Source organism: Inquilinus ginsengisoli, assembly GCF_050434925.1.
Lineage (GTDB): Bacteria > Pseudomonadota > Alphaproteobacteria > DSM-16000 > Inquilinaceae > Inquilinus > Inquilinus ginsengisoli_B.
This window is the reverse complement of record NZ_JBNDJK010000001.1, coordinates 2,857,313-3,080,104: the sequence shown is the minus strand read 5'-3', so window position 1 is coordinate 3,080,104 and position 222,792 is coordinate 2,857,313. Positions and strand designations below refer to the sequence as shown.

Annotated in this window: 211 protein-coding genes, 2 tRNA genes, 1 other RNA gene and 2 pseudogenes (2 of these 216 only partly in view); 86 read left to right on the top strand and 130 right to left on the bottom strand. The window is 70.2% G+C overall.

What is annotated here, in order from left to right; genetic code table 11:
* The 3 genes from QFZ27_RS14575 to hemH all read right to left on the bottom strand — a co-directional run.
* On the bottom strand, window positions 1-1,387 hold the 5' portion of the coding sequence (locus tag QFZ27_RS14575; protein ID WP_429227116.1) for a catalase. Its footprint begins 68 nt before the window's first position; 1,387 of the gene's 1,455 nt are visible here — the first part of the coding sequence; its start codon is at window positions 1,385-1,387; its stop codon lies off the left edge, out of view.
* A 78-nt stretch (window positions 1,388-1,465) separates the two neighbouring features.
* Window positions 1,466-1,648, bottom strand: a complete 183-nt coding sequence (locus QFZ27_RS14570) for a hypothetical protein (RefSeq protein WP_429227115.1) — start codon at window positions 1,646-1,648, stop codon at window positions 1,466-1,468.
* Window positions 1,648-2,640 carry a ferrochelatase gene (gene hemH, locus QFZ27_RS14565; protein WP_429227114.1) on the bottom strand — a complete coding sequence of 331 codons (993 nt, stop codon included), beginning with the start codon at window positions 2,638-2,640 and terminating at the stop codon, window positions 1,648-1,650. The genes QFZ27_RS14570 and hemH overlap by 1 nt, the downstream gene beginning before the upstream one ends.
* A 239-nt stretch (window positions 2,641-2,879) precedes the next feature.
* On the opposite strand from hemH, the gene QFZ27_RS14560 reads away from it, so the two are divergent.
* Window positions 2,880-3,860 carry a LysR substrate-binding domain-containing protein gene (locus QFZ27_RS14560; RefSeq protein ID WP_429227113.1) on the top strand — a complete coding sequence of 327 codons (981 nt, stop codon included), beginning with the start codon at window positions 2,880-2,882 and terminating at the stop codon, window positions 3,858-3,860.
* A 229-nt stretch (window positions 3,861-4,089) separates the two neighbouring features.
* Here the strand turns inward: QFZ27_RS14560 and QFZ27_RS14555 are convergent, their stop codons facing one another.
* Window positions 4,090-4,590: an Lrp/AsnC family transcriptional regulator gene (locus QFZ27_RS14555; protein ID WP_429227112.1), complete on the bottom strand. Its 501-nt coding sequence runs from the start codon at window positions 4,588-4,590 to the stop codon at window positions 4,090-4,092.
* A gap of 101 nt (window positions 4,591-4,691) precedes the next feature.
* On the opposite strand from QFZ27_RS14555, the gene QFZ27_RS14550 reads away from it, so the two are divergent.
* From QFZ27_RS14550 to QFZ27_RS14540, 3 genes are all read left to right on the top strand, one after another.
* On the top strand, window positions 4,692-5,666 hold the full coding sequence (locus QFZ27_RS14550; RefSeq protein WP_429227111.1) for a mitochondrial fission ELM1 family protein: 975 nt from the start codon (window positions 4,692-4,694) through the stop codon (window positions 5,664-5,666).
* 157 nt (window positions 5,667-5,823) lie between these two features.
* Complete coding sequence (gene trxB, locus QFZ27_RS14545; RefSeq protein ID WP_429227110.1) at window positions 5,824-6,831, top strand: thioredoxin-disulfide reductase; 1,008 nt, start codon at window positions 5,824-5,826, stop codon at window positions 6,829-6,831.
* A gap of 217 nt (window positions 6,832-7,048) precedes the next feature.
* Window positions 7,049-7,939, top strand: a complete 891-nt coding sequence (locus tag QFZ27_RS14540) for a LysR family transcriptional regulator (protein ID WP_429227109.1) — start codon at window positions 7,049-7,051, stop codon at window positions 7,937-7,939.
* A gap of 749 nt (window positions 7,940-8,688) precedes the next feature.
* Here QFZ27_RS14540 and msrP read toward each other — a convergent pair.
* The 8 genes from msrP to QFZ27_RS14500 all read right to left on the bottom strand — a co-directional run bounded on the left by msrP (window position 8,689) and on the right by QFZ27_RS14500 (window position 17,374).
* Window positions 8,689-9,660: a protein-methionine-sulfoxide reductase catalytic subunit MsrP gene (gene msrP, locus QFZ27_RS14535; protein WP_429227108.1), complete on the bottom strand. Its 972-nt coding sequence runs from the start codon at window positions 9,658-9,660 to the stop codon at window positions 8,689-8,691.
* A 147-nt stretch (window positions 9,661-9,807) separates the two neighbouring features.
* Window positions 9,808-11,010, bottom strand: a complete 1,203-nt coding sequence (locus QFZ27_RS14530) for a pyridoxal phosphate-dependent aminotransferase (RefSeq protein WP_429227107.1) — start codon at window positions 11,008-11,010, stop codon at window positions 9,808-9,810.
* A 121-nt stretch (window positions 11,011-11,131) separates the two neighbouring features.
* On the bottom strand, window positions 11,132-11,974 hold the full coding sequence (locus QFZ27_RS14525; RefSeq protein WP_429227106.1) for a carbohydrate ABC transporter permease: 843 nt from the start codon (window positions 11,972-11,974) through the stop codon (window positions 11,132-11,134).
* A 3-nt stretch (window positions 11,975-11,977) separates the two neighbouring features.
* Window positions 11,978-12,940 carry a carbohydrate ABC transporter permease gene (locus QFZ27_RS14520; protein ID WP_429227105.1) on the bottom strand — a complete coding sequence of 321 codons (963 nt, stop codon included), beginning with the start codon at window positions 12,938-12,940 and terminating at the stop codon, window positions 11,978-11,980.
* Window positions 12,941-13,049: 109 nt separating this feature from the next.
* Window positions 13,050-14,312: an ABC transporter substrate-binding protein gene (locus tag QFZ27_RS14515; RefSeq protein WP_429227104.1), complete on the bottom strand. Its 1,263-nt coding sequence runs from the start codon at window positions 14,310-14,312 to the stop codon at window positions 13,050-13,052.
* 66 nt (window positions 14,313-14,378) lie between these two features.
* Entirely contained in the window at window positions 14,379-15,122 is a 744-nt protein-coding gene (locus QFZ27_RS14510) for an N-acetylmuramic acid 6-phosphate etherase (RefSeq protein ID WP_429227103.1), read from the bottom strand.
* Window positions 15,123-15,368: 246 nt separating this feature from the next.
* Entirely contained in the window at window positions 15,369-16,253 is an 885-nt protein-coding gene (locus QFZ27_RS14505; protein WP_429227102.1) for a hypothetical protein, read from the bottom strand.
* A gap of 110 nt (window positions 16,254-16,363) precedes the next feature.
* Window positions 16,364-17,374, bottom strand: a complete 1,011-nt coding sequence (locus QFZ27_RS14500; RefSeq protein WP_429227101.1) for a zinc-dependent alcohol dehydrogenase family protein — start codon at window positions 17,372-17,374, stop codon at window positions 16,364-16,366.
* Window positions 17,375-17,465: 91 nt separating this feature from the next.
* Here QFZ27_RS14500 and QFZ27_RS14495 point away from each other — a divergent pair, with 91 nt between their 5' ends.
* Window positions 17,466-18,395 carry a LysR family transcriptional regulator gene (locus QFZ27_RS14495; RefSeq protein ID WP_429227100.1) on the top strand — a complete coding sequence of 310 codons (930 nt, stop codon included), beginning with the start codon at window positions 17,466-17,468 and terminating at the stop codon, window positions 18,393-18,395.
* Between the two features lie 223 nt (window positions 18,396-18,618).
* On the opposite strand, the gene QFZ27_RS14490 is transcribed toward QFZ27_RS14495, so the two are convergent.
* The 4 genes from QFZ27_RS14490 to QFZ27_RS14475 all read right to left on the bottom strand — a co-directional run bounded on the left by QFZ27_RS14490 (window position 18,619) and on the right by QFZ27_RS14475 (window position 22,533).
* Window positions 18,619-19,200: a gluconokinase gene (locus QFZ27_RS14490; RefSeq protein WP_429227099.1), complete on the bottom strand. Its 582-nt coding sequence runs from the start codon at window positions 19,198-19,200 to the stop codon at window positions 18,619-18,621.
* 10 nt (window positions 19,201-19,210) lie between these two features.
* Window positions 19,211-20,299, bottom strand: a complete 1,089-nt coding sequence (locus tag QFZ27_RS14485) for a Gfo/Idh/MocA family protein (protein ID WP_429227098.1) — start codon at window positions 20,297-20,299, stop codon at window positions 19,211-19,213.
* A 261-nt stretch (window positions 20,300-20,560) separates the two neighbouring features.
* A complete protein-coding gene (gene fghA, locus QFZ27_RS14480; protein WP_429227097.1) occupies window positions 20,561-21,406 on the bottom strand; it encodes an S-formylglutathione hydrolase in 846 nt (281 codons plus the stop codon).
* Entirely contained in the window at window positions 21,406-22,533 is a 1,128-nt protein-coding gene (locus tag QFZ27_RS14475; protein WP_429227096.1) for an S-(hydroxymethyl)glutathione dehydrogenase/class III alcohol dehydrogenase, read from the bottom strand. The genes fghA and QFZ27_RS14475 overlap by 1 nt, the downstream gene beginning before the upstream one ends.
* A 276-nt stretch (window positions 22,534-22,809) precedes the next feature.
* Between QFZ27_RS14475 and QFZ27_RS14470 the strand changes: the two genes are divergently transcribed.
* From QFZ27_RS14470 to QFZ27_RS14445, 6 genes are all read left to right on the top strand, one after another.
* A complete protein-coding gene (locus QFZ27_RS14470; protein ID WP_429227095.1) occupies window positions 22,810-24,420 on the top strand; it encodes a peptide ABC transporter substrate-binding protein in 1,611 nt (536 codons plus the stop codon).
* 205 nt (window positions 24,421-24,625) lie between these two features.
* The gene (locus tag QFZ27_RS14465; protein ID WP_429227094.1) at window positions 24,626-25,543 is read left to right on the top strand and encodes an ABC transporter permease; all 918 of its coding nucleotides are present in this window, start codon (window positions 24,626-24,628) and stop codon (window positions 25,541-25,543) included.
* Window positions 25,540-26,439, top strand: coding sequence for an ABC transporter permease (locus QFZ27_RS14460; RefSeq protein ID WP_429227093.1), 900 nt, complete (start codon window positions 25,540-25,542; stop codon window positions 26,437-26,439). Before QFZ27_RS14465 ends, QFZ27_RS14460 begins: the two co-directional genes overlap by 4 nt.
* On the top strand, window positions 26,429-27,424 hold the full coding sequence (locus QFZ27_RS14455; protein ID WP_429227092.1) for an ABC transporter ATP-binding protein: 996 nt from the start codon (window positions 26,429-26,431) through the stop codon (window positions 27,422-27,424). Before QFZ27_RS14460 ends, QFZ27_RS14455 begins: the two co-directional genes overlap by 11 nt.
* Entirely contained in the window at window positions 27,421-28,416 is a 996-nt protein-coding gene (locus QFZ27_RS14450; RefSeq protein WP_429227091.1) for an ABC transporter ATP-binding protein, read from the top strand. The genes QFZ27_RS14455 and QFZ27_RS14450 overlap by 4 nt, the downstream gene beginning before the upstream one ends.
* A gap of 68 nt (window positions 28,417-28,484) precedes the next feature.
* A complete protein-coding gene (locus QFZ27_RS14445) occupies window positions 28,485-30,395 on the top strand; it encodes a S9 family peptidase (RefSeq protein ID WP_429227090.1) in 1,911 nt (636 codons plus the stop codon).
* A gap of 4 nt (window positions 30,396-30,399) precedes the next feature.
* Here QFZ27_RS14445 and QFZ27_RS14440 read toward each other — a convergent pair whose 3' ends face one another.
* Window positions 30,400-31,422: a lipase family protein gene (locus tag QFZ27_RS14440; protein WP_429227089.1), complete on the bottom strand. Its 1,023-nt coding sequence runs from the start codon at window positions 31,420-31,422 to the stop codon at window positions 30,400-30,402.
* Window positions 31,423-31,655: 233 nt separating this feature from the next.
* On the opposite strand from QFZ27_RS14440, the gene QFZ27_RS14435 reads away from it, so the two are divergent.
* Entirely contained in the window at window positions 31,656-32,546 is an 891-nt protein-coding gene (locus tag QFZ27_RS14435) for a 50S ribosomal protein L11 methyltransferase (protein WP_429227088.1), read from the top strand.
* Between the two features lie 280 nt (window positions 32,547-32,826).
* Window positions 32,827-34,080: an MFS transporter gene (locus QFZ27_RS14430; RefSeq protein ID WP_429227087.1), complete on the top strand. Its 1,254-nt coding sequence runs from the start codon at window positions 32,827-32,829 to the stop codon at window positions 34,078-34,080.
* Here QFZ27_RS14430 and QFZ27_RS14425 read toward each other — a convergent pair whose 3' ends face one another.
* Window positions 34,081-34,335: a YjiS-like domain-containing protein gene (locus QFZ27_RS14425; RefSeq protein WP_429227086.1), complete on the bottom strand. Its 255-nt coding sequence runs from the start codon at window positions 34,333-34,335 to the stop codon at window positions 34,081-34,083. It lies immediately after the preceding gene.
* A gap of 347 nt (window positions 34,336-34,682) precedes the next feature.
* Here QFZ27_RS14425 and QFZ27_RS14420 point away from each other — a divergent pair, with 347 nt between their 5' ends.
* Window positions 34,683-36,689, top strand: coding sequence for an aminopeptidase P family protein (locus QFZ27_RS14420; protein WP_429227085.1), 2,007 nt, complete (start codon window positions 34,683-34,685; stop codon window positions 36,687-36,689).
* Window positions 36,690-36,692: 3 nt separating this feature from the next.
* On the opposite strand, the gene QFZ27_RS14415 is transcribed toward QFZ27_RS14420, so the two are convergent.
* Window positions 36,693-37,931: an MFS transporter gene (locus tag QFZ27_RS14415; protein ID WP_429227084.1), complete on the bottom strand. Its 1,239-nt coding sequence runs from the start codon at window positions 37,929-37,931 to the stop codon at window positions 36,693-36,695.
* 120 nt (window positions 37,932-38,051) lie between these two features.
* On the opposite strand from QFZ27_RS14415, the gene QFZ27_RS14410 reads away from it, so the two are divergent.
* Both QFZ27_RS14410 and QFZ27_RS14405 read left to right on the top strand, forming a co-directional pair.
* Complete coding sequence (locus QFZ27_RS14410) at window positions 38,052-38,891, top strand: phytanoyl-CoA dioxygenase family protein (RefSeq protein WP_429227083.1); 840 nt, start codon at window positions 38,052-38,054, stop codon at window positions 38,889-38,891.
* Between the two features lie 90 nt (window positions 38,892-38,981).
* Window positions 38,982-39,401 (top strand): hypothetical protein, encoded by a 420-nt coding sequence (locus QFZ27_RS14405; RefSeq protein ID WP_429227082.1) that lies wholly within the window; start codon window positions 38,982-38,984, stop codon window positions 39,399-39,401.
* 53 nt (window positions 39,402-39,454) lie between these two features.
* Here QFZ27_RS14405 and QFZ27_RS14400 read toward each other — a convergent pair whose 3' ends face one another.
* The 7 genes from QFZ27_RS14400 to QFZ27_RS14370 form a co-directional block, all read right to left on the bottom strand.
* Complete coding sequence (locus QFZ27_RS14400) at window positions 39,455-39,655, bottom strand: CsbD family protein (protein WP_429227081.1); 201 nt, start codon at window positions 39,653-39,655, stop codon at window positions 39,455-39,457.
* A 23-nt stretch (window positions 39,656-39,678) separates the two neighbouring features.
* Window positions 39,679-40,116 carry a PPC domain-containing DNA-binding protein gene (locus QFZ27_RS14395; protein WP_429227080.1) on the bottom strand — a complete coding sequence of 146 codons (438 nt, stop codon included), beginning with the start codon at window positions 40,114-40,116 and terminating at the stop codon, window positions 39,679-39,681.
* Between the two features lie 57 nt (window positions 40,117-40,173).
* Window positions 40,174-41,508 (bottom strand): UDP-N-acetylglucosamine 1-carboxyvinyltransferase, encoded by a 1,335-nt coding sequence (murA, locus tag QFZ27_RS14390; RefSeq protein ID WP_429227079.1) that lies wholly within the window; start codon window positions 41,506-41,508, stop codon window positions 40,174-40,176.
* A gap of 329 nt (window positions 41,509-41,837) precedes the next feature.
* A complete protein-coding gene (locus tag QFZ27_RS14385; protein ID WP_429227078.1) occupies window positions 41,838-42,587 on the bottom strand; it encodes a metallophosphoesterase family protein in 750 nt (249 codons plus the stop codon).
* Window positions 42,588-42,648: 61 nt separating this feature from the next.
* The gene (locus tag QFZ27_RS14380; RefSeq protein ID WP_429227077.1) at window positions 42,649-44,148 is read right to left on the bottom strand and encodes a tripartite tricarboxylate transporter permease; all 1,500 of its coding nucleotides are present in this window, start codon (window positions 44,146-44,148) and stop codon (window positions 42,649-42,651) included.
* 19 nt (window positions 44,149-44,167) lie between these two features.
* Window positions 44,168-44,614, bottom strand: a complete 447-nt coding sequence (locus QFZ27_RS14375; RefSeq protein ID WP_429227076.1) for a tripartite tricarboxylate transporter TctB family protein — start codon at window positions 44,612-44,614, stop codon at window positions 44,168-44,170.
* Window positions 44,615-44,618: 4 nt separating this feature from the next.
* A complete protein-coding gene (locus QFZ27_RS14370) occupies window positions 44,619-45,593 on the bottom strand; it encodes a Bug family tripartite tricarboxylate transporter substrate binding protein (protein WP_429227075.1) in 975 nt (324 codons plus the stop codon).
* Between the two features lie 211 nt (window positions 45,594-45,804).
* Here QFZ27_RS14370 and QFZ27_RS14365 point away from each other — a divergent pair, with 211 nt between their 5' ends.
* Window positions 45,805-46,410, top strand: a complete 606-nt coding sequence (locus tag QFZ27_RS14365) for a DUF1349 domain-containing protein (RefSeq protein ID WP_429227074.1) — start codon at window positions 45,805-45,807, stop codon at window positions 46,408-46,410.
* 57 nt (window positions 46,411-46,467) lie between these two features.
* Window positions 46,468-46,713 (top strand): type II toxin-antitoxin system ParD family antitoxin, encoded by a 246-nt coding sequence (locus tag QFZ27_RS14360; RefSeq protein WP_429227073.1) that lies wholly within the window; start codon window positions 46,468-46,470, stop codon window positions 46,711-46,713.
* A 184-nt stretch (window positions 46,714-46,897) separates the two neighbouring features.
* Here QFZ27_RS14360 and QFZ27_RS14355 read toward each other — a convergent pair whose 3' ends face one another.
* The 5 genes from QFZ27_RS14355 to QFZ27_RS14335 are packed head-to-tail and all read right to left on the bottom strand — an operon-like array spanning window position 46,898 to window position 52,036.
* The gene (locus tag QFZ27_RS14355) at window positions 46,898-47,770 is read right to left on the bottom strand and encodes an aspartate/glutamate racemase family protein (protein WP_429227072.1); all 873 of its coding nucleotides are present in this window, start codon (window positions 47,768-47,770) and stop codon (window positions 46,898-46,900) included.
* Window positions 47,771-47,807: 37 nt separating this feature from the next.
* Entirely contained in the window at window positions 47,808-48,710 is a 903-nt protein-coding gene (locus QFZ27_RS14350; protein WP_429227071.1) for an ABC transporter permease, read from the bottom strand.
* The gene (locus tag QFZ27_RS14345) at window positions 48,710-49,642 is read right to left on the bottom strand and encodes an ABC transporter permease (protein WP_429227070.1); all 933 of its coding nucleotides are present in this window, start codon (window positions 49,640-49,642) and stop codon (window positions 48,710-48,712) included. The genes QFZ27_RS14350 and QFZ27_RS14345 overlap by 1 nt, the downstream gene beginning before the upstream one ends.
* Window positions 49,643-49,702: 60 nt before the next feature.
* Window positions 49,703-50,992, bottom strand: a complete 1,290-nt coding sequence (locus QFZ27_RS14340) for an ABC transporter substrate-binding protein (RefSeq protein ID WP_429227069.1) — start codon at window positions 50,990-50,992, stop codon at window positions 49,703-49,705.
* Between the two features lie 12 nt (window positions 50,993-51,004).
* The gene (locus QFZ27_RS14335; RefSeq protein WP_429227068.1) at window positions 51,005-52,036 is read right to left on the bottom strand and encodes an ABC transporter ATP-binding protein; all 1,032 of its coding nucleotides are present in this window, start codon (window positions 52,034-52,036) and stop codon (window positions 51,005-51,007) included.
* Window positions 52,037-52,276: 240 nt separating this feature from the next.
* Here QFZ27_RS14335 and QFZ27_RS14330 point away from each other — a divergent pair, with 240 nt between their 5' ends.
* Window positions 52,277-53,002 (top strand): GntR family transcriptional regulator, encoded by a 726-nt coding sequence (locus tag QFZ27_RS14330; RefSeq protein WP_429227067.1) that lies wholly within the window; start codon window positions 52,277-52,279, stop codon window positions 53,000-53,002.
* 190 nt (window positions 53,003-53,192) lie between these two features.
* Here the strand turns inward: QFZ27_RS14330 and QFZ27_RS14325 are convergent, their stop codons facing one another.
* Complete coding sequence (locus tag QFZ27_RS14325; protein WP_429227066.1) at window positions 53,193-53,801, bottom strand: hypothetical protein; 609 nt, start codon at window positions 53,799-53,801, stop codon at window positions 53,193-53,195.
* Between the two features lie 148 nt (window positions 53,802-53,949).
* On the opposite strand from QFZ27_RS14325, the gene dinB reads away from it, so the two are divergent.
* Window positions 53,950-55,209 (top strand): DNA polymerase IV, encoded by a 1,260-nt coding sequence (dinB, locus tag QFZ27_RS14320; protein ID WP_429227065.1) that lies wholly within the window; start codon window positions 53,950-53,952, stop codon window positions 55,207-55,209.
* A 3-nt stretch (window positions 55,210-55,212) separates the two neighbouring features.
* On the opposite strand, the gene QFZ27_RS14315 is transcribed toward dinB, so the two are convergent.
* Complete coding sequence (locus tag QFZ27_RS14315) at window positions 55,213-55,527, bottom strand: hypothetical protein (protein ID WP_429227064.1); 315 nt, start codon at window positions 55,525-55,527, stop codon at window positions 55,213-55,215.
* A 643-nt stretch (window positions 55,528-56,170) separates the two neighbouring features.
* On the opposite strand from QFZ27_RS14315, the gene QFZ27_RS14310 reads away from it, so the two are divergent.
* Window positions 56,171-59,152, top strand: coding sequence for a M10 family metallopeptidase C-terminal domain-containing protein (locus QFZ27_RS14310; protein ID WP_429227063.1), 2,982 nt, complete (start codon window positions 56,171-56,173; stop codon window positions 59,150-59,152).
* A gap of 59 nt (window positions 59,153-59,211) precedes the next feature.
* Here the strand turns inward: QFZ27_RS14310 and ligA are convergent, their stop codons facing one another.
* The 5 genes from ligA to QFZ27_RS14285 form a co-directional block, all read right to left on the bottom strand.
* Window positions 59,212-61,356 carry an NAD-dependent DNA ligase LigA gene (gene ligA / locus QFZ27_RS14305; RefSeq protein WP_429227062.1) on the bottom strand — a complete coding sequence of 715 codons (2,145 nt, stop codon included), beginning with the start codon at window positions 61,354-61,356 and terminating at the stop codon, window positions 59,212-59,214.
* Complete coding sequence (recN, locus tag QFZ27_RS14300; RefSeq protein WP_429227061.1) at window positions 61,353-63,032, bottom strand: DNA repair protein RecN; 1,680 nt, start codon at window positions 63,030-63,032, stop codon at window positions 61,353-61,355. The genes ligA and recN overlap by 4 nt, the downstream gene beginning before the upstream one ends.
* Window positions 63,033-63,036: 4 nt before the next feature.
* Window positions 63,037-63,867: an outer membrane protein assembly factor BamD gene (locus QFZ27_RS14295; protein WP_429227060.1), complete on the bottom strand. Its 831-nt coding sequence runs from the start codon at window positions 63,865-63,867 to the stop codon at window positions 63,037-63,039.
* A gap of 225 nt (window positions 63,868-64,092) precedes the next feature.
* Window positions 64,093-65,058 carry a UDP-3-O-acyl-N-acetylglucosamine deacetylase gene (gene lpxC, locus QFZ27_RS14290; protein WP_429227059.1) on the bottom strand — a complete coding sequence of 322 codons (966 nt, stop codon included), beginning with the start codon at window positions 65,056-65,058 and terminating at the stop codon, window positions 64,093-64,095.
* A gap of 304 nt (window positions 65,059-65,362) precedes the next feature.
* Window positions 65,363-65,995, bottom strand: coding sequence for a hypothetical protein (locus tag QFZ27_RS14285; RefSeq protein ID WP_429227058.1), 633 nt, complete (start codon window positions 65,993-65,995; stop codon window positions 65,363-65,365).
* Window positions 65,996-66,201: 206 nt separating this feature from the next.
* Here QFZ27_RS14285 and QFZ27_RS14280 point away from each other — a divergent pair, with 206 nt between their 5' ends.
* From QFZ27_RS14280 to QFZ27_RS14260, 5 genes are all read left to right on the top strand, one after another.
* Window positions 66,202-67,740, top strand: coding sequence for a PBSX family phage terminase large subunit (locus tag QFZ27_RS14280; RefSeq protein ID WP_429227057.1), 1,539 nt, complete (start codon window positions 66,202-66,204; stop codon window positions 67,738-67,740).
* A gap of 226 nt (window positions 67,741-67,966) precedes the next feature.
* Window positions 67,967-71,539 (top strand): cellulase family glycosylhydrolase, encoded by a 3,573-nt coding sequence (locus QFZ27_RS14275; RefSeq protein ID WP_429227056.1) that lies wholly within the window; start codon window positions 67,967-67,969, stop codon window positions 71,537-71,539.
* A gap of 308 nt (window positions 71,540-71,847) precedes the next feature.
* A complete protein-coding gene (locus QFZ27_RS14270; protein ID WP_429227055.1) occupies window positions 71,848-72,741 on the top strand; it encodes a LysR family transcriptional regulator in 894 nt (297 codons plus the stop codon).
* A 210-nt stretch (window positions 72,742-72,951) separates the two neighbouring features.
* Entirely contained in the window at window positions 72,952-73,887 is a 936-nt protein-coding gene (locus QFZ27_RS14265; protein ID WP_429227054.1) for a pirin family protein, read from the top strand.
* 45 nt (window positions 73,888-73,932) lie between these two features.
* Window positions 73,933-74,283 carry an AraC family ligand binding domain-containing protein gene (locus QFZ27_RS14260; RefSeq protein ID WP_429227053.1) on the top strand — a complete coding sequence of 117 codons (351 nt, stop codon included), beginning with the start codon at window positions 73,933-73,935 and terminating at the stop codon, window positions 74,281-74,283.
* A gap of 182 nt (window positions 74,284-74,465) precedes the next feature.
* On the opposite strand, the gene QFZ27_RS14255 is transcribed toward QFZ27_RS14260, so the two are convergent.
* Window positions 74,466-74,660: a helix-turn-helix domain-containing protein gene (locus QFZ27_RS14255; RefSeq protein ID WP_429227052.1), complete on the bottom strand. Its 195-nt coding sequence runs from the start codon at window positions 74,658-74,660 to the stop codon at window positions 74,466-74,468.
* Between the two features lie 176 nt (window positions 74,661-74,836).
* On the opposite strand from QFZ27_RS14255, the gene QFZ27_RS14250 reads away from it, so the two are divergent.
* Window positions 74,837-75,490, top strand: coding sequence for a hydrolase (locus QFZ27_RS14250; protein WP_429227051.1), 654 nt, complete (start codon window positions 74,837-74,839; stop codon window positions 75,488-75,490).
* A 27-nt stretch (window positions 75,491-75,517) separates the two neighbouring features.
* On the top strand, window positions 75,518-75,694 hold the full coding sequence (locus QFZ27_RS14245; RefSeq protein WP_429227050.1) for a hypothetical protein: 177 nt from the start codon (window positions 75,518-75,520) through the stop codon (window positions 75,692-75,694).
* A 302-nt stretch (window positions 75,695-75,996) separates the two neighbouring features.
* On the opposite strand, the gene ftsZ is transcribed toward QFZ27_RS14245, so the two are convergent.
* From ftsZ to tsaA, 26 genes are all read right to left on the bottom strand, one after another.
* Complete coding sequence (gene ftsZ / locus QFZ27_RS14240; protein ID WP_429227049.1) at window positions 75,997-77,661, bottom strand: cell division protein FtsZ; 1,665 nt, start codon at window positions 77,659-77,661, stop codon at window positions 75,997-75,999.
* A gap of 110 nt (window positions 77,662-77,771) precedes the next feature.
* Window positions 77,772-79,049, bottom strand: a complete 1,278-nt coding sequence (gene ftsA / locus QFZ27_RS14235) for a cell division protein FtsA (RefSeq protein ID WP_429227048.1) — start codon at window positions 79,047-79,049, stop codon at window positions 77,772-77,774.
* Between the two features lie 21 nt (window positions 79,050-79,070).
* Window positions 79,071-79,937, bottom strand: a complete 867-nt coding sequence (locus QFZ27_RS14230; protein WP_429227047.1) for a cell division protein FtsQ/DivIB — start codon at window positions 79,935-79,937, stop codon at window positions 79,071-79,073.
* On the bottom strand, window positions 79,925-80,842 hold the full coding sequence (locus QFZ27_RS14225) for a D-alanine--D-alanine ligase (protein ID WP_429227046.1): 918 nt from the start codon (window positions 80,840-80,842) through the stop codon (window positions 79,925-79,927). Before QFZ27_RS14225 ends, QFZ27_RS14230 begins: the two co-directional genes overlap by 13 nt.
* On the bottom strand, window positions 80,839-82,275 hold the full coding sequence (gene murC / locus QFZ27_RS14220) for a UDP-N-acetylmuramate--L-alanine ligase (protein ID WP_429227045.1): 1,437 nt from the start codon (window positions 82,273-82,275) through the stop codon (window positions 80,839-80,841). The genes QFZ27_RS14225 and murC overlap by 4 nt, the downstream gene beginning before the upstream one ends.
* Window positions 82,276-82,292: 17 nt before the next feature.
* On the bottom strand, window positions 82,293-83,423 hold the full coding sequence (murG, locus tag QFZ27_RS14215; RefSeq protein ID WP_429227044.1) for an undecaprenyldiphospho-muramoylpentapeptide beta-N-acetylglucosaminyltransferase: 1,131 nt from the start codon (window positions 83,421-83,423) through the stop codon (window positions 82,293-82,295).
* Window positions 83,420-84,541 carry an FtsW/RodA/SpoVE family cell cycle protein gene (locus QFZ27_RS14210; RefSeq protein WP_429227043.1) on the bottom strand — a complete coding sequence of 374 codons (1,122 nt, stop codon included), beginning with the start codon at window positions 84,539-84,541 and terminating at the stop codon, window positions 83,420-83,422. Before QFZ27_RS14210 ends, murG begins: the two co-directional genes overlap by 4 nt.
* Complete coding sequence (gene murD / locus QFZ27_RS14205; RefSeq protein ID WP_429227042.1) at window positions 84,542-85,939, bottom strand: UDP-N-acetylmuramoyl-L-alanine--D-glutamate ligase; 1,398 nt, start codon at window positions 85,937-85,939, stop codon at window positions 84,542-84,544.
* 4 nt (window positions 85,940-85,943) lie between these two features.
* Complete coding sequence (mraY, locus tag QFZ27_RS14200; protein WP_429227041.1) at window positions 85,944-87,029, bottom strand: phospho-N-acetylmuramoyl-pentapeptide-transferase; 1,086 nt, start codon at window positions 87,027-87,029, stop codon at window positions 85,944-85,946.
* A gap of 28 nt (window positions 87,030-87,057) precedes the next feature.
* Window positions 87,058-88,524 carry a UDP-N-acetylmuramoylalanyl-D-glutamyl-2,6-diaminopimelate--D-alanyl-D-alanine ligase gene (locus QFZ27_RS14195; RefSeq protein WP_429227040.1) on the bottom strand — a complete coding sequence of 489 codons (1,467 nt, stop codon included), beginning with the start codon at window positions 88,522-88,524 and terminating at the stop codon, window positions 87,058-87,060.
* On the bottom strand, window positions 88,521-89,972 hold the full coding sequence (locus tag QFZ27_RS14190; RefSeq protein WP_429227039.1) for a UDP-N-acetylmuramoyl-L-alanyl-D-glutamate--2,6-diaminopimelate ligase: 1,452 nt from the start codon (window positions 89,970-89,972) through the stop codon (window positions 88,521-88,523). Before QFZ27_RS14190 ends, QFZ27_RS14195 begins: the two co-directional genes overlap by 4 nt.
* On the bottom strand, window positions 89,969-91,720 hold the full coding sequence (locus QFZ27_RS14185; RefSeq protein ID WP_429227038.1) for a peptidoglycan D,D-transpeptidase FtsI family protein: 1,752 nt from the start codon (window positions 91,718-91,720) through the stop codon (window positions 89,969-89,971). The genes QFZ27_RS14190 and QFZ27_RS14185 overlap by 4 nt, the downstream gene beginning before the upstream one ends.
* A gap of 3 nt (window positions 91,721-91,723) precedes the next feature.
* On the bottom strand, window positions 91,724-93,469 hold the full coding sequence (locus tag QFZ27_RS14180; RefSeq protein WP_429227037.1) for a peptidoglycan D,D-transpeptidase FtsI family protein: 1,746 nt from the start codon (window positions 93,467-93,469) through the stop codon (window positions 91,724-91,726).
* On the bottom strand, window positions 93,466-94,188 hold the full coding sequence (gene ftsL / locus QFZ27_RS14175) for a cell division protein FtsL (RefSeq protein WP_429227036.1): 723 nt from the start codon (window positions 94,186-94,188) through the stop codon (window positions 93,466-93,468). The genes QFZ27_RS14180 and ftsL overlap by 4 nt, the downstream gene beginning before the upstream one ends.
* On the bottom strand, window positions 94,185-95,159 hold the full coding sequence (gene rsmH / locus QFZ27_RS14170; RefSeq protein ID WP_429227035.1) for a 16S rRNA (cytosine(1402)-N(4))-methyltransferase RsmH: 975 nt from the start codon (window positions 95,157-95,159) through the stop codon (window positions 94,185-94,187). The genes ftsL and rsmH overlap by 4 nt, the downstream gene beginning before the upstream one ends.
* Window positions 95,156-95,632 (bottom strand): division/cell wall cluster transcriptional repressor MraZ, encoded by a 477-nt coding sequence (locus QFZ27_RS14165; RefSeq protein WP_429227034.1) that lies wholly within the window; start codon window positions 95,630-95,632, stop codon window positions 95,156-95,158. The genes rsmH and QFZ27_RS14165 overlap by 4 nt, the downstream gene beginning before the upstream one ends.
* A 338-nt stretch (window positions 95,633-95,970) precedes the next feature.
* Window positions 95,971-96,378: RNase P RNA component class A (gene rnpB, locus QFZ27_RS14160), an RNA gene on the bottom strand.
* 417 nt (window positions 96,379-96,795) lie between these two features.
* On the bottom strand, window positions 96,796-97,512 hold the full coding sequence (locus QFZ27_RS14155; RefSeq protein ID WP_429227033.1) for a GNAT family N-acetyltransferase: 717 nt from the start codon (window positions 97,510-97,512) through the stop codon (window positions 96,796-96,798).
* Between the two features lie 13 nt (window positions 97,513-97,525).
* Window positions 97,526-98,245: a pyridoxamine 5'-phosphate oxidase family protein gene (locus tag QFZ27_RS14150; RefSeq protein WP_429227032.1), complete on the bottom strand. Its 720-nt coding sequence runs from the start codon at window positions 98,243-98,245 to the stop codon at window positions 97,526-97,528.
* Between the two features lie 90 nt (window positions 98,246-98,335).
* On the bottom strand, window positions 98,336-99,799 hold the full coding sequence (gene pdxR, locus QFZ27_RS14145) for a MocR-like pyridoxine biosynthesis transcription factor PdxR (RefSeq protein ID WP_429227031.1): 1,464 nt from the start codon (window positions 99,797-99,799) through the stop codon (window positions 98,336-98,338).
* Window positions 99,796-100,092 (bottom strand): type II toxin-antitoxin system RelE/ParE family toxin, encoded by a 297-nt coding sequence (locus QFZ27_RS14140; protein WP_429227030.1) that lies wholly within the window; start codon window positions 100,090-100,092, stop codon window positions 99,796-99,798. Before QFZ27_RS14140 ends, pdxR begins: the two co-directional genes overlap by 4 nt.
* Entirely contained in the window at window positions 100,089-100,346 is a 258-nt protein-coding gene (locus QFZ27_RS14135; protein WP_429227029.1) for a type II toxin-antitoxin system ParD family antitoxin, read from the bottom strand. The genes QFZ27_RS14140 and QFZ27_RS14135 overlap by 4 nt, the downstream gene beginning before the upstream one ends.
* A gap of 78 nt (window positions 100,347-100,424) precedes the next feature.
* Window positions 100,425-100,859: a protein tyrosine phosphatase family protein gene (locus QFZ27_RS14130; RefSeq protein ID WP_429227028.1), complete on the bottom strand. Its 435-nt coding sequence runs from the start codon at window positions 100,857-100,859 to the stop codon at window positions 100,425-100,427.
* A gap of 179 nt (window positions 100,860-101,038) precedes the next feature.
* Complete coding sequence (locus QFZ27_RS14125; RefSeq protein WP_429227027.1) at window positions 101,039-101,917, bottom strand: DMT family transporter; 879 nt, start codon at window positions 101,915-101,917, stop codon at window positions 101,039-101,041.
* Window positions 101,917-103,710 carry an ABC-F family ATP-binding cassette domain-containing protein gene (locus QFZ27_RS14120; RefSeq protein ID WP_429227026.1) on the bottom strand — a complete coding sequence of 598 codons (1,794 nt, stop codon included), beginning with the start codon at window positions 103,708-103,710 and terminating at the stop codon, window positions 101,917-101,919. The genes QFZ27_RS14125 and QFZ27_RS14120 overlap by 1 nt, the downstream gene beginning before the upstream one ends.
* A gap of 102 nt (window positions 103,711-103,812) precedes the next feature.
* Window positions 103,813-104,310 carry a tRNA (N6-threonylcarbamoyladenosine(37)-N6)-methyltransferase TrmO gene (tsaA, locus tag QFZ27_RS14115; protein WP_429227025.1) on the bottom strand — a complete coding sequence of 166 codons (498 nt, stop codon included), beginning with the start codon at window positions 104,308-104,310 and terminating at the stop codon, window positions 103,813-103,815.
* On the opposite strand from tsaA, the gene QFZ27_RS14110 reads away from it, so the two are divergent.
* Window positions 104,309-105,676 carry an SDR family oxidoreductase gene (locus tag QFZ27_RS14110; RefSeq protein ID WP_429227024.1) on the top strand — a complete coding sequence of 456 codons (1,368 nt, stop codon included), beginning with the start codon at window positions 104,309-104,311 and terminating at the stop codon, window positions 105,674-105,676. The genes tsaA and QFZ27_RS14110 overlap by 2 nt on opposite strands.
* Before the next feature lie 5 nt (window positions 105,677-105,681).
* Entirely contained in the window at window positions 105,682-106,152 is a 471-nt protein-coding gene (locus QFZ27_RS14105) for a DUF2269 family protein (RefSeq protein ID WP_429227023.1), read from the top strand.
* A 5-nt stretch (window positions 106,153-106,157) separates the two neighbouring features.
* On the opposite strand, the gene QFZ27_RS14100 is transcribed toward QFZ27_RS14105, so the two are convergent.
* The 5 genes from QFZ27_RS14100 to QFZ27_RS14080 form a co-directional block, all read right to left on the bottom strand.
* Window positions 106,158-107,030: an alpha/beta fold hydrolase gene (locus QFZ27_RS14100; RefSeq protein WP_429227022.1), complete on the bottom strand. Its 873-nt coding sequence runs from the start codon at window positions 107,028-107,030 to the stop codon at window positions 106,158-106,160.
* 91 nt (window positions 107,031-107,121) lie between these two features.
* On the bottom strand, window positions 107,122-107,850 hold the full coding sequence (locus QFZ27_RS14095; protein ID WP_429227021.1) for a TerB family tellurite resistance protein: 729 nt from the start codon (window positions 107,848-107,850) through the stop codon (window positions 107,122-107,124).
* A gap of 85 nt (window positions 107,851-107,935) precedes the next feature.
* Complete coding sequence (locus tag QFZ27_RS14090) at window positions 107,936-108,895, bottom strand: M48 family metalloprotease (RefSeq protein WP_429227020.1); 960 nt, start codon at window positions 108,893-108,895, stop codon at window positions 107,936-107,938.
* 10 nt (window positions 108,896-108,905) lie between these two features.
* On the bottom strand, window positions 108,906-110,990 hold the full coding sequence (locus QFZ27_RS14085; protein WP_429227019.1) for an adenylate/guanylate cyclase domain-containing protein: 2,085 nt from the start codon (window positions 110,988-110,990) through the stop codon (window positions 108,906-108,908).
* 33 nt (window positions 110,991-111,023) lie between these two features.
* On the bottom strand, window positions 111,024-111,737 hold the full coding sequence (locus QFZ27_RS14080) for a hypothetical protein (RefSeq protein ID WP_429227018.1): 714 nt from the start codon (window positions 111,735-111,737) through the stop codon (window positions 111,024-111,026).
* A gap of 202 nt (window positions 111,738-111,939) precedes the next feature.
* Between QFZ27_RS14080 and QFZ27_RS14075 the strand changes: the two genes are divergently transcribed.
* Complete coding sequence (locus QFZ27_RS14075; RefSeq protein WP_429227017.1) at window positions 111,940-113,340, top strand: FAD-binding oxidoreductase; 1,401 nt, start codon at window positions 111,940-111,942, stop codon at window positions 113,338-113,340.
* 122 nt (window positions 113,341-113,462) lie between these two features.
* Here QFZ27_RS14075 and QFZ27_RS14070 read toward each other — a convergent pair whose 3' ends face one another.
* Window positions 113,463-113,681 carry a hypothetical protein gene (locus tag QFZ27_RS14070; RefSeq protein ID WP_429227016.1) on the bottom strand — a complete coding sequence of 73 codons (219 nt, stop codon included), beginning with the start codon at window positions 113,679-113,681 and terminating at the stop codon, window positions 113,463-113,465.
* A gap of 87 nt (window positions 113,682-113,768) precedes the next feature.
* Between QFZ27_RS14070 and QFZ27_RS14065 the strand changes: the two genes are divergently transcribed.
* Complete coding sequence (locus tag QFZ27_RS14065) at window positions 113,769-114,155, top strand: winged helix-turn-helix domain-containing protein (RefSeq protein WP_429227015.1); 387 nt, start codon at window positions 113,769-113,771, stop codon at window positions 114,153-114,155.
* On the opposite strand, the gene QFZ27_RS14060 is transcribed toward QFZ27_RS14065, so the two are convergent.
* The 4 genes from QFZ27_RS14060 to QFZ27_RS14045 are packed head-to-tail and all read right to left on the bottom strand — an operon-like array spanning window position 114,152 to window position 114,876.
* A complete protein-coding gene (locus QFZ27_RS14060) occupies window positions 114,152-114,283 on the bottom strand; it encodes a hypothetical protein (protein ID WP_429227014.1) in 132 nt (43 codons plus the stop codon). The genes QFZ27_RS14065 and QFZ27_RS14060 overlap by 4 nt on opposite strands.
* Window positions 114,274-114,546 (bottom strand): hypothetical protein, encoded by a 273-nt coding sequence (locus tag QFZ27_RS14055; protein ID WP_429227013.1) that lies wholly within the window; start codon window positions 114,544-114,546, stop codon window positions 114,274-114,276. The genes QFZ27_RS14060 and QFZ27_RS14055 overlap by 10 nt, the downstream gene beginning before the upstream one ends.
* Window positions 114,543-114,668, bottom strand: coding sequence for a hypothetical protein (locus QFZ27_RS14050; protein WP_429227012.1), 126 nt, complete (start codon window positions 114,666-114,668; stop codon window positions 114,543-114,545). The genes QFZ27_RS14055 and QFZ27_RS14050 overlap by 4 nt, the downstream gene beginning before the upstream one ends.
* A 10-nt stretch (window positions 114,669-114,678) precedes the next feature.
* Window positions 114,679-114,876: a hypothetical protein gene (locus QFZ27_RS14045; protein ID WP_429227011.1), complete on the bottom strand. Its 198-nt coding sequence runs from the start codon at window positions 114,874-114,876 to the stop codon at window positions 114,679-114,681.
* Between the two features lie 159 nt (window positions 114,877-115,035).
* On the opposite strand from QFZ27_RS14045, the gene QFZ27_RS14040 reads away from it, so the two are divergent.
* Window positions 115,036-115,896: a DUF6502 family protein gene (locus tag QFZ27_RS14040; RefSeq protein WP_429227010.1), complete on the top strand. Its 861-nt coding sequence runs from the start codon at window positions 115,036-115,038 to the stop codon at window positions 115,894-115,896.
* Window positions 115,896-116,432, top strand: a pseudogene (locus QFZ27_RS14035) (DUF5666 domain-containing protein); the annotation flags it as partial. The gene QFZ27_RS14040 and the pseudogene QFZ27_RS14035, both read left to right, overlap by 1 nt.
* A gap of 750 nt (window positions 116,433-117,182) precedes the next feature.
* Here QFZ27_RS14035 and QFZ27_RS14030 read toward each other — a convergent pair.
* From QFZ27_RS14030 to phnC, 6 genes are all read right to left on the bottom strand, one after another.
* Window positions 117,183-118,106 (bottom strand): ornithine cyclodeaminase family protein, encoded by a 924-nt coding sequence (locus QFZ27_RS14030; RefSeq protein WP_429232455.1) that lies wholly within the window; start codon window positions 118,104-118,106, stop codon window positions 117,183-117,185.
* Between the two features lie 5 nt (window positions 118,107-118,111).
* The gene (locus tag QFZ27_RS14025) at window positions 118,112-119,194 is read right to left on the bottom strand and encodes a DSD1 family PLP-dependent enzyme (protein WP_429227009.1); all 1,083 of its coding nucleotides are present in this window, start codon (window positions 119,192-119,194) and stop codon (window positions 118,112-118,114) included.
* A gap of 137 nt (window positions 119,195-119,331) precedes the next feature.
* Complete coding sequence (gene phnE / locus QFZ27_RS14020; protein ID WP_429227008.1) at window positions 119,332-120,210, bottom strand: phosphonate ABC transporter, permease protein PhnE; 879 nt, start codon at window positions 120,208-120,210, stop codon at window positions 119,332-119,334.
* Window positions 120,210-121,109, bottom strand: a complete 900-nt coding sequence (gene phnE / locus QFZ27_RS14015; RefSeq protein ID WP_429227007.1) for a phosphonate ABC transporter, permease protein PhnE — start codon at window positions 121,107-121,109, stop codon at window positions 120,210-120,212. The genes phnE (QFZ27_RS14020) and phnE (QFZ27_RS14015) overlap by 1 nt, the downstream gene beginning before the upstream one ends.
* A 184-nt stretch (window positions 121,110-121,293) precedes the next feature.
* The gene (phnD, locus tag QFZ27_RS14010; RefSeq protein ID WP_429227006.1) at window positions 121,294-122,232 is read right to left on the bottom strand and encodes a phosphonate ABC transporter substrate-binding protein; all 939 of its coding nucleotides are present in this window, start codon (window positions 122,230-122,232) and stop codon (window positions 121,294-121,296) included.
* Window positions 122,233-122,315: 83 nt separating this feature from the next.
* A complete protein-coding gene (gene phnC, locus QFZ27_RS14005; RefSeq protein WP_429227005.1) occupies window positions 122,316-123,137 on the bottom strand; it encodes a phosphonate ABC transporter ATP-binding protein in 822 nt (273 codons plus the stop codon).
* A gap of 226 nt (window positions 123,138-123,363) precedes the next feature.
* Between phnC and QFZ27_RS14000 the strand changes: the two genes are divergently transcribed.
* Entirely contained in the window at window positions 123,364-124,671 is a 1,308-nt protein-coding gene (locus tag QFZ27_RS14000) for an MFS transporter (protein ID WP_429227004.1), read from the top strand.
* 182 nt (window positions 124,672-124,853) lie between these two features.
* Here the strand turns inward: QFZ27_RS14000 and QFZ27_RS13995 are convergent, their stop codons facing one another.
* A complete protein-coding gene (locus tag QFZ27_RS13995) occupies window positions 124,854-125,633 on the bottom strand; it encodes an enoyl-CoA hydratase-related protein (RefSeq protein WP_429227003.1) in 780 nt (259 codons plus the stop codon).
* Between the two features lie 116 nt (window positions 125,634-125,749).
* On the opposite strand from QFZ27_RS13995, the gene QFZ27_RS13990 reads away from it, so the two are divergent.
* Both QFZ27_RS13990 and QFZ27_RS13985 read left to right on the top strand, forming a co-directional pair.
* On the top strand, window positions 125,750-126,364 hold the full coding sequence (locus QFZ27_RS13990; protein WP_429227002.1) for a TetR/AcrR family transcriptional regulator: 615 nt from the start codon (window positions 125,750-125,752) through the stop codon (window positions 126,362-126,364).
* On the top strand, window positions 126,361-127,866 hold the full coding sequence (locus QFZ27_RS13985) for an MFS transporter (protein WP_429227001.1): 1,506 nt from the start codon (window positions 126,361-126,363) through the stop codon (window positions 127,864-127,866). Before QFZ27_RS13990 ends, QFZ27_RS13985 begins: the two co-directional genes overlap by 4 nt.
* Here QFZ27_RS13985 and QFZ27_RS13980 read toward each other — a convergent pair.
* Entirely contained in the window at window positions 127,863-128,687 is an 825-nt protein-coding gene (locus QFZ27_RS13980) for a beta-keto acid cleavage family enzyme (protein ID WP_429227000.1), read from the bottom strand. The genes QFZ27_RS13985 and QFZ27_RS13980 overlap by 4 nt on opposite strands.
* 87 nt (window positions 128,688-128,774) lie before the next feature.
* Between QFZ27_RS13980 and QFZ27_RS13975 the strand changes: the two genes are divergently transcribed.
* The 3 genes from QFZ27_RS13975 (at window position 128,775) to QFZ27_RS13965 (ending at window position 132,042) form a co-directional block, all read left to right on the top strand.
* Window positions 128,775-129,662, top strand: a complete 888-nt coding sequence (locus tag QFZ27_RS13975) for a MurR/RpiR family transcriptional regulator (RefSeq protein WP_429226999.1) — start codon at window positions 128,775-128,777, stop codon at window positions 129,660-129,662.
* Entirely contained in the window at window positions 129,659-130,999 is a 1,341-nt protein-coding gene (locus QFZ27_RS13970) for an aspartate aminotransferase family protein (protein ID WP_429226998.1), read from the top strand. The genes QFZ27_RS13975 and QFZ27_RS13970 overlap by 4 nt, the downstream gene beginning before the upstream one ends.
* 65 nt (window positions 131,000-131,064) lie before the next feature.
* Entirely contained in the window at window positions 131,065-132,042 is a 978-nt protein-coding gene (locus QFZ27_RS13965) for a TAXI family TRAP transporter solute-binding subunit (protein WP_429226997.1), read from the top strand.
* Window positions 132,043-132,182: 140 nt separating this feature from the next.
* Here the strand turns inward: QFZ27_RS13965 and QFZ27_RS13960 are convergent, their stop codons facing one another.
* Entirely contained in the window at window positions 132,183-132,476 is a 294-nt protein-coding gene (locus QFZ27_RS13960; protein ID WP_429226996.1) for a hypothetical protein, read from the bottom strand.
* A gap of 149 nt (window positions 132,477-132,625) precedes the next feature.
* Here QFZ27_RS13960 and QFZ27_RS13955 point away from each other — a divergent pair, with 149 nt between their 5' ends.
* Window positions 132,626-134,854: a TRAP transporter permease gene (locus tag QFZ27_RS13955; RefSeq protein WP_429232454.1), complete on the top strand. Its 2,229-nt coding sequence runs from the start codon at window positions 132,626-132,628 to the stop codon at window positions 134,852-134,854.
* On the opposite strand, the gene QFZ27_RS13950 is transcribed toward QFZ27_RS13955, so the two are convergent.
* From QFZ27_RS13950 to QFZ27_RS13920, 7 genes are all read right to left on the bottom strand, one after another.
* The gene (locus QFZ27_RS13950; protein ID WP_429226995.1) at window positions 134,818-135,153 is read right to left on the bottom strand and encodes a hypothetical protein; all 336 of its coding nucleotides are present in this window, start codon (window positions 135,151-135,153) and stop codon (window positions 134,818-134,820) included. The genes QFZ27_RS13955 and QFZ27_RS13950 overlap by 37 nt on opposite strands.
* A 112-nt stretch (window positions 135,154-135,265) precedes the next feature.
* Window positions 135,266-135,970, bottom strand: a complete 705-nt coding sequence (locus QFZ27_RS13945) for a polyamine aminopropyltransferase (protein WP_429226994.1) — start codon at window positions 135,968-135,970, stop codon at window positions 135,266-135,268.
* An 80-nt stretch (window positions 135,971-136,050) separates the two neighbouring features.
* Window positions 136,051-137,466 (bottom strand): MATE family efflux transporter, encoded by a 1,416-nt coding sequence (locus QFZ27_RS13940; RefSeq protein ID WP_429226993.1) that lies wholly within the window; start codon window positions 137,464-137,466, stop codon window positions 136,051-136,053.
* Window positions 137,456-139,051, bottom strand: a complete 1,596-nt coding sequence (locus QFZ27_RS13935; RefSeq protein WP_429226992.1) for a DHA2 family efflux MFS transporter permease subunit — start codon at window positions 139,049-139,051, stop codon at window positions 137,456-137,458. The genes QFZ27_RS13940 and QFZ27_RS13935 overlap by 11 nt, the downstream gene beginning before the upstream one ends.
* On the bottom strand, window positions 139,048-140,157 hold the full coding sequence (locus tag QFZ27_RS13930; protein WP_429226991.1) for an HlyD family secretion protein: 1,110 nt from the start codon (window positions 140,155-140,157) through the stop codon (window positions 139,048-139,050). The genes QFZ27_RS13935 and QFZ27_RS13930 overlap by 4 nt, the downstream gene beginning before the upstream one ends.
* Window positions 140,154-140,660: a winged helix-turn-helix transcriptional regulator gene (locus tag QFZ27_RS13925; protein ID WP_429226990.1), complete on the bottom strand. Its 507-nt coding sequence runs from the start codon at window positions 140,658-140,660 to the stop codon at window positions 140,154-140,156. The genes QFZ27_RS13930 and QFZ27_RS13925 overlap by 4 nt, the downstream gene beginning before the upstream one ends.
* A 151-nt stretch (window positions 140,661-140,811) precedes the next feature.
* Window positions 140,812-142,449 (bottom strand): GMC family oxidoreductase, encoded by a 1,638-nt coding sequence (locus QFZ27_RS13920; protein WP_429226989.1) that lies wholly within the window; start codon window positions 142,447-142,449, stop codon window positions 140,812-140,814.
* A gap of 164 nt (window positions 142,450-142,613) precedes the next feature.
* On the opposite strand from QFZ27_RS13920, the gene QFZ27_RS13915 reads away from it, so the two are divergent.
* The 3 genes from QFZ27_RS13915 to QFZ27_RS13905 all read left to right on the top strand — a co-directional run bounded on the left by QFZ27_RS13915 (window position 142,614) and on the right by QFZ27_RS13905 (window position 145,533).
* Window positions 142,614-143,690 carry an excisionase family DNA-binding protein gene (locus QFZ27_RS13915; protein WP_429226988.1) on the top strand — a complete coding sequence of 359 codons (1,077 nt, stop codon included), beginning with the start codon at window positions 142,614-142,616 and terminating at the stop codon, window positions 143,688-143,690.
* 89 nt (window positions 143,691-143,779) lie between these two features.
* Window positions 143,780-144,097 (top strand): hypothetical protein, encoded by a 318-nt coding sequence (locus tag QFZ27_RS13910; RefSeq protein WP_429226987.1) that lies wholly within the window; start codon window positions 143,780-143,782, stop codon window positions 144,095-144,097.
* A 113-nt stretch (window positions 144,098-144,210) separates the two neighbouring features.
* Window positions 144,211-145,533, top strand: coding sequence for an LLM class flavin-dependent oxidoreductase (locus QFZ27_RS13905; protein WP_429226986.1), 1,323 nt, complete (start codon window positions 144,211-144,213; stop codon window positions 145,531-145,533).
* A 420-nt stretch (window positions 145,534-145,953) separates the two neighbouring features.
* Here the strand turns inward: QFZ27_RS13905 and QFZ27_RS13900 are convergent, their stop codons facing one another.
* Window positions 145,954-146,328 carry a hypothetical protein gene (locus QFZ27_RS13900; protein WP_429226985.1) on the bottom strand — a complete coding sequence of 125 codons (375 nt, stop codon included), beginning with the start codon at window positions 146,326-146,328 and terminating at the stop codon, window positions 145,954-145,956.
* Window positions 146,329-146,355: 27 nt separating this feature from the next.
* Window positions 146,356-147,105 carry a sugar phosphate isomerase/epimerase family protein gene (locus QFZ27_RS13895; RefSeq protein WP_429232453.1) on the bottom strand — a complete coding sequence of 250 codons (750 nt, stop codon included), beginning with the start codon at window positions 147,103-147,105 and terminating at the stop codon, window positions 146,356-146,358.
* Window positions 147,106-147,391: 286 nt separating this feature from the next.
* Here QFZ27_RS13895 and QFZ27_RS13890 point away from each other — a divergent pair, with 286 nt between their 5' ends.
* The 8 genes from QFZ27_RS13890 (at window position 147,392) to QFZ27_RS13855 (ending at window position 152,498) form a co-directional block, all read left to right on the top strand.
* Window positions 147,392-148,729: an ABC transporter substrate-binding protein gene (locus QFZ27_RS13890; protein WP_429226984.1), complete on the top strand. Its 1,338-nt coding sequence runs from the start codon at window positions 147,392-147,394 to the stop codon at window positions 148,727-148,729.
* A 22-nt stretch (window positions 148,730-148,751) separates the two neighbouring features.
* Window positions 148,752-149,669, top strand: a complete 918-nt coding sequence (locus QFZ27_RS13885; RefSeq protein WP_429226983.1) for a carbohydrate ABC transporter permease — start codon at window positions 148,752-148,754, stop codon at window positions 149,667-149,669.
* On the top strand, window positions 149,666-150,547 hold the full coding sequence (locus QFZ27_RS13880) for a carbohydrate ABC transporter permease (RefSeq protein ID WP_429226982.1): 882 nt from the start codon (window positions 149,666-149,668) through the stop codon (window positions 150,545-150,547). Before QFZ27_RS13885 ends, QFZ27_RS13880 begins: the two co-directional genes overlap by 4 nt.
* Window positions 150,548-150,653: 106 nt before the next feature.
* Window positions 150,654-151,130, top strand: coding sequence for a VOC family protein (locus QFZ27_RS13875; protein WP_429226981.1), 477 nt, complete (start codon window positions 150,654-150,656; stop codon window positions 151,128-151,130).
* Between the two features lie 96 nt (window positions 151,131-151,226).
* Window positions 151,227-151,442: a hypothetical protein gene (locus QFZ27_RS13870; RefSeq protein WP_429226980.1), complete on the top strand. Its 216-nt coding sequence runs from the start codon at window positions 151,227-151,229 to the stop codon at window positions 151,440-151,442.
* An 8-nt stretch (window positions 151,443-151,450) separates the two neighbouring features.
* Window positions 151,451-151,693, top strand: coding sequence for a hypothetical protein (locus tag QFZ27_RS13865; RefSeq protein ID WP_429226979.1), 243 nt, complete (start codon window positions 151,451-151,453; stop codon window positions 151,691-151,693).
* An 82-nt stretch (window positions 151,694-151,775) separates the two neighbouring features.
* The gene (locus tag QFZ27_RS13860) at window positions 151,776-152,120 is read left to right on the top strand and encodes a hypothetical protein (RefSeq protein ID WP_429226978.1); all 345 of its coding nucleotides are present in this window, start codon (window positions 151,776-151,778) and stop codon (window positions 152,118-152,120) included.
* A 45-nt stretch (window positions 152,121-152,165) separates the two neighbouring features.
* Complete coding sequence (locus tag QFZ27_RS13855; RefSeq protein WP_429226977.1) at window positions 152,166-152,498, top strand: four-helix bundle copper-binding protein; 333 nt, start codon at window positions 152,166-152,168, stop codon at window positions 152,496-152,498.
* A gap of 16 nt (window positions 152,499-152,514) precedes the next feature.
* On the opposite strand, the gene QFZ27_RS13850 is transcribed toward QFZ27_RS13855, so the two are convergent.
* The 3 genes from QFZ27_RS13850 to QFZ27_RS13840 all read right to left on the bottom strand — a co-directional run bounded on the left by QFZ27_RS13850 (window position 152,515) and on the right by QFZ27_RS13840 (window position 154,578).
* Window positions 152,515-152,599 (bottom strand) — tRNA-Leu (locus QFZ27_RS13850).
* Window positions 152,600-152,832: 233 nt separating this feature from the next.
* Window positions 152,833-153,597 (bottom strand): competence/damage-inducible protein A, encoded by a 765-nt coding sequence (locus QFZ27_RS13845; RefSeq protein WP_429226976.1) that lies wholly within the window; start codon window positions 153,595-153,597, stop codon window positions 152,833-152,835.
* Window positions 153,598-153,663: 66 nt separating this feature from the next.
* Window positions 153,664-154,578 carry an SDR family oxidoreductase gene (locus QFZ27_RS13840; RefSeq protein ID WP_429226975.1) on the bottom strand — a complete coding sequence of 305 codons (915 nt, stop codon included), beginning with the start codon at window positions 154,576-154,578 and terminating at the stop codon, window positions 153,664-153,666.
* 214 nt (window positions 154,579-154,792) lie between these two features.
* Between QFZ27_RS13840 and map the strand changes: the two genes are divergently transcribed.
* Both map and radC read left to right on the top strand, forming a co-directional pair.
* Window positions 154,793-155,605 carry a type I methionyl aminopeptidase gene (map, locus tag QFZ27_RS13835; RefSeq protein WP_429232452.1) on the top strand — a complete coding sequence of 271 codons (813 nt, stop codon included), beginning with the start codon at window positions 154,793-154,795 and terminating at the stop codon, window positions 155,603-155,605.
* Window positions 155,602-156,303 (top strand): RadC family protein, encoded by a 702-nt coding sequence (radC, locus tag QFZ27_RS13830; protein WP_429226974.1) that lies wholly within the window; start codon window positions 155,602-155,604, stop codon window positions 156,301-156,303. The genes map and radC overlap by 4 nt, the downstream gene beginning before the upstream one ends.
* Window position 156,304: 1 nt before the next feature.
* On the opposite strand, the gene QFZ27_RS13825 is transcribed toward radC, so the two are convergent.
* The 5 genes from QFZ27_RS13825 to QFZ27_RS13805 all read right to left on the bottom strand — a co-directional run bounded on the left by QFZ27_RS13825 (window position 156,305) and on the right by QFZ27_RS13805 (window position 162,964).
* Window positions 156,305-157,327: an aldo/keto reductase gene (locus QFZ27_RS13825; protein WP_429226973.1), complete on the bottom strand. Its 1,023-nt coding sequence runs from the start codon at window positions 157,325-157,327 to the stop codon at window positions 156,305-156,307.
* Window positions 157,328-157,356: 29 nt separating this feature from the next.
* On the bottom strand, window positions 157,357-158,187 hold the full coding sequence (locus tag QFZ27_RS13820; RefSeq protein ID WP_429232451.1) for an amidohydrolase family protein: 831 nt from the start codon (window positions 158,185-158,187) through the stop codon (window positions 157,357-157,359).
* Window positions 158,188-158,273: 86 nt separating this feature from the next.
* Entirely contained in the window at window positions 158,274-158,999 is a 726-nt protein-coding gene (locus QFZ27_RS13815; RefSeq protein WP_429226972.1) for an HAD family hydrolase, read from the bottom strand.
* Window positions 158,996-160,528, bottom strand: a complete 1,533-nt coding sequence (locus tag QFZ27_RS13810; protein WP_429226971.1) for an alkaline phosphatase family protein — start codon at window positions 160,526-160,528, stop codon at window positions 158,996-158,998. Before QFZ27_RS13810 ends, QFZ27_RS13815 begins: the two co-directional genes overlap by 4 nt.
* Window positions 160,529-160,615: 87 nt before the next feature.
* Entirely contained in the window at window positions 160,616-162,964 is a 2,349-nt protein-coding gene (locus tag QFZ27_RS13805; protein ID WP_429226970.1) for a heavy metal translocating P-type ATPase, read from the bottom strand.
* A gap of 79 nt (window positions 162,965-163,043) precedes the next feature.
* Here QFZ27_RS13805 and QFZ27_RS13800 point away from each other — a divergent pair, with 79 nt between their 5' ends.
* The 3 genes from QFZ27_RS13800 to QFZ27_RS13790 all read left to right on the top strand — a co-directional run bounded on the left by QFZ27_RS13800 (window position 163,044) and on the right by QFZ27_RS13790 (window position 164,954).
* Window positions 163,044-163,514, top strand: coding sequence for a MerR family transcriptional regulator (locus QFZ27_RS13800; protein WP_143956845.1), 471 nt, complete (start codon window positions 163,044-163,046; stop codon window positions 163,512-163,514).
* 115 nt (window positions 163,515-163,629) lie between these two features.
* Window positions 163,630-164,262, top strand: a complete 633-nt coding sequence (locus QFZ27_RS13795) for a LysE family translocator (protein ID WP_429226969.1) — start codon at window positions 163,630-163,632, stop codon at window positions 164,260-164,262.
* Window positions 164,263-164,288: 26 nt separating this feature from the next.
* Window positions 164,289-164,954, top strand: a complete 666-nt coding sequence (locus QFZ27_RS13790; RefSeq protein WP_429226968.1) for a hypothetical protein — start codon at window positions 164,289-164,291, stop codon at window positions 164,952-164,954.
* A 68-nt stretch (window positions 164,955-165,022) separates the two neighbouring features.
* Here QFZ27_RS13790 and QFZ27_RS13785 read toward each other — a convergent pair whose 3' ends face one another.
* Window positions 165,023-166,063 carry a zinc-dependent alcohol dehydrogenase family protein gene (locus QFZ27_RS13785; protein ID WP_429226967.1) on the bottom strand — a complete coding sequence of 347 codons (1,041 nt, stop codon included), beginning with the start codon at window positions 166,061-166,063 and terminating at the stop codon, window positions 165,023-165,025.
* A 171-nt stretch (window positions 166,064-166,234) separates the two neighbouring features.
* Window positions 166,235-167,449: an adenylate/guanylate cyclase domain-containing protein gene (locus tag QFZ27_RS13780; RefSeq protein ID WP_429226966.1), complete on the bottom strand. Its 1,215-nt coding sequence runs from the start codon at window positions 167,447-167,449 to the stop codon at window positions 166,235-166,237.
* Between the two features lie 207 nt (window positions 167,450-167,656).
* On the opposite strand from QFZ27_RS13780, the gene QFZ27_RS13775 reads away from it, so the two are divergent.
* Window positions 167,657-169,324 (top strand): acetolactate synthase large subunit, encoded by a 1,668-nt coding sequence (locus QFZ27_RS13775; protein ID WP_429226965.1) that lies wholly within the window; start codon window positions 167,657-167,659, stop codon window positions 169,322-169,324.
* Between the two features lie 109 nt (window positions 169,325-169,433).
* Here QFZ27_RS13775 and QFZ27_RS13770 read toward each other — a convergent pair.
* Together QFZ27_RS13770 and QFZ27_RS13765 are read right to left on the bottom strand one after the other, a co-directional pair.
* A pseudogene (locus QFZ27_RS13770) lies at window positions 169,434-169,748 on the bottom strand (DUF6881 domain-containing protein).
* 17 nt (window positions 169,749-169,765) lie between these two features.
* Window positions 169,766-170,773, bottom strand: coding sequence for a glycosyltransferase family 4 protein (locus QFZ27_RS13765; RefSeq protein ID WP_429226964.1), 1,008 nt, complete (start codon window positions 170,771-170,773; stop codon window positions 169,766-169,768).
* Between the two features lie 177 nt (window positions 170,774-170,950).
* On the opposite strand from QFZ27_RS13765, the gene QFZ27_RS13760 reads away from it, so the two are divergent.
* Entirely contained in the window at window positions 170,951-171,262 is a 312-nt protein-coding gene (locus tag QFZ27_RS13760) for an NUDIX hydrolase (protein WP_429226963.1), read from the top strand.
* A 13-nt stretch (window positions 171,263-171,275) separates the two neighbouring features.
* On the opposite strand, the gene QFZ27_RS13755 is transcribed toward QFZ27_RS13760, so the two are convergent.
* The 3 genes from QFZ27_RS13755 to hisS form a co-directional block, all read right to left on the bottom strand.
* Complete coding sequence (locus tag QFZ27_RS13755) at window positions 171,276-171,665, bottom strand: DUF6881 domain-containing protein (RefSeq protein WP_429226962.1); 390 nt, start codon at window positions 171,663-171,665, stop codon at window positions 171,276-171,278.
* Window positions 171,666-171,790: 125 nt separating this feature from the next.
* The gene (locus tag QFZ27_RS13750) at window positions 171,791-172,759 is read right to left on the bottom strand and encodes a small ribosomal subunit Rsm22 family protein (RefSeq protein ID WP_429226961.1); all 969 of its coding nucleotides are present in this window, start codon (window positions 172,757-172,759) and stop codon (window positions 171,791-171,793) included.
* Window positions 172,760-172,761: 2 nt separating this feature from the next.
* Complete coding sequence (gene hisS / locus QFZ27_RS13745) at window positions 172,762-174,105, bottom strand: histidine--tRNA ligase (RefSeq protein WP_429226960.1); 1,344 nt, start codon at window positions 174,103-174,105, stop codon at window positions 172,762-172,764.
* A 128-nt stretch (window positions 174,106-174,233) separates the two neighbouring features.
* Here hisS and QFZ27_RS13740 point away from each other — a divergent pair, with 128 nt between their 5' ends.
* The gene (locus tag QFZ27_RS13740; RefSeq protein ID WP_429226959.1) at window positions 174,234-175,364 is read left to right on the top strand and encodes a peptidoglycan-binding domain-containing protein; all 1,131 of its coding nucleotides are present in this window, start codon (window positions 174,234-174,236) and stop codon (window positions 175,362-175,364) included.
* Window positions 175,365-175,549: 185 nt separating this feature from the next.
* On the opposite strand, the gene QFZ27_RS13735 is transcribed toward QFZ27_RS13740, so the two are convergent.
* From QFZ27_RS13735 to QFZ27_RS13725, 3 genes are read right to left on the bottom strand one after another with little or no spacing between them, the layout of a single operon-like run.
* Window positions 175,550-176,158 (bottom strand): 2-hydroxychromene-2-carboxylate isomerase, encoded by a 609-nt coding sequence (locus QFZ27_RS13735; RefSeq protein WP_429226958.1) that lies wholly within the window; start codon window positions 176,156-176,158, stop codon window positions 175,550-175,552.
* Between the two features lie 57 nt (window positions 176,159-176,215).
* Window positions 176,216-177,118, bottom strand: a complete 903-nt coding sequence (locus tag QFZ27_RS13730) for an NAD(P)/FAD-dependent oxidoreductase (protein WP_429226957.1) — start codon at window positions 177,116-177,118, stop codon at window positions 176,216-176,218.
* Window positions 177,108-177,572 (bottom strand): Rrf2 family transcriptional regulator, encoded by a 465-nt coding sequence (locus QFZ27_RS13725; RefSeq protein WP_429226956.1) that lies wholly within the window; start codon window positions 177,570-177,572, stop codon window positions 177,108-177,110. Before QFZ27_RS13725 ends, QFZ27_RS13730 begins: the two co-directional genes overlap by 11 nt.
* A 107-nt stretch (window positions 177,573-177,679) precedes the next feature.
* On the opposite strand from QFZ27_RS13725, the gene QFZ27_RS13720 reads away from it, so the two are divergent.
* The gene (locus tag QFZ27_RS13720) at window positions 177,680-179,488 is read left to right on the top strand and encodes an ABCB family ABC transporter ATP-binding protein/permease (RefSeq protein WP_429226955.1); all 1,809 of its coding nucleotides are present in this window, start codon (window positions 177,680-177,682) and stop codon (window positions 179,486-179,488) included.
* An 80-nt stretch (window positions 179,489-179,568) separates the two neighbouring features.
* On the opposite strand, the gene QFZ27_RS13715 is transcribed toward QFZ27_RS13720, so the two are convergent.
* Both QFZ27_RS13715 and QFZ27_RS13710 read right to left on the bottom strand, forming a co-directional pair.
* Window positions 179,569-180,465: an NAD(P)-dependent oxidoreductase gene (locus QFZ27_RS13715; RefSeq protein WP_429226954.1), complete on the bottom strand. Its 897-nt coding sequence runs from the start codon at window positions 180,463-180,465 to the stop codon at window positions 179,569-179,571.
* 21 nt (window positions 180,466-180,486) lie between these two features.
* Window positions 180,487-181,677: an acetyl-CoA C-acyltransferase gene (locus tag QFZ27_RS13710; RefSeq protein ID WP_429226953.1), complete on the bottom strand. Its 1,191-nt coding sequence runs from the start codon at window positions 181,675-181,677 to the stop codon at window positions 180,487-180,489.
* Between the two features lie 130 nt (window positions 181,678-181,807).
* Between QFZ27_RS13710 and QFZ27_RS13705 the strand changes: the two genes are divergently transcribed.
* Window positions 181,808-182,944: a cupin domain-containing protein gene (locus tag QFZ27_RS13705; RefSeq protein WP_429226952.1), complete on the top strand. Its 1,137-nt coding sequence runs from the start codon at window positions 181,808-181,810 to the stop codon at window positions 182,942-182,944.
* A 103-nt stretch (window positions 182,945-183,047) separates the two neighbouring features.
* Entirely contained in the window at window positions 183,048-183,443 is a 396-nt protein-coding gene (locus QFZ27_RS13700) for an OmpA family protein (RefSeq protein WP_429226951.1), read from the top strand.
* Window positions 183,444-183,501: 58 nt separating this feature from the next.
* Here QFZ27_RS13700 and mscL read toward each other — a convergent pair whose 3' ends face one another.
* Window positions 183,502-183,921: a large conductance mechanosensitive channel protein MscL gene (gene mscL / locus QFZ27_RS13695; RefSeq protein WP_429226950.1), complete on the bottom strand. Its 420-nt coding sequence runs from the start codon at window positions 183,919-183,921 to the stop codon at window positions 183,502-183,504.
* A gap of 259 nt (window positions 183,922-184,180) precedes the next feature.
* On the opposite strand from mscL, the gene QFZ27_RS13690 reads away from it, so the two are divergent.
* Entirely contained in the window at window positions 184,181-184,714 is a 534-nt protein-coding gene (locus QFZ27_RS13690; protein ID WP_429226949.1) for a gamma-glutamylcyclotransferase family protein, read from the top strand.
* Window positions 184,715-184,716: 2 nt separating this feature from the next.
* On the opposite strand, the gene QFZ27_RS13685 is transcribed toward QFZ27_RS13690, so the two are convergent.
* Window positions 184,717-185,214 (bottom strand): DUF1003 domain-containing protein, encoded by a 498-nt coding sequence (locus QFZ27_RS13685; RefSeq protein WP_429226948.1) that lies wholly within the window; start codon window positions 185,212-185,214, stop codon window positions 184,717-184,719.
* 149 nt (window positions 185,215-185,363) lie between these two features.
* Here QFZ27_RS13685 and QFZ27_RS13680 point away from each other — a divergent pair, with 149 nt between their 5' ends.
* Together QFZ27_RS13680 and QFZ27_RS13675 are read left to right on the top strand one after the other, a co-directional pair.
* Window positions 185,364-185,603, top strand: a complete 240-nt coding sequence (locus QFZ27_RS13680) for a hypothetical protein (protein WP_429226947.1) — start codon at window positions 185,364-185,366, stop codon at window positions 185,601-185,603.
* A gap of 36 nt (window positions 185,604-185,639) precedes the next feature.
* A complete protein-coding gene (locus QFZ27_RS13675; RefSeq protein ID WP_429226946.1) occupies window positions 185,640-186,509 on the top strand; it encodes a metallophosphoesterase family protein in 870 nt (289 codons plus the stop codon).
* Here the strand turns inward: QFZ27_RS13675 and QFZ27_RS13670 are convergent.
* The 6 genes from QFZ27_RS13670 to tsaD all read right to left on the bottom strand — a co-directional run bounded on the left by QFZ27_RS13670 (window position 186,475) and on the right by tsaD (window position 190,698).
* A complete protein-coding gene (locus QFZ27_RS13670) occupies window positions 186,475-187,185 on the bottom strand; it encodes a 4'-phosphopantetheinyl transferase family protein (protein ID WP_429226945.1) in 711 nt (236 codons plus the stop codon). The two genes, QFZ27_RS13675 and QFZ27_RS13670, sit on opposite strands and share 35 nt — an antisense overlap.
* A gap of 7 nt (window positions 187,186-187,192) precedes the next feature.
* Window positions 187,193-187,609 (bottom strand): EVE domain-containing protein, encoded by a 417-nt coding sequence (locus tag QFZ27_RS13665; RefSeq protein ID WP_429226944.1) that lies wholly within the window; start codon window positions 187,607-187,609, stop codon window positions 187,193-187,195.
* A gap of 3 nt (window positions 187,610-187,612) precedes the next feature.
* Window positions 187,613-187,897: a YciI family protein gene (locus QFZ27_RS13660; RefSeq protein ID WP_429226943.1), complete on the bottom strand. Its 285-nt coding sequence runs from the start codon at window positions 187,895-187,897 to the stop codon at window positions 187,613-187,615.
* 86 nt (window positions 187,898-187,983) lie between these two features.
* Window positions 187,984-188,592, bottom strand: a complete 609-nt coding sequence (locus QFZ27_RS13655) for a BrnT family toxin (RefSeq protein WP_429226942.1) — start codon at window positions 188,590-188,592, stop codon at window positions 187,984-187,986.
* Between the two features lie 76 nt (window positions 188,593-188,668).
* Window positions 188,669-189,646, bottom strand: coding sequence for an NAD(P)H-dependent glycerol-3-phosphate dehydrogenase (locus QFZ27_RS13650; RefSeq protein WP_429226941.1), 978 nt, complete (start codon window positions 189,644-189,646; stop codon window positions 188,669-188,671).
* Window positions 189,643-190,698 carry a tRNA (adenosine(37)-N6)-threonylcarbamoyltransferase complex transferase subunit TsaD gene (gene tsaD / locus QFZ27_RS13645; protein WP_429226940.1) on the bottom strand — a complete coding sequence of 352 codons (1,056 nt, stop codon included), beginning with the start codon at window positions 190,696-190,698 and terminating at the stop codon, window positions 189,643-189,645. The genes QFZ27_RS13650 and tsaD overlap by 4 nt, the downstream gene beginning before the upstream one ends.
* A 102-nt stretch (window positions 190,699-190,800) precedes the next feature.
* Here tsaD and hemC point away from each other — a divergent pair, with 102 nt between their 5' ends.
* The 4 genes from hemC to QFZ27_RS13625 all read left to right on the top strand — a co-directional run bounded on the left by hemC (window position 190,801) and on the right by QFZ27_RS13625 (window position 195,685).
* Window positions 190,801-191,745, top strand: coding sequence for a hydroxymethylbilane synthase (gene hemC, locus QFZ27_RS13640; RefSeq protein WP_429226939.1), 945 nt, complete (start codon window positions 190,801-190,803; stop codon window positions 191,743-191,745).
* Window positions 191,746-191,770: 25 nt separating this feature from the next.
* A complete protein-coding gene (locus QFZ27_RS13635) occupies window positions 191,771-194,164 on the top strand; it encodes a uroporphyrinogen-III synthase (protein WP_429226938.1) in 2,394 nt (797 codons plus the stop codon).
* Window positions 194,161-195,552, top strand: a complete 1,392-nt coding sequence (locus QFZ27_RS13630) for a heme biosynthesis protein HemY (protein ID WP_429226937.1) — start codon at window positions 194,161-194,163, stop codon at window positions 195,550-195,552. Before QFZ27_RS13635 ends, QFZ27_RS13630 begins: the two co-directional genes overlap by 4 nt.
* A gap of 58 nt (window positions 195,553-195,610) precedes the next feature.
* Window positions 195,611-195,685, top strand: a tRNA-Thr gene (locus tag QFZ27_RS13625).
* A 116-nt stretch (window positions 195,686-195,801) separates the two neighbouring features.
* Here QFZ27_RS13625 and QFZ27_RS13620 read toward each other — a convergent pair.
* On the bottom strand, window positions 195,802-196,473 hold the full coding sequence (locus QFZ27_RS13620) for a response regulator transcription factor (RefSeq protein ID WP_429226936.1): 672 nt from the start codon (window positions 196,471-196,473) through the stop codon (window positions 195,802-195,804).
* Window positions 196,454-198,058, bottom strand: coding sequence for a sensor histidine kinase (locus QFZ27_RS13615; protein ID WP_429226935.1), 1,605 nt, complete (start codon window positions 198,056-198,058; stop codon window positions 196,454-196,456). The genes QFZ27_RS13620 and QFZ27_RS13615 overlap by 20 nt, the downstream gene beginning before the upstream one ends.
* 225 nt (window positions 198,059-198,283) lie before the next feature.
* On the opposite strand from QFZ27_RS13615, the gene QFZ27_RS13610 reads away from it, so the two are divergent.
* Window positions 198,284-199,744: an SLC13 family permease gene (locus QFZ27_RS13610; RefSeq protein WP_429226934.1), complete on the top strand. Its 1,461-nt coding sequence runs from the start codon at window positions 198,284-198,286 to the stop codon at window positions 199,742-199,744.
* Window positions 199,745-199,757: 13 nt separating this feature from the next.
* Window positions 199,758-200,942, top strand: coding sequence for a glycerate kinase family protein (locus QFZ27_RS13605; protein ID WP_429226933.1), 1,185 nt, complete (start codon window positions 199,758-199,760; stop codon window positions 200,940-200,942).
* A gap of 51 nt (window positions 200,943-200,993) precedes the next feature.
* Here the strand turns inward: QFZ27_RS13605 and QFZ27_RS13600 are convergent, their stop codons facing one another.
* From QFZ27_RS13600 to QFZ27_RS13585, 4 genes are read right to left on the bottom strand one after another with little or no spacing between them, the layout of a single operon-like run.
* Window positions 200,994-201,797, bottom strand: coding sequence for an inositol monophosphatase family protein (locus QFZ27_RS13600; protein WP_429226932.1), 804 nt, complete (start codon window positions 201,795-201,797; stop codon window positions 200,994-200,996).
* Complete coding sequence (locus tag QFZ27_RS13595; RefSeq protein ID WP_429226931.1) at window positions 201,797-202,921, bottom strand: ABC transporter ATP-binding protein; 1,125 nt, start codon at window positions 202,919-202,921, stop codon at window positions 201,797-201,799. Before QFZ27_RS13595 ends, QFZ27_RS13600 begins: the two co-directional genes overlap by 1 nt.
* A complete protein-coding gene (locus tag QFZ27_RS13590) occupies window positions 202,918-205,128 on the bottom strand; it encodes an ABC transporter permease (RefSeq protein ID WP_429226930.1) in 2,211 nt (736 codons plus the stop codon). Before QFZ27_RS13590 ends, QFZ27_RS13595 begins: the two co-directional genes overlap by 4 nt.
* 1 nt (window position 205,129) lies before the next feature.
* Complete coding sequence (locus QFZ27_RS13585; protein WP_429226929.1) at window positions 205,130-206,173, bottom strand: ABC transporter substrate-binding protein; 1,044 nt, start codon at window positions 206,171-206,173, stop codon at window positions 205,130-205,132.
* Window positions 206,174-206,370: 197 nt separating this feature from the next.
* Between QFZ27_RS13585 and QFZ27_RS13580 the strand changes: the two genes are divergently transcribed.
* Window positions 206,371-207,438: a LacI family DNA-binding transcriptional regulator gene (locus QFZ27_RS13580; protein ID WP_429226928.1), complete on the top strand. Its 1,068-nt coding sequence runs from the start codon at window positions 206,371-206,373 to the stop codon at window positions 207,436-207,438.
* A 48-nt stretch (window positions 207,439-207,486) separates the two neighbouring features.
* Entirely contained in the window at window positions 207,487-207,999 is a 513-nt protein-coding gene (locus tag QFZ27_RS13575; protein ID WP_429226927.1) for an NUDIX hydrolase, read from the top strand.
* 59 nt (window positions 208,000-208,058) lie between these two features.
* Here QFZ27_RS13575 and QFZ27_RS13570 read toward each other — a convergent pair whose 3' ends face one another.
* Genes QFZ27_RS13570 through QFZ27_RS13560 form a run of 3 tightly spaced genes read right to left on the bottom strand, consistent with a single transcriptional unit; the run spans window position 208,059 to window position 211,654 of the window.
* Window positions 208,059-209,369, bottom strand: a complete 1,311-nt coding sequence (locus QFZ27_RS13570; RefSeq protein WP_429226926.1) for an aspartate aminotransferase family protein — start codon at window positions 209,367-209,369, stop codon at window positions 208,059-208,061.
* A gap of 1 nt (window position 209,370) precedes the next feature.
* Window positions 209,371-210,690, bottom strand: coding sequence for a glutamine synthetase family protein (locus QFZ27_RS13565; RefSeq protein ID WP_429226925.1), 1,320 nt, complete (start codon window positions 210,688-210,690; stop codon window positions 209,371-209,373).
* 37 nt (window positions 210,691-210,727) lie between these two features.
* On the bottom strand, window positions 210,728-211,654 hold the full coding sequence (locus QFZ27_RS13560; RefSeq protein WP_429226924.1) for a MurR/RpiR family transcriptional regulator: 927 nt from the start codon (window positions 211,652-211,654) through the stop codon (window positions 210,728-210,730).
* 156 nt (window positions 211,655-211,810) lie between these two features.
* Here QFZ27_RS13560 and QFZ27_RS13555 point away from each other — a divergent pair, with 156 nt between their 5' ends.
* The 12 genes from QFZ27_RS13555 to QFZ27_RS13500 all read left to right on the top strand — a co-directional run.
* Complete coding sequence (locus tag QFZ27_RS13555; RefSeq protein ID WP_429226923.1) at window positions 211,811-213,640, top strand: branched-chain amino acid ABC transporter ATP-binding protein/permease; 1,830 nt, start codon at window positions 211,811-211,813, stop codon at window positions 213,638-213,640.
* A gap of 37 nt (window positions 213,641-213,677) precedes the next feature.
* Window positions 213,678-214,838: an ABC transporter substrate-binding protein gene (locus QFZ27_RS13550; protein ID WP_429226922.1), complete on the top strand. Its 1,161-nt coding sequence runs from the start codon at window positions 213,678-213,680 to the stop codon at window positions 214,836-214,838.
* A 7-nt stretch (window positions 214,839-214,845) separates the two neighbouring features.
* Entirely contained in the window at window positions 214,846-215,559 is a 714-nt protein-coding gene (locus QFZ27_RS13545; protein ID WP_429226921.1) for an ABC transporter ATP-binding protein, read from the top strand.
* 9 nt (window positions 215,560-215,568) lie between these two features.
* The gene (locus QFZ27_RS13540; RefSeq protein WP_429226920.1) at window positions 215,569-216,456 is read left to right on the top strand and encodes a branched-chain amino acid ABC transporter permease; all 888 of its coding nucleotides are present in this window, start codon (window positions 215,569-215,571) and stop codon (window positions 216,454-216,456) included.
* Entirely contained in the window at window positions 216,453-217,286 is an 834-nt protein-coding gene (locus QFZ27_RS13535) for an N-formylglutamate amidohydrolase (RefSeq protein ID WP_429226919.1), read from the top strand. The genes QFZ27_RS13540 and QFZ27_RS13535 overlap by 4 nt, the downstream gene beginning before the upstream one ends.
* Entirely contained in the window at window positions 217,283-217,996 is a 714-nt protein-coding gene (locus QFZ27_RS13530) for a cysteine hydrolase family protein (RefSeq protein WP_429226918.1), read from the top strand. Before QFZ27_RS13535 ends, QFZ27_RS13530 begins: the two co-directional genes overlap by 4 nt.
* A gap of 144 nt (window positions 217,997-218,140) precedes the next feature.
* Complete coding sequence (locus QFZ27_RS13525) at window positions 218,141-218,824, top strand: RraA family protein (RefSeq protein ID WP_429226917.1); 684 nt, start codon at window positions 218,141-218,143, stop codon at window positions 218,822-218,824.
* A 43-nt stretch (window positions 218,825-218,867) separates the two neighbouring features.
* Entirely contained in the window at window positions 218,868-220,469 is a 1,602-nt protein-coding gene (locus QFZ27_RS13520) for a sensor histidine kinase (protein WP_429226916.1), read from the top strand.
* On the top strand, window positions 220,466-221,098 hold the full coding sequence (locus tag QFZ27_RS13515) for a response regulator transcription factor (RefSeq protein WP_429226915.1): 633 nt from the start codon (window positions 220,466-220,468) through the stop codon (window positions 221,096-221,098). Before QFZ27_RS13520 ends, QFZ27_RS13515 begins: the two co-directional genes overlap by 4 nt.
* A 119-nt stretch (window positions 221,099-221,217) precedes the next feature.
* Window positions 221,218-221,595, top strand: a complete 378-nt coding sequence (locus QFZ27_RS13510) for a response regulator transcription factor (protein ID WP_429226914.1) — start codon at window positions 221,218-221,220, stop codon at window positions 221,593-221,595.
* Between the two features lie 141 nt (window positions 221,596-221,736).
* Complete coding sequence (locus QFZ27_RS13505; RefSeq protein WP_429226913.1) at window positions 221,737-222,165, top strand: hypothetical protein; 429 nt, start codon at window positions 221,737-221,739, stop codon at window positions 222,163-222,165.
* Between the two features lie 275 nt (window positions 222,166-222,440).
* Window positions 222,441-222,792: the start of an alpha/beta hydrolase gene (locus QFZ27_RS13500; RefSeq protein WP_429226912.1), read on the top strand. Its footprint extends 446 nt past the window's final position; only the first 352 of its 798 coding nucleotides appear in the window; its start codon is at window positions 222,441-222,443; the stop codon falls past the right edge of the window.

Genomic DNA, 222,792 nt, shown 5'->3' with positions numbered 1-222,792 from the left:
CGGCCTTGGCGAAATGGGCGATCTGGCGGCGCTGGATCGCCTCGGGCACCGACCGGATCGAGCCGGCGATGTTGTCCATCAGCCGGGCGCGGGCGCCGTCATCCAGCAGCCGGAACAGGTCGCCGGCCTGGCTGTAATCGTCGTTGCCGGCGCGGTGGTCGTAGCGGTCGGCCGCGCCGCGCAGCGGCAGCGCCGGCTCGGCCGCCGCCGGGTCCTGCTGCGGCCCGCCGAAGCTGTTCGGCTCGTAATGCACCGCGCCGCGGCCGTTATCGTCGAACCGCATCGCCCCGTCGCGCTGGTAGTTCTGCGCCGTGGTGGCATGCGGCCGGTTGACCGGCAGCAGGCCGTGATTGCCGCCCAGGCGATAGCGATGCGCGTCGCCATAGGCGAACAGCCGGCCCTGCAGCATCTTGTCAGGGCTGAACGAGATGCCGGGCACGACATTGGCCGGGCTGAAGGCCGACTGCTCGACCTCGGCGAAGTAGTTCTGCGGGTTGCGGTTCAGCACCAGCTCGCCGATCTCGATCAGCGGATGGCCGGCGTGCGGCCAGACCTTGGTCAGATCGAACGGGTCGATCGGGAAGGATTCGGCCTCCGCCTCGGTCATGATCTGGACCGAGACTTTCCAGGCCGGGAAGTCGCCGTCCTCGATCGCGGCGAACAGGTCGCGGGTGGCGTGGTCGGGGTCGATGCCGGTCATCGCCTGCGCCTGCTCGGCGGTGAAGTTCTGGATCCCCTGCGTGGTCTTGAAGTGATACTTGACCCAGACCCGTTCGCCGGCCGCGTTGATCCAGCTGAAGGTGTGGCTGGAGAAGCCGTCCATATGGCGATAGCTGCGGGGCGTGCCGCGGTCGCTGAACAGGATGGTGAACTGGTGCAGCGTCTCCGGCGACAGCGAGGCGAAGTCCCACACCGCCGTCGGGTCCTTGAGATTGGTCGCCGGGTTGCGCTTCTGGGTGTGGATGAAGTCCGGGAACTTCAGCGGGTCGCGGATGAAGAAGACCGGCGTGTTGTTGCCGACGATGTCGTAGTTGCCGTCCTCGGTGTAGAGCTTCAGCGCGAAGCCGCGTGGGTCGCGCTCGGCATCGGCCGAGCCCTTCTCGCCGCCGACGGTGGAGAAGCGCAGGAACACCTCCGTCTCCTTGCCGACCGCCGACAGGAACTTGGCCTGGGTCCAGCGGCTGACGTCGGCGGTGACGCGGAAGGTGCCATAGGCGCCGGCGCCCTTGGCATGCACCACCCGCTCCGGAATGCGCTCGCGGTTGAAATGCGCCAGCTTCTCGATCAGGTGGAAATCCTGGATCAGCACCGGGCCGCGCGGGCCGGCGGTCAGGGAGTTCTGGTTGTCCGACACCGGGGCGCCGAAGGTGGTGGTCAGGGTGGTCATCAAGAGCTCCTGTCGGGCGGGATGTCCGCCATGGGTAGAGGGTTGCCGCTGCGCCTCGATCAGGGAAATCGATCGTTCTTATCGGCGCGATAAGTGATTGCCGCGTTCGACCAGGGGCAGCAGGTCGCGGCGATAGCGGTGCAGCCGCAGCAGCAGCTCCGCCGGCAGGTCGCCCTGCACGCCGACGCGGCCATTTTCGAGGGTGAGGCTGGCGCCATGGCGGGCGAGGTCGGCCAGCAGCGCGTTCAGGGCCGGACGCATCACGCCGCCTCCCGCAGCGGGCCGGCGCCGAGCGCCTGCCGCACCTGGGCCGCCAGCCCGGCGACATAGGCCGGGTGCACGCCGACGGTTGGGACGCGGATGAAGGACGGAACGCCGGCAGCCTCGGCCACCGCGCGGTATTCGATGTCGAGCTCGACCAGCGTCTCGGAATGCTCGGAGACGAAGGCGATCGGCACCAGCACCAGGCCGACGCCATCGCGCCCGGCCTGCTTCACCTCCTCCTCCGTGTCCGGCTTCAGCCATTCCTGCGGCGTCACCCGGCTCTGGAAGGCGATGCGCCAGTCGAGATTGGGGATGCCCAGCGCCGCCACCACCGCCTCGGCCGAGCCCCGGACCTGGTCCGGGTAGGGATCGCCGGCCTGGACGATCGACAGCGGAAGGCCGTGAGCGGTGAACAGCAGCCGGGCGCCGTCCCGCGGCCAGGCGCGGCGGATCAGTTCCGCCTGGGTGGCGATGAAGCCGGGATCGGTGGGCGCGGCGTCGACGGTCCGGGTCGGGGCGGACAGGCCGGCGGCGCGGGCGGCGGCGGCCCAGTCGGTCAGGGCCGAGCGGGTGGTGGTGGTCGAATACTGCGGATACAGCGGCAGCAGCACCACCTCGTCCGGCCGCCAGTCGCGGACCGCCGCGGCGGTCTCGGCCGCGAAGGGGTGCCAGTAGCGCATCGCCACGAAGGGCCGGACCTCGCCGAGGTCGGCCAGCCGCTCGGCCACCGCCCAGCCCTGGGCCCAGGTCTGGCCCAGGATCGGCGAGGCGCTGCCGAGCTGGCGGTAGATCTCGGTCGCGACCGGCGTTCGGCGCCAGGCGATCAGCCGCGCCACCGCAGCCCGCAACGGGCTCGGCAGGCGGATGATCTCCGGGTCGGAGAAGAAGTTGCGCAGGAACGGCCCCACCGCGTCGAGCCGATCCGGGCCGCCGATCTGCAGCAGCACCAGGGCGATGCGACGGCGGGCGATGGGGACGGCTGGGGGCATGGCGAACTCCTGTGGCTGCCCGCAGCCTCGCCTGCCGCTTCGATAAGATCCAATCGATCGACTCTATCTGGAAGATAGATGATGCTTATCGTAAGATGCGTCTGCCCTACCCTGTCATCGCAGGGCTTGACCCGGCGATCCAGGGGCCATCCGGAGCGGCATCGACATCTCCTGGATGCCCGGGTCAAGCCCGGGCATGACAGTGAAGGGGATGCTGCCGAGACCAAGACGCGGCTTCCATGACCCTCTCAGGCCTCTCCCTCCGCGATCTCGAATACCTCGTCGCCGTCGCCGAGCTGCGCCATTTCGGCCAGGCGGCGGAGCGCTGCGGCGTCAGCCAGCCGGCGCTGAGCATGCAGATCCGCAAGCTGGAGGAGACGCTGGGCCTGGCGCTGTTCGAGCGCGGACCGAAGGCGGTGCTGGTGACGGCCAAGGGCGAGGTCATCCTGGCCCAGGCCCGCCGCGTGCTGCTGGAGGCGCGGCGGCTGATGGCGCTGGCGCAGGAGCTGGACGCACCACTGTCGGGCCCGCTGACCGTGGGCGCGATCGAGACGCTGGGCCCCTATCTGTTCCCGCACATGCTGCGGCCGCTGCGCCGGGCCTTCCCGCGGCTGGAGCTGGTGCTGCACGAGGGCCGCACCTACCAGCTGGTCGAGGCGCTGCGCCACGGCGCGCTGGACCTGGTGTTCCTGTCGCTGCCGGTGGCCGACCCGCAGATCGCCACCGCGCCGCTGTTCTTCGAGCCCTTCGTGCTGGCCCAGCCGGCCGACCGGCCGGTGGCGGCGGATGGTGCCGCCCGCATCGCCGAGCTGCCGCGCGACGGCCTGCTGCTGCTGGAGGACGGGCATTGCCTGCGCGACCAGGCGCTGGAGGTCTGCGGCACGCTGGGCCTGGGCGGCAAGCGCCACAGCACCAGCCTGGAGACCTTGCGCCAGATGATCGCGGCCGGCGCCGGCTACAGCCTGTTCCCGCGGCTGGCGACTTTGGGCGAGGCCAGCGTCGGCGGCCTGGTCAGCTATGCCGGCTTCGCCGGCGCGCCGCCGGGCCGCATGGTCGGCCTGGCCTGGCGCCAGAGCGACCCGCGGGCCGAGCAGTTCGAGTCGCTGCGCCGGGTGCTGCTCGACCACCCGCCGCCCGGAACCCGGGTCGCGAAAGAGGCCGGCAAGACTGAGGATTCGGATCGTGGAAGCCGGCACCGGGCGCCGGCAGAAAATGATTGAGTCCCCCCTCCCCTCGCGGGAGGGGGCTAGGGGGAGGGGGCTCCCGCAGCTCGGCCCGACCCCGGATCAAGCCGAGCCGGTTCGGGCTGCGCGGTTGATCCATGCCCAATCGCGCGCGGACGCGCGCAGACCCCTCCCCCTACCCCCCTCCCGCAAGGGGAGGGGGGACTTAGAAGGGGATGTAAATCCGATTAGGGGAACGAGAGGAGACTGGCCTGACCCACGCGGATCACTCCTCGCGATGATGGTCCTTGGTCTCGACGTCGATCGGCACGCCCGGCAGCAGCTTGGCGGTGCGGATCGCCAGGGCCGATTTGACGTGGTTGACGTTCGGCGCCGAGGTCAGCTGGGTGGTCAGGAAGCGCTGATAGCTGTCCCAGTCCTCGGCCACGATCTTCAGCAGGAAATCGGTCTCGCCGGCCAGCATGTGGCATTCGCGGACCAGCGGCCAACTGCCGACCAGCTCCTCGAACTTGCGCAGATCGGCTTCGGCCTGGCTGGTCAGCCCGACCTGGGCGAAGACGGTGACGCCGAAGCCCAGCGCCTCGGGGTTGATGTCGGCGTGGTAACCGCGGATGTAATGCGCCTCCTCCAGCGCCCGCACACGGCGCAGGCATGGCGGGGCGGAGATGCCGGCGCGTCGCGCCAGCTCGACATTCGTCATGCGGCCGTCGTCCTGGAGGTCGCGGAGGATGCGGCGGTCGATGCGGTCGAGCTTCACACGGCGCATGGGTTCTCTCATGAAAGGGCTTCCGTGATTACGCGCAAGGATATTGCCGGATTTTCGCCGGGCGCAAGCGCAATCCTGTGTCGCGGGGAGGGTTTGGCAGGATGAGCGCGGCGCCGCGCGCGGGGACGAGCGGCATCGGCTCCCTGCGGGTGTGGGTGGTGTCGGATGGCCGCCCGGCGAACGAGAACCAGTGCTTGGGCCTGGCGGAGGCACTCGGAATCGTCCCGGAGGTGGTCCGACTCGGCGCTCGCCCTGGCTGGCATCGGCTTCTCGATCCCGTTCGGCCCGCCGCCGGCTTCGGGCTGGACGGGCCGCCCTGGCCCGACCTGCTGATCGCAGCCGGCCGGCAGAGCGTGCATCCCGCCCTTGCGGTGAAGCGGGCCAGCGGTCATCGGACGCGCCTTGTGCAAATATTTCGTCCCGGCGTCAACCCGCGGCGTTTCGATCTGATCGTGACGCCCTGGCACGACGGATTGAAAGCACCCAATGTCTGCGCCACCAGCGGCGCGCTGAACCTCGTCACCCCGGCCCGCCTCGCCGCCGCGGCGGCCGAATGGGAGCCGGTGCTGGGCCGGCTGCCGCGACCACGCGCCGCGGTGCTGATCGGCGGCAGCAGCAAGTCGGTGGCGGTGCCGGAGGGCGCGGTCGCGCGACTCGCCGGCCAGCTGGCCGATCTGGCCCGCAGCGGGGTCGGGCTGATGGTCACCACCAGCCGGCGCACGCCGGAGGGCGAGGTCGCGGCGCTGCGCCGGGCGCTGGATGGGCTGCCGGCCTGGATCTGGGACGGCACCGGCGCCAACCCCTATTTCGCCTTCCTGGCCCTGGCCGATGCCGTGATCGTCACCAATGACAGCATCAACATGACCTCGGAGGCGGCGACCACCGGCAAGCCGGTGCATGTCGTGAACTGGGCCGAGCTGGCACCGAAGCACCGCCGCTTCCACGACGCTCTGGCCGCCGCCGGCATCACCCGCCCCTTCGCCGGCCGGCTGGAGCAGTGGGGCTACGCGCCGCTCGACGACACCGCCCGGGCGGCGGAGCGGGTGCGGGCGCTGTTCGAGACGACTCTCCCCTGACGATTGCCCCTCCCGCCAGGCGGGAGAGGCAACGCGAAACTTTCGACCTTGCGTGGGACGCAAGCCATGGCAGCAACCCCGACCCGCGTCGCCTTGCCCCGGCCGCCGCCGGTGGCTATCTATCGATGACACTTCCCCTCGAGCGGATTGTCGCCCCATGCCGGCCACCCATCGCACCAAGGTCCTGATCATCGGTTCCGGCCCGGCCGGCTACACCGCCGCGATCTACGCCGCGCGCGCCAACCTGCAGCCGATCCTGGTGCAGGGGCTGCAGCCCGGCGGGCAGCTGACCATCACCACCGATGTCGAGAACTATCCCGGCTTCGCCGACGTGGTCCAGGGTCCGTGGCTGATGGAGCAGATGGAGGCGCAGGCCCGGCATTGCGGCACGCGGCTGGAGTTCGACCTGATCACCGAGGTCGACTTCTCGCGCCGCCCCTTCGTCTGCACCGCCGATTCCGGCACGGTCTACGAGGCCGATTCGGTGATCATCGCCACCGGCGCCCAGGCGCGCTGGATGGGACTGCCGAGCGAGCAGCGGTTGCAGGGCCGCGGCGTCTCCGCCTGCGCCACCTGCGACGGCTTCTTCTTCCGCGGCAAGGAGGTGGCGGTGATCGGCGGCGGCAACTCCGCGGTCGAGGAGGCGCTGTACCTGACCAACCACGCCACCAAGGTGACGCTGGTGCACCGCCGCGACCAGCTGCGCGCCGAGCGCATCCTGCAGGACCGGCTGTTCGCCCATCCCAAGATCGAGGTGCTGTGGAACCACACGGTCGAGGAGATCGTCGGCGGCGGTGTGCCGGAGGCGGTGACCGGCGCCCGGCTACGCGACATCAAGACGGGGATCGAGACCGTGCTGCCGGTCGACGGCGTCTTTGTCGCCATCGGCCACGACCCGGCGACCGCGGTGTTCAAGGGCCATGTCCGCATGGATGCCGACAACTACATCCTGACCGCGCCGGATTCGACCGCGACCGACATCCCGGGCGTGTTCGCCGCCGGCGACGTCAAGGACCGGGTGTACCGCCAGGCGGTCACCGCGGCCGGCATGGGCTGCATGGCGGCGCTGGAGGCCGAGCGCTTCCTGTCCGAGCATGCCGGCACCGGCCACCTCGCCCGGATCGCCGACCGCGAGGCCCGCCCTGTCGCCGCGGCCGCGGGCTAAGTCGCTTTCATAAGAGCGATGACGATAGGGGGGGCTTCCCCCCTATCGGTCAAATTCGGATGAAATTGTGTTCCCGATCGGACCAAGCTTTGCTTGCGTTGGGTCGGGGGTGCCCCTCATAGTGTATATAGTGTGATTCGCAGGCGCGACGCCGAGCGCTGGTATATCGACCATCCCGCCCTCATCGCCCGCGCAAGAAACGAACGGGTGCCGGAGAATGGACTGGGACAAGCTGCGCGTTTTCCACGCCGTCGCTGACGCGGGCAGCTTTACCCATGCGGGCGAGAAGCTGAACCTGAGCCAGTCGGCGGTCAGCCGCCAGATCAGCGCCCTGGAGGAGAGCCTCAAGGTCCCGCTGTTCCACCGCCATGCCCGCGGCCTGATCCTGACCGAGCAGGGCGAGCTGCTGTTCCGCACCGCGCGCGAGGTCTTCGCCAAGCTGTCGATGACCGAGGCGCAACTGAGCGAGAGCAAGGACCACGCCCGCGGCCCCTTGAAGATCACCACCACCGTCGCCTTCGGCTCGACCTGGCTGACGCCGCGGGTGCGCGAGTTCCTGACCGCCTATCCGGACATCGACCTGACCGTCCTGATCGACGACGAGGAGCTGGACCTGGGCATGCGCGAGGCCGATGTGGCAATCCGCATGACGCCGCCGCGCCAGCCCGACCTGATCCAGCGCCACCTGATGACGGTGAAGATCCACATCTTCGGGTCGGTCGACTATCTCAAGCGCAACGGCATCCCGCAGACGTTGGACGACCTGAACAAGCACTCGATCATCGTCTATGGCGACGATGCGCGCGGGCCGATCGCCGACATCAACTGGCTGGCCCATGTCGGCAGCCCGCCGCCGGGCGGCCGCAAGATCGCGCTCAAGGTCAACAACCAGTACGCCATCTACCGCGCGGTGCGCAGCGGCCTGGGCCTCGCCGCCCTGCCCGACTTCATGGTCGACCCGACCCTGAACGTGGTGCGGGTGCTGCCCGAGGTGACCGGCCCGACCACCGAGGCCTATTTCGTCTATGCCGAGGAGTTGCGCCACTCCAAGCGCATCTCGGTGTTCCGCGACTTCCTGGTCCGCAAGGTCGCCGAGAGCAAGTTCTAAAGCTTCGGCTTCGGTCGTCGGAGCATCCCCTCGTCACACGCTGGGTGTGGCAGTTCCGTTTGCGTATTGCCTCTCCCGCTTGCGGGAGAGGTCGGGCTCGCGCAGCGAGACCGGATGAGAGCCTTCCCGGCCCTGCCAGCAAGCGGGCGGCCCGGCCCGCGGGCGTACGGCAGGCCTGCTCCTTCCTAACGCTGCCTCTGGTGTCGCGGTCGAGCGCCCTCACCCGGAGCCGCTTCGCGTCTCCGACCTCTCCCGCAAGCGGGAGAGGTAACATCGGAGTCTCTGCGGGCGTGCCGGAAAATGGCACCGCCGGGAGCGCGCGGGCCGCTTGTAGGACTTTTCGCCGGCTTTTCCAGGCCTTGAACCTGAGAAAAACACGGCAAACGCCTGAAATCTGAGCAAAACCCCACGGAAAAGTGGCGGATTTCCTAGGGTCTGCATGCCTCACAGCGAGCTATGCAATGCGCGCATAAAAGCATTGGTAGAAACTGGTTACCATTCGCTCAAAGAATGCCTATCTTAAGAGCGTTCGTGCTGCAGCGCAGCAAGAACAAGGGTCCGGCACTGCCGGCTCCTTGCGTCTCCCAGACGTGAAGCCTCCCTGTTTGACTCGGGCCGGAACGCGTTTCCGGCCCTTTTTTTGTGCAGAATCCGGGGCGGGCCACAGGACCATGGTCCGGCTGCGGCCGGCGCCATGATCCCATCGCATAAAGGGGGCGCCGTCCCCCCTGCCGAACCGCCCGCGCCGGTCAGACGAACAGGCGCTCGCTCTCCAGCCCCTTGTAGAGGTCGGCGACGTATTCGCCGTAGCCGTTGTACAGCAGGGTCGGCACCCGCTCGCCGGTGCCCAGCACCCGCTCCATCGCCTGGCTCCAGCGCGGATGCGGCACCTCCGGATTCACATTGGCCCAGAAGCCGTACTCGCTGCTCTGCAACTGCTCCCAGAAGCTGACCGGGCGCTCGTCGGTGAAGCCGATGCTGATGATGCTCTTGATCGACTTGAAGCCGTATTTCCACGGCGTCACCAGCCGCAGCGGGGCGCCGTTCTGGCGCGGCACCGGTTTGCCGTACAGGCCCGTGACCATGAAGGCGAGCTCGTTGGTCGCCTCGGCCATGGTCAGGCCCTCGACATAGGGCCAGGGGTAGAAAACCTGGCCGAAGCCCGGAGCCTCGTCGTTCTGGAACGTTTGCATGCGGACATATTTGGCCGAGGCCAGCGGCTTGGCGTAGTCGACCAGCGCCTTCAGCGGGAAACCGGTCCAGGGCACCGCCATCGACCAGGCCTCGACGCAGCGGTGGCGGTACAGCCGCTCCTCCAGCGGCATGGCGCGGATCAGGGTGTCGATGTCGACCTCCCGCTCCTGCTCGACCATGCCCTCGAACTTGACGGTCCAGGGGCGGATCTTCAGCTCCTGCGCCGCCTCCCAGATGTCCTTGTCGGAGCCGTATTCGTAGAAGTTGTTGTAGGTGGTCACGTCCTTTTCGGGCGTCAGCGGCCGGTCGAGCGCGTAGCGGTCGTCGCGCTTGGCGGGGTAAAGCCCGGCGGTCGGGTCCGGATCGGCGGCGCGGGCCGGGCGCAGGCTCAGCGCCGCGCCGGCGGTGGCCAGCAGTCCGGCGCCGAGGCCCATCGCCTGCAACAGGCGCCGGCGGTCGAAATACACGGATTCCGGCGTCGCCTGGTTTTCGGGGATCCGCCACCCCGGATTGCGCTTGATCAGCATCGGCCTGTCCTTCTTGACCCGAACCATTCGACCGCGATGCGGTCTCACCTGTAGTTCGCAGCCAGGCAGGCCAACGTTACCGCGACGTCGCGGCAGGAGCCAGCGGCGCCGGGACGCATCCCGGCGCCGGTCCCGGGAAGAGTCGCCTCAGCGCAGCGCAGCGCAGGCGCGCTGGATGCGCTCGCCGGCGTCCTGCAGCGCCTCGGTGGCCGTGGCGTAGGAGATGCGGAAGAACGGCGCCAGGCCGAAGGCCGAGCCCTGCACCACCGCCACGCCCTCGGATTCCAGGAGATAGGTGACGAAATCCTCGTCGGTCTCGATCACCTTGCCGTCCGGGGTCTTCTTGCCGAGGGTCCCGGCGCAGGACGGGAAGACGTAGAAGGCGCCCTCCGGCCGCGGGCAGGTCAGCCCGGCCGACTGGTTCAGCATCGACACGATCAGGTCGCGGCGCTGCTGGAACACCACGTTGTTGCGCGGGATGAAGTCCTGCGGGCCGTTCAGCGCCTCGACCGCCGCGGCCTGGCTGATAGAGGACGGGTTGGAGGTCGACTGGCTCTGCACCTTGGCGATGGCCTTGATCAGGTCCGGCCGGCCGGCGGCGTAGCCGATGCGCCAGCCGGTCATGCAATAGGCCTTGGACACGCCGTTCAGCGTCAGGGTGCGGTCGTACAGCTTCGGCTCGACCTGGGCCGGGGTGACGAATTTGAAGTCGTCATAGACCAGGTGCTCATACATGTCGTCGGTCAGGACATGGACATGCGGGTGGCGCAGCAGCACGTCGGTCAGCGCCTTCATCTCCGCGAAGCTGTAGGCGGCGCCGGTCGGGTTCGAGGGCGAGTTCAGGATCAGCCACTTGGTCTTCGGCGTGATCGCGGCCTCGAGGGCGGCCGGCTGCAGCTTGAAGCCCTGCTCCGCCGGGCACACCACCGGCACCGGCGTGCCGCCGCACAGCAGCACCATGTCGGGATAGCTGACCCAGTAGGGCGCCGGGATCACCACCTCGTCGCCCGGGTCCAGCGTGGCCAGCAGCGCATTGAACAGCACCTGCTTGCCGCCGGTGCCGACGGTGACCTGGCTGGTCTCGTATTTGAGGCCGTTCTCGCGCAGGAACTTGGCGGCGATGGCCTTCTTCAGCTCCGGCGTGCCGTCGACCGCGGTGTATTTGGTCTTGCCGGCCTGGATCGCGGCGATCGCCGCCTGCTTGATGTTGTCCGGCGTGTCGAAATCCGGCTCGCCGGCGCCGAGGCCGATGACGTCGCGGCCGGCGGCCTTCAGCTCGGCCGCCTTGGTGGTGACGGCGATGGTCGGCGACGGCTTGACGCGGGCGAGCGAGGCGGCGAGGAAGGCCATGGGTCCGGATCCCGGGAAAGTTGGAAGGGGGCGACGGTAGACCCGGCCGAGGCCCAGCGACAAGCCGTGAGCGTTGCGAAAATTCGGGAGCCCGCCCGCGCCGGGCGCGGAGGGCCCGTCCCTACCCCTTCACCGCCCCTTGGGTCAGGCCGGCGATCAGCTGGCGCGAGAAGAAGGCGTAGAGCACCAGCACCGGGATGATGGCGAGCGTCAGCGAGGCCAGCACCGCGTTCCAGTCGGTGACGTACTGGCCGACGAATTGCTGCACGCCGAGGGTGATGGTGCGGGTGCCGTCGCCCGGCGCCAGGATCAGCGGGAACCACAGGTCGTTCCAGATCGGCACCATGGTGAACACCGCCACCGTGGCCAGCGCCGGCCGCACCAGCGGCAGGATGATGCGGAAGAAGATGCGGTATTCGCCGACCCCGTCGCAGCGCGCGGAATCCTTCAGCTCCTTCGGGATCTGGCGCATGAACTCCGACAGGATGAAGATCGACAGCGGCAGCCCCATGGCGGTGTAGACCAGGATCAGCGCCCACAGCGTGTTGATCAGGTTCAGCTGCACCACCAGCTGCAGGATCGACACCGTGCCAAGCCGGATCGGGATCATGATGCCGATGGCCAGGTAGACCGACAGCACGGCGTTGCCGCGGAAGCTGTATTCCGACAGCGCCCAGGCCGCCATGGCGCCGAGGAACACCACCAGGAACAGGGTCGCCAGCGTCACGGTCAGGCTGTTGCCGAAATACAGGCCGAAATCGGACCGGGTCAGCACCGTCTCGAAGCCGATCAGGCTGAAGGTGTCCGGCGTCGGCGGCGACAGCGGCGCGCTGAAGATCGCCTTGCGCGACTTGAAGGCATTGAACAGCACCAGGACGATCGGGAACAGCGCGATCGCGGTGTAGACCAGCAGCACCGCGTGGATGGCACCGGTCGAGACGGGGGAGGAGCGGTTGGTGGCCATCGGTCAGAGCTCGTAGCGCTGCAGCCGGCGCTGGACCACGTAGAAATAGGTCATCACGCCGGCCAGGATGATCCCGAACATCACCGTCGCCACCGCCGCGCCCATGGTCGGATCGCCCAGTTGCAGCTGGAAGCCGAAGAAGGTGCGGTAGAAGAAGGTGCCCAGGATGTCGGTCGAGAAGTTCGGCCCGGCCAGCGCCCCCTGGGCGACATAGATCAGGTCGAAGGCGTTGAAATTGCCGACGAAGGTCAGGATCGAGACCATGCCGATGGTCGGCCAGATCAGCGGCAGCTTGATGCGCCAGAAGATTTTCATCTGGCTGGCGCCGTCCACCCGCGCCGCCTCGGTCAGGCTCTCCGGGATGTTGAGCAGCGCCGCATAGGTCAGCAGCAGCGGCATGCCGACCCATTGCCACACGGAGACCAGCGCCAGGGTGAGCAGCGCGCTGTGCTCCTGCCCCAGCCAGGGCGCGAACAGCGAGCCGAGGCCGACCGTGCCCAGCATCGACTTGGCCACGCCCCAGGTCGGCGACAGGATCAGCTTCCAGATGAAGCCGATGATCACCACCGACAGCAGCGTCGGCGTGAACATCAGGGTGCGGTAGGTGTTGGTGAAGCGCAGCTTGGGCAGGGCCAGCAGCGCCGCCAGGCCGATCGCGATCGGGTTCTGCACCAGCATATGCACGGCGAAGAACAGCACGTTGTTGCCGAGCGCGTTCCAGAACCGGTCAGCCCATTGCGGATCGAAGAACAGCGCCGCGTAATTGGCCAGCCCGGCGAAATGCGCGGCCCCGGTCTCGTCCTGCGTGAACAGGCTGAGCCGCATGCTGTCCAGCAGCGGGTAGACCATGAACACGGTATAGATCAGCGTCGCCGGCGCCAGGAAGACGACGATGTGCCAGGGAAAGCGGCCCCGGCGGCCCGCGATCTGCGAGCGGGGAAGGACGGCGGTCTGGGTGCTGGCCATGGGGCGATCTGTGCGGTGACTGGCGGGGCGGTGGGCCGGCGGGACGGAAGCATGACGGGCGCCGGCCCGCGGCCCGAATGAAATCGGACCGCGGGCCGCGCCGGTCAGCCTACTTGGCCGGCTTGTACCAGGAGTCGAGGCCCTTCTGGATCTGCTCGGCCGCCTGCTGCGGCGTCAGCGTGCCGTTCAGCACCTGGGCCGAGACGTTCCACAGCTCGTTCTCCAGGTTCGGCGTGCCGCGCGACAGGATCTGGTACGAGTTGCGGATCGACGGCTCGCAGATCTTGCGCCAGCTGACGAACTCCGCCGCCACCGGGTCCTTGATCTCGACCGGGTGGTTCGACAGCGAGAAGAAGCCCGGCAGGGCGTTGGAATAGACATCGGCGAACTCGGCCGACGCCAGCCACTCCAGGAACGCCTTGGCGGCCTCCGGATTCTTGGTCTTGGCGTTCATGCCCAGCGCGATGTCGGTGTGATCGCTGATGTAGCACTTGTCGCCCGCCTTCTCGACCGGCGGCGGGAAGGCGCCCATCTTGAAATCGGCCTGGGCGTTGAAGGCGGCGATGTCCCAGGACCCGGCCGGGTAGATCGCGGCGCGGCCCAGGGTGAACAGGTTCTGGCTGTCCGGATAGGTCTGGGCCTGGTAGCCGTCCGGCAGGTACGGCCGCCACTTCGCCAGCTCCTCGAACGCCTCGACATAGGGCTTGTCGGTGAACTTCTGGGTGCCGGCGATCAGCGCCTTGCGGCCCTCCTCGCCCTTCCACAGGTTCGGACCGATGTTCTGGTAGCCCATCGTCGCCGCTTCCCACTGGTCGGCGGTGCCGATGTCCAGCGGCGCGACCTCGCCCTTGGCCTTGATCTTGTCGAGCAGGGCGAAGAACTCGGCCTCGGTCTTCGGCGGGGTCAGCCCCTCAGCCTCGAAGATCGACTTGTTGTAGAGGAAGCCATGGATGACCGACGCCATCGGCACGCAGAACAGCGTCTTGCCGTCATCGGTGATCCAGGCGCTCTTGGCCACGTCGGAGAAGGTGTCCATGCCCTTCAGGTCGGTGACCGGTGACAGATAGCCCTTCTGGAACAGGGCCAGCGAGGCGTCGAACGGCCGGCAGGTGATCAGGTCGCCTGCGGTGCCGCCCTCGAGCTTGGCGTTCAGGGCCGCGTTGTACTCGGTCGGGGTCGACGGCGAGAACACCACCTTGATCCCGGGGTGGCTCTTCTCGAAGGCCGGAATGATGGTGTCCTGCCAGATCTTCAGGTCGTCGTTGCGCCAGCTCTCGATGGTCAGGGTCGCGTCCGCCGCCAGGGCCTGGCCGGCGAGGGCGACGAGCGCCGCCCCGGCCAGGAACGCGCCGCGCAGGAATGAATGGGACATGTGCAATGGCCTCCTCTGTTCGGCGTTTCGCCGTTGCTCGCGGGCGGCACCCCGCCCGCTGTCTCGTCAAGATCCTTGCTTCGCCGCCAGGGCGCGACGGAGATCGCCGTCGACCGCATCCAGGCGGCGGCGCCCGTCCTCGGCGCTGTCGCCCAGCGCCACCAGGGCGGCCAGCTTGACGTTCTGCCCCGCCGCGTCCAGCGCCGCCCGCGCCGCCGCCTCGTCGACCGGCACGATGGCGCGCAGCATGCGCACCGAGCGGTCGTTCAGCTTGGCGTTGGTCGGCTGCATGTCGACCATCAGCCCGTCATAGACATGGCCGAGCCGGGTCATCACCAGGGTCGAGAACAGGTTGAGCGCCACCTTCTGCGCCGTGCCGGCCTTGAGCCGGGTGGAGCCGGCGATCGGCTCCTCCCCCGTCGCCAGCAGCACGGCATGGGCGGCATCGCCGAAGATCGGCGCGCCGGGGTTGGAGGCGACGGCGACGGTCAGGGCGCCGGCGCGGGCCGCTTCCTGCAGCACGGCGCGGGTGTAGGGGGTGCCGCCGCTGGCGGCGATGCCGATGACCACGTCGTCGCGGCCGAGGCGCAGCGCCGCGGCCTCGGACCGGCCGGCATCGGCATCGTCCTCGGCATTCTCCACCGGCCGGCTCAGCGCCGTGGCGCCGCCGGCGATCAGATAGGCCAGCCGGTCCTGCGGATGGCCGAAGGTCGGGAACAGCTCCGACCCGTCCTGGGCCGCGACCCGGCCGGAGGTACCGGCGCCGGCATAGACCAGGCGGCCGCCGCGGGCGCAGCCGGGGCGCCGCATCGGCGGCGGCGGCGACCAGGGCCGGCAGGGCCGGCCGCACCGAGGCGACGGCGGCGAGCTGGGATTCGAGCAGCGCGTCGAGGATCTCCGCATCATCCCAGGCGTCGATGCCCCTGAAGCGGCGTGATGCGGTCTCGGTTCCCATGCGTCTCGATCGCTGGTTTGGCTGAGTGGTCTAGACCACTGTCTCAGCTTTGCCGGCGGAGCGCAAGATGATCCTGTCCGGCCGGTTGGAACGGCCGCAGATCACCAGTTGAAGGAGAATCCGGCGGTGAACTTGACGCCCGGCTGGTCGCTGCCGATGTCGACCAGCGAGGCGCTGGCCTTGAGCGGGCCGAACAGCGTCTGCTCGGCGCCCACGCTGCCGGTCAGGCGCCGGTCGGCGCTGGTGACCTGGCCGCCGAGTAGCAAGGCGGTGGTGTGCCAGGGCAGCTCCAGCCGGGTGTTGCGGTCGATCTCCCAGCTGGTCACTGGCGCCTCGGGGCCGAGCAGCCCGCCGCGGGTCACCGCATAGCGGTCTTCTGACGATCCCGACAGCCCGAGGACCGACCAGGCCCGCGACAGCACCGCCGCCAGCTGCCCGGTGCCTTCGCCGGCCTGCGGATCGAAGCTGGCCTCGACCCGGGCCGACTGCCAGAACGGCACGAACCAGGGCAGCTCGGTCAGGCCGAGGCTGGCCTGCGCCTTGCCGGTGGCGGTGCGTTGCGCCATCTCGGTCCGGTCCCAGCGCTGGGCGAAGCCGGGATAGGGGTCGGCCGGGATGTCGAAGGTGACGCCGGTCGTGGCGACGAAGCCGGGGGTCTTGGACTGCAGCGTCGCGCCGACCGAGCCGGCGCCTTTTACATCGCGCTGGCCGGTGACCGACCCCAAGTCTGGATCAACCGCGGCATAGGCGTCCGCCGGCGTCGGGGTCCACGCCCTGTTCGGCCGGCGCCAGCGGGCGGTGCCGGGATCGCTGGGAATGTCGAAGGTGACGCCGGCTTCGGCGAGGAAGCCCGGGATCGGCGGCAGCGGCGTTGGCGCGGCGCCGTAGTCCCGGTCGGACCAGGCATGAGCAGCCGGCATCGCCGCCGGGATCAGTGCGACGGCGGCTGCAAAACGCAGCAAAAGGGGGTGGCAGATCCGCGTCATCGGCGGCTGTCTCTCCCAGGGGCAATGGTGGTTGCCTCTAAGAGTAGTGATTCAACGGCGCCTGCCAACCCCTTGAATTATGACATTTTCCCTGGGCGGCGCCCGGCCGCTCAGAAGGCCAGCACTACCTTGCCGAAATGCCGGCCCGATTCGAGATGTCGCAGCGCCTGCCGCGCCTCGGTCCAGGGGAAGCTGCGGTCGATCACCGGCCGCAGCCCGGTGGCGGCGATGGCGCGGCTCATCGCCTCGAAGTTGTCGCGCGAGCCGACCGGGATGCCGCGGATGCGGGCGCGGCGGAACATGATCTGGATCGGGTTGATCTCGGCCGACTGGCCGCCGAGATAGCCGATCACGTTGATCTGGCCGCCGATGCGGATGGCGGCCAGGGAGCGGGCGAAGGTGCCGGGCCCGCCGACCTCGATGACATGGTCGACGCCGCGGCCGCCGGTCAGATCACGCACCGCCGCATCCCAGTCCGGCGTGGTCCGGTAGTTCACCGTGCCGAAGGCGCCGAGCGCCCGCGCCCGCTCCAGCTTGTCGTCGCTGGAGGAGGTGACGATCGCCCGGGCGCCCGCGGCCACGGCGAATTGCAGGGCGAAGATGGCGACGCCGCCGGTGCCCTGCACCAGCACCGTGTCGCCGGGCTTGACCCCGCCTTCCGCGACCAGGGAGGTCCAGGCGGTAAGGGCGGCGCAGGGCAGCGTCGCCGCCTCCGCGTCGGTCAGATGCTCCGGCACCGCGACCACACCCTCGGCCTCGAGCCGGACATGCTCCGCCAGCACGCCGGGGCCAGGCCCGCCCAGCGGCACCGCCCGCTCGATGCCTTCGAAATCGCCGGCCACCCAGCCTTGCCAGAAAGTCGTCGTCACCCGGTCGCCGGGCTTGACCCGGGTGACGCCCTCGCCCACCGCCGCGACCTCGCCGACGCCGTCGGACAGCGGCACCATCGGCAGGTCGAAGCCGGCGTGATAGGTGCCGCGCACGATCTCCAGGTCGCGGTAGTTCAGCGAGGCGGCGCGCATCCGCAGCACCACCTCGCCCCGCCGCGGCTCCGGCACCGGCAGGTCCGCCAGGCGCAGCCGGTCCAGCCCCTCGCCCTCTTCGATCACGAACGCCTTCATCGGACGCCTCCAGGAAGTTGCGCTGGAGACATCGCCCGGCCTTCGCTAATCTTCAAATTCATTATTTTCAGAAACTCTATGATGGATCGGCATGATGTTGGACGAAATGCGTGCCTTCGTGCTGCTGGCGGAGACCGGGTCGATCCAGCGGGTGGCGGAGCGGCTGCCGCTGACCCAGCCGGCGGTGACCCGGCAGATCCAGCGGCTGGAGCAGCATCTCGGCACCACCCTGCTGGACCGCCGGGTGAAGCCGCCGCGGCTGACCCCGGCCGGGCTCGCCGCGCTGGAGCGCTGCCGCGCCGTCCTGGCGGCCGTCCACGACCTCAAGGCCGGCACCGGCGGGACGGCCGAGCCGGAGGGGCCGCTGCGCCTGGGCATCGGCGTGCTGCACGCTTTCGCCGAGGTGGATTTCGCCACGATGCTGCGCGACCTGCGGCAGCGCTGGCCGCGGTTGTCGCTGCGCCTGACCGGCGGGCTGGCGCACACCCTGCTGGCCGATCTCGACCGCGGCCGGCTGGACTCCGCGGTGGTGCTGCTGCAGGAGAGCGCCGCGCCCTATCCCGGCCGGGTGGTCGGGCAGGAGAAGCTGGTGGTGGTCGGGGCCCGCAGCCTCGCCCTGCCACGCCGGCCGTCGCTCGCCGACCTCGCCGCCTGCGACTGGGTGGTCAGCCCGCGCGAGTCCTGCGACGTCCGGCCGGCGCTGGAGGCGCTGTTCGCGCGCGAGGGGCTGGAGCTGCGGATCTCGGCCGAGGTGCACGACCTGGCGATCCAGCAATCGCTGATCCGCTCCGGCTTCGGCCTCGGCATGCTGCCGTCGCGGCGCAGCGCGCCCTTCACCGCGCGGGACGAGTTGCGCCGCATCGACCTGCCCGGCTTCCGCTTCGACTTCGCCATCAGCGTGGTGCGGGCCCCGCATCTCGGCCGGCTGGATCGCGCGGTCGACCACCTCGAGGCGGCGCTGCAGCAGAGGCTGGCGCCGGCGGCGGTGCCGATGACACAGACGCTGGCCGTAAGTAAATGAGTCCCCCCTCCCCTCGCGGGAGGGGGTTAGGGGGAGGGGGTTCTCTCAGATCGAGCCGCCCCTGAGTTGTGGTGAACCAGCCGGGCGGCGGGTTGGGTTATATGCGCATTCGCGCGCGGACGCGCGCAGACCCCTCCCCCTGCCCCCCTCCCGCAAGGGGAGGGGGGACAAAAAAAGATCTGGCCGAACGATGTGCGAGGCCGACACCGGCCCAACGGAGAGGTCACGCCCCATCGGCCACGCGGGAAGGCTGCCCCGGCAGCCCCAGCCTGCGGGCGGCGATGTCGACGATGCGGCGCGGCGGGTGGCGGATGTCGACCGTCACCACGCGCTCGCCGTCGCCCGGCGGCTCCAGCGTCTCGAACTGGCTGCGCAGCAGCGCGGGCGGCATGAAATGGCCCTTGCGGTTGGCCAGGCGGGTGGCGATCACCGCTTCCGACCCCGAGAGATAGAGGAAGGCGACGCCCGGCCGGCCGGCGACCAGCCGGTCGCGGTACACCCGCTTGAGGGCCGAGCAGGCCAGCACCGCAGGCTGCTTCTTCGCCAGCCACTGCCCGATCTGCGCCGCCATGGCGTCGAGCCAGGGCCAGCGGTCCTCGTCGGTCAGCGGGTGGCCGGCCTTCATCTTCTCGATGTTCGCCGGCGGGTGGAAGCTATCGGCATCGGCGAAGACCCCGGCCATGCGGCGGGCCAGCTGCTTGCCGATCGTGGTCTTGCCCGAGCCGGAGACGCCCATGACGATGACCACGCCGGGCGGGCGGGCGAAGTCGGAAGATTGGGTCGCGCCGTGATCCGCGGCCGGCATGGGCATGTCCTCAGCTGAGCTTCACAACCTCGCCGGTGCGGAAGCTCTCATCCGCCGCCAGCACGATGCGCAGGCTGTCGATGGCCGCCTGCATGGAATCGGTCAGGTCCAGATCCTCGCGGATCGCACGCAGGAAGAACTCCTGCTCGCGGTCGCACAGCTCCTGGTGGCCGGGCTCGTCGGCCATGGTGATCCAGCGATCCTGGTCGACGAAGTGGTTGTTCGCGTCGATCGCCGCGGAATGCAGCTTCAGTGCGTTGGTCTTGGTGTGCCGGTCGATGTCGGCGGAATCGGAGATGGCGTCGGTCTTGGCCTCACCTTGCCCGTCCTGCGGCACCACGATCGAGACGCAGCCCTTCGGCCCAACCACGTCCTTCACGAAATAGGCCACCTCGCTCATCATCGGGCCCCAGCCGGCCTCGTACCAGCCGACCGAGCCGTCGTCGAACACGACATGCAGATGGCCGTAATTGTGGATCGCGACCTCGCTCGACAGCCTGGCGCCGATGCCGTGCACCCGCACCGGCTTGGCGCCGGTCATTTGGCACATCACGTCGACATAGTGGACGCCGCAATCGACCACCGGCGACAGCGACTGCAGCAGGTTCTTGTGCCAGGTCCAGGACGGGCCGGAGCTCTGCTGGTTCAGGTTCATCCGCATCACCAGCGGCTTGCCCAGAGTCTTCGCCACCTCGATGAACCTCACCCAGGAGGGGTGGACGCGCAGGATATAGCCGACCACCAGCTTGCGGCCGGTTTCCCTGGCACGGGCGACGACGCGCTCGGCATCCTCGACCGTGGTCGCGATCGGCTTCTCCATGAACACATGGGCGCCGGCATCCATCGCCTGCAGCGCGAACGCGGCATGTGTGTCGGTATAGGTGTTGATCGAGACGGCGTCCGGCCGGGTCTCGGCCAGGGCCGCGCCGTAATCGGCGAAGCGCGGGTAGTCGACCAGCTCCGCCGGCAGGTCGGCCTTGGCGATCGAGCGGGCGACGAGGCCGACGATCTCGAATCCTTCCAGCCGGTGATAGGCCAGGGCATGCGACAGGCCCATATGGCCGACCCCGACGACGAGGACACGCACCGGATCGGTCATGGCGGGACTCCCTGGTGACGGATGAGAAACGCTGCGAGGGGAAAGCTCATCCCCCACGCTGTCAAGCCCGAGGGTGTTCAGAACGTAGAGACCGCTTTCGCGGCGCGGCTCCACCCCCTCACCCTCCCGCCGCCTTCGGCGTCGGGCCCCTCCCTCTCCCCTCGGGCCCCTCCCTCTCCCCGAGGGAGAGGGACTGTTTACCTCTCCCTCGGGGAGAGGTCGAAATCGCACAGCGATTTCGGGTGAGGGGGTGGCGCCGGCCTATCGGTTCAGCACCCCGGCGTGATGACGGATGTGGTCGGCGATGAAGCTGGAGATGAAGTAGTAGCCGTGGTCGTAGCCGGGATGGCGGCGCAGGGTGAGCGGTTGCCCGGCGGCCTTGCACGCGGCCTCGAGCAGATGCGGGTGCAGCTCGCGCTCCAGGAATTGGTCCGCCTCACCCTGGTCGATCAGCAGGTCCGGGCAGCGCGCCCCGGCCTCGACCAGCGCCGTCGCGTCCCAGGCCGACCAAGTGGACTGGTCCGGGCCGAGATAGCGCGAGAACGCCTTCTGCCCCCACGGGCACTGTTGTGGCGCCGCGATCGGCGCGAAGGCCGACACCGACCGGTACAGACCGGGGTTGCGCAAGGCCGCCACCAGTGCCCCGTGCCCGCCCATCGAATGGCCGAAGATCCCCATCGCGCTGCGCCGCGCCGGGAAGTGCTTGCCGATCACCTCCGGCAGCTCCTTCGTCACATAGGCGTGCATCCGGTAGCCGTCGCGCCAGGGCTCTTGCGTGGCATCGAGGTAGAACCCGGCGCCGAGCCCGAAATCCCAGCTCTCGTCGTCGCCCGGGTGGCGCCGGTCGCGCGGGCTGGTGTCCGGCGCCACCAGCATCAGCCCGAACTCCGCCGCATGCTGCAGCGCGCCCGCCTTGATGATGAAGGTCTCCTCGGTGCAGGTCAGCCCGGCGAGGTAGAAGAGCACCGGCACCGGCCGGTCCTGCGCCTGCGGCGGCACATAGACCGCGAAGCGCATCTCGCCGCCGATCTCGGACGAGGCGTGGCTGTAGAACCCGACCTCGCCCGCGAAGGCCCGGTGCTTGCTTCTGGTGACCAGCTCCGACATCAGAATTCCACGACCGTGCGGATCGACTTGCCCTCATGCATCAGGTCGAAGCCCTCGTTGATCCGCTCCAAGGGCAGCTTGTGCGTGATCATCGGGTCGATCTCGATCTTGCCCGACATGTACCAGTCGACGATCTTCGGCACGTCGGTCCGGCCCCGCGCGCCGCCGAAGGCCGTGCCCTTCCACACCCGCCCGGTCACCAGCTGGAACGGCCGGGTCGAGATCTCCTGCCCCGCCCCGGCCACGCCGATCACGATGCTCTGGCCCCAGCCGCGATGCGAGGCCTCCAGCGCCGCCCGCATCACCTTGGTGTTGCCGGTGCAGTCGAAGGTGTAGTCGGCGCCGCCGATCTGGTCCGCGCCGCGCTTGGTCAGGTTCACCAGATACGGCACCAGGTCGCCCTCGACCTCGCTCGGGTTGACGAAATGGGTCATGCCGAAGCGCTCGCCCCATTCCTTCTTCGAGTTGTTCAGGTCGACGCCGATGATCATGTCGGCCCCGGCCAGACGCAGGCCCTGGATCACGTTCAAGCCAATGCCGCCGAGCCCGAACACGATCGCGGTCGCGCCGATCTCGACCTTCGCCGTGTTGATCACCGCACCGATCCCGGTGGTCACGCCGCAGCCGATGTAGCAGATCTTGTCGAACGGCGCGTCCGGGTTGACCTTGGCCAGCGCGATCTCCGGCAAGACCGTGAAGTTCGAGAAGGTCGAGCAGCCCATGTAGTGGAAGATCTTCTCCTTCCCGAGCGAGAACCGGCTGGTGCCGTCCGGCATCAGCCCCTGCCCCTGGGTCGACCGGATCGCCGTGCACAGATTGGTCTTGCGCGACAGGCAGGACGGGCACTGCCGGCATTCCGGCGTGTACAGCGGGATCACATGGTCGCCCTTCTGCAGGCTGGTCACGCCAAGCCCGACATCGACCACGATGCCCGCCCCCTCATGCCCCAGGATCGACGGAAACAGCCCCTCAGGATCCGCCCCCGACAGCGTGAACTCGTCCGTGTGGCAGATCCCCGTCGCCTTGATCTCGACCAAGACCTCGCCGAACTTCGGACCCTCAAGGTCCACCTCCAGGATCTCCAGAGGCTTCCCTGCAGCCACGGCTACGGCGGCACGCGTCTTCATCTTCCCGGCTCCTCGCGAATCGTCCGGCGAAACCCTAGCGGACAGGTCGGCCCAGTCCCAGGCCCGACATACCCCGACATGCTGTGGCTCCCGCCCCGATAACCTGAAGTTCAGGCCTCCGTCGCTTTCGTGCCTTGTCAGGAGCGACGGCCGCCTGCCCAAATCGCGACCGGCGGGGCGGACCATTCCCGCGAGACGCCTGAGGCGGACGAGAAGCCCGGCCGGACCGGGACCGCGGCGCCGCCTCGGCGGGGGGATCACAATCTGGGGGTTTGCATGAGCTTTCTGAACAAATCGGCCATGGCCCTGGCCTTGTGCCTGGCGGTATCCGCCGGGGCGCTGGCCGGCCCGGCGGCGGCGGAAACGGTCCTGAACCGCGGCTTCGGCAGTGCGCCGTCGACCCTGGACCCGCAGTTGAACAACGGCGCGCGCGAGAACTACATCATCGCCGACCTGTTCGAGGCGCTGCTGATCCTGGATCCGCAAGGCAACCCGCAGCCGGGCGCGGCCGAGAAGTGGGAGATCAGCGCCGACGGCCTGACCTGGACCTTCCATCTGCGGCCCGGGCTGAAATGGTCGAATGGCGACCCGATGGTGGCGGCCGATTTCGTGCGCGGCATCCTCCGCGCGCTCGACCCCGAGACGGCGTCGGAGCACGCCTACTATCTGACCGCCGTCCTGCCGATCAAGAACAGCAAGCCGTTCAACGAGGGCAAGCTGAAGGATGCGAACCAGCTGGGCGCCGCGGCGCCGGACGACCGCACGGTGGTGCTGACGCTCGACTATCCGATGCCGGACGCGCCCTACATCCTCGACTTCCACACCACGGCGCCGGTGCATGAGGCGAGCCTGAAGGCCGCCGGCAACAAGCTGGACTACACGAGGCCGGAGCTGTTCGTCAGCAACGGCGCCTACATGCTGAAGGAATACGTGCCGCAGTCGAAGGTGGTGCTGGTCAAGAACCCGAACTACTGGGACGCGGCCAACGTCAAGATCGACACGGTCGTCTACCACGTCACCGAGGATGCCTCGACCGAACTGAAGCGCTATCTGGCCGGCGAGCTGGACGCGACCATGACGGTGCCGGCCGACCAGCTGGAGAAGCTGAAGGCCGAGCGGCCGCAGGAGTTGCACCAGAACCCGACGCTGGGCATGAAGTATCTGAGCTTCCAGCCCGATGCCGGCCCCCTGTCCGACATCCGCGTGCGCAAGGCGCTGGCCTATGCCATCGACCGCGACTTCCTGCAGGAGCGGATCGAGAAGGCCGGCAACGTGCCGATGTACACCTTCTCGATCAACCAGGACCCCAGCTACAAGCCCGGCAAGGTGCAGGAGGCGGGGCTGAGCAAGGAAGAGCGCCTGGCCGAGGCGAAGAAGCTGCTGGCCGAGGCCGGCTATGGCCCGGACAAGCCGCTGGAGATCGAGATCATCGGGCCGTCCAGCGCCGCCAGCAAGCGGCGGGTCGAGGGCATCACCGCGATGTGGAAGCAGAATCTCGGCGTCCGCACCAAGCTGGACCTGACCGAGGTGAAGACCTGGCTGGAGAAGCTGCACACCGGCACCTGGCAGGTCTGCATGGACAGCTATGGCGGCGACTATCCCCAGGCCAAGACCTGGCTGGACGCGCTGCGCTACAGCGGCACAGCGAGCTATCACTGGAAGGACGACGAGTACGAGAAGCTGATGGACCAGGCCAACGCCGTCGCCGCGGACAAGGCCAAGTTCTATAAGACCCTGGGCCAGGCCGAGCAGCGGATGCTGGACCAGTACGTCTTCATCCCGATCACGGTGTCGAGCGACAACCTGCTGGTCCAGACCTACGTCAAGGGCTGGGGCGCCAACCCGATCGGCCATCCGATGTCGAAGTTCCTGAGCATCGAAAAGTAGGGGCGCGGGGCCGGCTTTTCACTCTCCCCCTCCCCTTGCGGGAGGGGGCAGGGGGAGGGGTTCGGGCCGCAAGCCCGATCCCGACCGAGAGGTCTCCGCCCGTCATCGACACCCCCTCCCCCTACCCCCTCCCGCGAGGGGGGTAGGGGGAGGATCTTGAGAGGGGCACGCGGGAAAGCGGGCCACAGGGGAGCCACCAGGGCCGATGGTCTTGTCCGTCCTTCGCCGCATGCTGGGCAGCGTGCCGACGCTGTTCGCGCTGGCGACGATCACCTTCTTTGTCATCCGCTTCGCGCCGGGCGGGCCCTTCGACGGCGAGAAGAAGCTGCCGCCGGCCCTGATCGCCCGGATGGAGGCGCAGTTCCACCTGAACGAGCCGCTGTGGCAGCAATATCTGCGCTTCCTGGGCGACGTGGTGCGGCTCGATTTCGGCCAGTCGATGTACTACCGCGAATACACGGTGACGCAGTTGATCGGCCACGGCCTGCCGATCTCGCTGCAGATCGGGCTGTGGGCCACGCTGCTGTACGCCGTCGCCGGCGTCACCCTGGGCGTGGTCGCGGCGCTGCGGCGCAACGGCCCGCTGGACAACCTGGTCAGCGCCATCGCCATGGGCGGCATCGTGGTGCCGACCTTCGTCATGGCGCCGATCCTGCAGATCGTCTTCGCCCTGATGCTGAGCCTGCTGCCGGTGGCCGGCTGGGACGGCGGCTGGCGGTCGATGGTGCTGCCGGTGGTGGCGATGGCGCTGCCGAACATCGCCTATGTCGCCCGGCTGACCCGCGGCGCGATGATCGAGACGCTGCGCAGCAACTACATCCGCACCGCCCGGGCCAAGGGCGTGGGCGAATGGCGGGTGCTCACTCACCATGCCATCCGTGGCGCCATGATCCCGGTGATCGCCTATCTCGGTCCCGCCACCGCCGGGCTGATCACCGGGTCGATGGTGATCGAGACCATCTTCGCCGTCCCCGGCATCGGCCGCTATTTCGTCGAGAGCGCGATCAGCCGCGACTACACCATGGTGATGGGGGTCACCCTGGTCTATGGCGGCTGCATCATCCTGTTCAACATGGTGACCGACGTGCTGCAGGTGCTGCTGGACCCGAGGTCGCGCGCATGACCGACGCCACCGCCACCGATCTCACCACGCCGGAGGGAGCGGGCGCCGAGGGCGTCAGCCCGTTCCGCGAAGCGCTGCGTCGGTTCCGCGCCAACCGGACCGCGGTGGCCAGCCTGATCGTGCTGATCCTGATCGTGATCTTCTGCTTCGGCGGGCCGCTCTTGTACGGCTACGAGCCGGACGACGCCAATTTCGAGGCGATGAACGCGCCGATGGACCTGTTCTCGACCTATCCCTTCGGCACCGACGACCTCGGCCGCGACCTGCTGCTGCGGATCATGGCCGGCGGCCAGGTGTCGCTGATCATCGGCCTGGTGGCGACGCTGATCGCGGTCGCCATCGGCGTCACCTGGGGATCGGTCGCCGGCTTCCTGGGCGGCGTGGTCGACCAGGTGATGATGCGCTTCGTCGACGTGCTGTACGGCATCCCCTACATCTTCCAGGTCATCCTGATCAGCATGGCGCTGGGGCGCGGCAGCACCGCCGTGATCATCGCCGTGGTGCTGTCGCTGTGGCTGACGCCGTCGCGCATCGTCCGCGCCCAGGCCATCGCCCTGCGCCACCGCGAGTTCATCGAGGCGGCGCGGGCCGGCGGCATGACCAAGCGGCAGATCGTGCTGAAGCACATCATGCCGAACTGCGTCGGCGTGGTGATCGTCTATTCCAGCCTGCTGATCCCGGACGTGATCCTGAGCGAATCCCTGCTCAGCTTCCTCGGCCTCGGCGTGCAGGCGCCGGAGACCAGCTGGGGCGTGCTGATCAGCGAGGGCCAGGCCAAGATCGAGACCGCCCCGCACATGCTGATCCTGCCGGGGCTGGCCCTGGCGCTGACCCTGTTCTGCATGAACTTCGTCGCCGACGGGCTGCGCGATGCCTTCGACCCCAATGAACGCTGATCCCCTGCTGTCGGTCGAGGATCTGGCGATCCGCTTCCGGATGCGCCGGGGCGACGCCGTCGCCGTGGCCGGGGTCGACTTCACGGTCCGCCGCGGCGAGGTGCTGGGCATCGTCGGCGAGAGCGGGTCGGGCAAGAGCCAGATCCTGCTGTCGATCATGGGCCTGCTGGCCGGCAACGGCGCCGCCACCGGCCGGATCCGGTTCGAGGGCCAGGACCTGCTGGCGCTGGACCGGCGCGGGCTGGACCGGCTGCGCGGGTCGGCCATGACCATGATCTTCCAGGACCCGATGACCTCGCTGAACCCCTATCACCGGGTCGGGGCGCAGCTGACCGAGGTGCTGATCCGCCACCAGGGGATGCGGAAGAAGGAGGCCTGGGACAAGGCCACCCGGATGCTGGACCGGGTGAAGATCCCCGACGCGGGGAAGCGGATGCGGCAGTATCCGCACCAGTTGTCGGGCGGCATGCGCCAGCGGGTGATGATCGCCATGGCCCTCTTGTGCAACCCGCGCATCCTGCTGGCGGACGAGCCGACCACGGCGCTGGACGTCACCGTCCAGGCCCAGGTGCTGGACCTGCTGCGCGACCTGGTGCGCGAGCTGGGGACGGCGGTGATCCTGGTGACCCATGATCTCGGCGTCGTCGCCGAGATGTGCGACCGGGTGCTGGTGCTGTATGGCGGCAAGGTGATGGAGGCGGCGCCGGTCGATCCGCTGTTCGCGGCGCCGGCCCATCCCTACACAAGAGGCCTGCTGGATTCGACGCCGGACCTGGAGGGCCGCGAGGGCGAGCTGCGGGTGATCCCGGGCCAGCCGCGCGCCGCCGCCGGCGACCTGCCGGGCTGCCCCTTCGCGCCGCGCTGTGAGCGCCGGGTCGAGGCCTGCACCGTGACCATGCCGCCGCTGTTCCCCGCCGCGGCCGGCGTCGTCGCCTGCCACCGGCCGCTGCCGCAGCCCGCCGCCGTGCCGGAGCTGGTGCCATGACCCCGGTGCTGTCGGTCCGCAACCTGAAGGTCCATTTCCCGCTCTCGGCCGGGCTGCTGGGCGGCCCGCCGCTGCTGGTGAAGGCGGTGGACGACGTGTCCTTCGACCTCGCCCCCGGCGAGGTGCTGGCCGTGGTCGGCGAATCCGGCTGCGGCAAGTCCACTTTGGGCCGAGCCGTGCTGAAGCTGATTCCGCCCACCGCCGGCACCATCGCCTGGAACGGCAGCGACGTGACCGGCCTGCCGGAGAATGCGCTGCGGCCGCGGCGGCGGGACATGCAGATCATCTTCCAGGACCCGCTGGCGTCGCTGGACCCGCGCATGACCGTGGCCCAGATCATCGGGCGGCCGCTGCGCACCTTCCACCCCGAGCTGAAGCGGGCCGAGATCGCCACCCGGGTGAACGAGGCGATGCGCCAGGTCGGCCTGTCCCCCGCCCTGGCCCACCGCTATCCGCATGAATTCTCCGGCGGCCAGTGCCAGCGCATCGGCATCGCCCGCGCCATCATCCTGCGGCCGAAGCTGATCGTCTGCGACGAGCCGGTGTCGGCGCTGGACGTCTCGATCCAGGCGCAGATCGTCAACCTGCTGATGCGGCTGCGGCGGGAGATGGGGATGGCCCTGATCTTCATCTCGCACAATATGAGCGTGGTGCGGCACATCAGCGACCGGGTGATGGTGCTGTATCTGGGGCGGGAGGCGGAGATCGCCGGCCGCGACACCTTCTTCGCCCGGCCGCTGCACCCCTATGCCCAGGCGCTGCTCTCCGCCGTGCCGGTGCCGGACCCGGTGCGGGCGCGGCAGCGCCGGCGGGTGGTGCTGCAGGGCGACACGCCATCGCCGATCAACCCGCCCTCCGGCTGCGCCTTCCGTACCCGCTGCCCGCATGCCGTCGACCTGTGCGCCCGGGCCGCGCCGCCGCTGCGCGATTTCGGCCCCGACCACCGCGCCGCCTGCCACCGGGTCGAGGAGCTGGCCGGCGTCCCGGCCTGACCGCGCCGCGCCCGCCATGCGTCCGGCGCCATATCTCGACCAGCCGCCGTTGAGGTAGCATTTCCGTCATGAGCATCGATCCTGGCTTCCTGGACCGACTGATCGCCGCGCCGCGGCTGCTGTTCCCGACCGTGTCGCCGGATGGGCGCTGGGTGGCCTGGCTGTGGAACGGCAAGGCCGAGGGCAACGGACCGTGGGTCGCCCCGACAGCGGGTGACGTGCCGCCGCGCCTGCTGCCGGAGCCGTATTCCGGCTGGGATTGCGAGAGCTTCAGCTGGGCGCCGGACAGCCAGGCCCTGATCGTCGCCCGCCGCCGCGACGGCGAGGAGCAGGTCGGGCTGCAGCGCGTCTGGCTCGATCCGTCCCGGCCGGCGGAGGCGCTGCTGCCGGACCGGCCGGGCTATTACGTCTACGCCGCCCAGCAGCACCCGGACGGGCGGCGGCTGGTCTATGCCGCCAGCCGCGACCCGGCCACCGGGCTGGGCGGCGACATCCTGCATCTGTACGAGCACGACACCGCGACCGGGGCGCAGCGCGCTCTGGCCTCGCCCCGGCGGTCCTGCAAGCTGGCGCCGAAGCTGGACCCGACCGGATGCCGGGTGCTGTATCTGCGCAACGACCACCATCCGAGCGGCCGGGCGCTGTGGGTCTACGACCTGGAGACCGGCGCGGACCGCGAGCTGTACAGCCCCGGCGGGCCGGCCAAGGCCGAGGGCGTGTGGTCGCCGGACGGGACCCGCATCGCCTTCGTTGCCGAGGGGCCGTCGCACAAGCGGCTGGGGCTGATCGACCTGACGACTGACGAGCTGCGCTGGCTGGTCGACAACCCGGCGATCCCGGTCGAGCATGTGCGCTGGCCGCGCCAGCCGGACGGCGACCAGGACCTGCTTGTGGTGATCGAATCCAGCGCCGCGCGGGACGAGGCCGGGTTCCTGATGGTCTCGACCGGCGCCTATGTCCCGGTGTTCCGCGGCGGCGACATCCTGCGCCCGATCGCGCCGCTGCCCGACGGCCGCTGGGTGCTGGAGCGCGGCCGGGCCACGGCGCCGACGTCGATCGTCACCCTGGCGGCCGAGGCGCCGGACCTGCTGACCGCGCATAAGCTGGCGCCGCTGCCCGAGGGCATCCTGCCCGACCCGGCGGAGCTGAGCCCGGCCGAGCCCTTCTGGTGGCATTCGGTCGACGGGCTGCGCGTCCAGGGCTGGCTGTATCGCGCCAAGGGCGAGGCGCGTGGTGCCGTGGTCCATGTCCATGGCGGGCCGACCGCGCATTACGACGGCCGCTTCGATCCGATCCCGCAGGCGCTGGCCCAAGCCGGCTTCAACGTGCTCCAGCCCAACTACCGCGGCAGCACCGGGCTGGGCCTGGCCTTCCAGGAGGCGATCAAGGAAGACGGCTGGGGCGGGCGCGAGCAGGAGGACATCCGCACCGGCATCCTGGCGCTGATGAATGCCGGGCAGGCGCGGCCGGGCCGGGTCGGCATCACCGGCCTGTCCTATGGCGGCTATTCCGCTTGGTGGGCGATCACCCATTTCCCGCGCGAGGTGATCGCCGCCTCGGCGCCGATCTGCGGCATGACCGACCTGGTCACCGACTATTGGACCACCCGGCCGGACCTGCGCCCCTATTCCGAAGCGATGATGGGCGGCACGCCGGACGAGCTGCCTGAGAAGTACCGCGAGCGGTCGCCGATCCACGCTGTCGACCGGATCGAGGGGCGCCTGCTGATCGTGCAGGGCCTGACCGACCCGAACGTGACGCCGGAACATGTCGAGATCATGCGGGCGCAGCTGGACGCCCGCGGCATTCCCTATGAGACGCTGCTGTTCCCGGATGAAGGCCACGGCATCGTCAAGCCGGGCAATTGCCGGGTGCTGTATGAACGGCTGATCGCCTTCTTCAGCGAGGCGTTCGGGCCGGGCGATGCTGCGGGCCAGGATGCGCCGGCGACCCTGGCAGTCGCCAGCGGCGAGTCCTGAACGATCAACCCGGCTTGTAGTCGACGATCGACGGCACCCCGACGCCACCCGGCGGCATGATGTTCACGCCGCCCAGCGGCGCCATATAGGTGTGGGTGCTGTGCTGCACGCCGGCCTGGTCGACCCAGCTGGTGCCCAGGCTGCTGCAGGAGCCGGACAGCTGGGTGCTGGCCGCCGGCTGGACGTAGCTGATCCCCTTCAGCTCGTTCTCGAAATGGGTCAGCCCGTCGGTCACGTAGCCGGGCGGCGTCAGGTTGCAGGGCTGGTAGATCGTCGCGATCCCCGGCAGGTTCCACCACGCGTTCGGGACGATGTCGTAGTCGTTCCAGTAGCGCAGCGAATAGCTGAAATCGGTGCCGAACAGCGTGGCGAAGTCGGCATTGCCGACGGTCGGCGCGGCGAAGGTGGCCGGCACGATCGGGGCGGTGATGCTGCCGAGGCTCTGCAGCCAGGGCGCGACGACGGTGGTCAGGGCACCGCCCAGGCTGTGCCCGGTGACGATCAGCACCGGCTGCTGGTTCGCCGAGTTGTTGAGATAGCCGGTCACGAAATCCGACAGGCTCTGGCCGTTCGAGCTGAGCTTCTGGATCACGTCGAGGGCGGAGAGCGTGCCCTTGGCGATCAGCGCCGGGCTGCCAGGCGCCCAGGGCAGTGGCACCTGGTCGGGCACCCGCAGGTCCTCGAACAGCTGCTTGAGGATGCCCCAGGGGTCGTCGACATGGACGTCGGTGCCGCGCAGGCAGACCACCAGCAGCACCGGCACATTCGACGCCGTGTCGGTGTAGGCGGCAGCATAGGCGAGGTTGCTGTCGTCCCAATCCTTGGCCGGGCCCCAGACCACGCTCCAGCTGCCGATCGATGAATCCGGCGCGGTCTCCCCCGGCGGCGGCACCGAAGGCATGGCCTCGGCGATCTGGTCGGTCTGGAAGTACGAGATCTGGCACAGCTGCAGATAGCTGATCGCGAACGGCGTGGCCGAGATGCCGCCCTGACCGACGGCACCCTGCTTGATCTCCTGTGGTGTCATGACGCCTCCTGATGTCCGCGCGGATATTGACGCGCCGGCCATTCGCCAGCGCGGAAATGCGGGCCGGGCAGTCACTATGACCGCTCAGCAGGGCGGCCGGCGTCAACACCTATAAGTTGTGGAAAATGTCGATAAAATCGCGAGAACGGACGCGTGGCGACATCGCGGATGCAAACCGGCGGCCGGCCCGATACTGTGCGGCCGAGCACAGACCCTTGCCCTTTGGACCCTTGATGAGCCGCACCGTCCCTTCCGAAGCCGCCTCCGCCTGGCGCACCAGCATCGTCGTCGGCCCCGAGATCGGCGACGCCGTGCAGACCGCCTTCGACGACGCCTTCGCCTCGGTCGCCGCCTTCGAGATCGAGGATGGCGGCGACTGGGTGATCGAGGGGATCGACCGGGTCCCGCCGGACGAGGCGGCGCTGGCCGCGCGCCTGGCCCTGGTGGCGGCGATGCTGGGCACGACGCTGCCGGCGCCGGTGGTGGAGAAGGTGCCGCCGACCGACTGGCTGGCCGCGACCTACCAGGCCTTCCCGCCGCTGCGCATCGGCCGCTTCTTCATCCATGGCTCGCATATCGAGGAGCCGCCGCCGCCCGGCACCGTCCCGCTGTGCATCGACGCCGCCACCGCCTTCGGCTCCGGCGAGCACCCGACCACCGAGGGCTGCCTGCGGGCGCTGGACCGGCTGTCGCGCCGACGCCGCTTCCGCCGCATCCTCGACATGGGCTGCGGCACCGGCATCCTGTCCTTCGGCGCCGCGCGGCTGTTCCACGCGCCGGTGCTGGCCGCCGACATCGACCCGGAATCGATCCGTGTGACTCGTATAAACGCCCGTATCAACAGGCTGTCGGACCGGATCACCGCCGTGGTCTCGAACGGCTATACCAGCCGGGTGGTGGCCGAGCACGGCCCCTACGACCTGATCATCGCCAACATCCTGGCCCGGCCGCTGATGAGCATGGCGGCCGACCTGCGCCGCAACCTGGCGCCGGGCGGGGTGGCGGTCCTGGCCGGGCTGCTGGACCGCCAGGCGCCTCAGGTGCTGGCGGCGCACCGGCTGCAGCGCCTGGCGCTGAATGACAAGATCCCGATCCGCGGCTGGCCGACGCTGATCCTGGGCTGAGGCCTCACAGCGCGCCCGCTGCAGCGGCCGTCGCTCCTGGACAAAATCGTGGCCCGCGGCCGGCCTAGGCTGACCTTGGACTGGAGCCGCCGGTCCGGAGGCGGACCTGCCGACTCCCACTTGTTCTGTCATGCTCGGGCTTGACCCGAGCATCCAGGGGCCGCAAGCACCGCGCTTGATGGCCCTGGATCACCGGGTCAAGCCCGGTGATGACAGAAAAGGGGGAAGGCAAGCATTCCAGGCCGGTGGCATACAGAATTCTTTGCCGCCGAGGTTCCCGATGTCCGCCGTCCTTTCTTCCGTCGCCGCGCTCCTGGCCGGGGTCGGGCTGATGCTGTGCGGCAACGGGCTGCAGGCGGTTCTGGTGGCGGTGCGGGCGACCGATGCCGGCTTCGGCACCGTGGTCACCGGCCTGCTCGGCTCCGGCTACTATGCCGGCTTCGTGCTGGGCTGCCTGTTGGGCCCGCATCTGGTGCGCCGCGCCGGCCATGTCCGCACCTTCGCGGCGGTGGCGGCCCTGGCGGCGGCGGTCGCCCTGTCCTTCCCGCAATATGTCCTCCCGGCGCCCTGGATCGTGCTGCGCGGCGGCACCGGCTTCTGCTTCGCCGTCGTGTTCATGGTGATCGAGAGCTGGCTGAACGAGCAGGCGACCAGCCGCACCCGCGGCACCGTGCTGTCGCTCTACACCATCGTCACCCTGGTCGCGATCACGGTCGGCCAGATGCTGCTGGGGGTGGAGACCGGCAACCCGATGACCGCCTTCACCTGGATCGCGATCATGATCTGCCTGGCGGTTCTGCCGGTCGCGATGACCCGGGTGGCGGCGCCGCCGGTGCCGGAGGTGGTGCGGCTGCGGCTGGCCCGGCTGGTCGCGACCTCGCCGGTCGGGGCGGCCGCCTGCCTGGTGGTCGGCATCGGCAACGCCGCCTTCTGGTCGCTGGGACCGGTCTTCGCCCAGGCGCGCGGTTTCGACGCCGCCACCGTGGCGCTGTTCATGAGTGTGGCGGTGCTGGGCGGCGCCGTCGGGCAATGGCCGCTGGGCCAGCTGTCCGACCGGGTCGACCGGCGCTGGACGATCGTGATCTCGGGCATCGGCACCGCGGCCGCGGGCGTGACGCTGCTGGCGGTCGACTGGCTGCCGGGGGAGGCGGTGATCGGCCTCGCCTTCTTCTACGGCGCCTTCTCGCTGCCGCTGTACCCGCTGGCGCTGGCGCACACCTTCGACCAGGTCCGGGCCGGGGAGTTCGTCGAGACCTCGAGCGGCCTGCTGCTGATTTACGCCCTCGGCGCCGTGGTCGGGCCGGTGCCGGCCAGCCTGCTGATGGTGCAGCTGGGCACCCCGACGCTGTTCGCCTTCGTCGGCGCGGTGAACCTGGCGCTGGTCGCCTTCACCCTCTACCGCATGGGCCGGCGGGCCCGCGCCCCGGCCGAGTCGCGGCCGGGCTTCGTGTCGGTGCAGCCGGCGACCCAGGGCGCCATCGGGCTCGACCCGCGGGCGCCGGAGACGCCCGCCGTCGAGACCAGCAAGACCTGATCAGGCCACGCTGGCGAGCCGGTTGGTGTTGGCGGCGCGCTGCAGCGAGGCGCGCACGGCGCCTTCCGGCAGCATGGCGGCGACGTCGTTGTCGCCCTGGACCAGCACCGTCTCGATCAGATTGCGGGTGAGGCCGATATCCTCGAGCTGCCGGTCGGTCAGCTCCATCAGCTCGTGATAGGTCATGCTGCGGTCGATGCCGCCGCGGATCCGGAAGAAGCCGCGGATGAGGCTGGCGAGAAGCTGGTATCCCATGATCGTGTCCCGTGTTTCCGCTTCCTGCTGGCGCAGGTTATTGCGTTGCAACATCCGCCGCGGCCCCGCCGTGACGGCATGGAGGAACGCTGCTTCCGGGAGACGTTTCCGAGATTGTCGTTGATGGAGGGATCGCCTGGACGGCGGCCTCAGATCGATAGAATGCGCGCTTTCTTGTGCAGTGCAATATCGAATTTGTGCATAGCAACACATCGCTGTACGCAGCCGCGCCGGGCTTGATCGCAGCGATGCCCGGCCGCTTCCCCCGCCCGGCTCGATGCGCGATAAGGAGTCATCCCGCCCGGCGCGCCGATGCCCGGGTCGCCCCGCTCACGGACGCGCCGACCATGACCACCGATCTCGCCGACACCCTCGCCGCCGCGGCTGCCGACACCGGCGGCCGCTACGAGGCCGCCGGGCTGCAGGAATTGCTGGAGGGCGTGGTCGCCGCGCCCGCGGCGCTGGACGAAAGCGAATGGATGGAGCTGGCGGTGCCGGGCGCGACCGAGGCCCAGGCCAAGCGGCTGCGCGCCGCCAGGGCCGCGGTCGCCGCCGCCCATCGGCCGGCCGGGCCGAAGCCGGCGGAGCGGCTGGCCGCGCTGCGCGGCACGCTGGCCCGGCTGGACCTCGACGCCTATGTCGTGCCGCATGCCGACGAGCATCAGGGCGAATACCTGCCGGCCCGGGCCGAGCGCCTGGCTTGGCTGACCGGCTTCACCGGCTCCGCCGGCATCGCCGTGGTGACGGCCGAGCGGGCGGCGATCTTCGTCGACGGCCGCTACACCATCCAGGTGGAGCAGCAGACCGATCCGGCGCAATGGGAGCGGCGGCATCTGCACCAGGAGCCGCATGAGGCCTGGCTGGCCGAGGCGATGCCCAAGGGCGGCCGCGCCGGCTATGACCCGCGCCTGGTCACGGTCGCCTGGGTCGAGAAGGCGCGCAAGGCGGTGGAGGCCGCGGGCGGCGCGCTGGTCGCGGTCGAGGAAAACCCGATCGACACGCTGTGGACCGACCAGCCGCCGGCCCCGATCTCCCCCACCATCGTCCAGGCGCTGGACGTCGCCGGCAAGGATGCGCGGGAGAAGCGGGCCGAGATCGCCGAGGCCCTGCGGTGCGACCGGCTGGACGCGGTGGTGCTGAGCGCGCCGGAGAGCGTGGCCTGGCTGTTGAACCTGCGCGGCGCCGACGTGCCGCACACGCCGCTGCCGCTGTCCTTCGCCGTGCTGCATGCCGACGGGCTGGTCGACCTGTTCATCGACCGGCGCAAGCTGGTGCCGGGCGTCGACACCCATCTCGGCAACGAGGTGGCGATCCAGCCGCCGAGCACGCTGGGCCAGGCGCTGGAGGGGCTGGGCCGCGCCGGCAAGGCGGTGCGGATCGATGCCGCCTCGGCCAGCGCCTGGGTGCAGGACCGGCTGACCGGCGCCAAGGTCGATATCGGCGCCGACCCCTGCGCCCTGCCCCGTGCCCGCAAGAACGCGGTCGAGCTGGAGGGCACCCGCGAAGCCCATCGCCGCGACGCCGCCGCGGTCAGCCGCTTCCTGGCCTGGCTGGCACGCGAGGCGCCGTCCGGCGCGCTGGACGAGGCCGGGGCCGCCGCCAAATTGCTGGAATTCCGCGTCGCCACCGGCGCGCTGCGCGACCTCAGCTTCGACACCATCTCCGCCGCCGGCCCGAACGCCGCCCTGCCCCACTACCGCTTCAGCGCCGAGAGCAACCGGCGAATCGAGCCGGGCAATGTCTATCTGGTCGACAGCGGCGGGCAGTACCGCGACGGCACCACCGACATCACCCGCACCATCATCGTCGGCACCCCGACCGAGGAGATGCGGCGCACCTTCACCCTGGTGCTGAAGGGCCATATCGCGATCTCGACCGCGCGTTTCCCGAAGGGCACGACGGGATCGCAGATCGACGCCTTCGCCCGCCGGCCGCTGTGGGAGCACGGCCTCGACTACGATCACGGCACCGGCCATGGCGTCGGCAGCTATCTCAGCGTGCATGAGGGGCCGGCGCGGATCGCCAAGACGCCGAACACGATCGCGCTGGAGCCCGGCATGATCCTGTCGAACGAGCCCGGCTACTACGCCGCCGGCCGCTACGGCATCCGCACCGAGACACTGGTGGTGGTGCAGCCCTGTGCCGCGCTGAGCGACGACACGCGGACCTTCTACGAGTTCGAGACCATCACCTTCGCGCCGATCGACCTGGCCCTGGTCGATGCGGCGCTGCTGACCCCGGACGAGCGCGCCTGGCTGGACGCCTACCACGCCAAGGTGCGCGACATCGTCGGGCCGCAGTTGGAGGGCGAGGACCGCGCCTGGCTTGAGCAGGCGACCCGGCCGGTGGGGTGAGGCCTATTCCAGCTCGACGCCGCGCGTTTCCGGCAGCATCAGCGTGGCGCCGATGTCGAGCACATAGATCACCGCCAGCAGCCCGATCGCCAGGCTGAAGGAGTACTGGGAAGCCAGCGCCCCGACCACCAGCGGGCCGAAGCCGCCGACGCCGCGGCCGAGGTTGAACAGCACGCTCTGCGCCGTCGCCCGCGCCTCGGTCGGGTACAGCTCCGAGATCAGCGCGCCGTAGCCGCCGATCATGCCGTTGACGAACAGCCCCATCGCCGCGCCGCCCAGCAGCAGCGCCGCCGGCGAGTCGAGCTGGGCGTAGACCACGACCATGATCGCGGCGCCGGCCTGGAACAGGATGAAGGTCGGGCGCCGGCCGATCCGGTCGGCCAGATGGCCGAAGGCGCCGATGCCGGCGCACATGCCGAGGATGGTCACCACCGTCCACAGCGCCGATCTGGTCAGGGAATAGCCCATGGCGGTCGACAGATAGGTCGGCAGCCAGATCATCAGCCCGTAATAGCCGAAGTTCTGCACCGAGCAGAGGATGAAGACGGCGAAGCTGATCCGGGTGGTGCGGGCATCCTTGACCAGCAGCCGCAGCGCGTTGCCCTGGCGTGGCCGGGCGGCGCGGTCGAGGAACAGCGCCGGCTCGCCGATGGTGCGGCGGACGACGAAGGAGACGATGGCGGGCAAGAGGCCGATCGCGAACATGCCGCGCCAGCCGATCAGCGGCAGCAGCAGCGGTGTGGCCAGGGCCGCCGCCAGCACGCCGGCCTGCCAGCCGAGCCCGACATAGGAAGAGGCGCGGGCCCGGTACCTAGCCGGCCAGGTCTCCGCCACCAGGGCCATGCCGATGCCGAACTCGCCGCCCAGGCCGAGTCCGGCGATGGTGCGGTAGGCCAGCAGGTCCCAATAGCCCTGGGCCAGGGCGCAGAGGCCGGTGAAGACGGCGAAGAGCAGGATGGTCCAGGTCAGCACCCGCACCCGGCCGAGCCGGTCGCTGAGCATGCCGAACAGGATGCCGCCGGCCACCGCGCCGATCAGGGTCGCGGTCACCAGCGAACCCGATTCGGCCGGGGTCAAAGCGAGGCCGGCAGCGACGGCCGACAGCATGAAGCCGAGGATCAGCAGGTCGAACCCATCCATGGCGTAGCCGACCGCCGACGCCACCAGCGCCCGCCGCGCCGTCGCATCCGGCCGGTCCGCCGCCACTCCCCCTGCTGTCATACCGAATTCGGTCGTCGCCATCGCCGTCCCCCGCCTGTTCCTCGAACCGTCCGAGCATTGTTTCAGTTCGATTGCAAGCAAGACCGGTGCCAGGAGCAGTGATCGCGCTAGACTGCCGACGGAATCGAAGCGAGGACGGCGATGTTGAGCGAGACGCAGAAGGCGCAGTACGAACGCGACGGCTATCTGGTGCTGGAGGGCTTCAAGCCGATCCAGGAGATCCGCGGCGTCCGTGCCCGGGCCGAGACGATCGTCGAGGCCTTCGATCCCGGCGACACGGTGTCAATCTTCACCACCAAGGAGCAGGAGCGGAAGTCGGACGAATACTTCCTGACCTCGGGCGACAAGATCCGCTGCTTCTTCGAGGAGGAGGCGTTCGACGAGGCCGGCCGGCTGCGCCAGGCCAAGGCGCTGTCGATCAACAAGATCGGCCATGCGCTGCACGACCTGGACCCGGTGTTCGACCGCTTCTCGCGCGACCCCAAGCTGGCCGCGCTGGCCGCCGATCTCGGCCTGGCCGAGCCGCAGATCTGGCAGTCGATGTACATCTTCAAGCAGCCGGGCATCGGCGGCGAGGTGCGCTGGCACCAGGACGCCAGCTTCTTCGAGACCACGCCGCTCAGCGTCACCACCTTCTGGTTCGCGCTGGAGGATGCCGACCGCTCCAACGGCTGTCTGTGGGTCGAGCCCGGCGGCCATCGCGGCCCTTTGCGCGAGCGCTTCCTGCTGGAGGACGGCGCGACCCGGATGGAAAAGCTCGACGCGACGCCGTGGCCGACCGACGCCACCGCGGTGCCGGTCGAGGTCAAGGCCGGCGCGCTGGTCTGCTTCCACGGCCGGCTGCCGCATTACAGCGCGCCGAACCGGTCGCCGGTGTCGCGCCATGCCTACACGCTGCACGCGACCTGCGGCCGCACCGCCTATTCGCCGCGCAACTGGCTGCGCCGCGGGCCGGACCTGCCGGTTCGCGGTTTCGCCTGAGGCCACAAAGGCTTGCATCCCGCCGCGGGTTGACTCCATCCTGCCCCGCAACAGGTTCCCCAGGAACCGACCGCAGGATGGGAGGAAGCCATGGTCAAGGCAGTGCTGACCGGGACGGACGACCAGGGCGGCGCCGTCGCGATCCCGAAGGGCGACATCGTCTTCATCCGCGAATCCTACCGGTCGGGCGAGATCCCCGGCCGCACCAAGATCGATTTCGGCACCGCCGCGACCGAGCAGGAGGCCTATCTGGTCGACTCCATGACGACGGTGCTGAAGAAGCTCGGCAACGGCGTCGCCATCGCCCGGCTGACCACACCGTCGGGCACGCCGGTGCATGTCGCCGCCGCCCGGGTCGAGGGCGTGCGGGCGCCGCAGAGCTGGCACCACCCGAAGGCGCGCACGGTCCTGCTGGCCCGCGGCCGCGAGATCCAGGTGCGCGAGGACCGTGATCTGGTGCTGCGGCGGATCAACGCCGCGCGGCCGGAACGGGCAAAACCGGTCGGCTGACAAAGCAAGGGCCGGCAAAAGCCGGCCCAGGTCGATCGCGCTTGCGGCGCGGCTCAGTTCATGTTGCGCGACCAGGTGTCGACCTGCCGCTCGGCCTCTTCCTTGGCGATGCCGTAGCGTTCCTGGACCCGGCCGACCAGCTGGTCGCGCTGGCCGTCGAGCACGTCGAGGTCGTCGTCGGTCAGCTTGCCCCACTGAACCTTCGCCTTGCCCTTCACCTGCTTCCACTGGCCTGAAATCTGGTCCCAGTTCATTGCAATCTCCTGTCGTGACGTGGTCAGGCCCGGATCAAAGCGAGTCCGCTCTCCGGGTCGAGCGCCTTGCGCAGATGGGCCGGGGATTCGGTGACGATCAGCTCCAGCGTCGGCCGCACCCGGGCCTCGGCCAGATGGCCGGCCAGGGCCGTGCCGTCGCGGCGGCCGAGCACCAGATGCACATGCAACGCCGGCTTGCCCTCGGGCGACACCGCGACGTCGCCGAGCAGCGACGCCACCTCGACCTGCTCCTTGACCGGGATCGGCAGGTACTCCTTCCGCTCCCAGTCGAAATAGCGCAGCCCGGCCTCGCTGAAGGCGCCGATGCCGGTGATCTGGGCGGCGGTCAGCCGCTCCGCCTCGGCGAAGCGCTGCAGGCTCTCCATCACCGCCTCCCCGGTCTCGAGGATGACGGCGAAGACCCTCTGGCCGTCGGCCGCGTGCAGTTGCTTGACGATCATCCCATCGCTCCCGTGGCGCTCTATCAGGCAACGGAGCAGCCGGGACGGGCGTTCCCGCTACGCCATGTCGACCCGCCGGATCCGGGCACCGCAGCGGCGCAGCCGCTCGACCAGGTTGTCGTACCCGCGGTCGACATGCTCGACCCCGTGCAGCGTGCTGGTGCCCCGGGCGCCGAGCGCCGCGATCAACAGGCCGGCGCCGGCGCGGATGTCGGTCGCCGTCACCTCCGCCCCGTGCAGCGCCGGCACGCCGCGGATCACGGCGTGGTTGCGCACCACCCGGATGTTGGCGCCCATGCGCTGCAGCTCCGGCACATGGCGGAACCGGTTCTCGAACAGGGTTTCGGTGACCATCGCCGCGCCCTCGGCGCAGGACAAGAGCGCCATGGCCTGGGGCTGCAGGTCGGTGGCGAAGCCGGGGTAGGGCTGGGTCATGATGTCCACGCCCACCAGCCCGCCGGCGCTGCGCCGGGCGGTGATCACGCCACCGGCCGATTCGATCTCGATTCCCGCATCCTCGAACACTGGCAAAGCGGCGCTGAGCAGCTCGGTCGAGGCCCCGGCCAGGCGCAGCTCGCCGCCGGTGGCCGCGGCGGCGCAGACCAGGGTGCCGAGCTCGATCCGGTCCGGCAGCACGTGATAGGTGGCGCCGTGCAGCCGGTCGACGCCGGTGATGTGCAGCGTGTCGGTGCCGATGCCATCGATGCGCGCGCCCATCGCCGCGAGGCAGCGGGCGAGGTCACTGACCTCCGGCTCCCGCGCGGCGTTGGTGATGCTGGTCTCGCCCTTCGCCAGAGTCGCCGCCAGCATCAGGTTCTGGGTGGCGCCGACCGAGGGAAAGGGCAGCACGATGGCGGCGCCGCGCAGGCCGCCGGGCGCGCTCAGCACCACCTCGCCGCCCTCGATCTCGGCGGTCGCCCCCATCTGGCGGAAGCCGGCGAGATGGAAGTCGACCGGCCTGAGGCCGATGGCGTCGCCGCCCGGCAGCGGCAGGGCGATCCGGCCCAGCCGGGCCAGCGCCGCGCCCGCGATCAGGAAGGAGGCGCGCATGCGGGAGACCAGCGCCGAATCGACCCGGCCGCTGCCGAAGCCGGCGCCGCCCATGGTGCCGGACAGGGCCGGGCCGCTCTCGTCCCACGACACCTCGACGCCGAGCTCGGCCAGGATCCCGGCCAGGATGGCGACGTCGAGGATGCGCGGCAGGTTGCGCAGGGTCAGCCGCTCGTCGGTCAGGGCGGCGCAGACCATCAGCGGCAGCGCCGCGTTCTTGGCACCGGCGACGGCGATCTCGCCCCGGAGGGGCACGCCGCCGTCGATCTCCAGCCGGCCGGCCGCCGACGCGGTCCACCACGGCGCCGCCCGGCGGAACGACACGACATTTGCACGCGACATGGGCACCCGGCTCCACAACCTTGATCAGGACAGCATTATTGCCGGGATAGCACGATCGACGGCGTCAGTAGGCTCGTAACGACATCGCCGAAAACAAAATGGTTCCCCCTCCCCTCGCGGGAGGGGGATAGGGGAAGGGGGGTTTTCGAAGCCCAGAGCCGGCCCGGACTCTGGCGATCCGGTCCCGACGGCGAAGCCTGTCCTTTGCGCATTCGCGCGCGGACGCGCGCAGTCCCCTCACAAGGGGAGGGGGACTAAAAGGAATGGGGCCTCAGCATTTGAAAGGTCCAACCAAGCGGGAGAGGCAACGCAACAGCGCCGTCGCGAGATCACGAGCCGGGCGGGCGGGAGAAGCCGGTCGCCAGCTGATGCGCCCAGTCGGGACGGCCGTTCTCCGCCGCCCTTCGGACCGCGCGGTCGTGGTCGTAGGGGATGGCGATCAGCTCGGCCACGACCTTGTCGGCGTCCAGCTGCAGCATCGCGTAGCGGGCGGCGGGCGATCCCGATTCGGAGACATGGGCCGGCGGCGTCGGGTCGTCATAGGCCGGGGCGCCGATGCTGCCGGGGTTGAGGATCCAGCGCCCGTCCGGCAGGCGCAGCAGCCACGGCAGGTGGCTGTGGCCGCACAGCACGACCGGGCCGGAGACGCCATCGAGCCTGGCGGCGATGGCGTCGGCCCGGGCCCGCACCAGCCGGCCTGCCTCGATATCCTCCAGCAGATAGGCGTTGTCGTCCTCCGGCCGGGCGTGGAAGGCGGTGATGCCTTCCGGCAACTCCAGCCGCACCGGCAGGGCGCCGAGCCAGGCGCGGCCGGCGGCGTCGAGCGCGTGCCGGGCATAGCCGTCGGAGGTGGTCGACGGCTCGTCCCGGTTCTCCCAGACCCAGCGGTCGTGGTTGCCGCGCACGGTCGGCCAGTCCTTGGCCATCAGCAGGTCCAGCGTCTCGCGCGGCCAGAGCGGGCCGGAGACGCAGTCGCCGAGATGGACGATGGCGTCGGCGCCGCGGCGGCCGAGATCGGCCAGCACGGCCTCGAGGGCCGGGAGGTTGCCGTGGATGTCGGCGAGGACGGCGAGGCGCATGCGGACCCTGCGGCGGAGAGCGGGACGGCCACGATGCCGCCCCGGACCGCCGAGGGGAAGGCTATTCCGCCAGCGCCTGCTCGCGCTTGCGCGTGATCGCCGGCACCAGCATCGCCAGCAGCAGGATCGCCACGACGGCCAGCAGCACCGCGCTGATCGGATGGGTCAGGAACACGGTGAAGTCGCCGTCGGACAGCAGCATGGCGCGGCGGAAGTTCTCCTCCAGCTGCGGCCCCAGCACCAGGCCCAGCAGCAGCGGCGCCGGCTCGGCCTTCACCTTGACGAAGAAATAGCCGACCAGCGCGAAGCCCAGCATCAGCCAGACATTGAACATGCTGTTGGCGATGCCGTAGGTGCCGATGCAGCAGAACAGCACGATGGCCGGGAACATCAGCCGGTAGGGGATCTTCAGCATCGAGATCCAGATCCCGATCATCGGTAGGTTGATGACCAGCAGCATCAGGTTGCCGACCCACATGCTGGCGACCACGCCCCAGACCAGTTGCGGCTGCTCGGTCATGATCTGCGGCCCGGGCTGGATGCCGTGCATCATCAGCGCCCCGATCATCAGCGCCATCAGGGCGTTGGACGGGATGCCGAGCGTCAGCAGCGGGATGAAGCTGGTCTGCGCCCCGGCATTGTTCGCCGCCTCCGGCCCGGCCACGCCCTCGATCGCGCCCTTGCCGAAGCGGCTGGGGTCGCGCGCCAGCTTCTTCTCCATGGCGTAGGCGGTGAAGGGCGGCAGCGCCGCCCCGCCCCCCGGCAGCACGCCGAGGAAGGAGCCGATGGCGGTGCCGCGCACCATGGCCGGGAAGGCCTGGCGCAGATCGGCCCAGCGGGGCATCAGATCGCGCACCCTGCTGCTGACCAGTTGGCGCGGCCGCGGCCGGTCGAGATTGGCCATGATCTCGCCGAGGCCGAACAGGCCCATGGCGATCGGCACGAAGTCGAGCCCGTCACCCAGCTCCGGGATGCCGAAGGTCAGTCGCGAGGCGCCGGAGGAGACGTCGATGCCGACGATGCCGAGCAGCAGCCCGACCACCACCATGGCCAGCGCCTTGGCCACCGAACCATGCGCCAGGATCACCGCCGCGATCAGGCCGAGCACCAGCAGGCTGAAATACTCGACCGCGGTGAACTGCAGCGCCAGGGCGGCGAGCGGCAGGGCCAGCAGCGCGATTACCACCGTCGCCACCGTGCCGGCGAAGAAGGAGGAGATGGCGGCGATGGCCAGCGCCAGGCCGGCCTTGCCCTGGCGCGCCATCTGGTGGCCGTCGAGGCAGGTGACGACCGACGAGGTTTCTCCCGGCACGTTGACCAGGATCGCGGTGGTCGAGCCGCCATACTGCGCGCCGTAGAAGATGCCAGCGAGCATGATGAAGGCCGAGGCCGGGTCGAGCCCGAAGGTGAAGGGCAGCAGCAGCGCCACGGTCGGGATCGGCCCGATGCCGGGCAGCACACCGATCGCCGTGCCGATCAGCACGCCGAACAGACAGTACAGCAGGTTCTGCCACTGCAGCGCCGTGGTCAGGCCGAGGAGCAGGTTGTCGAACAGGTCCATGGGGTCCCTGACATACGGCCTAGAATCGCGGCCAGACCGGCACCGGCAGGTCCAGCAGCAGCACGAACAGGATCACCGCGGCGGCGCTGAGCCCGATGGCGAAGACGACGGTCTCGCGCAGCCGCGTCTCCCGGCTGGCGAGGCCGGCGACGACCACCGTGGCGAAGGCGGCGACCGCCAGCCCGGCCTTGGCGGCGAGCAGGGCGAAGACGGCGACTGCGGCGAGGACGCCGAGGATCGGCCGCAGCTTGGGGATCTCGATGCCTTCGCTGCCGATCGCCAAGCTGCGCAGGGCGAAGACCAGGCCGAAACCGGCGGCGCCGATCGACAGCACCCGCGGCATGAAGCCCGGCCCCATATCGGCCGGGCTGCCGAAGCTGAGCTTGCGGGTGGCGACCAGGACGATGGCCGCCACCAGGCAGAGGAAGAGGCCGAACAGCAGGTCCGGCCAGTTGATGCGCGTCACCCCGTCACTCGCCCTTGATGCCGGCGTCGGCGATCACCTTGCCCCAGGCCTCGGTGTTGGTGGCGAGCCAGGAGCCGAGATCCGCCGGCGGGCCGGCGACGATGCGGCCGCCCTGCTGGGCGATCCGCTCCGCCACCTCCGGCTGCTTGAGGATCTCGCCGAGCGCCGTGTTCAGCTTGTCGACCAGGGCCGGCGGCGAGCCGGCGGTGGTCAGCAGCCCCTGCCACGACCCGACATCGGCGGAGGGCAGCTTGGCCTCGGCGAAGGTCGGGATGTCCGGCGCGCTGGCGATCCGGTCCTTCCCGGTCACCGCGATGCCGCGGAGCTGGCCGTTGGCGACGAAGGGCAAGGTCGCGGTGGCGCCGTTGATGATGACCTTGCTCTCGCCCGACACCACGGCCTGGGTCGCCGCGGAGCCGCCGCGATACGGCACGGTCTTCCACTGGATGCCGAGATCCTTGGCCATGGCGACGGCGGTGATGTGGTTGACCCCGCCGATGCCGGAATTGGCCACCGCCAGCTTGCCCGGATTGGCTTTGGCGTAGTCGACCAGCTCGGCCGCCGTGTTGACCGGCAGGTCCTTGTTCACCGCCAGCACATAGGGCACGAACATGATCATCCCGACCGGCGCCAGATCCTTCAGAGGATCATAGGACAGGTCGCTGAACAGACCCGGCGCGGTGGCGATCGAGCCAACATCCGCCAGCAGCAGGGTGTGCGCGTCCGGGTCGGCCTTGGCCACGGCGTCCGCGCCGATGTTGCCGGCGGCGCCCGGCTTGTTCTCGACCACCACGGTCTGGCCGATGGCTTCGGAGAGCTGCGGCGCGATGATGCGCGCCAGCGTGTCGGAGGTGCCGCCCGGCGCGTAGGGGACGATGATGCGGACGGTGCGTTCGAAATTTTGCGCGGACGCCGAGCCGGCGGTCCCGAGCATGGCAAGGCCGGCGGCGAGTGCGAGCGCGCTGCGTCTGGTGATCATGGTTGGTCCTCCCCCTGATGAATCGTCGCGGTTCCGACCGTCTTCCGGCGGGCTTATGTGGACGGTACGGAGGACACCGATCCGACTCCAGGTCCAAGACGGCATCGATCGATGCGCGACGAGCATCGATCCGACCTCAGCTCGCGGGACGATGGTCTTGCCCGGCCGGCCGGGCTCGCGTCTGATGGCGGCAGACACGGGGAGAGACGCGATGAAGATCCTGGACGAGACCTTCCTGTCCCCTGCCCTCGACCCGCGGCTGGCCTGGACCAACCCGCCGCGGGACTGGTCGATCGGGCCGGAGGGCCTGCGGCTGCGCACCGCCGCCGGGACCGATTTCTGGCAGGGCACCCATTACGGCTTCCGGGTCGACAACGGCCATGTGCTGGCGCTGCCGGTCGCCGGCGACTTCGTGATGGAGACGGCGGTGCGCGGCAGCCCCGTGCACCAGTACGACCAAGCCGGGCTGATCGTGCGCCAGTCGCCGGACAGCTGGATCAAGACCTCGGTCGAGTTCGAGACGGCGGCGCACAGCCGGCTCGGCGCCGTGGTCACCAATGGCGGCTGGTCCGACTGGTCGACCCAGGACGTGCCGACCCGGCCGGGCAGCGCCACCGGCTTCCGCATCCGCCGCACCGGCGCCGACTACATCATCGAGGCGGCGCCGGAGGGCGAGGATCGCTGGGTTCAGCTGCGCATCGCCCGGCTGCATGCCGATGACGGCGCCGGCCCGGTCCTGGCCGGTCTCTACGCCTGCAGCCCGAAGGATGCCGGCTATGAGGCGCAGTTCGCCCATCTGCGGATTTCGAGGCCCTGATATCGGCTCAGAAACTGTTTATGGTTATGCTGGCCGCCCGCGTCCGAGGAGCTTTAGGTGGCGCGCAATACAACGATTCCGCTCGACGATCACTTCGCCGACTTCATCGATGCACAGGTGCAGGGCGGGCGGTACCGCTCGGCCAGCGACGTTGTCCACGCCGGGCTGCGCCTGCTGGAAGACCATGAAGCGAGAGTGAAGGCGCAACAGGATGCGCTGGTCGCAGGCGAGGAATCAGGCAAGCCGCAGGCGTTTGATAGCGAGGTGTTTGTGGCTCGGATGCGGGTCAAGCATGCGAGGTAAACCCTATACCGGTGGTCTTTGAGATCGACTCTTCGATCCCTCCTCCGTCATGGCGAGGAGCGTAGCGACGTGGCCATCCAGTAGGTCGGTACCGCTGGATGGCCACGCCCCTTCGGGGCTCGCCATAACGAGTTAATATTTCGGGCCGCTGGTATCACCTGCCCAAGCGCCACAAGCTGAGCCGCTACGTGATCGAGGTGTTTCCCGACGTGACCGGCGCGAAGCCACCCGCATAGGGCTTCGGCCGCGGCGGGGCGTAGCCGCCGGTCTTGGCGGTGCGCAGGCCGAGCCTGGCCAGGGCTTCGACCAGAGTGACCGCGGCGGCGACGCCGTCGACCACCGGCACGCCGTGCCGCGCCGAGAGCCGCGCGGCCAGGTCGGCCATGCCGGCGCAGCCGAGCACGATCGCCTCGGCCCGGTCGCTCTCCAGCGCCGCCGCGATCTCGGCCGAGATCCGCTCTTCGGCATCCGAGCCAGGGCTCTCCAGGTCGAGGACCGGGATCTCCGCCGCCCGCACTCGGGCGCAGCGGGCGGCCAAGCCATAGCGCTGCAGGTTCGCCTCGATCACCGGGATCGAACGCGTCAGCGTCGTCACCACCGAGAACCGACCGGCCAGCAGCGAGGCGACATGGAAGCCGGCCTCGCCGATGCCGACCACCGGCGCTGTCGCGAGGCTGCGGGCGGCGTCCAGCCCGGTGTCGTCGAAGCAGGCGATGACGTGGCCGGCGACGCCGCACGCCTCGCCCCGGGCGATCTCCTGCAGCAGGCCCGGAACCGCCAGCGCGCCGTCGACCCAGCCCTCGATCGAGGCCGGGCCCGTCTCCGGGTTCACCGCGGTGACGCGGGTGCCCGCCGCCGCGGCGGCCGCGGCGGCGGCCCCGATCTTGGCGGTCATGCCGGCCGTGGTGTTCGGGTTGACGACGAGGATCTCCATGTCGGTCAGGCCGCCCGAGGCATGGCTGTTCCCCTTGCTGTCATTGCCGGGCTTGACCCGGCAATCCAGGCGCCACCGAGAGCGGCTCTTGCCGCCCTGGATGCCCGGGTCAAGCCCGGGCATGACAGAAAAAGGGAAACCGTCATCACTTCATCCATCTTCACACCAGCCCCTTCCCGGCGTCGGTGCCGTGGCGGGTGCGGCGGCGGCGCAGCAGCGCCATCAGGCCGAGCGCGGTCAGCACCACAGCCAGCGACACCGCCGTGGTCACCGTGCCGAGAGCGTAGATCTCCGGCGTCGTCACCGTGGTGGTCAGGCCCTGCAGCTCCAGCGGCAGGGTGTTCTGCTCGCCGATCGCCTGCGACGACCGGGCGATCTCGTCCCATGACAAGGTGAAGCCGAACAGCCCGACCCCGACCACGCTGGCGCCGATGATCGGCAGCACGACATGGCGGAAGCTCTGCCAGGCCGAGGCGCCGAGGTCGCGCGCGGCCTCCTCGTAGCGGCGGTCGAAGCGGTTGAAGACCGCGAACATGATCAGCAGGCCGAACGGCATGGTCCAGGTCAGATGCGCGCCGAGGCCGGAGCGGAACAGGCCCATGGTGGTGGTGAACTCGTCATTGATCCAGGCGATGTCCCAGCTTTCGCCCAAGGCTTTGATCGCTTCGTCGAGCAGGCGGAATTCCAGCGCGATGCCGAGCGAGACCACGATCGACGGCATGATCAGGCTGGCGATGGCGGTGTAGAACAGCGCCGACTGGCCCGGGAAGCGCCGGCGGAAGGCCAGGCCCGCCATCACCGAGAAGGCCATGGTCAGCCCCATGACCACGAGGCCGAGCTTGAGCGAGCGCCAGAAGGCGGCGCCGATCTCGACCACGCCCATCCCGGCCCACAGCTTCTCGAACCAGAAGGTCGAGACGCCGTTCATCGGGAAGGTCAGCCCGCCCTGAGGGCCCTGGAAGGACAGCACGAAGATGGTCAGCGTCGGGCCGTACAGGAACAGCACGAACAGGGTGAAGACGGCCGCGAGGACGTAGAAAGAGAGAGGGCGCCCCTCGCGCATCACAGCTCCTTCCGGATGTCGACCAGCCGGGTCAGGGCGACGATGATCATGATCACCACGGCCAGCAGGATCACGGCATTGGCCGCCGCGGCCGGGAACTGCAGGTAGCTGAGCTGGACCTGGATCACCTTGCCGACCGAGGCGATCTGCTGTCCGCCCATGACGCCGACGGTGACGAAGTCGCCCATCACGATGGTGACGACGAAGATCGAGCCGATGACGATGCCCGGCTTGCACAGCGGCACGATCACGTTCCACAGGATCTGCCAGCCGCTGGCGCCGGCGTCGGCCGCGGCCTCGATCAGCGACCGGTCGATGCGCAGCATCGAGTTCAGGATCGGCACGATCATGAACACGGTGAACAGATGGACGAAGGCCAGCACCACCGAGAATTCGGAATAGAGCAGCCCGTCGATCGGCCGGTCGATCACGCCGAGGCCGAGCAGCCCCTGGTTGACCAGCCCGTTGCGGCCGAGCAGCGGGATCCAGGAGATCATCCGGATCACGTTCGAGGTCCAGAACGGGATGGTGCAAAGCAGGCACAGCACGATCTGCATCGCCGTGGTCCGCACATGGAACACCAGGAAATAGGCGATGGTGAAGCCGAGGCCGAGGGTGATGGCCCAGACCATCGCCCCGATCTTCAGGGTCGAGAGATAGGTCTTGAAGGTGGTGCACAGCTCCGGCAGCGCGGTCAGGCAGCCATCGAAGGCCTCGACATAGTTGCGGAATGTGAAGTCCGGCACGATCGAGTATTCGGTGTAGTCCCAGAAGCTGACCACCACCGTGACCGCCAGCGGCAGCACGAAGAATAGCAGGAACACCAGCATCATCGGCGCCGCCTGCAGGAACGCCGTGAAGCGGCCGGAGGGTTCGGCCCGGGGCGCCGCGGCGGTGCGGATGGGTGCGTCTTCCGCGGAGATGGCCGTCATGGTCGACATCCTTCAGCGGCGCAGGTCGGGTTCCGAGCCCGACCTGCGCGGGCGATCATGCTAGGCGGCGATGAAGGCGTTCCACTTGCGGACCATGTAGTCGTTTTCGTCCATCACCGCGTTCCAGCAGGCGACGCCGCCCATGCGCGCGTCGTAGGAGCCGCCGTCGCGCACCGCGCCGGCCTTCTCCATGACCGTGCCGTCCGGCGCCTTGATGTCCTGGGCGGCCGGCTTGCCCTCCATCCAATAAGCCCATTCATAGGGCTCCATATTGGCCTTGGCGGTCTCCAGCACCGCCGAGTAGTAGCCCTGGCGGTTGAGATAGGCGCCGGCCCAGCCGGACAGGAACCAGTTGACGAACTCGTAGGCGGCGTCGAGCTTCTTGTCCTTCAGGGTCTTCGGCAGCCCGAAGCCGGAGGCCCAGGCGCGGTAGCCTTCCTTCAGTGGCTGGAAGGTGCAGGCGATGCCCATCGAGCGGACCTTGGTCACGGCCGGCGACCACATCGACTGGATCACCGTCTCGCCCGAGGCCATCAGGTTGACGCTCTCGTTGAAATCCTGCCAGAAGGCGCGGAACTGGCCGGCCTGCTTGGCCTCGGTCAGCACCTTCATGGTCAGGTCGATCTCCTCCTTCGTCATGTTGCCCTTGTCGGCATAGGTGTGGAGGCCGGCCGATTCCACGACCATCGCCGCGTCCATGATGCCGATCGACGGGATGTTCAGGATCGAGGCCTTGCCCTTGAATTCGGGGTTCAGCAGTTCCTTCCAGCTCTCGATCGGCCGGCCGATCAAATCGGGCCGGATGCCGAGCGTGTCGGCGTTGTAGGTGGTCGGGATCAGGGTGATCCACTCGGTCGGCTCGGTGGCGAAGGTCTTGCCGTTCTTCTCGGGCAGATAGAACACCTTCTTCGGCGCGGTGCCCTGGTCGCCGATCTTCTTGCCGTTCAACTCGCCCTTGGTGAAGACGGTCGAGATCTGGTCGACATATTTGATCCGCTTGGCGTCCATGCCCTGCAGGTTACCGGAGGGCAGCAGCTTCTTCAGCGAGAAATATTCGCTGTCCACGAGATCGAAGGAGTTCGGCTGGGTGACGATGCGCTTGGTCACCTCGTCGGTGGTCACCGGCACGTATTCGATGATGATGCCGAGATCCTCCTTCGCCTTCCTGGCGATGTCGGCGCTCTGGTTCACCGCGGTGCCGAGATAGCGCAGCGTCACCGGCTCGGCCGCGATGATCGCCGGGAAGCCGGTGATGGCGCGGCTGCCGACCAGTGCGCCGGCCGTCGCGGCCGTGGTCTTCAGCAGGGTGCGGCGGGAGAGGCCGCGCTTGGTATCCTTAGTATCCGCCATGGTGGAGCCTCCTTAGGGTTGGGGGCGATGGTCGCCGCGCCCCGCGGCATCGGGGAGAAGGGGGTGGATGTCCTGGTCGGCCCAGGCGACGGCGATGCGGTCGCCCGGCGCCACCGGGTCGGCGAAGAAGGCGGCCTCGGGCAGCCAGGCCAGCATGTCCGGCGCCAGCGCGCAGGCGAAGGCGACATGGACGGTGGCGCCCTGGTATTCGACACCCTGCACCATCGCCTCGACCGCCCCGTCCGGCACGCCGGCACCATTGATCTTGTTCAGCCGCAGCCGGTCGGCGCGCAGCGTCGCCAGGCGGCCGCCGAGGGTCACGACATTGTGGCCGCCGATGAAGCGGGCGACGAATTCGGTGGCCGGCTGGGCGAACAGGTCCCGCGGCGGGCCGGCCTGCTCGATCCGGCCGCCCTTCATCACCACGGCGAGGTCGGCCAGGGCCATCGCCTCCTCCTGGCTGTGAGTGACGTGGATGAAGCTGATACCGAGCTCCAGCTGCAGCCGCTTCAGCTCGGCTCGCATCTTGATCCGCAGGAAGGGGTCGAGGGCCGAGAGCGGCTCGTCCAGCAGCAGGATCTGCGGCTGGGTGATCAAGGCCCGGGCCAGGGCCACGCGCTGCTGCTGTCCGCCCGACAGCTGCGCCGGCAGCCTTTCGCCATAGGCCTCCATCGCCACCAGGGCCAGGAGCTCCGCCGCCTTGGCCCGGCGCTCGGCCTTCGCCACGCCACGCATCTTCAGGCTGAAGGCGACGTTGTCGGCGACCGAGAGATGCGGGAACAGGGCGTAGGACTGGAACATCATCGCCGTGCCGCGCCGGGCCGGCGGCCGGTCGGTGACGTTGGCGGCGCCGAGGATGATGTCGCCGTCCGACACCGCCTCATGCCCCGCGACCATGCGCAGGGTCGAGGTCTTGCCGCAGCCGGAGGGACCGAGCAGGCAGCAATAGGTGCCGGCCGGAATCCTCAGGTCGATGCCGTCCACGGCGACGGTGCCGCCATAGCGCTTGGTCACCTTCACCAGCTCGAGATCTGCGCCGCGCATGCCGCTCTCCCTTTCGGGACAGCAAAGGAGCAAGCGGCGTGCCAAGCGACCAACGCCTCGATTCCGCCACGCAAACACACGTCGCGCACCGGTAACCGCCTACGCTTTGGGCAACTGCATACGCAAGACCCTAGGATTGTGCACAATCCTGATCGGACAAGAATACAATCTTGAGCCCTGCCGATCCCCATGGGATGGTGGGCCGGACGAGTCGCGGCCGCGCCGCGCCGGAGCGGAAGAATGGACACGATCGAGACCGTCGGCACCTTGGCCGGAACCCGCGACATCCCCGACCGCGGTGCGCGGTCGGCGGCGATCTACCGCTCGATCCTGGATGCGATCGTCGAGCACCGGTTGCCGCCGCGCACCAAGCTGTCGGAGGACGAGATCGGCACCGCGTTCGGGGTCAGCCGCACCATCGTCCGCTCCGCCCTGCAGGCGCTGGCGCATCAGCATATGGTGGTGATCGAGAAGAACCGCGGCGCCTTCGTCGCGGCGCCGACGGTGGAGGAGGCGCGCGAGGTGTTCGAGGCCCGGCGCACGCTGGAGGCCGCGATCGCGCGCCGCGCCGCCGAGTGCACCGTGCCGGACGACATCGCGCGGCTGCAGCGGCACCTGGCCGACGAAGCGGAGGCGCTGCGCCGGGGCGACCGGCCGCGCGCCATCCAGCTGTCCGGCCTGTTCCATCTCGGCATCGCCGAGATCGCCCGGCAGCGGGTGATGGAGCGGTTCCTGCGCGAGCTGGTGTCGCGCGCCTCGCTGGTCATCGCTCTCTATGGCCGCAGCGGCGTCTCAGCCTGCGGCAACACCGAGCATGAAGCCATCCTGCAGGCCCTGGCCCGGCACGACGCCGACCGCGCCGGCGCCGCCATGCTGGCCCATCTGACCCATATCGAGCAGGACCTCGACCTGGCCCCGGCCGAAGCCGGGCCGGTCGACCTGGCCGCGGTGCTACGGGGGCGATAGCAGTCCGAGCGCTCGCCCGAGCGCGTTCGATACAGCGGACGGGCCAGCCCCCCTCACCCGAAATCGCTGCGCGATTTGGACCTCTCCCCAAGGAGAGGTGTCGGGGCCGCAGCTGGTATTCCCCTCTCCCCGGGGAGAGGGAGGGGCCTGGCCCGCTTGGGCCGGGAGGGCGAGGGGAATGGCGCCGGCCTCACTCCAGCGAGATCATCGCGGCGCGGCGGCTGGTGACCTGGTCCCGGATCCTTGCCTCCGTTGCCGCCTTGGCGCGCCGGTGCTCACGGTGCATCTCGAGCAGGTCGGCGATCCAGCCGCCCGGGCGGAAGGCCTCGACCGCCGTCGGGTGCCAGTCGTCATAGGCGGCGCCCGCCCGGTTCACCATCGACACGCCGAACACAATCTCGCCGGCCGACGACAGATGGGCCTCGCCGTGGCTGTCGCCGCGCGGGTCGGGATGGAGCGACCGCTCCTTGAAGGTGATGCCGTAGCGCCGCCCCCGATAGGCGAAGTCGACGGCGAAGTCCTTCATACGGTCGGCGACCATGGCGAGCTCGGTAAAGTCCGGCGGGACCGGCTTGCCATGGCATGACCAGGCGGCGAAGCGGCGGACGTCCCAGACCAGCGCGCACAGCGCCTCGCCGATGCCGCTGCTTTCCATGAAATGCTGTGCCTCGGCGACCTTGGCCCGGTCGGCCGCGGTGCAGGCGAGACAGGCCTCGCGCTCCTCCCGCTCGAGCTCGCCGGCTTTCTGCCGGAACTCGTCGACCAGGGACCGCCACTTCTCCAGATGAGCGTTTCCCATCGCAGCCCTCCTCCTTGGCTACATCCGAGAATGGTGCGCCATTTCCGCGGGAATGCAAGGGGTTGGGTGCCGATCGTGATGCCGGCGGCTTGACATTCCGATCGATAAGTTCTCTATTTGTTCCCATCAGCTGCCGCGGAGCCGACAGGTGACGGTTGGGACCGACACGACAGCCACCATCCTCCATGCGGATCTGGACGCCTTCTACGCGTCGGTCGAGCAGCTGCTGGACCCGGCGCTGCGCGGCAGGCCAATCGCGGTCGGCGGCGGGGTGGTGCTGGCCGCCTCCTACGAGGCCAAGGCTTTCGGCGTGCGCGGCGGCATGCCCGGCCGCCGGGCGCGCGCGCTGTGCCCGGGGCTGATCTTCGTCAGCGGGCATTTCAAGGAGTATCAGCGGCTGGGCGATGCCGCCATCGCTGTGCTCGGCGACTTCACGCCGCTGGTCGAGCGGATCTCGATCGACGAGGCCTTCGCCGACGTCGCCGGCTGCACCCATCTGTTCGGCCCGCCGGACGAGATCGCCCGGACGATCCGGCGGCGGGTGCGGGCGGAGCTGGGCCTGCCGATCTCGGTCGGCGTGGCCCGCACCAAACACCTGGCCAAGATCGCCTCGCAGGTGGCCAAGCCGGACGGGCTGGTCGTCGTCGACCCCGAGGCCGAGCCGGCGTTCCTGCACGACCTGCCGGTCGAGCTGATGTGGGGCGTCGGCCCGGTCAGCAAGGCGCGGCTGGCGGAGGCCGGCGTGCGTACCATCGGCCAGCTGGTGGAGATGCCGGGATGGTCGCTGGAGCGGCTGCTGGGCCGCGCCGCCGGCGAGAAGCTGTCGGCGCTGGCCTGGAACCGCGATCCGCGGGCGATCGAGACGCGGCGGCGGTCGCATTCGGCCGGGGCACAATCCGCGCTAGGCCGTAAGCCGGCCGAGGAGCGGGTGTTCGTGCCGGCGCTGCGCCATCTGGCGGACCGGGTCGCCACCCGGCTGCGGGCCAAGTCCCGGCCCGGCCGGACGGTGACGGTCCGCGTCCGCTTCGCCGATCTGCGCTCGGTCACCCGCGGCGTGACGCTCGACGCGCCGGTCTCGGCAACCACGATCCTGGCCGAGATCGCCGAGGAGCTGGTGCGCGGCGTCCTGGCGCAGCATCCCGGAGAGAAGACGATCTCGCTGCTGGCGATCTCGGTGTCGCATCTCGAGGACCGGCCGCAGCTGCAGCTGGAGCTGCCGCTCGGGCTCGCCGACGAGCGGCGCCGGCCCGGCACCCGCACAGGCATGGCGCGCGGCCAGGCCGACCGGGCGATCGATGCGATCCGCGAGCGGTTCGGGTGGCAGGCGGTCGGATACGGCTCGGTCGTGCTGGGGTCGTCCCGATCCGTCCCCGACGCGTTCCGCGAGCTCGCCGAGAAGGACCTCTGACCGCTACGGCGAGGCGAGCCGGGTCGCCTCGGCGGCGAGCGGGTGGCTGGCATAGGTCCGGGCGAAGTCGCGCCAGGCCTCGGCGGTGCCGGTGCGGCGGGCGGCGTCGAAGGCGGCATAGACCGCGGCGTCCGGGTCGTTGGCCAGGGGGCGCGCGTCCGGGCTAGGCCGCTGCTGCAGCCGGCGCCACGCCTCGTCCGCCAGGGCCGTCTCCGGATGCCGCGCGATGAAGCGGATCAGCGCCGCGTTCGAGCCGTCGTCGACCGCCCCGCGGAACTCCTGGGCGAGCACCGCCGCGTCGTCCGGCGGCCGCGCCATGCCGGCCTGGACAATCAGTATTCCCTCCTCCCGGAGCTGCGCGGCATCGCCGTCCCGGAGAGCGGCGCCCCCCTGCGCTGACCAGGGCAACGCCACGAACAACACGGACAGTGCAAAGCAAATCGAAGGCCAGTTCTGGGCGTTCATCGGTCTCGGTTCCTTCGCGGACGCGCAGAGATGCTGGGGACGGCGCAAGACCGGCGGGGCGGCAGCTGCCATTTTCTTCCAGAAATATGGCGAATCCGTGGATTCATTCGAACATTGGACTTCAGGAATTAAATCATCATCGGCTAGGCCGACGCATCGATTTACTCATACAATTTCCGAATCCAATCGACTTCTTGCCCGCAATTGACGTTATGAATAATTTTATGTATAATCAGCGAAGTAGGAAAACACTGTTTGTCTTGGGACGTCTTACGATGCAGTAGGACCGGCAGCGGGGGGTAATCTACGCACCAGGGCGGGATTGCAACATCTTCGCGACACAATCTCCAGACATGCTCAATCTTGGCCGGAATGCGCGAGCGAACGACGCGTTCGGACCCTGAACGATCGTGCCTTCAATCAATAACAATCAAAAAAGAAGTTGCGGATCTTCACTCACAGGTTGCGGATCTTCACCATGTAGGGGAGACCCGGTATGAAATCGTCAAATATCCTTGAATACGATGCCTTGTCGTCCGACGGCGATCTCCTCGCCGATCCGGTGGCATGGTCGTCGATGCGGAAACTGTCGAACGACCTGCTGTACCACAATACATTCGCCGATGCGTCCCGCCTGGACGCGGTCCTGGCCAATGGTGGCGCCCTCGCTGTCGCCGTTCGCGCGGCGATCGGCGACCGGTCCGACGGCTTCGCGGTTCCCACTCACACCTCCGGTGCCGCGACCGGCGCGCCGAAGCCGGAGGAGAACGGCTCGGGTGACACCACCGCGGGCGTGGCCGCGTCCGGCAACCAGAACATCGACGGGCTTCTGAGCGGCGTCCGCTGGTCAGACGGCTCCATCACCTACAGCGATCCGGATGCGGTCAGCGACTACCAGGCCGGCCATCCGGAGGCGTTCAGCAATTTCGCTCAGATGACGGCGCAGCAGATGATCGCCGTCCATTTCGCGCTCAACGCTTCCATCTATACGCAGCCCTCCGGCTCCTACGGCTTCGCCGTCGAGGGGTTCACCAATCTCAGCATCACCTATGCAGGCGCCGGGTCGGGGGCCGGCACGATCCGCTTGGCCAACACCAGCAACCCCGGCACGGCCTACGCCTACTACCCGGCCAACCAGGTCTATGGCGGCGACGCCTTCTTCGGTCCCAGTGGCGACCTGCCGACGGCCGGCAATTACGACTGGCACACCGTGATCCATGAGATCGGCCACGCGCTGGGCCTGAAGCACGGCCAGGAGACCAACGTCTACGGCGCCCTGCCGGCCAATGTCGATTCGCTCGAATACTCGGTGATGACGTACCGCACCTTCATCGGCGACGACACCAGCGGCTACAATTACGAGACCTGGGGTGCGCCCCAGACCTTCATGATGCTGGATATTGCCGCCCTGCAATACATGTATGGCGCGGACTTCTCCACCAACAGCACCAATACGGTCTACAGCTGGAGCCCGACCACCGGCACGACCTTCGTCAACGGCGGCGTCGCCATCGCTCCGGGCGGCAACCGCATCTTCGCGACGATCTGGGACGGCGGCGGCGTCGACACCTACGACCTGTCGAACTACACCAGCAACCTGAACGTCAATCTGACGCCCGGCAGCCATTCCGTCTTCTCCTCGACCCAGCTCGCCTATCTCGGCGGCGGGCCGAACAGCGGCTATGCCCGCGGCAACATCTTCAATGCCCTGCTGTTCAACGGAGATGCCCGGTCCTATATCGAGAACGCCAATGGCGGCAGCGGCAACGACGTCATCTCGGGCAACGTCATCGCCAACACGCTGAACGGCAATGACGGCGCCGATGCGCTGTATGGCGATTGGGGTAACGACGTCATCAACGGCGGCGCCGGGAATGACTGGATCGAAGGCGGCTACGACGTCGACACGGTCAATGGCGGCGACGGCAACGACACCTTCGTTGTGCGTCTCGGGCAGTTCGCCGACAATGTCACGGGCGGCACGGGGGTCGACCTGCTCGACTTCAGCGCCGTTACCTCCTTCGGGTTGAACGTCAACCTTGCCGGAGGCGTCTACAACTTCACGACCCCTCATCCCGGGCCGTACACCGTCACCGGGGTCGAGAACGTCAGCGGCTCAAACTTCGCCGATACGATCATCGGCGATGCCGCAGCCAATTCCCTCTACGGCAACGGTGGCAATGACAGCATTGAGGGTGGCGCGGGCAACGACGTCATCAGCGGCGGCAACGGCGACGACCTGATCCAGGGCGGTGACGGCAACGATACACTGACCGCCGGTTCCGGCAGGGACCAGGTCTACGGCGATGCGGGCAATGACCGCTTCTACGTCGAGGCCGGCTGGACGGGTGGTCTGGGCGAAGCCTTCTTCGGCGGCGCCGGGACCGACACCCTGGACGTGTCGACCGTGATCTTCACGCCCTTCGCAGCCTACATCAACCTGCAGGACGGCCTCTTCTACAACCTGAGCTCCGGCGGCGGCCAGATCCATCTGTCGAGCGTCGAGAACGCCATCGGCAACGACGAGAACGACCAGATCACCGGCTCCGGCGAAAACAACGTCCTGACCCTCGGCGCCGGAAACGACACCGCATGGGGGCTAGGCGGCAACGATACCCTCCTGGGTGAGGCCGGCGACGACGTGCTTCGTGGCGGGGCCGGGGCCGATGTGCTCAATGGCGGCGCCGGCATCGACCTCGTCAGCTACTATGAGAGCTTCGTCGGGGTCTCGGTCAGCCTCGTGACCAACACCGGTACCGGCGGCGAAGCCCAGGGCGACACCCTGGCCGGAATCGAGAACCTCTCCGGCAGCCAGGGCAACGACACCCTGGTCGGGAATGCCGGCGCCAACCGGCTGCACGGCTATGCCGGCACCGACGTGGTCCGCGGCGGGGCCGGGGCCGACGTGCTCATCGGCGGCGGCGGCGTCGACACCGCCAGCTACTTCGACAGCGGGGTCGCGATCTCGGTCAGCCTCGCCACCGGCCTGGGTGCCGGCGGCGATGCGCAGGGCGACACCCTGTTCGAGATGGAGAACATCTCCGGCAGCCAGGCCAATGACGGGCTGGCCGGGAATGCCGGCGCCAACGCCCTGCAGGGCTGGAACGGCAGCGACGTCCTCGTCGGCGCGGGCGGCACGGATACGCTGACCGGCGGTGCCGGGGCCGACCGCTTCTACTACTCGGCGACCACGGACAGCGTGGTTGGGGTCAATGCCGACCTGATCACCGACTTCAGCCATGCCCAGGTCGACCGCATCGACCTGTCGACGATCGACGCCAACACCGTCGTCGCCGGCAACCAGGCCTTCACCTTCGTCGGTGCCGGCCCGTACACCGGCGTCGCCGGCCAGCTGATCTACGCCAGCTCCGGCGGCAACACGGTCATCGGCGGCGACGTCAACGGCGACGGCAGCTCGGATTTCCACATCCGGCTCACCGGCGTCATCGCCCTCGTCGCGGCCGACTTCGTGCTGTGAACCAAGCAGAAGACGTCTAGGAAAAGCCTGTGACTCGCGAGGCCTGAGGCGGATACCCCTCAGGCCTCGTTCTTGTCCGGCGCCGTGCCTTCCCCTGCCCCGCCGATCAGGTCGAGCCATTCCTGCTCGGTCAGGGTGGTGACCCCGAGCTCTCGCGCCTTGGCGGCCTTGGAGCCGGCATCGGCGCCGACCACCAGATAGTCGGTCTTGCCCGAGACCGAGCCGGCGACCTTGGCGCCGAGCGATTCCGCCCGCGCCTTCGCCTCCGGCCGGGTCATCGTCTCCAAGGTGCCGGTGAACACCACGGTCTTGCCCGCCACGGCGCTGGATGTCGCGCGGCGGCGCACGAAATCCTCGATCGTCAGCTGCGCCTCCAGGTCGTCCAGCACCGCCCGGTTGTGCTCCTCGGCGAAGAAGGCCAGCAGGTCGTCGGCCACCGACGGGCCGATCTGGTCGATCGCGGTGAGGTCGCGCCAGGCCTCGCTGTCGCGGTCCTGCGCCGCCTCCATGCCGGCCCGCCAGGCCGCGAAGCTGCCATAGTGCCGGGCCAGCAGCTTGGCCGTCGCCTCGCCCACCTGGCGGATGCCGAGGGCGTAGATGGCGCGGTCGAGCGGGATGGCCCGCCGGGCCTCGATCGCCTCGAACAGCTTCTGTGCGCTCTTCGGCCCCCAGCCCTCGCGGTTGCGCAGCGGCGTCAGGCTGGCCTTGTCCTGCTCCTCCAGCCGGAAGATGTCGCCCGGCGTCTTGATCAGCCCGTCGGCATGGAAGGCGCGGATGTGCTTGTCGCCCAGCCCCTCGATGTCGAAGGCGTTGCGCGATACGAAATGGCGCAGCCGCTCCACCGCCTGGGCCGGGCAGATCAGGCCGCCGGTGCAGCGGCGGATCGCGCCGCCCTCCTCCCGCACCGCCAGGCTGCCGCATTCCGGACAGGTCTCGGGAAAGACGTATTCAATCGCCCCCTCGGGGCGGCGCTCCAGGATCACCCGGACGATCTGCGGGATGACGTCGCCGGCGCGCTGCACCACCACTGTGTCGCCGATGCGGACGTCCTTGCGCCGGATCTCGTCCTCATTGTGCAGCGTGGCGTTGGAGACGACGACGCCGCCGACGGTGATCGACTCCAGCCGCGCCACCGGGGTCAGCGACCCGGTGCGGCCGACCTGGATGTCAATCGTCTTCAAGACCGTCTGCGCCTGCTCGGCCGGGAATTTATGCGCCGTGGCCCAGCGCGGCGCCCGGCTGACGAAGCCCAGCCGCTCCTGCCAGTCCAGCCGGTCGACCTTGTAGACCACGCCGTCGATGTCGAAGGGCAGCGCCGCCCGCAGCGCCGCGATCTCGTCGTAATAGGCCAGCAGATCCTCGGCGCTGCGGCACAGCCGCGACGGCTCGTTCAGGCGGAAGCCCCAGCCGGCGAAGCGCTTGCGGATCTCCTCGATGGTCTTGCCCAGCGGCGCCGACACCTCGCCCCAGGTGTAGCCGAAGAAACGCAGCGGACGCGATCTGGTGATCGATGGGTCGAGCTGGCGCAGGCTGCCGGCGGCGGCGTTGCGCGGATTGGCGAAGATCGGCTCTCCCGCCTCGGCCCGGCGGGCGTTCAGCGCGGCGAAGTCGCTGCGGTCCATATAGACCTCGCCGCGGATCTCCAGGATATCCGGCGCCTCACCCTTCAGTCGTTGCGGCACGTCGTCGATGGTCTTGACGTTGGCGGTGACGTCCTCGCCCTCGCTGCCGTCGCCGCGGGTCGCGGCCTGGACGAGGCGCCCCATCTCGTAGCGCAGCGAGCAGGACAGGCCGTCGATCTTCGGCTCGGCCATGATCGCGACCGGCCGTTCCGGGTCGTCGCGCAGTTCCTTGATGAAGGAGCGGACCGAGCTGAGGAAGTCGTGCACATCCTCCGGCGTGAAGGAATTGCCGAGCGACAGCATCGGGATGGCGTGGCGGATCTTCTTGAACCCGCTGCTCGGCACCGCGCCGACCTTGGCCGACGGGCTGTCCGGCCGGATCAGCTCGGGATACAGCGCCTCCAGCTCGGCGTTGCGCTGGCGCAACGCGTCGTAGTCCGCATCCGAGATTGTCGGCGCGTCGTTCTGGTGGTAGGCGACGTCATGGCCGGCGATCTCCGCCGCCAGGGCTTCCAGCTCCGCCGCCGCCTCCTCCGGCGTCAGCGCATCCACCGGCCGGCCGCGCAGATCCTGGTCGCTCATTCCCGCCTCCCCAGCAGGCTGTCCGCCGCCGCGCGCGCCTCTGCCGTGATCTTCGCCCCGGACAGCATCCGCGCGATCTCCTCACGCCGCTCCTCCGCCGTCAATCCCGCCACCTGGGTGACCACGGCGCCGCCGCGATCGGCCTTGCGCACCTGCCAGTGATGGTCGGCGCGGGCCGCCACCTGCGGGCTGTGGGTCACCACCAGCACCTGCACCTGCTGGCCCAGCCGCTTCAGCCTTTCGCCCACCGCGTCGGCGACGGCGCCGCCGATGCCGGCATCGACCTCGTCGAAGATCATCGACGGCAGGGTGCCGGGCGTGCCGCGCTGATGCACCAGCACCACCTTGATCGCCAGCATGAAGCGGGCGAGCTCGCCGCCCGAGGCGATCTTGCCGATCGGCCCCGGCGGGCTGCCGGGATTGGCCGCGACCAGGAAGGTGACGCGGTCGAGGCCGGCCGGGCCCCACTCGGCCTCCGGCAGACGACCGACATCGGTGACGAAACGGGCGCGCTCCATCTTCAGGGGCGGCAACTCGGCTTTCACCCCCGCATCCAGCTTCGACGCCGCTTTGCGGCGGGCCTTGGACAGCGCCTCGCCGGCCTGGACATAAGCGGTGCGGGCTTCGGCGGCGGCCGCGGCCAGGCGCGCCAGCACCGCCGCCCGGTCCTCGACCAGCGCCAGCCGCTCGGCGAATTGCCGGCGCAGCTCGGGCAGCGCCTCGGTCTCGACCCCGTGCTTGCGGGCCAGGGAGCGCAGCGCGTAGAGCCGGTCCTCGAGCCGCTCCAGCTCGCCGGCGTCGAGATCGATGTCGGCGGAGAAGCGCTCGATCGCGGTGACGGCCTCGGCGGCCTCGTCCAGGGCGCGCCCGAGCTGGTCCAGGATCGGGTCGAGGCGGCCGGCGGCGCGGTCGGCGATGCGCTGCAGCGCCCGCTGCGCCGCCACCAGCGCCCGCTCGGCGCCGCGGTCGCCGGACAGCTCGGAGAGCGCGGCGGTGACGCCCTCCATTACCTTCTCGCGATGCTGCAGCAGGGCGCGGCGCTCGGCCAGTTGCGCCTCCTCCCCCGGCTCCGGCGCCAGCGCCTCCAACTCGTCGACCGAATGGCGCAGGAAGCCTTCCTCGGCCTGGGCCCGCTCGGCCTCGGCCAGCGCCTCCTCCTGCCGCCGCTGGGCGCCGCGCCAGGCATCCCAGGCCTTGGCACAGGCGGCCGCCAGCGCTTCGGCACCGGCATAGGCGTCGAGCACGTCGCGATGGGTCCTGGGATCGAGCAGCCCCTGGGTCTCGAACTGGCCGTGCACCTCGACCAGCCCGGCGCCGATCTGGCGCAGCAGGCCGATCGACACCGGCTGGTCGTTGACGAAGGCCCGGCTGCGCCCGTCGGCGCCGACGCTGCGGCGCAGCACCAGCGCGTCGTCGACCGGCAGCTCCTGCCCGGCCAACAGCGCCTTGACCGGATGGCCGTCGGGCAGCAGGAACTCGGCGCTGACGGTCGCGGTCTCGGCGCCGTGCCGCACCAGCCCGGAATCGCTGCGGCCGCCGAGGGCGAGGCCGAGCGCGTCGAGCAGGATCGACTTGCCGGCCCCGGTCTCACCGGTCAGCGCCGACAGGCCTTCGGCAAAGCCAAGCGAGAGCTGTTCGATCAGAACCACATTCCTGATCGAAAGTCCGGCCAGCATGGGATCAGAAAATCGACCCGAGGGTGCGGTCGAAGAAGTCCTTGTCGTCGGGCGGGCGGATGCCGGAGCCGGTCAGCAGCGCATAGGCATCCTGGTACCAGGGGTCGCCCGGGTAGTTGTGGCCGAGCACCGCCGCGACGTGCCGCGCCTCCTCCTTCAGCCCGAGCGCGACATAGGCCTCGACCAGCCGCTCCAGCGCCTCCGGCACCTGGCTGGTGGTCTGCCAATTCTTGACCACGCTGCGGAAGCGGTTGATCGCCGCGTTGTATTCGCCGCGCTTCAGGTAGAAGCGGCCGATCGCCATGTCCTTGCCGGCAAGCTGGTCGTAGGTCAGGTCCAGCTTCAGCTTGGCGTCGCGGGCGTAGTCGCTGCTCGGGAAGCGGGTGATGACGTCGTTCAGCGCATTCGTCGCCAGCTGGGTGATGCGCTGGTCGCGCTCCACATCCGAGATCCGATCGTAGTAGCACAGCGCCTTCAGGTAATAGGCGTAGGCCAGCTCCTCGCTGCCCGGATGCAGGCTGATGAAGCGGTCCAGCGCCACGATCGCGCCGTCATAGTCGCCGCGCTGATAGCTGGCATAGGCCGACATCAGCTGGGCCTTGGTCGCCCAGGTCGAATAGGGGTGCTGCCGCTCGACCTCGTCGAACCGGGCCGTTGCCGTCTTGAAGTCCCGCTCGTCGAAGGCCTGCTGCGCCTGGGAATACAGCGCCTCCGGCGGCTGGTCCGCGGCCGGCTTCGCAGTGTCGGAGGAGGAACCGCCGCAGGCGGCGAGAAGAACGGCCGGCAGGACGAGCCCGACCCGCGCCAGGTGGCGAAACTGCAGACGCTTGTTCACTCGATCATCGCCTTCGGTTCTGTCCGGGCCCCTATATACCCACCCCGAACGCGAATGGCGAGACGCCTTCCCGCGGGCAGACACACGTCGTCCCCGCAGGTTTGCCCGCAGGCAAACCTGCAGCCTCACGCGTTTGCGGGATTCCGAGCATGCGCAACGATAGCATGCCCGGAATCCCGCAGGGCGCAATAGCGAAGAGGGACAGCGGCGGCAAGCGGAACGGGATCAGGCGGCGTTGGCGGTGGGCAGCGCAGCGGCGGCAACCGCGGGCCGGGCCCAGGGCTCGGCCGCGGTCTCGGCACCGAAGCTGGTGTCGTAGCACCAGGCGGTGTCGTCGGCGAACAGCGCCCGCAGCAGCTGGTTGTTCAGCGCGTGGCCGGCCTTGTAGCCGTGGAAATGGCCGAGGATCGGGGCGCCGGCGAGATACAGGTCGCCGATCGAATCGAGGATCTTGTGGCGCACGAACTCGTCCTCGTAGCGCAGGCCCTCGGCGTTCAGCACCCGGTCGCCATTGACCACGATCGCGTTGTCGAGCGACCCGCCGAGGGCGAGGCCATGACGGCGCAGCGCCTCGACCTCCTGGGCGAAGCCGAAGGTGCGGGCGCGGGCGATCTCGGTCTTGAAGTTGCCGTTCGACAGCCGGATCAGGCCTTCCTGATGCGCGATCGCACGGCTCGGGAAGTCGATCTCGAAGCTGTAGGTGGTGCTGGCCGACGGCGTCAGCCGGGCCCAGCGGTCCTCGGCCGTGACCTCGACCGGGCGCAGCACGCGGATGCTGCGGCGCAGCGCCGGCTGGCTGACCAGACCGGCACATTCGACCAGGAACACGAAGGGGGCGGCGCTGCCGTCCATGATCGGCACTTCCGGGCCGTTCAGTTCGACCACCGCATTGTCGACGCCACAGCCGCGCAGCGCCGCCATCAGATGCTCGATCGTGCCGACCGAGACGCCCTGGGCGTTGCTGATCACGGTGCACAGCCGGGTGTCCGACACCTTGTCCCAGCGCGCGCTGATGCTGCGCCGGCCCTGGGGGACGTCGGTGCGCACGAAGACGATGCCGGTGTTGATCTCACCGGGGCGCAGCACCATGGTGACGTCCTGCCCGCCATGCAGGCCGACGCCGGTGCACTTGATCGCGGTCTTCAGCGTCTTCTGCGTTGCCGCACCCGATTCCGCCGAGAGATGAGCCACGATTGGGGTGTCCTTCGCTTCGCTTAACATGCACTTCGCAGCACAAAGCGCTGACAAAGCTTCCCTTTCGGGACGAAGGCACCCTAGACCCCTCGGCGCGCCAGAAAAAATCACACTTTGTTTCGGACTGTTACGTGCCGGCGTTCGGGTTGCGACCGCAGATGCAAGCGCGTCCGCGCATTCACGCGCGGACGCGCGCAGACCCCTCCCCTCACCCCCCTCCCGCAAGGGGAGGGGGAGTGTGGAAGGCTGCGTTCGTTGGTGCTGGAAGTGGGCCGATGGGTGAGCTGCGACGCGCGGCGACTCACCCCGTATCCGGCTTCTTGGGCCTGCGGCCGGAGGCCGGGCGAGGCTTGGGCTGATCCTCGGGATCGTCCTCGCCGTCCTGCGGCGGTATGAAGCCGAGCTGCTCCATGGCCTCGTCGGCCATCTCGAGCCAGCGCTCCACCCGCACCGGCAAGCCCCAGCGCCGGCACAAGGCGGCCACTGCGACCGGGGCCCGGCTGGCTTCGATCAACTCCGCCACCTCCGGCCGCTCCAGCCGCTCGCGCACCTCGGCGACGCGGCGCTGGATCTCCTCATTGTCCTTCGACACCTCGTAGGCCGCCGCCAGCATCGCCAGCTTCACCCGCAGATCGTGGAAGTCCTCCTGCGCCGCCTCGCGCTTCGCCGCGGCCTTGCGACGCTCGTCGACCTGCCGGGACAGCTTGTCCTTGAGCAGCAGGGTCAGCCGCACCGAGCGCGCGACCGTGGCGATCCGCTGGCAATAGTCGGCGCCGGGCTGTGGCACCTGCAGCGCCTCCTGCTGCGTCGCCCGGGCGATCGACATCTGGAGCTCGACCAACTCCGCCAGCACGCGCAGATCCCCCTCTGCCGCCGGAGCGGCCGGGGCTTCCGAGATCGAATCGGTCTGCGCGGTGTCCATAGAACGCACCATGAACGTGATCACAGATTAATACAAGAGTACAATGTGTTAACAGACTCCACCCCGATGCCGGCACAAGCAGCGTCGCTGGATCGCCCGATCGAATGTTCTCTATTTGTTCTTGACGCGACGCCGCGTCACGCCGCATGATTCGGGCAGAGTCGAAGAGTTGCGCCCGCCCGGCCCCGCCGCGGCGGGCTTTTTCATGCGAGGTCGGGATGCGGAGGAATGCGACGGGGAGCAGGCTGGGCTGGAGCGATGTCGCCGGGCAGCTTCACAGCGACGCCGGGGCGGCGGTCCTCTTCTCCCGCTTCGATCACGGCGACGCCAGGAGGCGGGCCGGTGAGATGCCGAACAGGCCCGAAACCCTGATCCTGTGCTTCGAGACAGCGGCCGGGCGGCGGCGACGGGGGGAGCCCCTGCCGGAGCCGATGCGCCGGCTGACCGGCGCGGCCGAGGCCCGGCTGTCCCCGGGCGCCGCCACCGGCCGCGCCGCGGCCGACCGGCTGGGGTTGGACCGGGCGTACCGGGATTTTCGCGACCTGGACGAATCGCCGGCCGCCCTGCCCGCACCCGACCTGGCACCCGCCTTCGTGCCGTTGCTGGAGCCGTCGCGCTACAAGGCCGCGTTCGGCGGCCGCGGCTCGGGCAAGTCGCATGCCTTCGCCGAGCTCTTGGTGCGGCGCTGCATCGAGGCGGCGCCGCTGCGGGCGGTGTGCATCCGCGAGGTGCAGCGCTCGCTCGACCAGTCGGTCAAGCGGCTGATCGAGGACAAGATCCAGGCGCTGGGCGCGGGCCGCCACTTCCGGGTGCAGACCGACCGCATCCTGACGCCCGGCGGCGGCCGCATCATCTTCCAGGGCATGCAGAACCACACGGCGGAGAGCATCAAATCGCTCGAGGGCTATGACATCGCCTGGGTCGAGGAGGCGCAAGCCCTGTCGATCCGCAGCCTGGACCTGCTGCGCCCGACCCTCCGCAAGCCGGGGTCGGAGCTGTGGTTCTCGTGGAACCCGACCCGGGCGGACGACCCGGTCGACGCGCTGTTCCGCGGCGGGACGCCGCCGCCCGGCTCCCTGCTGGTGCCGGTGAGATATTCCGACAACCCGCATTTCCCGGAGGTGCTGCGGGTGGAGATGGAGTGGGACCAGGCGCGCGACCCGGACAAGCACCAGCATGTCTGGCTCGGCGGCTACCAGACCTTCAGCGAGGCCCGGGTGTTCAGGAACTGGAAGGTGGAGGCGTTCGACACGCCGGCCGATGCCCGCTTCCTGTTCGGCGCCGACTGGGGCTTCGCCCGCGACCCGACGGTGCTGGTGCGCTGCTTCGTCCAGGGCCGGACGCTGTTCGTCGACCACGAGGCCCATCAGGTCGGCTGCGAGATCGACCGGACGCCGGCGCTGTTCGACACCGTGCCGGGGTCGCGGCGCGGCCCGATCATCGCCGACAGCTCCCGGCCGGAGACCATCAGCTACATGCAGCGCAACGGCTTCGGCAGCATCGCCGGGTCGACCAAGGGGGCCGGGTCGGTCAAGGACGGGGTCGAGTTCCTGAAGGCGCACGACATCGTGGTGCATCCGCGCTGCCGCCACCTGATCGACGAGCTGGCGCTGTACAGCTATCGCACCCATCCGAAGACCGGCGAGATCCTGTCCGAGCTGGAGGACCGCGAGAACCACGCCATCGACGCCCTGCGCTATGCCGTCGAGGGGCAGCGGCACAGCACCTATGACAGCTCGATGAAGTGGGTGCGATGAGGGGGGCGCCGGCTCCGTGACGATTCCCGGCCGGGCCGGGCTGCACTGGTGCATCGATTCGGTCAGTCGATCCATCGAATGTAACTGTTTCGGATTTCGCAAAAATATTATCATTTTTGTTGCCGTAACCACCGCGTTGCAGCGGCCTGCAGATTCGGAGCCATTTCTCGCCAGGTCCGGAAGACCGGCCGGCGGCGGGCGAAGCCGGGCGGGACAGGAGGAACCAATGACTGTGCCGGTGACCACCAAAGGTGTCGTCCTCGCTGCAGCCCCCCTTCTCGACGCCGGCGCCTCCGTCCTGAACGGATGGCGGGTGGAGTTCGACGCGTCATTCGCCATCGCGAGCATCTGGAATGCCGTGATCATCAGCCGTGTCGCCGATCACCCCGTGATTGGCGACACCTCCTGGAACGGCCAGGCCGGCGCCGGCCACGACGTCTCGTTCGGCTTCCAGGCGACGTCCGGCAGCGGCGGCACCGCGGCCTCCGGCTTCGCGATCAACGGCATCGCCGCCAGCGACGACGACGGAAGTCCCGTCCGGCCGACGCTGCCGGTCGGCGACGCGACGGTCATGGAAGGTCATGACGGGCTGCAGGACCTCGCCTTCACCGCCACCCGGTCCCAGGCGGCGAGCGGCCCCGTCGCCATCGCCTATGCCACCGCCGACGGCACGGCGACCGGAGGCGGCGGCGACCACACGCCGCTCTCCGGCACCCTGACCTCCGCTGCCAGCGAGACCTCGAAGACGATCCCTGTCCAGGTCGCGGAGGACAGGGCCATCGAAGCCAACGAGCCCCTGAGCCTCACCCTGTCCTCGCCGAAGGGCGCCACCATCGCCGGCGGCCCGGCGACCGGCACCGTCGGCCCCGACGATGCCACCCAGCTCGTGCTGCCGACCGTCAGGATCTCCGACGCGGCGGTGGTCGAAGGCAATCCGGGCGCCAACGGCGGTTCGGGAGGCTGGTTCAGCACCTCGGGCAACCAGATCGTCGATGACGCCGGTCACCCCGTGCAGATTGCCGGCGTCAACTGGTTCGGCTTCGAGACCGGATTGCTGGTGCCGCACGGCCTCTTCGCGCGCAGCTTGCAGGACATGATGGACCAGATGGTGGAGCTCGGTTTCAACACCATCCGCCTGCCCTATTGCAGCGACATGCTGCATTCGGCGGCGACGTCCTTGAACATCGACTACGACCAGAACCCGGACCTGCGGGGCCTGACGCCGCTGCAGATCCTGGACAAGATCGTCGACTATGCCGGTCAGATCGGCCTCAAGATCATCCTCGACCATCATCGCAGCGCAGCCGGCGACGGCGCCACGCCCAACGGCCTCTGGTACGACGCCCAGCACAGCGAGGCGAGCTGGATCGACGACTGGCAGATGCTGGCGGCCCGCTATGCCGACGATCCGACCGTGATCGGCGCCGATCTGCACAACGAACCCTATAACGGCGTCTGGGGCGGCGGAGGCGCCACCGACTGGGCGGCCGCGGCCGAGCGTGCCGGCAATGCCATCGGCGAGATCAATCCCAACTGGCTGATCTTCGTCGAGGGCCTCGGCACCTACCAGGACGAGCCCTATTGGTGGGGCGGCAACCTGATGGGCGTCCGCGACCGGCCGATCGAGCTCGAGCTCGACAACAGGCTGGTCTATTCGGCGCACGACTATCCCAACTCGGTCTATCCCCAACCCTGGTTCCAGGGTCCGGACTTCCCGGCCAACCTGCCGGCCAAGTTCGACCAGATGTGGGGCTACATCTTCAAGGAGGGCATCGCGCCCGTCTATGTCGGCGAGTTCGGCACCAGCCTGACGGATCCCAAGGACACGCCGTGGCTCGAGGCGATCATCGCCTATCTCCGCGGCGACTTCGACAACAACGGAACCTCCGACCTGGCGCCCGGCCAGAAGCCACCGAGCTGGTCCTTCTGGTCGTGGAACCCCGATTCGGGCGACACCGGCGGCATCCTGGGCGACGACTGGCAGACGCCGAACCAGGCGAAGCTCGACTATCTCGAGCCGATCCAGTTCGAGTGGAACGAAGGCGACCACAACGTCATGTCCTTCGTGGTCGCGCTCTCGGCGCCCGCGACCGCGGCCGTGACCGTCGGCTACCACACCGTGGCGGGCGAGGCGACCGCAGCCGACTTCACCGCCGTGAGCGGCACGCTGACCTTTGCCGTCGGCGAGCAGAGCAAGGTCGTCCGGGTGCCCGTCACCGCGGACCTGCTGCGCGAGGGCAGCGAGCACTTCCAGGTGGTGCTCACGGATGCCCATGGCGCGGTGATCGGATCCGGCACCGCCACGGGGACCATCATCAATGACGACGGCCTGATCGGCGGTGCCGGCGACGACCAGCTCACCGGCGGCAGCGGCCCTGACACCATGTCCGGCAATGGCGGCAACGACACGCTCGACGGCGCCGCCGGCAACGACCGGCTGGACGGTGGCGACGGCAACGACCGGTTAAACGGTGGTGACGGCAACGATATGCTCATCGGCGGCCCGGGTGCGGATGCGCTGGCCGGCGGGGCCGGCATCGACCTCGCCAGCTACTACACCGGCACGATCGGGGTCACGGTCGACCTGGCCACCGGCACCGGCAGCGGCGGCGCGGCGCAGGGCGACACCCTGGCCGGGATCGAGACCCTCTCCGGCAGCCAGGGCAATGACATCCTGGCGGGAAATGCCGGGGCCAACACGCTGCAGGGCTGGGCCGGCAGCGACGTGCTCCGCGGCGGGGCGGGGGCCGATCGCCTCGACGGCGGCACCGGCACCGACACCGCCAGCTACTACACCGGCACGATCGGGGTCACGGTCAACCTGGCCGCCGGCACCGGCAGCGGCGGCGCGGCGCAGGGCGACACCCTCGTCGCGATCGAGACCCTCTCCGGCAGCCAGGGCAATGACACCCTGGTGGGGAATGCCGGGGCCAACACGCTGCAGGGCTGGGCCGGCAGCGACGTGCTCCGCGGCGGGGCGGGGGCCGATCGCCTCGACGGCGGCACCGGCACCGATACCGCCAGCTACTACACCGGCACGATCGGGGTCACGGTCAACCTGGCCGCCGGCACCGGCAGCGGCGGCGAGGCGCAGGGCGACACCCTCGTCGCGATCGAGACCCTCTCCGGCAGCCAGGGCAATGACAGCCTGGCGGGAAATGCCGGGGCCAACACGCTGCAGGGCTGGGCCGGCAGCGACGTGCTCCGCGGCGGGGCGGGGGCCGATCGCCTCGACGGCGGTGCCGGCACCGACACCGCCAGCTACTACACCGGCACGACCGGGGTCTCGGTCAACCTGGCCGCCGGCACCGGCAGCGGCGGCGAGGCGCAGGGCGACACCCTGACCGGGATCGAGACCCTCTCCGGCAGCCAGGGCAATGACAGCCTGGTGGGAGATGCCGGGGCCAACACGCTGCAGGGCTGGGCCGGCAGCGACGTGCTCACCGGCGCCGGCGGCAAGGACACGCTCACGGGCGGCGCCGGGGCCGACCGCTTCGTCTATGGCAATGCCGCTCAGAGTCAGACCGGCGCCGGGGCGGACCGGATCACCGACTTCAGCCATGCCCAGGGCGACCGGATCGACCTCTCGGCGATCGACGCCGACACCACGCTCGCCGGCAACCAGGCGTTCCACTTCATCGGCACCGGCCTCTACACCGGCCATGCCGGCGAGTTGCGCTTCGCCCAGTCCGGCGAACAGACAACCATCGCCGGCGACATCAACGGCGACGGCACCTCCGATTTCCACATCCTGCTCACCGGCCGCGTCACCCCGGTCGCCGGCGACTTCGCGCTGTGAGCCCGACCCGGCGCCGACCGCCCTTCAACGGCACTGCCTCCGAATTCCATTAAATGCACTGTCACCGGATTTACGTTGCTGTCACCGGATTTACGGGATTTACGGGTCCGGCGGGCCGGGGTGATCAAGATGGCTGCTTTCATGGTCTTCCCACTGCGTGCCCTGCGGAAAGCCGCTATGAATGGCAATGGGTTCAACGGACGCATGCGCCGGCGGGCCACATCGCCCGGCCAGAACCTGTCGTTCCCTTGGGTGATGCGGCAGTGCCATAGTCAGGCAAGCTGTGTCGCAGAATTGGGGACGCCGAATTGGACATCGAAGATCTCCGAACATTCGTCGCAGTGGCTGATGCAGGGGGCGTGTCGGCCGCCGCGCGCCGGCTCGGCGCCGCCAAATCGATCGTCAGTCGGCGGCTTTTGCGGATCGAAGCGGAGCTCGGCGTCCAGCTTCTTGCACGAACGACCCGCGGCGCTGCGCTCACTGAGGCGGGGATCACGTTCAGAGACCATGCGGCCCGAGCCAGCGCCGAGATCGATACCGCCAGGGAAGCGATCCTCCCCGCCGGCGAGCTGCGCGGCGTCCTGAGGGTTGCGATGCCGCTTACTTTCGGCCCGACGCATTTCGCCCCCGTCGTCGCGGAAATGGCGCGCCAGCATCCGCAGCTCCACGTCCATACCTCTTACAGCGATCGCTTCGTCGATCTCATCGCTGAGGGTTTCGATTGCGCGATCCGGAGCGCCTACCTTCAGGATTCCAACCTGATCGCGAGGCGCGTCGGGCCGATCCATGGAAAGCTTGTCGCAAGCCCGGATTATGTCGAGGCGCACGGCTCACCCGAAACCCCGGCCGAGCTCGCCAGCCATCAGGCCCTCATGCAGGGAACGGAAGCCTGGCAGTTCATGGATGGCAGCAAGATCGTCACGGTTCAGCCGCAGGGCAGGTTCAAGGCCGGCAGCGCCACGGCGCTTGCCGCGGCGGCGGCGGCGGGTCTCGGCGTCGCCTGGCTCCCCGATTGCATCACACATGAGTATGTGGCCTCCGGTGCGCTGGTCCCGATCATGACACGCTATCCGGTGCCTCCGGGGGCCGCATATGTCGTCCGCCCGCCGGGTCAGCATCCCACGCGGAAAGTGCGGGTCCTGACCGAGATGCTGATCGAGTACTTCGCACGAAATCCGGACGTTTGGGGTCTCGACCGCTAAAACACGAACGGAGCGAGGCCTTATCGAAACTGCGTCGGCTGTCGCTCCATTGCGGGGCCGCTGAGCTCGACGACATTGCCTGCACGTTCCACTTACCGCGACACAGCTTGACGTAGCCCAGGGCTAGTCGGGCAGACCGTCGCTCGCCAGTCTGGGCATTCGCATCGGCAAGGGCGAGGCCTCCCGGCAGCCCAAGAGAGGATGAGGCGCATGAGTTGGAATCCGGCAATCGAACCGGGCTGTCCCGATGAGGTCGGCCTCGACGCGATCGAGACTCTCATCGTTCCACGCTCTCGCGATCTCGGCGGCTTCGAGGTCCGGCGCGCCCTGCCGGCGCCGAAGCGGCAGATGGTCGGACCGTTCATCTTCTTCGATCAGGCCGGGCCGGCCGAGTTCCTGACCGGCCAGGGCGTCGACGTTCGGCCGCACCCGCATATCGGTCTCGGCACCGTCACCTATCTCTTTCGCGGCGACTTCCATCACCGGGACAGCACCGGGGCCGATCAGATCATCCGTCCCGGTGAGCTGAACTGGATGGTCGCCGGGCGCGGCGTGACCCATTCCGAGCGCACCCCCGCGGCGGCCCGAAGCGGTCCGAACAGCCTGTTCGGCATTCAGACCTGGCTGGCGCTGCCCGAGCGCCACGAGGATATGGCGCCGATGTTCGAGCATCACGGGAAGGAAGCGCTGCCGGTGATCGAGGATCGCGGCGTCTCGATCCGGCTCATCCTCGGGGACGCCTATGGCGAGAAGGCCCCCGCGACCATGTATTCGGAGACGTTCTACGCCGACGTGGCGCTCGAAGCAGGAAGCCGGTTGCCGATGCCGGATGGTCACGAGGATCGAGGCATCTACATTGTCGAAGGCTCGATCTCGATCGCCGGCCAGGATTTCGAAGCGGGTCGGATGATGGTCTTCCGCCCCGGCGACAGGATCACGGTCGCGGCCGGCGACAGAGGCGCGCGCCTGATGATCCTCGGCGGCGCGACCCTATCGGGTCCCCGCTACATCTGGTGGAATTTCGTCGCGTCTTCGCAGGAGCGCATCGAGGAGGCCAAAGCCCAATGGCGGGCGCAGAACTGGGGCAAGGGGCGCTTCGATCTCCCGGCCGATGACCGGGATGAGCACATTCCACTTCCGGCCTGACCGGCCCAGGTGACGCAATCACGCCAGCTGGAAGGAGCAATTCCCATGAAGATCAGCAAGTTCGCCATCACCGACGCGGAGCTGGAGCGTTCCCCGGGACAGGACGGGGAGGTGTTTGCGGGCAACCTGGTCGACCAGCGCCATGGCTCCCCGATCACCATCGGCTACGGCCGCTATGGGCCGAACCAGACGCTCGAGGAGACAATGGCGGTCGATGATGTGATGGTCGTCCTCGAGGGACGACTGACGGTGTCCGCCAACTCAGACACCGTCACCGCGGGGCCGGGCGAGATCGTCCATATGCCCAAAGGGCAGAAGGTGACGATCCACTCGCACGAGCAAGGCGCGATCACCGCCTATGTCACCTATCCCCACTGGCAGGAGGCGCGGGAGTAAGAGACCGTTTGGAAATGCGCTGGCGCCGCCGTCTGACGGCGGTTTCTGCGCTTCCGGTGCTCACGCACCAATGTGCGCTGCGCTCCGGTTCTCGACACCACCGACATCCGACTCACGCCAGCGCATTTCCAAACGGTCTCCAAGTCCTCCGGGTGACGCCGCAGGCTCGACGCCCACGCAGATCACGGTCCGCAAATCCTGACCCGAGAGGTCGACGCAGGAGCGGCTTCGGTGAGTGCGGCGCCGCGGGTCGTTCGCGCGAGACGCTGACCGCCAAGCTGCGCCTCAAGCCGCAGCAGCCGCCGACCGACGATCGATCTGGAGACGCGGAGCCGGCGCGCGGTGGGTGAAATGCCCCCGGCATCGGCAACCTCCACGATGTCTTCAGACCCTCGCCCTCCAATGTGGCGTCCCTGGTTCTGCGACACAGCGTGGCAGATTCCGGCACTACCGTGATGCGTTCGAGAACGGCAATACAAGGCAGCGCTGCCCGGGGGCGCAAGATTGCCCGGCAGACATCGCCATTCATCGAAGACGTCAGAAAGGGATAGTCGTGACCTTCCGCAACGGCCTTAAGTCGCTCCTTCGTCCTGAGGATTCGGTTCTCGTCCTGATCGACCACCAGCCCTATCAGCTCACCAACCTGAACAGTCACGACCCGCATATGGCGGTCAACAATGCTACGGGCCTGGCGAAAGCCGCCAAGGCATTCAGCGTCCCGACCATCCTCACGAGCGTGCTCGCTGACCGAGGCGGACTCATCTTCCCGCAGATCACCGACGTCTTCCCCGGCCAGGACGTGATCGACCGGATGCTCATCAACACCTGGGAAGACCAGAGGGTCGTCGACGCGGTCAAGAAGACCGGCCGCAAGCAGCTGATCATCGCCGGTCTGTTCACGGAGATCTGCGTGGCCATGCCGGCGATTCAGGCTGCCGGCGAGGGCTGGGACGTGACGGTCATTACGGACGCCTGCGGCGGTGTCTCCGTTGAAGCCCATGAGGTGGCGATCCAGCGCATGATCGCGGCGGGCTGCAACATGATGACGTGGATGGCGCTCGCGTGCGAATGGCAGCGCGACTACACGAGGGCAGAGACCCTCCCTGCATTGGTCTCGCTGCTCAAGGATCACATGGCCGGTAGCGGCATGGCGTATCTGTGGGAGCAGCAGCTGCTCAACACGCCGGTGCCGAGCGCCGCGGGCTAGCGAAGCCGGGTGGCGAGAGGCGGATAGATGCTTTGCGAGACCCCGGCCGACGCCTGCTTCCTGTTCGGCGCCGACTGGGGCTTCGCCCGCGACCCGACGGTGCTGGTGCGCTGCTTCGTCCAGGGCCGGACGCTGTTCGTCGACCACGAGGCCCATCAGGTCGGCTGCGAGATCATCAGCCTCCGATCGCCCATGTCACCCTAATTCTTCTGTCTCAGTCCAGGGGTGCAGTCCATGTTCTGCCACGGCCCATTAAGTGCACTGTCACCGAATTTCTCTCGGGCTGCACAGCAAATGGCTCGTCCCGGCCTGAGCAATCACCATCCGCCGGCCCGGCCAAGGTAACGTCGGCCGCACTTTGCCTCGGGCGATCGCGCCTTGGCTTTGTGGCCTCATCGACCCAAGAAAAAGGCCGCCCGCGGGAAGCGGGCGGCCGAGGCACATGAAAATCCCCACCGGCCGCGAGGGGAGCGTGCGGCCGGTGGAAGGGGTGGAACGAACCGGCCCTAGTTCGCCTGGCGGCGGAGGAAGGCCGGGATGTCGAGCGCGTCCTCGTCGCTGCGCGGCAGCGGGGCGCGGCCGGCATCGATCGCCAGGCGCTGCTGCGCCACCGGACGCGGCGCCTCCGGGGCCCGCGGCGGCTCGGCCGTACGCGGCGCCGGCTCCTGGCGCAGCGTCGGCTCGTGATGCGCCTGATGCGACTCCGGCTGCGGCTGCTCCTCCTCACGAAGGAGGCCGGTCACCCGCCGGAACAGGCCCAGCTTCTTGCGCCCTTCCGCCGGAGCGGCCGGAGCCGCCTCGACCGGGCGCTGCGGTGCCGGCTGCACGGCAGCCATCGGGGCCGGACGCGCCGCGCCGAAGCCCGGCCGTGCGCCCGCCGACATCGCCGCCGAGGCCCGGGCCTGCTGCACCGCCGGCTCCTGCATCTCGGCGACCGCCGGCTCGGCCTCGTCCTCGGCCGCGTAGTCCGGCTCCGGTGCCGCCTCGACCGGGGCCGGGGCCTGCTCGACCGGGGCCGGGGCGACCGGCTTCGGCGCCGGCTGGGCCATGGTGAAGCGCTGCGGCGTCACCGCCGCCGGGCGGGCCGGCATCATCGGCTGCGGCTGGGGCTGCGGCGCCGGAGCGCCGGCCGGCTGCGGCCGGGCGCGGTCGCCGGAGGGCAGCGTGGTGGTGCTGTAGGTCTGCGACCGCTGCGCCTGGTTGATCGCCATGTCGATGCCGGTGGCGACCACCGACACCCGGACCTTGCCCTCCATGCTCTCGTCGAAGGTCGAGCCGAAGATGATGTTGGCGTCGGGGTCGACCTCGTCACGGATGCGGTTGGTCGCCTCGTCGACCTCGTACAGGGTCATGTCGAGGCCGCCGGTGATGTTGATCAGGACGCCCTTGGCCCCCTTCATCGAGATGTCGTCGAGCAGCGGGTTCGAGATCGCGGCCTCGGCGGCGCTGATCGAACGGCGCTCGCCCTCGGCCTCGCCGGTGCCCATCATCGCCTTGCCCATTTCCGCCATCACCGTGCGGATGTCGGCGAAGTCGAGATTGATCAGGCCCGGCTGCACCATCAGGTCGGTGACGCCGCGCACGCCCGAATGCAGCACCTCGTCCGCCATCCGGAAGGCGTCCGCGAAGGTCGTCTTCTCGTTGGCGATGCGGAACAGGTTCTGGTTCGGGATGATGATCAGGGTGTCGACATATTGCTGCAGCTCCTGCAGCCCCTGCTCGGCCATGCGCATGCGGTGCGCGCCCTCGAAGTGGAAGGGCTTGGTCACCACGCCGACGGTCAGGATGCCCTGCTCGCGCGCCGCGCGGGCGATCACGGGTGCCGCACCGGTGCCGGTGCCGCCGCCCATGCCGGCGGTGATGAACACCATGTGGGCGCCGTCGAGATGGGCGACGATGTGCTCCATCGCCTCCTCGGCCGAGGCCCGGCCGATGTCGGGCCGCGACCCGGCGCCGAGGCCCTGGGTCAGCCCGGCGCCGAGCTGGATCCGCTTCTGCGCCGCGGAGCCGGCCAGCGCCTGCGCGTCGGTGTTGGCCACCACGAATTCGACCCCGGCCAGGTTGGCCCGGATCATGTTGTTGACGGCGTTGCCGCCGGCGCCGCCGACCCCCACCACGGTGATCCGCGGCTGGAGGCTGATATCACCCTGCGGGATGCTGAGATTGATCATGTCGATGCTCCCCTACTGTCCCCTATTCACCCGGTCCGCTTCCATCCGCCCGATCCGTGCTCCCGGCATCGCCCCGGATGGGCAGGCGTGCCGGGTTGATTGGTCTTGGCTCAGAGGTTGTCACGGAACCATCCTCCGATCCGGCTGAAGAAGCCGCCGCCCGCGGCGCCGCTCTCCTCCAGCCCCGGGCCCGAGCCGACCAGGTCGGCGGGCCCCGAAATGGCGTAGGCCAGCAGGCCCGTCGCCGTCGAAAAGCTCGGCCCCGCCGTCGCCTCGGCCAGGCCGTCGAGGCCCAGCGGGCGACCCATGCGGACCTGCTTGTCCAGCACCAGCTGGGCCAGCTCGCGCGCGCCCTGCAGCTGCGAGCCGCCGCCGGTCAGCACCACGCGGCGGCCGAAGGCCTTGTCGAAGCCGCTGGCCTCGAGCCGCGAGCGCACCATCTCGAAGATCTCCTCCATCCGGGGCTGGATGATCCCGGTCAGCAGGCTCTTCGGCACATGGGTCGGCTGGCTGTCCTCTTCCTCGCCGACCTGCGGCACGTCGATCACCTCGCGGTCGTCGGCGACCGAGGGCAGGGCCGAGCCGTAGAGGGTCTTCATCCGCTCGGCATGGACCACCGGCGTGGTCAGGCCGCGGGCGATGTCGTTGGTGACATGGGCGCCGCCGACCGGCAGGCAGTCGGCGAAGACCAGCCGGCCTTCGATGAACACCGCCAGCGAGGTGGTGCCGCCGCCCATGTCGATCACGGTGCAGCCCAGCTCGCGCTCGTCCGGCACCAGGCAGGCCAGGCCCGAGGCGTAGGGCGAGAGGATGACGCTCTCGACCTCGAGATGGGCGCGGTTGACGCAGGCGGTCAGGTTGCGCACCGCGCCGGTGTTGGCGGTGATCAGGTGCAGGTCGATGCTCAGGGATTCGCCGACCATGCCGCGCGGGTCGCGCACGCCGCGGACCTCGTCGAGGCCGTAGCTGATCGGCACGGCGTGGATCACCTCGGCATCGGTGGCGATGCTGCCGTTGAAGGCGCGGGCGGCGCGGCGCAGGTCGTTGTCGGTTACCTCGCGGCCGCCGACCGGGACCTGGAGCGACAGGCTCTGCGACGCCGGATGGCCGCCGGAGAGGTTGACGATCACCTCGTTGACGGTCTCGCCGGCCATCTGCTCGGCCGCCTGCACCGCCAAAGCGATGGTCTTCTCGGCCGCGTCGAGCTCGACGATCGAACCGGCGCGGACGCCGCGGCTGGCCTGGTGGCCGATGCCGATCACCTGGGCCTTGCCCTCGTCGACGACGCGGGCGATGAAGCACACGACCTTGGTCGTGCCGAGATCCACCGCAGCGACGATCGAGCCCCTGGCGCGGGTGCGGGGGCGGCGCATCGCGTTAAATCCCATCAGAGCCATCCGCGCCACCCATCACGACTTGTCCTTGGTCGGGGCGCGCTGCGCCGCCGCCGCGGGGGTGAGCTGGATGACCATGCGGTCGCCCAGGCGCAGATCGATCGCCACGATGTCGCGGTCCAGCACCGAATCCTTCCGCTGCGCCTCGTCCAGCTTGGCCAGCGCCGGGGCGACGTCGCCGTCCGGCAGCCGCACGGTGACGTGGTTGTCGAGCATCAGGTCCCAGCGCCGGCCGCCGACCCGCATGGCCGAGCGGATCCGGCGGGCGATGTCCGGCGTCTTCGACAGGGCGTCGATCAGCGCCGCCGCGGTCGCGGCCGCGTCGCCGCCGACCACCATCGGCAGGTCCGGATAATCGGCCACCGACGGCACCGGCAGGACATGGCCCTCGCGGTCGATCAGGCTGAAGCTCTGGTTGTTCTGCCACAGCGCCAGCGGCATCCGCTCCTCGATCCGGACGAACACCGTGTCCGGCAGCCGGCGCTCGACGCTGGCCGACCGGATCCAGGGGACATCCAGCAGCGCCGCCTGGGCCGCGTCGGGATCGAGGTCGAAGATCGGGTCGCCGCGGCCGACGCCGAGCGCCGCCATGATCACGCCGCCATCGACCGAGCGCCGGCCCTCGACCAGCACCTCCTGCACCGAGAAGCCGGCCGCCACGGTCAGGCCCATCACGGCGCCGTGGATGCCGCGCCCGGCCGCGGTCAGCGTGCCGCTGGTCCACAGCGCGGCCAGCAGGCCGAACACGGCGATGCCGCCCAGCGCCATGCCGCCCAGGCGCAGCGCCGCCGCCCGGCGCCGATCCATCGGCTTGCGGCGGACCGAGGTGCCGCCGCTGCCGCGCCGGCGCGCGGCGTCGGGCTCGGCGCTCAGCGACCGCATGCGGCGTCCTCCAGCAGCCATTCGCACAGATCGGCGAAGTCGACGCCGATGTGCCTGGCCTGCTCCGGCACCAGCGAGATCGGGGTGAAGCCCGGCTGGGTGTTGATCTCGAGGAAGTACAGCCCCTCGGTCCCCGGCCGGGTGTCGTCCCAGCGGAAGTCGGTGCGGCTGATGCCGCGGCAGCCGAGGGTGCGGTGCGCCAGCAGCGCCAGGCGCATGGCCTCGGCCGAGACCTCCTCCGGCACCTGTGCCGGCAGGGTGTGGACGGCGTGGCCCTCGGTGTATTTCGCATCGTAGTCGAAGAAGGCGTGGGTGTGCGCGATCTCGGTCACGGTCAGGGCGCGGTCGCCCATCACGCCGACCGTCAGCTCGCGGCCGGAGATGTATTCCTCGACCAGCGCGTCGCCATAGCCCCAGCCAGCCAGGTCGATCGCCGGCACGTTGTCGTTGGCGCGGACGATGCGGACGCCGACGCTGGAGCCCTCCGCCGCCGGCTTGACCACATAGGGCGGCTCCATCAGATGGCGCTCGGCCACCTGCTCCGGCTTTGCCACCACGCCGCGGGCGGTGCGGATGCCGACGGCGCCGACCACCTGCTTGGTCGCCGGCTTGGACATGGCGATCGCCGAGGGCCGCACGCCGGAATGGGTGTAGGGCAGGCCCAGCATGTCGAGCACGCCCTGGATCGTGCCGTCCTCGCCGCCCTTGCCGTGCAGGGCGTTGAACACCACGTCCGGCGCCGGCCGCAGGGCGCGCAGCAGCGCCTCGAGGTCGCGGCCGACATCGATCAGATCGACCCGGTGGCCGCGCCCGCGCAGCGCCACGGCAACGGCCTGGCCGGAGACGAGGCTGACCTCGCGCTCCGCCGACCAGCCGCCGTAGAGGACTGCAACGGACTTCGTCATCGGGCGGTCCCCGCGACCTTCTTGGCGCGCAGCGCGTCGAGCTCGCCGGGCAGGGCGTTGGCCCAGGCGGTGATGTTGCCGGCGCCGAGGCAGACCACGAAGTCGCCCGGCTGGGCCAGGTCGTAGGCGAGCTGGGGCAGCGCCTCCGGCCCCGGCAGCGGGATCACCCGGCGGTGGCCGCTGTCGCGCAGCCCCTCGACCAGGGCCGAGCGGGTGGCGCCTTCGACCGGCGCTTCGCCGGCAGCATAGACATCCGCGACCACGACGATGTCGGCATCGTTGAAGCAGGTGCAGAATTCCTGGAACAGGCTGGCCAGCCGGCTGTAGCGGTGCGGCTGCACCACGGCGATCACCTTGTGCTTCTGGGCCGCGGCCCGGGCCGCCTTGAGCACCGCCGCAATCTCCACCGGGTGGTGGCCGTAATCGTCGATCACCGTCACACCGCCCGACTCGCCGGTCTTGGTGAACCGGCGCTTGACCCCGCTGAAGCGGGCCAGGGATTCGATGATCTGCCCGTCGTCCATTCCCATCTCATGGGCCACGGCGATAGCGGCCAACGCATTCTGGATATTGTGTTGGCCCAGCATTGGCAACACAATATCGCGTATCGAACGGCTTTTTCCGGACTGCCGATCCTGGAGCACGGCGGTGAAGCGGGAGCCGCGCGTTTCGATCGAAAAATCGATCGCGCGGATGTCGGCCTGCGGGCTGAATCCGTAGGTCACGATGCGCCGGTCGGTGACCCGCGAGATCAGCGCCTGCACCTCGGGATGGTCGATGCAGAGGACGGCGAAGCCGTAGAACGGCGTGTTGGTGACGAACTGCTCGAACGCCGCCTTCACCGAGTCGAAATCGCCGTAGAAATCGAGATGCTCGGGGTCGATGTTGGTGACCACGACGATGGTCGCCGGCAGCCGGGTGAAGGTGCCGTCGCTCTCGTCGGCCTCCACCACCATCCAGTCGCCCTGGCCGAGCCGGGCGTTGGTGCCGTAGGCGTTGATGATGCCGCCATTGATCACGGTCGGGTCCATGCCGGCGCCGTCGATCATCGCCGCCACCAGGCTGGTGGTGGTGGTCTTGCCGTGGGTGCCGCCGATCGCGATCGACCATTTCAGCCGCATCAGCTCGGCCAGCATCTCGGCCCGGCGCACCACCGGGATCGAAGCGGCGCGGGCGGCCTTGACCTCCGGGTTGTCGCTCTTCACCGCCGAGGAGATGACGACCACCGCGGCGTCGCCGAGATGGGCCGCGGCATGGCCGATCTTGACGTCGATGCCGGCCTTGCGCAGGCGCAGGACGTTGGCGCTCTCGGCCACGTCGCTGCCCTGCACCGAATAGCCGAGATTGTGCAGGATCTCGGCGATCCCGCTCATGCCGATGCCGCCGATCCCCACGAAGTGGATCATCCCAATGTCGAGCGGCATCTGCCTCATCGGCGGTACTCCTAAACTCAGGCTCCAGTAGCGGCCGACGCGCGAGCGCCCGCCTCCTGCCCGGCAAGGGCGAGGACGAGATCGGCGAGTCGGTCGGCGGCATCCGGATGGGCTGCGGCGCGCGCGGCGCCGGCTGCTTCCACCAGAACGGAGGGGCGGGTGTACAGGTGTTCGAGACGCGATGCCAGCACTTCCGGAGTGAGCTCCGACTGCGGCATCAGCCACCCTCCGCCGGACCCTGCGATGGCCCTGGCGTTGGCGGTCTGGTGGTCGTCCATGGCGAAGGGATAGGGCACCAGAATGGCGGGGCGGCCGATGACGCCGAGCTCCGCGACCGTCGACGCGCCGGACCGGCAGATCACCAGCTGGGCCGCGGCCAGCCGTTCCGGCACGTCGTCGAAGAAGGTCGACAGCGTCGCGTCGGCGCCGATCGCGGCGTAGCGGCCGCGGCAGGCCTCGATGTCCTCGGGCCGGGACTGCTGCACGATCGAGAGGCGGGTCCGCAGCGCCTCCGGCAGCAGCGCCACCGCGGCCGGGATCAGCTCGCTGAACACCCGCGCGCCCTGGCTGCCGCCGAGCACCAGCAGGGTCAGCCTGCCCTCCTCCGCCGGCGCCGGATAGGGCGCGCCGGACTTGGCCGCGATGGCCGGGCGGACCGGGTTGCCGGTGACCTCGACTCGACGGCCTCCCTGGCCTGCCGCCGCCTGCAGCGGGAAGCCGGTGGCGATGGCGGCGGCGCGGCCTGCCAGCCAGCGGTTGACCCGGCCCAGCAGGGCGTTCTGTTCGTGCAGCAGCACCGGGATGCCGGCGCGGGAAGCGGCCAGCACGGTCGGGGCCGAGGGATAGCCGCCGAAGCCGACCACGGCGGCGGGGCGGTGCCGGCGCAGCACGCCGCGGGCATCGAGATAGCCGAGGCCGAGCAGCGTCGCGGTCCTGAGCTTGCCGAGCAGCCCCGGCGCCACGGTGGCGGAGCGGACGGCATCGACCGGAACCTCGGGCAGCCGGTCGCCGAAGGCGCGGCCGCGCGGATCGGTCGCCAGGCGCACGCTGTGGCCGCGGGCGATCAGCGTCCGCGCCAGCGCCTCCGCCGGGAAGACATGGCCGCCGGTGCCGCCCGCGGCCAGCAGGATGGGCCGGACATCCCTCACCGGATCCCGCTTCCGGCATGCCGCCGGGTCAGCGCCAGCACCATGCCCATGCCATAGCCGAGCGCGATCAGGGACGAGCCGCCATAGGAGACGAAGGGCAAGGTCATGCCCTTGGTCGGGATCAGGTGCAGGGTCGAGGCCATGTTGATCGCGGCCTGCAGCCCGAACTGGGTGACCAGCCCGACCACCGCCAGCATGATGAACAGGTTGGTCTCGTTCATCACCCGCGACAGGCCGCGGACGACGATGAAGGCGAACAGCGCCACCAGCAGCAGGCAGAAGAACAGGCCGAACTCCTCGCCGCCGACGGCGAAGATGAAGTCGGCATGGGCGTCCGGCAGGTACAGCTTGACCGAGCCCTCGCCCGGGCCGGTGCCGAACAGCCCGCCATTGGTGAAGGCCTCGAGCGCGCGGTCGACCTGGTAGTTGTCGCCGGTCGACGGGTCGAGGAAGCGGTCGATGCGGCTGCGCACATGCTCGAACAGGAAGTAGGAGCCGACCAGGCCGCCGGTGCCGAGGCCGATCAGCCCGATCACCAGGAACATCGGCAGGCCGGCGATGAAGAACTGGATGAACCAGACCGCGGTGACCACCACGGTCATGCCGAGATCCGGCTGCGACAGCAGCAGGAAAGCGATCAGGCCGTAGAGCACGGTCGAGGCGATGTAACCGGGGAAGCCGGGCCGGGTCTTCTGCTGCGCGAACAGCCATGCGGCGGCCACGGCGAAGGCCGGCTTGACGAATTCCGAGGGCTGCAGCGACAGGCCCGGCAGCTGGATCCAGCGGGTCGCGCCCTTGATCTCGACCCCGACGAACAGCGTGGCGAAGACGCCGAGCATCGACAGCAGCAGCACGATCGCCGCGGTGCGCCGGATCGCCCCCGGGCTCATCAGCGAGACCATGAAGGTCAGCACGATGGCCGGCAGCAGCATCATCAGATGGCGTTCGATGAAGTAGAACTCGCCGAGATTGATGCGCTGGGCCACGGCCGGGCTGGCGGCGAGGATCAGGATCGAGCCGATGCCCATGATGATGCCGAGCAGCAGCAGCATCCAGCGGTCGACGGTCCACCACCAGCGGCCGATGACCGAGCTGTCGGCGCGATCCAGGGTCACCATCTAGAGCTCCCCCCTTTCCACCCGGACCTGCAGGCCCTTGACCGAGGCGGCGAAGGCCTCGCCCCGCGCCTCGAAATTCGCGAACTGGTCGAAGGAGGCGCAGGCCGGCGACAGCAGCACCACGGCGCCGGCGACGCCGTCGGCCTTGGCGGCCCGGTAGGCGGCCTCGATCGCGGCGTCGAGGTCGGTCGAGCGCTGATACGGGACCTTGCCGTCGAGATGCGCGGCGAATTTCGGCGTGCCCTCGCCGATCAGGAAGGCCTGGGCGACGCGCGGCAGGTAAGGGTCGACCGCCTCCAGCCCGCCCTCCTTGGGCCGGCCGCCGGCGATCCAGTAGATCGTGTCGTAGGAGCCGAGCGCCTTGGCCGCCGCGTCCGGGTTGGTGCCCTTGCTGTCGTTGACGAAGCGGATGCCGGCGATGGTGCCGACCAGCTGCTGGCGATGGGCCAGGCCGGGGAAGGTGCGGATCGCCGCGGCCAGCACGTCCTCAGCGACGCCGGCGGCGCGCGCGGCGGCCCAGACGCAGGCGGCGTTCTGGCCGTTATGGGCGCCTGGCAGCGCCGGTGCCTGGCGCAGGTCGAGCACCGCGCGGGCCTCGCCCTCGGTGGCGTCGTGCAGCACGAAGTCGCGGACGAAGACGCCGCCCTGGACCGCGCGATCGGCCGAGATCGGGATCACCCGGATCTCCGGCCGCGACTTGGTCTTCTCGAACACCGTGCGGGAATAATCGTCGTCGACGCCAATCACCGCGGTGCCGCCCGGGCGGATGCCGTCGAGCAGCCGGGTCTTGGCGGCGACGTAGCCGGCCATGTCGGGATAGCGGTCGAGATGGTCCGGCGTGATGTTGATGAAGACGCCGATCGACCAGGGCACCTCGGTGATGGTCTCGAGCTGATAGGACGAGACCTCGAGCAGGTACCAGCCGCCAGGCCCGACCGGGCGCAGGCCGAGCGCGGCGGGGCCGAGATTGCCGCCGGCCTCGGAATCGATGCCCGCCGCCTCGAACACGTGCTGCAGCAGCGCCGTGGTGGTCGACTTGCCGTTGGTGCCGGTGACGCCAAGGAAGCCGGCCTCCGGCAGTGCCTCAGCCAGCAGGTCGATGTCGCCGACCAGGCGGCTGCCGGCCTCCAGCGCCCGCGCCACCGCCGGATGCGGCCGCGGGTGGGTGCGCGGGATGCCGGGGCTGAGCATCACCAGGTCGATGCCGGCCATGCCCTCGGCGGCGAAGTCGCGCACCGGCACGCCCTCGCGCTCGGCGAAGGAGCGGCCGGCGACCTTGTCGTCCCAGGCCGCGACCTCGACCCCCGCCGCCTTCAGCGCCCGGATCGCGGCGGTGCCGGACTTGCCGAGGCCGAGGACGGCGACGCTGCGGCCCTGGAGATGCGAGAGGTCGATCATCCGATCACCTCAGCTTCAGGCTGGACAGGCCGATCAGGGCCAGGATCACGGCGATGATCCAGAACCGGATGACAATGGTCGGCTCGGCCCAGCCCTTCTTTTCGTAGTGGTGGTGCAGCGGCGCCATGCGGAACACCCGCTTGCCGGTCAGCTTGAAGCTGGCGACCTGGACGATCACCGACACCGCCTCGAGCACGAACAGGCCGCCGATGATCGCCAGCACCAGCTCATGCTTGGTGATCATGGCGATGGCACCGAGCGCGCCGCCCATCGACAGCGAGCCGGTGTCGCCCATGAACACCATGGCCGGGGGCGCGTTGAACCAGAGGAAGCCGAGCGCACCGCCGATCAGCGCGCCGCAGAACACCGCCAGCTCGCCGGCGCCCGGGGCGTGGTGGATCTGCAGGTAACCGGCGAACACCGCGTTGCCGGCCAGATAGGCGATCAGGCCGAAGCAGGTGGCGGCGATGATCACCGGCATGGTGGCGAGGCCGTCGAGCCCGTCGGTCAGGTTGACCGCGTTCGAGGAGCCGACCATGACCAGCATCGCGAAGGGGAAGAACAGGACGCCGAGCTCGACCATGACATCCTTGAGGAACGGGATCGCGACCGCGGTCTCGCGCACCTCCGGCGTCACCTGCAGGTACCAGAACACGGCGACCAGGGCGATCGCCCCCTGCACCACCAGCTTCAGCCTGCCGGACAGGCCCTTGGGGTTGCGCTTGGTCAGCTTCAGATAATCGTCGCCGAAGCCGACCAGGCCGAAGCCGACCGTGACCAGCAGGACGATCCAGACGAAGGCGTTGCGCAGATCGGCCCAGAGCAGGGTCGAGACCACGATCGCGATCAGGATCATCAGCCCGCCCATGGTCGGCGTGCCGCGCTTCTTGAAATGCCCCTCCGGCCCGTCCTCGCGGATCGGCTGCCCCGCCCCCTGCCGCGACTTCAGCCACCGGATCATCGCCGGGCCGATGACGAAGGCGATGACGAGCGCCGTCATCACCGCCGCCCCGGTGCGGAAGGTCAGGTACCGGAACAGGTTGAAGACGAGCGCCTGGTCGGCGAGCGGGGCGAAGAGGGCCGGAAGCACCGGGACCGTTCCTTTCAGAGGCCGTTGGTCAGAGGCCGTTGGCGACGCGCTTGGGCGAGGCCTGGGGGGCCCGGTTCTCGCGCGCCACGTGCAGATGTTCCAGCGCCTCGACCAGCACGGCCATGCGGCTGCCGAGCGAGCCCTTGACCATGACGCAGTCGCCCGGGCGCACCGCCTCGGCGAGGATCGGCGCCAGGGCGGCGCTGTCGGCCGCATGGGCACCGCGCCGGCCTTCCGGCAGCGCGTCGTGCAGCTGCTTCATGTCCGGGCCGCAGGTGAAGACGAGGTCGATGTCGTTGGCCAGGATGTGCTGCTTCAGCCCCGCATGCAGGGCCGGCGCGTCGGGCCCGAGCTCCAGCATGTCGCCGAGCACGGCGATGCGGCGCCCGTCCGGGCCGCTGTCGACCCCGCCCAGCACAGCCAGGCTGGCGGCGACCGAAACCGGGCTGGCGTTGTAGCTCTCGTCGATCAGCACCAGCTTGCCGGCCTGGCCGCCGCGCTGCAGCTCGATGGTGACGCGGGCGCCGCGGCCGCGCAGCGGCGTGATCCGGCCCATGGCGCGGGCGGCGCCGGCGATGTTGGCGCCCATCGCCTTGGCCGCCAGCAGCACCGACAGGCTGTTCAGCACCCAGTGCTTGCCCGGGGCCGACAGGGTATAGCGCAGCGGTTCGCCCAGGATCACGGCGTTGACCGCGCTGGCGGCGGTGTGCAGCGAGCAGTCGACCAGCCGGGCATCGGCCTCGGCATGCTCGCCGAAGCTCCAGATCCGGCCGACACCCTGGGTCCGGGCATGGGCGACCAGCCGCGGGAAGAACGGGTTGTCGCGGTTCAGGATCGCCGTGCTCTCCGGCCCCATGCCGCGGAAGATCTCGGCCTTGGCGTCGGCGATGCCGTCGACCGAGTCGAAATGGGCGGCGTGCACCGCCTCGACATTGGTGATGATGGCGACGTCCGGCTCGACCAGCCGCGACAGCGGCGCGATCTCGCCGGCATGGTTCATGCCCAGCTCGAACACGCCGTAGGCGACCTGCTCCGGCATTCGCGACAGGCTCAGCGGGGCGCCCCACTGGTTGTTCAGGTTGCCCTGCGAGGCATAGGCCGGCGCGGTGGCCGACAGAGCCAGCTTCAGCGCCTCCTTGGTGCTGGTCTTGCCGACCGAGCCGGTGACCCCGACGACCCGCGCCTCGCTGCGCATGCGGGCGAAGCGCGCCAGGTCGGTCAGCCCGTCCAGGGTGTCGTCGACCACCAGCAGCGGCGCGTCATGCGGCACGCCCTGCGGCACCCGGTCGACCATGACCGCCGCGGCGCCCTTGGCCAGGGCGTCCTTGACGTAGTCGTGGCCGTCGAAATTCGGCCCCCGCAGCGCCACGAACAGGTCGCCCGCCACGACCGAGCGGCTGTCGATCGAGACGCCGGTCGCCGCCCACTCGCCGACCTGCATCCCGTTGGTTGCGGCGGCCGCCTCCGCGGCCGGCCAGAGCGCAGGATTGGTCATGGCGTTCGTCTCCATCGCGGATCGCTCTTCACTTCGGTCACGGCTGCGCGCGCCTGCTCCGCATCGTCGAACGGGCGTACGTCATCGCCGATAATCTGGCCCGTCTCATGGCCTTTTCCGGCCACCACCAGGACATCGCCGGGGCCGAGCCCCTGGACCGCGGCGCGGATGGCCTCGGCCCGGTCGCCGATCTCGTCGGCGCCGGGGCAGCCGGCCAGCACCTGGCGGCGGATCTCGGCCGGGTTCTCGCTGCGCGGGTTGTCGTCGGTGACGATCACGCGGTCGGCCAGGCGCGCCGCGATCTCGCCCATCAGCGGGCGCTTGGCGCGGTCGCGGTCGCCGCCGCAGCCGAACACCACGACCAGCGCACCATGGGTGTGCGGGCGCAGGGCATTCAGCACCGTCTCCAGCGCCCCCGGCTTGTGCGAGTAGTCGACATAGACCGGGGCGCCGTTCGGATGGCTGGCCACCAGCTCGACCCGGCCGGGAATGCCCTTGAGCTGCTCCAGCAGCCCGGCCGCGGCGTCGAGGTCGGCGCCGTCGGCCACCACCAGGGCGAGCGCGGTCAGCACGTTGTAAGCCTGGAAGCCGCCGACCAGCGGCAGCTCCGTCCGATACGCCCTGCCGCCGGCGGTGAAGCGCAGGTCGATGCCGTGGGGCAGCGGCTCGGCGAGGTCCAGCCGGAACTCCTGGCCGGCGCGGCCCAGCGTCAGCGCGGTGCGGCCGGCGGCGCGGGTGCGGGCGACGAGGCCCGCCGCCTCCGGCACGTCGGCATTGATCACGGCGGTGCCGCCGGGCTGCAGCACCTGGTCGAACAGTCGCGCCTTGGCCGCCAGATATTCCGCCATCGTGGCGTGGTAGTCGAGATGGTCCTGGGTGAAGTTGGTGAAGGCGGCCAGCGTCACTCGCACCCCGTCCAGCCGGAACTGGTCGAGGCCGTGCGACGACGCTTCCATGGCCAGCCTGGTCACCCCGGCCGCGGCCAGGTCGGCCAGCTCGGCATGCAGCGCCACCGGGTCGGGCGTGGTCAGCGAGCCGTAGCGCTCACGCCCCGGCGCCATCACCCCCAGAGTGCCCAGGCTGGCCGCCTGGTGGCCCAGGAGGATCCAGAGCTGGCGCGCGAAGTTGACGGTCGAGGTCTTGCCGCTGGTGCCGGTGACCGCGGCGATGGTGGCCGGCTGCTGGCCGTAGAACGCCGCCGCCATCAGCGCCAGGCGCCGCCGCGGATTCGGATCGGTGATCAGCGTGGCGGTGGCGCCGGGCGGCAGCACCGTGCCCTCGGGCGCCAGGATGGCCGCGGCGCCGGCCGTCAGAGCATCGGCGATGAAGGCGCGGCCGTCGGCGCGCGCGCCCGGCAGGGCCGCGAACAGGAAGCCGGGCCGAACCGCGCGGGAATCCGCGGTCAGTCCCTTCAGGCCGGCAGGCAGAGTGGAGGCGTCGCCGCTCATCCCTCTTCCTCCTCCGGGACCGCCGCGACCTGCGGGGCGCTGCGGCCGCCCGGTGTCACGGCCAGCGCGTCCAGGATCGCCGGGTCGTTCGGATCCTTCGGCTCGACGCCCATCATCGGCCCCATGCGGGCGATGATCCGACCGCCCAGTGGCGCCGCGTTCCAGCCCGCGGTGTTGTAGCCATACGTGCCTTCGATCGCCTGGGCATCCTCCAGCATGGTCATGACGATGTATTTCGGATCATAGGCCGGGAAGATCCCGACGAAATCGGTCACGCCGGCCTTGCGGTTGTAGCCGCCGCGCACCGCCTTGTTGGCCGAGCCGGTCTTGGCGCCGACGAAATAGCCGGGCACCTCTGCCTTGGTCGCGGTGCCGCTGACGACCACGACGCGCATCAGCGCCCGCATGATCCGCGACAGCTCGGGCGACATCACCCGCGTTCCCGGCACCGGCCGGGACGGGTCGTGCTTGAACAGCGTCGGCGGATGAAGGGTGCCGCCATTGACCACGGCGGCGACCGCGCTGACCAGCTGGACCGGCGTGACCGCCATGCCGTGACCGTAGGCGATGGTCATGCCGCTGACCTGGGTCCAGGGCTGCGGCACCATCGGCGCCCCGACCTCCGGCAGCTCGAGCGGCGAGGGCGTGGTCAGGCCGAGCCGGGCCAGGAACTCCTTCTGCCGCTGGAGCCCGGCCGCCTCGAACATGTGCACCGAGCCGGTGTTCATCGACTGCCGGAAGATCTCGTAGACGCTCCACCGCCCGGACTGCGGCTCGGCCCGGAAGTTGCGGATGGTGAAGCGGCCGATCCGGATCGGGCTCTGCTCATAGGTGGTCTGCAGGGTCGAGGTGCCGCTTTCCAGCGCCAGGGCGGTGTTAAAGATCTTGAAGGTCGAGCCCATCTCGTACACGCCGAGCGTGTTCCGGTTGAACAGGGCGTCATCCGACGCCGCGGTCGGCTCGTAAGGGTTGAAGTCCGGCAGCGAGACCATGGACAGGATCTCGCCGGTCTTGACGTCCATGATGATGACGTTGCCGGCCGTCGCCTTGAACTTGGCGATCGTGGCCTGCAGCTCGTTCCGCACCATCTCCTGCAGCCGCAGGTCGATCGACAGCGCCACCGACTCGCCGTTCCGCAGGCGGTCGTCGAGGCTCTTCTCCAACCCGGCGATGCCCTGGGCGTCGATGTTGGTGAAGCCGACGACGTGCGATGTCAGCCCGCCGGACGGATAGTAACGGCGCTCCTCGTTCTGGAAGGCCAGGCCGGGGATGCCGAGACGGTTGATCTCATACTGCTGGGCCGGGGTCAGGCCGCGCTTCAGCCAGACGAAGCGGCGGTCCGACGACAGATCGGCCAGCAGCTTGTCCTGCTTCAGATCCGGCAGCACCTTGCTCAGCTTCAGCGACGCCTCGATCGGGTCGATCACCAGCTTCGGGTCGGCGTAGAGCGACATCGAAGGCAGCGTGGTGGCCAGGATCAGCCCGTTGCGGTCGCGCAGATCGGCCCGGTCGCTGGCGGAGCCGACCATGGCGACCGGCGCGCCCTCGCCGGTGTCGGCGAACGCCATCAGCCGGACCAGCCCCGTGCCGATGCCGGCGAAGGCCATGCCGAAGACCAGCGCGGTGACGACCACGCGCTGCCGGCCGGTCTCGATCGCCGCGGCCAGGGTGCGGCCGGAGCGGCCGGCGTCGGCCTGGATGGTCCGGGAGCCGGGATGCGCGAGGGGGAGGTCGGAGGCGATGGCCATCGCTCAGTCCTCGTTCCCGCCCGAGACATTGGCGACCACCGCATTGGCCGGCGGCGCCAGCATCTGCAGGATCGCCGGATCCTTCGGGTTCTTCGGCTCGACCCCCAGCATCGGCCCCATCCGGGCGATGATCCGGCCACCCAAGGGCGCCGAGTTCCAGCCGGCGCTGGCGAAGCCGTAGGTGCCCTTGATCGGCTGCGGGTCGTCCAGCATGGTCATGACGACATATTTCGGATCGTAGATCGGAAACACGCCGACGAAATCGGTCACCCGGGCCCGCCGGTTGTAGCCGCCGCGCGCCGCCTTGTCGGCCGTGCCGGTCTTGCCGCCGACGAAGTAGCCCGGCACCTCGGCCTTGGTCGCGGTGCCGCCGGTGACCACGGCGCGCATCAGCATCCGCATCGTGCGCGACAGGTCGGCCGAGATCACGCGCTTGCCCGGGACCGGCTGCGAGGGATCGCGCTTGAACAGGGTCGGCGGGTGCAGGATGCCGCCATTGACGATGGCGCTGACCGCGGTGATCAGCGACAGCGGCGACACCGCCATGCCATGGCCGTAGGCGATGGTCATGCCGCTGACCTTGCTCCAGGGATGCGGCACCATCGGGGCGCCGACCTCGGGCAGGTCGATCGGGGCCGGCCTGGTCAGGCCGAGCCGGGTCAGGAACTCCTTCTGCCGGTCGACGCCGGCCGCCTCCTCCATGTGCACCGAGCCGGTGTTGAGCGACAGCCGGAAGATCTCGTAGACGCTGAGCATCCCCGACTGGGGGTCGCCGCGGAAATTGTGGATGGTGAAGCGCCCGACACGGATCGGGCTCTCGTCATAGAGGCTGGTCAGGCTGGAGGTGCCGCTTTCCAGCGCCATCGCCGTGTTGAAGATCTTGAAGGTCGACCCGGGCTCGTACACGCCGAGCGTGTTCCGGTTGAACATCGCCTCCTCGGCGGGGCCGCCGGGCTCGTACGGGTTGAAGTCCGGCAGCGAGACCATCGCCAGGACCTCGCCGGTGTTGACGTCCATGATCAGGGCGTTGCCGCCCTGGGCGTGGAACTGCTCGACCGTCGCCTGCAGCTCGTCGCGCACCATCTCCTGCAGCCGCAGGTCGAGCGACAGCGCCACCGACTCGCCGTTCTGCAGGCGGTCGTCGAGGCTCTTCTCCAGCCCGGCGATGCCCTGGGCGTCGATGTTGGTGAAGCCGACGACGTGCGAGGTCAGGTTGCCGGCCGGGTAGTAGCGGCGTTCCTCGTTCTGGAAGGCCAGGCCCGGGATGCCGAGGCGGTTGACCTCGTATTGCTGGGTCGGAGTCAGGCCGCGCTTCAACCAGACGAAGCGCCGCTCCGACGACAGGTCGGCCAGCAGCTTGGCCTGGTCGAGATCGGGCAGCACCTTGGCCAGGCGCAGCGAGGCCTCGATCGGGTCCAGCACCAGCTTCGGGTCGGCGTAGAGCGACATCGACGGCAGCGTGGTGGCGACGATCAGACCGTTGCGGTCGCGCAGATCGGCCCGGTCTGCGGCCGGCACGGCGGCAGGCAGGGCATGGGTGGCGAGGGCGCTGTCGGCATCGCTGCCGAAGGCCATCAGGTCGACCAGCTTGAGGCCGATCGCACCGAAGGTGACGCTGAACACGAGGGCGCTGATGACGATGCGCTGGCGGCCCGTCTCGATGGCCGCGGAAAGCCGTTGAGCCGGCCGAAAGGCCGGCTCAGTCTGCCGCGGTGAAGCTCGGGTTCCGTCCAGCGCGTCAGCCGTCATCGAATTCCCCGCGGCGCCTCGAGGCCGGAGAGCAGTGCGCCGATCGGATCATCCGATGCGGCGGCCCGGGTCGGGGACAGGGCCTGGGCCACGGCCTCCAGCGGCGCGGTGGGCCGGCGCGGCGCCACCACCGGCCGGATCGGGACGTCGGCGGCCGCGACCCTTGCGACGGGTGCTGCCGAAACCGGGGCCACCACCGGCGCCGCCCGGACCTCGACGGCGGCGACCTGGACCGGCGCAACGACCGGCTGGGCCGGGGCGGCGGCCGGCTGAGGCGAAACGGCTGGGATCTGGACAGGCATCGGCGCGGCCGCGGCAAGGAGGAGTCCGCCCTCGCCGGGCCGGTGGCCAGGCAGGGGCACGGGCCCGAAGCTGGGCAGCGCATCGACCTGGGCGACCAGCGACGCCGGCGGCGCCATCGGCTCGCCGTCGAGCGACGGCAGCGGCATCGGGAGATCCGCCGCGCTGGCGAGCATCTGCGTCGGCGCGATCGGGCGCAGCTTCGTAAACTGGTCCGTCAGCGCCTGCAAGCGCGACGGCTGGTTCAGGAACGCCCATTCGGCATGCATCACCCGGATCGAATCCTGTTCCCGCAGGATCGACCGGTTGAGGCCGCGCAGATCGCCTTCCAGCGACTGCACCTCGTAGCTGGTCTTGAACAGGAACGCGCTCGACGCCCCGATGAGGCCGAGCCAGATCATCGTGCCGACGCGGATCATGCTGCCACCCTCCCCCTCTCCCCGCCGCCCCGGCCAACCGGCGGCCAGGCCGGAGCCTCGCTCCGGATCGCCGACCGCAGCCGCGCCGACCGGGCGCGCGGGTTGCTGCGGGTCTCCGTCTCGCCCGCCGTGACCGACCGCTTGGCCGCCAGGCGGAAGCTCGGCGCCCGGGTCTCGCCGCCGGGCGCCGCGACATGGCGCGAGACGCCGCCGCCGGCGCCGCTGCGCTCCGCCAGGAAGCGCTTGACGCGGCGATCCTCCAGGCTGTGGAAAGTGACCACGGCGAGCCGTCCCCCGGGCCGAAGCAGGCGTTCGGCCCCGCTCAAGCCGTGGTCGAGTTCCGTCAGTTCCTCATTCACCCACAGGCGCAACGCCTGGAAGGTGCGCGTCGCCGGATCGATGCCGTCCTTCGACCGCGGCACCACCCGGCGCACGATCTCGGCCAGCTGCAACGTGCGCTCGATCCGCGCTTCCTTGCGGGCCGCGACGATGGCGCGGGCGACGCGGCGCGACAGGCGCTCCTCGCCGAAATCGTAGATCACGTTGGCGAGGTCGTCCTCGGCCATGACGTTGACCACGTCGGCCGCGCTCTGCCCATCCCGCCCCATGCGCATGTCGAGCGGACCGTCGGCGCGGAAGGAGAAGCCGCGCGCCGGGTCGTCGAGCTGCGGCGAGGACACGCCGAGATCCAGCACCACCCCGTCCGCCTGCTCGCCGACCAGCGCATCCATGGCGCCGAAACGGCCCTCGATGATGCGGAACCGGCCCGGCTGCTCGGCCTCCAGCCGGCGCCCCTCCGCCACTGCCTCGGGGTCGCGGTCGATGCCGACCACCCGGCAGTCGGCGGCGGCCAGCAGGCCGCGGGCATAGCCGCCGCGGCCGAAGGTGCCGTCGACGATCAGGTCGCCGTCGCGCGGCGCCACAGCCGCCACGATCTCGTTCAGCAGGACCGGGATGTGGGCGCCGCTCATGCAGCACCTCCATTGGCGCCGGCCCCGTTGCCTCCAGCCCGCGCCAGAGTCAGGTCGCGCGAGGCGGCCAGGCGGGCCTGCTGATGCGCCTTGAGCGCCTCCGGCTCCCAGATCTGGAATCGGCTGCCCATGCCCATGAAGGCGACGCTCTCGGTGATGCCCGCCAGATCCAGCATGTGCCGCGGCAGGATGATCCGCCCCTCCGGATCCATCTGCAGTTGCTGCGTCTCGGAAAATTCGCGGATTTCCAGGGCCTCGCGCTCCGGCGAGTACAGGTCCATCGCGTCGAGCCGGCGCTGGACCTCGTCCATGTAGGCTTCGGTGACCCCGTCCAGGGCCTGGCGGTCCGGGGAGGGCTTCAGGTTCACGATCGGAGCGCCCAGCGCCTCCAAGGTCGCGCGGAAGGGAGCGGGCACGCTGACCCGCCCCTTCCTGTCGACCTTGTTGACGTAGGTGCCCGTGAACCGAGCCATCCATCCCCCCAGCGGCGTGCCCCGCCGCCTCAACACCCCCGTCGCCCACACCCCGGAAGTGGACGATCGACCCCATCCGATGGGAGTTCATGGGATATCATGGGCAACGGTGGAACGCAATGGGACGGGCCGGTCAAATCATGGGAAATCAATGGATTTCCTGTATCCGTGGCTTTTTGGCCGCTTTGACGGGACTCTTCGACTGTCTCCGGAACAAAACCCAAGTTGGAGCGCTTCTTTCGACTCCGATCTTGAGATCGTTTTTCTTTTGTTCTCATCTCGAGACAAGAGAATGCGGCCCGGACGCTGTCCGGCCGCTCGGCGGCGAAGCTTGGAAAGGCGGCAGATGGCCTGTAAGCCGGGTTCTGTCCCCGGCCCCGTATCCTTGCGGACGGCGGGCCGAGGGATGGCCATTCCTCTGGGACGACGGTCGCCCGTCGCCTCGCGCGACCAACCCGGGCGGCAGGCGGAAACGCCTGTCGGCCCATGGTTTCCCATGAGCCGCCCCGCCCCTATTCGGTCTTGCTCCCGGTGGGGTTTACCGTGCCGCGACCGTTGCCGGCCTCGCGGTGCGCTCTTACCGCACCCTTTCACCCTTACCCGGCCGGAGCCGGGCGGTTTGCTTTCTGTGGCACTGTCCCTGGGGTCGCCCCCGCCGGGCGTTACCCGGCACCGTGTTTCCGTGGAGCCCGGACTTTCCTCCCCGCCGGGCCGAAGCCCGGCAGAGCGGCCATCCGGCCATCTGCCGGCGTTGGTATAGGCACCCGGCGGCCGGACCGCAAGGCGGCCCATGCCGTCCCATGACAAAGATGTGACGCCGGCTTTATGCGTAGCCTCTCCCGCTTGCGAGACCTGTTCAGAATGTCCTCGGATTGTCTCTGAGGCTCGCGACGACATCGGCCGAAAGCAAAATGAGTCCCCCCTCCCCTCGCGGGAGGGGGCTAAGGGGGAGGGGGTTTTCGACACCAGAACGGGCCTGAATCTGGTGATCTGGCCCTGATGGCGAAGCCCATCCTTTGCGCATTCGCGCGCGGACGCGCGCAGACCCCTCCCCCTGCCCCCCACCCGCAAGGGGAGGGGGGACTAAAAAAGGAGCGGGTCCAGCTATTCTGAAAAGGTCTCGCTTGCGGGAGAGGCAATACGAACTGACCGGCGGAGCGTGTCTATTCTGCCGGCTTGGTCAGGTCCGACAGCTTCTCCCGCTGCCGGCCCTCGGCGTCGAAATTCGCAGGGGCGAGCCAGCGCTCGAAGGCGGCGCGCAGCCGCGGCCATTCGCCGTCGATGATCGAGAACCAGGCGGTGTCGCGGTTGCGGCCCTTGTAGACCAGGGCCTGGCGGAACAGCCCCTCATACTGGAAGCCGAGGCGGGCGGCCGCGGCGCGCGACGGTGCGTTCAGGCTGTCGCATTTCCACTCGTAACGGCGGTAGCCGAGCTCGTCGAACACCCGGCGCATCATCAGGAACATCGCCTCGGTCGCCATCGGCGTGCGCTGCAGCAGCGGCGAGAAATGGATGTGCCCGACCTCGATCACCCCGTTCGCCGGGTCGATGCGGAGATAGGAGGCGACGCCGACCGCCCGGCCGGTGGCGCGGTCGATCACCGTGTGGAACAGCGGGTCGCTGCCCGCCGCCATCTTGTCCAGCCAGGCGCGGAAATCGCCGAACGCCGCGAACGGGCCGATGCCGAGATAGGTCCAGTTGCGGCCGTCCTGGTCCCGGCCCATCGCCTCGAACAGCTCCTCGGCGTGGCGGGCGGGGTCGAGCGGCTCGAGCCGGCAGGTGCGGCCCTCCATCGGCGTGCGCGGCGGCAGCGGCCGCTTCTCCCAGCCGGGAACGGGGGCGCCGATCGGCTGGCCCAGGGCGTTGGTGAGATCGGCCATCATCGGTCTCCGTTCACTCGCCGGCTTCGGCCGGGGCCATCGCGCCCCGGACATTGGCCCGCAGGATGTCGTCGAAGCCCCGGCCGGGCGCATAGGGCTCGGTGCCGGCGCCGGGGGCGATGCCGGCCGGCAGCAGCGGGCAGGGCTGCAGCGCGCCGATGGTCTCGGCGATCGGGATCACCCCGGCCCAGATGCCGGCGGCGAGGTCGTCCTCGTCGTCATGCGGCGGGCCGCTGCGGATCTTCACGCTGGCCTCCTCGATCTCCATCCCGATCAGCGTGGTGGCCCGCACCTCCTTCACCGTCGGGCGCCGCATCTCCGCCACCCGGCCGGGGAACAGCCGCTCGACATAGGCGTCGAGCGCCTCCAGCTTGTGCGCCTCGTCCTCGACCTTCGAAGCGGTGCCGAACACCATCACCGCGCGGTAGTTCATCGAGCAGTTGAAGCCGGAGCGGGCGAGCACCAGCCCGTCGATATGGGTGGCGGTCAGGCAGACCGGCAGGCCCACGCCCTGCCCCTGCAGCATCCGGCTGACCGAGGAGCCGTGCCAGTACAGCCGGTCGCCGTCGCGCCAATAGGCGGTCGGGGTGCAGTAGGGCTGGCCGTCGAGGACATAGGCGATATGGCAGACCACGCCGGCGTCGAGCACGGCGTGGACCGTGGCGCGGTCATAGGCACCGCGCTTGGCCAGGCGCTTCAGCCTGACGCGGGCGGAGGGGACGATCTCATTCATGGCGGTCCTCGGAACGGCATTGGCCTTCTCGATGACGCCGGAGAAGGCAATTGGAAAGGTCCAATTCCGCGCGGCCGGCCCGACCAATCGCTAGCGGAAGCCGCGCAGCACCGCGCCGAGGGTGCGGGCGGCGGCGTCGAGGGCCTGGGGCGGGAAGCCGGTGAAGCCGAGGATCAGCGCCCGGCGCGGCGGCGCCGCGATGTGCATCGGCGACAGCGGGCGGACCACCAGGCCGCGCCGCCGCGCCGCCTCGGCCACAGCGACATCATCCAGCCCCGGCCGCAGGTCGGCGACGAGATACATGCCGCGGTCGATCGGGGCGACGGTCAGGTCGCCGCCCGCCTCCGCCGCCAGCGCCGCGGTCAGCCGCTCGCGTCGCTCGGCATATTCCTGGCGCATGCGGCGGATGTGCCGGGTGAAATGGCCCTCGTTGATGAAGTCGACCAGCACGTCGTCGAGGATGGTCGACGGGAAGCGGTCAGCGGCGTTGCGGATGGCGGCGAAGCGGTCGACCAGCTCCGGCGGCAGCACCACGTAGCCGACGCGCAGTCCGGGGAACAGCACCTTGCTGAGGGTGCCGAGATAGATGACGCGGCCGTGCCGGTCCAAGCCCTGCAGGGCCGAGAGCGGCCGGCCGGAGAAGCGGAACTCGCTGTCGTAGTCGTCCTCGATCACCCAGCGCCCGTCGCGCGCCCAATCGAGCAGCGCCAGCCGCCGTGGCAGGCTCATCGCCACGCCCAGCGGGTAATGATGCGTCGGGGTGCAGTACAGCAGCCGCGCCTCGGGCTCCAGCGCCAGGCCGGCGGCGACGTCCAGCCCCTGATCGTCGACCGGCACCGGGGCGATCCGCAGCCGGTGCTGGCGCAGGCAGGCCAGCGCCGCCGGGTAGCACGGGTCCTCGATCCAGGCCGGGTCGCCGGCCTGCGCCACGGCGCTCAGCACCAGGTCCAGCCCCTGCTGGCTGCCGGAGACGATGGCGATGCGGTCGGCGTCGCAGGCGACGGAGCGCGACACCCGGAGGTACTCGGCCAGCGCCTCGCGCAGCGGCCGGTGGCCCATCGGATCGCCATAGCCGCGCTGGCGCACGCCGATGCCGCGCAGATGCCGCTGCACCAGCCGGCCCCAGGCGCGCTCGGTGGCCGGGTGCATGCCGCAGAAGCCGGCGGCGAAGGGCACGGACTCACTGCGCCAAGCGGGGGCCACGGCGGCTTTGCCGGGGCTCTCGGCCGGTGCGGCCGGCTGGTCCTCCGCCTCGATGCCGGCGGCGACATAGGTGCCGGCGCCGACCCGGCCGGCGACCACGCCCTCGGCCTGCAGCTGGTCATAGGCGGCGACGACGGTGGTGCGCGACACGCCGAGCCGGTCGGCCAGGATCCGGGTGGCCGGCAGCCGCGTGCCGGCCGGCACCACCCGGCGGGCGATCAGGTCGCGCAGCGCCAGGTGCAGCTGCTGGAACAGCGGCCGGCTGTCGTCCGGGTCGAGCCCGAGATCGATCAGGTCGATCCAGGAGACCGGGCGGTCGCGTATTGCACGACTGGAAGGACGCGCGGTCATGACGGGAACAGGATCGGGGCGTAGTCCATCGCCCCATGCAGGATGTGCAGCACCGTCACGGTGCTGGCTTCGAGCCGATAGAAGATCAGGTATAGTCCGTGCACACGCCAGCGAACCCCGTGATGCTCATACCTTGGCACGAAGGGAAAGTCCTTGGGGATGTTGGCCAGCCCCGTGCACCGGTCCCGCAGTTCCCGGACGAAGCTCACGGCGCGGGCCGGGTCATCTGCGGCGATGTGGTCGCCGATCGCTTCGAGATCGGCCTCGGCCGCGGCCGAGATGACGACGATCATGACGACCGCTTCGCCATTCCTTTATACTTCTCCTCCAGCCGGTCGAACACCTCGGCCGCGGGCTTCACCCGCCCCGCCTCGGCATCGGCCAGGCTCCGCGCCAGCGACGCATCGAGGGCCGACAGGCGGGCCTCTCTCTCCTGAATCAGCCGGACGCCTTCGCGCAGCACTTCGCTCTTGGAGTTGTAGCGGCCGGATTCGACCAGCTTCGCCACGAAGCTTTCGAGCTGCGCTCCCAAATCGGCGCTGATCATCGGCAATCCTTCCCAGACTGCGCCACACAGGGATTCATAATAATTATCAAACCATGCTGGCGCAACCGGAGTGGGGCGTCAGTCCTGTCGCAACCGTGCCACCAGGTCGGGCAGGGAGGCGATCTGGAAGCCCTTCTCCGCCGCATCGGCGACCAGCGCGCCGGCGTCGCCGCGGCCGGCCAGGACCTCGCCCGCGGCCCAGAGCAGGGTCGAGCGGGTGCCGCTGCGGCAATGCATCACCACCGGCTTCGGCGCCGACGCCAGGGCCTGCTGCATCGCCTCGACATCGCCCGGCGCGATTGAGGAGGAGGTGACCGGGATGTGGATATAGGTCAGGCCCAGCCGTTCGGCCTCGGCCCGCGCCTGCTCGGCCGGCAGCTGGCCCGGCTCCTCGCCGTCCGGCCGGTTGTTGATCAGGGTCTTCGCGCCCGAGGCCGCGATCTCCGCGATCGCCGCGCGATCCACCTGCGCCGCCGCAAACAGGCCGGGCGCGATCTCCGTCAGCTTGGCCATCAAGATCCTCTCACCGGTTCCGATTGGATGCCGGGACGCCAGCCGTCCCCACTCCCGCCCCGTTATTGTCATTGCCGGGCTTGACCCGGCAATCCAGAGAATGTCGACAGCCTCTGGATGCCCGGGTCAAGCCCGGGCATGACAGGAAAAAGGGCCGAAGGACAGCACGGAACGATCCATCACGTGACCTGCGCCTGGGCTTCGACCGCCTTCGGCCGGCGCAGGATGATGATGCCGACGCCGATCAGCGTGGCGATGCCGCCGAGCAGCAGCGACCAGCTTGCCGGCTCGTCCAGGAACAGCACGCCCGACAGCACGCCGAACACCGGCACCAGCAGCGTATAGGGCATGGTCTGGTTGACGGAATAGGTCCGCAGCAGCCGGTACCAGATGGCGTAGGAGAAGATCACCACGACCACCGCCTGGAAGGCGACGGCGATCCATGCCCATCCGCTGGCCCGGGTCACCGCCTGCCACTGGCCGTCCTCGATCAGCAGCGAGGCGCAGAGCAGCATCGGCGCGGCGAACAGCGACATCCAGCCATTGATGGTGGAGGGGTCGAGATCCGTCATCCGCTTCATCTGGATGTTGGCGCCGGCCCAGACGATCGCCGCCATCACGATCAGCCCGATCGCCCACAGGGCCGAGCTGTGCCGCGGCTCGCCGGCCAAAATGGCGACGCCGCCGATCGCCACCGCCATGCCGAGCGCCCGGCGCCAGCCGATCCGGTCGCCGAACAGCAGCATGGCCAGGAAAGCCGAGGCCGGCACCTGCACCTGGATGACGATCGCCGCCACTGCGGCATCGACATGCGCCAGCCCGACGAACATCAGCGAGAAATGGGTCAGCCCCAGCATCACCGCCAGGACCAGCACGTCGCGCCAGCGCCCGCGCGGCATCCGCACGAAGGGCACCAGCAGCACCGCCACCAGGCCGAAGCGCAGCGCCATGAACAGGAGCGGCGGCAGCTCCGCGAGGCCGTATTTCGCGATCACGAAGTTGTAGCCCCAGATCAGCATCACGCCGACGGCCAGCAGCAGGTCGAGCGGACGCATCATCAGGCGCCGAGCTCCTCCGCCAGGGACGCGAGCTCGAGCCAGCGTTCCTCCGCCGCCTCCCGCTCCGCCTCGGCGGCGGCGAGCCGGGCACTCTTCCTGGCGAAGCCGTCGGGGTCGCGGGCGTAGAGGCCAGGGTCGTGCAGCGCGTCGCCGAGCCGGGCGATCTCGGCGGTCAGCGCCTCGATCCGGCCGGGCAGCAGGTCGAGCTCGCGCTGGTCCTTGAAGCTGAGCTTGGTGCGCGGCTTCGAAGCCACGGGCCTGGCCGCCGGGGCGGAGCGTGCCACCGGGGCCGCCGCCTGGGCTGCCGGGCGCTGGCGCAGATAGTCGGTGTAGCCACCGACATACTCCGTCACCCGGCCCTGGCCCTCGACCGCGATCACCGAGGTCACCAGCCGGTCGAGGAAGTCGCGGTCGTGGCTGACCAGGATCAGCGTACCCTGGAAATCCGCCAGCACCTCTTCCAGCAGGTCCAGCGTCTCCAGGTCCAGGTCGTTGGTCGGCTCGTCCAGGATCAGCAGGTTGCTGGGCCGGGCGAACAGCTTGGCCAGCAGCAGCCGGCCGCGCTCGCCGCCCGACAGGCTCTTCACCGGGCTGAACATGCGCGAGGAATCGAACAGGAAGTCCGAGAGATAGGAGGCGATGTGCCGCTTCTGGTCGCCGACCTGGACATGGTCGCCGCCATGCGGCAGCAGCACGTCGCGCAGCGTGGTCTCGGGGTCGAGCGCGACGCGGGTCTGGTCGTAATAGGCGGGCTCCACCCCCGGCCCCAGCCGCACCGTCCCGGAATCCGGCCGCTCGGCCCCGGTCAGCACCTTGACCAGGGATGATTTGCCGGCGCCGTTCGGGCCGATCACGCCGATCCGGTCGCCGCGCGCCACGCGGGTGGAGAAATCCTGGACGATGACGGTGTCGCCATAGGCCTTGGACACATGCTCGGCCTCGATCACGCGGACCGCACCCCGGCCGGCCTCGGCGATGCCCAGCGCCGCGACGCCCTGGCGGTCGATCTGCGACCGGCGTTCGGCCCGCATGGCATAGAGGTTGCGCAGGCGGCCCTGGTTGCGCTTGCGCCGGGCGCTGATGCCCTGGCGCGACCAGGTGGTCTCGGACGCGATCCGCTTGTCGAGCCGCGCCCGCTCCGCCTCCTCCTGCGCCAGGATGGTCTCGCTCCATTCGTCGAACTCGGCGAAGGGCTTGTCCATCTGCCGCAGCACGCCGCGGTCGATCCACCAGCTGCGCTGCACCAGCGCGTTCAGGAAGGCACGGTCGTGGCTGATCAGCAGCAGCGCGCCGCGCCAGGCCTTGAGCTCGGCCTCGAGCCACTCGATGGTCGGCAGGTCGAGATGGTTGGTCGGCTCGTCCAGCAGCAGCACGTCGGGCTGGCCGACGACGGCGTGGGCGATGGCGGCGCGCCGCCCTTCCCCGCCCGACAGGGTGTCGGTCGACCGGTCTCCGTCGAGCTTGATCGCGGCCAGCACCTGCTCGACCCGCCAATGGTCATGGGCGCGGTCGGCGGGCAAGGCGGAGGCGACGTAGTCGGCCACGGTGGCGTGGACGGTCAGGTCCGGCTCCTGCGCCAGATAGGCGATGCGGATGCCGGGCTGGACGAAACGCTCGCCGCCGTCGAGATCGATCGTGCCGGCCAGCGCCTTCAGGATGGTCGACTTGCCGCTGCCGTTGCGGCCGACCAGGCAGGCCTTGTCGCCGGCCGAGAGCGCCAGGTCGACGCCGGTCCAGAGGGGATCGCCGCCGAAGGTGACGGCGGCGTTGCGAAGGCCGAGCAGGAGGGTCATGCGCCAAGGATCCGAGAGAGGCCGCCCTTGTCGCAACTATGGGCAGGCTTGACCAGCCCCGGATTCCTCATGCCTGCCCGACAGCGCAACGGCCGGGCAAGGTCACGCATCCCCCACATCGGCATCGCCCGGCGTCGGCGGGGCCAGCGGCGTGAAGGCGCAGCGGTCGGGCTTGATGTCGATCAGCGGCGTGCCGTCGAGGCAGTCGAGCCCGCGCACCAGCAGGGTCGAGCCTTCGATGCCGAGCAACGCGACCATCGAAGTGCCGATCGGGTTGGGCCGCACCGGCGAGCGCAGCGAGAAGGTGCCGCGGGTGGTGCCGTCGCTTTTCGGGCTCTGCAGCACCAGGTCGCGGCGCGAGCGGTGCAGCCAGTACAGGATTTCCAGCGTCTGGTATTCGGCGATTCCGGCCAGCGCCTGGTCCCAGGGCGCGAACACCTCGATCCGGCAGGTCGGGCCGTCGCGCCGGCCCTGGCGCGGGCAGTCCATGCGGTCGGTCCAGGGCGTGCGGATGCGGCCGATGAAGACCAGGCCGGCATCGGCCGGTTCGGGCCATTCGACGGCGCGTTCGGCCGCCCGGATCTCGTCCTCGCGCACCATGCGGATCTCCAGCTCCCGTGTCGTTTCACGATATAGGGCAATATACGAGTCCCGACCATTCCTGGAGCGTCGAGGGACCGGCGGCATCGCTGCCGGCGTTGTGCCTCAAAGGACTTCGACAGCCATGCGCGTTCTTCTCGTCGGCAGCACCGGTTTTCTCGGGAGGGCGATCCACACCGCCCTTGCGCGTGGCGGCCATCAAATCGTCCCGCTTGGCCGGGACCAGGGATACGACCTCGAACATGCGCCCTCGTCCGAGCGCGCGGCGCCGCGTCTGGCGGAGGTCGAGGGGATCGTCGTCGCCGCCGGCCATCTGACCGATGACGACGAGAGGGCGGCCCGGATGACCGACGGCATCACCGCCCTTCTCGACCGGGCCGCGGCGGCCGGGATCCCGAACCTCGTGCTGATCTCCAGCATCGGCGCCGATGCCGACGCACCGGTCGCATCGCTGCGCGGGAAAGCCGCGCAGGAGCATGCCCTGCTCGGCCACCGGCGCGGCGATCCTGCGCTCAACTGGACGATCGTCCGGCCCTCGCTGGTCTGCGGCCCGGGCGGCGCGAGCTCGCGGCTGCTCGCCAACCTTGCCAGCCTGCCGCTGCGCCCGCGACTCCGGTCCGGCCCGTTCCGGCCCGTGCATGTGGACGATCTCGCCGAGGCGGTGGTCCGGCTGCTGGCCCTGCCGCGGATCGACGAGGCCACTGTCGACGCCTGCGGTCCCGACCGGGTCGATCTCGAAGGGTATCTCCGCGCCTTCGAACAGGACGGCCGGCGCGCCCTGACGCTGCCGGTTCCGGCCGGGCTGGAGCGGATCGTCTTCCGGCTCGCAGGCCTGCTGCGCCTGCCGCTCGCGGGCGATGCGATGCTTCAGGTGCTGCACGCCGGCGCAGATGGCGATCCCGAGGCGCTGCCCCGGGGAACCGGGGTGACGCCGAGACCGCTGGCGGCCGCTGCCCGCGGCCTGATGCCGGCATCGCCGGTGCTGCGCCGGCTGCTGGCGCTCGGCCTCGCCCCGTTCTGGATCTGGTCGGGGCTCTGTTCGATCTGGCTATGGCCGATCGACCAGAGCATCGACATGGCCAGGCAGGCCGGTGTTCCCGATGCCCTGGCCGCCGCCTCGGTCTATGCCGGCGGCATCCTCGACATGATCATCGGCGCCGCGATGCTGCCGCGCGCGACGCAGTATCCGGCCGCGCTCGCCGCCGTCGCGGTGACGGTCGCCTATGTCGCGGTCATGACCGTCGGCGCGCCGGAGCTCTGGCTCCACCCGCTCGGGCCCGCGGCGAAGGGGCTGCCGCTCGCGGCCGCGGCCCTCGGCCTGGCCATGCTGGCCAAGGCAGACCCCGTCAGTCCGAGAAAGGGCTAGACCCGATGGACCTCTACATGGCCCTGAAATATGTGCATGTGATCAGCTCGACCATCATCTTCGGCACCGGACTCGGCACGGCATTCCAGATGTGGATGGCGCACCGGCGCGGCGACGTGGGCGCCATCGCCGTGGTCGCGCGCAACGTCGTGCGCGCCGACTGGTATTTCACCACCCCTGCGGTGATTGTCCAGCCGCTGTCGGGAGCCGCGATGATGCACCTGGCGGGGTTTCAGGCCAGCGACGGCTGGCTCGCCCTTTCGCTCGGCCTCTATGCGCTCGCCGGCGCGTGCTGGCTGCCGGTGGTCTGGCTGCAGGTCCGGGCCGCGCGGCTGGCGGAGCAGGCGGCGGCGGCCGGGCAGCCGCTGCCGCCGGCCTATCACCGCATCTTCCGGCTCTGGTTCCTGCTCGGCTGGCCGGCCTTCATCGCCGTCCTGGTGATCTTCTGGCTGATGCTGACGAAGCCGATGATCTGACCGGCTCAACGGTTCGCTTCCCGGCCGGTGTGCCCGATGAAGTCTAGCATGAGCGGCGCGGCCTCGGCCGCGTGGGTCTCGAGCAGGAGGTGGCCGGCGTCGAAAATATGGGCTTCCATCCGCGGCAGGGCCTGCATCCAGGACAGGGTCTCGGCGAGATCGAAGAAGGCGTCGTGCCGGCCCCAGAGCATCAGGGCCGGCGGCTGCCGGCGGGCGAGAAACTCGGCAATGGCGTCGAATCGCGCGGTATGGTTCGCATAATCCGCGACGAGCGCCCGCTGCGTCTCCATCCGGCCCGGCAGGCACATCACCCGCCAGTCCTCCTCCCAGCGTTCGGCCGGGATCCGCGCGGCCACCTCCGGCGGGACCCCGGCGATATACTGGTCGCGTATGCCCTCGAAGCTCAGATGCGCGGTCGCCGCCGCCGCGTTCTCGGGGCTCGGATCCGACCAGTAGGCCAGGGTCCCGGCCCATCCCGGCCCGAACCCCGAGCGATGGGCATTGGCGTTCTGGATGATGAGACCCAGGACCTTCTCCGGCGCCTGCATGGCGATGTGGAAGCCGACCGGCGCCCCGAAATCATGCAGGTAGACATAGCGCGGACCGACCGAGAGCCGGTCCAGCAGCTCCGCGATCGCCCGGCCGAAGGCGGGAAACGAGGGCGCGGGTAGCACATCGGACTCGCCGAAGCCGGGCAGGTCGGGCGCGATCACATAGGCGGCCTGCGTCAGCTCGGGCATGACCTCGAGGAACATTCGCGCGGCGTTGGGAAAGCCGTGCAGGAGCAGCACGGCCGGCCTGGACGCCTCACCGGCGGTGATGAAGGACAGCTCCGTCCCACCGGACAGGCGGAGCCGTTGCCGGGTCGCCGGGTGCATGCCTCCTCTCCTCGATGGTCTTTCGCAACGTCCGAAGGAGATAATCCGGCCGGCGCGTGGCGCAACCGGCCGGCAGGCCTCGCCCCGGCCGCTATGCGAGCTTGCGCTCGCGCCGGATGATGTCGTAGGCGGCGTTGATCCGGGCCATCTTGTCGGTGGCGATGGCGATGAAGTCGGCCGGCATGCCGCGAGCGATCAGCCGGTCCGGATGGTGCTCGCGGATCAGCCGGCGATAGGCCGCCTTCAGGTTCTCGTCGTCGATCTGCCGCTCGACCCCCAGCACGCCGTAGGGGTCGACGTCGCAGCCGGCGCATTCCTCGGCGCAGAGCCGGTGGAAATCGGCCTGGGCCAGGCCGAACAGCCCGGCGACGGCGCGCAGATAGTCGAGCTCCGCCGGTTTCACGTCGCCATCGGCCTTGGCGATGGTGAACAGGCACTGCAGCAGCTCCTCCAGCACCTCCGGCCGGTCCTTGAACATGCCGGCGAGCTGCCTGGCATAGGGCTCGAACCCCGCCGAATCGCGGCGCGCCAGGTTGAACAGGCGCTCGACATTCGGCTCTTCCTCCGCCGGCACGCGGAACACCCGGCGGAAGGCCGTCACCTCCTCCGCCGTCACCGCGCCGTCGGCCTTGGCCATCTTGGCGCCCAGCGCGATCACGCCGATGGTGAAGGCGATGTGCTGGGTGGCGTCGTCATCCGCCGGCGGCTGGCCGCGATACCAGTCGACGGCATGGCCGGCGACGGCGCCCAGCAGCGCCCCGATCGGGCCGCCCATGGCCAAGCCAGCGGCCGCGCCGACGATCTTACCCCAGATGCTCATCCCTCGTTCCGTTCGCCGACACGCCGCCCTCGCCGGCCATGATAGCAGGTCGCGCGGCGGAACGGAGGGGCCGCGATGACGCGGGTCAGCTGGCCTCAGCCGGATTGCGCAGATAGTAGCGCCGGGTCGGGAACACCGCCTTGATCGTGGCGAAGTCCGCCGATCCGGCCGAGCCGCCGCCGGCCGGCAGCCGGGCCGCAGCTTCGTCGATCAGCTCGATGCGGGCGCGGGTGCCGGGGTGGGTGGAGAACAGGGAGGTGGTCTTGTCCTCGCCTGGCGGCACCAGCGAATCCAGGGTCTTGAAGATCGCCGAGGCCTGGCGCGGGTCGTAGCCGGTGGCGCGGAACACGGTCAGCACATAGGCGTCGGCCTCGCGCTCGTGATCCCGGGAGTAGCCGGAGGTGATCAAATCGGACATCGCTGGGGCGATCCGGTCAAGCGCGGCGCGGCTCGCCGAGCCGACCACATCGCTCAGCGGTCCAGTATTGACGGCGTTGATCTCAGTCTGGGCGACGCCCTTGAAGAACTCGGCCAGCTTGTCGGCGGACCCCTTGCGGTCCAGTTCCGCTACCTGATGGCCCAACTCGGCATGGCCCATCTCATGCGCGATCACTGCCGCCAGCTCGGACTCGCTGGCGGCATAGCGCAGCAGGCCCTTGTTGATGCCCAGCTTGCCGCCCGGCAGCGCCCAGGCATTCGGGCTGTTGTCGTCCAGCACCGTGATCTCCCAGCGGTATCCGCGCGTGGAAACCCGGAACAGCGGCTCGGCGAAGCTTCGCACCGCCGACTGAACCCGCGCGTTGGAATAGGCCCCGCCGGATTGCGCGATCAGGCGCGGATAAAGCCCCTGGCCCAGAGCCGCCTGGTCGATCGAGCTCGCCTTGTTGTCCGAGGCGAACAGCCCGCCGATCGTGTTCGCCGCGCCGACCGGATCATTGGCGTAGTTCTGCACGGTCTGGCAGCCGCCGAGCGCGAGCGCCGCGAGGCTGGTTCCGGCCCCGGCGAGAAAGCCGCGGCGATGCAGGGTCGTGAATGGCGTGTTCAAAATATCCCCCTCATTTCGTGGTCAGGCTGAAGCTGCGGTCCCAGTCGGCCGGCGGCGGCGCCTGGGCGTAGGCCGTGGCGCGGTCGCGGTAGAGCGCGGCGGCCGGATCGGCGGCGGCCAGCGCCGCGAAGCGCTCCGCCGCCTCGGCGAAGCGGCGGCGGTAATAGAGGACTAGCGCGGCATGGAACCGCCGCACCGCCTGCATCTGCTCGACCGTGGCGTCGACCAGCGGCACGATCGGCTCGTACACCCGGACCGGCCGCAGCTTGCCCTTGACCGCCAGATAGTCGAGCCGCCGCACCAGCCAGCGCCGCGGCAGGGCGCGATAGGTGGCCTCGCCGATCATCAGCTGGCTGCCGTAGAGCTTGTTGGCGCCTTCCAGCCGCGAGGCCAGGTTCACCGCGTCGCCGAGGACGGTGTAGTTCAGCCGGGTCGGCGACCCGACATTGCCGACCACGGCCGGGCCGGAGTTGATGCCGGCGCGCAGGCCGAGCGGCGGCAGGCCCTGGTCCTGCATCGCGGTGCGGTTGTAGCGGCCGAGCGCCGCGAAGGCCTCCATCCCGGCGGCGACGGCGCGCTCGGCGCCATGCGGGTCGGGCAGCGGCGCGCCCCACACCGCCATCACCGAATCGCCGATAAACTTGTCGACATAGCCGCCATGCCGCTCGACCGCGTCGGCGACGCGGGCCAGCAGCCCGTTGACCACCTCGACCAGCCGTTCCGGCTGGTCCTCCAGCCTTTCGCTCAGATCGGTGAAGCCGGCGATGTCGTAGAAGGCGATGGTGATCGGCCGGGTCTCGCCGACCAGGGTCAGACCATCGGGATCCTCGGCCAGCTTCTCGACCAGAGACGGGGCAAGGTAATGCCGGAAAGCGTGGGTGACACGGCGCCGGGCGCGGTCCTCGACCACGAAGCGGTAGACATAGATCGCGGTGTAGGTCAGGGCGAAGGCCAGCAGCAGCGGCACCAGCGGCGGCACCACCCCGGCGCCGAGCGCCAGCAGCGAGGCGAGGACCACGACCGCCGCAACGCCGAGCAGCGCCAGCAGGCCCCAGCCCGGGGCCAGCAGGAACAAAAACATCCCCAGCGCGGTCGAGGCCACCCCGACCACGGCCCCGGCAGCCGGCGGCGGCAGCATCTGCGGCGCCCGGCCGAGGGCGAAGGTCAGCGCCGCGATGGCGTGGACCAGCGTGCCCGGCATGTTGGACCGGCTGAGCGTGCTGGTCAGCGGCGCCAGAGGGCGCGCGCAGCGCGCCGCCGGGTCATGGTCCGACGCCTCGGTAAGCAGCCGCCGCGCCGTGAGGTGGCGGTCCTCGACATCGAGCAGCGGGCCGATGATGACGATCCGGTCGGCGAATTCGCGGCGGAAGAAGTCGATCTGGCTGGCCTTGGCGCAGGCCGCCAGGTCGGCGAAATCATAGATCGGCACGTCTCGCGGGCCGATGGTGAAGTCGATCACCGAGACACCCGGCGGCACGGCGTAGCCGGCCCGGGCGACAAGCTGCGCCGCCAGGGTCGGCACGGTGTCTCCGCCATCCAGGCGCCGCATGCCGTCCGGGTAGATCCGGACCACATTGTCTGGGTCGTAGTGCAGATTGACCGGACTCAGGTTCGGGTCGCCGCCGACCGCGATCACCTGTCCCGGCTCCGGCCGCACCGGGACATCGCCGGACTGGGCGAAGCCGAGGACGATCCGGCCGGTCGGCCTGATCGCGTTCAGGACCTGCTTCAGCGGCCGGTCGTAATTCTCCTTCAGATCCGGCCGGTCCAGAGTGGTCGGGAAGATCTCGTCCAGGCCGATCACCGCAGCCCCGCCCTGGGCCAGGCCGGCCAGCACCTGGGCGAGTTCCGGCGTCCAGGACACCTTCGGCCGGTTCCACAGCGGGGGGGTGCGGTAGGTCTCCTCCCGGATCGCCACCACCGCCACCGGCAGCCGGTGCGGCAGCGGCCGGGACGTCCAGCCGAGCGGCCGGTCGAGCCACAGCAGCACGTCGATGCCGAGGCGCTGCAGGAAGCCGGCGCCGGGCAGCAGCAGGCTGCCGCCCAGGACCAGGCCGATCCCGAGCGCCACGGCCGGGCGGCGGAGCTTTCGCATGATCGCAGAGGGAGTGGAGCGTGCGGCCTTGCGTCAGCGCAGCACCACCGTGCCGCCCGCCTTGGCGCCGGGATCGATTGAGAACACGGCGGACCGCCCGCCGGCCACGATCTTGTAAGGCACGCCGGTCTGCAGCTTCGGCGCGTTGCCGGGGTAGCGGAAGCCGCCGCCGCCCTGGCCTTCCCACACGGTCTGCGGCGCCGGCGCGTCCAGCATCACGATGCTGACGGAACCCTCGGCGCCGGAGAATTGCGGCCGGGCGGAGGTGACGGTGGTCTCGGCCCAGAGCCGCGGATCGAACGGGCTGAGCGCCCGGTTGACGCCGGCGCCGGCCTCGGCCGAGCGGGCGTTCACCGCGACCTGGGTGCGGGCGCAGTCGCCGCTGCCGGTCTGCACCTGCCCCCCGGCGACGCGGCTGGAAGCGACGCCGACCGTGACGACGCCGCCGCGGATGGTCTCGACCGTGCAGCCGCCGGCATAGGCCAGGACGAGCCGGCCGCCGCGGCCGAGATCGATGGTCTGGCCGGGATAGACGCTGTCCGTCACCTCGACCCCTGCCCCGGGCGCGCCGCTGATCGCGGTCACCTGCGCCGACGGCTCCTGCCCGGCCGGGGCGGAGGTGCTGGGCTCGGTGGGTGAGGAGAGGAGGTTGTCCAGCAGGCCTTCGAACTGGGCCGACGCTGCCGAAGGAACCAGAAGAGCCGCCGAGAACAACATGGCGGCGCAGGCTGAAACCAGCTTGTTCATATCCGTTAATCCCCGACCTTAAATTCACGACGGAGTTCCTCCGCCGCCCCCGCCATGTCCAATGCTCCGCATTTGTGTCGCATTGACGGCAGTGTTGTTGCGGGATTGCGGCCGCGGGCGTCGACGGCGCGGCCTTGCCGCGCGGCGGGCGCGGGCTTAAGGTCGACAACCATCCTTTTATGTCTGACCTTTGAGCCGGATCATGGCCGTCACCCAGCAGCCCCGCCCCGCCCTCGACGACCGCGCTTTCGCCGCCCTGCGCGCCCTGCTGGGCGACCGCTTCACCACCGCCGCCGCGGTGCGCGAGCAGCACGGGCGCGAGGAGTCCTGGCACCCGACCATGCCGCCCGACGCGGTCGCCTTCCCGCACTCGACCGAGGAGGTGGCGGCGGTGCTGCGGATCTGCGCCGAGCACGAGGTGCCGGTCGTGGCCTACGGCACCGGAACCTCGCTGGAGGGCGGCATCGCGGCGCTGCGCGGCGGCGTCACCGTCGACCTGTCGCAGATGAACCGGGTGACCCGGGTCTCGGCCGAGGACCTGGACTGCACGGTCGAGGCCGGGGTGACCCGCAAGCAGCTGAACGAGCATCTGCGCGACACCGGCCTGTTCTTCCCGATCGACCCCGGCGCCGATGCCAGCCTGGGCGGCATGGCGGCGACCCGCGCCTCCGGCACCAATGCGGTGCGCTATGGCACCATGCGCGACAACGTGCTGGGGCTGACCGTGGTGCTGGCCGACGGCCGCATCATCCGCACCGGCGGCCGGGCGCGCAAATCCGCGGCCGGCTACGACCTGACCCGGCTGTTCGTCGGGTCAGAGGGCACGCTGGGCCTGATCACCGAGGTGACGCTGAAGCTGTACGGCATTCCGGAGGCGATCTCCTCGGCCGTCTGCGCCTTCCCGACCGTGGCCGACGCGGTCAACACCACGATCGCCACCATCCAGCTCGGCATCCCGGTGGCCCGGATCGAGCTGCTGGACGAGGTCCAGATCGGCGCCAGCAACGCCTATTCCAAGCTCGACCTCGAGGTGGCGCCGACGCTGTTCTTCGAGTTCCACGGCACCGAGGCCGGCGTGGCCGAGCAGGCGGAGACGGTCGCGGCGCTGGCGCAGGAGAACGGCGGCGGCGAGTTCCGCTGGGCGACCAAGGCCGAGGACCGCAGCAGGCTGTGGGAGGCGCGGCACAAGGCCTATTACGCCGGCATCGCGCTGCGCCCCGGCTGCCGCGGCATGCCGACCGATGTCTGCGTCCCGATCAGCCGGCTGGCCGACTGCCTGGTCGAGACCAAGGCCGATATCGAGGCCAGCGGCCTGGTGGCGCCGATCGTCGGCCATGTCGGCGACGGCAACTTCCACACCTGCATGATCCTCGACCCGGAGAATCCGGACGAGATTGCCCGGGCCGAGGCCTTCCACGACCGGCTGGTGATGCGCGCCCTGGCGATGGACGGCACCTGCACCGGCGAGCACGGCATCGGCTACGGCAAGATCCGCTTCCTGCAGCAGGAGCACGGCGACGGCGTGGCGGTGATGCAGGCGCTGAAGCGGGCACTCGACCCCGCCGGCATCCTCAACCCGGGCAAGGTGCTGCCGGGGAATTGAGGCGGGGCAGCCCTTCTTCCAGTCCCTCTTATTGTCATTGCCGGGCTTGACCCGGCAATCCAGAGGATGTCGACAGTCTCTGGATGCCCGGGTCAAGGACGGGCATGACAGTTAGGGATAGTTCATCCAAACAGCAACCACAGCAGCACGATCACCGCGGCCACGGCGACGATCGCCACCACCGGGGCGTTGCGCTTGGGCTGAGTCTCGTGGCTGGGGGCGCCGCTGATCGCGGCCGTCGGATAGGCCGGAGGGTCGCTGGCCGGGAAGCTGTCCTCCACCGCCTCGTCGACCTTGTCGTCCGGCACCGGCCCGGCCGGGCGCGGCTCGGCAGCAGACATCCTGGCCTCCCTTGGTCGCCTGCAATCTCAACGAACCGCACGGTGCCGAGTTCCCCCGGCTCCGCCTTGTCCGTATCATGGCACACCATGCCCAGACTGCGCATCCGCATCGACTTCGACCCGGCCGGCCCGGACCGGCAGCTCGGCCCCGGCAAGATCGGGCTGCTCGAGCACATCGCCGAGACCGGCTCGATCTCCGCCGCCGGGCGGGCGATGGGCATGTCCTACCGCCGCGCCTGGCTGCTGATCGACAGCCTGAACGGCTGCTTCCGCGAGAAGGTGGTGGAGACCCGGCACGGCGGCCCGCAGGGCGGCGGCGCCGCGCTGACCCCGTTCGGGCAGTGGCTGGTCGAGCAGTACCGCGCCATCGAGCGGGAGACCACGGCCGGCGTCGCCCAGCGGCTGGCCGACCTGCAGATCGCGACGGCGGCGCCGGGTGACGCCGCCGCCAGCCCGGCGGAGATCGAGGACTAGCGGCCGGCGTCTTCGGCCTGCGGCGACCGCTCGTCGTCGGGATGCCGGGAGGCGGAGGTCGCGCCCACGACCATCCCGACCGAGGGACCGATGACCGCCCAGAGGATGAGGGCGACGGTCACGGCCATTCGCCCCTCCGCCCGCAGTGCAGGCAGGATCGCGCCGCACGGCCCGCAGGATGTCCGGCCGCCGGTCCGGGCGGCGGGCTCGATCGGCTGTGGCCATGGAGGTCGAAGGAGGAGACGGAGGCCGTTCTATTGGCCCGATGGAGATAAGGCAGCGACGGGGGATCCTCGTCTTCGTCGTCATCCAGGCAAGCGACGACGACCGCCCCCGCGACGAAGGCCAGGATCGGGCCCAGGGCGGCCCAGACGATCAGGCCGTCCATCATCGCCGACGCTCCGCCGGAGTCGCGGCCGGCGTCCGGATCGGCGGCCCGCGGCGGATGGCCGGGATGCGCGACCGTAGATAGAGTTCCAGCCACGGCAGCATCGGCAGGATCGGCTGCAGCATCGATCGCTCCTCAGAACAGGCCCGACAGCCGGAGAAAGGACAGGCTCGACAGCCGGTCGATGGCGAGGTCCATCAGCATCAGCCCGGCCCCGGCCATCGCGGCGATCGCAAGGACGGTCACCGCGATCCTGCGGATCAAGTCGCGGCCGTCCGGGATGTCACCGGGCTGCGGCTCCGGCGCGGTCGGCGGCAAGGTGCTTCGAGTCATGATCGGCTCCAGCGTTGGCATGACGGCTCCTGATCTGCGGGAATTTCTCCCACGATGAATCTGTGGGATTTTTACCCACGTCAAATGAAATCGTCCATTTGTGGGTTTTTTTCCCACGTCCGAGCATGATAAGGTCTGGCCCGAACCAACGGATTCGCCATGTCTCCCGCCCTCCCCCCTCCGCCCCAGGCCCTGCTGAGGCCGCTGGCGCGCCTGCTGCGGCCGCTGGTGCGGCTGCTGATCCGCAGCGGCGTGACCTTTCCGGTCCTGGCCGACCTGCTGCGCGGCCTGTATGTCGATGTCGCCGCGCGTGACCTGCTGGCGGATCCGAAGGCGCAGACCGACAGCCGCATCAGCCTGCTGACCGGCGTGCACCGGAAGGAGATCCGCCGGCTGCGGAGCCAGGCTCCCGATGCCGGCAAGACTCCGGCCGTCGTGACGCTGGGCAGCCAGATCATCGCCCGCTGGCTGGGCGCGCCGCCCTACGCCGATGCGGAGAGCCGTCCCCTGCCCCTGCCGCGCACGGCCCGCAGCGCCGGCGAGGCCTCGTTCGAAGGACTGGTCGAATCGGTCACCAAGGACGTCCGGGCCCGGTCGGTGCTGGACGACTGGATCGGCCAGGAGATCGTGTCGCTGGACCCGGACGGCCGCGTGCGCCTGAACACCGCCGCCTTCATCCCGCGGCCGGGCGGCGAGGAGCAGCTGTTCTACTTCGCCCGCAACCTGCACGACCACATCGCCGCCGCGGCCGCCAATGTGGCGACCGCCGGGCCGGCGCCGTTCTTCGACCGCAGCATGCATTACGACCGGCTGCGCCCGGAGACGGTGGCGCAGCTGGAGGCCACGGCCCGCGACGCCGCGCAGCAGCTGCTGACCGACGTCAACCGCATCGCGCTGGCGATGGCCGAGGCCGACGACAAGGTCACGGCGGACGAGAAGGTGGGGCCGTCGCGCCGGATCAATCTGGGTGTCTACGTGTATGCCGAGGATGATCCGACCGACGAGGAGACGGCGCCGTGATGAGCCGCATGCGAATCCTGGCGCTCGCCCTGCTGGCCGCCTGCTCTTCCGCCGGCCCCGGTGACCGCCCGGCGGCGCCGGCGACCGCGACGAGGGACGCGGTCGCCGACCGTGGCATCGGCGGCACCGGCATCACACCCGGCATCGTCGAGGACCGCGGCATGGGCGGCACCGGCATCGTCGGCGTCATCACCGGCTTCGGCAGCATCTGGGTGAACGGCATCGAGGTCGAGTTCGACCCGGCGACGCCGGTGCGAATCGACGGGCAGAGCGCCCCCGGCGGCACCGCCCTGAAGGTCGGCCAGGTGGCGGTGGTCACCGCTTCGGGCAGCGGCTCGCGCCTCAATGCCCGCAGCATCGCCATCCGCCATGAGGTCTCCGGCCCGGTCGAGGCGGTGGAGGCGAACGGCAGCGTGCTGCGCGTCGCCGGGCAGCGGGTCACCTTCGCCGGCCAGATCTGGGGTGATGCCGTCACGCCCGGGGTCGGCGACTGGGTGGCGGTGAGCGGCCTGGCCGGCCCGGATGGCGGCATCGTCGCCAGCCGCATCGACCGGCGCGAGCCCGGCCGCGTCACCGTGCACGGGATGCTGTCCGGCACCCGCGCGGCACCGCGCATCGGCACGCTGGCACTGCCGCCGGGATCGCACCCGGGCGCCGGCATCGGCCAGGAAGTGATGGTCTCCGGACGCTATGCCGATGGGGTGCTGGTGCCCGAATCGGTGTCGCGGGACGCGCTGGCGGCGGATCCGTCCGGCTGGTTCGGCCGGTCGGTCGGCCGGCTGGTGATCGAATCCTATGCCAGCACGGCCCCGGGCGGGCTGCGCTGGGGCCGCGGCCTGAGCGCGCCGGCCGCGGGGAGCTTCGGCGCCCTCGGCGCCCAGCCGCAGCGCACCATCGTCGAGTTCCGGCGCCAGCCGGATGGCGGGCTGGAGGCGGTCGGCCTGCGCAGCACCACCGGCCGGACCGGGATGGTACAGGAGGCACCGCGCGGGATCGGCCTCGACCGGCCGGGCGGCTTCGGCCCGGGAGGCGGGCCGCACGGCCCTCAGGATTCGCGCAACCCGGCCGGCATCGACCCGTCACCGGCGAATGCCGGGGCGCCCCGCGGCGGGCCGGACTGGACCGGCCGGCGGCCGGATCCGATGGAGGGAAGCTTCAACGGCTGCCGCGGCGGCCCGGGCGACTCCTGCGGCCCGGGGCCGGGCGCGGGCGCGGCCATCGCGGCCGCGCGCCCTTCGGTTAGGCACGGTCGGCGAAACCCGCCTATCGCTCCACGATGCCGTGCTTCAGGCCGATGCTGCACGCTGCGCCAGCAGATGGCGGGCGATGGTGAGATCCTGCAAAGACAGGCCGGAACTGTCGAAGATCGTGATCGCCTCGTCCGAGCCCCTGCCAGGAAGCCGGCCCGACAGCACCTCGCCCAGCGGGGTCAGGACGGCGTCGCGGTCCGCGTGCTGGAACTCACCGATGCTGCGGGACTGTCCGGGAAGATCGCAGAACAGCGCCGCGCGGCGGAACAGGGCCGGCGGCAGTTCCTGCTTGCCGCGCGCATCGGATCCCATGCTGGCGACATGCGTTCCCGGCCGCACCCAGTCGGCCTCGAACAGCGGCGCCCGCGCCGGCGTCGCGGTGACGATGATGTCGGCCGCGGCACAGGCCTCCTCGGCCCCGGCCGCCTCGGCGTCCAATCCTTGTGCCTGCAGTTCGGCCGCCAGGACCGCGGCGCGTTCTGCGCTGCGGGCGACGACCAGCACACGGCGAAGCGGGCGCACCCGGGCCAGTGCAGCGCATTCGTAGCGGGCCTGATGGCCGGCCCCGAAGATCGCAAGGGCCGCGGCATCCGGGCGGGCCAGCACGTCAGCTGCGACGGCATCGGCGGCGGCGGTGCGGTAGGCGTTGACGATGCCGGCCTCGATCGCCGTGCCGATCCGCCCGGTCTCCTGGTCGAACAGCAGGATCAGCGAATTGTGCCGCTCCAGGCCGCGATCGCGGTTGCCGGGCCAGTAGGAGCCGACCTTGAGCCCGGCCAGCTCGGCCGTGGCGGCGGCCTTGACCGTGAAGCGGTTGGCGGTCGAGGAGCCATGGCCGAGCACGACCGGGAAGGATTCGGTGGCCGGCTCGCAGGCGGCGATCAGCGCCTCGCGCGCGGCGACGAACGCCAGCTCGTGCGTCACCAGCGCTACGGATTCGCTTTCGGAAATGAACAGCATCGGTCTCACCAGCCGTTGAAGCGGGGCCAATGCGCCGTCGGCGCGGCGGGGTCGGCCGGCAACACCTCGTAGCCGGCGAATTGCGCGGCCGTGGCGCAGGCATGGTTCGGCAGGATGCGCAGCCGGGTGCCCAGCGGCAGGTCCGGCAGCCGCGCCCTGCTGCCGGGCCGCAGCGCGACGATGCCGTGCTCCTGGTTCGCCGACGCGACGACGAGGTCGTCCAGGACGCAGCCTTCGATGTCGCAGACCAGGCCATAGCCCTGGTCCACCGCCTGGCTGGCCGTGCCGCGGTCGCGCGACAGCGCCATCCAGCCGGCATCCACCATGATCCAGCCGCGCTCTTTCCGGTGCCCGATCACCGTGGCCAGCACCGACAGCGCGATGTCGTCGAGCGTGCAGACGCCGATGCCGGCCATCACCAGGTCGAAGAAGACGAAGACGCCGGCGCGCACCTCGGTGACGCCGGACAGGTCGCGGGCGAAATGGGCGGTGGGCGTCGAGCCGACGCTGACCACCGGGCAGGGCAGGCCGGCGGCCCGCAGTACCTCCGCCGCGGCCACAGCCGCGGACCGCTCGCGTTCGGCGAAGGCGGCCAGCGCCTCGGCGCCCGCCGCGCCGTAGCTTTCGCCGGCATGGGTGACGACGCCGCGCAGGGCGGCCCCCTGCCCCTGCAGGATCCGGCCGATCGCGACCAGGGCGGGATCGTCGGGCGGCAAACCGGAGCGGTGGCCGTCGGAATCGATCTCGATCAGCGCCGGGATGGCGTCCCCGGCCCGGCGCGAGGCCTCCGCCACCGCCTCGGCCTGCTCCGGCGAGTCGAGCACGACGGACAGGTCGCAGCCCGCTTGCCGCAGGGCGAGCACGCGGGGCAGCTTCTGCGGCGCGATGCCGACGGCGTAGAGGATGTCCCGGACGCCCGCCGAAGCGAAGACCTCGGCCTCCTTCAGGGTCGAGACGGTAACCGGGCCGTGCCCGCCGGACAGCACGCGCCGGGCGGCGTCCACGGACTTCACCGTCTTCAGATGCGGCCGCAGCGGAACGCCGAGCCCGTTGAGGTGGCGGCGCAGCCGGGAGACGTTCCGCAGCATCCGTCCCTCGTCGAGGACCAAGCTGGGAGTGGGCAGGGAATCGAGGGTTCGGGCGGCGGTCATCACAGGCCTGTCGGTGATCTCGATGCGGACCTTAGCCGGCCCGGCATTCAGGATCTATTGCACAGGCCCGGATATCAGCCCCGCGCCGCCTCGCGCCCGATCAGCTTGAGGCGCAGCCATTTCGACAGGGTGTCGATCAGGGCGACCACGGCCAGCACCAGGATCAGGATGAAGGCGACCTGGTCCCAGGCCAGGATCTTGATGCGCTCGGAGATCTGCAGCCCGATGCCGCCGGCGCCGACGATGCCGAGGATGGTGGCCGAGCGGGTGTTGGATTCGAAGAAGTACAGCGCCTGCGACAGGAACAGCGGAATCGCCTGCGGCAGCACGCCGAAGCGCAGCACCGCCAGCGTCGAGGCGCCGGTCGAGCGCACGCCTTCGATCTGCTTCTTCTCCGCCGTCTCGATCGCCTCGGCATAGAGCTTGGACAGCGAGCCGATGTCGGAGACGCAGATGGCCAGGATGCCGGCCAGCGGCCCGAGCCCGACCGCGCGCACGAACACCAGCGCCCAGATCAGCTGGTCGACGCCGCGCAGCCCGTCGAACAGCCGGCGGAGGCCGAAGCGCAGGACCCCGAGCGGCATGATGTTGCGGGCGCCGAGGAAGCCGAGCGGGATCGCGATCACCGAGGCCAGCAGCGTGCCGATGAAGGCCATGGCGACGGTCTGGCCCAGCGCGGTGAAGATCTCGGCGTATTGCCACTCGGCCATGCCCTGCCAGGCGACCATCTGGCCGGCGATGACGAACAGGCCGTTCGGGCTGACCAGCCCTTCATAGAGCCGGGCCGGCGAGAAATTGAAGGTCCAGAGCAGGTAGCCGAGATAGGCGGCGGCCAGGGCCAGCAGCCCGTTGCGCAGCAGCCGCTCGCTCCAGGACCGGCCGAAGGCGCGGGGCATCGCGGCGCGGGCGCGGTCGACATCGATCGGCCGGATGCGGGCCAGACGAGTGCCCATCAATGCGCCTCCCGTGGCAGGAAGGCCGAGCGCAGCCGCTCCGAGCCGAGGTCGATCAGCGTCACCGCCGCGACGATCATCAGCACCAGCGCGCTCAGCTCCTCGTAATAGTTGAAGCTGACGATGTAGTAGAGCTCCTGGCCGATGCCGCCGGCGCCGACAAAGCCCAGCACCGAGGCCGAGCGGATGTTGATCTCGAGCCGCAGCAGACCGTAGGAGAGGAAGTTCGGCAGCACCTGCGGCAGCACGCCGAAGCGCATGATCTGGACCCAGGTGCCGCCGGCGGCGCGGATGCCCTCGAGCGGCTTGTCGTCGACCGCCTCATTGACCTCCGAGAACAGCTTGCCGAGCGCGCCGGTGGTGTGCACCGCCATCGCCAGGATGCCGGCCAGCGGCCCGACGCCATAGGCCCAGACGAAGCACAGCGCGTAGACGATGTCCGGCACGCTGCGGCAGATCTCGAGGAAACGGCGGCTGAGATGGTAGATCCAGTGGCTGCGCACCAGGTTGCGCGAGGCCGGGAAGCTGAGCAGCAGCGCCGTGGCGGCGCCGAGCACCGTGCCCAGGATCGCCATCTGCGCCGTCTGCCACAGCAGCACCAGGTAGCTGCCGGCGCGGTAGTACCAGTAGGCGACCGAGCCCTGGGTCTTGCTGTCGGACAGCAGCTCGCCCCAGTGCAGCGTCGGCAGGGTGCGCTGGAAGTACTCGCCGATCCGCGGCAGGCCGGCGGCCAGCTTGGACGGGAAGAACTCGCCAATATATCCGCCGGCGAGAATGGCGGCCAGGAACAGCACCAGGCCGATCACGGTCGCCTGGCGCCGCTGGCGGATAAGCGCCCGCCGCCCGGCCTCGAAGGCCGCGACCGGATCGGCGGGACGGTGTTCGGACAAGGAGGTCATCAAGGGATCAATCGCAGCCATGGGTACAGCGCGCTTTCCCCAGGCTGTCATGCCCGGGCTTGACCCGGGCATCCAGAGACTGTCGAGACCCTCTGGATTGCCGGGTCAAGCCCGGCAATGACAAAAAAGGGAGTTTGAGAACCAGTTGGGTTCGCCCGAAGGCGAACCCAACCTACGGGGCCGATCAGCTGCGGCGCTGCGTGGCTTCGGTCTCGCGCATCTTGATGATGCCGTCGAAGAAGTCGTGGGTGACCGGGACGAAGCCGGCGCCGACGCCCTTCTCGACCGCCTCATAGATGTCCGGATGCTCGGTCGGCAGCCTGGTCAGGAAGTCCAGCATGTCCTTGCGGAACGCCTCCGGCAGGGCGGTGCGGGTCGCCCAGGGGCCGTTCGGGATCAGGGTCGACTGCCAGACGATGCGCAGATTCTTCATGTCGAGCATCTTCTTGTCGACCATGCTGCGCAGGGCGCCGCGGCTGTAGCCCTGGGCCGGGTCGCCCTGGCCGGAGATCCAGGTCACGCCGGCATCGTACTGGCCCTTCATCACCGCGACCACGCCCTGCTCATGCCCGCCGGAGAAGGCGGTCGAGCCGAAGAAGGCGGCCGGGTCGTAGCCCTGGTCCTTGAGCTGGAAGTTCGGGATCAGGTAGCCCGAGGTCGAGTTCGGGTCGGCGAAGGCCAGGGACTTGCCCTTGAGGTCTTCCAGCTTCTGGTACGGGCTGTCGGATTTGACGAACAGCACCGAGTAATAGCCGGTCGACCCGTCTGCTTCCTTCGGCACCACCAGCGGCTCGACGCATTTGCAATCCAGCCACAGGCCGGCATAACCGGAGGCGCCGAATTCGGCGAGGTCGAGCTGGCCCGCCGCCATGCCCTGCATCACGCCGGCATAGTCGGTGGCCGGATACAGCTCGACCTTCACGTTGTAGGTGGTCTCCAGCAGCTTCTGGAAGCCGTCGTAGCGGGCCAGCCGGTCGGCGTCGTTCTCGCCGCCGAGGATGCCGATGCGGATGACTGGAACGTCCTTCTTCCAGCTCGGATCCGCCGCGACGGCGGTGCCGGCCAGGCCGGCGAAAGCGACGGCAGCCGTGGCCGCCGCGAGGATGGTGCGCCGCATGAACATGGGTCTACCCCTTTTGCTACTTGTGTTCGGACGTCCGGCGTATGCCGGCCGCCGTCGGTTGGAGCTCCGAGACCAACGGTCTCTCAGGCCGGGACCAGCTCGCGGTCGCCGGTCCGAGGCTCGATCGCGGTCGAGGTGATGCGCTCGTCGAGCGCCTCGCGCATGCCGTCGACGCCGTAGATCCGCTCGACCACGTCCATGGTCAGCGCCTCGGGGGCGCCGTCGAAGACGACCCGGCCCTTGGCCATGCCGACCACCCGGTCGCAGTAGTGCCGGGCGGTGTCGAGCGTGTGCAGGTTGACGAGGACGGTGATGCCGTCCTCGCGGTTGATGCTGCGCAGCGCGTCCATCACGATCTTGGCGTTGCGCGGGTCGAGCGAGGCGATCGGCTCATCCGCCAGCAGCACCTCGGGCTCCTGCAGCAGGGCCCGGGCGATGGCGACGCGCTGCTGCTGGCCGCCCGACAGGGTGTCGGCGCGCTGTAGCGCGGCATGGGCCATATCGAGCCGGTCCAGCGCCTGGATGGCGAAGGCCCGCTCGCGCTCGCCGAACTGCTTGAACAGCGACGGCAGCGTCCAGTGCTGCGAGATGCGGCCGAGCAGCACATTGGTCAGCACGTCGAGCCGGGTGACCAGGTTGAACTGCTGGAAGATCATGGCGCAGCGGGCGCGCCAGTCGCGCAGGGCCTTTCCCTTCAGCCGGGTGACGTCGACGCCGTCGAACAGGATGCGGCCGCCGCTCGGGTCGGCCAGCCGGTTGACCAGGCGCAGCATGGTCGACTTGCCAGCGCCGGAGCGGCCGATCACGCCGACCATCTGGCCGGGGGCGATCGACAGGCTGACGTCATCGACCGCGTTGACGGTGCGGAAGCTCTTGGTCAGGCCTTCGATCACGAGTTCGGCCATGAGGCACGCTCCGGTGGGGTCGGGGCGGCGCATGACGGGACGTCATGGCCGTTCGGCGTGAACGGCCTAACAGAGCCCAGTTACAGTCGCGTGATCCTCATATGTCGTTTCGATGAACGGCCCGGATGCCGCGGCACCGTATCGCGCGGGTTGACGTTCTCCCTCAAAGCGGCTTCTTTGCGCGCCAAGGCAGCAAATCATCATACGATTTGAGGGAGTTGAACGCGTGCCCGAGTCCCGCCCGCAGACGATCGCCAAGATCACCTGGCGGCTGATGCCGTTCCTCGGCCTGCTGTATCTGATCGCCTATATCGACCGCCAGAATGTCAGCTACGCCAAGCTGCAGATGGTCGGCGACCTCGGCCTCAGCGAGGCCGCCTATGGCCTTGGCGCCTCGCTGTTCTTCATCGGCTACTTCCTGTTCGAAGTGCCGTCGAACGTGATCCTGGCCCGGGTCGGCGCCCGGCGCTGGCTGGCCCGGATCATCTTCTCCTGGGGCCTGGTCACCATCGCGCTGGCCTTCACCCAGAATGCGACGATGTTCTACATCCTGCGCTTCCTGCTGGGCGCGGCCGAGGCCGGCTTCTTCCCCGGCGTGCTGTTCGCGCTGACGCTGTGGTTCCCGCAGATGTATCGCGGCCGCATGGTCGGACTGTTCATGGCCTGGAGCGCGCTGGCCAATGCCGTCGGCTCGACCGTCGGCGGGGCGCTGCTGGACCTCCACGGCGTGCTCGGCCTGAAGGGCTGGGAATGGGTGTTCATCGCCACCGGCATCCCGGCGGTGGTGATGGGTGTCGTCACCTATTTCTTCCTGCCCGAGCGGCCGGAGACCGCGACCTTCCTCGACGCCGGCGAGAAGAAGTGGCTGCACGACGTGCTGGAGCGCGAGAACGCCGCCCAGGGCAAGCAGCAGCATGGCAGCCCGTTCGCGGCGCTGCTGGACCGCCGGGTGCAGCTGCTGGCGCTGTTCTACGTCGCCTTCCCACTCGGCGCCTATGGGCTGAGCTATTGGCTGCCGACCGTGGTGAAGGGCTTCGGCGTCTCGAACACGACCAACGGCCTGCTCAACGTCATCCCCTGGGCCTGCGTCGCGCTGGCGCTGTGGTGGGTGCCGCGCAACGCCGCCCGCACCGGCGACCAGACCTGGCACATCGTGATCCCGGCGCTGATCGCCGCCGTCTGCCTGGCGCTGAGCGTGGTGGTGCCGGGCAATGCCGTGAAGTTCGCGCTGCTCTGCGTCGCCGCGGCCGGCATCTTCGCGCCGCAGCCGGTGTTCTGGTCGCTGCCGCCGAGCTTCCTGTCCGGCGCCACGGCGGCCGCCGGCATCGCCGCGATCAACTCGGTTGGCAATCTCGGCGGCTTCATCGCCCAGAACGCGGTGCCCTGGATCGGCGACGTCACCGGCAGCCAGCTGGCGCCGATGTGGTTCCTGGCCGCCTGCATGGTGCTGGGCGCGCTGATGACCTTCGTGGTCCAGGCCGCGTTGCGGCGCCACAAGCCGGCCGCCGGCGGCCGGATGCGCCCGGCGGAGTAAGGGCGGGCACTTCGCGAGGCCGGAGCCGCCCCCTCACCCGAAATCGCTGCGCAATTTCGACCTCTCCCCAAGGAGAGGTGAAAGGGCCGCGGCTCCGTTTCCCTCTCCTTGGGGAGAGGGAGGGGCCTGTCGCGTTGGCGACGGGAGGGTGAGGGGGTGGCCTCGCCGGGTCCGCCGGGCGCTTACCTCCCCTGGAACCTCGGCGGGCGGCGTTCGGTGAAGGCTGCCTGCCCCTCGCGGAAATCGGCGCTGCGATAGGCGGCGTCAGACAGCGCCGCGGTTTCCGCCGTGTCGCTGTCGGTGCCGGCCATGATCGCCTCGATCATCCGCTTGGCCGCGCGCAGGCTGAGCGGCGCCCGCTCGGCCAGAGCTTTGGCATAGTCCAGCGCCGCCGAATCGACCGCATCGTCCGGCAGCACCCGGTCGACCAGCCCGATCGCCAGCGCCTCGGCGGCGTCGATAAGGCGGCCCGAGAACAGCATGTCCTTGGCCCGGGCCGGCCCGACCGTGGCCACCAGCCGCCTGGTGTCGGCGAAGCCGTAGGCCAGGCCGAGCCGGGCCGGGGTGATGCCGAACCGTGCCGTATCGCCGGCGAAGCGCAGGTCGCAGGCCAGCGCCAGGCCGCAGCCGCCGCCGACGCAGAGGCCACGGACCAGGGCAACGCTCGGCCGGTCCAGGCTTTCGACCGCGGCCAGCCCGGCCCGGACCGCGGCGTTGTACGCGGCGGTCGAGTCGGCATCGGCGAAGACCGTGCCGAATTCGGTGATGTCGGCCCCGGCCGAGAAGACGCCCTGCCCCTCCACGATCACCGCCGCGACCTCGGGGTCGGCGTCGATCTCGCGGCACAGCTCCGGCAGCGCCCGCCACATCGCCGCGCTGATCGCATTGTGCCGCGCCGGCCGCTGCAGCCGCAGCCGCGCCAGACGGCCGTCGCGGAACCATCGGATCGGGGTGTCGGTCATCGGCGTCCACCAGAGTGTCATGCCCGGGCACAATAGAGGGTTCATGCAGACATGGGCACTTGATCGAATCCATCGAATCGTGAGAATGAACGTTCATTCTCATCTGGATCGAGCCCATGTCCGAACCCGTCATCGACCCGCTGTCCCGCCGCGAGGAGAAGCGCCGCCGCATCCTGGAGGCGGCGGCCGACTGCTTCGCCCGGCGCGGCTTCCACGGCACCGGCATGGCCGAGATCTGCGAGGCGGCGGGGATGAGCGCCGGCAACCTCTACCGCTACTTCCGCAACAAGGAGGCGATGATCGCCGCCCTGGTCGACGCCGAGCGCGAGGAGACGTCGGCGCTGTTCCGGACGGTGGAAGACACCGGCGACCCGCTGGCCGCGATCACCGCCCTGCTGGAGCGCTTCCTGACCCTGACCACCGATGCCGCCGGGCATCGGCTGTGGCTGGAAATCCTGTCGGAAGGCGCGCGCAACCAGCAGATCCAGGCGGTGCTGGACCGCAGCGACGCCGAGGTCCGGCCGGCACTGGCGCATCTGATCGGCCGCGCCGCCGCGCTGGGCCAGGCCGACCCCGCGATCGACGGCGACCAGGCGGCGATCTGGCTGCTGATGCTGATCGACGGCTTCAGCGCCCGGGTGGCGACCGACCCGGGCTTCGACATCGCCGCCGGCATCGTCGCCTTACCCGGCATGGTCCGCCGCCTCCTCGCCCCCGGAGCGACCCCATGACCGGACCCGTCAACCGCTGGGCGATCCTGCCCGTCGTCTCGGTGGCGCTGCTGATGGTGGCGATCGACGCCACGGTGCTGCACATCGCCGTGCCGACCCTGACCCGCGCTTTGGCGCCGAGCGCGCCGCAGCTGCTGTGGATCATCGACATCTATCCGTTGCTGATGGCCGGGCTGCTGCCGGCCGCCGGCACGCTGGGCGACCGGATCGGGCACAAGCGCATGCTGCTGCTGGGGCTGGTGCTGTTCGGCCTGGCCTCGGCCGCCTGCGCCGTCGCCCCCGGCCCGGAATGGCTGATCGCCGGCCGCGCCTTCCTGGCCTTCGGCGGGGCGATGATGATGCCCGCCACCCTGTCGATCCTGCGCCTGGCCTTCGACGACCCGCGCGAGCGGGCGATCGCGATCGGCATCTGGGGTTCGGTCGCGTCCGGCGGCGCCGCCTTCGGACCGGTGGTCGGAGGCGCCCTGCTGGAGCATTTCCATTGGGGCGCGGTGTTCCTGATCAACGTGCCGATCGTGCTGATCGCCCTGCCCTTCGCCTGGTGGCTGCTGCCCGGCCGGCGCGGCGGCGAGCGGCGGCCCTGGGACCTGCCCGGCCTGCTGCTGGCGATGGCCGGGATCATCGCCGTGGTCTATGCGGTGAAGCAGACCACCCATGCCGGCGCGAACCCGTGGCAGGCGGTCGCGATCGGCCTGGCCGGCGCCGGGCTGGTGGCCGCCTTCCTGCGCCGCCAGGCTCGCGCGGCGGTGCCGATGATCGACCTGTCGCTGTTCCGCAACCCCGGCATCGCCGTCGCCCTGGCCGGGGCGATGGTGGCGATGATCATCATCGTCGGCTTCGAGCTGCTGCTGAGCCAGCAGTTGCAGCTGGTGCTGAGCCTGTCGCCGCTGGAGGCCGGCCTCAGGCTGGCGCCGGTGCCGCTGGCGTCGTTCCTGGCCTCGCCGCTGGCCGGCGGGCTGGTGCACCGCTTCGGCTTCCGCACCGTGCTGACGGCCAGCCTGGCCCTGTCCACCGCCGGCTTCATCGCCATTGCCCTGCTGCCGCCGGGGCCGGTCTCGGCCGCCGAGATCGCCGGCTTCGTCGCCATTGGCGCCGGGCTGGGCGCGGTGATGACCGCGGCGTCGGTCAACGTCATGAACAGCGCCCCGGCCCACCAGGCCGGTGCGGTCGCCGCGGTCGAGGAGGTGGCCTATGAGCTGGGCGGCGGCCTCGGCGTCGCCCTGTTCGGCAGCCTGATGACGGTGCTGTACCAGCGGCTGCTGGCGCTGCCGCCGCTGGTGGAGGCCGCGGTGCCGGCGGCCCGGCGGTCGATCGGCGAGGCGCTGATCGCGGCCGAGGCGCTGGCGCCGCCGGAGGCCGGCGCGGTCGCGGCGGCGGCCCGGGCCGCCTTCTCTTCGACCTATCAGGGCGCGTCCCTGGTGGCGGCGGCGCTGTCGGCGGTGACCGCGCTGGCGGCGCTGATCGTGCTGGCCAGGCGACGGGCGGCGGCGCAGCCGGGTTAGCCGCCCCAGGCCGCCCGCAGCGAGGCGGCGCCGGCGAGGCTTCCGCCAGTGCGGGTGAGTGGCTCGGCGACTGCGCGGACGAGGTCGGCGTTGCTGCCGGCGACGCTGCCGTCCGGCAGGAGCAGATTGTTCTCGAAGCCGACCCGGATGTCGCCGCCCAGCAGGGCCGCGGCCAGGGCGCAGGCGGCCTCGTGCCGGCCGAAGGCGCAGACCATCCAGGAGCGGGAACGCGGCGCATCCGGCGCCAGGAAGGGCAGCAGGTCCGGCGGCAGCGAGGTCTGGCCGGCGACATAGCGGCCGAGGACGAAGAGCACCGGGATCTCGTCCCAGGGGACCAGGCCGCGCCGCTGCATCTCCGCCAGCCGCACCGCCTCCTCCGGCGCGTAGAGGATGATCTGCGGTGCTACGCGCTCCCGCTTCAGCCATGACAGGAATTCGGCGAAGGCGGGCTCGGCGGCCGGGTCGGGGGCGAGCTCGCGCAGGGCCAGCGACACCGCCTCCGGCCGCACCGCGCGCACCACCGCCATCTGCTCCTCAGGGCGGTAGCGGCCGAGCGATTCGCTGGTGATCTGCAGCACCAGATCCTGGCCGACCTCCGCACGGATCGCCGCGATCGCCGCGCGGTAGGCCTCGGCATCGAGCAGATGCGCCCCGTCCCGGTCGCGGACATGCGTGTGGATCATCGCCGCGCCGGCGTCCCGGCATTCCGCCGCGACCCGCGCCAGCTCGGCCGGGGTCAGCGGCAGCGCCGGATGATCCGCCTGGGTCCGCCGCCCGCCATTCGGCGCCACCGCGATCGCCACCGGCTTCCGTTCCGACATAGTCGCTCCCTTCGATCCAATCGGATCATATCCGACAATAGTGAAACACTTGTTGCGCACCCTGCAACGCCTGCTATCGTTCGATCGATGGACCACGGCCCCCTCGCCGAGCGCATCGTCGACAGCTTCGAGGCCATGCCGGCGCAGCTGCAGGCGGCGGCGCGCTACGTGCTGGACCGGCCGCGCGACGTCGCCCTGCTGTCGATGCGGGAGCAGGCGCGCCAGGCCGGGGTGCCGCCGGCGACGATGACCCGGCTGGCCAAGCGCCTGGGCCTCGACGGCTACGATTCGATCCGGTCGCTGTATGCCGAGGCGGTGCGGTCGGGCGATCTCGGCTTCGCCGGCCGCGCCGATGCCCAGCTGGCCAGCCAGACGCTGAAGGGCGACCGAGCGCTGGCGGCGGAGATCGCCACCACCATTGCCGGCCATGTCGCCCGGCTGGCCGAGCCGGCGGCGCTGGACCGCCTCGCCGCCGCCGCCGCCCGGCTGGCCGCCGCCCGCCGGATCTACTGCCTGGGCCTGCGCGCCGGCCACCCGATCGCCTGGCATCTGCATTACGTGCTGTCGCTGCTGGGCGAGCGCACCGTGCTGCTGGATGCTGCCGGCGCCACCGGCACCGACCCGATCCGCGCGGCGACGCCGGAGGACGTGCTGCTGGCCGTGAGCGTGTCTCCCTACACCCGCGCCACGGTGGAGACCGCACGTTACGCCGCCGGGCGCGGGGTCGCGGTCGTCGCCGTCACCGACAGCGAGGTGTCGCCGCTGGCCCAGCTGGCGGCGGAGACGGTGCTGGTCGCGACCGACAGCCCGTCCTTCTTCCACAGCCTGGCGCCGGGCTTCGCCGTCGCCGAGATCCTGGCGGCGTTGGTCGCCGGCCGCGGTGCCGATGCCCCGGCCGCACTGCGCCGCACCGAGGCGCAGCTGGCCACCTTCGACACCCATCTCCGCCCCTGGTCCGCCAAGGCAACGCCATGACCCGCATCCTGCACCGCCAGATCCATGCCGAATTCCCGACCGCCGTCGCCGGCCGGGGCATCGAGGTCGTCGATGCCGAGGGCCGACGCTACATCGACGCCTCGGGCGGCGCCGCCGTGTCCTGCCTCGGCCACGGTCACCCGGCGGTGATCGCCGCGCTGCACGCGCAGCTGGACCGGATGCCCTATGCCCACACCAGCTTTTTCACCAGCGAGGTGGCCGAGCGCCTGGCCGACCGGCTGGTCGAGGACGCGCCGGCCGGGCTGAGTCGTGTCTATTTCACCAGCGGCGGGTCGGAATCGGTCGAGGCGGCGCTGAAGATGGCGCGGCAGTATTTCGTCGAGGCCGGCCAGCCGCAGCGCCGCCACGTCATCGCCCGGCGCCAGAGCTATCACGGCAACACGCTGGGCGCGCTGGCGACCGGCGGCAATGAATGGCGGCGGGCGCCGTTCCGGCCGCTGCTGATCGAGACCCACCACATCGATCCCTGCTTCGCCTACCGCCTGCAGGAGCCGGGCGAGAGCGATGAGGACTATGCCGCCCGCGCCGCCCAGGCGCTGGAGGACAAGATCCTGGAGCTGGGGCCGGAGACGGTGGCCGCCTTCGTCGCCGAGACGGTGGTCGGCGCCACCATGGGTGCGGTGCCGCCGGTGGCCGATTACTTCAAGCGCATCCGCGCGATCTGCGACCGCCACGGCGTGCTGCTGATCCTGGACGAGGTGATGTGCGGCATGGGCCGCACCGGCACGCTGCACGCCTGCACGCAGGAGGGCATCGCCCCCGACCTGATGACCATCGCCAAGGGGCTGGGCGGCGGCTACCAGCCGATCGGCGCGGTGCTGCTGTCGCGCCGCCTGTTCGACGCCTTTTCCCAGGGAACCGGCTTCTTCCAGCACGGCCACACCTATACCGGCCATCCGATGGCCTGCGCCGCCGGGCTGGCGGTGCAGGAGGTGATCCGCAACGAGCGCCTGCTGGACAATGTCGCGGCCATGGGCGCGCGGCTGGCCCGCCGCCTGGGCGACCGCTTCGGCAACCACCCGCAGGTCGGCGACATCCGCGGCCGCGGCCTGTTCCTGGGCATCGAGCTGGTCGCCGACCGCGCCACCAAGGCGCCGTTCGACCCGGCGCTCAAGCTGAACGCGCGGGTCAAGCGCGAGGCGATGGCGCGCGGGCTGATGGTCTATCCGATGGGCGGCACGGTCGACGGGGTCGCGGGCGACCATGTGCTGCTGGCGCCGCCCTTCATCATCGACGGGGCGGCGGTCGAGGCCATCGTCGAGCGCCTCGGCGACGCTGTCGACGCGGCCATTACTGGCCTACCCAGAGCGGCTTGAGAATCACCGGCCGACCCTCCGCCAGAGAGGGAGGCCATGCACACGATCATAAGGGGAGAGAGATCATGAGGCTTCAGGTCACCGCATCGCTGCTGGCCGCCGTCACCGCGGCGGCGCTGGCTCTGGGCGCCGGCCCGGCCGCGGCGCAGCAGCGCTTCGTCACCATCGGCACCGGCGGGGTCACCGGCGTCTACTACGCCGCCGGCGGCGCGATCTGCCGGCTGCTGAACAAGGACCGCAAGACCCACGGCATCCGCTGCTCGGTCGAATCGACCGGCGGGTCGGCCTTCAACGTCAACACCATCCGGGGGGGCGAGCTGGATTTCGGCATGGCCCAGTCGGACATCCAGTTCAACGCTCTGAACGGCGCCGGGGCGTTCAAGGAGTCGGGCGCGTTCCCGGAGCTGCGGGCGGTGTTCTCGGTCCATCCCGAGCCGTTCACCGTGCTGGTGCGCAAGGAGGCCGGCGTCGCCGCCTTCACCGACCTGAAAGGCAAGCGCTTCAACGTCGGCAATCCCGGCTCCGGCACCCGCGCCTCGATGGAGGAGCTGCTGACGGCGCTGGGCTGGACCCTGGCCGATTTCTCGCTGGCCTCCGAGCTGAAGGCCGACGAGCACGGGCCAGCCCTGTGCGACGACAAGATCGACGGCTTCTTCTACGGCGTCGGCCACCCGTCGGCAAACATCCAGGACCCGACCACGACCTGCGGCGCCAAGCTGCTGTCGCTGACCGGCCCGGCGGTCGACAAGCTCTTGGCCGAGAAGTCCTACTACGCCCGCGCCACCATCCCCGGCGGCCTCTACAACGCCAACCCGGACGCGACCGAGACCTATGGCGTGACGGCGACGCTGGTGACCTCCGCCGGCACCGACGAGGAGGCGGTCTACCAGCTGGTCCGCGCGGTGTTCGAGAATTTCGACGAGTTCAAGAGTCTGCACCCGGCCTTCGCCCATCTCGACCCGAAGCAGATGGTCAAGGCCGGCCTCTCCGCCCCGCTGCATCCGGGCGCCGAGCGGTATTACAAGGAGAAGGGATGGCTGTGACGCCGGCCGAGAGGTCGGATGGAGGAATGGACCTTCTTTTCACTGTCATGCCCGGGCTTGACCCGGGCATCCAGAGGCTGTCGAGACCCTCTGGATTGCCGGGTCAAGCCCGGCAATGACAGATAAAGAGGGCTGCCTCCTCATCTGACGGTCTCTTCGACCTCCAGCATCAACAAGCAGGGAGAGGCGGTCATGACCGACACGCCGGGGCTGCAACCGAGCGCGGAGCTGGAGCAGCTGGTCGCCGAGGCCGACACCGGCGGGCGCAAGCCGGCCGGGGCGGCGGCGGCGCTGCTGGCGGTCGTCGCCATCGCCTGGTCGCTGTTCCAGCTGTGGTACGCCTCGCCCCTGCCCTTCCGGGTCGGCTTCGGCGTGTTCAACGACACCGAGGCGCGGGCGATCCATCTCGGCTTCGCCCTGTTCCTGGCCCTCACCGCCTATCCCGCCTTTGCCCGGTCGCGCCGCGACCGGGTGCCGGCGATCGACTGGATCCTGGCCGTCATCGGCGCTTTCGCCGGCGCCTATCTGTTCCTGTTCTACCGCGAGCTAGCGCAGCGCCCGGGGCCAGCCGACCACGCTCGACCTGGTCACCGCCGGCGCCGGCGTCCTGCTGCTGCTGGAGGCGACGCGGCGGGCGCTGGGCCTGCCCATGGTCGGCGTCGCCATCCTGTTCATGGTGTTCACCTTCGCCGGCCCCTGGATGCCCGAGGTGGTGCAGCACAAGGGCGCGTCGCTGACCAAGTTCCTGCAGCACCAGTGGCTGACCACCGAGGGCATCTTCGGCATCGCGCTGGGCGTCTCGACCAGCTTCGTCTTCCTGTTCGTGCTGTTCGGCACCCTGCTGGACAAGGCCGGGGCGGGCAACTGGATGATGCAGATCTCGATCGCCCTGCTGGGCCATCTGCGCGGCGGCCCGGCCAAGGTCGCGGTCGTGTCCTCGGCGCTGAACGGCGTGGTCTCCGGCTCCTCCGTCTCCAACGTCGTGTCGGGCGGCATCTTCACCATCCCGCTGATGAAGCGCACCGGCCTTTCGGGCGTGAAGGCGGGGGCGATCGAGGCCGCGTCCTCGATCAACGGCCAGATCATGCCGCCGGTGATGGGCGCCGCCGCCTTCCTGATGGTGGAGTATGTCGGCATCCCCTATTCCGAGATCGTCAAACACGCCCTGCTGCCGGCCATCGCCTCCTATGTCGCGCTGCTGTACATCGTCCATCTCGAGGCGCTGAAGATCGGCAGCAAGCCGATCCCGCGCGAGCACGTGGCGCTGCGGAGCCGCATGCTGCGCACCGGCCTCGGCCTCAGCGGCAGCATCGCCGCGCTCGGCCTGCTGTACTACGGCATCCTCGCCGCGCAGGCGGCGTTCGGCGCCGCCGCGGCCTGGGTCCTGGCCTTGGCCGGGCTGGTGCTGTACGGCGCCAGCCTGGCCTATGCCGCGCGCTTCCCGGACCTCGCCATCGACGACCCGAACACGCCGCTGCTGCACCTGCCCCGCGCCTGGGACGTCACCCGCACCGGCCTCGACTTCCTGATCCCGCTGGTGGTGCTGCTGTGGTGCCTGATGGTGGAGCAGATGTCGCCCGGCCTGTCGGCCTTCTGGGCGACCGTCGCGATCATCGGCATTCTCGCCACCCGCGGACCGATGCTGGCCCTGTTCCGCCGGCAGGATCTGCCGCAGGCGCTGCGCCGGTCGCTGGCCGAGCTGGTCGACGGGCTGGGCCTCGGCGCCCGCAACATGATCGGTATCGGCATCGCCACGGCCACCGCCGGCATCATCGTCGGCACCATCACCCTGACCGGGCTCGGCTTGATGATGACCGAGCTGGTCGAGGCGGTGTCCGGCGGCAACGTCATGATCATGCTGGCGCTGATCGCGGTGATCAGCCTGATCCTCGGCATGGGCATCCCGACCACCGCCAACTACATCCTGGTGGCGACGCTGATGGCCCCGGTGGTGGTCGAACTCGGCGCCCAGGCCGGCCTGGCCATCCCGCTGATCGCGGTCCATCTGTTCGTGTTCTATTTCGGCATCATGGCCGACATCACCCCGCCGGTCGGCCTGGCCGCCTTCGCCGCCGCCGCGATCTCGCGCGAGGACCCGATCAAGACCGGGTTCCAGGGCGCGCTCTATTCGCTGCGCACCGCGGTGCTGCCCTTCGTCTTCGTGTTCAACCCCGGCATGCTGCTGATCGGGGTCGAGGGCTGGGCCGACCTCGCCGCCATCGTCACCGTCACCTTCGCCGCGGTGCTGCTGTTCTCCGCCGCCACCATGGGCTATTTCGTGACCCGGTCACGGCTGTGGGAGAGCGCGCTGCTGCTGGTCGCCTGCTTCGCCCTGTTCCGGCCGGACTGGTGGCTCGACCGCGTCTACCCGTCCACCGTCACCCAGGCCCCCGCCACCTTCCTGGCCGAGGTCGCGGCGGCGCCGGGCGGCCAGCGCCTGACCTTCGTGGTCGAGGGCCTGTCGATCGAAGGCGAGGAGGTGCGCAAGACCGTCAGCCTGCCGCTCGGCGAGCCGCAGGCCGACCCGGCCAGGCGCCTGCGCGCGGCCGGGCTGGGCGTCAGCGCCGACGGGGTGACGATCACCGACGTCGGCTTCGGCTCCTATGCAAGGCGCACCGGGCTGGAGGCCGGCTACGACATCACCGCGGTGCTGAAGCCGGCGGACCGGCCGCCGCATTTCTGGGTCTATCTGCCGGCGCTGGCGCTGGCCGGGCTGGTCGCGCTGCTGCAATGGAGCCGCGCCGGCGGGCTGCCCTCACATAACCGGCGGTCGGGTCAGGAGGGGTTGGCGGCAAAGACCTCGGAGCAATAGACCGTGTTGCCGCCGGCCATGACGAAGTACACCATGTCGTCGCTGTTGGTCAGCGCCGTGACGGTGCAGACGATCGGCAGGACCTTGTCCTCAATGGTCTTGCTGTCGTGCCGCTCCCACACCAGCTTGCGGCCGCCTTCCTTGGTGGGGGTGTCCTGGTCGGGCGGGCCGAGATCGCCGATGATCTGGGCCGAAGGGTGGTCCTGGTAGGGGGCGATCCGCTCACTGAAGCGTTCCTTGGCCGCCGCGACATAGCTCTCGGGCGTCTGCGGCTCGGCGCAGGCGGCGAGCAGCAGCAAGGCAGCTGCTGCGGCAGACAGAAGTCTCAGGAACGGCAAGGAAATCCTCCGGCCAGCAGGCACGACTGGCCCCCAGCGTGTACACGCCGGGTGCGGAGCGGTCCAGCGGAGCCTACAGCGGCTGCAGCCCGAACCGGTCCAGCTCACCCGGCCGGAACGGCGACGCCGACAGCACATAGACCAGATGGAACGGCTCCGCCCGGCCCGGCCGGAACACCGGCAGCGATGCGGGCGAGAACCCGGCGGACCGGGCCCGGCCGACGAACTCCGGATCCTCGAAGGCCGACCAGACCATCAGGATCCCGTCGGCCTTGAGCGCCTGGCGCAGGGTGCCGAGGCCGTCCGCCCCGTAGAGCGCGGCGTTCCCGGCGGCGGAGAGCGGCTCCGGCCCGTTGTCGACATCGAGGAGAATGACATCGAAGGCAGGGCCCTCGGCGGAACCTTCGGCCGCCACGGCGAGGACGTCGCCCTGCCGGATCCTGAAGGGATGGTCGCCGAGCGTTCGCGGCTTCGTGTGGCGATCGAACCAGCGGATCACCGCCTCGGACAGCTCGGCCACCGTCACCCGCCCGGCGGCGCCGAGATGCCGGTGCAGGCTGGCCAGGGTGAAGCCGAGGCCGAGGCCACCGACGAGGATGTCGGGATCGGGGCGGCGGGCCAGCTGAGCGGCGAGCTCGCCAAGCCGGTCCTCCGACTCGTGGTATTCGCCGTTCATCAGCTCCCAGCCGTCGACCCGGATCATGTAGACGCCGTCGCGCTCATAGAGGTCGAGCACGCTGTCGCCGAGCGCGGCGCTATCCATGTGAACCCAGGCCATCCCGCCGGCCATCCCTCTTCCCGCAAGAAAGACGGAGTTGTCGCCGATTCCGGCGGCCGGCGCATCCCTTCCAGCGGCGGTCAGGGCCGGCGGCGGAACCAGGCGCCGGAGGCGATCGCGCCGAGCATGGTCAGGCCGTAGGCGGCGAGGCCGAGGGCGAGGCCGGCGAACAGCGCGTCGAGCGACCCGGTCCAGCGCAGCGCCAACCAGCCGCCGCCGACCGCCAGCGCCATCCGCAGCCCGCCGGCGATCAGCGGCCAAGCCAGCTGTCCCGCCCCCTGCGAGGCGAAGTACAGCGCCAGCCCCAGGCCGAAGAAGCCATAGGCCGGGCCGACGATGCGGAGATAGGCGGTGCCGGTCTCCAGCATCCGCGGATCGGCGCTGAACAGCGCCAGCCATGCGTGCGGCCAGATCGCGGCGGCCAGGCCGATCGTCTCGGTCAAGGCGAAGGCCATGGCCCCGCCGGTCAGGGCGATGCGCAGCGCCCGGTCCGGCTGGCCGGCGCCGATATTGGTGCCGACCAGCGCCACCAGCGGCGCGCCGAGGCCGAAGACCAGCGGGATCAGCAGGTATTCCAGCCGGGCCCCGGTGCCGAATCCGGCCACCGCGTCGACCCCCGCGGCGGCCGCCACCAGCGCCGTGACCACGGCGATGACGACGTTGCTCTGCAGCGAGTTCAGGGCGCCGACGGCGCCGATCCGCAGGATGTCGGCGAAGAAGCCCCACCGCAGCGGCGACCGGCGCAGCCGCGCCAGGTTCCGCCCGGACAGCACGTACCATGCGAGCACGGCGGTGCCGACCAGGTAATAGGCCAGCAGCGCCACGCCGCCGCCGGCAACGCCGAGCGCCGGGATCGGCCCGAAGCCGAAGATCAGCAGCGGCGACACCGGGACCAGGAACACCACGCCGCCGCAGGTCACCAGCGCCGGCACCAGCATGTTGCCGGTGCCGCGGATCACGCTGGCCAGGCCGTTCATCAGCCACACCAGCACGCTGCCGGCAAAGACGACGTCGGAATACAGCAGCGCCGCCTCCAGCGCCCCGCCACTGCCGCCGAGCAGCCGGTAGACCGGCCGGCCGAAGGCGAGCATGCCGGCGGTGCAGAGCAGGCCGAGCGCCAGGTTGATGACGATCGCATGCAGCACCAGCGCATCGGCGTCACCGCGCCGGCCGCCGCCGATCGCCCGGGCCACGGCGGCAGAGATGCCGCCGCCGATGGCGCCGGCCGAGATCATCTGCGCCAGCATCACCGGCGGGAACACCAGCGCCATGCCGGCCAGGGCGTCGGTGCCGAGATGCGACAGCCACCAGGTCTCGATCAGCCCGGTCGAGGCCTGGGCCAGCATCACCAGCACATTGGGCCAGGCCAAGCGCAGGATGGTCGGCACGATCGGGCCGTGCAGCAGCATCCGGGTGCGGGCGCTGAGCGCGGCGGGCGCCGGGGCCGCGCCACTGGGGACGGCCGGGCTGTCGGCCAGGGCGGCGTCAGTGCGCATCGGCGGAAGGTCCTTTGGGTGGCGCCACCTTGCGCATCAGCGGCACCATCATGGCCGCGATGGTCAGGCAGACGCAGAGCACGAGAAACGCGTCGGCATAGGTCAGGGTCTGGGCCTCGCGCATGGTCAGCGCCCACAGCTGCTGCAGCGCCGCCGCGTGGCCGCGCTGGGCGTCGCCGCCGAGGGCGACGGTCTGCGCCGCCGTCACCTTCTGCACCAGGTCGACCATCGCCGGGTTGGACGGGGTCAGATGCTCCGCCAGCCGCAGGAAATGCAGGTTGGTGCGGTCGTTCAGGATGGTGGCGCAGGCGGCGATGCCGATGGCGCCGCCCAGGTTGCGCATCAGGTTGAACAGACCGGAGGCGAGCTTCAGCCGGTCCGGCGCCAGGCCGCCGAGGGTCAGCGTCACCGCCGGCGCCACCGCGAATTGCTGCGAGAAGCCGCGGAAGGCCTGGGGCAGCAGGAATTCGCGCCAGCCCCACTCATGGGTGATCGGGGTGAACAGCCACAGCGAGAGGGCGAAGCAGGACAGGCCGAACATCATCAGCCAGCGCAAGTCGAAGCGCCGGGCGAACCATGTGTAGACCGGGATCGCCATGATCTGGAACACGCCGGTCGAGAACACCGTCAGGCCGATGTCGTAGGCGCTGAAGTCGCGCACCCGGCCGAGGAATTGCGGCGTCAGGTAGATGGTGGAGAACAGGCCGATGCCGGTGACGAAGGAGAAGAAGCAGCCGAGCGCGAAGTTGCGGCTTTTCAGCGCCCGCAAATCCACCACCGGCCGGTCGAAGGTCAGGCTGCGCCAGATGAACAGCACGCCACTGATCGCCGTGATCCAGGCGGTGGCGCGGATGCTGTCGTCGCCGAACCAGTCCCAGCGCGGCCCCTCCTCCAGCGTGTATTCGAGGCAGCCGAGGAACAGCGCCATCAGCACCATGCCGGGATAGTCGGCGCCGCGCAGCAGCGACCAGTCCGGCTTGTCGATCTTGACCAGGATCGGCACCACGATGGTGATGAAGATGCCGGGGATCAGGTTGACGAAGAACAGCCAGTGCCAGGAGTAGTTGTCGGTGATCCAGCCGCCGATGGTGGGGCCCAGCGTCGGGGCCAGCGACGACAGCGCGCCGATGGTGGCGGCCGCGACCACCACCTTCGGCCCCCGGAAGAAGGCGAAGGCGGCGGTGAACACGGTCGGGATCATCGACCCGCCGAGGAAGCCCTGCAGCGCCCGGAAGGCGATCATGCTGTTGATGTCCCAGGCCCAGCCGCAGAGCAGGCTGGTCAGGGTGAATCCGGCGGCCGAGACGCTGAACAGCCAGCGCGTCGACATCACCCGCGACAGCCAGCCGGAGAGCGGAATGACGATGATCTCGGCGATCAGGTAGCTGGTCTGCACCCAGGCGGTCTCGTCGACGCCGGCGGACAGGCCGCCGCCGATGTCGCGCAGCGAGGCCGACACGATCTGGATGTCGAGGAGCGCGATGAAGAAGCCGACGCACATCACGGCGAAGGCGAAGATCTTCTGGCCCTCGGTCAGCCCGGCAACGCCTGCAGGGGCGGCGGGAGGGGCCGCGGCGGCGCTCATTTCCCGGCGCCTTCCCGCTGGTCGACATCGGCGGTCACCGACAGGCCGGGCCGCAGCCGGCCCAGTTCCGACGCGTCGCCGTCGAGCAGGATGCGCACCGGCACGCGCTGCACGATCTTGGTGAAGTTGCCGGTCGCGTTCTCCGGCGGCAGCACGCTGAACTGGGCGCCGGTGGCTGGCGCCAGGCTGGCGACATGGCCGTGGAAGACCTCGCCCGGCAGCACGTCGGCCGTCACCGTCGCCGCCTGGCCGGCGCGCATCTGCGCCAGCTGCGTCTCCTTGAAGTTGGCGTCGACCCACAGGCCGGTGGCCGGCACGATCGCCAGCAACTGCGCCCCCACGGTGGCGTAGGCGCCCTCCTGGGCGGCGCGGTTGCCGATGGTGCCGTCGATCGGCGCCCGGATCTCGGTGTAGCCGAGGTTCAGCTGCGCCGTGTCGCGATCGGCCTCGGCCGCGGTCAACGCCGCCCGCACCTGCTGCTTCTGGGTGTCGATGACGTCGAGCTGGCGCTGCGCCGCGTCGAGCGTCGCCTGCGCCTTCTGGCCGTCGGCCACCGCCGACTTGTGGTCGGCATCGGCCTTCTGGAAGGTCTGGACCGAGGCGAAGGACCGGGCCGAGAGCTGCTGGTAGCGCATCTGGTCGTCGCGGGTGCGCACGACCTGCGCATCCGCGGCGGCGATGCCGGCCTGGGCCTGGGCGATCACCGCCTGCTGCAGCCGGTAGGTGGCGTCGAGATTGGCCAGGGTCGCGTTCTGCTGCGCCACCGCGGCCTCGGCCTTGGCCAGCGCCGCCCGGTAGTCGCGGTCGTCCAGCCGGACCAGCAGGTCGCCGGCATGGACCGGCTGGTTGTCGGTTACCGCCAGGGTGGCGATGAAGCCGGCGACCTTGGGCGCGATCACGGTGATGTTGCCGCCGACATAGGCGTCGTCGGTGCTCTCGAAGAAGCGGCCGACCGTCCACCAATCGTGGCCGTACCAGCCGCCACCGAGGACGATGACCAGCGCCGCGCCGGACAGGGCCAGGCGCTTCCTCGTCAGCCGCGGCTTCCGCGCGACGGGCGCCTGGACCGGGGTCGAGGTGTCGCGGTCGAGGACGATGGCGTTCACGGCGCGGCCTCCGCTGAAATTAAGCTGGCGCGGGCCAGCCGGCGCTGCGTGCGCTCGTCGGCCGCGGGGCCCGGGCCGGGCCTGAACTCGCGCGGGGTCATGATCCGGCCGCTGTTGCGGTCGAACAGCACCGGGTCGGCGACGGCCCCGGTCTCGCGGTCGACCAGCTGGATGCTGGCGCCCTCCGGCGCGAAATGGCGGTTGCCCCAGGCGACCAGCGACCACACCACCGTGCGGAAATCGCGGCCGGTCTCGGTCAGCACATACTCGTCGCGCGGCGGCTTCTCGCTGTAGCGCCGCCGCTCCATGAGCCCAGCCTCGACCAGGCTGTTCAGCCGCCGGGTCAGCATGCTGGGGGCGATGCCCAGGCTCTTCTGGAACTCGTCGAAGCGGGTCGCGCCATAATAGGCCTCCCGCAGGATCTCGATGCTCCACCACTCGCCGACCCGGTCCAGGCTGCGGCCGACGGGACATTGGGGGTTGCCGAGGCTCTTGCGCTGCATGGCGATGCCTGCGCCGTTATTGAATGACGACCGCCATATATGCTCGTCACTATCATTATGCAAGTAACTTCGGGCGACCGAAATGGACATGGCCGGGCACGAGGCCCGGCCATATGCTGGAACACTGCTCTTTGATGCGGCTCGTGAAGCCCTAGCCGGTGGCCGGGCCGCCACCCGCATCCTGCAGGATGAACGCCGCCGCCTTCTCGCCGATCACCACGCAGGGCGCCATGGTGTTGCCGGTGGTCACCCGCGGCATGATCGACCCGTCGGCGACGCGCAGCCCGTCGATGCCGTGGACGCGCAGCCGGCCGTCGACGACGGACAGCGAGTCCCGGCCCATCCGGGCGGTGCCGGTCTGGTGCCAGTAGGTCGCCGCCCCGTCGCGCGCGAAGGCCTCCAGGCTGTCGCCCGCCAGGGCACCCGGCATCACCTCGCGCCGGACGAAGGGCCGCAGCGCGGCGGAGTTGCCGATATCCCGGCACAGCTCGATCGAGCGGATCAGCGCCTTCATGTCGGTCGGGTCGGACAGGGTATTCGCCTCGATCGCCAGAGGATCGGCCGGGTTTCGCCCTGTCAGGCGCAGCCGCCCTTGACTGCGGGGCCGGACAATGCCGGCCAGCATCGACCAAGACCCGGCCGGCGGCTCGTAATGGGCCGTTTCCGCCGTGCTGAATGGCGCTTCGAGCTGGAAGGGCTGCAGGTCCGGCGTGTCGAGCGACGGGTCGCTCTTCCAGAAGAAGGTCGCCTCCGCCGCATTGTTCCGGGGCGTGATCGGAGTCCTGGCTTCCCAGACGCAGGGGACGAAGAGATGGTCCTGGAAGTTACGGCCGACACCCGGCAGGTCCGCCACCACACCGATGCCGGCGCGGACCAGGTCGTCCGCATGGCCGACACCCGACTGCATCAGCACCTTCGGGGTGTTGATCGCGCCGAGCGAAAGGACGATCTCGCTGCCCGCGGCGATGCGCTTGGACCGGCCCTCATGCAGGATCTCGACCGCGATGGCGCGCCGGCCATCGAACAGGATCCGGGTGACCAGCGCGCCGGTCAGCACGGTGAGGTTGGGCCGGTCCATCAGCGGATAGGCATAGGTGCGGAACACCGACAGGCGCCGGCCGTCGCGGATCCGAACATTGGCGATGGCCGCGCCGCCCTCGCCTTCCATCAGCGCGCCGTTCTGGTCGTCATAGGTCGGGATGCCCACCGACCGGGCGCCCTCCAGCATCGCCCAGGCGACCGGGTGGGGGTCGCGTGCCGGCTCGACATGGACCAGGCCGCCCTTGCCCCGCCGCAGCGGATCCGGCGCGCCCTGCCAGTCCTCGATCCGGCGGTAGACGCCGAGCACCGCCTCGTAGCCCCAGCCGGGATCGCCCGCCGCTTCGGCGAAATGCTCCCAGTCGTTCCGGTGGCCGCGGGCCCAGACCATGACGTTGATGCTGGAGCCGCCGCCCAGCACCCGGCCCATGGAGAGCGGCAGCCGGCGCCCGTTGAGGGCCGGGTTGGCCTCGGCCTGGAAGCCCCAGTCCCGCTCGGTGCCGAGGTTGGCGGGCCATTGCCCGGCCTGCCGCACGCTGTCGACGTCATCGGTGCCGCCGGCCTCCAACAGCAGCACGGAGGCCCGCCCGTCCTCCGCCAGGCGGCGGGCCACGACGGAGCCGGAGGAGCCCGAGCCGCAGACGATGAAATCGTAGCCGGGCTTCAGGGCCGCGCGCAGCCGGCGCTGGTTGGCGGCAACGGCGACGGCGTGCCCCGCCGCGTCGGCATCGGGGCTGATGGTCTCGTCCACTGAATGTCCTTCCTATGAAGCCCAGGCCGTTCCAAGCCCGCACGATGGTTGAATTATCAAATATATCAATTATAGTAAATACATCAAATTTTGGAAACTCATAGGATCGCGGTGGGATTGTCCATAACGGGATCGCTAGAATGGCCGGGCAAAAGGAAGGCCGAATGCCGAACGACATCCTGACCACCGCGCAGGCGGCGAAGCTGCTGGGCATCTCCGTCCGCACGGCCCAATTGCTGATCGAGGGCGGATCGCTGACCTCGTGGAAGACCCCGGGCGGCCATCGCCGCGTGTACCGTGCGGATGTCGAGGCGCTCGTCTCCGGCACCGTCCCGGCTCCCGCCTTCTCCTCCGCACTGGTCATCGTGGTCGCGTCCCGCGCCCGGCTGGGCCGGTACGAAGAGGTCCTGCGCGGCGTCGGGGAAGCCCTGATGGACGGCTATGACGACGTCCACGCGGCGGCCTTCGCCATCGGCTCGCGCCTGCCGGGCGTGGTGGTCGTCGATCTCGAGGACGGCGATGCGGAGCGGGCGGCGCTGCTGCGCAGCCTGACGGCCAATCCCGCGCTGGGCAGCACGCACATCCTGGCGGTGGGCGGCCCCGGCCTGGCCTCGCCCGATCTGCTGCCGGATGCCGTGCGGGACCTGCTGCGCGACCGGACGGATCCCTCCGACACCGCCGATCCCGCCCCTCCCTACGCGCTGGCGGCGAACGAGAACCAGCGCCTCGCGGCGCTCGACCGGTCCGGGTTGGTACGGTCCCCGCCGGAGGAGGACTTCGACCGGCTGACTTGGCTTGCCGGCCGCTGCCTGGCTGCACCGATCGCCCTGCTGACGCTGCTGACTCCGACCCGCCAGGTCTTCAAGTCGCGGCAGGGGCTGGACATGGCCGAGACGCCGCGCAGCTGGGCCTTCTGCAACCGCACCATCCTGCAGAAGGGGGTGTTCGCGGTCGAGAACCTGGCCCTGGATCCGGAGTTCAGGGCGAATCCCGCGGTCACCGGCGAGCCCGCCTTCCGCTTCTATGCCGGCGCGTCGGTGGTCGATGCCGATGGCTTCGCCTTGGGGTCGCTCTGCGTCATCGACCATGTCCCGCGGATCCTGGACGAGGAACAGCGGCGCTGCCTGCTGACCCTCGCCGCCCTGGCGTCGGCCGAGGTGCAGCGGCGGGACACCGGCCGCCGGCTGCGCCGGGCCCTGGAGTCGCTGAATCGCCGGCACGGCCAGACCGCCGGGCGCTAGCCGGGCACCGCCGGGCCGGATGGCCTTCTCCGTCCGGCATCTCCGGTTTGCGATGGATCGACGGGCCCCGGGGCGGCAGGATCGGCGTGATGGGGACCCACGAGATCTTCCTGCACTTCCTGACCACGGTGAAAAACCCGCTGGTCCTGGCCGCCTGCCTCCTGACCGTGCTGTTCAAGCCGAGCCGCTGGGCCATTCGGCTGGTCACGATCGCGACGGCGCTGGCATGGGGGGTGTTCAGCGTGACGGTCGTCCGCCCGTCCGACCACCCACTCCTGGCCCTGGCGATCAGAGGGGTGGCGGGCGCGCTGGTCGCCGAATTGGCCCTGGTCGTGGTCGTGCCGATGATCGTCCTGGGCCTGGCCGCCGCGCGGTCGCTGCTGGCCTGGCTGCGCCCGCGATCCTAGCCCAGCCGCAGTCGACGCGTTCCCGTTGCGCGGCCCGGCCCTTCGCGTCCAGAATGCCGCCACGCCGCCGAGGACATGCCCGCAACCCGCCCCGACAGGGCGAGAGGTGACCTTTGAGTCGCGACCGCCAGCTGCATCTCGGCGCCTTCATGCGCCCCGTCAGCATCCACACCGGCGCCTGGCGCTATCCCGGTGCCTATCCGGATGCCAATTTCAACTTCGGCCACCTGAAGCGCTTCGCCCAGACGCTGGAGCGCGGCCGCTTCGACGCCTTCTTCATGGCCGACCACCTGGCCGTGCTGAACATGCCGTTGGAGGCGCTGAAGCGCAGCCACACGGTGACCTCGTTCGAGCCGTTCACCCTGCTGTCGGCGCTGGCCGGCGCGACCGAGCGGATCGGGCTGGTGGCCACCGCCTCGACCACCTTCGACGCGCCCTACCACATCGCCCGGCGCTTCGCCTCGCTGGACCATATCAGCGGCGGCCGCGCCGGCTGGAACATCGTCACCACCTCGAACCCGGACGCGGCGCTGAACTTCGGCCTGGACGAGCACATGGAGCATGGCGAGCGCTACGACCGCGCCCGCGAGTTCTACGACGTGGTCACCGGGCTGTGGGACAGCTGGGCCGACGACGCCTTCATCCGCGACGTCGAGAGCGGGATCTATTTCGACCCGGCCAAGCTGCATGTGCTGGACCACAAGGGGCCGCATCTGTCGGTGCGCGGGCCGCTGAACATCGCCCGGACGCCGCAGGGCTGGCCGGTGATCGTGCAGGCCGGCGCATCGGAGTCCGGGCGGCAGCTGGCGGCGGAGACGGCGGAGATGGTGTTCGCCGCCGGCTCCACCCTCGCCGCCGGGCAGCGCTTCTACGCCGATGTGAAGGGCCGGATGGCGGCGGTCGGCCGCGACCGCGACCATCTGAAGATCCTGCCCGGCGCCTTCGTCGTGGTCGGCGACACGGTCGAGGAGGCGCGGGCCAAGCGGGCGAAACTTGACAGCTTGGTGCATTACGAGAGTGCCATCGCCTCGCTGTCGATCGCGCTGGGCACCGACGCCTCGGGCTTCGACCCGGACGCGAAGCTGCCGCCGATCCCGGAGACCAATGCCAGCCAGACCGGCCGCGAGCGGGTGCTGGAGCTGGCCGAGCGCGAGGGGCTGACCGTGCGCCAGCTGGCCCAGCGCCTGGGCGGCTATGCCGGCCTGGCCTTCGTCGGCACGCCGGCGACGATCGCCGACGAGATGGAGGAATGGCTGGAGACCCGGGGTTCGGACGGCTTCAACGTGATGTTCCCGTACCTGCCCGGCGGCCTCGATGATTTCGTCGACCGGTTGGTGCCGGAGCTGCAGCGCCGCGGCCTGTTCCGGAAGGAATACGAGGGCACGACTTTGCGCGACCATCTCGGCCTGCCGCGGCCGAAGAACCGGTTCTTCTAACTAAGCGCCTCGCAGGCCCCGGGAGCCGCCCCGCAAAGGCCGGCTCTCGGGGCTAGGAGTAAAGGGGCGCCAGGGTCTGAAGCTCGCCTGCCGATTCGTTGATGCCCGGATTGGAAAGCTAGAAAATCCTCCGGTTCTTCATTCCCTGTCGCTAGCTTGACCACGCCCCTGCAGGAATGAAGCCCGCTTCATGCCGGGCCGGCCAATGCACCGTTGTGATGGTGGCATGCGGCGGCTGCGACGATCACTCCCTCGCCAGAGATCATGTCCGGAGTGATGGGCCGCCAGCGGCACCCAGCCGATAGCCAACCGGCATGTGGGGAGCGGTGTACCAGCGCCAGGTGTCCGTTATGAAGGTTCCGAAGAAGCGTTCCCCGGTTTCATCATCCTCACCCAGCCATATGCACACGCCGCCGGGCGTCAGAGCCCGGGCTCGGGGTTCTGAAGCTTGTTCCAGATCGGCAGGAGGGGAATTCCATGGACTCTCCCAAACCGCTGGATCTCCGGCAGGGTCGCGGTAAGGGGGCGGAACCCGTCGTCATGAAAGCGCAGCCGCCCCCAGCCGGTGAAACGGTTGTCCCGTCCGCGCCCCACCTGCAGATAGTCCACTCGATCGCGGTATAGGCCACGAGCGTAGAAGCCGATCTCCACCGACCCGTAGTACCAGCAGGGCGAGCTGCCCCGCTGATAGGCCCAGCCTCCGGTCTGCGGATATCCGAGAATGCGCCGGACATCGGATCTCTTCATGCCCTCACGAATGGGGCCGATGCGGCCGGTCTTCAGGAACTCGGCCAACGATGTCTCTACAGTTCGCATCCCGGCTCACTTCGCGTGGCGCCCCGTCATGATCTCTATGGCGCCTTCCTCGGATGCCTCGGCCGTCATCCCCCCGACCAGCCGCCGGATGTAGTCGATCGAGCGGGCGGCGAAGGTCTTCCAGTCGGACGGGTTGTCGTGCTCGACCACCAGCACCGCGGCGCGAGTCTTGCCGAACAGCGGGGCCAGGGACGGCCAGTCGATGATGCCGTCGCCGGTCGCGGCCCAACCCTCGTCGGCGGCGGTGCCGGCGGGGGCCGTGTCCTTCAACTGGATCGCGGTGATGCGGTCGGCGTAGCGCGCCAGTTCCTGCGCCGGGTCGGCCCAGCCGCGGGTGACCCAGCCGATGTCGATCTCGAAATCGACGCCCGGTCCCGCCGCCTCCAGCAGCAGGTCGATCGGCCGGTGGCCGTCCTCCAGCCGGCGGTACTCGAAATCATGGTTGTGCCAGGCGACCTTCAGCCCCTCGGCCTTGGCCGCTGCGGCACCCTCCGCCAGTTGCGCCCCAACCCAGCGCCAGCCATCGGCGGTGATGCTGCGCTCCGCCGGGGTCAGGTAGGGCGGGATCAGCGTGTCGGTGCCCAGGGCATGAGCATAGTCGAAGAACCGCTGCGGCTCGGCCACCAGCCCGGCCAGCGGCATGTGGAAGCCGGAGCAGGCGAGGCCGGCGGCATCGATCTGGCGGCGGAATTGGGCGGGGTCGGCCTCATAGGCCGGCAGCCAGGGCTCGACCGCGTCGTAGCCGCATTGCGCCAGCCAGTCGAGCTGGGCCTCGAGCGGCGGGAAATGGCGGGCGGAGTAGAGCTGGAACGAGATCGGGGAGCATCATGGTCACCGGCTCGGAGGGCGTCGACCGGCAGGTTAGGCACGGCGCCCCCTGCCCCGCCAGCCGGATCGAGGCGGCGATGTCCGCATTCGGAACAAACCGCCGCCGGCACCGTGCCGCATTGACAGAGGAGCGGCCTCCCATGCTCTGATTGTTGCAAGGAATCGTCGACTCGCATTGCGGGATCGGGGCACTGGCATCCAGGGAGGCAACGAAATGTCGGAGACGACCGGGACCCAGCCGGGATCAGCCATGGGACCGACGCTCGACCGGCGTCGCTTCCTGCAGGGCACCGCGGGCGCGCTGGTGGCGCCGGCGGTGGCGGGGCTGCCGGCCATGGCGCGGGCGCAGGACAAGGTCGAGCTGCTGTTCTGGGCCTGGACGCCCGACATCCCGAGCCAGATCGACCTGTTCCAGAAGAGATACCCCGGCATCTCGGTCAAGCTGGAGAATGTGGGCCAGGGCCCGCCGCACTACGTCAAGCTGCGCAACGCGATCAAGGCCGGCAGCGGCCTGCCGGACGTGGCGCAGATGGAGTTCAACTCGATTGCCAGCTTCAAGCAGCTGGGCGTGCTGGCCGATCTGGCACCGCACGGTGCCGGCGAGATCGGCAGCGCCTTCGTCGACTGGACCTGGAAGTCGGTGACCGACGGCGACAAGGTCTATGCCGTGCCCTGGGACAGCGGGCCGATGGGCCTGCTGTACCGCGCCGACGTGTTCGACAAGCACGGCCTGTCGGTGCCCGAGACCTGGGGCGACTATGCCGAGCAGGCGATCAAGCTGAAGGAGAAGGCGCCCGGCACCTTCATGTGCGATTTCGGCGCCTCGGATGCCGGCTGGGTCTGCGCCGTGCTGTGGCAGGCCGGCTGGCGGCCGTTCCACCTCGACGGCACCAGCATCAAGATCGCGCTGAACGACGACATCGCCAAGAGATGGGCCGCCTATTGGCAGAAGCTGATCGACGCCAAGGCGGTCGACGTCAAGCCGATGTGGACCACCGAATGGTTCGCCGGGCTGGATGCCGGCACCTACGCCTCCTGGGTCACTGCGGCCTGGGCACCGGTGCTGATGCAGCAGTCGATGAAGAAGAGCTTCGGCCAGTGGCGGGCGGCGCCGATGCCGCAATGGGAGAAGGGCGGCAAGGTCACCTCGAACTGGGGCGGGTCGACCTTCGCCGCCTTCACCTCGTCGCAGCACCCGAAGGAGGCCGCGCTGTTCGCCCAGTTCATGGGCAGCGACCCGGAGGCGGCGCGGCTGTGGAACACCAAGCAGTTCCTGTTCCCGGTGCTGAAATCGCTGATCGACGACAAGGAGCTGATGGGCCACGGCTACGACTTCTACGGCGGCCAGAAGGTCAACGAGATCTTCGTCGTCTCCGAGAACCAGGTCGACCCGAGCTTCGAGTTCGCGCCGTTCCAGGACTATGTGAACCAGCAGCTGCAGGACGAGATGGCCGCCGCCATTGCCGGCAACGGCACCCTGGCCGAAGCCTTCGACCGCGTGCAGGACACCGTCGTGGCCTATGCCAACGACCAGGGCTTCACCGTCCTCTGAGCTCGGGGCCGGCGGGCCCGCCGTGACGGCGGCGCCCGCCGATGTCCCTGCTGCAGGCCGGGCCCGAATCCTGGTCGGCCGCAAGCTGGCGCCCTACGTCTTCCTGGCGCCGTTCCTGCTGCTGTTCGCGGGTTTCCTGATTGCGCCGCTGCTCTATGCCTTCCAGATGAGCCTGTTCCGGGAGACGCTGGTCGGCGGCGCCCGCTTCGTCGGGCTCGACAACTATGTCCGCGCCATCCACGACAAGAACTTCTGGGACGGCGTCGGCCTGCTGCTGCAGTTCGGCCTGATGCAGATCCCGGTGATGCTGGGGCTGGCGCTGCTGTTCGCGCTGATCCTCGACAGCGGCCTGGTGTTCGCCCGCGGCTTCTTCCGCGTCGCCTTCTTCATCCCCTATGCGGTGCCGGCGGTGATCGCGACGCTGCTGTGGGGCTATCTCTACGGCCCGGCCTTCGGCCCGTTCAGCCAGCTGTCCGAGGCGATGGGCTTCGGCAAGGTCGACTTCCTGTCCGGCGGCGGCCTGCTCCCCTCCCTCGCCAACATCGCGGTGTGGGAGTACATGGGCTACAACATGATCATCTACTACGCGGCGCTGCAGGCGGTGCCGCGGGACCTGGAGGAGGCGTCGGCGATCGACGGCGCCACGGCGCTGCAGCATTCCCTCCGGATCAAGCTGCCCCTGATCGTGCCCACCATCATCGTCACGGTGATCTTCTCGATCATCGGCACGCTGCAGCTGTTCACCGAACCCTATCTGATGCGCAACCTGGCGCCGAGCCAGATCAACAGCCATTACACGCCGAACTACTACGCCTACACCCTGGCCTTCATCTCGCAGCAGTACAACTACTCGGCGGCGATCTCCTTCGTCCTGGGCGCGGTGGTGGCGGTGGCGTCCTACGGCTTCATGCTGCTGACCAACCGCAGGGGGCGCCGGTGACGATCGCCGCGCGCACCGTCCGCTCCGCCGGCTTCCGCCGCCAGCGCTGGCTGCTGACCGCGGTGCTGGGGATCTACTTCGTCTACACCTTCATCCCGCTGCTCTACGTCATCGTCTCGGCGACCAAGACCAATGCCGATCTGTTCGGCACCTTCGGCCTGTGGTTCGCCGGCGACTTCAATCTGTGGGAGAATCTGCACGGGCTGTTCACCTACCAGGACGGGGCCTTCGCGCGCTGGCTCCTGAACACCTTCCTCTACGCCGCGATCTCCGGCCTCGGCGCCGCCCTGCTGGCCACCTGCGCCGGCTATGCCTTCGCCAAATTCCAATTCCGGGGCAAGAACCTGTTCTTCGCCCTGGTGCTGGGCGCGGTGATGATCCCGCAGACGGCGCTGTCGGTGCCGCTGTTTCTGATGCTGTCGAAGATCGGGCTGGTCAACACGCCGATCGCGATCATCCTGCCGTCGATGGTGTTCCCGCCGGGCGTGTTCCTGATGTGCGTCTACATCCAGGACGCGGTGTCGAACGAGTTGATCGAGGCCGGCCGCGTCGATGGCGCGGGCGAGCTGCACATCTTCGGCAAGATCGCCTTCCGGCTGCTGATGCCGGGCTTCGCCACGGTGCTGATCCTGGCCTTCGTGTCGACCTGGAACAACTACTTCCTGCCGCTGGTGATGCTGAACTCGTCGGAATACTTCCCGATCACCGTCGGCCTGTCGCAATGGTACGCCTCGGCCACGTCCGGCAGCGGCGGCACCGTGCTGTTCACCATCGTCATGGCCGGGGCGCTGGTCAGCATCCTGCCGGTGATCGCCGCCTTCCTGTTCATGCAGCGCTGGTGGCAGGGCGGGCTGGCGTCGGGCGGGGTGAAGACCTGATCCAGGCCCGGATGAGCCCGGGTCATGCGCCGATGAATTCCTCCCATTTGCCCCCTGCCCGGCCGCCGGGAATGATCGGCCGGCATTGCGGACAAGGGAGGATCCGGTGGCGGTGGTGCCGATCAAGGGACTGTACGAGACGCATCTGACGGTCAGCGACCTGGACCGTTCGATCCGCTTCTACCGGGATGTGCTGGGGCTGCCGCTGGCCCACACCATCCCGGAGCGCCATGTGGCGTTCTTCTGGGTGCCGAGGCCGGAGACGGCGATGCTGGGGCTGTGGTCGATCCACAGCGCGCCGATGTCGATGCGGCTGCACATCGCCTTTTCGGTCGACCTGCCGGATGTCGAGGCCTCGGTCGCCAGCCTGCGCGCCGCCGGGCTGACGCCGCGCCGCGCCGGCAACGGCCCGGAGATCCGCGAGCCGGTGGTGCTGACCTGGATGCCGGCCGCCAGCGTCTATTTCCAGGATCCGGACGGGCATTCGCTGGAATTCCTGGCGATGCTGCCAGGCCGCTCCCGGCCCGACCTGCCCTGGATGGGCCTGTCGGAGTGGCGGGCGCTGCAGGTCGAGCAGGGCTGACCCCCGGCGTCGGGCATGCGGACGAAATCGACTCGACTCCCTTTCGCCCGAAGGTATAGAACATTTAGCGAACATTGGATCAGCCCGGAGGTCGCCATGAAGCATCGCAGGGGTCCGTTCAGCGAGGACATCCGGGCTGCGCTTCGGCCCGGGCCGCACCGCATCACCGACGCGATCCGGGCCCGGCGCGAGGAGGTGATCTGGGGCGCGCAGGAGCTCGGCCTGGGCGACGATGAGACCGACGCGCTGCTGCGGGCGGGCCTCGACACGGCCGAACGCCGTGTCTTCGGGGACGCGGGAAAAGACCGCTGACGGCCCAGGTGCGGGATCGCGTACAGAACAACTGGGAGATTGGCCTGCGCCTGTCCGACATCTCGGCCGGCACGGGCATCGTGGCGAAGTGCGGGAAGTGCCACCGGCGGCGGGAGTTGGACCGGCGGCGGCTGGTGCAGCGCTTCGGCGGTGATGCCCGGCTGTTCCGGATCGAGATGGCGCTGCGGTGCACCGGATGCGGCTCGGAGACCGCCTGCCGGATCGAGCTGCAGGCGGCGCGGCGGGATTGATCGGCATCAGTCAACTCGCTCAGGACTGAACCGATCGCCCGCTCGCCCCGTTGAACAGGGGAATCCGCGAAGCGAGGCCGCCATGAGGCGTTCCGGACTCCTGCTGCACCGCCTGCTCACCGCCCTGTCGCTGGTTGCGGCGCTGGCTTTTGGCATGGGGCCATTGGCGGCGCTGGCCTCGGATGCCCCGCACGACGACGGTGCCTGCCTGGCAGCGGCCAGCGCCCAGCGCCCGGCCGCCTCCGGCCATCACGGCAGCAGCGCCCATTCGTCATCCTGCTGCGGCACGCTGTGCGTCCCGGCTCTGGCCGCCGACGATGCGTCCGTGCCGCCGCCGGACCTGATGCCCACCGGCGCGATCCATTCCGCCGACACGTCGGAGACCGGCATCGAGCTCAGCGGCCCCAGCCCGCCTCCACGTCCCTGATCGCTCCTCCAATCACCCAACAATCACCCGTCACGGAGCGATTCCATGCAGCACCTTTCCGCGGAGATCCGGGCGTGCATCGACGAATGCACCCGCTGCCACCAGACCTGCCTGTCGACCGCGATGTCGCATTGCCTCGAGGCAGGCGGACAGCATGTCGAGCCGAAGCACTTCCGGCTGATGATGGCCTGCGCCGAGATCTGCCGCAGCGCGGCCGAGATCATGCTGATCGGCACCGAGCACCACCGGCGCGTCTGCGCCGCCTGCGCCGAGATCTGCGACGCCTGCGCCGCGGATTGCGAGCGCATCGGCGACATGCAGGACTGCGTCGACGCCTGCCGGCGCTGCGCCGAATCCTGCCACGCCATGGCGGCCTGATGGCTGGATTCGTGTCTGGTGCGGACGGCGGGACTCGAACCCGCACTCCCGAAGGACGCAGATTTTAAGTCTGCTGTGTCTACCGGTTCCACCACGTCCGCACGGGGTCCGTCTATGGCGCGCCCCCGCCCGCCGCGCAAGCCGAATGCGGCTTGCCGGCGGGCGGATCGCTCCCCATTGTCCGGGGCATGAGCGATTTCCAATGGATCCACCTGATCTGGCTGGTCGCCGCGCTGATCCTGGTGGCGCCGGCCGTGCTGCGCCGCGGCTGGGACGGTCGCGGCCTGCTCTATCTCGCCGCCTGGCTCGGCATCGCGCTCCTCATCGGCTTGGCCTACTCGCTCTTCTCCGGCTCTGGGCCGGCGGTGCCGCCGAGCGAGACCACCAGGGAACGCACAGCCTCGGTGGCGGAGGACAGCTTTTCGGCATCGGTGCCGCGCAGCACCAGGCTGGTGCCGAACTTGCCGGCGCGGAAATACGGGTAGCTGCCGACCGACAGCTCCGGATAGACAGCGGCGATGGCGCCGAGCCCGGCGGCGATCACCCCCTCGCCCAGGTCGCAGGTGACGGTGCGGCTGAGCACCTTGTCGCCACCGGCGAGCGTCGGGGCGATGCCGTCGAACATCGCCTGCATGATCCGCGGCACTCCGGCCATGACGTAGACATTGCCGATGCGGAAGCCGGGCGCGGCGCTGACCGGGTTGTCGATCAGCGTGCCGCCCTCCGGCACATTGGCCATGCGCAGCCGCGCCTCGTTCAGCTGGCCGGCCTCATAATGCGCCTCCAGCCGCCGCACCGCGTCCGGGTGGCGCAGCAGGGGCACGCCGAAGGCGCGGGCGATGCATTCGGCGGTGATGTCGTCATGCGTCGGCCCGATGCCGCCGGTGGTGAAGACATGGTCGTAACGCGCCCTGAGCGCGTTGACCGCCGCCACGATCTCCTCCGGCACGTCCGGCACCACCCGCGCCTCGCTCAGGCGGATGCCGAGTTCGGTCAGCCGCTCGGCCAGGAAGCCCATATTGGCGTCCTTGGTGCGGCCGGAAAGGATCTCGTCGCCGATCACCAGAACGGCGGCGGTCACGATGCGCGTCTCGGTCATGGTCCTGCCCTGGGCTGAGTCGGGCGATGCTATCGCCCGGACGGGCCGCGAGACAGGCTGAAAATGCTAGCGATAGCCGGTGGCGTCGGCCGGCTTGCCCGCATCCTGCACCTCCGGCACATAGCGCCACGCGTCGGGCTGCGAGCCGTCGAGGTCGGTGAAGCCGTAGACCCGCGCCAACTGGCCGCTGGACAGGGACTGGCCGTTCCACCGCGCCCGGTCCGGGTCGGCCGCCAGCGCCGCCACGGCGCGGCCGGTGAAGCGCGGCGTTTCCGAGATGATGAAATGCGGCTGGATCTTCGTCGCGTCCCGCCAGTTCTCCTCGCTGACCTGATAGGCTTCCAGCATCATCTCCGACCGCATCCAGCCGGGCGTCAGCGACACCGAGGTGGCGCCGTGCGGCGCCAGGTCCTTAGCATGGGACCAGCCCATCCGGTTCACCGACACCTTGGCGAGGTCGTAGAAGGGCGACAACCGATAGTGGTCGGCATTGTACTCGGCCGTGCCGTCGGTGACCTCGACCAGCAGGCCGCCCGGGCGCCGGATCATGAGCGGCAGGGCATGATGCGCGGTGATCAGATGGGTGTGCACGCCGAGCTGCAGCAGGCGCAGCCCGTTCTGCAGATCGTGTTCCCACACCGGCTTGTTCCACTCGAACAATGTCTCGCCGCCCCAAACGTCGTTGACCAGGATGTCGAGCCGCCCCTGCTCGTCGGCGATGCGGGCGACCAGGCGCTCGACCTGCTCCGGCACCAGATGGTCGGTCTGCACGGCGATGCCGCGGCCGCCGGCGGCCGAGACCAGCTCCGCCGTCTCCTCGATCGTCTCCGGCCGCCGGTACTCCGAAGGCTGGCCGCGGATGCTGCGCCCGGTGACGTAGACGGTGGCGCCGGCCGCCCCCAGCTCCACCGCGATTCCCCGCCCGCACCCGCGGGTTGCGCCCGCGACCAGGGCGACCTTTCCGTCCGCCGGCAGCGGCATCGTCTCCTCCATCGGCTTGCCGAATTTATAAATGATCGTTCGGTTACAAACGAGAGTCAAGCCGCCGTGGCACCACGGCGGACTGCATGCCGGTCCTGCGGCGCCGGCCCTGGCGCCCGGCCGAGTCGCCCCCATATCCCGCCGGGTGGCGACCGCGCGGCGGCGGTGGTATAGGCTAAGGATGATGCGAGACAGGATAGAAAGCGTGACCGAGGTGGAACCCCAGACCCGCGAGGAAGGCCACATCCCCCTGCATGGCGAGGCCGAGTTCGCGGCGATGCGGCGTGCCGGCCGGCTGGCGGCCGAGACCCTCGACTTCATCGCCCCGCATGTGAAGCCCGGCGTGACCACCGACGAGCTGGACCGGCTGTGCGACGGCTTCATGCGCGACCATGGCGCGGTGCCGGCGACGCTGGGCTATCGCGGCTATCCGAAATCGAGCTGCATCTCGCTGAACCATGTCGTCTGCCACGGCATCCCGGGCGACCGGACGCTGGAGAACGGCGACATCCTGAACATCGACGTCACCCCGATCCTGGACGGCTGGTATGGCGACAGCAGCCGGATGTACGTCGCCGGCGACAAGGTCGCGGTCAAGGCCAAGCGGCTGATCGAGGTGACCTATGAGTCGATGATGCGCGGCATCGCCGCGGTCAAGCCCGGCGCCACGCTGGGGGATATCGGCCACGCCATCCAGAGCTATGCCGAGGGCCATCGCTTCTCGGTGGTGCGCGACTTCTGCGGCCATGGCGTCGGCAAGGTGTTCCACGCCCCGCCCAGCATCCTGCATTACGGCCGGCGCGGTGACGGGCTGGCGCTGCGCGAGGGCATGATCTTCACCATCGAGCCGATGATCAATGCCGGCCATTGGGCGGTGAAGATCCTGTCGGACGGCTGGACCGCGGTGACCCGCGACCGCAGCCTGTCGGCCCAGTTCGAGCACACGGTCGGCGTCACCCGGGACGGGGTCGAGATCTTCACCCTGTCCCCCGCCGGCCACACTCAGCCGCCATATCCGGTGCCGTGACCGAGGCGCCGGACGCGACGGACCCGGTTCCCCACTACAGCGGCCATCGCGACCGGCTGCGGCAGCGCTTCCTCACCGCCGGCGCGGCGGCGCTGGCCGATCATGAGATCCTTGAGCTGCTGCTGTTCTCGGCGATTCCGCGGCGCGACACCAAGCCGCTCGCCAAGCAGTTGATCGCCACCTTCGGCAGCCTGGGCGCGGTGCTGGCGGCGACGCCGACCCAGTTGGCCCAGCGCGGCGGCCTGAGCGACATCAGCGTCGCCCTGCTGAAGGTGGTGCAGGCCGCAGCCGAGCGGCTGCTGAAGGAACAGGTGACCGACCGCCCCGTGCTCGGCTCCTGGCAGGCGCTGCTGGACTATCTCGGCGTCGCCATGAAGTTCGGCGGCACCGAGCAGGTGCGGATTCTCTATCTCGACCGCAAGAACGCGCTGCTGGCGGACGATGCATCGGCCCAGGGCACCGTCGACCAAGCGCCGGTCTACCCGCGCGAGGTGGCGCGCCGAGCGTTGGAGCTCGGCGCCAGCGCGTTGATCTTGGTCCACAACCATCCCTCCGGCGACCCGACCCCATCGCGCGCCGACATCGAGATGACCAAGGCGGTGGCGCGGGCGCTGGAGACGGTCGGGGTGACCCTGCACGACCACGTCATCGTCGGCCGCAGGGGCCATTCCAGCTTCAGGAGCCTGGGGCTGCTCTGATTCAGCCCGGAACCGGCGCATCCTCCCGCACCAGGCCTTCGCGCTTCAGCCCGGCCCAGAACTCGGCCGGGATCGGGGTCGCGATCAGGGCGTGGTTGCGCTCCACCTCGTCCGGCTTGACCGCGCCCGGGATCATCGAGGCGACCACCGGATGGGCCAGCGGGAACTGGATCGCCGCGGCCGGCAGGGGCACGCCGTGGCGGCGGCACACCGCCTCGATCCGGCTGACCCGCTCCAGGATCTCCGGCGGCGCCTCCGTGTAGTTGTAGCGGGCACCGGGCACGGCGCCGGTCGCCAGGATGCCGGAATTGTACGGGCCGCCCAGCATGATGCCGATGTTGCGGCGCTGGCACAGCGGCAGGAAGTCGTCGAGCGCGGTCTGCTCCAGCAGGGTGTAGCGCCCGGCCAGCAGAAAGCAGTCGAAATCGCCGCCCTCGGCGAAGCGCATGCAGGATTCGACCTCGTTGACGCCGACGCCGATCGCCTTGACCACGCCCTCCTCGCGCAGCTTGAACAGCGCCTTGTAGGCCCCGGCCAGGGCCTCCTGCAGGCGCTGCTCATAGGCCTCGCGCGAGCCGTGGGTCCAGATGTCGACGTCGTGGATCAGGAGGATGTCGATCGAGGAGATGCCGAGGCGCATCAGGCTCTGCTCGAAGGAGCGCATGGCGCCGTCATAGCTGTAGTCGAACACCGGGTTGAACTCGAGCCCGCCGGCCCAGGTGCCGCGGTCGACCCCGCCGCGCCCCGGCGGCACGAAAACGCGTCCGACCTTGGTCGACAGCACATAGCTGTCGCGCGGCCGCGGCCGCAGCGCCTGGCCGAAGCGGTGCTCGGACAGGCCGTAGCCGTAGAACGGCGAGGTGTCGACCAGGGTGACGCCCAGCTCCAGCGCCTTGGCCATGGTCTGGATCGCCTGCGCATCGGGCAGCCTCTGATAGAGGTCGCCGAGCGGCGCGCCGCCGAAGCCGAGCTGGGTGACGGGAACGCCGCTCTTGCCCAGCGGGCGCGTCGCGATCGGGTCCATGGGCCGTTCCTCTCTGATCGTCTTTGGGCTCAGTCGAGCCGGTAGAAGGCAGTGGCGGTGTCGCGATAGAGCTGCCGCAGCTGCGCCTCCGACGAATCCGCGAGGATGGCGTCCAGCGTGTCGACCCAGCGGCGATAGCTGGCGGCCAGCTCGCAGACGGGCCAATCGCTGCCGAACATGGTGCGGTCGAAGCCGAAGCAGTCAATCGTATGACATATGTACGGCTCGATCTGGTCCCGGGTCCAGCCCTTGTGATCGGCTTCGGTGACCACCCCCGACAGCTTGCACCAGACGTTCGGCAGCGCCGCCAGGGCCCGCATCTGGTCGCGCCAGGGCTGGTCGATCCCCTCGCGGATCCCCGGCTTGCCGATATGGTCGAGGACGAAGCGGATCTCCGGGCAGCGGCGCACCAGCTCGAGCGCGGCGTCGAACTGCGGATGGAAGATGCAGAGGTCGAAGGACAGGTCGTATTCGGACAGAAGCTGCACGCCTTCGACGAAGCCGGGCCGGATGCAGAAATCCACCGCCTCGCCCTGGATCAGCCGGCGGATGCCGCGCAGCTTCGGGGTGGCGGCGTGCAGGGCGTCGAGCTCGGTCCGCACCGCCTGGCCGTCCTCGATCGCCGCCGCGGCGACGATCGCGCCGAGCCGGGGATCGGCGAGGGCACCGACCCAGCGCGCCTCCTCGACCCGCTGCACCGGGGCGACATCGACCTCGACGAAGACATAGCGGTCGATCGCCACCCCGTCGCGCTGCCGGTCATACACGTCCGGCAGGTGGCGCGACTTCAGGCTCGGCGCCTGATCCATCCACGGATACGACAATATATCCGGATCATAAATATGGACGTGGCTGTCCACGATCGGAAAACCGGGCACGTGAAACCTCCACCACCAGCGACATCTTATGTTTCCAGGACTTTAGTCTAAAAAGCCGGCGATGCCCATCAGGCGCTTTGCAATCGGTCGAGAAGATCCTCCAACCCGCCGACATCCGGCAGGCACAGATCGGCGAGCCCGGCCAGGGTCTGCACCGTGCCGGTGCCGCTGAGCACGCCGACGCAGAGGCCGACTCCGGCCGCGCGGCCCATCGCCATGTCGTGGCGGTTGTCGCCGACCATCAGCACGGCGCCGGGCGGTAGGCCGGTGGCGTCGCAGAAGCCGTAGACCATGCCCGGATTCGGCTTGTGGCCGTGGCCGCTGTCATAGCCGGCGATGAAATCGACCAGGTCGAGCAGATCGAACAGCGCCAGGGTGGCGCGGATCGCAGCCTCGCCGTCGCTGGAGGCGATGCCCAGCTTCAGCCCGCGGCCGCGCAGCCGGCGGAACAGCCCGGCCGGGTCGGCGACGGTCGGCTGGATCACCGTGGCGGCCGCCCCCTGGAAGATGCGGTCCATCTCCGGCACCAGCAGGTCGAGATCGTAGGGGCTACCGGCGGCGATCCAGGCGGCGGCGATCTCCGGCGTCGCCCCGGCGGCAAACAGGCTGTCGGCGCGGACGGCGCCGGTGTGCGGGTCGGCGCCGCCGACCTCGAGCAGCCGCAGCGCCAAATCCGGGTCGCCGGCCGCCGCGAACAGCGCGGCCTCGCGGTTCAGCGGCAGCCAGGTCGCGTGATAGTCGATCAGCGTGCCGTCCTTGTCGAACAGGATGCCGCGGATATCGGCCGGGCTCATCGCGCATCTTCCTCGAAATAGCCGCCTTCGAGCGTGATGTGGCTCAGTGTCCGGTCCTCGTGCCGCATGCGCCAGGACAGCAGCTTCTGGGCATAGGCCAGCATCTCGCCGGCATAGGCCGGGTCGCCGCTGCGGTCCTCGAACTCGCCGGGGTCGCCCTCCAGGTCGAAGAACAGCGGCGGCAGAGCGGTGCAGTGCACGTATTTGCGGCGGGCGTCGCGGATCACCTGGACGCCGCACTCATCGGCATGCAGCCGGGCCTCGCCGAGGCGCTCGCGGACATTGCCGAAATCGTAGAACCAATGCGCCGCGTCGCGCCAATCCCGCGGCCGCTCGCCCCGGCAGAAGGGCAGCAGCGAGCGGCCGTCGCAGTGCCGCGGCACGGGCAGGCCGAGCCAGCCGAGGATGGTCGGCATAATGTCGACCGATTCGGTGAAGTCGTCGACCTGGCGGCCGCGGCCGGCATCCGCCTCGGGGCGCGGGTCACGGATGATCAGCGGGATATGGGCCGACTGGTCGAAATAGCCGAGCTTGCCGAACAGATAGTGGTCGCCGAGCTGTTCGCCATGGTCGGAGGTGAAGACGATCAGCGTGTCGTCCCATTGGCCGCTGGCCTTCAGGAAGTCGAAGACCCGGCCGAGATGGTGGTCGACCTCCGACGCCAGGCCGCAGTACGCGGCGCGGACCGCGGCGACGCCGGCGGTGTCGAGCGCCGACGCCGGCCCTTCGGCGTGGTTCAGGAACTTGTCGAGCGGCACTGCCCGGTGCAGCCCGGCCAGCAGCGGATGCTGCGCCCCCTCGGCTGCGGCGGACGGGCCGCGCAGCGGCGCCGGTGTCGCGGCCGGGTCATAGGCCAGGTGCCAGGGCGCCGGGGCGGCAAAGGGCGGGTGCGGGCAGATATAGGTCAGGTGCACGAACCAGGGCTTGCCCTGCAGCACCGCCAGGTGGCGCAGCAGCTGGTCGGTCATGAAGGCGGTCTCGCTGTCCTCTGCCCGGATCCGGGTCGGACCGAAGCCGCCCGGCGCCGCCTCGGCCGCGGGATCGGGATCGTAGAGCGGGTCCCGCCCCTCCCCGGGCGCCGGCACGTCATAGCCCTTGGCGATCAGGTCGGCGATCCAGGCGCGGCTGGATTCGGACAAATTCAACACCGGGGTGAAGCCCGGCGCCACGCCTTCATAACTGTGGCGGGCCGGGTCGTCCGGCGCCCGGCCGCGCGGGTCGAGCGAGGTGTCGGTGTAGCCGAACAGCAACGGCTCCCAGCCGCCGCGCCGCACCTCGAGCGCCAGGTTGCCGTGGCGGGCGTCGAGCGGCGTGCCGTTGCGCACGCTGCGATGGGTGTGGGGGTAGAGGCCGGTCAGCAGCGAGGCGCGCGACGGGCCGCAGGGATAGGCCACGGTATGGTGGCGCCGGAACAGCGTGCCCTCTTCCGCCAGCGCGTCCAGCGCCGGGGTGCGGATACAGGGGTGCCCGACAGCCGACAGGGTGTCGCCCCGCCACTGGTCGGCGGTGATGAACAGGACGTTGGCCAAGCCCGAGGACTCCCGAATGCGCTCCCTGCTGATAGCGCAACGGCAGACGGCGCGACATGGGAATGAAGGCCCGGCGCGGCGGGCGCCTCACGCCGCCATCGCCTGCCCGCATTGGCTGCAGAAATGGGCCGAGGCCTGGTTCGGCGCCCGGCACGCCCCGCAGGCGATGCTCGCGGGCTGCGACCCGCAGGCGCCATGGGCGCAGCAATCGTCGGCCTCCGCCTGATGCCCGGCATGGTCATGACCGTGGTCGTGAGCATGGCCATGATCGTACCCGGGGGCATGGCCTGCCGCAGCCGCCGGCCGCACCGCGGGGAGCAGGCGCAGCAGCCGCAGCGCGTTCAGTGTCACCAGCACGGTCGCGCCGGTGTCGGCCAGGATCGCCATCCACAGCGAGGTGGCGCCGAACAGCGTGGTGGCCAGGAACAGCCCCTTGAGGCCGAGGGCGACGGCGATGTTCTGGTGGATGTTGGCGAGGGTGGCGCGGGACAGGCTGATCAGCTCGGCCACGCCGGTGACGCGGTTGTTCAGCAGCGCCGCGTCCGCCGTCTCCAGCGCCACGTCGGTGCCGCCGCCCATGGCGATGCCGACCGAGGCGGCGGCCAGCGCCGGCGCATCGTTGATGCCGTCGCCGACCATCGCCACCGGCCCTTCGGCCTTCAGCCGGCCGATCGCCGCCAGCTTGTCGTCGGGCAGCAGCTCGGCCTCGACCGCAATGCCGAGCGTGCCGGCCACGGCCTCGGCGGTGCGGCGGTTGTCGCCGGTCAGCATCACCGGCCGCACCCCGGCCCGGCGCAGCGCTGCCACCGCCGCGGCGGCGTCCTCGCGCGGCTCGTCGCGCAGCGCGATCAGCCCGCGCGGCCCGGCTTCGCCGAGCAGCACGACCACGGTCTTGCCCTCGGCCTCCAACGCCGCGACCCGGTCGGCCAGCCCGGCCGGCAGCGGACTGCGCCCGGCGGCGTAGCGCGGCGACCCGACCGCCAGCAGCGCGCCGCCGACCCGGCCCAGCACCGCCTTGCCGGCGATGGCCGAGGCCTCGGCGACGGCCGGCACGGCGATCCTGCGGGCGGCAGCGGCCTCGAGAATGGCGCGGGCGAGCGGGTGGCTGGAGCCGCTCTCGACCGCGGCGGCCTCGGCCAGCACCGAGGCCTCGGTGCCGACGAGCGCCACGATGTCGGTGACCTGCGGCCGGCCGACCGTGAGCGTGCCGGTCTTGTCGAAGGCCACGGATTTGACCTTGACCAGCATCTCCAGCGCCGCGCCGCCCTTCAGCAGCAGGCCGCGGCGGGTGCCGGCGGCGATGCCGGAGGCGATGGCCGCCGGGGTCGACAGCACCAGGGCGCAGGGGCAGGCGATCAGCAGCAGCGACAGGCCGCGATAGGTCCAGACCGTCCAGTCGCCGCCGAACAGCAGCGGCGGCACCGCGATCACCAGGCCGGCGACCACCATCGCCGCCGGGGTGTACCAGGCGCTGAACCGGTCGATGAAGCGGGCGGTCGGCGCCTTGCTGGACTGCGCCGTCTCGACCATGTGGATGATCCGGGCGATGGTGTTGTCCGCTGCCGTCCGCGTCACCCGCAGGCGCAGCACGCCACCGGCATTGATGCTGCCGGCATAGACGGCATCGCCCGCCGCCTTGGCCACCGGCACGGATTCACCGGTGATCGGCGCCTCGTCCAGCTCCGACGCGCCGTCGACGATCTCGCCATCAGCCGGCACCCGGTCGCCGGGGCGGACCAGAACGATGTCGCCGATCGCCAGGTCGTCGACCGCGACGGTGGCCAGGACGCCGTTGGTTTCACGTTGGGCCGTGCGCGGCACCAGTGAGACCAGCGCCTTGATGCCCTGGCGGGCGCGGCCGGCGGCGACGGTCTCCAAGAGCTCGCCGACGGCGAACAGGAACACCACCACCGCCGCCTCCGACGCCGCGCCGATGGCGATGGCGCCGATCGCGGCGACCGCCATCAGCGTCTCGATGCTGAAGGGCGAGCCGGAACGGATCAGGGTCAAGGCGCGGCGGGCCACCGGCACCAGCCCGATCAGCGCCGCGGCCAGATAGGCCCATTCGGCCTCAGCCGGGACGATCAGCGAGGCGATGAAGGCCGCCGCCAGCAGGACACCGGTGAAGCCGACCAGCTGCGCCTTGCGCTCGCGCCACCAGGGCGTCGCGTCGGCCAGTACCGGCGCCTTGGGCGCGTCGTCGATCGCGGTCGGGGTGAAGCCGAGGGCGCGGATCTTGTCCTCCACGGCGCGGCCGTTGGCGGCAGACCCCTGCGCACCGAGAGCCAGCAGGCCGGTGGCGAAGCTGACCTCGACGCCGCTGACGCCCTCGATCCGGCCCAGTGCGGTCTGCAGCTTGCCGACGCAGCTCGGGCAATCCATGCCGTCGACCCGGTAGCGCAGGGTCCGGCCCTGCCCGTCAATCGCCGCTGCCATGCGACGCACTCCCTTGCCGAAACATCCGTCGCAGGGGAAGATGGGAGCTACAGTGACTAGAGCTTCAAGAGGAAAATTCATGTCCGCGCGCGGCGATGCGATGCCGATCGGCGAGCTGGCCCGCCGCACCGGCTGCAAGGTCCAGACCATCCGCTATTACGAGCAGATCGGGCTGATGCCGGAGGCGGCGCGGACCCTGGGCAACCAGCGGATCTACGGCCGGGCGCACAGCGACCGGCTGGCCTTCATCCGCCACAGCCGCGAGCTGGGCTTCCCGCTGGACGCCATCCGCCAGCTGCTGACCCTGGCCGACGACCCGGCCCAGCCCTGCGCCACCGCCGACCGGATCGCGCAGGAGCAGCTGGTGGCGGTGCAGGCCCGCATCGCCCGGCTGGAGGCGCTGAAGGTCGAGCTGGAGCGGATGGTGGAGCAATGCCGCCACGGCACCATCGGCCATTGCCGGGTGATCGAGGTGCTGGCCGACCACAGCCACGGCCACTGCCTGCACCCGGACCACGGGGCGGGCGAGGAGATTGAGACGGCAGCCTGAGGCCTGCGGGATTCGCAGGGCGCTCCGGCGCCCGGCGGGCCCTCGGCCACTTGCGGGACGGCACCGAACGGTCCGTCATGGCGAGCCAACACGCGACACCTCGGGGGAGGACATCATGGACATCACCATCCCGCTGCTCAGCATCCTCGGCGCCATCGTGGTCGGCGCGGCCAGCCCGGGGCCCAGCTTCGTCTTCGTCACCCGCACCGCGATCGCCCTGTCGCGCCGCGACGGGCTGGCGGCGGCGCTGGGCATGGGCGTCGGCGGGGTGGTTTATGGCGGGCTCGGCCTGTTCGGACTGCAGGCGATCCTGGCCCAGGTCGAATGGCTGTACCTGATCCTGAAGGTGCTGGGCGGCCTCTATCTGCTGTGGCTCGCCGTCGCCCTGTGGCGCACCGCGGCGCAGCCGATCGCGGTGCCGAAGACGGCGGAGGGCCGGCCGCGCAGCGTCCGCCGGTCCTTCACCCTGGCCGCCGTCACCCAGCTGAGCAACCCGAAGGCCGCGATCGTCTATGGCAGCATCTTCGCCGCCTTCCTGCCGCCGCAGGTGCCGGCCTGGACCTTCGCCGTGCTGCTGCCGGCAATCTTCGCCATCGAGGCCGGCTGGTACACCATCGTCGCCCTGGTCTTCTCCGCCGACCGGCCGCGCGCCGTCTATCTGCGCTGGAAGCGCTGGTTCGACCGCGCCGCCGGCTCGGTCATGGGCGCGCTGGGCATCCGCCTGATCCTGGGCGCGGGACGGGTATAGGAACGAGGCGACCGAGGACGATCCGCATGTCCTACCCTGACGAAATCGAGCGTGCCTGCATCCGCGCACTGGTCGCCGCGGAATACGAGCGCATCAAGGATCAAGAAACCCGGGAGCAGCTGCGCCGACACCTCGTCGAGCCGCAACGGCACATGCTGCGATGGGACTATGCGACGGAACCCACAACCTACCCTGCTTGGCTCGTCGCGGACTTCATCTCCTATTCAGAACACGGTTTCGGTCCGAAATGCCCATGGGGGCTGGCCTCTGCGGACGGTGGCGGGTTCGGCATGGATTCGGGATGGTTCCCGACGCTGCATGGGGTGTTCCTGGAGTCATGGGCCTGGAAGCCGCGCGAGATCACCTTGGATCCCACGGACTGGCGGGTCCCGACCGACGCCCTCTCCGCCTTGTTCGACGCATTGAAGATCTCGTCGGCTATCAACAGGAGCATAGAGACCCTTGTCGCACTGATCCGCGGCCATGCGGCCGGCGGCATCGAGTTGCCTCTGCAAATCTACGTTCTGGATAAGCCGATCGTGTCCCGTGAGCTGGTCGACTTCCAGTTCCATCTGGCGTGGGGGATCATCGACGGCCTATGCAGGGAAGGCTTCAGCGTCAGGATGATCCCGCGCTGGCAGCCGTCTCCGGATTCCGGATTGGTTCAGGCGCCATCCCGCCCCATCGACTGAAGGCCGGGCACGCTCGGTGCAGATATTGGGTCCGACTGCGGCGACCCCAACCCGCCCGGTCTTCCCCCTCAGAACCGCGTGACGACGCTGATGCCGGTGCCGTCGAAGCGGTCCATCTGCGTCAGCGCCACCGCCGCCTCATCCAGGCGGATGCGGCTGCCGACCAGCTGCTGCGGCGCCAGCGTGCCGGCCGCGATCATGTCCAGCATCGCCTGGTAGCGGAACGCCTGCATGCCGTGGCTGCCGAGGATCTCCAGCTCATAGGCGATCACCCGGTCCATCGGCACCGGCGACCGGGCGTGGTCGTCCAGCATCAGCCCGACCTGGATGTGGCGGCCGCGGCGGCGCAGGCAGCGGATCGAGTTCATGCAGGTGGCCGGGTGGCCGAGCGCGTCGACCGAGACATGGGCGCCGCCGCCGGTGAGGTCGCGGATCTCGTGCACCACATTGGCCGAGCCGCCGGCATTGACCGTGGCCGCGGCGCCGAGCCGGCGGGCGAGGTCGAGCTTCTGCTCGGTCAGGTCGACCGCCACGACATTGGCCCCGAGCGCGCGGGCGATCATGATCGCCGACAGGCCGACGCCGCCGCAGCCATGCACCGCCACCCACTCCCCGCCCCGCACCCGGCCCTGGTCGACAATGGCGCGGAACGAGGTGGCGAAGCGGCAGCCCAGGCTGGCCGCCGTGGCCGAATCGATCTCATCCGGCAGGGCGACGAGATTGGTGTCGGCAAAGTCGAGCGCAACATATTCGGCGAAGGAGCCCCAGGCGGTGAAGCCGGGCTGGAACTGGCGCTCGCAGACCTGCTGGTTGCCGCTGGCGCATTCCGGGCAATGGCCGCAGCCGGCGACGAAGGGCACGGTGACGCGCTGGCCCTCGCGCCAGCGTCGCACCTGCGGCCCGACCGCGACGATCGTGCCGGCCAGCTCATGCCCGGGCACATGCGGCAGCACGATGTCGGCATCGTGCCCCATCCAGCCATGCCAGTCGCTGCGGCACAGCCCGGTCGCCTCGACCTTGACCACCACGCCCTCCGCCGACGGCGACGGGTCCGGCACGGTCTGGATGGTCGGCGCCTGGCGGAACTGTTCGAAGACGACGGCTTTCATCGGGTCGGGCCTGTGGCTGTTGCAGGAGGGGCGGCACGTCCGCCGGAAAAACGGAACCTCTTCTCCATCTGTCATTGCCGGGCTTGACCCGGCAATCCCAGGGGCCACAAGGAACGGTTCTCGAAAGCCCCTGGATCCTCGGGTCAAGCCCGAGGATGACAATACTAGAGACTATTCAACCCCGAAAATCCGGTGCGTGCCTTCGACATCGCGCAGGACGTGGCGGCCGAGGTCGAGCAGCGGACGGCCGCAGGCGTCGCGGAACGGCTCGGACACCAGCACCCGGCGGCGCAGCGTCTTGGTCAGCTCCTCCAGCCGGCTGGCGCGGTTCACCGCCGGGCCGATCACGGTGAAGTCCAGCCGCCGCGCCGCGCCGATATTGCCGTAGGCGATCTCGCCGAGATGCAGGCCGATGCCGAAATCGACCGCGTCCGGCCCGGTCAGCCCGCGCTCGGCATTGGTGGCGTCGACCTTGGCGCAGAAGGCCTCGGCCGCGGCCAAGGCGGCGGCGCAGGCAGTGCCGCGGTCGGTCTCCGCCGTCACCGGGAAGATCGCCAGCACCGCGTCGCCGATGAACTTGAGGATCTCGCCGCCCTCGGCCTCGATCGCCACGCCCATGTCGCCGAACCAGCCGTTCAGCATCGCCACCACGTCGCGGATGGCGTTGGTCTCGCTGCGCCGGGTGAAGGCGCGCATGTCGGCCAGCCAGATCGCCGCCTCGACCCAGTCGACCTCGCCGCGCTCGATCTGGCCCTCGACGATGCGCTGGCTGGTGCGGGCACCGACATAGGTGTCGAGCAGGTCGAGCGCGATGCGCTTCCACACCTGGCGCTCGGCATAGGGGCTGAACAGGCGCGCCGCGGTGTCGAGCGCCTTCAGGTCGTCGTCGTCGAAACCGCCCGGCTGCCGGGTGGCGAAGGACAGGAACCGGGTGCGGCTGGTGTCGAGGAAGGGCAGCGGCGTGATCAGGTAATCGGTCGAGCCTTGTTCCTGCAGCTCCTGCAGCAACGGCATGTCGCTGACATCGGCGTCGAGGCGCCGGCGATACGCCCGCTCGGTGTCGTCGACGATCTTGGTCGGGCTGGTCAGATAGCCCGTGCTCTGCAGGATGCCCTGCCGGGCACGCTCCCCGAACTCGATGGTCTCGTCGCTCCAGACCAGCATGGTGCCGCTGATCTCGGGATGCAGCACCTCGAGCCCGATATGGATCCGCCAGGTGGGGACGATGGTCTGCGCCACCCGCTCGCAGAAGCCCGGGAACAGGCCCTTGAGCGGCACCGGCCGCCGCGTCGCCTCGACCAGCCAGAGGCCGAGCGCCTGCAGCCCAGCACGATGCCTGTCGGCGATCGGTCGGCAGTCCCAGTCCGGCGGCAATCCGTCTTGCATGGCGGGAGAAGAACCCTTCGGCGAGGCGCGGTCAATGCGGCGCTTGGCGCGGACAGCATCGCATCGCGGGGCGACCGTGGCCACCGTCGCGGCCATGCCGCCCGTGCGCGAGCTGTCCGTCTGCCCTGCGGCACGGTCATGTCATCGCCGCGGCTTACGGCCTATCTTTGCAGGGCACATCGCACCGCCCAGCAGGAGAGGACCATCATGGCTGCGCAACGGACCGGCTCCGACCTTCTCGTCGAGGCCCTGGTCAATGAGGGCGTGGACCGCGTCTTCGGCGTGCCCGGCGAGGAGAATCTCGACATCGTCGAATCGCTCCGCCGCTCCGGCATCGCGCTGATCGTCACCCGGCACGAGCAGTCGGCCGCCTTCATGGCCGCGACCTATGGCCGGCTGACCGGCAAGGCCGGCGTCTGCCTGACCACGCTCGGGCCCGGCGCGCTCAACCTGACCACCGGGGCGGCCTATGCCCTGCTGGGCGCCATGCCGATGGTGATGATCACCGGGCAGAAGCCGATCCTGAAAAGCCGCCAGGCGCAGTTCCAGATCGTCGACATCGTCGCCACCATGCGGCCGCTGACCAAGTTCTCGCGCCAGATCGTCAGCACCGGCGCGATCCCGACCCTGGTGCGCAACGCCTTCCGCATCGCCCAGGAGGAGCGGCCGGGCCCGGTGCATCTGGAGCTGCCGGAGGACATCGCCGCCGCCCCGGCGCCCGAGGGGCTGGGCCCGGTGCCGCTGCACCCGCTGGAGCTGCCGGTGGGGAATGACGGGGCGATCGCGACCGCCGCCGGGATGCTGCGCGCGGCCGAGCGCCCGCTGGTGATGATCGGCGCCGCCGGCAACCGCCGCCACCTGGTGCCGGCGCTGTCCGACTTCGTGCGCCGGATGGGCATCCCGTTCTTCAACACCCAGATGGGCAAGGGCGCGGTCGACGGCAATTCCGGTCTCTATATCGGCACCGCCGCCCTATCCGAGGGCGACTACCTGCACGATGCGGTGATCAAGGCCGACCTGATCCTGGCGATCGGCCACGACGTGGTCGAGAAGCCGCCCTTCATCATGGAGCAGGCGGGGCAGAAGGTGATCCATGTCGGCTACCAGCCGGCCGACATCGCCGAGGTGTATTTCCCGGACCATGAGGTGGTGGGCGACATCGGGCTTTCGCTGGCCCGCATCGCCGAGGCCTTCGGCGGGCCGCACCCGACCGCGGCCGAGGCCTTCGCCGGGCTGCGCCGGACGATCCTGGAGAAGGTGGCGGCGGACGGGACCAGCGACCGGTTCCCGCTGCTGCCGCAGCGCATCGTCCACGACGTGCGCGCGGTGATGCCCGAGGACGGCGTCGTCGCCCTCGACAACGGCATGTACAAGATCTGGTTCGCCCGCAGCTACCGCACCCACATCGCCAACACCATCCTCTTGGACAACGCGCTGGCGACCATGGGCGCCGGCCTGCCCTCGGCCATGGCGGCGGCGATGCTGCATCCGGACCGGCGGGTGATGGCGGTGTGCGGCGACGGCGGCTTCATGATGAATTCGCAGGAGCTGGAGACGGCGATCCGGCTGAAGCTGAACCTGGTCGTGGTGATCCTGGTCGACAACGCCTACGGCATGATCCGCTGGAAGCAGGAGGCGCAGGGCTTCGCCGATTGGGGCCTGACCTTCGGCAACCCGGATTTCGTCACCTATGCCCAGGCTTATGGAGCGACCGGCTGGAAGGTCGACTCCGCGGCGGACTTCGCGCCGACCTTGGAGCAGGCCTTCGCCCGGGGCGGCGTGCACCTGGTCAGCGTGCCGATCGACTACACCGAGAACAGCCGAGTGTTCATCGAGGAGCTGCGCAGCCACGCCTCGGCGGTCGAGGCCGACTGATCCTCTTTCCTCCCGTCATCGCGAGCCCCGCAGGGGCGTGGCGATTCAGAGATCGAGCCGCTGGATCGCCGCGTCGCTTCGCTCCTCGCGATGACGGGAACGGATTGCCTCATGAATGGCGTGAGGCCCAGATCTCCTCGAACTCGTCGCGAGTGATGCGCTCGGGGATGAACTGGGGATCCGCCCCGATCTCTTCCAACGGCGGCACGGGAACTTGACCCAGCCCGGTCCCGTGGTGCTCGGCCGCGTGGTCCGCATAGCCTTTCGAGCCATCCGGAAAGATCTCGACCTAGCGGGTTTCCCAGCGAACCTCATCAAGCTCGCTGATGAGCAGCACGGGATCATTTGGAAAGCTGTGAAGCCATCGGACGCGGATGTAGTCCAAGCGGTCCTCCTTCGGAGCCACCGCAGGATCATATCGCATTTCTGTCGCGCTGAAGCTCAGCCCAGGATCGACCGGTACAGCGCGAGATAGCGGTCGGCCATGCGGTTGACGGTGAAGCGCGCCGCCACCGCCGCCCGGCAGGCGGCGCGGTCGATCTCGCCGATCCGGCCGATCGCGGCCACCGCCTCGTCGATGCCGTCGACCAGAAAGCCGGTGACGCCGTGGTCGATCAGCTCGGGCATCGAGCCGCGCCTGCTGGCGATGACCGGCGTGCCGCAGGCCAGGGCCTCGACCACCGACAGCCCGAAGGGTTCGTCGAAATTGACCAGGTGCAGCAGGGCCCGCGCGGCGCCCAGCGCGCCCGTGCGGTCCGCCCCGCCGAGCGGGCCGCGATAGACCACGGACCGGCCGTCGAGCGCGGGTGCGACCTGGGCGTCGTGATAGCCCTGATCCTGGACGATGCCGGCCATCACCAGCCGTCTCCCCGTCCGGTGGGCTGCCGCGATCGCTTCCGCCGCGCCCTTGTCCGGATGGATGCGGCCGAAGAACAGCAGGTCGTCGCTGCCCTGCGGATCGAACGGAAAGTCCTGCAGCCGGATGCCATGGTGGATGGTGGCGGCGTAGCGCAGCCCGGGGCTGCGGTCGGCATCGCTGATGGCGACATAATGGACCCGGTCCTGATACGCCTGGAAGGCCGGCAGGATGCGGTCGGAGGAGAAGCCGTGGATCGTCGTCACCACCGGCGTCGCCACCAGCCGCGAGAAGGCGAGCGGCACGAAATCGGCCTGGTTGTGGATCAGGTCGAATTCGCCCGCCCGCTCGAAAACATGGGCGACGTGCAGCATCTCCCACACCTTGGCGTCGATAGCAGGGTCTTCGGAATAGGGCGCCGGACAGATGCCGGCCAGCGTGCCGGCCGTCAGGCTGTCCCGGGTGGCGAACAGGGTGACGTCGATGCCGCGCGCCACCAGCGCCTCGGTCAGCAGGCTGGTCACCAGCTCCCACGGGCCGTAGTGGCGCGGCGGCGTGCGCCAGGAGATCGGCGCCAGCATGGCGATGCGCAAGATGTGCCCTTTCCTGCCGCTGGTCATCACGGCAGCGACCCAAGGCTACGCGCCGGTGCCGGCCGCGTCGCCCCATTTCAGCGCCGGGCGGTCTGCGGTGAGATCGGCGATGAGCCGAAATCCGGAGCCGGGGTGTTGTCCCCTTAGGACCGCCCCAGCGACCCAGGAGGGACCGGCATGTACATCGCCCGCTTCTCGTACGACGTCCAACCCGTCAACCGCCAGAGCGCGATCGACTTCATCCACCGCGAGGTCGAGGCCGCCCGGGCCAACCGGCTGAAGGCCCGGCTGCTGGTGCCGCTGACCCGCGGCCAGGGCGGGGCGGCGCTACAGTTCGAGGTGGAGCTGACCAGCCTGGACCAGTTCGACCGGTTCCGCGAACGGGGGATCGGCGACGACGAGGAGACGAACCGCTGGATGCACGCCTTCAGCGAGATCCTGGCCTCGCCGCCCACGGTCGAACTGCTGCGCGTGGAGGACAGCCGGTAGTCACGGAGGCGAACTATTGGTGTTTCCGGCTCCGGGGCAAGGCATCGCCTTTCGCTGGAGGATTGCCGACGCCGGCGCGCTTGAGGATCTCGAGCGCCTTCGGAATGTCCGCACGCGCCGCGCGCTCGGCGAGAATCCGCAAGCTCCAGGCTTCCTCGAACTCCTCGCGCGTGATTTCTTCGGGGATGAACTCGGGGTCGGCGGCAATGTCCGCGATCGACGGGACCGGCACCAGCCCCAAGCGGGTGCCTCCGTGCTCCACTTGGCTGTCCGCGTACCCTATGGAGCCATCCGGAAAGATCTCGATCTTTCGGGTTTCCCATCGGGCTGCATCGAGCTCGCTGATGAGCAGGACAGGGTCGTCCCGGCGGCTGTGAAGCCATCGAACCCGAATGTATTCCAAGCGGATCTCCCTCGGATCTACCGCAGGATCATACCGCTTTTTCGGACACGTAGGTTGGGTTCGCGACCGCGAACCCAACACCGGTTCGGGTGGCGGCATGCTGGGTTCGCCGAGGCGAACCCAGCCTACGAATCTCTCTCCAATGCATCGCCCCATCTCAGCCGGCGCGCCGTCTTCAGCAGCGACCCGTCGCGCTTGGTCACGGTGCGCTCGACCACCCCGTCCGGCGCGCACAGCCGCAGGTCGATGCGCGAGCCGGCGCCGCGGGGCGGGGCGATGACGCGGCCTGCGATCGGTGTGGCCGGGCGGCGCGAGACCGCGACATAGGCGAATTTCTCGTCCTCCCACGGCACCTCGCCGCCCTTGGCCTGGCGGTGCAGGCGCGAGCGGGCCACGCGCCGGGCGAAATGGCACCAGTCGGGCTCGACCAGCGGGCAGGCGCGGTCGTGCGGGCACGGCGCCACAACATGGCCGCCGGCCGCGATCAGCCGGTCCCGAGCGTCGAGGATGCGGCGATACCCGGCCGGGGTGCCGGGCTCGACGATCAGCAGCAGGTCGCCGGTGGCCGCCCACAGCCCTTCGACCAGGGCGCCGCGCCGGTCGGGCGCCAGCTCGTCCAGCACATAGGACAGGATGACGAGGTCGTGCGCCGGCAGCTGGGGCAATGAACGGGCCAGGTCGGCGGCGCGCCAGTCCGCCGGCGGCAGGACGTCCCCGGCCAGTCGGGCACCCCAGTCGCGGAAGGCGGCGCTGCCCTCCAGCAGGGTGGCGGCGGCGAGCTCCGGCCAGGTTTCTGCCGCGGCCCAGAGCGCGGTGCCCGGCCCGGCGCCGGCATCGAGCAGGCGCGTGGGGGCGAAGTCCGGGCGACGTTCCGCCACCGCCTCCAGGCAGCTGCTGATCGCGGCGTAGGTGGCCGGCAGCCTGGTGGCGAGATAGGCCTGGACCGCCCGGTCGTCACCGACATGGAAGCGGCCGTCGCGCAGCTCGGCCCGGTAGCGCTGCGACAGCCGCGCGGCGGCGGCCGACAGCTCGGCCAGGACGACGCCCTCCAGCGCCCGGTCAACCGCGACGCGCAGGGCGGCCGGCAACTCCATGGCTACACGGCGAGCGCCTGCCGCACGGCGTCGGCCAGGTCGCCCTGCGGATGGGTGGACTGCTCGCCGGACGCCAGGGTCTTCAGCACCGCCGTGCCGGCGGCGATCTCGGTCTCGCCGGCGATCACGGCCAGGCGAAAACCCTTCTTGTCGGCGTATTTCAGCTGGTCGCCGACCTTCTTGCCCTCGGTGAACAGCTCGGTGGCGATGCCGGCGGCGCGCAGCGCCGTGGCCAGGCCGAGATAATAGGGCAGCTGCGCCCGGTCCATCACCGTCACCAGCACCGCCGCGGGGGTCGCGGCGCCGGGCTTCAGCAGTCCGGCGTCGAACAGGCGGGACAAGAGGCGGGTGACGCCGATCGAGATGCCGACGCCCGGCAGCTTCGCCTTGGTGTAGTTGCTGGCCAGGTCCTCGTAGCGGCCGCCGGAGCAGATGCTGCCGACCTCGGGGTTCGCCACCAGCTGGGTCTCGTAGACCGTGCCGGTGTAGTAGTCGAGGCCGCGGACGATGGCGAGGTCGATGCGCCAGCGATGCGCCGGCACCTGGAAGGCGGCGAGGCCGTCGGCCACCTGGCCGAGCTCGTCCAGCCCCTCGCGGTAGAGGTCGCCGCCCTCGATCGCGCGCAGGTCGGCGATCGTCACCGGCCGGGTGACGAGGTCGACGATCCGCGCCGCCGTGCCCGAGTCGACGCCGGCATGGGCGGCGAGGTCGGCCAAGGTGCGCTCGCGGCTGACCTTCTCGATCGCGTCGATCACCTTCAGCGCCGCGCCCACGCCCTCCGCCGTCAGCCCCTGGTCGAGCAGATAGCCCTGCAGCAGCTTGCGGTTGTTGATGCGGATGACGAATTCGCCGATGCCGATGCGGGCGAAGATGGCGTTGATGACGCAGGGGATCTCTGCGTCGTTGAGCAAGCCCAGGCTGCCGTTGCCGATGACGTCGATATCGGCCTGGTAGAACTCCCGGAACCGGCCGGCCTGGGGCCGCTCGCCGCGCCACACCTTCTGGATCTGGTAGCGCCGGAACGGGAAGGTCAGCCGGGCCGCGTTCTGCGCCACGTAGCGCGCCGTCGGAACGGTCAGGTCGAAATGCAGCGCCATGTCGGTCGAAGCGTCCTCCCCCTCCCCCGCCGCCAGGCGGGACAGGGCGTAGATCTCCTTCTCGACGATGCCCTTGGCGGTCAGGATCTCGCGCCGCTCCACCGCCGCCGTCTCGATCGGGGTGAAGCCGTAGCGCTCAAACTCGTCGCGGATGATGCGCAGGACGCGGTCCTCGACCAGCTTCTCCTCCGGCAGCCATTCCGGGAAGCCGCTGATCGGCTGGGGCTTGATGATTCGGGTCTCGGACATGGCGGTCATCTTCCTAGGGAGTGTGGCGGTTTAGCCGATCGCGCCGCCGCCGTCACCCGCGGGGAATCGGAACCGGACCTGCACCCCGGACGTTTCGCACGCGACCGAGACGACACGGAGAACCCCGGATGCGTTCCACCATTGCCCTGGCCTGCCTGGCGGCGACTGCCGGCTGGGCGGGCACCGCTTTTGCCGCCAATATCGAGGCCGGCACCTATGTCGCCGGCGGCGGCGCGCCGATCCGGCTTCTGGTCCAGCCGACGCAGGACGGCAACGTCGCCTTCCTGCTGCACCGATCGAGCCGCGGCGGCATCTGCCTGATGTCCGGCATGGCGAAGCCGGTGGGCGACACCATCACCTGGACCAGCAACAGCGGCGCCGCCCTGGCGATCCGCTTCGACGGCCGCGGTGCGTCGGTCGAAACGGCGAACGCGCTGCCGCCGAACTGCGACGGCGCGCCCCGCATCGCCGGACCTTATGTCTATGACAGCCCGACGGTCGAATTCGACCGGGCCGAGATCGGTGCGGTGCAGTCCGCCCTGAACGGAGCGGGCTATCGGCTGGGCCAGGTCGACGGCATCCTGGGCCAGCGCAGCCAGGCGGCCGTGCGGGATTATCAGCAGAGGAACAGCCTGCCGCCGGCGCCGGATGACGGGCTGACGGTGGAGACCGTGGCCCATCTCGCCAGCGGCGGCCGGACCGCCGCCGCCACGCCGGGCGCGCCGACCCCGATCGCGCCGTCCACGGCGCCGACCCAGGGCGCCGCCCCGCCCGTGGCCCCTGCCGACACCGCCGCCCCCACCCAGACCGACACCGCCGCGGCGACGCCGCCGAGCGCCCCCACCCCGGGCAGCCCGCCGCCGCCGCTGCGCTGGCTGAGCCCGGTCCCCGACCGGCTGATCCCGATGCTCGAGGCCCGCTATGCGCCGATGGTGGCGCCGGCGGTGATCAACTGGCGCGACGCGCCGTTCCAGGTGGCCGAGATGGAGCTGGACGAGAAGCCCGGCCAGCTGACCCCGGACGTGATCGTGTTCTGGAACGACGCCAAGCACTGCGACTCGAGCGGCTGCCCCTGGGAGATCCTGGCCGAGGGCTCGCAGTCGCTGACCCCGGTCGCCGACGGCAAGGCCCACGACCTGGCCCTGGCGCCGAGCTACAGCGCCGGCAAGCGCGACCTGCTGGTCGATGGCGGCCGCCTGTTCCGCTGGACCGGCAAGGGCTGGGCGCCGGAGTACTACAAGCCGGAGAAGGTGCGCTGAGTCCGCATTTCTCTCAACGGATGGGTGGGAGCCACCCCCTCACCCGAAATCGCTTCGCGATTTCGACCTCTCCCCGAGGAGAGGTATAGGGCTCGGCCGTTCCCCTCTCCTCGGGGAGAGGGAGGGACCCCGGCCCGCTTGGGCCGGGAGGGTGAGGGGGAGCCGGCCGCGCCGCTGAGCGGACGTTACTCTCGCTCCGGACTTCCGTTCAGGCGCCATTCCAGCTGGTCCAGCCGGTCGGCGCCCCAGAAGCCTTCGCCGTCGAGCAGGAAGAAGGGCGAGCCGAACACGCCCTTCGCCGCCGCCGCCTCGGTCTCGGCCCGCAGCCGGTCCTTGACCTCCTGGCGCTGGATCGCCGCTGCGGTCTCCGCCGTGTCAAGGCCGAGCCCGGCGGCGATGCGGACCACCGCCTCGGGCGCCGCGATATCCTCGCCGCGGCCCCAATGGGCGTCGTAGAGGGCGACGGCGAGGTCATGCGCCAGGGCCGGCCGGTCATCGGCCAGCCACCACACCGCGCGCGACGGCACCAGCGCCGCGATCGGCCATTGCGCCGGCAGGGTGAAGGGCACGCCGAGGAAGGCGGCGAAGCGCGCCACGTCCTGCTCCAGATACGGCCCCCGGACCGGCAGTTCGCGGATCGGCTTCGTGCCGATCTGCTTCATGATCGGGCCCAGCAGCACCGGCTTCCATCGCACCTCGCGGTCGTAGCGCGCGGCCAGCGCGTCGATCCGCTTGGCGCCGAGATAGCCATAGGGGCTTGCGAAGTCGAAATAGAACTCGATCGGCGACGGCATCCGGCTCTCCTCCCGTTGGGCGGCAGCCTCGCCCAGCCGGGCCGCGCTGTCGATATCCTACGCCGCCATCCCCATCAGCGACCGGTGGGCGCACACCCCCGCCATCACGCCCGAGGCCGAGGCCAGGGTGGCGTTGTGCATCGGGGTCGCCGCGTCGCCGGCGGCGAACACCCCCGGCACCGTGGTCTGCTTGAAGTCGTCGACGCGCAGGCGGGGCCCGAGCGGGCCGTCGTCGAGGGCGCAGCCGAGCTGCTCCGCCAGCGGGCTGGCCAGGCGCATCCGCGCCGCGGTGAACAGGGCGGCCACCGGCACCACCCGGCCGTCGGCCAGCCGCACGGCCTCGAGCGCCGGCGCGGTACCCAGCAGTTCGACCACCGGGCTGCGCTCGATCGACACGCCGCGGCCGGCCAGATAGGCGGCCTGCGCGGGATCGGGCTCGAACTCGCCCTGGGTGAAATAGGTGGTCGGCCCCCAATCCGGCAGCATCCCGGCCTGGTGGGTCGAGAGCGCGTGGTTGGCCAGGACGCCGAGGGGCCGGCCGGCGACCTCGTAGCCATGGCAGTAGGGGCAGTGCAGCACGGTGGCGCCCCAGCGCTCCTGCAGCCCCGGAATCGGCGGCAGCTCGTCGGCCATGCCGATGGCCAGGATCAGGCAGGTCGCCGCCGCCTCGCCGCCATCGGCCAGGGCCACCGCGAAGCCGCTGTCGGTGCGGCGGGCCGACACCGCCTCGCCCTCGACGAACGCCACCGTCGGATAGGCGAGCAGCTGACGCAGGCCCTCCTGCTGGATCTCCCGCGGCGGCTTGCCGTCCTGGCCGAGGAAGCCGTGCGCCGCGGCGGCGAAGCGGTTGCGCGGCCGGCCGGCATCGATCACCAGCACCCGACGGCGGGCGCGGGCCAACTGCATCGCCGCGGACAGGCCGGCGAAGCTGCCGCCGACCACGATGACGTCATGAACCATGATGGAACTCTCCGTGAGGATGGCCGCTTCCGGCATTCAGCCGGCGGGCGTCGGCCGCGAGGTCGGCCAGGGTCAGGGTGGCGAGGCGGCGGTCGAGCGCGCGTTCGGCCTCCTGCATCGCCTCGTCCAGCGCGGCGGTCACCGCCCGCAGGATCAGGCAGGTCGGCTGGGGGACGTCGAAGGCGGTGAGCGAGACCACCCGCTCGCCGAGGGCGTGCTGGATCTCGGCCAGGGTGATCGCCTCCGGCGGCCGCGCCAGGCGCCAACCGCCGCCATGGCCCTTGGCCGAGGCGACGATGCCGGCTTGGCGCAGCCCGGCGAAGCCGCGCCGGATCACCACGGGGTTGGTGCCGACGAAGGCCGCCATCTCGGCCGAGGTCAGGGCCGCGTCGGGCCGCGCGGCCATGTGCACCAGCACATGGAGGGCGGCGGAAAGGCGTTCGCTGCGTTTCATGTAACTTGAAAAGTTACATGATTCGATCGACGAGTCCAGCGCGATGGCGACGGGATGCCGGGGCCGGCCGTGTATTAGGATGGGACATTGACGATGCGAGTCCGGCCATGGCGATGACACCGCCCCGAGGGGACCACAGCGCGCGCGGCGACCTGGCCACGCTGGGCCGGGTCATGCCCTATCTGTGGCGCGGCGAGAGCTGGGGCGTGCGGCTGCGCATCCTGGCCTGCGTCGCCCTGGTGTTCCTGTCCTCCTTCGCCGTGGCGCTGGTGCCGCTGCTGTTCTCGTTGGCGATCGACGCCTATGCCGGCAAGGCCAACACCTGGGCGGTCGGGGCGATGGGTGTGATCACCGCCTATGCCGTCGCCTCCTGGGTCGGGCGCATCCTGGGCGAGCTGCAATACGCTGCCTACGGCCCGATCGAGCACCGGCTGGTGCGCCGGCTGAGCCGCACCTTCTTCACCCATCTGCACGGGCTGTCGCTGCGCTTCCATCTGGGCCGCCGCACCGGCGCGGTCAGCGAGGACCTCGGCCGCGGCCTGGCCGGCATCCGCGAGCTGATCTACGACGTTGCCTTCCGCATCCTGCCGCTGCTGATCGAGATCGCCGCCACCTGCGTCATCCTGCTGGCGCATCTGCCGCCCTTCTACGCCCTGGTCACGGCCGCCACCCTGGCCGCCTTCGCCTGGGCCATGACGCTGGGCGCCGACAACCTGCGGACCACGATCCGCACGATGAACCGGGAGAGCAGCAGCGCCCATGCCGTCGCCATCGACAGCCTGATCAACTACGAGACGGTGAAGTATTTCGGCGCCGAGGGCGCGATCGGCCGCCGCTACGACGAGCGGCTGGAGGAGGTCGAGCGGCTGGCCGCGCGGGGGCTGGCCCTGCGCAGCCTGAACGGCATCGCCCAGATGACGGTGCTGAGCGTCGGCCTCGCCATCCTGCTGATCCTGGGCGGCCAGGCGGTGCAGGCCGGCACCATGTCGGTCGGCGACCTGGTGCTGCTGAACACCTATTTCGTACGCCTGGCCCGGCCGCTGGAGCAGTTGAGCCGGCTGTACCGGGTGATCCGCAACTCGCTGGGGTCGGTCGAGCAGATGTTCGCGCTGCTGGACGAGGCGCCGGAGGTGACGGATGCGGCGGGCGCGGTGCCGCTGCCGCCCGGAAACGGCGCCCTCGTCTTCGAGCACGTCTCCTTCGCCTATGACCCGCGCCGGCCGATCCTGCGCGACGTGTCGTTCACCCTGCCGGCCGGACGGACGGTTGCCGTGGTGGGGGCCTCGGGCGCCGGCAAGTCGACCATCGCCCGGCTGCTGTTCCGCTTCTACGACCCGTCCGAGGGCCGGATCCTGATGGACGGGCAGGATCTGCGCGACATCACCCAGGCCTCGCTGCGCGCCGCCATCGCCGTGGTGCCGCAGGACACGGTGCTGCTGAACGAGACTCTGTTCGACAACCTGGTCTTCGGCCGGCCCGAGGCGACGCAGGGGGAGGTCGAGGCGGCGGCACGGATCGCCCAGCTGGACCGCTTCGTCGCCGGGCTGCCGGACGGCTGGGACACGCGGGTCGGCGAGCGCGGGCTGAAGCTGTCGGGCGGCGAGAAGCAGCGCGTCGCCATAGCCCGCGCCGTGCTGAAGCAGCCGCGGCTGTTCATCTTCGACGAGGCGACGTCATCGCTCGACAGCGCCACCGAGCAGGCGATCCAGGAGCGGCTGGCCGAGGCCTCGCGCGGCACTTCGACCCTGATCATCGCCCACCGGCTGTCGACCGTGGTCCATGCCGACGAGATCCTGGTTCTGGACCGCGGCCGGATCGCCGAGCGCGGCAGCCACGTGGTGTTGCTGGCCCGGGATGGGCTCTATGCCGCCTTATGGCAGCGCCAGCACCGGGTCGCGGAGCCGGCCGCCGAATAGTGCGCAGGAGTTCCCATCTATCCTCCCCCTCCCGCAAGGGGAGGGGGAGGATAAAAAGGGACGGCGCGAGAAAGGGACGTTCAATCCACCTTCAAACCCGCCGCCTCGGCGGCATCGAGGGCGATCGCGGTCCAGTCGAGGTCGCCGCGGCCGCGGGCGATCGAGCCGATGAAGCGCTCGCGCAGCACCGCGGCGAAGGGCAGCGGCACCCCCACCTTCTCCCCGGCCGCCATCGCCAGGCCGACATCCTTGAGGCCGAGCGGCATGCGGAAGCCCGGCGGCGAGAACTTCCGGTCGACGATGAAGCCGCCGTAGCTCTTGTAGATCGGCGCGGCGAAGATCGAGCTGGAATACAGCTCATGCGCCTGGCGGACGGAGACGCCATGCTTCTCCAGCAGGGTGAAGGTCTCGGCCATCGCCTCGATCGCCGCCGCGATCATGAAGTTGCCGCCGATCTTGACAACGTTCGCAGCCTCCGGCGCCTCGCCGAAGTCGTGCACCGCCTGGCCCAGCGTCTCCAGCACCGGCCGGACCTTGTCCTTGGCCGCGGCCGGGCCGGAGACGGCGATCCAGAGCTGGCCCGAGCCGGCCGCCGGCGGCCGGCCGAACACCGGCGCCCCGACATAGGCCGAGCCGGCCTCGGCATGCGCCGCGGCGAGGTCGGCGGCGATCACCGGGCTGACCGTGCTCATCGACACATGCACGCCGCCTTGCGGCAGGCCGGACAGGATGCCGCTGTCGCCCGTGGTCACGCCCTTCAGCGCCAAATCATCGGCCACCATGGACAGGACGATGCCGCCCGCCGCGGCCTCGGCCGGCGTCGCCGCCCGGACCGCGCCCTTGGCCAGCAGCGGCTCCTCCGCCGCCGGGCTGCGGTTCCACACCGCGACCGGCCAGCCCTGGTCGAGCAGGCGCGCCGCCATCGCCGCACCCATGCTGCCGAGGCCGACCACGCCGACCTGCGTCTTCTCCGTCATCGTCCTGTCCTCTCGTTCCGGCTATGCCGCCCGTTCGATCGCCACCGCCGTGGCCTCGCCGCCGCCGATGCAGAGCGCCGCGACGCCGCGCTTGAGGCCGTGGGTCTGCAATGCATTCAACAGCGTGACGATGATCCGCGCTCCCGACGCGCCGACGGGATGGCCCAGGGCGCAGGCGCCGCCATGGACATTGACCTTGTCATGCGGCAGGTCGAGGTCGCGCATCGCCGCCATGGTGACCACGGCGAAGGCCTCGTTGATCTCGAACAGGTCGACATCCCTGGCCGACCAGCCGGTGCGCTGGAACAGCGTCTCCATCGCCCCGATCGGCGCGGTGGTGAACCAGGCCGGCGCCCGAGCGTGGCTGGCATGGCCCTTGATCTCGGCCAGGATCGGCAGGCCGCGCTTCTGCGCCTCCGACCGGCGCAGCAGCACCAGCGCCGCGCCGCCGTCGGAGATCGAGCTGGAATTCGCCGCCGTCACCGTGCCGTCCGGCCGGAAGGCGGGCTTCAGCGTCGGGATCTTGTCGGGCTTCGCGTTGCGCGGCTGCTCGTCGGTCGAGATGCTGATGTCGCCGCCGCGGCCCTTGACCGTCACCGCCGCGATCTCGCGGGCGAAGGTGCCGTCCTCAGACGCCTTGCGCGCCCGCTCCAGGCTGGTCAGAGCGAAGTGGTCCTGCTGCTCGCGGGTGAACTGGTAGTGCTGCGCCGTGTCCTCGGCGTAGGTGCCCATCAGCCGGCCGGGCTCATAGGCATCCTCCAGCCCGTCGAGGAACATGTGGTCCAGCACCCGGCCGTGGCCCATGCGGTAGCCGCCGCGGGCGCGGTCCAGCAGGTAGGGCGCGTTGGTCATGCTCTCCAGCCCGCCGGCGACGCCGATGCCGATCGACCCGGCGGCGATCGTGTCATGGATCTGCATCACCGCCTTCATGCCGGAGCCGCACATCTTGTTGACCGTGGTGCAGGGCACCGCGTCGGGCAGGCCGGCGCCGCGGGCGGCCTGGCGCGCCGGGGCCTGGCCCAGGCCGGCCGGCAGCACGCAGCCCATGACCACTTCCTCCACCGCATCGGCGGCGAGGCCGGCGCGTTCCAGCGCCGCACGGATGGCGACGGCGCCGAGCTGCGGCGCCTTCACATCCTTCAGCTCGCCTTGGAAGCCGCCCATCGGGGTGCGGGCCGCGCCCGCGATGACGACGGGATCATTCGCGCTCATGACATCCTCCAGTTCGTGGGGGGCGGTGTCTCGTTGGGTCGATGCTAGCACGATGGAACCGCCGCTGGGCGAGGACGGATCGACCCGGTAGAGTGCGCGCCGTCGTCACCCCGAGCATAGTGCAGCTTCCATGACCGATCCCCTGCTCGGCGGCCTGTCCGCCACCGATTTCCTGGCCCGCCACTGGCAGAAGGCACCGCTCTTGATCCGCCAGGCGATCCCGGGCTGGACCAGCCCGGTCACGCCGGACGAGCTGGCCGGGCTGGCCTGCGAGGACGGGGCGGAGAGCCGGCTGGTCACCCGCCGCCGCGGCAAATGGGCGGTGCGGCACGGGCCGTTCGACGAGGCCGATTTCGGCAAGCTGCCGGCGAAGGACTGGACCCTGCTGGTACAGGGCGTCGATCTGTGGGAGCCGGAGGTGGCGGCGCTGCGCGACCGCTTCCGCTTCGTGCCCGACTGGCGGCTGGACGACGTCATGGTCAGCTACGCCCCGGCCGGCGGCGGCGTCGGCGCCCATGTCGACCAGTACGACGTGTTCCTGCTGCAGGGGCTGGGTCGCCGGCGCTGGCAGATCGGCGGCGCGGCCGAGATCCGGCCCGCCTGGGTGCCCGACCAGCCGCTGAAGCTGCTGGCCGATTTCACCCCGGCCGAGGAATGGGTGCTGGAGCCGGGCGACATGCTGTATTTGCCGCCGGGCTGGGCCCATGACGGCGTCGCCGAGGATGACTGCCTGACCTTCTCGATCGGCTTCCGCGCCCCGAGCGTGGCCGAGCTGGCCGGCCGCTTCGCCGCCGCCGTGGCCGATGCCGAGGACGAGGAGCGGCGCTATTCCGACCCCGACCTGGCGCCGCCCGCCAACCCGGGAGAGATCCCGGAGGCTGCGCTCGAGCGGGTGCGCGCCTATCTCGCCGAAAAGCTGGACGACCGCCGCTTCCTGGCCGGCTGGCTGGGCAGCCTGCTGACCGAGCCGAAGGAGGAGCGCGAGGCGCCGCCGCCGCGCAAACGCCGCCCGGCCGGCGCGTTGCGCCGGGCGATCGGCAGCCGCCTGGCCTTCGCCCGCGACGGCAGGGCCGTCACCCTGTTCGCCGATGGCGAGGCCTATCCGGCCCCGGCCGGCGCCGCCGCCGAGGCGGCGCTGCGCCTGTGCGGTGACGGCCGGCTGTCGGCGGAGGAGGCGAAGGCGGCCTGGGCCGATCCGGCGGCGGCGGCGCTGCTGGATGCGCTGCTGGGCCAGGGCACGATCGAAGCGGCCGGCAAGTCGCGCTGACGGGGATCGCAACTTCGAGAGCGCAGCGAAGCGGAAGCACTTCTATCGGCCGGGCCGGTCAGGTAAGGATTCCCGACCAACAACAAACCCGAACAGGTCGATCATGCAGATTGCAAGCCGTCGTGCGCTCCTGGCCCTGCTTCCCGTCCTGGCGATCGCCGCCTGCGCCCCCAAGGCCGGCGGCGCCTATGACATCTTCTTCAAGGATGAGAGCGCGACGCTGACGCCGGATGCGCGGGCGCTGATCGCCAAGGCGGCATCGGAGGCGAAGAGCTGGGGTGCCAAGTCGATCAACGTCGACGGCTTCGCCGGCAAGGCCGGCCCGCGCGACACCCATGAGGCGCTGTCGGTCAAGCGGGCCGAGGCCGTTGCCGCGGAGCTGGTGGCGGACGGCATCTCCCCGGACCTGATCCACCGTGTCGAGGGCCATGGCGATGCCGGGGCCTTGCCGGGGGTCACCGTCGGCGACCGCCGCGTCGAGATCCGGATCGTCTACTGAGATGAAGCCCCTTCCTGTCATGCCCGATCGGGCATGACAGGAAGGGGGACGGAACCGGTCAGCCGCGCTGGCTGCGCAGCGTGTCGCGGATCTCCTCCAGCAGCACCTCGCTGCGCGGCGGCGCGGCGGGGGCCGCGGCTGCCTCGGGCTTCTTCATGAAGCGGTTGACCTGCTTCACCAGCAGGAACACGGCGAAGGCGATGATCAGGAAGTTGATGATCGCATTGATGAAGACGCCGTAGTTGATCGTCGCGGCGCCGGCCTCCTTGGCCGCGGCAAGGCTGTCGTAATGGGTCCCCGACAAGTTGATGTAGTAATTCGAGAAGTCGACACCGCCCAGCAGCACGCCGATCGGCGGCATGATGATGTCGTTGACCAGGGAACTCACGATCGTGGTGAAGGCCACGCCCATGATGATACCGACCGCCAAGTCGATCACATTGCCGCGGGCAATGAAGGCCTTGAACTCCTGTAACATCCGCTGCCCCCAAATCTCTGTTGGTGGCCGATGCCGGCCGCGGCATAAATGTATATAACTGTTTTGCTCGAGATCATAGAAAAACCTGCAAACATGCTGACAAAGCAGGGAAATGGCCGAATTTTCGGCTTCAAGAAATTCCTGCGAATCACCTTGACTTTCGGCGCTGCAGGATCAAATTGCGGCCCCTCGCTTACTCCACAATACCGGGCGGCCGACCGGCCGTCGGAACCGCCCGGGCCGGGAAGGGAAACGACCGATGCGCCTGTTCTTTTTCGGCACGCTGCAGGATCCCGACCTGTTCGCGCTGGTGATCGGCCGGCCGATGGCGGCCCTGGCGACGCAGCCGGCGACCCTGCTGGGCCGGCAGAGCCGCAAGGTGAAGGGCGAGAGCTATCCGATCCTGGTGCCGCATCCGGACGGGCGGGTCGACGGACTGCTGGTCGAGGGCTTCATCGGCGACGAGATCGACCGGATGCAGTTCTTCGAGAGCGACGACTACGCGCTGCAGCCGGTAGACGTGGCGCTGGCCGACGGCAGCCGCGCCGAGGCGCAGATCTACGCCTCGACCGGCGCGCTCGAGGATGCCGGCGAGCCCTGGCATCTGGAGGCCTGGCAGGCCACCGAGAAGCCGCGCACCCTGATGCATCACGAGGCCTACATGTCGCTGTACGGCAAGATGAGCAGCGCCGAGGCCGCGCAACGCTGGCCCGAGGTCAAGGCCCAGGCCGACCGGCGCTATGCCGAAGCCCGCGCCGAGCGGCATTTCGCCGAGCGACGCCGGCCGCGGTAAGGTCAGGCCGCGCCCTTCCCCTCCGCCGCTTCGAGCCGCTGCAGCAGCAGCTCGACCGCACGGGTCAGGCGAACCACCTCCTGTTCGCGCAGCAGGTCGATCTTCTGGTGCAACTGCTCGATCTCCAGCTCGGCCTTGATGTTGATCTTGTAGTCGACCTCGGCGTGCTGGCGATCGATCTCGGCCTGCCGGTTCTGGCTCATCATCAGGATCGGCGCGGAGTAGGCGGCCTGGAACGACAGCGCCAGGTTCAGCAGGATGAACGGGTATGGGTCCCAGGCCTGGATCCAGCCGAGCACGTTCAGCAGGATCCAGAGAAACAGCAGCACGCTTTGCGCGATGATGAAGCGCCAGGAGCCGACGGTCGCCGCCACGCCGTCGGCCAGGCGCTGTCCGAAGCTGAGGCCACCATGATGCTTGGCCCGGTGGCCGCGCCGCTGCTCCCGCAGCTCGCGCAGCAGCTTCTCATCCTCCGGCGTCAGGCTGGGGGCACGGCTCATGAACTCTCTCCTGGCGGTGGGCCGCGGCGAACCGGGCTCGTGACTGTTACACCGGCAATCATTTCGCCCGATTCTGCCATCGCCCGGTAGCGGCCGGCTGCAAATCTCACCCATCGAACCCGTGGCCCGCCGCGCAAGGGGTGAGTGTGATGAGACCGGACTGGTCGTTCGCCGCGGACCGGACGCCGCCCGGGACCCTGCGCCGGGCCGTGTCGAAGGTTGCGCAGGCCGTCATCGACGGCTTCGCCTTCTGTGCCCATGGCATGCATCCGGAGCTGTTCTGTCGGGCGGACGAGCCGGCCCGCCCCGACCCCGACGCCCTGGCCGACGACGCGCCGCGCAGCTGGCGCTCCGATCTCGACGTCGAGCTGCACCGGTTCAGGGGATAGCTGGCCAGATCGGCCCGGAGCGGCCAAGCTGTGGCCATGCGCCTCTATGCCATCAGCGACCTGCACCTCGCCTCCGACGCCAGCTTCGAGCGGCTCGACGTCCTGCCCGATCATCCCGGGGACTGGTTGATCCTGGCCGGCGACATCGCCGAAACCGCCGATGGGCTGGGCCGCGCCTTCGCCGCGCTGGCAACGAAATTCGCCCGGCTGATCTGGGTGCCGGGCAATCACGAGCTGTGGACCCGGGGGCGCAGTCCAGCCGCCCTGCGCGGGGGCGAGCGGTACGACTCGCTGGTCGCGCTGGCCCGGCGGCACGGCGTGGCCACGCCGGAGGATCCCTATCCGATCTGGCCCGGGCCGGGCGGCGAGCACGCCATCGCGCCGCTGTTCCTGCTGTATGACTACAGCTTCCGCCCGGCCGAGCTGCCGATCGAGGAGGTGGTGGCCTGGGCGGCGGAGGAGAGCGCCGTCTGCGCCGACGAGCTGCTGCTGTACCCAGACCCCTACCCGACCCGGCAGGACTGGTGCCAGGCCCGGATCGAGGCCACCGCCCGGCGCCTGGCGGCGCTGCCCGCCGGGCTGCCGACCATCCTGGTCAACCACTATCCGCTGCGCCGCGACCTGGTGCGCATCCCACGCATCCCGCGCTTCAGCCCGTGGTGCGGCACGGTGCTGACCGAGGATTGGCACCGGCGCTTCCGCGCCGCGGTCGCGGTCAGCGGCCACCTGCATGTCCGCCACACCGACTGGCGCGACGACACCCGGTTCGAGGAGGTGTCGCTGGGCTATCCCTATCAATGGGAGCAGGCCTACGGCATCGGCGCCTATCTGCGTGAGATCCTGCCCGGCCCGCCTGAGCCCGCTCCCAGCGTCAGGGCGTCAGGGCAACGGGCCGGACCGCGATGACCGGCTCGCCCGCGGGCTTGCGCAGCGCCAAGCCCAGCAGGTGGCAGGGCGAAGGCCGCCACTGCCGGAAATGCCAGGCGGATCCGTCGACCACAGGGTCGAGGAAGCGGACACTCGGCCGTTCCGACAGCGTCTCGACCACGAAGCTGTCGAGCGCAATGGTCAGGCCGCCGCCGAGCGCCTTCACATAGGCTTCCTTGACTGTCCAGATCTGCAGGAAGGCCTCGCGCCGGCGCGAGGCCGGCACTGCCCGCACGGCCGCCGCCTCCGCCGCGGCGAAGCGGCGGTCGGCGATGCGCGGTTCGACCACCCGGCCGAGCCATTCGAGATCGACGCCGATGACGCTGCCGGGCGCCGCGGCGCAGGCGACCATGCCCTCGGCATGCGAGATGTTGATGCCGATCGACCGCCCCGCCTCCGGCCGGCAGACCAGCGGCTTGCCGTGGTCGCCGATGGCGAAATCCCAGTCACCGGCCGGGACGCCGGCGATCTCCTGCAGCAGCCGCCGCATCAGCGACCGGGCGGCGGCGAAGCGGCGGCGGTCGCCGGGCATGACGAAGCGCGCGGCCCGCGCCCGCTCCGCCGCGGTCAGGAACGGCAGGCAGGCCTGATAGAGGGCTTCGTCCTCCGGCACCTCGGCCGTCCAGACATGAGCGTCGGCGGGGGCGTCGCTCATGCCACCCTCACTTCGGGTCGACGCCGCCGAGCTTGCAGATGTGCTTCCACTCGGCGTCGCTGACCGGGGCGACCGACAGCCGCCCCTGGCGGATCAGGACGAGGTCGGATAGGGCCGGTTCGGCCTTCATCTGCTTCAATGTCACCGGGGTCTTCAGCGGCCGCGAGGCCTGCACATCGACCATGCCGAAGCGACCGCTCTCGTCGCTCGGGTCCGGGTAGTATTCGCGCACGATCTCGACGATGCCGACGATCTCCAGCCCCTCGTTGGAGTGGTAGAAGAACGCCTCGTCGCCGAGCTTCATCGCCTTCAGGTTGTTCGAGGCCGCGTAGTTGCGGACGCCGTCCCAATGGGTGCGCTTGGCCTTGACCATCTGCTCCCAGCCCCATTTGACGGGCTCGGATTTCACCAGCCAGTGGTTCATGGCTCAACCCTTCGGATAGACGCGGCGCCAGGGGGTGATGGCGACACTGGCCGGCAGGCCCGCCTTGCTGAACGGGTCCTCGGCGGCGAAGCGCTCGGCCTCGGCCCGGTCCGCCGCCTCGATCAGCAGCAGGCTGCCGAGCATGGTCTGCCCATCGGCCGAGAGGTGGGGGCCGGCGGCGATGATGCGGGCGGCGTTGGCCTCGAGATAGGCGAGATGCGCCGGCCGGTTGGCGAGGCGGATCTCCAGCCCGTCCGGCCGGTCGACGGTGACGATCGAGAACTGCAAGGATTCCTCCGATACGCTGGATGCTGGCGACGCTAGCGGAAAGACGAGCGCTTGGGAAAGGGGCAGGACACCTCCGGCGCTTCCGGCTAGCCGGTCTTTCGGGACCGGAGTGCGGCCAGCATCTCGCGCCGCAGGATCGCGTTGATCCGCGACTGGTAGCCTTTCCCCTGCGACCGCAGCCAGGCTAGCACGTCGGCATCGATCCGCACGGTGGTCGAAGCCTTGACCGGCCGATAGAACCGGCCGCGCTCGGCGTTCTGCCAGAACGCCTCGGTCAGCGGAGGAATGTCGCTGGTGTCGATCTCGTTGTCTGGGCGAGCGGCCAGCGCGGCGAGCTCGGCCTCCTGCGCCTCGGTCAGGGGCGGCAGCTGGGCGAGATCGATATCGTGCCTAACGGGCTTCCTGCTCATAGCGTCGTCTCTCCTTCCGGTCGGCCGCCCTGGCCGAGATGATGCGAACGATCTCGATCGGCTGACCGTGCCATCCTCGTCCCGGATCGCGTGAGCCACCAGCAACAGGACATGCCCTGCGACCATACCGAGGGTCTGCCAACGCTGCTCGCCGCCCTCGATCCGATCCTGGTCCGTCAGGGCGAACGGGTCGGCAAAGACGCGCATGGCTGTCTCGAAGCTGACCCCGTGCTTGCGCAGGTTGCCAGCGGCCTTGGCCGGGTCCCACTCGAACCGGACTTCCATACAAATTTGTTACTACAAATATGTGTGTCAAGATAGTGGTCGATCGAGGCTCGCCGGAACGCCGACCCTTTCCGCCTCACATCTCGCGTTTCGCCGGGCGCAGCAGCAGGCCGGCGACGGCGGTGTCGATCGCGGCGCCGCGGTTCAGCACGGCGTCGACCGCGGCGATCACCGGAGCGTCGACGCCCGCCTGGGCCGCCAGCCGGGCCGCCGCCGCCGCGGTCCACACCCCTTCGGTGACCGACCGGCGCTCGCCCAGGATCTGCGCCAGCGGCCGGCCCTGCCCCAGCGCGATGCCGAGCGAGGTGTTGCGGCTGGTGGCGCTGCAGGCGGTCAGCAGCAGGTCGCCGAGGCCGGACAGGCCCATCAGCGTCTCCGGCCGCGCCCCGAGCCCGGCGCCGAGCCGCGTCATCTCGGCCAGGCCGCGGGTGACCAGCGCCGCCCGGGCGTTCTCGCCCAGGCCTCGTCCCGTCACGATGCCGGCGGCGATCGCCAGCACGTTCTTCAGCGCGCCGCCCAGCGCGACGCCGCGCAGATCCTCGCTCCAGTACAGGCGCAGCGTCTTGTGGCCGAGGCTGCGGGCCAGGGCGGCGCCGGCCTCGGCATCGGCGCAGGCCAGGGTCAGCGCGGTCGGCAGGCCACGCGCCACCTCGGCGGCGAAGCTGGGGCCGGACAGCAGCGCCGGCGCCGCCTCCGGCCGCGCCTCGGCCGCGACCTCGTGCATGAACCGGCCGGTCGCGGTCTCGATGCCCTTGGCGGTGATCACCAGCGGCCCCGGCCGCGGCGGCAGTTGCCCCAGGATCGCGCGCAGATGCTGCGCCGGCACGGCCAGGATTCGCAGGCCTTCGGCGGCGGCGAGGTCGGCGGTGACCGCGATCCCCGGATGCAGCGCGATGCCCGGCAGATAGACGGCGTTCTCGCGGCCGTCCTGCATCGCCGCGGCCCGCCCCGGGTCGCGGGCCCACAGCACCACCTTGTGGCCGGCCCCGGCGAAGCTCTGCGCCAGGGCGGTGCCCCAGGCGCCGGCGCCGATCACGGCAATGCGGCGCGTCAAGCCTTCACCCCGGCGCCGATCGCCGCCGTGGCCGTGGGATCGAGCGGCCAGCGCGGCCGCGGCGCGCAGTCGAGCCCGTCGACCAAGCCGAGGCGCAGCCGCTCCAGCCCGGCCCAGGCGATCATGGCGCCGTTGTCGGTGCACAGCGTCAGCGGCGGCGCGACGAAGGGCAGCCCGGCGGGCGCCGACACCTCGGATAGGCGGGCGCGCAGCCGCTGGTTGGCGGCGACGCCGCCGGCCACCACGAAGGCGCCGCCGGCCGGATGCTCGGCCCGGAACCGGGCGATGGCCCGCTTGGCCCGGTCGGCCAGCGAAGCCGCCACCGATTCCTGGAAGGTGGCGCAGAGATCGGCGATGTCCTGGTCGGCCGGCGGCTGCGGCAGCCCGGTCACGGCGCGGCGCACCGCGGTCTTGAGGCCGGAGAAGGAGAAGTCGCAGTCGGGCCGCCCGACCATCGGCCGCGGCAGGGCGAAGCGCTTCGGGTCGCCGCCTTTCGCCGCGGCCTCGACCAGCGGCCCGCCGGGATGGCCGAGGCCGAGCATCTTGGCGACCTTGTCGAAGGCCTCGCCGACCGCGTCGTCGATGGTGGTGCCCCAGCGTCGGTAGCGGCCGACGCCCTCGACGCAGAGCAGCTGGCAATGGCCGCCGGAGACCAGCAGCAGCAGGTAGGGGAACTCGACCCCGTCGGTCAGCCGCGCCGTCAGGGCATGGCCTTCGAGGTGGTTGACGCCGAGGAAGGGCAGGCCGCGGGCGGCGGCGATGCCCTTGGCGGTCATCACCCCGACAGCGACCCCGCCGATCAGCCCCGGCCCGGCGGTGGCGGCGATGCCGTCGACCGCGTCGAGGCCGATCCCGGCTTCGGCCAGCGCCCGGCGCACCACGCCGTCGAGATGGGCCAGATGGGCGCGTGCCGCCACCTCGGGCACCACGCCGCCATAGGGCGCGTGCTCCTCGATCTGGCTGAGCACGACATTGGCAAGGATCCGCCGCTGGTCGTCGACCAGGGCCGCCGCCGTCTCGTCGCAGGAGGTCTCGATGCCGAGCACGATCATGATCGGCCCGATATAGGCGGTCTGCGCGTGTGGCGAAAGGACCGGGACAAAACCGACCCGCGCAGCTTGCCCGGCGGGCGCCGGGCTTCTAGAAGTCGGGCCATGGACATCGTTCTCCGCATCGGCACGCGCGGCAGCGCCCTTGCCCTCGCTCAGGCCGAGGAGACGCGGCGGCGTCTGATCGCGGCGCATCCGGCCCTGGCGGCGCCCGGCGCGGTCGAGATCCAGGCCGTCCGCACCACCGGCGACCGGGTGCAGGACCGGCCGCTGTCCGAGATCGGCGGCAAGGGGCTGTTCACCAAGGAGATCGAGGACGGCCTCTTGGACGGCAGCCTGGACATCGCCGTCCATTCGATGAAGGACATGCCGACCCGGCTGCCGGACGGCCTGATCATCGGCGCCCTGCTGCCGCGCGAGGACCCGCGCGACGCCTTGTTCGCCCGCGACGAGGCCCTGACCGGCCCGGCCAGCCTGGCCACGCTGAAGCCGGGTGCTGTGGTCGGCACCTCCGGCCTGCGACGACAGGCGCAGCTGCTGGCGCTGCGGCCCGACCTGCGGGTGGTGCCGTTCCGTGGCAATGTCGACACCCGCCTGGCCAAGCTGGATGCCGGCACGGTCGACGCCACCCTGCTGGCCCTGGCCGGGCTGAAGCGCCTGGGCAAGGCCGACCGGGTCTCCGCCGTGCTCGACCCGCAGGAGATGCTGCCGGCCGTCGCCCAGGGCGCCATCGGCATCGAATGCCGCGCAGGCGACGAGCGGGTGCTGGCCCTGCTGTCCGCCATCCATGACTGCGATACCGGCGACCGGGTGGCGGCCGAGCGCGCTTTGCTGGCGGCGCTGGACGGCAGTTGCCGCACCCCGATCGCGGCGCTGGCCGAGCTGGGGTCGGGCGACACGCTGACCCTGACCTCCCGCGTCGCGCTGCCCGACGGCAGCGAGATGCATGAGGACCGGCGCGAGGGGCCTCGATCCGAGGCGGCGCGGCTGGGCACCGAGGCCGGCGAGGCGCTGCGCCGCCGCATCGGCCCACGCTTCCTGGCCGGATGAGGGCCCCGCGGATGGACGCGACCGGATGACGCGCTGGCTGGTCACCCGGCCGCGGGAAGAGGCCGAACGCTTCGCCGACGCGATGCGCGACCGCGGCCTGGATCCGGTGGTCGCCCCGATCCTGGAGATCGAGCCGGTCGATCCCGGCCCGATCGCCCTGGCCGACGTGCAGGCGGTGCTGGCCACCAGCCGCAACGGCATCGACGCCTTCGCCCGGCGGGTGAAGCGGCGCGACCTGCCGGTGCTGGCGGTCGGCGACGCCACCGCCGAGCTGGCCCTGTCGCTCGGCTTCCGCGACGTCGCCAGCGCCGCTGGCGACGGCGACGACCTGGCCAAGCTGGCCAGCGCCCGGCTGGACCCCGCGGGCGGCGTGCTGCTGCATCCCTCGGGCGAGGACGTCGCCCGCGACCTGACCGAGCTGCTCGCCGGCTTCACCGTGCGGCGGATCGTCCTGTACCGCGCCCGGCCGGTCGTGGCGCTGCCGCCGGCGGCGGTGGCGGCCCTGGCCGACCCCGGGCTGGCGGGGGTGGTGTTTTTCTCTCCCCGCACCGCGAAGGTCTTTGCTACCCTCGCGGCCCGGGTCGAACTGACCCATCGCCTCGCCGGGCTGACGGCGGTCTGCCTGAGCCCGGCCGTCGCCCAGGCGCTGGATCCGTCGCCCTGGCGGGCGGTGCGAATCGCGGAGAGGCCGGATTCGCCGTCGCTGCTGGCGCGGCTTTCCGATTTTTCCGCTGAGCAAGAGACGAGGACGGCGAACGGTATGGACCCGACCCCCGACAAGCCAGGCGAAGCAGCGGCCCCCGGCCCTGACTCCCAGCAGCCGGACGATGTGTCGGCCCCCTCTCAGGCTCAGCCCGAGTCCCCCGACAAGGCCGGCGAACCCGCCGCACCGCTCCCCGATGACGCCCTGGCGCTCCCGAGCGAAGGGCCGCTGACCCCGACCGAGCGGGTGATCGAGGCCTTCGGCGGCATCCGCCCGATGGCGGCGAAGCTGACCGTGCCGGTCACCACGGTGCAGGGCTGGAAGCGGCGCAACGCCATTCCGGAGCAGCGCCACGCCGACATCCTGGCTGCGGCCAAGACCCACGGCATCGCGCTCGACCCGGCCGAGCTGGCGCGCACCCGCCCGGCGACGCCGGAGGACGGCGCGCCCGAGCCGGCCGAGCTGTCCGAGCCGGAGACGCCGCCCGGCCCGCCGCGCGTCGGCCCACCGACCGTCCCGCCGCCGCCCCCGGCCGAACCGCCGGGCAACCCGGCGCGCTCGGCCTGGTATGCGGCGGGCGTGGCCGTCATCTTCGCCGCGATCTCGGTCACCGCGCCGATGTGGTCGCCGAAGCTGTTCGGGACATCCGCCCCGGCCCCGGCTCCGCAGGGCTCGCCGACGCTGGGCGACCGCGTCGCCTTCATCGAGAAGCGCCTGGCCGACATGCCGTCCGGCACCGCCGAGGCGATCGACGGGCTGGGCAAGCGGGTCGAGGCGCTGGAGAAGCCGGCCGGCGGCCCGATCGATCCCGCCGCGATCGAGAAGGGCCGCTCCGACCTGGCCGCCCGGGTCGACGCGATCCAGCAGAGGCTGGACCAGCTGGCCGGCACGGCACCGCAGCAGGGCCAGCCGCAGCAACAGCCCGCTCCGGCGGCCCCTGCCCCGGCCGCGCCGGCCCCCGAGGCCGTGGCGGCGCTGGAGGCCCGGGTCGCGGCGCTGGAATCGGCCCAGGCCGCGGTCAAGACGCTGGGCGACACCGTCGCCACCCTGTCCTCCGGCGCCCAGGCCAATGGCAGCACCCTGGCGGCGCTGCAGCAGCAGGTCGATGCGGTCAAGGCGACGGTCGAGCGGCTGCGCAACAGCGACACCGGCGCCCAGGCGCTGAGCCTGGCCGCCGGCCAGCTGCGGAGCGCCCTGGACACCGGCGCGCCGCTGGACGAGACGCTGGCTCTGCTGCGCGGCCTGGCGCAGAACGACCCCGGCCTGGCCAACGCCGTGGCGGCGCTGGAGCCGGCGGCGAAGGGCGTGCCCAGCCGCGCCGCCCTGGCGACCGGCTTCGTCCAGGCCGCCGAGGCGGCGCGCAAGGCCGGCCAGCCGGAGAGCGGCGACTGGGTCGACCGCAGCCTGTCCGTGGTGCAGGACCTGGTCACGGTCCGCCCGGCCCCGGGCGAGGTCGAAGGCACCGGCACCGACGCCGTGCTGGCCCGGGCCGAAGGCCGGCTGCAGCGCGGCGATCTGGCCGGCGCGGTCGAGGCAGTCAAGGGCCTGAGCGGGCCCGCGGCCTCGGCCATGGCGCCCTGGCGCAGCCAGGCCGAGGCCCGGCTTTCGGCCGAATCGGCGCTGCAGAGCCTGTCCGCCCTGGCCGTGCAGCGCCTGGCGGCGGCGAGCAGCGCCGCGGCCGGTTCCGGTGACACCCAGCCCCCGAAGGCGCCATGAAGCGTCTGCTGAGCTACGCCCTCAAGCTGGCCATCCTGATCGCGGTCGCGGTCTGGCTGGCGGACCGGCCGGGCCATGTCGAGATCCAGTGGCAGGGCCGCGTGATCGAGACTTCGGTCGCGGTGCTGGTGGCGGCCGCGGCGGCGCTGATGCTGCTGGCGGCCTGGCTGTACCGCCTCTGGCGCTCGCTACGTCGGGCCCCGGGCCGCTTCGTCGAGGGCCGCCGCTTCGCCCGCCGCGAGAAGGGCTATCGCGCCCTGACCCGCGGCATGGTCGCGGTCGCGGCCGGCGACGCCGAGGCGGCGCGCCGCTTCGCCCGCAAGGCCGACGTGCTGCTGGACGAGCCGCCGCTGACCCTGCTGCTGTCTGCCCAGGCGGCGCAGCTGGCCGGCGACGACACCGCCGCCACCCGCTATTTCGAGGCGATGCTGCGCCGGCCGGACATGGAGTTCCTGGGCCTGCGCGGCCTCTTGAACCAGTCGCTGCGCCACAAGCAATCGGCGCAGGCGCTGGAGATGGCGCAGCGCGCCCGGTCGCTGCGGCCGGACGCGGCCTGGACCCATCGCGCCTGCTTCGACCTGGAGGTGGCGCAGCATCGCTGGGCCGACGCCCAGCTCAGCCTCGCACATTCGGTGCGGGTCAAGGCGATTTCGGCCGAGGACGGGCGGCGCTTCAAGACCCGCATCCTGGTCGAGCGCAGCCGCGAGGCTGAGGACTCCGGCAACCTGTCCCAGGCGCTGGACTTCGCCCACAAGGCGGTGGGGCTGGAGCCGGACTTCGTGCCGGCGGCGCTGCAGGAGAGTCATCTGCTGCAGGCGACCGGCCGCGACAGCCAGGCCGCGCGCCTGCTGGAGAAGAGCTGGGGCCGCGCGGCGCATCCGGAGATCGCCCGCGCCTATGCTGCGCTGGGCCCGGCCGACGAGGGCGCGCTGCTGAAGGTCAAGCGGCTGGAGAAGCTGGTGCGGCTGCGGCCGGATTCGGCCACCGGCCTGCTGACCCTGGCCGAGGCCGAGCTGTCGGCCCAACTCTGGGGCAGCGCCCGCACCCATCTGCTGAAGGCCGAGCAGGTGGCGCCGTCGCGCCGCGTCTACCGCCTGCTGGCCGATCTGGAGACTGCCGAGCGCAACGACCCGATCGCGGCGCGCAGCTGGCTGGCCAAGGCGCAGACCGCGGCCCCGGACGAGGTCTGGGACTGCGATTCCTGCGGCGCCCAGGCCCAGCGCTGGTCGGCGCTGTGCGGCCATTGCCACGGCTTCGACACGCTGGCCTGGCGCCTCCCCGGCCCGGCCCGCGGCCTGGCGCCGACGCCGGTCGAGATCGACGCCTTCCTGCCCGCGCCGGTGCCGCCGGCCGGCAGCACGGCCGTGGTCCCGGCCGCCACGGCCTAGGCCGCGCCGGCCGTTGACGCTGCGGCGTGCGCCCTGTATAGGGTGCCCGCCCTGCGGCGCCGAAGTAGCTCAGGGGTAGAGCAACTGATTCGTAATCAGTAGGTCCGGGGTTCAAATCCCCGCTTCGGCACCATTCCTTCCAACTCGGCATCCCGTTCAGCCGTCCGGAGCACGCCGGAAGCGGTCGTTCGGCCGTCATCCGGGACCGGAGGTCCGCAGGCACCCCATCCTCATTCGGCAGGTCGGTGGCTAGCCATCGACAAGCATATAGCCGACCCCACGGATGGTCCGGATCAAGGCAGGCGCGTCGGGGTCGAGCTTCCGCCTGAGATAGCGGATGTAGACTTCGACGACCTTGGTCCCGGGGTCGAAGCCGTAATTCCAGACATGGCTGAGGAGCCGCTGGCGGCTGACGACTTTGCCGGCGTTCTGCATCAGGTAGCGCAACAGCTCGAACTCCCGCACGGTGAGCTCGATTTCCACGCCGGATCTGGTCACCCGGCGGGTTGCCGGATCGAGGGCCAGGGGACCGACCTGCAGCAGCTCGATCGGATCGAGGCCCGGCCGGCGGCGCCCCAGCGCCTCGATTCGGGCCACCAGCTCATCGAAGGCAAAGGGCTTGGTCAGATAGTCGTCGGCGCCGCTCTGCAGCCCGTCCACCCGATCGCGGATGCTCTCCTTGGCCGTCAGCATCAGCACCAGCACCGGCCGACGCTCCTGCCGGATGATGCGGCAGACCTCGAGCCCGTCGACATAGGGAATCAGCCGGTCGAGGATCACCAGGTCGATGGCTTCCTGGCGGACCCGGTCGAGGCCGTCGCGCCCATCCTCGGCGAGCAGGACGCGGTAACCCTCGGCCTCCAGGCCACGCTGCAGGAAGCCCGAGATCCGCCGATCGTCCTCAATGATCAGGATGCGCATCGGTGATCCTCTCGACGACCGGCAGCCGAATGCGAAGGACGGCGCCACGCGGCTTCGCCCCCTCCAGCGCGATGCTGCCGCCATGCCGCTCGACGATGGTCTTCGCAATCGACAGGCCGATCCCGAGGCCCTTGGCGGCACGGCTGGCGTTGTTCCGCCCGCGATAGTAGCGATCGAACACGAAGCTCAGCTCCTCCGGGTCGATGCCGCAGCCCTGATCGCTGATCGAAACCATGGCATCGCCATTCTCGCCGCTGATCCGGATCTCGACCACCCCGCCCGGGTCCCCGTATTTGATCGCGTTGTCGATGCCGATCAGCAGCGCCTGCTTCAGCCGCTGCGGGTCGGCCCGGACCAGCCGGCCCGGCGCCGTCTCGACACGTTCGATCGCCATCTGCTTCGGACCGGCCAGGATCGCACTCTCCCGGATCGCCACCGCGACCACGGCCTCGAGCTCCACGGTCTCGAAGGTGAAGCTGACGTCGTCGACCTCCGCACGGGTGAACGCCAGCAGGTCCTCCAGCAGCCGCGCCATGTCGGCAGCATAGGTGCCGATCCGGGACAGCGCCTCGCGATAGGCCGCAAGCCGGGGCCGGCCGCGCAGGGCGACCTCGGCCTCGCCGCGCAGGATCGTCAGCGGCGTCCGCAGCTCGTGGCTCGCATCGGCGAGGAACTGGCTGCGCTTGCTGTCGAGCGCGCGGAGCTGCGCGTTGGCCTCGCGCAGCTCATGCGTCCGCTGTTCGACCTCGCTCTCCAGCCGGGCCTGGGCGGACATCAGCCGGCCGCGCTGCTCCTCGATCGCCTCGGCCATCCTGTTGAAGCTCTGCGACAGCAACTGGAACTCGTCGCGCCGCGTGCTGCGGATGCGATGATCGAGCCGGCCCTGGGCGATCGCCTCCGCCCCCGCCGTCAACTGGCGCACGGGTTGGACGATCGAGCGGTGCAGCGCCAGCCCCGAGCCGATGCCGGCCGCCACGACCAGAACCGAGAAAATCCCGGCGACGATCAGCAGCACATGCTGCGCGCCCTGCACCCGCTCCAGCTCTTTGGCGACCTCGCCCCGCTCCTCCTGCCGGGCGCGCTGGAGCATCGTTTCGAAATCGTTGGACAGGCGATACTCGATGCTGCGCCGGAAGATGTCGACGGCGCGGTCCTGCTGCCCATCCGCCTGCGCCCGGAAGACACGGACCGCCGCGCGGTCGATGGCGCGGTAGAATTCGTGCAGCCGGGCGGAGAACTCGACCTCGGGCAGCTCCCGCTGTACCTCGCCGAGACCGCCGAGCGTCGCGAACTCCTTGCGCGTCACCTCCGCGAGGCGCCGGAACCCCGCCTCAATCTCCTGCTGCGACAACTGGAAATCAGGCATCTGCTCCGGCCCGAGCAGCAGCACCTCGGCCAGTTGCTCGGCGTAGTTGTTGCCGAGGCTGTCGAGATCGCTGATCGCCTCGAAGCGGGAGTGGACACCGTCGATGCGGCGCACGAAATCTCCGGTCAGGCGCAGCGTGGTCAGCATCATGCCGATCACCACGGCGACGAAGCCGATGGTGACGAGCTGGAACAGCAGGATGCGGCGTCGGACGGTCATGCGGCCTCGGGCGGGATGGGAAGCGCCGGGAGCGACACCATCACCCCGTGGCGCCGCGGGACAAGCCCGCCGCGGCATCCGGCGACGCGACTCTCCGAATTCTAACCTCGCGCTCCACGATCCCTAACCGATGAGGCCTTAGATTGTGCCCTGGGGTTGCACGGGCGGCGACGGGCCTGCCTCCGTCGGTCCGGGCATGCCCACCCAACCCGAGCGGAGGGTCGAATGACGAATGCGACCGAATGGTTCGCTCCGGCGCCTGGCCGGCGTGTCGACACCGCAAGCCGGTGGAGCGATGCCCGGTGGCGGCCGATCCTGGCGGCCGGCGGCGGCGCCCTGGCCGTGGTCGCCATCGAGCTCGCCCTGCCCGATCTGGCTCCAGCGGCGCTCCGCGCCCTGGAGATCCTGTTGCTGGCGATGATCGGCTGGACCCTGACGCCGCTCGACGACACCTTCGTCGCGGTGGCGGCCGCGGTCGCCATGACGCTGTTCGTCACCGGGCGGCCCGAGGCCCTGTTCGCCACCCTCGGCAACGAGCTGATCTGGCTGCTGCTGGCCTCGTTCCTGCTCGCCGCGGCGCTCAGGGCGAGCGGCGCCGCCGACCGGCTGATCGCCCTGGCCACCGGCCGGGTGCGCTCGGTGCGCGGGCTCGCCTGGGCCATGACCGGGGTCATCCTCGGCACCGCCTTCGTCATCCCCTCGACCTCCGGCCGGGCCGCGATGATGGTTCCGGCCTATGCCGCGATCGCGCCGCATTGCACCGGCCGGCGAATGCGGACGGCGTTCGCGCTGCTGTTCCCGACCGCCATCCTGTTGTCCGCCTTCGCGTCCCCACTCGGCGCCGGCGCCCATCTCCTCGCCGCCGGCATGATGGAGCGGCTGTCGGGCCACGGCATCGGCTATCTTGCCTGGGTGTGCTTCGGCCTGCCTTTCGCGGCGGTCAGCGCATTCCTGTCGACCGAGATCATCCTGCGGCTGTTCCTGGCGCCGGAGGAGCGCGGCGCGCGCCTCGTCCCGCCATCCTTCAGCGCCGACCGGGCGCCGCTGCGCCGCCAGCCGGTGCTCTGGATCGCCGGGGCCGTGGTCCTGGGCTGGCTCACCGAGCCCGTGCACGGGATCGACCCGACGCTCCTGGCGATGCTCGGCGCCCTTGCCGTCCTCTGCCCCGGCGTCGCTCCGGTCTCGTTCCGGGACGCTGTCCGGGATGTCGACGTAGCGCTCCTGCTGTTCCTCGCGGCGACGATCTGCCTGGCGGACGGGCTGATGGCGTCCGGCCTGCATGAATGGCTGGTCGCCGCGGTCTTCCGGCCGGTGCAGCGGGGTGACCTGGCGCCGGCGGCCGTCCTGGCGCTGGTGGCGGCGATCGGCCTGCTGTCGCATCTCGTCATCCACAGCCGCACGGCGCGGGTGTCGATCCTGCTGCCGCCGATCCTGATCCTGGCGCAGTCGTCCGGGATCAGCCCGGTCACGGCGATGCTGGTGACCGTGTCGGCCACCGGCTTCTGTCAGACCCTGATGATCAGTGCCAAACCCGTCGCCCTGTTCGGCCGCCTGGCCGAAGATTCCTATGGCGCGCGCGACTTGGCCCGGCTCAGCGCGGTGCTGCTGCCGCTGCACTTCCTGCTGGCCATGCTGTTCGCGGCCATCGTCTGGCCCGCCATCGGAACGATGCTGGCCACCCCATAGGAGGAGACGGACGATGTCGAAGAAATCCACGGATCGGCGCCTCCATGTCCTCATCGCGCCGTCCGGCTTCAAGGAAGGGCTCGGGGTCCGCGAGGTCGCGGACGCCATGGCCCGCGGCGTGCGCCAGGCGGCGCCGCGGGCGAAGATCATGCGCGTGCCGATGATCGATGGCGGCGAGGGCTTCACCCGGATGATGGTCGAGCTCACCGGTGGCCAGCTGCATCCGGTCACCGTCACCGGGCCGGTCGGCCAGGTCGTCGAGGCCGGGATCGGCTTCCTGGGTGGCCGCAGGAAGCGCATCGCGGTCATCGAGATGGCGGCCGCGGCCGGGCTTCGCCTGGTGCCGAGGGATCTGCGCGATCCTACCCTGACGACCAGCCAGGGCGTCGGCGAGCTGATCCGCGCGGCGCTCGATCTCGGCGCGGAGCGAATCCTGGTCGGCTGCGGCGATTCCGGCATCAACGACGCCGGCGCGGGCATGGCCCAGGCGCTGGGCGTCCGTCTGCTGGACGCCTCGGGCCGCCCGATCGCCGGCACCGGAGCAGCGCTGCCCTCCCTGGACCGCATCGACCTGTCCGGGCGCGATCCCCGCCTGCAGCGGGTGCGGATCGACGTCGCGGTCAACCCTTACAACATGCTGCTCGGCAAAGCCGGCGTCGCCCGCGTGTTCGGACCGCAGAAGGGCGCGACGCCGGATCAGGTGGCGCTGCTGGAACGCGGCCTCAAGACCTTCGCCCGAATCGTCCGCCGCGACATCGGGATCGAGGTCGCGACCCTGACGGGCGGCGGCGCCTCGGGCGGGCTGGGCGCCGGTCTTCATGCCTTTGCCGGCGCCCGGCTGCATCCGCGCTTCGATCTCATCCTGCGTCACATCGACCTGGACCGGCGGCTGGCCAAGGCCGACCTGGTCATGACCGCGGAAGGCGGCATCGACGGCCAGACCCGATACGGCAAGGTGCCGGCCGAGATCGCGCTGCGCGCCAAGCGCTACGGGTTGCCGGTCCTGGCGCTGGCCGGTACGGTCGGCATAGGGGCGGACTCCGCCCGCGACGTCGGCATCGATGCCGTCTTCGGCATCCTGAAGCGGCCCTGTTCGCTGGAGGATGCGATCCGGGAGACCGACACGCTGCTGGCCGACACGGCGGAGCAGGCGGTGCGCCTGATGCTCGCCGCACGCATGCAGCAGCCGCGGCCATAGAGGTCGGTGTAAGTGCGTGGCCGATCTCGGTCGGCCTCTCTCAGGCGGGACCTACCCCGCCATGGCTGCCGGCGGCTCTGCCATCCGGTGCAGATCCTGCGTCATCGCCACCAGGCGGTCGCTGATGGACGGCGTGGCGGCGAGCAGCAGGTTGCCGCGAGCGAGTCCGTCATCCGCCAGGAAGTCGTTGGTCCAGCCGCCGGCCTCGCGCACCAGCAGGATGCCGGCCAGGGCGTCCCAGGCGTTGATGTGCAGCTCGGCATAGCCGTCGTTCAGGCCGCAGGCGACCTCGGCCAGGCCGAGCGCGCCGGAGCCGTTGCGGCGGAACTCGATGCCGGCCTCGGTCAGCCGCTGCAGCAGGGTGCAATAGGCCGCCAGCGGCCGGCGCTCGGACCAGCCGACCTCGACCAGCGGCGCCGCGCCATGCGCCAGGCCGCTGACCCGGATCGGCCGGCCATTGAGCGTGGCGCCGCGGCCGCGCCGGGCGACGAACAGGCGGTCATCGGCGGGGGCGTAGAGGACGCCGATCTCGATCTCACCGTCCTGCAGATAAGCCAGCGACACGCACCAGCGGCCGGAGCCGTGGATGTAGCCGGCGGTGCCGTCGATCGGGTCGACCACCCAGACGCAGTCGGCCGCCTCGCCGCCATACTCCTCGCCGATCACGGCGTCGCCGAAGCGCTGGGCGACCTCGGCGCGGACCAGTTGCTCCACCGCCCGGTCAGCCTCGGTGCAGAAATCGATCGTGCTTTTGGCCTCGATCGGCGCCAGGCTCCGGCGCATGCCGAGCGCCAGGGCGCCGGCGCGCAGGGCCAGGTCCAGGCCGAAGGCCTCGCGTTGATCGAGATCGTGCATCAGATCGCCTCGCCTGCCGGCACCAGGGCGGCGCCGTCCGCCGGGATCGCGACGCCGACTGCTGCGCCAGGGGCGAACGGCACGCCGACATTGCCGTCGATGACGAAGGCCTCGGCCCCGATCTCCGATAGTTCCACCTGATACTCCATATGGCTGCCGAGATAGGCGGACTTGCGGATGATGCCGGCCAGCTCGCCGGGTTGTTTCCCGCCAGGGCGCAGCCGGATCGCCTGGGGCCGCACCGCGACCTCGACCGGGCCGGGCGGCAGATCGCGATGCGGCAGCGACAAGGCCGTTCCGCCGAGCTGGATCTGCGCCATCGCCCCGTCGCGCCGCTGCAGCGCGGCCGAGAACAAGTTGGCATTGCCGATGAAGTCGGCGATGAACCGGTTGGCCGGCCGCTCATAGAGGTCGCGCGGCGTGCCGTCCTGGACGATCCGGGCCGAATGCATCACCACGATGCGGTCGGAGACGGCCAGCGCCTCCTCCTGGTCGTGGGTGACATAGACCACGGTCAGGCCCAGCGACTGCTGCAGGCCGCGGATGTCCTCGCGCACCCGGCGCCGCAGCTTGGCGTCGAGGTTCGACAGCGGCTCGTCGAACAGCAGCACCTTCGGCTCCAGCACGATGGCGCGGGCGACGGCGACCCGCTGCTGCTGGCCGCCCGACAGCTCGCTGGGCAGGCGCCGCTCGAAGCCCGAGAGGCCGACCGCCGCCAGCTTATCCGCCGCCATCGCTTCGGCCCGGGCCTGCGACAGGCCGGAGGCGCGCAGTCCGTAGCAGACGTTCTGCATCACCGTCATGTGCGGGAACAGGGCGTAGGACTGGAACACCATGCTGACATCGCGCTCGGCGGCGGAGCGGTGGGTGACGTCCTCGCCCTCGATCAGAATCCGGCCCTCGCTGGCGATCTCCAGCCCGGCGACCAGGCGCAGCGTCGTGGTCTTGCCGCAGCCGGATGGCCCCAGCAGGGTCACCAGCGTGCCCCGCTCGATCGTGAAGCCGACGCGGTCGACCGCCGTCACCGGGCCGTAGTGCTTGCTGACGGCGCGGAACTCGACCGCCGGGACGCCGGTGGCGACGCGGGCCCCCGCGTTGGCGGGTTCGATCAGGTTGCTTGTCACGCCTGCACCACGGATTGACGGTTGCGGGTCTCGGGGGCGGCCGCGACACGGCGGCCGATCCGCTTTTCGCCGACCAGGGCCTGGATCGCCATCAGGGCCAGGACCATGATCGTGATCAGCACGGCGGAATAGACGATCGCCAGCCCGTACTCGCCGAACTCGGCCCGGCCGACGATGTAGACGGTGGCGAGGTTGAACTCGCCGCTGACCAGGAAGATCACCGCGCTGACGCTGGTGATCGCCCGGACGAAGGCATAGACCAGCGAGGTCGCGACCGCCGGCCGCAGGATCGGCAGGATCACCCGCCGCAGCGTGGTGGCCGACCGCGCGCCCAGCGTCAGCGATGCCTCGTCCAGGCTGCGGTCGATCTGGCTGAGATTGGCCAGCCCGGCGCGGATGCCGACCGGCATGTTCCGGAACACGAAGGCGATGATCATGATCATCGCCGTCCCGGTCAGCTCGATCGGGCCGCTGTTGAACGCCAGGATATAGCTGATGCCGATCACGGTGCCCGGGATGGCGAAGCTCATCATGGTCAGGAACTCGAAGGCGCCGCGGCCGGCGAAGCGCTGCCGGCTGAGCAGATAGGCGGTCAGGATGCCCAAGGCCGCGGTCGGCACCATGGCCAGCAGTGCCACCTCCAGCGTGGTGATCAGCGAGTTCCAGGCCGACCCCGCCAGATACCAGCCATGGTCGCTGTCGCCGATGGCGAAGGCAGTCAGGAAATGCTTCAGCGTCAGGGTGTTGTCGCTGCCGACGGTGCTGACGAAGCCGCCGATCATGATGATGCCGTAGACCGCGACGGTCAGCACGATCCAGGGCAGCACCACCGTGTAGCACAGGATGCGCAGCGGCGCGGGCAGCGGGCCGGGCAGCCCGGAATCGCCCTTCCCCGAGACGGTGACGTAGCTCTTCCGCCCGATCCACAGCCGCTGCAGCAGGAAGGCCGACAGGCTGAAGCTCAGCAGCACGATCGCCAGCACCGCGGCCTGGCCCTGGTCCTGCGCCGCGCCGACCACGGCGAAGTAGACGCTGGTCGACAGCACGCGGAAATTGCCGCCGATCATCATCGGATTGCCGAAATCAGCCAGGCTTTCGATGAAGGCGATCAGGAAGGCGTTGGCCAAGCCCGGCCGGATCAGCGGCCAGGTGACGTGGCGGAAGGTGCGCCACGGGCCGCTGCGCAGGGTCTGCGACGCCTCCTCCATGCTCGGGCTGACGCCCTGCAGCACGCCCAGCAGCACCAGGTAGGAGATCGGGGTGAAGGCCAGAAGCTGGGCGATGGTCAGGCCCGGCATGCCATACAGCCAGCGGCTGCGCGGCAAGCCGAACCAGTCGTTGAGCAGCGTCGTGACCATGCCGGCGCGGCCGAACAGCAGGATCAGCGCCAGGCCGATGACGAAGGGCGGCGTGATCACCGGCAGCACCGCCAGCACCTTGAACAGGCGCGGGAACGGAAAGCGGGTGCGCTGGGCCACCAGCGCGAAGGCGAGGCCCAACAGCGTGCTGAGCACGCCGACCAGCGTGGCCTGGGCCAGCGAGTTCCAGGCCACGCCGCAGCTGCGTCCGCCGGACAGGCAGGCCAGGCCCCAGATCGAGGAATCGGTCAGCTTGTCGGCGAACATCGGCAGGTCGACCTGCCCGTCATTGTCCTTGAACGCCGACAGCAGGACGCAGAGCACCGGGTAGCCGACGAAAATCAGGATCGAGCCACAGACGACGACCAGGGCGCCGACGGTGAAGGCGTCGCCCTTGCACCAGCCCTGCCGGGCCAGGCCGTGCGCGGCCAGAAGCGCCATGGCCGCCAGGTAGCCGAGCGCGCCCCAGCCGAGCGCCGGTTGCGCCGCGGCCCAGCCGGCCAGGCTGCCGAGGTCGACGATCGCCCAGCCCTGCCGGTCGATGGCGAAGCCCTGCAGCAAGGCCCAGGCGATGCCCGCCGCCCCGGCCCAGGCCAGCAGGCGCGGCCGTCGCTGCAGCTCGGCCAGGCTGGCCAGCAGCAGCGGCAGCAGCAGGCCGACCAGCCAGGGGCTGCCGCGGGCGGCTTCGACCACCGCCGGCGCCCCGCCCTCGGTCAGGGCGCGGACCAGCCCGCCCTCGATGCCGTACCAGGGCAGCACCAGGACCGACGCCCAGCTGAACAGCAGGCACAGCCGCACGCCCGAAAACCGCGTCGCGGCCGCCCCTTTCCTCAGCCCCGTCGCCGCCACCTCAGCCGCCGTTCTTCACGTCCTTGGTCCAGCGCGACAGCAGCCGCGTCCGCTCGGCGGAGGAGCCGTATTTCTCGAAATCATAGTGGATCAGCTTGATGTTGCTGGTGTCCGGCGATTCCGGCGGTATCGCGGAGGCGGTGTTCGACGGCACCTGGAAGCTGCCGTTCTTCGCCGCGATCGCCTGCGCCTCGGGGGTCAGCGCCCAGTCGTAGAACTTCTTCGCCTCGTCCATGTGCCGGGCGCCCTTGATCAGGCTCATCGACCCGATCTCGTAGCCGGTGCCCTCGCAGGGCGACACCACCTTCACCGCCGGCGATTGCTTGGCCGCGTTGATCAGGTCGTGCTGGAAGGCGATGCCGACGATGGTCTCGCCCCGGCCGACGGCCTGGGCCGGCGCAGCGCCGGCGCTGGTGTACTGGTCGATGTTCTTGTTCAGGCCGACCAGGTACTCGAACGCCTTGTCCTCGCCCATCAGCTGCACGATGGTCGCCAGCATGGTCCAGGCGGTGCCGGAGGAGTTCGGGTCGGCCATCTGGACCTCGCCCTCCAGCTCCGGCTTCAGCAGGTCGGACCAGCAGGCCGGGGCCGTCAGGTTGCGGTCCTTCAGCTCCTGCTCGTTGTAGCCGAAGCCGAGAACGCCGAGGTACAGCCCGACAGTGCGGTCGCCGGAGCGCCTGGCCTGGTCCTGCGCCCAGTCCCGCAGTTGCCCGACCACCGGCGATTTGTAGGGCTCGGTCAGCCCGTCGGTCGCCGCCTGCAGATGCGGGTCGCCGGTGCCGCCGTACCAAATGTCTCCGCGCGGATTGTCCTTCTCGGCCCGCAGGCGGGCGAAGATCTCACCGGCGCTCTGCCGTGTCATGTCGACATGGATGCCGGTCTTCTCCTGGAAGGCGCTGGCCGCGGCCCGGCACCATTCCTCATTCACGCCGCAATAGACCACGACCGAGCCCTCGGCCCGGGCGGGCGCGGAGCGCAGCGCCATGCCGGCGACCAGCGCTATGGCCGCGCAGGACAGGGCAGCCGTCTTCGATGTCATCGGCATCGTCATCCTCCCCAGCATTGTTTCTTGCAACCGTGTGCAAATGCTGTTTGATCGATCACGCGTCGTCAATGACAAATTTGTGGCACAGGGAAATACCTGCACCTAACCGATTCTCGGCAGGCTGAATCTATCGACGGTCGATGCCCACACAGATCGGTTTGCACCCGGTTGCAAACCGCTTATGATCGTGCCGTCGAATGAAGGAGCAGACCGGCATGCCCGGCCGCGACAGCACGCCACCGGACATCCAGCCGCCGGCGGAGGATCTCGCCTCCCGCCGCTTCGTCGGCGCCCGTGCCGTGGCCGAGCTGGCGGGGGTGTCGCGTTCCGCCGTGTCCCGCACCTTCACCCCAGGCGCCAGCGTGTCGGAGGAGACGCGGCAACGCGTCCTGGCCGCGGCCGAGGCCCTGGGCTATCACGTCAACCACCTGGCCCGTGGCGTGTCGCGGCAGGAGACCGGGATCGTCTGCCTGGTGGTGGCGGATATCGACGCGGCGCAGCCGTCGCGGCTGACCCGGGCGATCACCGAGCGGCTGCAGGAAGCAGGCAAGGTCGCCGTGCTGCTGTGCGTCGGCGGGCCGTCGGACGACATCGCCATGACGCTGCGCCGCGCGCTCAACTACCGCGCCGACGCCACCGTCGTGATGTCGGGCACGCCGGCCCAGTCGATCGTGCGCGAATGCCTCGACAACGGGCAGCGGCTGATCCTGATCAGCCGCGACGACCGCATCGTCGGTCCGGACAACATCCTGCTCGACAATGCCGGGGCGGCGCGGCAAGCGCTGAACCTGTTCCTGCGCGCCGGATGCCGCAGCCCGGCCGTGGTCACCACCGAGCTCGGCACCCCCAGCCTGTCGGCCCGGGCGGACGCGTTCGTCGGCGCGGCCCGCGCGGCCGGCCTCGAGCCGACGGTGGTCCGCCTCGGCCAGATGACCAGCTACGGCAACGGTGTGGGCGCCGCGCACCGGCTGTTCACGGCTGTGGACCGGCCCGATGCAGTGTTCTGCGTCAACGACGTGACCGCCTTCGGCCTGATCGACGCGGCGCGGCAGGAGTTCGGGCTGCGGGTGCCGGAGGACGTGTCGGTGATCGGCTTCGACAACGTCATGCAGGCGGATTGGCTGTCCTATCAGCTGACCACCTTCGACCATCCGGTCGACGACATCGCCCGCCACGCCGTCGATCTGGCATCGGGAAGCCGGGCGGCCCCGGCACGGATCGAGCTCACACCCGGATTGGTATGGCGACGCACGGTCAGGATTTGATGATGGATTTTCTGGACATGCATTCGACCCCGGCCCGGAGAGCGGCCGATGGGTGAGAAGATCAAGCCGAAGGCGCCGCGCCTGCAATACGGAGCCCTGCCCTACCGCTTCCGGCCCGACGGATCGATCGAGATCCTGCTGGTCACCACCCGCAGGACGCGGCGCTGGGTCGTCCCGAAAGGATGGAAGATCAAGGGCAAGAAGCCTGCCAAATCGGCTGCCCAGGAGGCCTTCGAGGAGGCCGGCGTGCGGGGCACGATATCGGACAAACCGATCGGCAGCTTCGTTTACGACAAATGGCTGGACGATGACGGCGTCGCGGCCCCGTGCGAGGTCCGGATCTTTTCAATGCTGGTCGAGCGGCAGCAGGACACATGGCGCGAATGCGAAGAGCGCGAGGCCCGCTGGGTTGATCCCGGCGAGGCGCTGTCCATGGTCGACGATCGAGGCCTGCACGATCTCATCGCCGCATTCGCCGATCGGCAGGCCCGCAAATCGAAGACGTCCATCAAGAGCGAGCGGCCCGCCGCCGACGGCCTCGGGCCGGCAGCAGCGGAGTGACGCGCTCCCGGATCGCAGACACCGTCTCCTGCAGCCACCCGCCTCATCGCGTTGCTCGCTCACCAGCCGGCATAGGCGGCGACCGCCGCGGCGTCGACCCGGCCTGACGCGGCATCCGCCAACGCCAGGTCGAGCACCGCCAGGCCCTCCTCGATCTCGGCCGATGTGATCGTCAGCGCCGGCGTGATCTCCAGCACGTTCGAGCGGGTGCCGACATAGAACAGCAGCAGGCCGAGCTCCCAGGCCCGGTAGACCACGGCCTGGCACAGCCGGCCGGCCGGCGCCCGGCTGTCGCGGTCCTCCACCAGCTCGACCCCGACGGCGAGGCCGCGGCCCCTGATGTCGCCGATCGCCTCGTGCCGCCCGGCCAGCCGGCGCAGGCCGTCGGCGAGCTCGCGTCCGCGCGCCGCGGCATTCCCGGCCAGCCCCTCGGCCGCGATGGTGTCCAGCACGGCCAGACCGGCGGTGCAGGACACCGGGTTGCCGCACAGGGTCTGCATCGCGAAGGCGGTGCGGTGATCGAGGATCGCCGCCGGACCGACCACGGCGGAGAGCGGCAGGCCGCCGCCCAGCCCCTTGCCGAAGCTGACCAGATCCGGGCTGATCCCCTCCGCCTCGAAGGCGTGCAGCAGGCCGGTGCGGCCGAGCCCGACCTTGACCTCGTCGCAGACCAGCAGGATGCCGTGGCGCCGGCAGCGCTCGGCCAGGGCCGGCAGGAAGCCGGGCGGCGGCACCAGCAGCCCGCCATCGGCCTGGATCGCCTCGACGATCACTGCCGCCGTGTCCGAGGGCGGGCAGACCGTGGCCAGGAGGTGGTCGAGCTGGGCCAGTGCCGCCTCGCCGATCGCACCCGGGAAGTGCGGCCGGTACGAATCGGGATAGGGCAGCAGGAACAGGCCGGCCCGTGGCGGCGAATGGGTCTGGGCGGTGTGGCCGGACACCGACATCGAGAGGGCGGTGCCCCCGTGATAGGCGCCGACGAAGGCGATGACGCGCCGCCGGCCGGTCGCGGCCTCGATCGCGCGCACCACCGTCTCGTTGGCATCCGATCCGGAATGGCCGAGCCAGACCCGACGTTCGCCGCCGGGCGTGATCGCCAGCAGCCGCTCGGCCAGCGCCACGGCCGGCTCGTTGATCAGGGACAGGAGGCTGGCACCCGGCATCGCCGACACGGCCCGCCCCACGGCCTCGACCAGGGCCGGATGGCCGTGGCCCAGGCTGGCCGCGCCCCAGGAGGCGGAGAAGTCCACCACCCGCCGCCCGTCATCGGCGATCAGGTGGCGGCCGGCACCGGACCGCGCGGCGAAGGGGCCGAAGCGCAGCTTCTCGATGGCGGCGATCGCGGCGGCGTCGCGGGCGGCGAGGCTCATCTCAGTACACCTCTCCGTAGCGGGCGCATTGCGCCTTGGCGTCGAGGCCGTCGACCATCGCCTGCTCGGCCCGCTTCATGGCAAAATAGGCGCTGCGCATCGGTTCCGGCAGCCAGCCCAGCGCCACCGGGTCGGCCTGCAGCGCGGCCAGCGCGTCCGGCAGCGACGACGGCAGGCGGCGCACGCCCAGGCGCTCCGCCTCGTCTGGCGCCAGGTCGGCCGGATCGCCTGCCACCGCCTCCGGCTGCGGCAGGCCGGCGCGAATGCCCTCCAGCCCGGCGCGGATCAGCAGGGCCAGCACCAGATGCGGGTTGGCGCAGGCGTCCGCGGCGCGGAACTCCAGATGGATCTGCCTGGCCCGGTCGCGGCCCGGCATGTCGATGGTCGGGCACACCCGCAGCGCCGCCTCGCGGTTGCGGTGGCCGAAGGCGGTGAAGCCGGCGCTCCAGCGATGCGGCGTCAGGCGCAGATAGGAGATGACGCTGGGGGCGGTGACGGCGCACAGCGCCGGCAGGTGGCGCAGCACGCCGGCGACGAAACGGCCGGCGACCTCGCTGATCTCGGCCGGGCGCGACAGGTCCGCGGTGGCGTTCGAGCCGTCGGCGGCGATCAGGCTGAGATGGACGTGGACGCCGTTGCCGACCGCGGCGGGGTCGAGGATCGGGGCGAAGCTGGCGGCCAGGCCGAACTGCCGCGCCACGTCGCGGGTGACGTCGCGGACCAGGACCGCCCGGTCGGCGGCGGCCAGGGCGGCCGCCGGCTCGCAGGTCACCTCGAACTGTCCCGGCCCGTATTCCGGCAGGATCATCTCCGGCGCCAGGCCCGCGGTCGCCATCGCCTCGACCAGGGCACCGCAGAATGGCTGGTGGGCGCGGAAATCCTGCAGCGAGAAAGCCTGGGGCGTGATCGCCGGGCCACCCGTCAGCCGGAACTCGTGCTCGAAGGCGGCCATCAGGTCCAGGCCGGTCTCCCGCTTCAGCCCGGCCACGGCGTGCTTCAGCAGGGTGCGGCCGCAGCCGCCCCAGTCGCGCCCGTCGGTCTCGCGCACGTCGCAGAGCAGCGCGGTGGCGTCCGGCCGGCCGTCGAAGCCCTGCAGCCGCACCGGCGCCGTGGCCTCGTCCGGGATCAGGCGCAGGTCGCCGGTCGGGCCGAACGGGGCATCGCCCGCGATCACGCCGAACGGTGTCAATGCGAGGTTGGCCGGCACCCAGCCGACGCCGGAGCGGCGGCGGCCGTCCAGCTCCGACGCGGGGAAGGCCCGGCCGCGGGTCATGCCGGCCAGGTCGTTGGTCAGGAAGATCGCGAGATCGCGTGCGCCCATGGTGTCGGCCCCCTGGTCTTGTCGTTGCCCGGTCGGTTCAGCCCCGGCCACCGGAGCTCAGGACCGTCGTCTTGCGGCCGGCGACGAAATCGTCGCGGGCCTCGCCGGCCTTGTCCTCCAGCATCTGCATCCGCTCGCGCGCCTGCCGCCCCTGCCGCCCCAGCACCCCGGCCAGCAGCACTTCGACCAGCGCGATGCCGGTGACGCCGGTGTCGAAGGGGGACGGGATGGCGATGCCGACCGTCAGCACATGCGCGGCGACCTCGGCGATCGGCGACAGCCAGGGATCGGTGATCAGGATCACGGTCGCCCCCTGCTTCGCCGCGGTGCGGCACAGGGCGATGCTCTGGCGCTCATAGCGGCGGTAGTCGAAGGCGACGACCACGTCGCGCCGGCCCAGGTCGGCAGCCTGGTAGTACAGCGGCACGGCGGCGGCCTGCAGCTCCTGCACCCCGGCGCGCAGATGGTGCAGGTGGAACACCAGGTATTTCGCTTGGATGTGGCTGGTCCGGCCGCCCAGCGCCAGGATTCGCCGGCGCGGGTCGGCCAGCACGTCGATCACGGCGTCCAGCGTCGCCGGGTCGATCATCCGCTCGGTCTCCAGCAGCGTCGCGGCGGCGGCGGCGAAGAAGCCGTGCAGCAGGCCGCCCTCGGCGGCCTCGAGCCGCGGCGCGCTGTCAAACAGCGACAGCGGCGACTTCATCCGATCCTGCACCTCCTCGCGCACGTCGCGCTGGAACTGCGGGAAGCCGGAATAGCCCAGCTTGGAGACCCAGCGCAGGATCGTCGGGGCGCTGGCCTGGGCCCGCTCCGCCAGCTCCGCGATCGTCTCCAGTGCCGCGATCGGATAGGCCGACAGCACGGTGCGGGCGACACGCCGCTCGGACGGCGTCAGCGCGGGCAGGCCGGCGCGGATGCGGTGCTCGATGGTCGCCAGCGGCGCCGGGGATCGACGAGTCGGCATGGGCCTCCTGGCCTGTATCATATGTTCCAGATTTGACCGGTTGACACGAAAGCTGGAACAGATCTTAGTAAATGGCAAGGGCGACGAGACGCCGGGCCGCGACCGATGGCCCGGCGGCGCGGTGCGGGGCGCAACGACGCCCGGGAGGCGAAGACGGTGACATCGATCGACCGAGCCGGCCCCGTGGTCCGGCGCGCCCTGGCGGGCGCCGTGCCGCTGATCGTGCCGGTGGCCCTGCTGGCCACAGGCGTCGTGCTGTTCCTCGGCGCGGCCGAGCAGCGCATCCTGACCCTGTTCCTGATCAACCTGATCGCCGTGGTGGCGACCGGCATCTATGTCGGCAACTCCGGGATCACCAGCTTCGGCCATGTCGGCTTCATGGGGCTGGGGGCCTACGCCTCGGCGCTGCTGACGCTGCCGGCCGGGATCAAGGCGACGATGCTGCCGAACCTGCCGGGCTGGCTGGCGGCCGCCCATCTCGGCTTCGCCGAGGCGCTGGTCGTGGCGGCGCTGGCGGTGGGGCTGTTCGCCCTGGTCATCGGCATCCCGATCGCGCGGCTCTCCGGCTCCGCCGCCTCGATCACCTCGCTCGGCCTGCTGATCATCATCCATTCGGTGCTGAACGGCGCCCAGGACATCACCCGCGGCAGCCAGACCTTCTTCGGGGTCGAGCGGCTGACGACGGTGCCGGTCCTGCTGGCCTGCGTCGCGATCACGATCCTGCTGGCGCGGCTGTTCCGGGATTCGACCGCGGGGCTGGAACTGCGCGCCAGCCGCGAGGACGAGCTGGCCACCCGGGCCATGGGCGTCGACGTGGCGCGGCGGCGGCTGGCCGCCTGGGTGCTGTCGGCCATGCTGATGGCGGTGGCCGGCGGGCTTCTGGCCCATGTGCTGGGCGCCTTCAGCCCGAAGAAATTCTTCTTCGTCGACACCTTCGCCATCCTGGCGATGCTGATCATCGGCGGCCCGGCCTCGGTCTCGGGCGCCGTGGTCGGCACCTTCGCCATCACCATGATCACCGAGCTCGCCCGCCGGTTCGAGGAGGGACCGGTGTTGCCGCAGATCGGCCTGCCGCAGGCTTTCGGCCTGACCCAGATCGTGCTCGGCCTCGGCATCCTGCTGATCATGTACCGCCGGCCGGGCGGGATGTTCGGCCTGGCGGAGATCGACGACTGGCTGTTCCGGCGACACCTCCCCGCGCCGGCCGCGCCGCTGCCGGCCGAGCCGGCGCCGCCGGATGCCGCCCTGGTGGCGGCCCGGGTCACCAAGCGCTTCGCCGGGCTGGTCGCGCTCGACCGGGTCGACCTGTCGCTGCGGCCCGGCGAGATCGTCGGGCTGATCGGGCCCAACGGCTCCGGCAAGACCACGCTGATCAACGCCCTGTCCGGCGTCGTGCCGGCCACCGAGGGGTCGGTCGCGATCGACGGGCGGAACATCGCCGGGCTGCCGTCGCACCGGGTCGCCCGGCTCGGCATCGGCCGCAGCTTCCAGAACATCCGGCTGTTCAAGGACCTGACGGTGCTGGAGAACGTCATGGTCGCGGTCACCGGCAGCGGCCGCAGCGCCGGGCCGGCGGCGGAGCGGGCGATGGCCGCTCTGGCCGATCTCGGCGTCCAGGGGCTGGCCGGGCGCCGGGCCGGCCAGCTGGCCTATGGCGAGCAGCGGCGGGTGGAGATCGCCCGCACCCTGGCGATGCGCCCCCGCTACCTGCTGCTGGACGAGCCGGCGGCGGGCATGAACCCGGCGGAATCCGAGGCGCTGATGCGGCTGCTCGACGATCTGCGCCAACGCACCGGCCTCGGCCTGCTGCTGGTCGAGCACGACCTCAGGCTGGTGATGCGGCTGTGCGACCGGGTGGTGGTGCTGAACAAGGGCCAGGCCATCGCCTCGGGCACGCCGCAGCAGGTGCAGGCCGACCCGGCGGTGGTCGAGGCCTATATCGGCCGCCGCGCGGCGCGCCGACCGGCGATGGCCGCCGCCATGTGACGAAAGCGGACCGACGAGACCAGGGATGGAGGCACGAATGAACGGGAAAGGTCTTGCGTTGCTGGGCGCCGCCGCGGTGGTCGCGGCGCTGGCGGGGCCGGCGACGGCCCAGGACAAGCTGGTGATCGGCGCGGCGGTGGCGCTGACCGGCAACCTCGCCTATGCCGACGTGCCGGCGATGGCCGGCATGCAGCTGGCGGTGGAGGAGATCAACGCCGCCGGCGGGGTCGGCGGCCGGATGATCGAGATCCGGCAGAAGGACAGCCGCTCCGACCCCGCCCAGGCGGCGGTCGCGGCGCAGGAGCTGATCGACGAGGGCATCTCGGTGCTGGTCACGCCCTGCGATGCCGACCCGTCGATCGGCGCGGGCCAGATCGCCCAGGCGGCCGGGGTCGCCGCCTTCTCGACCTGCGCCTCCTCGCCGACCCTGCCGCTCGCGGTCGGCGACCACATGTTCCTGAACTTCCCCGCCGACAATGTGCAGAGCGCGGTCTCGGGCAAGTATGCGGTCGACCAGGGCTACAAGACCGCCGCCATCCTGGTCTCGCCCGACACCGCCTATACGCAGCTGCCGCTCTACTTCAAGGCGGTGTTCGAGACGCTCGGCGGCAAGGTCGTGGCCGAGGACAGCTTCACCATGGGGCAGCAGGACTTCTCCGCCCAGGTGACCAAGATCAAGGCGCTGTCGCCGCCGCCCGACGTGATCATGACGGCGGCCTACGAGCCGGACTTCCCGGCCTTCATCAAGCAGCTGCGGGCGTCCGGGGTGAAGATCCCGGTGATCGGCTCCGACGGCATCGACTCGCCCACCACCTTCGCCCTGGGCGACGTGGCCGAGGGCGTGGTCTTCACCACCGCCGGCTTCGCCGCCGAGGGCAGCCCGCTGGCCAAGTTCGACGCCGCCTTCAAGGCGAAATACGGCCAGGACACCGACACCATCTACAACGCCATCGGCTACGACCTGGTCCAGGTGGTCGCCGCCGCCTCCAAGGCCGCCGGCTCGGCCGAGCCGGCCGCGGTCTGGCAGGCGGTGCGGGAGCTGCAGGACGTGCAGGGCGCGACCGGCACCATCACCTACAAGGGGGCCGGCGGCATCCCGATCCGCCAGGTCGCGATCGTGCGGATCCAGGGCGGCAAGCGGGCCCTGGTGCTGCAGGCCTCTCCCGATCCGGCCGTCGTCCCGCCGCCGCGGATGTGAGGCGGGGATGAGTCTGCTCGAGGTCGAGGACCTGACCGTCGCCTATGGCCCGATCGCCGCCGTGCGCGGCGTCGGGCTGACGGTGGCGGCGGGCGAGATCGTCGCCGTGCTGGGCGCCAACGGGGCGGGCAAGTCGACGACGCTGCAGGCCATCACCGGCCTGCTGCCGGCCCGGCGCGGCCGGGTCGTCTTCGACGGCCAGCCGGTCACCGGCCGGGCGACGGAGCAGATCGTGCGGCTGGGCATGACCCTGGTGCCGGAGGGGCGCCGCATCTTCGCCTCGATGACGGTGGAGGAGAACCTGCGCATCGGCGCCGCGGTCCGGCGCGACGGCGCCGACGCGGCACGGGTGCGGGACGAGATGCTGACGCTGTTCCCGATCCTGGCCGCACGCCGGCTGCAGACCGCCGGCACGCTGTCCGGCGGCGAGCAGCAGATGCTGGCGATCGCCCGGGCGCTGATGTCGCAGCCGAAGCTGCTGCTGCTGGACGAGCCGTCGCTCGGCCTGGCGCCGCAGGTGGTGGATTCGATCTTCGACCTGCTGGTCGAGCTGCGCAGCCGCGGCCTGACCCTGCTGCTGGTCGAGCAGAATGTGCACATGGCGCTGGAGATCGCGGACCGGGCCTATGTCATCGCCCATGGCGAGGTCGCGATGTCCGGCATGGCGCGCGAGCTGCTCGCCTCCGACGAGATCGAGCGCGCCTATCTGGGCCATGCGTGAGGGGCCGTGATGGACATCCTGATCCAGCAGATCCTGAACGCACTGTCGCTCGGCGGCACCTATGCGCTGCTGGCGCTGGGCCTCGCCGTGGTGTTCTCCGTGCTCGGGCTGATCAACTTCGCCCATGGCGAGCTGATGACCATCGCCGGATACACGCTGTTCTTCGCCATCTCCGCCGGGCTGCCGCTCTGGCTCGCGGTGCCGGCGGCGCTGGCCGCGGCCGCGCTGGCGGCGGTGCTGATGGAGCGGATCGCCTTCCGCCCGCTGCGCGGCGCCAACGGCACCACCCTGCTGCTGACCTCCTTCGCGGTCTCCGGCATCCTGCAGGTCGTGTTCCAGGCCACCATCTCGGCCCGGCCGCGGCCGGTGCCGGTGCCGGAGGCGCTGGCCGGGGCCATCGCCATCGGGCCCTACCATCTCGGTGTCATCCAGCTGCTGTCGATCGTCACCACCATGGTCATGGTCGGGCTGCTGGGCCTGTTCCTGCGCCGCACCCTGATCGGCCTCGCCATCCGCGCCGCCTCGATCGACTTCCCGATGACCCGGATGATGGGCATCCGCGCCAATGCCGTGATCGCCACGGCCTTCGCCATCTCCGGCCTTCTCGCCGGCGTGTCCGGCCTGCTCTGGGTGGCGCAGCGCGGCTCGGTCGACCCGCTGATGGGCTTCCTGCCCGTGCTGAAGGCCTTCATCGCCGCGATCCTGGGCGGCATCGGCAGCCTGCCGGGCGCCGTGATCGGCGGCTTCTGCCTGGGCTTCATCGAGATCGGGCTGCAGGCGCTGCTGCCCGACCCGGTGCTGCCGTTCCGCGACGCGGTGGCGCTGCTGCTGGTGATCCTTCTCCTCCTGTGCCGGCCCCAGGGGCTGGTGCGCGTCGCCGGAGCCGTCCGCCCATGACCCTGCTGTTCCCCGCGAACCCGGACCTGCCGGAGCCGCTGCTCGCGGCGGACGAGCCGCCCGTGCTCGAGGTGGCGAACCCGGCCGGGCGCGGCGCCCTGGTGCTGACCTGCGACCATGCCTCAAACCGCATGCCGGCGCGGCTCGGCACGCTCGGCCTCGGCGCCGCCGACCTCGCCAGCCACATCGCCTGGGACCCCGGCGCCGCCTGGGTGGCGCGACGGCTGTCGGTGCTGCTCGACGCGCCGCTCGTGCTGTCCGGCTATTCGCGCCTGGTGGTCGACTGTAACCGGCCGCCCGGCGTGCCGGGGTCGATCCCCGCCGCCAGCGCCGGCGTGCCGGTGCCGGGCAACCAGGACCTGTCGGAGGCCGAGCGGCGACAGCGCTTCGACACGCTGCTGGCGCCGTACCAGGCCGCGATCAGCCATCTGCTGGAAGGGCGCGCCGCGGCGAAGGTGCCGACCGTCGTGCTGGCCATCCACAGCTTCACCCCGGACTATCCGGGGCAGGAGAGGCCCTGGCCGATCGCCGTCACCCACCGCCACGATGGCGGCCTGGCGCGGCCCCTGATCGAGCGCCTGCGGCGAGACCCGGCCGCCCTGCCGGTCGGCGACAACCGGCCCTACAACATCGGCGACGACAGCGACTACACCATTCCCGTCCAGGCCGAACGGCGCCGTCTTCCCAACGCGCTGATCGAGATCCGCCAGGACGGGCTGCGCAGCGAGGCCGACGCCCATCGCTGGGCCGGGCGCCTGGCCGACGCCGTGTCCCCCCTTCTGCCGGCCCTCGCCCGAATCCCCACGCCATCGGAGACCCCGACGCCATGACCGTCTTCATCCCGACCGAGCCGCCCGAGGTGCTGGGCCCGCGCTTCCGCGAGCACGCGGTCGACCTGCGCCGCACCGCGCTCATCAGCGTCGACATGCAGAACGCCGACTGCGCCGCGAAGAAGCGGCATGGCCCGGTGCCGGAGGGCCCGGCGGGCGAGGGCTACCGCTACTTCTACGACCGGCTCGACCGGGTGGCGATCCCGAACCAGCGGCGGCTGCACGCCGCCACCCGGGCGCTCGGCGTCGAGAACATCTATGTGATCATCGAGAGCCTGACCCTGGACGGCCGGGACCGCGGCCTCGACCACAAGATCTCGCTGATCCACAACCCCCGCGGCTCGTGGGAGGCGCAGGTGATCGAGGAGGTGGCGCCGGCCGAGGACGACATCATCATCCGCAAGACCGCCTCCGGCCCCTTCGGCACGACCAACCTCGACTATGTGCTGAAGGCGCTGGACATCCGGCACCTGATCGTCTTCGGCGTGCTGACCGATCAGTGCGTGGAGAACACGGTGCGGGTGGGCGGGGACCTCGGCTACCTCGTCACCATGGTCGACGACGCATCTGCCACCTACAGCCAGGTTCGGCACGACAATGCGCTGTCGGCCTTCAAGGGTTACTGCCGCGTCCGCACGACCGACGCGCTCCTGGCCGAGCTCGATGCCCTGCGGCACATGCCGCCCGGCGGGCAAATGACCTCGCTATAATCGCTCGAGCCGACACGGCTCCGGCCCCTTGGCCGGGTTGCCGCCTGCTCCTTCCCGCCCGACACCTTCGTGTTGTTGCCTCGGCTTTGGCGAGCGGTATAGCGTTCGCCCGGGCCGAAGGGCCCGACGCCACTGGGGTGCGCCATGATCGACGATCCGCCGCTGCTGACCATCCGCCGCCGCTTCGCCCGGCCGGATCCGGCCCTGGTCGAGGCCCTGCAAGGCATCCAGACCGGCTTCGCCGTCGACGCCATGGACGGTTCCGGCGCGCTGTACCACCGGATCAAGCCGGTCGATCCCGCCGGCTTCGTCGGGGTCGCGGTGACCTGCGATTGCGGCCCGGCCGACAACCTGGCGGTGTTCGCCGCGCTCGACATTGCCGGGCCGGGCGATGTGCTGGTCTGCGCCGCCGGCGGTTATGAGGGCACGGCGGTGATCGGCGACCTGGTCGCGGGCATGGCCCGCAACAAGGGGGCCGTGGCGCTGGTGACCGATGGGTTGGTGCGCGATCTGGCCGGCCTGCGCCAGGTCGGGCTGCCGGTGTTCGCGGCTGGCATCACCCCGAACTCCCCGACGCGGCAGGGGCCGGGCACGGCCGGGCTGCCGATCGTGGTCGGCGGGGTGCGCGTGGAGTCCGGCGACGTGCTGGTCGGAGACCTCGACGGCGTGGTGGTGATCCCTCAGGCGCGGCTGGCCGCGGTGGTGGACCGCCTGGCCACAATCCGGCAGAAGGAGGCCGCGCTCGACGCCGCGGTGCGCGGCGGCCTGACCATGCCGGACTTCGCCCGCCGCATTCTCGACTCCGACCGGGTCCGCTCGGTCGATTGAATCCGTGACATTGTTCCCCGCTATGAGCCGCGACACCGCAGTGATGACCACCCTCGCGCCCGGTTCCGGGCCTGCCTTGGGACGCTTCAATCCCGGGCGCCGCCGCTGGCACCGCCTGCTGGCGCTGCTGCTGGGGTCGGCCGTCTTCGTCGTCGACACCTTCACCGACGTCACCGGCGCCATCGCCGTGCTGTATGTGGTGGTGCTGCTGATCGCCTCCGACACCCTGTCGCGGCGTGGCCTCATCCTGCTGGCAGCAACCTGCGCCGGCCTTGCCGCCGCCGCCTTCCTGGCCATGCACGGCCTGGAGCCCGACGTCTCGGCCGCGGTCCGCTTCGGCATCTCGCTGGCGGCGATCGCGATCACCGCGGCCCTGCTGCTGCGCGACCAGGCATCGAAGCGGTCGCTGGTGGCGGCGAACGCCGCCCTGGCCCGCAGTGAGAAGCGCTACCGGTCGATCTTCGAGCAGGCCCCGGTCGCGCTGTGGGAGCAGGACTATACCGAGCTCAGGGCGATGCTGACGACGCTGCGGCAGCAGGGCGTGCAGGATCTCGCCGCCCATGCCCGCGCGCATCCGGCCTTCGCCCGCGACTGCATCCGCCGGATCCGGACCGTGCATGCCAACGACGCGACGGCGGAGCTGCTGCGGCTGTCGTCGTCGTCCGAGGCGCTGGGCCCGCTCGAGCGCTTCCTGCCGGCCGACGACCCGGCCCTGCTGGCGGTCCTGACCGCAGTGGCCGAGGGCAGCAGCCAGTTCGAGGGCAGGGGCAAGCTGGTCGCCGCCGACGGGCAGGTGCTGACCGTCCTGCTGGGTATCGCCTTTCCTGACGACGCGGACGAGTTCGGCCGCGTGGTCGTCGCCACGGTGGATGTGACCCAGCGCGAGCAGATCCAGCAGACGCAGCTCGCGGCCCAGGCCGAGCTGGCGCGGGCGTCCCGGGCGGCGACGGTCGGCGCGCTGTCGGCCTCGATCGCGCATGAGATCAACCAGCCGCTCGGCGCCGTGGTGATGAACGCCCAGACCTGCCTGCGCTGGCTCGGCAAGGATCCGCCCGATGTCCAGGCGGCGGTGCGGGCGGCGGAGCGCACGGTGCGGGACGGCCGGCGGGCCGCCGAGATCGTGCAGCGCACCCGCGGCCAGCTGGTGCGCGACCAGCGCAATGACGAAGCGATCGACCTGCGCGCGCTGATCGAGGAAACGATCGCGCTGCTGGAGACCGAGCTGAGCACCCATGCGGCGACGGTCGTAACGCAATTCGCGCCCTCGGTCCCGCCGATCCGGGCCGATCGCGTGGCGCTGCAGCAGGTGCTGATCAACCTGATGACCAACGGCCTGCACGCCATGGCCGATGCGGGGACCGCGCGCGAGCTGACGGTCAGCATCGACGGGCCCGCTGGGCCTGCAGCGCCCGACGCCGAGGTGCGCGTCTCGATCCGCGATCGCGGCAAGGGCATTCCCGACGACGTGCAGGCCCGGCTGTTCGAGCCGTTTTTCACGACCAAGCGTGGCGGCATGGGAATGGGGCTTGCGATCTGCCGCTCGACGATCGAGACATATGGCGGCCGATTGACGGCCAGGAGTCACGAGCAGGGGGGAGCGGTGTTCGAGTTCGCGCTGCCGGCGGACACTGCGGAAGAGTCATGAAAGCACCAGCCGGAACTGCACCCGTTGCCACGCCCCTCGTCCTCGTCGTCGATGACGACGAAGGCATCCGCGAGGCGCTGACCGATCTGCTGCGCTCGGTCGGGATCGAGACGAAGAGCTTCGGCTCGACCCGGGAGTTGCTCGACGCCGCCCCGTCCGACCGGCCCGGCTGCCTGATCCTCGATGTCCGCCTGCCGGGGATCAGCGGGCTCGACCTGCAGGCCCAGCTGGCGCGCAACGGCAACACCCGCCCGATCATCTTCATGACCGGCCATGGCGACATCCCGATGAGCGTGCGGGCGATGAAGGCCGGGGCGACGGACTTCCTGACCAAGCCGTTCCGCGACCAGGACATGCTGGATGCGGTGGCCGCCGCCATCGACAAGGACATGGCGCAGCGCCGGGATGCCGCGGCGGCGAAGGAGGTGGCGGCGCTGGCGGCCACCCTGACCCCGCGCGAGACCGAGGTCATGGCGGCGGTGGTGAAGGGGCTGATGAACAAGCAGATCGCCGGCCTGCTGGGGATCAGCGAGATCACGGTCAAGCTGCATCGCGGCAACGTCATGCGGAAGATGGCTGTCCGGTCGGTCGCCGACCTGGTGCGGAAGGCCGAGCTGCTGGAGCGGTGACGCCGGGGCTGGACGAACTGCCGCTTCGTCCTGGACCTATGTATGGTATCTGCTCGGCGATACCTCGCCTATCTAGGACGGGCGGGCCGAAGTCCCGCCTTGCCGTCCGTAGAGGTATCGTGTCCCATCCCCCCGTCATCGCCGTCATCGACGACGACCAGGCCATCCGCGAGGCGCTGGAGGATCTCCTGTCCTCGCTGGGCTACCGCGCGTTGCCGTTCGCCTCGGCGGAGGACTTCCTGGCCTTTCCGGGCCGGTCCGCGGTGGCCTGCATGGTGGTGGATGTCCGGATGGGGGGCATGACCGGCCTGGATCTGCAGGCGCAGCTGAACGCGCAGGGCAGGCCCGCCCCGATGATCTTCATGACCTCCTACACCGACCAGGCGACGCGGTCGAAGGCCCTGGCCGGCGGCGCCCATGGCTTCCTGGAGAAGCCGGTCGACGCCGAGGTGCTGATCGGCTGCCTGGCCTCGGCGCTGCGGCACGAAGCCCGCTGATCCCCGGGCCATCGGCGACCTATACCTAGGTCTATCGCCCGCCACCGAAACGCCTGCCCGCGCAAACCACAGTGGAATGGGTCCGCCCCGGGCCGTCCGCCATGCTGTGACCGTCTCGACGATCACGGAGTGGAGGAGGTGATGTTCTGGAGCGGATCGGGCGCCTTCATTCGGCGCCATGCCGAAACCGGCAATGCCCAGTATTTCAGCTGGACCGTCTCATTCGCGTCCCGCCGCGATGCGTCGGGCAGCCGCTGGCTGGATGTCTTGCACCTGTCGTGCTCGCGGCAGTCGCTCGGCCCGTCGGAGGAACGGCAGGCGGGAGAGTTCGAGATCCAGCTCGCCGCCCGGGACGGCGCCGACAAGGACGGCACGGACCATCTCCTCCGCTTCCGCGCCTCCGCCCGGGCCATCGACCTGTGGATCGCGGCGGCCGGCCCGGTGGCCCGATCCCGACGCCGGATTCCCGTGCCCACGGCCCGGCCGGCGATCGAAGACGGCCTCACGGGGGGCCTGATCGACGGCGGCACGATCGTCCTCGACGGCGCCGCCGACAGCTATCGAGAGTGAGGGCCGCCAGGCACTGACCGCGCCGGCCGCAGTGCAAGACACCGAGCCGCGGAGCGAGGGATCGCTCCGCGGCTCTGCTTTTTTGCGCAGCCGGAGGCGGGTTCCACCCCATACCAAAGTCTCTGTCCGGCGACCGGAACGCACGGTTCCGACAGCCCTCCTGTAGAATGGAGACCGGGCCGGGTCCGCCGTACCTTCCATCTCGTGGTCCCGACGACAATGCTTCCGGGTCGCTCGGAGACCACTCCCGATGCTCAAAAGATCGAGGTGGCCTCATGTCTCCGCTCAAGAGCAAGCGCATCCTCCTGCTGGCCTCGCTGCTGGCCTCCGTCGCTCCGGCGGTCGCGTCGGCCGCCCCCGCCGCGCCGATCAAGAACATCGTGCTGGTGCACGGCGCCTGGGTCGACGCGTCCGGCTGGAAGCCGGTCTACGACATCCTGACCAAGGATGGCTTCCACGTGACCATGGTGCAGCAGCCGCTGACCAGCCTCGCCGACGACGTCGCCGCCACCAAGCGGGTCCTGGACCAGCAGGACGGGCCGACCGTCCTGGTGGCCCACAGCTATGGCGGGTCGATCATCACCGAAGCCGGCGATGACCCGCATGTCGCGGCCCTGGTCTATGTCG

Coding starts and splice junctions, on each gene's coding strand:
- QFZ27_RS14080 (WP_429227018.1), bottom strand. CDS start 111,737: ATGAACAAGCTGGTTTCAGCCTGCGCCGCCATGTTGTTCTCGGCGGCT.
- QFZ27_RS14315 (WP_429227064.1), bottom strand. CDS start 55,527: ATGGCGCGGCCGCCGGACGACGCGGCGGTGCTCGCCCAGGAGTTCCGC.
- QFZ27_RS13890 (WP_429226984.1), top strand. CDS start 147,392: ATGTCGGAGACGACCGGGACCCAGCCGGGATCAGCCATGGGACCGACG.
- hemH (WP_429227114.1), bottom strand. CDS start 2,640: ATGCCCCCAGCCGTCCCCATCGCCCGCCGTCGCATCGCCCTGGTGCTG.
- QFZ27_RS14040 (WP_429227010.1), top strand. CDS start 115,036: ATGTCTCCCGCCCTCCCCCCTCCGCCCCAGGCCCTGCTGAGGCCGCTG.
- QFZ27_RS13870 (WP_429226980.1), top strand. CDS start 151,227: ATGAAGCATCGCAGGGGTCCGTTCAGCGAGGACATCCGGGCTGCGCTT.
- QFZ27_RS14105 (WP_429227023.1), top strand. CDS start 105,682: ATGGACCTCTACATGGCCCTGAAATATGTGCATGTGATCAGCTCGACC.
- QFZ27_RS13985 (WP_429227001.1), top strand. CDS start 126,361: ATGACCGGACCCGTCAACCGCTGGGCGATCCTGCCCGTCGTCTCGGTG.
- QFZ27_RS14190 (WP_429227039.1), bottom strand. CDS start 89,972: ATGAGCGGCGACGCCTCCACTCTGCCTGCCGGCCTGAAGGGACTGACC.
- QFZ27_RS14385 (WP_429227078.1), bottom strand. CDS start 42,587: ATGCGCCTCGCCGTCCTCGCCGACATCCACGGCAACCTCCCGGCCCTC.
- QFZ27_RS13630 (WP_429226937.1), top strand. CDS start 194,161: ATGAAGCGTCTGCTGAGCTACGCCCTCAAGCTGGCCATCCTGATCGCG.
- QFZ27_RS13945 (WP_429226994.1), bottom strand. CDS start 135,970: ATGGCCTGGGTTCACATGGATAGCGCCGCGCTCGGCGACAGCGTGCTC.
- QFZ27_RS13550 (WP_429226922.1), top strand. CDS start 213,678: ATGAACGGGAAAGGTCTTGCGTTGCTGGGCGCCGCCGCGGTGGTCGCG.
- rsmH (WP_429227035.1), bottom strand. CDS start 95,159: ATGAGCGGCGCCCACATCCCGGTCCTGCTGAACGAGATCGTGGCGGCT.
- QFZ27_RS13735 (WP_429226958.1), bottom strand. CDS start 176,158: ATGCCGTCGCCGATCGAGTTCTATTTCGACTTCGCAAGCCCCTATGGC.
- QFZ27_RS13515 (WP_429226915.1), top strand. CDS start 220,466: ATGAAAGCACCAGCCGGAACTGCACCCGTTGCCACGCCCCTCGTCCTC.
- mscL (WP_429226950.1), bottom strand. CDS start 183,921: ATGTTACAGGAGTTCAAGGCCTTCATTGCCCGCGGCAATGTGATCGAC.
- QFZ27_RS14125 (WP_429227027.1), bottom strand. CDS start 101,917: ATGATGCGTCCGCTCGACCTGCTGCTGGCCGTCGGCGTGATGCTGATC.
- QFZ27_RS14260 (WP_429227053.1), top strand. CDS start 73,933: ATGAAGATCAGCAAGTTCGCCATCACCGACGCGGAGCTGGAGCGTTCC.
- QFZ27_RS14130 (WP_429227028.1), bottom strand. CDS start 100,859: ATGGCCAAGCTGACGGAGATCGCGCCCGGCCTGTTTGCGGCGGCGCAG.
- QFZ27_RS13575 (WP_429226927.1), top strand. CDS start 207,487: ATGGGTGAGAAGATCAAGCCGAAGGCGCCGCGCCTGCAATACGGAGCC.
- tsaA (WP_429227025.1), bottom strand. CDS start 104,310: ATGGTGCGCGAGGACGAGATCCGGGCGGCCGAACGCGCCGTCGAATGG.
- QFZ27_RS13635 (WP_429226938.1), top strand. CDS start 191,771: ATGACGCGCTGGCTGGTCACCCGGCCGCGGGAAGAGGCCGAACGCTTC.
- QFZ27_RS14195 (WP_429227040.1), bottom strand. CDS start 88,524: ATGACCAATCCTGCGCTCTGGCCGGCCGCGGAGGCGGCCGCCGCAACC.
- QFZ27_RS14185 (WP_429227038.1), bottom strand. CDS start 91,720: ATGGCCATCGCCTCCGACCTCCCCCTCGCGCATCCCGGCTCCCGGACC.
- QFZ27_RS14445 (WP_429227090.1), top strand. CDS start 28,485: ATGAGCATCGATCCTGGCTTCCTGGACCGACTGATCGCCGCGCCGCGG.
- QFZ27_RS14420 (WP_429227085.1), top strand. CDS start 34,683: ATGACCACCGATCTCGCCGACACCCTCGCCGCCGCGGCTGCCGACACC.
- QFZ27_RS14285 (WP_429227058.1), bottom strand. CDS start 65,995: ATGGTGCGTTCTATGGACACCGCGCAGACCGATTCGATCTCGGAAGCC.
- QFZ27_RS14460 (WP_429227093.1), top strand. CDS start 25,540: ATGACCGACGCCACCGCCACCGATCTCACCACGCCGGAGGGAGCGGGC.
- QFZ27_RS14230 (WP_429227047.1), bottom strand. CDS start 79,937: ATGCGGTCGCTGAGCGCCGAGCCCGACGCCGCGCGCCGGCGCGGCAGC.
- QFZ27_RS13725 (WP_429226956.1), bottom strand. CDS start 177,572: ATGAAACGCAGCGAACGCCTTTCCGCCGCCCTCCATGTGCTGGTGCAC.
- QFZ27_RS13825 (WP_429226973.1), bottom strand. CDS start 157,327: ATGGACCCGATCGCGACGCGCCCGCTGGGCAAGAGCGGCGTTCCCGTC.
- QFZ27_RS14380 (WP_429227077.1), bottom strand. CDS start 44,148: ATGGACCTGTTCGACAACCTGCTCCTCGGCCTGACCACGGCGCTGCAG.
- QFZ27_RS13505 (WP_429226913.1), top strand. CDS start 221,737: ATGTTCTGGAGCGGATCGGGCGCCTTCATTCGGCGCCATGCCGAAACC.
- QFZ27_RS14055 (WP_429227013.1), bottom strand. CDS start 114,546: ATGATGGACGGCCTGATCGTCTGGGCCGCCCTGGGCCCGATCCTGGCC.
- trxB (WP_429227110.1), top strand. CDS start 5,824: ATGCCGGCCACCCATCGCACCAAGGTCCTGATCATCGGTTCCGGCCCG.
- QFZ27_RS14470 (WP_429227095.1), top strand. CDS start 22,810: ATGAGCTTTCTGAACAAATCGGCCATGGCCCTGGCCTTGTGCCTGGCG.
- QFZ27_RS13785 (WP_429226967.1), bottom strand. CDS start 166,063: ATGAAAGCCGTCGTCTTCGAACAGTTCCGCCAGGCGCCGACCATCCAG.
- QFZ27_RS14280 (WP_429227057.1), top strand. CDS start 66,202: ATGCGGAGGAATGCGACGGGGAGCAGGCTGGGCTGGAGCGATGTCGCC.
- QFZ27_RS14340 (WP_429227069.1), bottom strand. CDS start 50,992: ATGGCGGATACTAAGGATACCAAGCGCGGCCTCTCCCGCCGCACCCTG.
- QFZ27_RS13615 (WP_429226935.1), bottom strand. CDS start 198,058: ATGACCGTCCGACGCCGCATCCTGCTGTTCCAGCTCGTCACCATCGGC.
- QFZ27_RS13855 (WP_429226977.1), top strand. CDS start 152,166: ATGCAGCACCTTTCCGCGGAGATCCGGGCGTGCATCGACGAATGCACC.
- QFZ27_RS14400 (WP_429227081.1), bottom strand. CDS start 39,655: ATGAACTGGGACCAGATTTCAGGCCAGTGGAAGCAGGTGAAGGGCAAG.
- QFZ27_RS14520 (WP_429227105.1), bottom strand. CDS start 12,940: ATGGCCAGCACCCAGACCGCCGTCCTTCCCCGCTCGCAGATCGCGGGC.
- QFZ27_RS13980 (WP_429227000.1), bottom strand. CDS start 128,687: ATGTCGGAACGGAAGCCGGTGGCGATCGCGGTGGCGCCGAATGGCGGG.
- QFZ27_RS13730 (WP_429226957.1), bottom strand. CDS start 177,118: ATGGTTCATGACGTCATCGTGGTCGGCGGCAGCTTCGCCGGCCTGTCC.
- QFZ27_RS13990 (WP_429227002.1), top strand. CDS start 125,750: ATGTCCGAACCCGTCATCGACCCGCTGTCCCGCCGCGAGGAGAAGCGC.
- QFZ27_RS13800 (WP_143956845.1), top strand. CDS start 163,044: ATGTCCGCGCGCGGCGATGCGATGCCGATCGGCGAGCTGGCCCGCCGC.
- hemC (WP_429226939.1), top strand. CDS start 190,801: ATGGACATCGTTCTCCGCATCGGCACGCGCGGCAGCGCCCTTGCCCTC.
- QFZ27_RS13560 (WP_429226924.1), bottom strand. CDS start 211,654: ATGCCGACTCGTCGATCCCCGGCGCCGCTGGCGACCATCGAGCACCGC.
- QFZ27_RS14515 (WP_429227104.1), bottom strand. CDS start 14,312: ATGTCCCATTCATTCCTGCGCGGCGCGTTCCTGGCCGGGGCGGCGCTC.
- QFZ27_RS13540 (WP_429226920.1), top strand. CDS start 215,569: ATGGACATCCTGATCCAGCAGATCCTGAACGCACTGTCGCTCGGCGGC.
- QFZ27_RS13600 (WP_429226932.1), bottom strand. CDS start 201,797: ATGCACGATCTCGATCAACGCGAGGCCTTCGGCCTGGACCTGGCCCTG.
- QFZ27_RS14455 (WP_429227092.1), top strand. CDS start 26,429: ATGAACGCTGATCCCCTGCTGTCGGTCGAGGATCTGGCGATCCGCTTC.
- pdxR (WP_429227031.1), bottom strand. CDS start 99,799: ATGACCGCGCGTCCTTCCAGTCGTGCAATACGCGACCGCCCGGTCTCC.
- QFZ27_RS14570 (WP_429227115.1), bottom strand. CDS start 1,648: ATGCGTCCGGCCCTGAACGCGCTGCTGGCCGACCTCGCCCGCCATGGC.
- QFZ27_RS14435 (WP_429227088.1), top strand. CDS start 31,656: ATGAGCCGCACCGTCCCTTCCGAAGCCGCCTCCGCCTGGCGCACCAGC.
- QFZ27_RS13805 (WP_429226970.1), bottom strand. CDS start 162,964: ATGGCAGCGGCGATTGACGGGCAGGGCCGGACCCTGCGCTACCGGGTC.
- QFZ27_RS14475 (WP_429227096.1), bottom strand. CDS start 22,533: ATGAAGACGCGTGCCGCCGTAGCCGTGGCTGCAGGGAAGCCTCTGGAG.
- QFZ27_RS14440 (WP_429227089.1), bottom strand. CDS start 31,422: ATGACACCACAGGAGATCAAGCAGGGTGCCGTCGGTCAGGGCGGCATC.
- QFZ27_RS14275 (WP_429227056.1), top strand. CDS start 67,967: ATGACTGTGCCGGTGACCACCAAAGGTGTCGTCCTCGCTGCAGCCCCC.
- QFZ27_RS13670 (WP_429226945.1), bottom strand. CDS start 187,185: ATGAGCGACGCCCCCGCCGACGCTCATGTCTGGACGGCCGAGGTGCCG.
- QFZ27_RS13705 (WP_429226952.1), top strand. CDS start 181,808: ATGACCGATCCCCTGCTCGGCGGCCTGTCCGCCACCGATTTCCTGGCC.
- QFZ27_RS14525 (WP_429227106.1), bottom strand. CDS start 11,974: ATGGCCACCAACCGCTCCTCCCCCGTCTCGACCGGTGCCATCCACGCG.
- QFZ27_RS14075 (WP_429227017.1), top strand. CDS start 111,940: ATGGCCGTCACCCAGCAGCCCCGCCCCGCCCTCGACGACCGCGCTTTC.
- QFZ27_RS14335 (WP_429227068.1), bottom strand. CDS start 52,036: ATGCGCGGCGCAGATCTCGAGCTGGTGAAGGTGACCAAGCGCTATGGC.
- QFZ27_RS13665 (WP_429226944.1), bottom strand. CDS start 187,609: ATGAACCACTGGCTGGTGAAATCCGAGCCCGTCAAATGGGGCTGGGAG.
- QFZ27_RS14100 (WP_429227022.1), bottom strand. CDS start 107,030: ATGCACCCGGCGACCCGGCAACGGCTCCGCCTGTCCGGTGGGACGGAG.
- QFZ27_RS14135 (WP_429227029.1), bottom strand. CDS start 100,346: ATGATCAGCGCCGATTTGGGAGCGCAGCTCGAAAGCTTCGTGGCGAAG.
- hisS (WP_429226960.1), bottom strand. CDS start 174,105: ATGTCCGAGACCCGAATCATCAAGCCCCAGCCGATCAGCGGCTTCCCG.
- QFZ27_RS14395 (WP_429227080.1), bottom strand. CDS start 40,116: ATGATCGTCAAGCAACTGCACGCGGCCGACGGCCAGAGGGTCTTCGCC.
- ftsA (WP_429227048.1), bottom strand. CDS start 79,049: ATGGGATTTAACGCGATGCGCCGCCCCCGCACCCGCGCCAGGGGCTCG.
- QFZ27_RS13520 (WP_429226916.1), top strand. CDS start 218,868: ATGACCACCCTCGCGCCCGGTTCCGGGCCTGCCTTGGGACGCTTCAAT.
- phnE (WP_429227007.1), bottom strand. CDS start 121,109: ATGACCTCCTTGTCCGAACACCGTCCCGCCGATCCGGTCGCGGCCTTC.
- QFZ27_RS14550 (WP_429227111.1), top strand. CDS start 4,692: ATGAGCGCGGCGCCGCGCGCGGGGACGAGCGGCATCGGCTCCCTGCGG.
- murD (WP_429227042.1), bottom strand. CDS start 85,939: ATGATCGACCTCTCGCATCTCCAGGGCCGCAGCGTCGCCGTCCTCGGC.
- QFZ27_RS13680 (WP_429226947.1), top strand. CDS start 185,364: ATGAGACCGGACTGGTCGTTCGCCGCGGACCGGACGCCGCCCGGGACC.
- QFZ27_RS13840 (WP_429226975.1), bottom strand. CDS start 154,578: ATGCCGCTGCCGGCGGACGGAAAGGTCGCCCTGGTCGCGGGCGCAACC.
- QFZ27_RS13860 (WP_429226978.1), top strand. CDS start 151,776: ATGAGGCGTTCCGGACTCCTGCTGCACCGCCTGCTCACCGCCCTGTCG.
- QFZ27_RS13975 (WP_429226999.1), top strand. CDS start 128,775: ATGGACCACGGCCCCCTCGCCGAGCGCATCGTCGACAGCTTCGAGGCC.
- QFZ27_RS13580 (WP_429226928.1), top strand. CDS start 206,371: ATGAAGGAGCAGACCGGCATGCCCGGCCGCGACAGCACGCCACCGGAC.
- QFZ27_RS13760 (WP_429226963.1), top strand. CDS start 170,951: ATGTACATCGCCCGCTTCTCGTACGACGTCCAACCCGTCAACCGCCAG.
- QFZ27_RS13690 (WP_429226949.1), top strand. CDS start 184,181: ATGCGCCTGTTCTTTTTCGGCACGCTGCAGGATCCCGACCTGTTCGCG.
- QFZ27_RS13710 (WP_429226953.1), bottom strand. CDS start 181,677: ATGAGCGCGAATGATCCCGTCGTCATCGCGGGCGCGGCCCGCACCCCG.
- QFZ27_RS13565 (WP_429226925.1), bottom strand. CDS start 210,690: ATGGGCGCACGCGATCTCGCGATCTTCCTGACCAACGACCTGGCCGGC.
- QFZ27_RS14370 (WP_429227075.1), bottom strand. CDS start 45,593: ATGATCACCAGACGCAGCGCGCTCGCACTCGCCGCCGGCCTTGCCATG.
- QFZ27_RS13585 (WP_429226929.1), bottom strand. CDS start 206,173: ATGCCGATGACATCGAAGACGGCTGCCCTGTCCTGCGCGGCCATAGCG.
- QFZ27_RS14155 (WP_429227033.1), bottom strand. CDS start 97,512: ATGGCCGATCTCACCAACGCCCTGGGCCAGCCGATCGGCGCCCCCGTT.
- QFZ27_RS13795 (WP_429226969.1), top strand. CDS start 163,630: ATGGACATCACCATCCCGCTGCTCAGCATCCTCGGCGCCATCGTGGTC.
- QFZ27_RS13815 (WP_429226972.1), bottom strand. CDS start 158,999: ATGAGCCCGGCCGATATCCGCGGCATCCTGTTCGACAAGGACGGCACG.
- QFZ27_RS14140 (WP_429227030.1), bottom strand. CDS start 100,092: ATGATCGTCGTCATCTCGGCCGCGGCCGAGGCCGATCTCGAAGCGATC.
- QFZ27_RS14025 (WP_429227009.1), bottom strand. CDS start 119,194: ATGCTGCGGAACGTCTCCCGGCTGCGCCGCCACCTCAACGGGCTCGGC.
- QFZ27_RS14430 (WP_429227087.1), top strand. CDS start 32,827: ATGTCCGCCGTCCTTTCTTCCGTCGCCGCGCTCCTGGCCGGGGTCGGG.
- fghA (WP_429227097.1), bottom strand. CDS start 21,406: ATGTCGGAGCTGGTCACCAGAAGCAAGCACCGGGCCTTCGCGGGCGAG.
- QFZ27_RS14030 (WP_429232455.1), bottom strand. CDS start 118,106: ATGCTGTTCATTTCCGAAAGCGAATCCGTAGCGCTGGTGACGCACGAG.
- QFZ27_RS14050 (WP_429227012.1), bottom strand. CDS start 114,668: ATGCTGCAGCCGATCCTGCCGATGCTGCCGTGGCTGGAACTCTATCTA.
- QFZ27_RS13775 (WP_429226965.1), top strand. CDS start 167,657: ATGGCTGCGCAACGGACCGGCTCCGACCTTCTCGTCGAGGCCCTGGTC.
- QFZ27_RS14225 (WP_429227046.1), bottom strand. CDS start 80,842: ATGACGAAGTCCGTTGCAGTCCTCTACGGCGGCTGGTCGGCGGAGCGC.
- QFZ27_RS13740 (WP_429226959.1), top strand. CDS start 174,234: ATGCGTTCCACCATTGCCCTGGCCTGCCTGGCGGCGACTGCCGGCTGG.
- msrP (WP_429227108.1), bottom strand. CDS start 9,660: ATGCTGATCAAGCGCAATCCGGGGTGGCGGATCCCCGAAAACCAGGCG.
- QFZ27_RS14095 (WP_429227021.1), bottom strand. CDS start 107,850: ATGAGCATCTGGGGTAAGATCGTCGGCGCGGCCGCTGGCTTGGCCATG.
- QFZ27_RS13715 (WP_429226954.1), bottom strand. CDS start 180,465: ATGACGGAGAAGACGCAGGTCGGCGTGGTCGGCCTCGGCAGCATGGGT.
- QFZ27_RS14345 (WP_429227070.1), bottom strand. CDS start 49,642: ATGACGGCCATCTCCGCGGAAGACGCACCCATCCGCACCGCCGCGGCG.
- QFZ27_RS13655 (WP_429226942.1), bottom strand. CDS start 188,592: ATGGAAGTCCGGTTCGAGTGGGACCCGGCCAAGGCCGCTGGCAACCTG.
- QFZ27_RS14410 (WP_429227083.1), top strand. CDS start 38,052: ATGTTGAGCGAGACGCAGAAGGCGCAGTACGAACGCGACGGCTATCTG.
- QFZ27_RS14500 (WP_429227101.1), bottom strand. CDS start 17,374: ATGAAGGCGTTCGTGATCGAAGAGGGCGAGGGGCTGGACCGGCTGCGC.
- QFZ27_RS14180 (WP_429227037.1), bottom strand. CDS start 93,469: ATGACGGCTGACGCGCTGGACGGAACCCGAGCTTCACCGCGGCAGACT.
- QFZ27_RS14060 (WP_429227014.1), bottom strand. CDS start 114,283: ATGGCCGTGACCGTCGCCCTCATCCTCTGGGCGGTCATCGGTCCCTCG.
- QFZ27_RS14405 (WP_429227082.1), top strand. CDS start 38,982: ATGGTCAAGGCAGTGCTGACCGGGACGGACGACCAGGGCGGCGCCGTC.
- QFZ27_RS14495 (WP_429227100.1), top strand. CDS start 17,466: ATGATGTTGGACGAAATGCGTGCCTTCGTGCTGCTGGCGGAGACCGGG.
- phnC (WP_429227005.1), bottom strand. CDS start 123,137: ATGGCCGAACTCGTGATCGAAGGCCTGACCAAGAGCTTCCGCACCGTC.
- QFZ27_RS14365 (WP_429227074.1), top strand. CDS start 45,805: ATGAAGATCCTGGACGAGACCTTCCTGTCCCCTGCCCTCGACCCGCGG.
- QFZ27_RS14070 (WP_429227016.1), bottom strand. CDS start 113,681: ATGTCTGCTGCCGAGCCGCGCCCGGCCGGGCCGGTGCCGGACGACAAG.
- ftsL (WP_429227036.1), bottom strand. CDS start 94,188: ATGATCCGCGTCGGCACGATGATCTGGCTCGGCCTCATCGGGGCGTCG.
- QFZ27_RS13720 (WP_429226955.1), top strand. CDS start 177,680: ATGGCGATGACACCGCCCCGAGGGGACCACAGCGCGCGCGGCGACCTG.
- QFZ27_RS14555 (WP_429227112.1), bottom strand. CDS start 4,590: ATGCGCCGTGTGAAGCTCGACCGCATCGACCGCCGCATCCTCCGCGAC.
- QFZ27_RS14065 (WP_429227015.1), top strand. CDS start 113,769: ATGCCCAGACTGCGCATCCGCATCGACTTCGACCCGGCCGGCCCGGAC.
- QFZ27_RS14330 (WP_429227067.1), top strand. CDS start 52,277: ATGGACACGATCGAGACCGTCGGCACCTTGGCCGGAACCCGCGACATC.
- QFZ27_RS14560 (WP_429227113.1), top strand. CDS start 2,880: ATGACCCTCTCAGGCCTCTCCCTCCGCGATCTCGAATACCTCGTCGCC.
- QFZ27_RS14350 (WP_429227071.1), bottom strand. CDS start 48,710: ATGCGCGAGGGGCGCCCTCTCTCTTTCTACGTCCTCGCGGCCGTCTTC.
- QFZ27_RS13570 (WP_429226926.1), bottom strand. CDS start 209,369: ATGAGCCTCGCCGCCCGCGACGCCGCCGCGATCGCCGCCATCGAGAAG.
- QFZ27_RS14415 (WP_429227084.1), bottom strand. CDS start 37,931: ATGGCGACGACCGAATTCGGTATGACAGCAGGGGGAGTGGCGGCGGAC.
- QFZ27_RS13530 (WP_429226918.1), top strand. CDS start 217,283: ATGACCGTCTTCATCCCGACCGAGCCGCCCGAGGTGCTGGGCCCGCGC.
- QFZ27_RS13700 (WP_429226951.1), top strand. CDS start 183,048: ATGCAGATTGCAAGCCGTCGTGCGCTCCTGGCCCTGCTTCCCGTCCTG.
- murC (WP_429227045.1), bottom strand. CDS start 82,275: ATGAGGCAGATGCCGCTCGACATTGGGATGATCCACTTCGTGGGGATC.
- recN (WP_429227061.1), bottom strand. CDS start 63,032: ATGCTGGCCGGACTTTCGATCAGGAATGTGGTTCTGATCGAACAGCTC.
- QFZ27_RS14265 (WP_429227054.1), top strand. CDS start 72,952: ATGAGTTGGAATCCGGCAATCGAACCGGGCTGTCCCGATGAGGTCGGC.
- QFZ27_RS14310 (WP_429227063.1), top strand. CDS start 56,171: ATGAAATCGTCAAATATCCTTGAATACGATGCCTTGTCGTCCGACGGC.
- QFZ27_RS13545 (WP_429226921.1), top strand. CDS start 214,846: ATGAGTCTGCTCGAGGTCGAGGACCTGACCGTCGCCTATGGCCCGATC.
- QFZ27_RS13845 (WP_429226976.1), bottom strand. CDS start 153,597: ATGACCGAGACGCGCATCGTGACCGCCGCCGTTCTGGTGATCGGCGAC.
- QFZ27_RS14465 (WP_429227094.1), top strand. CDS start 24,626: ATGGTCTTGTCCGTCCTTCGCCGCATGCTGGGCAGCGTGCCGACGCTG.
- QFZ27_RS14490 (WP_429227099.1), bottom strand. CDS start 19,200: ATGCCGGCCGCGGATCACGGCGCGACCCAATCTTCCGACTTCGCCCGC.
- QFZ27_RS13910 (WP_429226987.1), top strand. CDS start 143,780: ATGGGGACCCACGAGATCTTCCTGCACTTCCTGACCACGGTGAAAAAC.
- QFZ27_RS14245 (WP_429227050.1), top strand. CDS start 75,518: ATGCTTTGCGAGACCCCGGCCGACGCCTGCTTCCTGTTCGGCGCCGAC.
- QFZ27_RS13965 (WP_429226997.1), top strand. CDS start 131,065: ATGAGGCTTCAGGTCACCGCATCGCTGCTGGCCGCCGTCACCGCGGCG.
- QFZ27_RS14120 (WP_429227026.1), bottom strand. CDS start 103,710: ATGACCCTCCTGCTCGGCCTTCGCAACGCCGCCGTCACCTTCGGCGGC.
- QFZ27_RS13780 (WP_429226966.1), bottom strand. CDS start 167,449: ATGCAAGACGGATTGCCGCCGGACTGGGACTGCCGACCGATCGCCGAC.
- ligA (WP_429227062.1), bottom strand. CDS start 61,356: ATGAGCGACCAGGATCTGCGCGGCCGGCCGGTGGATGCGCTGACGCCG.
- QFZ27_RS14485 (WP_429227098.1), bottom strand. CDS start 20,299: ATGACCGATCCGGTGCGTGTCCTCGTCGTCGGGGTCGGCCATATGGGC.
- QFZ27_RS14355 (WP_429227072.1), bottom strand. CDS start 47,770: ATGCCCGGGCTTGACCCGGGCATCCAGGGCGGCAAGAGCCGCTCTCGG.
- QFZ27_RS14425 (WP_429227086.1), bottom strand. CDS start 34,335: ATGGGATACCAGCTTCTCGCCAGCCTCATCCGCGGCTTCTTCCGGATC.
- QFZ27_RS13525 (WP_429226917.1), top strand. CDS start 218,141: ATGATCGACGATCCGCCGCTGCTGACCATCCGCCGCCGCTTCGCCCGG.
- QFZ27_RS14530 (WP_429227107.1), bottom strand. CDS start 11,010: ATGGCCTTCCTCGCCGCCTCGCTCGCCCGCGTCAAGCCGTCGCCGACC.
- QFZ27_RS14085 (WP_429227019.1), bottom strand. CDS start 110,990: ATGCGAAAGCTCCGCCGCCCGGCCGTGGCGCTCGGGATCGGCCTGGTC.
- QFZ27_RS14150 (WP_429227032.1), bottom strand. CDS start 98,245: ATGAATGAGATCGTCCCCTCCGCCCGCGTCAGGCTGAAGCGCCTGGCC.
- QFZ27_RS14210 (WP_429227043.1), bottom strand. CDS start 84,541: ATGGTGACCCTGGATCGCGCCGACAGCTCGGTCATCGGCCGCTGGTGG.
- QFZ27_RS14510 (WP_429227103.1), bottom strand. CDS start 15,122: ATGCGGCGCCCCGGCTGCGCCCGCGGCGGCCGCCTGGTCTATGCCGGC.
- QFZ27_RS13750 (WP_429226961.1), bottom strand. CDS start 172,759: ATGGAGTTGCCGGCCGCCCTGCGCGTCGCGGTTGACCGGGCGCTGGAG.
- QFZ27_RS13790 (WP_429226968.1), top strand. CDS start 164,289: ATGTCCTACCCTGACGAAATCGAGCGTGCCTGCATCCGCGCACTGGTC.
- QFZ27_RS13620 (WP_429226936.1), bottom strand. CDS start 196,473: ATGCGCATCCTGATCATTGAGGACGATCGGCGGATCTCGGGCTTCCTG.
- murA (WP_429227079.1), bottom strand. CDS start 41,508: ATGTCGCGTGCAAATGTCGTGTCGTTCCGCCGGGCGGCGCCGTGGTGG.
- phnE (WP_429227008.1), bottom strand. CDS start 120,210: ATGGGCACTCGTCTGGCCCGCATCCGGCCGATCGATGTCGACCGCGCC.
- ftsZ (WP_429227049.1), bottom strand. CDS start 77,661: ATGATCAATCTCAGCATCCCGCAGGGTGATATCAGCCTCCAGCCGCGG.
- QFZ27_RS13610 (WP_429226934.1), top strand. CDS start 198,284: ATGACGAATGCGACCGAATGGTTCGCTCCGGCGCCTGGCCGGCGTGTC.
- QFZ27_RS13605 (WP_429226933.1), top strand. CDS start 199,758: ATGTCGAAGAAATCCACGGATCGGCGCCTCCATGTCCTCATCGCGCCG.
- QFZ27_RS13940 (WP_429226993.1), bottom strand. CDS start 137,466: ATGCGCACTGACGCCGCCCTGGCCGACAGCCCGGCCGTCCCCAGTGGC.
- QFZ27_RS13915 (WP_429226988.1), top strand. CDS start 142,614: ATGCCGAACGACATCCTGACCACCGCGCAGGCGGCGAAGCTGCTGGGC.
- tsaD (WP_429226940.1), bottom strand. CDS start 190,698: ATGATCGTGCTCGGCATCGAGACCTCCTGCGACGAGACGGCGGCGGCC.
- QFZ27_RS14165 (WP_429227034.1), bottom strand. CDS start 95,632: ATGGCTCGGTTCACGGGCACCTACGTCAACAAGGTCGACAGGAAGGGG.
- QFZ27_RS13925 (WP_429226990.1), bottom strand. CDS start 140,660: ATGCAGCGCAAGAGCCTCGGCAACCCCCAATGTCCCGTCGGCCGCAGC.
- QFZ27_RS14540 (WP_429227109.1), top strand. CDS start 7,049: ATGGACTGGGACAAGCTGCGCGTTTTCCACGCCGTCGCTGACGCGGGC.
- QFZ27_RS14045 (WP_429227011.1), bottom strand. CDS start 114,876: ATGACTCGAAGCACCTTGCCGCCGACCGCGCCGGAGCCGCAGCCCGGT.
- QFZ27_RS13535 (WP_429226919.1), top strand. CDS start 216,453: ATGACCCTGCTGTTCCCCGCGAACCCGGACCTGCCGGAGCCGCTGCTC.
- QFZ27_RS14505 (WP_429227102.1), bottom strand. CDS start 16,253: ATGACGCGGATCTGCCACCCCCTTTTGCTGCGTTTTGCAGCCGCCGTC.
- QFZ27_RS14325 (WP_429227066.1), bottom strand. CDS start 53,801: ATGGGAAACGCTCATCTGGAGAAGTGGCGGTCCCTGGTCGACGAGTTC.
- QFZ27_RS13995 (WP_429227003.1), bottom strand. CDS start 125,633: ATGACCGACACCCCGATCCGATGGTTCCGCGACGGCCGTCTGGCGCGG.
- QFZ27_RS13675 (WP_429226946.1), top strand. CDS start 185,640: ATGCGCCTCTATGCCATCAGCGACCTGCACCTCGCCTCCGACGCCAGC.
- QFZ27_RS13685 (WP_429226948.1), bottom strand. CDS start 185,214: ATGAGCCGTGCCCCCAGCCTGACGCCGGAGGATGAGAAGCTGCTGCGC.
- QFZ27_RS14450 (WP_429227091.1), top strand. CDS start 27,421: ATGACCCCGGTGCTGTCGGTCCGCAACCTGAAGGTCCATTTCCCGCTC.
- phnD (WP_429227006.1), bottom strand. CDS start 122,232: ATGTTCATGCGGCGCACCATCCTCGCGGCGGCCACGGCTGCCGTCGCT.
- QFZ27_RS13935 (WP_429226992.1), bottom strand. CDS start 139,051: ATGAGCGCCGCCGCGGCCCCTCCCGCCGCCCCTGCAGGCGTTGCCGGG.
- QFZ27_RS13970 (WP_429226998.1), top strand. CDS start 129,659: ATGACCCGCATCCTGCACCGCCAGATCCATGCCGAATTCCCGACCGCC.
- QFZ27_RS14110 (WP_429227024.1), top strand. CDS start 104,309: ATGCGGATCTCCAGCTCCCGTGTCGTTTCACGATATAGGGCAATATAC.